General features: G+C 63.5%; 163 protein-coding genes, 1 tRNA gene and 1 pseudogene. 89 read left to right on the top strand and 76 right to left on the bottom strand.

What is annotated here, in order from left to right; translation table 11 throughout:
* Both G8O24_RS07685 and G8O24_RS07690 read left to right on the top strand, forming a co-directional pair.
* Positions 1 to 690: YcjX family protein (locus G8O24_RS07685; RefSeq protein WP_188098033.1), on the top strand; the 690-nt coding region annotated here is incomplete at its 5' end.
* Entirely contained in the window at positions 687 to 1,715 is a 1,029-nt protein-coding gene (locus G8O24_RS07690; protein ID WP_188098035.1) for a YcjF family protein, read from the top strand. The genes G8O24_RS07685 and G8O24_RS07690, both read left to right, overlap by 4 nt.
* On the opposite strand, the gene G8O24_RS07695 is transcribed toward G8O24_RS07690, so the two are convergent.
* A complete protein-coding gene (locus G8O24_RS07695; RefSeq protein ID WP_191093100.1) occupies positions 1,624 to 3,189 on the bottom strand; it encodes a glycosyltransferase family 39 protein in 1,566 nt (521 codons plus the stop codon). The two genes, G8O24_RS07690 and G8O24_RS07695, sit on opposite strands and share 92 nt — an antisense overlap.
* 371 nt (positions 3,190 to 3,560) lie before the next feature.
* Here G8O24_RS07695 and G8O24_RS07700 point away from each other — a divergent pair, with 371 nt between their 5' ends.
* From G8O24_RS07700 to G8O24_RS07715, 4 genes are all read left to right on the top strand, one after another.
* Positions 3,561 to 5,297 carry an adenylate/guanylate cyclase domain-containing protein gene (locus G8O24_RS07700; protein ID WP_188098037.1) on the top strand — a complete coding sequence of 579 codons (1,737 nt, stop codon included), beginning with the start codon at positions 3,561 to 3,563 and terminating at the stop codon, positions 5,295 to 5,297.
* Positions 5,298 to 5,587: 290 nt separating this feature from the next.
* Complete coding sequence (gene sorA, locus G8O24_RS07705) at positions 5,588 to 6,787, top strand: SorA family sulfite dehydrogenase catalytic subunit (RefSeq protein WP_188098039.1); 1,200 nt, start codon at positions 5,588 to 5,590, stop codon at positions 6,785 to 6,787.
* Between the two features lie 12 nt (positions 6,788 to 6,799).
* Positions 6,800 to 7,108, top strand: a complete 309-nt coding sequence (sorB, locus tag G8O24_RS07710; protein ID WP_188098040.1) for a SorB family sulfite dehydrogenase c-type cytochrome subunit — start codon at positions 6,800 to 6,802, stop codon at positions 7,106 to 7,108.
* Between the two features lie 196 nt (positions 7,109 to 7,304).
* A complete protein-coding gene (locus G8O24_RS07715) occupies positions 7,305 to 7,505 on the top strand; it encodes a cold-shock protein (protein WP_008134691.1) in 201 nt (66 codons plus the stop codon).
* A gap of 168 nt (positions 7,506 to 7,673) precedes the next feature.
* On the opposite strand, the gene G8O24_RS07720 is transcribed toward G8O24_RS07715, so the two are convergent.
* Entirely contained in the window at positions 7,674 to 8,135 is a 462-nt protein-coding gene (locus G8O24_RS07720; RefSeq protein WP_188098042.1) for an Lrp/AsnC ligand binding domain-containing protein, read from the bottom strand.
* Between the two features lie 114 nt (positions 8,136 to 8,249).
* Here G8O24_RS07720 and putA point away from each other — a divergent pair, with 114 nt between their 5' ends.
* A complete protein-coding gene (putA, locus tag G8O24_RS07725) occupies positions 8,250 to 11,261 on the top strand; it encodes a bifunctional proline dehydrogenase/L-glutamate gamma-semialdehyde dehydrogenase PutA (RefSeq protein ID WP_188098044.1) in 3,012 nt (1,003 codons plus the stop codon).
* Position 11,262: 1 nt separating this feature from the next.
* Here putA and G8O24_RS07730 read toward each other — a convergent pair whose 3' ends face one another.
* Entirely contained in the window at positions 11,263 to 13,371 is a 2,109-nt protein-coding gene (locus G8O24_RS07730) for a tetratricopeptide repeat protein (protein WP_188098046.1), read from the bottom strand.
* A 232-nt stretch (positions 13,372 to 13,603) separates the two neighbouring features.
* On the opposite strand from G8O24_RS07730, the gene G8O24_RS07735 reads away from it, so the two are divergent.
* Positions 13,604 to 14,809 (top strand): CaiB/BaiF CoA transferase family protein, encoded by a 1,206-nt coding sequence (locus tag G8O24_RS07735; protein WP_188098048.1) that lies wholly within the window; start codon positions 13,604 to 13,606, stop codon positions 14,807 to 14,809.
* A gap of 136 nt (positions 14,810 to 14,945) precedes the next feature.
* Here the strand turns inward: G8O24_RS07735 and G8O24_RS07740 are convergent, their stop codons facing one another.
* From G8O24_RS07740 to G8O24_RS07750, 3 genes are all read right to left on the bottom strand, one after another.
* Positions 14,946 to 15,110, bottom strand: coding sequence for a hypothetical protein (locus tag G8O24_RS07740; RefSeq protein ID WP_188098050.1), 165 nt, complete (start codon positions 15,108 to 15,110; stop codon positions 14,946 to 14,948).
* A 48-nt stretch (positions 15,111 to 15,158) separates the two neighbouring features.
* Complete coding sequence (locus tag G8O24_RS07745; RefSeq protein ID WP_188098051.1) at positions 15,159 to 16,706, bottom strand: hypothetical protein; 1,548 nt, start codon at positions 16,704 to 16,706, stop codon at positions 15,159 to 15,161.
* Between the two features lie 94 nt (positions 16,707 to 16,800).
* Entirely contained in the window at positions 16,801 to 17,787 is a 987-nt protein-coding gene (locus G8O24_RS07750) for a hypothetical protein (protein WP_188098053.1), read from the bottom strand.
* 280 nt (positions 17,788 to 18,067) lie between these two features.
* Here G8O24_RS07750 and G8O24_RS07755 point away from each other — a divergent pair, with 280 nt between their 5' ends.
* Both G8O24_RS07755 and G8O24_RS07760 read left to right on the top strand, forming a co-directional pair.
* Entirely contained in the window at positions 18,068 to 18,439 is a 372-nt protein-coding gene (locus G8O24_RS07755) for a Crp/Fnr family transcriptional regulator (RefSeq protein ID WP_188098055.1), read from the top strand.
* Complete coding sequence (locus G8O24_RS07760) at positions 18,436 to 19,248, top strand: MBL fold metallo-hydrolase (protein WP_188098057.1); 813 nt, start codon at positions 18,436 to 18,438, stop codon at positions 19,246 to 19,248. Before G8O24_RS07755 ends, G8O24_RS07760 begins: the two co-directional genes overlap by 4 nt.
* 15 nt (positions 19,249 to 19,263) lie before the next feature.
* On the opposite strand, the gene G8O24_RS07765 is transcribed toward G8O24_RS07760, so the two are convergent.
* From G8O24_RS07765 to G8O24_RS07775, 3 genes are read right to left on the bottom strand one after another with little or no spacing between them, the layout of a single operon-like run.
* On the bottom strand, positions 19,264 to 20,091 hold the full coding sequence (locus G8O24_RS07765) for an ABC transporter substrate-binding protein (RefSeq protein ID WP_188098059.1): 828 nt from the start codon (positions 20,089 to 20,091) through the stop codon (positions 19,264 to 19,266).
* A 32-nt stretch (positions 20,092 to 20,123) separates the two neighbouring features.
* Positions 20,124 to 20,888: an amino acid ABC transporter ATP-binding protein gene (locus G8O24_RS07770; RefSeq protein WP_188098061.1), complete on the bottom strand. Its 765-nt coding sequence runs from the start codon at positions 20,886 to 20,888 to the stop codon at positions 20,124 to 20,126.
* A complete protein-coding gene (locus G8O24_RS07775) occupies positions 20,885 to 21,790 on the bottom strand; it encodes an amino acid ABC transporter permease (protein WP_188098062.1) in 906 nt (301 codons plus the stop codon). The genes G8O24_RS07770 and G8O24_RS07775 overlap by 4 nt, the downstream gene beginning before the upstream one ends.
* Positions 21,791 to 21,967: 177 nt before the next feature.
* Here G8O24_RS07775 and G8O24_RS07780 point away from each other — a divergent pair, with 177 nt between their 5' ends.
* Positions 21,968 to 23,233: an ArgE/DapE family deacylase gene (locus G8O24_RS07780; protein WP_188098064.1), complete on the top strand. Its 1,266-nt coding sequence runs from the start codon at positions 21,968 to 21,970 to the stop codon at positions 23,231 to 23,233.
* Positions 23,234 to 23,322: 89 nt separating this feature from the next.
* Positions 23,323 to 24,342, top strand: coding sequence for a LacI family DNA-binding transcriptional regulator (locus G8O24_RS07785; protein ID WP_188098066.1), 1,020 nt, complete (start codon positions 23,323 to 23,325; stop codon positions 24,340 to 24,342).
* Positions 24,343 to 24,371: 29 nt separating this feature from the next.
* Here the strand turns inward: G8O24_RS07785 and G8O24_RS07790 are convergent, their stop codons facing one another.
* From G8O24_RS07790 to G8O24_RS07800, 3 genes are read right to left on the bottom strand one after another with little or no spacing between them, the layout of a single operon-like run.
* Positions 24,372 to 24,869 carry a TPM domain-containing protein gene (locus G8O24_RS07790; protein ID WP_188098068.1) on the bottom strand — a complete coding sequence of 166 codons (498 nt, stop codon included), beginning with the start codon at positions 24,867 to 24,869 and terminating at the stop codon, positions 24,372 to 24,374.
* Positions 24,870 to 24,871: 2 nt separating this feature from the next.
* Entirely contained in the window at positions 24,872 to 25,750 is an 879-nt protein-coding gene (locus tag G8O24_RS07795) for a TPM domain-containing protein (RefSeq protein WP_188098069.1), read from the bottom strand.
* Positions 25,751 to 25,765: 15 nt separating this feature from the next.
* Entirely contained in the window at positions 25,766 to 26,374 is a 609-nt protein-coding gene (locus tag G8O24_RS07800) for a LemA family protein (RefSeq protein WP_188098071.1), read from the bottom strand.
* Between the two features lie 189 nt (positions 26,375 to 26,563).
* Between G8O24_RS07800 and G8O24_RS07805 the strand changes: the two genes are divergently transcribed.
* The 3 genes from G8O24_RS07805 to G8O24_RS07815 are packed head-to-tail and all read left to right on the top strand — an operon-like array spanning position 26,564 to position 29,778.
* Complete coding sequence (locus G8O24_RS07805) at positions 26,564 to 27,415, top strand: enoyl-CoA hydratase (RefSeq protein ID WP_188098073.1); 852 nt, start codon at positions 26,564 to 26,566, stop codon at positions 27,413 to 27,415.
* A gap of 5 nt (positions 27,416 to 27,420) precedes the next feature.
* Complete coding sequence (locus G8O24_RS07810) at positions 27,421 to 28,569, top strand: acyl-CoA dehydrogenase family protein (protein WP_188098075.1); 1,149 nt, start codon at positions 27,421 to 27,423, stop codon at positions 28,567 to 28,569.
* 12 nt (positions 28,570 to 28,581) lie between these two features.
* Positions 28,582 to 29,778, top strand: coding sequence for an acyl-CoA dehydrogenase family protein (locus tag G8O24_RS07815; RefSeq protein WP_188098077.1), 1,197 nt, complete (start codon positions 28,582 to 28,584; stop codon positions 29,776 to 29,778).
* Positions 29,779 to 29,906: 128 nt separating this feature from the next.
* Here the strand turns inward: G8O24_RS07815 and G8O24_RS07820 are convergent, their stop codons facing one another.
* Both G8O24_RS07820 and G8O24_RS07825 read right to left on the bottom strand, forming a co-directional pair.
* Positions 29,907 to 32,231 (bottom strand): xanthine dehydrogenase family protein molybdopterin-binding subunit, encoded by a 2,325-nt coding sequence (locus G8O24_RS07820; RefSeq protein ID WP_188098079.1) that lies wholly within the window; start codon positions 32,229 to 32,231, stop codon positions 29,907 to 29,909.
* Positions 32,232 to 32,344: 113 nt separating this feature from the next.
* Positions 32,345 to 33,220, bottom strand: coding sequence for a dihydrodipicolinate synthase family protein (locus tag G8O24_RS07825; RefSeq protein ID WP_188098080.1), 876 nt, complete (start codon positions 33,218 to 33,220; stop codon positions 32,345 to 32,347).
* A 190-nt stretch (positions 33,221 to 33,410) separates the two neighbouring features.
* On the opposite strand from G8O24_RS07825, the gene G8O24_RS07830 reads away from it, so the two are divergent.
* Positions 33,411 to 34,163 (top strand): transporter, encoded by a 753-nt coding sequence (locus G8O24_RS07830; RefSeq protein WP_188098082.1) that lies wholly within the window; start codon positions 33,411 to 33,413, stop codon positions 34,161 to 34,163.
* An 86-nt stretch (positions 34,164 to 34,249) separates the two neighbouring features.
* Complete coding sequence (locus tag G8O24_RS07835) at positions 34,250 to 35,386, top strand: GGDEF domain-containing protein (RefSeq protein ID WP_188098084.1); 1,137 nt, start codon at positions 34,250 to 34,252, stop codon at positions 35,384 to 35,386.
* Positions 35,387 to 35,402: 16 nt separating this feature from the next.
* On the opposite strand, the gene G8O24_RS07840 is transcribed toward G8O24_RS07835, so the two are convergent.
* A complete protein-coding gene (locus G8O24_RS07840; protein ID WP_188098086.1) occupies positions 35,403 to 36,368 on the bottom strand; it encodes a VOC family protein in 966 nt (321 codons plus the stop codon).
* 182 nt (positions 36,369 to 36,550) lie between these two features.
* Between G8O24_RS07840 and G8O24_RS07845 the strand changes: the two genes are divergently transcribed.
* Both G8O24_RS07845 and G8O24_RS07850 read left to right on the top strand, forming a co-directional pair.
* Positions 36,551 to 37,417: a S1C family serine protease gene (locus G8O24_RS07845; protein WP_188098087.1), complete on the top strand. Its 867-nt coding sequence runs from the start codon at positions 36,551 to 36,553 to the stop codon at positions 37,415 to 37,417.
* A complete protein-coding gene (locus tag G8O24_RS07850; RefSeq protein ID WP_188098090.1) occupies positions 37,414 to 37,785 on the top strand; it encodes a response regulator transcription factor in 372 nt (123 codons plus the stop codon). The genes G8O24_RS07845 and G8O24_RS07850 overlap by 4 nt, the downstream gene beginning before the upstream one ends.
* Here G8O24_RS07850 and G8O24_RS07855 read toward each other — a convergent pair.
* The 4 genes from G8O24_RS07855 to G8O24_RS07870 all read right to left on the bottom strand — a co-directional run bounded on the left by G8O24_RS07855 (position 37,780) and on the right by G8O24_RS07870 (position 42,802).
* Positions 37,780 to 38,850, bottom strand: a complete 1,071-nt coding sequence (locus G8O24_RS07855) for a sensor histidine kinase (protein WP_188098092.1) — start codon at positions 38,848 to 38,850, stop codon at positions 37,780 to 37,782. The genes G8O24_RS07850 and G8O24_RS07855 overlap by 6 nt on opposite strands.
* Positions 38,837 to 39,529 carry a response regulator transcription factor gene (locus G8O24_RS07860; RefSeq protein ID WP_188098094.1) on the bottom strand — a complete coding sequence of 231 codons (693 nt, stop codon included), beginning with the start codon at positions 39,527 to 39,529 and terminating at the stop codon, positions 38,837 to 38,839. Before G8O24_RS07860 ends, G8O24_RS07855 begins: the two co-directional genes overlap by 14 nt.
* A 97-nt stretch (positions 39,530 to 39,626) precedes the next feature.
* A complete protein-coding gene (locus G8O24_RS07865; RefSeq protein WP_188098096.1) occupies positions 39,627 to 40,142 on the bottom strand; it encodes a hypothetical protein in 516 nt (171 codons plus the stop codon).
* A gap of 326 nt (positions 40,143 to 40,468) precedes the next feature.
* Positions 40,469 to 42,802, bottom strand: coding sequence for a Tex family protein (locus tag G8O24_RS07870; RefSeq protein WP_188098098.1), 2,334 nt, complete (start codon positions 42,800 to 42,802; stop codon positions 40,469 to 40,471).
* A gap of 837 nt (positions 42,803 to 43,639) precedes the next feature.
* On the opposite strand from G8O24_RS07870, the gene atzD reads away from it, so the two are divergent.
* Positions 43,640 to 44,746, top strand: a complete 1,107-nt coding sequence (atzD, locus tag G8O24_RS07875) for a cyanuric acid amidohydrolase (protein WP_188098099.1) — start codon at positions 43,640 to 43,642, stop codon at positions 44,744 to 44,746.
* A 110-nt stretch (positions 44,747 to 44,856) separates the two neighbouring features.
* Positions 44,857 to 46,332, top strand: coding sequence for an amidase (locus tag G8O24_RS07880; protein ID WP_188098101.1), 1,476 nt, complete (start codon positions 44,857 to 44,859; stop codon positions 46,330 to 46,332).
* Positions 46,333 to 46,341: 9 nt separating this feature from the next.
* Here G8O24_RS07880 and G8O24_RS07885 read toward each other — a convergent pair whose 3' ends face one another.
* On the bottom strand, positions 46,342 to 47,556 hold the full coding sequence (locus tag G8O24_RS07885) for an LON peptidase substrate-binding domain-containing protein (protein WP_188098103.1): 1,215 nt from the start codon (positions 47,554 to 47,556) through the stop codon (positions 46,342 to 46,344).
* 200 nt (positions 47,557 to 47,756) lie between these two features.
* Positions 47,757 to 48,071 (bottom strand): hypothetical protein, encoded by a 315-nt coding sequence (locus G8O24_RS07890; RefSeq protein WP_188098105.1) that lies wholly within the window; start codon positions 48,069 to 48,071, stop codon positions 47,757 to 47,759.
* Between the two features lie 130 nt (positions 48,072 to 48,201).
* On the opposite strand from G8O24_RS07890, the gene G8O24_RS07895 reads away from it, so the two are divergent.
* Both G8O24_RS07895 and G8O24_RS07900 read left to right on the top strand, forming a co-directional pair.
* Positions 48,202 to 49,110: a PaaI family thioesterase gene (locus G8O24_RS07895; protein WP_188098107.1), complete on the top strand. Its 909-nt coding sequence runs from the start codon at positions 48,202 to 48,204 to the stop codon at positions 49,108 to 49,110.
* Between the two features lie 79 nt (positions 49,111 to 49,189).
* Positions 49,190 to 49,555 carry a hypothetical protein gene (locus G8O24_RS07900; RefSeq protein ID WP_188098109.1) on the top strand — a complete coding sequence of 122 codons (366 nt, stop codon included), beginning with the start codon at positions 49,190 to 49,192 and terminating at the stop codon, positions 49,553 to 49,555.
* Here G8O24_RS07900 and poxB read toward each other — a convergent pair.
* The 3 genes from poxB to G8O24_RS07915 form a co-directional block, all read right to left on the bottom strand.
* A complete protein-coding gene (gene poxB, locus G8O24_RS07905) occupies positions 49,552 to 51,288 on the bottom strand; it encodes a ubiquinone-dependent pyruvate dehydrogenase (protein WP_188098110.1) in 1,737 nt (578 codons plus the stop codon). The two genes, G8O24_RS07900 and poxB, sit on opposite strands and share 4 nt — an antisense overlap.
* 109 nt (positions 51,289 to 51,397) lie before the next feature.
* Entirely contained in the window at positions 51,398 to 52,030 is a 633-nt protein-coding gene (locus tag G8O24_RS07910; protein ID WP_188098112.1) for a 2-dehydro-3-deoxy-6-phosphogalactonate aldolase, read from the bottom strand.
* Positions 52,031 to 52,043: 13 nt separating this feature from the next.
* A complete protein-coding gene (locus G8O24_RS07915; RefSeq protein WP_188098114.1) occupies positions 52,044 to 52,958 on the bottom strand; it encodes a 2-dehydro-3-deoxygalactonokinase in 915 nt (304 codons plus the stop codon).
* 220 nt (positions 52,959 to 53,178) lie between these two features.
* Here G8O24_RS07915 and G8O24_RS07920 point away from each other — a divergent pair, with 220 nt between their 5' ends.
* Both G8O24_RS07920 and G8O24_RS07925 read left to right on the top strand, forming a co-directional pair.
* Positions 53,179 to 54,276, top strand: coding sequence for an LLM class flavin-dependent oxidoreductase (locus tag G8O24_RS07920; protein WP_188098116.1), 1,098 nt, complete (start codon positions 53,179 to 53,181; stop codon positions 54,274 to 54,276).
* A gap of 57 nt (positions 54,277 to 54,333) precedes the next feature.
* Positions 54,334 to 54,903, top strand: a complete 570-nt coding sequence (locus tag G8O24_RS07925; protein WP_188098118.1) for a flavin reductase family protein — start codon at positions 54,334 to 54,336, stop codon at positions 54,901 to 54,903.
* 149 nt (positions 54,904 to 55,052) lie between these two features.
* Here G8O24_RS07925 and G8O24_RS07930 read toward each other — a convergent pair whose 3' ends face one another.
* The 5 genes from G8O24_RS07930 to G8O24_RS07945 form a co-directional block, all read right to left on the bottom strand.
* Positions 55,053 to 56,900, bottom strand: coding sequence for a sigma-54-dependent Fis family transcriptional regulator (locus tag G8O24_RS07930; RefSeq protein WP_188098121.1), 1,848 nt, complete (start codon positions 56,898 to 56,900; stop codon positions 55,053 to 55,055).
* Positions 56,901 to 57,138: 238 nt separating this feature from the next.
* Entirely contained in the window at positions 57,139 to 60,444 is a 3,306-nt protein-coding gene (locus tag G8O24_RS07935) for an acetyl-CoA carboxylase family protein (RefSeq protein ID WP_188098123.1), read from the bottom strand.
* Between the two features lie 12 nt (positions 60,445 to 60,456).
* Positions 60,457 to 60,585, bottom strand: coding sequence for a hypothetical protein (locus G8O24_RS45120; RefSeq protein ID WP_283815532.1), 129 nt, complete (start codon positions 60,583 to 60,585; stop codon positions 60,457 to 60,459).
* A 135-nt stretch (positions 60,586 to 60,720) separates the two neighbouring features.
* The gene (locus G8O24_RS07940) at positions 60,721 to 61,377 is read right to left on the bottom strand and encodes an aspartate/glutamate racemase family protein (RefSeq protein WP_188098303.1); all 657 of its coding nucleotides are present in this window, start codon (positions 61,375 to 61,377) and stop codon (positions 60,721 to 60,723) included.
* A gap of 1 nt (position 61,378) precedes the next feature.
* On the bottom strand, positions 61,379 to 62,149 hold the full coding sequence (locus G8O24_RS07945) for a GntR family transcriptional regulator (protein WP_188098124.1): 771 nt from the start codon (positions 62,147 to 62,149) through the stop codon (positions 61,379 to 61,381).
* A 213-nt stretch (positions 62,150 to 62,362) separates the two neighbouring features.
* Between G8O24_RS07945 and G8O24_RS07950 the strand changes: the two genes are divergently transcribed.
* The 6 genes from G8O24_RS07950 (at position 62,363) to G8O24_RS07975 (ending at position 67,701) form a co-directional block, all read left to right on the top strand.
* Entirely contained in the window at positions 62,363 to 63,475 is a 1,113-nt protein-coding gene (locus G8O24_RS07950) for an ABC transporter ATP-binding protein (protein ID WP_244645777.1), read from the top strand.
* A gap of 1 nt (position 63,476) precedes the next feature.
* The gene (locus tag G8O24_RS07955; protein WP_188098126.1) at positions 63,477 to 64,526 is read left to right on the top strand and encodes an extracellular solute-binding protein; all 1,050 of its coding nucleotides are present in this window, start codon (positions 63,477 to 63,479) and stop codon (positions 64,524 to 64,526) included.
* Between the two features lies 1 nt (position 64,527).
* Positions 64,528 to 65,385, top strand: coding sequence for an ABC transporter permease (locus G8O24_RS07960; RefSeq protein WP_188098127.1), 858 nt, complete (start codon positions 64,528 to 64,530; stop codon positions 65,383 to 65,385).
* Positions 65,375 to 66,184 (top strand): ABC transporter permease, encoded by an 810-nt coding sequence (locus G8O24_RS07965; protein WP_188098129.1) that lies wholly within the window; start codon positions 65,375 to 65,377, stop codon positions 66,182 to 66,184. Before G8O24_RS07960 ends, G8O24_RS07965 begins: the two co-directional genes overlap by 11 nt.
* 2 nt (positions 66,185 to 66,186) lie before the next feature.
* Positions 66,187 to 67,086, top strand: coding sequence for a polysaccharide deacetylase family protein (locus tag G8O24_RS07970; RefSeq protein ID WP_188098130.1), 900 nt, complete (start codon positions 66,187 to 66,189; stop codon positions 67,084 to 67,086).
* 168 nt (positions 67,087 to 67,254) lie between these two features.
* Positions 67,255 to 67,701 (top strand): hypothetical protein, encoded by a 447-nt coding sequence (locus G8O24_RS07975; protein WP_244645781.1) that lies wholly within the window; start codon positions 67,255 to 67,257, stop codon positions 67,699 to 67,701.
* A 3-nt stretch (positions 67,702 to 67,704) separates the two neighbouring features.
* Here the strand turns inward: G8O24_RS07975 and G8O24_RS07980 are convergent, their stop codons facing one another.
* Positions 67,705 to 68,304 (bottom strand): TetR/AcrR family transcriptional regulator, encoded by a 600-nt coding sequence (locus G8O24_RS07980; protein WP_188098132.1) that lies wholly within the window; start codon positions 68,302 to 68,304, stop codon positions 67,705 to 67,707.
* A 163-nt stretch (positions 68,305 to 68,467) separates the two neighbouring features.
* On the opposite strand from G8O24_RS07980, the gene G8O24_RS07985 reads away from it, so the two are divergent.
* Both G8O24_RS07985 and G8O24_RS07990 read left to right on the top strand, forming a co-directional pair.
* Positions 68,468 to 68,845, top strand: coding sequence for a tautomerase family protein (locus tag G8O24_RS07985; protein ID WP_188098133.1), 378 nt, complete (start codon positions 68,468 to 68,470; stop codon positions 68,843 to 68,845).
* Between the two features lie 78 nt (positions 68,846 to 68,923).
* On the top strand, positions 68,924 to 69,319 hold the full coding sequence (locus tag G8O24_RS07990) for a GFA family protein (protein ID WP_188098135.1): 396 nt from the start codon (positions 68,924 to 68,926) through the stop codon (positions 69,317 to 69,319).
* 47 nt (positions 69,320 to 69,366) lie between these two features.
* On the opposite strand, the gene G8O24_RS07995 is transcribed toward G8O24_RS07990, so the two are convergent.
* Positions 69,367 to 70,293 (bottom strand): CobW family GTP-binding protein, encoded by a 927-nt coding sequence (locus G8O24_RS07995; protein ID WP_188098136.1) that lies wholly within the window; start codon positions 70,291 to 70,293, stop codon positions 69,367 to 69,369.
* A 3-nt stretch (positions 70,294 to 70,296) separates the two neighbouring features.
* Complete coding sequence (locus tag G8O24_RS08000) at positions 70,297 to 71,787, bottom strand: amidohydrolase family protein (protein WP_188098138.1); 1,491 nt, start codon at positions 71,785 to 71,787, stop codon at positions 70,297 to 70,299.
* 360 nt (positions 71,788 to 72,147) lie between these two features.
* Between G8O24_RS08000 and G8O24_RS08005 the strand changes: the two genes are divergently transcribed.
* From G8O24_RS08005 to G8O24_RS08020, 4 genes are read left to right on the top strand one after another with little or no spacing between them, the layout of a single operon-like run.
* Positions 72,148 to 73,668 carry a nucleoside phosphorylase-I family protein gene (locus G8O24_RS08005; RefSeq protein ID WP_188098140.1) on the top strand — a complete coding sequence of 507 codons (1,521 nt, stop codon included), beginning with the start codon at positions 72,148 to 72,150 and terminating at the stop codon, positions 73,666 to 73,668.
* Between the two features lie 35 nt (positions 73,669 to 73,703).
* A complete protein-coding gene (locus G8O24_RS08010) occupies positions 73,704 to 74,642 on the top strand; it encodes a hypothetical protein (protein ID WP_188098141.1) in 939 nt (312 codons plus the stop codon).
* A complete protein-coding gene (locus G8O24_RS08015) occupies positions 74,643 to 76,079 on the top strand; it encodes a GMC oxidoreductase (protein WP_188098143.1) in 1,437 nt (478 codons plus the stop codon). It begins immediately after the preceding gene.
* 10 nt (positions 76,080 to 76,089) lie between these two features.
* The gene (locus G8O24_RS08020) at positions 76,090 to 76,851 is read left to right on the top strand and encodes a hypothetical protein (RefSeq protein ID WP_188098145.1); all 762 of its coding nucleotides are present in this window, start codon (positions 76,090 to 76,092) and stop codon (positions 76,849 to 76,851) included.
* 184 nt (positions 76,852 to 77,035) lie between these two features.
* On the opposite strand, the gene G8O24_RS08025 is transcribed toward G8O24_RS08020, so the two are convergent.
* The 9 genes from G8O24_RS08025 to fliD all read right to left on the bottom strand — a co-directional run bounded on the left by G8O24_RS08025 (position 77,036) and on the right by fliD (position 85,167).
* A complete protein-coding gene (locus tag G8O24_RS08025; protein WP_188098147.1) occupies positions 77,036 to 77,947 on the bottom strand; it encodes a flagellin in 912 nt (303 codons plus the stop codon).
* Between the two features lie 12 nt (positions 77,948 to 77,959).
* Positions 77,960 to 79,732 (bottom strand): flagellar hook-associated protein FlgK, encoded by a 1,773-nt coding sequence (flgK, locus tag G8O24_RS08030; RefSeq protein ID WP_188098148.1) that lies wholly within the window; start codon positions 79,730 to 79,732, stop codon positions 77,960 to 77,962.
* 18 nt (positions 79,733 to 79,750) lie between these two features.
* Complete coding sequence (locus tag G8O24_RS08035) at positions 79,751 to 80,206, bottom strand: flagellar protein FlgN (RefSeq protein ID WP_188098150.1); 456 nt, start codon at positions 80,204 to 80,206, stop codon at positions 79,751 to 79,753.
* Positions 80,207 to 80,221: 15 nt separating this feature from the next.
* Positions 80,222 to 80,482, bottom strand: coding sequence for a hypothetical protein (locus G8O24_RS08040; protein WP_188098152.1), 261 nt, complete (start codon positions 80,480 to 80,482; stop codon positions 80,222 to 80,224).
* Between the two features lie 3 nt (positions 80,483 to 80,485).
* The gene (flgE, locus tag G8O24_RS08045) at positions 80,486 to 81,751 is read right to left on the bottom strand and encodes a flagellar hook protein FlgE (protein ID WP_188098153.1); all 1,266 of its coding nucleotides are present in this window, start codon (positions 81,749 to 81,751) and stop codon (positions 80,486 to 80,488) included.
* A gap of 31 nt (positions 81,752 to 81,782) precedes the next feature.
* Positions 81,783 to 82,448 carry a flagellar hook assembly protein FlgD gene (locus G8O24_RS08050; RefSeq protein WP_188098155.1) on the bottom strand — a complete coding sequence of 222 codons (666 nt, stop codon included), beginning with the start codon at positions 82,446 to 82,448 and terminating at the stop codon, positions 81,783 to 81,785.
* Positions 82,449 to 82,658: 210 nt separating this feature from the next.
* Complete coding sequence (locus tag G8O24_RS08055; RefSeq protein WP_188098156.1) at positions 82,659 to 82,931, bottom strand: hypothetical protein; 273 nt, start codon at positions 82,929 to 82,931, stop codon at positions 82,659 to 82,661.
* Between the two features lie 173 nt (positions 82,932 to 83,104).
* A complete protein-coding gene (locus tag G8O24_RS08060) occupies positions 83,105 to 83,533 on the bottom strand; it encodes a flagellar export chaperone FliS (protein WP_188098158.1) in 429 nt (142 codons plus the stop codon).
* The gene (gene fliD, locus G8O24_RS08065; protein ID WP_311972214.1) at positions 83,533 to 85,167 is read right to left on the bottom strand and encodes a flagellar filament capping protein FliD; all 1,635 of its coding nucleotides are present in this window, start codon (positions 85,165 to 85,167) and stop codon (positions 83,533 to 83,535) included. The genes G8O24_RS08060 and fliD overlap by 1 nt, the downstream gene beginning before the upstream one ends.
* On the opposite strand from fliD, the gene G8O24_RS43945 reads away from it, so the two are divergent.
* The gene (locus tag G8O24_RS43945) at positions 85,094 to 85,249 is read left to right on the top strand and encodes a hypothetical protein (protein WP_210324901.1); all 156 of its coding nucleotides are present in this window, start codon (positions 85,094 to 85,096) and stop codon (positions 85,247 to 85,249) included. The genes fliD and G8O24_RS43945 overlap by 74 nt on opposite strands.
* A 47-nt stretch (positions 85,250 to 85,296) precedes the next feature.
* Here G8O24_RS43945 and G8O24_RS08070 read toward each other — a convergent pair whose 3' ends face one another.
* Together G8O24_RS08070 and G8O24_RS08075 are read right to left on the bottom strand one after the other, a co-directional pair.
* Positions 85,297 to 86,121, bottom strand: coding sequence for a flagellin (locus tag G8O24_RS08070; protein ID WP_188098160.1), 825 nt, complete (start codon positions 86,119 to 86,121; stop codon positions 85,297 to 85,299).
* A gap of 141 nt (positions 86,122 to 86,262) precedes the next feature.
* Positions 86,263 to 86,961 (bottom strand): RNA polymerase sigma factor, encoded by a 699-nt coding sequence (locus G8O24_RS08075; RefSeq protein ID WP_188098162.1) that lies wholly within the window; start codon positions 86,959 to 86,961, stop codon positions 86,263 to 86,265.
* 512 nt (positions 86,962 to 87,473) lie between these two features.
* Between G8O24_RS08075 and G8O24_RS08080 the strand changes: the two genes are divergently transcribed.
* The 3 genes from G8O24_RS08080 to G8O24_RS08090 are packed head-to-tail and all read left to right on the top strand — an operon-like array spanning position 87,474 to position 91,818.
* Positions 87,474 to 89,888, top strand: a complete 2,415-nt coding sequence (locus tag G8O24_RS08080) for a hypothetical protein (RefSeq protein WP_188098164.1) — start codon at positions 87,474 to 87,476, stop codon at positions 89,886 to 89,888.
* A gap of 60 nt (positions 89,889 to 89,948) precedes the next feature.
* Positions 89,949 to 91,268 carry a hypothetical protein gene (locus tag G8O24_RS08085; protein WP_188098167.1) on the top strand — a complete coding sequence of 440 codons (1,320 nt, stop codon included), beginning with the start codon at positions 89,949 to 89,951 and terminating at the stop codon, positions 91,266 to 91,268.
* 13 nt (positions 91,269 to 91,281) lie between these two features.
* Complete coding sequence (locus G8O24_RS08090; RefSeq protein WP_188098169.1) at positions 91,282 to 91,818, top strand: hypothetical protein; 537 nt, start codon at positions 91,282 to 91,284, stop codon at positions 91,816 to 91,818.
* A gap of 214 nt (positions 91,819 to 92,032) precedes the next feature.
* Here the strand turns inward: G8O24_RS08090 and bamA are convergent, their stop codons facing one another.
* Positions 92,033 to 94,546 carry an outer membrane protein assembly factor BamA gene (gene bamA, locus G8O24_RS08095; RefSeq protein WP_188098171.1) on the bottom strand — a complete coding sequence of 838 codons (2,514 nt, stop codon included), beginning with the start codon at positions 94,544 to 94,546 and terminating at the stop codon, positions 92,033 to 92,035.
* Positions 94,547 to 94,806: 260 nt separating this feature from the next.
* On the opposite strand from bamA, the gene G8O24_RS08100 reads away from it, so the two are divergent.
* From G8O24_RS08100 to G8O24_RS08125, 6 genes are all read left to right on the top strand, one after another.
* Complete coding sequence (locus G8O24_RS08100) at positions 94,807 to 95,217, top strand: hypothetical protein (protein ID WP_376708066.1); 411 nt, start codon at positions 94,807 to 94,809, stop codon at positions 95,215 to 95,217.
* A gap of 395 nt (positions 95,218 to 95,612) precedes the next feature.
* Positions 95,613 to 97,172 carry an efflux transporter outer membrane subunit gene (locus tag G8O24_RS08105; protein ID WP_188098174.1) on the top strand — a complete coding sequence of 520 codons (1,560 nt, stop codon included), beginning with the start codon at positions 95,613 to 95,615 and terminating at the stop codon, positions 97,170 to 97,172.
* Positions 97,169 to 98,395 carry an efflux RND transporter periplasmic adaptor subunit gene (locus tag G8O24_RS08110; RefSeq protein WP_188098176.1) on the top strand — a complete coding sequence of 409 codons (1,227 nt, stop codon included), beginning with the start codon at positions 97,169 to 97,171 and terminating at the stop codon, positions 98,393 to 98,395. Before G8O24_RS08105 ends, G8O24_RS08110 begins: the two co-directional genes overlap by 4 nt.
* 1 nt (position 98,396) lies before the next feature.
* Positions 98,397 to 100,358, top strand: a complete 1,962-nt coding sequence (locus G8O24_RS08115) for a MacB family efflux pump subunit (RefSeq protein WP_188098178.1) — start codon at positions 98,397 to 98,399, stop codon at positions 100,356 to 100,358.
* A gap of 89 nt (positions 100,359 to 100,447) precedes the next feature.
* Positions 100,448 to 101,161, top strand: coding sequence for a response regulator (locus G8O24_RS08120; RefSeq protein ID WP_188098180.1), 714 nt, complete (start codon positions 100,448 to 100,450; stop codon positions 101,159 to 101,161).
* Positions 101,158 to 102,471, top strand: coding sequence for an ATP-binding protein (locus G8O24_RS08125; protein WP_188098182.1), 1,314 nt, complete (start codon positions 101,158 to 101,160; stop codon positions 102,469 to 102,471). Before G8O24_RS08120 ends, G8O24_RS08125 begins: the two co-directional genes overlap by 4 nt.
* Before the next feature lie 174 nt (positions 102,472 to 102,645).
* On the opposite strand, the gene G8O24_RS08130 is transcribed toward G8O24_RS08125, so the two are convergent.
* From G8O24_RS08130 to G8O24_RS08160, 7 genes are all read right to left on the bottom strand, one after another.
* On the bottom strand, positions 102,646 to 103,704 hold the full coding sequence (locus G8O24_RS08130; RefSeq protein WP_188098184.1) for an NAD(P)/FAD-dependent oxidoreductase: 1,059 nt from the start codon (positions 103,702 to 103,704) through the stop codon (positions 102,646 to 102,648).
* A gap of 23 nt (positions 103,705 to 103,727) precedes the next feature.
* Complete coding sequence (locus tag G8O24_RS08135) at positions 103,728 to 104,120, bottom strand: VOC family protein (RefSeq protein ID WP_188098186.1); 393 nt, start codon at positions 104,118 to 104,120, stop codon at positions 103,728 to 103,730.
* Between the two features lie 20 nt (positions 104,121 to 104,140).
* Entirely contained in the window at positions 104,141 to 108,025 is a 3,885-nt protein-coding gene (locus G8O24_RS08140) for a LodA/GoxA family CTQ-dependent oxidase (protein ID WP_188098188.1), read from the bottom strand.
* 201 nt (positions 108,026 to 108,226) lie between these two features.
* Positions 108,227 to 109,357, bottom strand: a complete 1,131-nt coding sequence (locus G8O24_RS08145) for a tryptophan 7-halogenase (RefSeq protein ID WP_311972218.1) — start codon at positions 109,355 to 109,357, stop codon at positions 108,227 to 108,229.
* A gap of 5 nt (positions 109,358 to 109,362) precedes the next feature.
* Complete coding sequence (locus tag G8O24_RS08150; RefSeq protein WP_188098191.1) at positions 109,363 to 113,157, bottom strand: LodA/GoxA family CTQ-dependent oxidase; 3,795 nt, start codon at positions 113,155 to 113,157, stop codon at positions 109,363 to 109,365.
* Between the two features lie 88 nt (positions 113,158 to 113,245).
* Positions 113,246 to 114,847: a S10 family peptidase gene (locus G8O24_RS08155; RefSeq protein WP_188098193.1), complete on the bottom strand. Its 1,602-nt coding sequence runs from the start codon at positions 114,845 to 114,847 to the stop codon at positions 113,246 to 113,248.
* Positions 114,848 to 115,104: 257 nt separating this feature from the next.
* Complete coding sequence (locus tag G8O24_RS08160; protein ID WP_188098195.1) at positions 115,105 to 116,838, bottom strand: thiamine pyrophosphate-binding protein; 1,734 nt, start codon at positions 116,836 to 116,838, stop codon at positions 115,105 to 115,107.
* A 451-nt stretch (positions 116,839 to 117,289) separates the two neighbouring features.
* On the opposite strand from G8O24_RS08160, the gene G8O24_RS08165 reads away from it, so the two are divergent.
* Entirely contained in the window at positions 117,290 to 118,246 is a 957-nt protein-coding gene (locus tag G8O24_RS08165) for a LysR family transcriptional regulator (protein ID WP_188098197.1), read from the top strand.
* A 76-nt stretch (positions 118,247 to 118,322) separates the two neighbouring features.
* On the opposite strand, the gene G8O24_RS08170 is transcribed toward G8O24_RS08165, so the two are convergent.
* Positions 118,323 to 119,906 (bottom strand): S53 family peptidase, encoded by a 1,584-nt coding sequence (locus tag G8O24_RS08170; protein WP_188098199.1) that lies wholly within the window; start codon positions 119,904 to 119,906, stop codon positions 118,323 to 118,325.
* Positions 119,907 to 120,285: 379 nt separating this feature from the next.
* On the opposite strand from G8O24_RS08170, the gene G8O24_RS08175 reads away from it, so the two are divergent.
* Positions 120,286 to 120,483: a hypothetical protein gene (locus tag G8O24_RS08175; RefSeq protein ID WP_188098200.1), complete on the top strand. Its 198-nt coding sequence runs from the start codon at positions 120,286 to 120,288 to the stop codon at positions 120,481 to 120,483.
* Positions 120,484 to 120,720: 237 nt separating this feature from the next.
* Positions 120,721 to 121,860 (top strand): helix-turn-helix transcriptional regulator, encoded by a 1,140-nt coding sequence (locus G8O24_RS08180; RefSeq protein WP_188098202.1) that lies wholly within the window; start codon positions 120,721 to 120,723, stop codon positions 121,858 to 121,860.
* 156 nt (positions 121,861 to 122,016) lie between these two features.
* Here the strand turns inward: G8O24_RS08180 and G8O24_RS08185 are convergent.
* Together G8O24_RS08185 and G8O24_RS08190 are read right to left on the bottom strand one after the other, a co-directional pair.
* A tRNA-Glu gene (locus G8O24_RS08185) sits at positions 122,017 to 122,091 on the bottom strand.
* Between the two features lie 56 nt (positions 122,092 to 122,147).
* Entirely contained in the window at positions 122,148 to 122,492 is a 345-nt protein-coding gene (locus tag G8O24_RS08190; protein ID WP_188098204.1) for a hypothetical protein, read from the bottom strand.
* Between G8O24_RS08190 and G8O24_RS08195 the strand changes: the two genes are divergently transcribed.
* The 3 genes from G8O24_RS08195 (at position 122,491) to G8O24_RS08205 (ending at position 125,450) form a co-directional block, all read left to right on the top strand.
* On the top strand, positions 122,491 to 123,498 hold the full coding sequence (locus G8O24_RS08195) for an RluA family pseudouridine synthase (RefSeq protein ID WP_188098206.1): 1,008 nt from the start codon (positions 122,491 to 122,493) through the stop codon (positions 123,496 to 123,498). The two genes, G8O24_RS08190 and G8O24_RS08195, sit on opposite strands and share 2 nt — an antisense overlap.
* 219 nt (positions 123,499 to 123,717) lie before the next feature.
* Complete coding sequence (rpoH, locus tag G8O24_RS08200; protein ID WP_157328162.1) at positions 123,718 to 124,617, top strand: RNA polymerase sigma factor RpoH; 900 nt, start codon at positions 123,718 to 123,720, stop codon at positions 124,615 to 124,617.
* A gap of 440 nt (positions 124,618 to 125,057) precedes the next feature.
* Positions 125,058 to 125,450, top strand: a complete 393-nt coding sequence (locus tag G8O24_RS08205; RefSeq protein ID WP_188098207.1) for a hypothetical protein — start codon at positions 125,058 to 125,060, stop codon at positions 125,448 to 125,450.
* Between the two features lie 30 nt (positions 125,451 to 125,480).
* Here the strand turns inward: G8O24_RS08205 and G8O24_RS08210 are convergent, their stop codons facing one another.
* The 4 genes from G8O24_RS08210 to G8O24_RS08225 form a co-directional block, all read right to left on the bottom strand.
* A complete protein-coding gene (locus G8O24_RS08210; RefSeq protein WP_188098209.1) occupies positions 125,481 to 126,104 on the bottom strand; it encodes a peptidoglycan recognition protein family protein in 624 nt (207 codons plus the stop codon).
* 33 nt (positions 126,105 to 126,137) lie between these two features.
* Positions 126,138 to 127,340: a GGDEF domain-containing protein gene (locus tag G8O24_RS08215; RefSeq protein ID WP_188098211.1), complete on the bottom strand. Its 1,203-nt coding sequence runs from the start codon at positions 127,338 to 127,340 to the stop codon at positions 126,138 to 126,140.
* 595 nt (positions 127,341 to 127,935) lie between these two features.
* Positions 127,936 to 128,547, bottom strand: a complete 612-nt coding sequence (locus tag G8O24_RS08220; RefSeq protein ID WP_188098213.1) for a LysE family translocator — start codon at positions 128,545 to 128,547, stop codon at positions 127,936 to 127,938.
* Positions 128,548 to 128,613: 66 nt separating this feature from the next.
* Positions 128,614 to 128,988, bottom strand: a complete 375-nt coding sequence (locus G8O24_RS08225) for a response regulator (protein ID WP_188098215.1) — start codon at positions 128,986 to 128,988, stop codon at positions 128,614 to 128,616.
* A gap of 126 nt (positions 128,989 to 129,114) precedes the next feature.
* On the opposite strand from G8O24_RS08225, the gene G8O24_RS08230 reads away from it, so the two are divergent.
* Positions 129,115 to 129,945, top strand: a complete 831-nt coding sequence (locus G8O24_RS08230) for an SDR family NAD(P)-dependent oxidoreductase (protein ID WP_188098217.1) — start codon at positions 129,115 to 129,117, stop codon at positions 129,943 to 129,945.
* Positions 129,946 to 130,084: 139 nt separating this feature from the next.
* Here G8O24_RS08230 and G8O24_RS08235 read toward each other — a convergent pair whose 3' ends face one another.
* The gene (locus G8O24_RS08235; protein WP_188098219.1) at positions 130,085 to 130,891 is read right to left on the bottom strand and encodes a lytic murein transglycosylase; all 807 of its coding nucleotides are present in this window, start codon (positions 130,889 to 130,891) and stop codon (positions 130,085 to 130,087) included.
* A gap of 363 nt (positions 130,892 to 131,254) precedes the next feature.
* Here G8O24_RS08235 and G8O24_RS08240 point away from each other — a divergent pair, with 363 nt between their 5' ends.
* The 6 genes and pseudogenes from G8O24_RS08240 (at position 131,255) to G8O24_RS08260 (ending at position 137,220) form a co-directional block, all read left to right on the top strand.
* Positions 131,255 to 131,779: a hypothetical protein gene (locus G8O24_RS08240; RefSeq protein WP_188098220.1), complete on the top strand. Its 525-nt coding sequence runs from the start codon at positions 131,255 to 131,257 to the stop codon at positions 131,777 to 131,779.
* 67 nt (positions 131,780 to 131,846) lie between these two features.
* Positions 131,847 to 132,194 (top strand): hypothetical protein, encoded by a 348-nt coding sequence (locus G8O24_RS08245; protein ID WP_188098222.1) that lies wholly within the window; start codon positions 131,847 to 131,849, stop codon positions 132,192 to 132,194.
* 546 nt (positions 132,195 to 132,740) lie between these two features.
* Positions 132,741 to 132,977 (top strand): hypothetical protein, encoded by a 237-nt coding sequence (locus G8O24_RS08250; RefSeq protein WP_188098224.1) that lies wholly within the window; start codon positions 132,741 to 132,743, stop codon positions 132,975 to 132,977.
* Positions 132,978 to 133,099: 122 nt separating this feature from the next.
* Positions 133,100 to 133,303, top strand: a pseudogene (locus tag G8O24_RS44260) (hypothetical protein); the annotation flags it as partial.
* Between the two features lie 26 nt (positions 133,304 to 133,329).
* Positions 133,330 to 135,093: an NACHT domain-containing protein gene (locus G8O24_RS08255; RefSeq protein WP_188098226.1), complete on the top strand. Its 1,764-nt coding sequence runs from the start codon at positions 133,330 to 133,332 to the stop codon at positions 135,091 to 135,093.
* 126 nt (positions 135,094 to 135,219) lie between these two features.
* Positions 135,220 to 137,220, top strand: coding sequence for an NACHT domain-containing protein (locus tag G8O24_RS08260; RefSeq protein ID WP_188098228.1), 2,001 nt, complete (start codon positions 135,220 to 135,222; stop codon positions 137,218 to 137,220).
* Positions 137,221 to 137,298: 78 nt separating this feature from the next.
* On the opposite strand, the gene rpoD is transcribed toward G8O24_RS08260, so the two are convergent.
* Positions 137,299 to 139,449: an RNA polymerase sigma factor RpoD gene (gene rpoD / locus G8O24_RS08265; protein ID WP_188098230.1), complete on the bottom strand. Its 2,151-nt coding sequence runs from the start codon at positions 139,447 to 139,449 to the stop codon at positions 137,299 to 137,301.
* Positions 139,450 to 139,821: 372 nt separating this feature from the next.
* Positions 139,822 to 141,846, bottom strand: coding sequence for a DNA primase (dnaG, locus tag G8O24_RS08270; protein ID WP_188098304.1), 2,025 nt, complete (start codon positions 141,844 to 141,846; stop codon positions 139,822 to 139,824).
* Between the two features lie 342 nt (positions 141,847 to 142,188).
* On the opposite strand from dnaG, the gene G8O24_RS08275 reads away from it, so the two are divergent.
* Positions 142,189 to 142,752 carry a chlorite dismutase family protein gene (locus G8O24_RS08275; RefSeq protein WP_188098232.1) on the top strand — a complete coding sequence of 188 codons (564 nt, stop codon included), beginning with the start codon at positions 142,189 to 142,191 and terminating at the stop codon, positions 142,750 to 142,752.
* Here the strand turns inward: G8O24_RS08275 and G8O24_RS08280 are convergent.
* Positions 142,749 to 143,147 (bottom strand): gamma-glutamylcyclotransferase family protein, encoded by a 399-nt coding sequence (locus G8O24_RS08280; protein WP_188098305.1) that lies wholly within the window; start codon positions 143,145 to 143,147, stop codon positions 142,749 to 142,751. The two genes, G8O24_RS08275 and G8O24_RS08280, sit on opposite strands and share 4 nt — an antisense overlap.
* Before the next feature lie 75 nt (positions 143,148 to 143,222).
* Here G8O24_RS08280 and G8O24_RS08285 point away from each other — a divergent pair, with 75 nt between their 5' ends.
* Positions 143,223 to 144,044 (top strand): N-formylglutamate amidohydrolase, encoded by an 822-nt coding sequence (locus G8O24_RS08285; RefSeq protein WP_188098234.1) that lies wholly within the window; start codon positions 143,223 to 143,225, stop codon positions 144,042 to 144,044.
* 5 nt (positions 144,045 to 144,049) lie between these two features.
* Here the strand turns inward: G8O24_RS08285 and G8O24_RS08290 are convergent, their stop codons facing one another.
* Genes G8O24_RS08290 through G8O24_RS08300 form a run of 3 tightly spaced genes read right to left on the bottom strand, consistent with a single transcriptional unit; the run spans position 144,050 to position 146,709 of the window.
* Entirely contained in the window at positions 144,050 to 144,667 is a 618-nt protein-coding gene (locus tag G8O24_RS08290) for a LysE family translocator (protein ID WP_188098306.1), read from the bottom strand.
* Positions 144,668 to 144,718: 51 nt separating this feature from the next.
* Positions 144,719 to 145,261 carry a hypothetical protein gene (locus G8O24_RS08295; RefSeq protein WP_188098236.1) on the bottom strand — a complete coding sequence of 181 codons (543 nt, stop codon included), beginning with the start codon at positions 145,259 to 145,261 and terminating at the stop codon, positions 144,719 to 144,721.
* Between the two features lie 2 nt (positions 145,262 to 145,263).
* Positions 145,264 to 146,709, bottom strand: a complete 1,446-nt coding sequence (locus G8O24_RS08300; protein WP_188098238.1) for an LVIVD repeat-containing protein — start codon at positions 146,707 to 146,709, stop codon at positions 145,264 to 145,266.
* Between the two features lie 116 nt (positions 146,710 to 146,825).
* On the opposite strand from G8O24_RS08300, the gene G8O24_RS08305 reads away from it, so the two are divergent.
* The 3 genes from G8O24_RS08305 to G8O24_RS08315 are packed head-to-tail and all read left to right on the top strand — an operon-like array spanning position 146,826 to position 148,112.
* Entirely contained in the window at positions 146,826 to 147,140 is a 315-nt protein-coding gene (locus G8O24_RS08305; RefSeq protein ID WP_008544842.1) for an ArsR/SmtB family transcription factor, read from the top strand.
* Positions 147,133 to 147,603, top strand: a complete 471-nt coding sequence (locus G8O24_RS08310) for an SRPBCC family protein (protein ID WP_188098240.1) — start codon at positions 147,133 to 147,135, stop codon at positions 147,601 to 147,603. The genes G8O24_RS08305 and G8O24_RS08310 overlap by 8 nt, the downstream gene beginning before the upstream one ends.
* Positions 147,600 to 148,112 carry an SRPBCC family protein gene (locus G8O24_RS08315; protein WP_188098242.1) on the top strand — a complete coding sequence of 171 codons (513 nt, stop codon included), beginning with the start codon at positions 147,600 to 147,602 and terminating at the stop codon, positions 148,110 to 148,112. The genes G8O24_RS08310 and G8O24_RS08315 overlap by 4 nt, the downstream gene beginning before the upstream one ends.
* A 117-nt stretch (positions 148,113 to 148,229) precedes the next feature.
* On the opposite strand, the gene G8O24_RS08320 is transcribed toward G8O24_RS08315, so the two are convergent.
* Positions 148,230 to 149,003 (bottom strand): DUF2189 domain-containing protein, encoded by a 774-nt coding sequence (locus G8O24_RS08320; RefSeq protein ID WP_188098244.1) that lies wholly within the window; start codon positions 149,001 to 149,003, stop codon positions 148,230 to 148,232.
* Positions 149,004 to 149,243: 240 nt separating this feature from the next.
* Between G8O24_RS08320 and G8O24_RS08325 the strand changes: the two genes are divergently transcribed.
* A complete protein-coding gene (locus tag G8O24_RS08325; protein ID WP_188098246.1) occupies positions 149,244 to 151,466 on the top strand; it encodes an ATP-binding protein in 2,223 nt (740 codons plus the stop codon).
* 225 nt (positions 151,467 to 151,691) lie between these two features.
* Here G8O24_RS08325 and G8O24_RS08330 read toward each other — a convergent pair whose 3' ends face one another.
* The 3 genes from G8O24_RS08330 to G8O24_RS08340 all read right to left on the bottom strand — a co-directional run bounded on the left by G8O24_RS08330 (position 151,692) and on the right by G8O24_RS08340 (position 154,995).
* The gene (locus G8O24_RS08330) at positions 151,692 to 153,302 is read right to left on the bottom strand and encodes an acyl-CoA synthetase (protein WP_188098248.1); all 1,611 of its coding nucleotides are present in this window, start codon (positions 153,300 to 153,302) and stop codon (positions 151,692 to 151,694) included.
* A gap of 3 nt (positions 153,303 to 153,305) precedes the next feature.
* A complete protein-coding gene (locus G8O24_RS08335; protein WP_188098250.1) occupies positions 153,306 to 154,442 on the bottom strand; it encodes an epoxide hydrolase family protein in 1,137 nt (378 codons plus the stop codon).
* 97 nt (positions 154,443 to 154,539) lie between these two features.
* On the bottom strand, positions 154,540 to 154,995 hold the full coding sequence (locus tag G8O24_RS08340; protein ID WP_188098252.1) for a GatB/YqeY domain-containing protein: 456 nt from the start codon (positions 154,993 to 154,995) through the stop codon (positions 154,540 to 154,542).
* A 229-nt stretch (positions 154,996 to 155,224) separates the two neighbouring features.
* Between G8O24_RS08340 and carA the strand changes: the two genes are divergently transcribed.
* Positions 155,225 to 156,415 (top strand): glutamine-hydrolyzing carbamoyl-phosphate synthase small subunit, encoded by a 1,191-nt coding sequence (gene carA, locus G8O24_RS08345; protein ID WP_188098254.1) that lies wholly within the window; start codon positions 155,225 to 155,227, stop codon positions 156,413 to 156,415.
* 59 nt (positions 156,416 to 156,474) lie between these two features.
* On the opposite strand, the gene G8O24_RS08350 is transcribed toward carA, so the two are convergent.
* Complete coding sequence (locus G8O24_RS08350) at positions 156,475 to 156,690, bottom strand: hypothetical protein (RefSeq protein ID WP_188098256.1); 216 nt, start codon at positions 156,688 to 156,690, stop codon at positions 156,475 to 156,477.
* Between the two features lie 145 nt (positions 156,691 to 156,835).
* Between G8O24_RS08350 and G8O24_RS08355 the strand changes: the two genes are divergently transcribed.
* On the top strand, positions 156,836 to 157,360 hold the full coding sequence (locus G8O24_RS08355; protein ID WP_188098257.1) for a cupin domain-containing protein: 525 nt from the start codon (positions 156,836 to 156,838) through the stop codon (positions 157,358 to 157,360).
* A gap of 160 nt (positions 157,361 to 157,520) precedes the next feature.
* On the opposite strand, the gene G8O24_RS08360 is transcribed toward G8O24_RS08355, so the two are convergent.
* The gene (locus tag G8O24_RS08360; RefSeq protein ID WP_188098259.1) at positions 157,521 to 158,045 is read right to left on the bottom strand and encodes a Dps family protein; all 525 of its coding nucleotides are present in this window, start codon (positions 158,043 to 158,045) and stop codon (positions 157,521 to 157,523) included.
* Positions 158,046 to 158,149: 104 nt separating this feature from the next.
* Here G8O24_RS08360 and G8O24_RS08365 point away from each other — a divergent pair, with 104 nt between their 5' ends.
* Positions 158,150 to 158,851 carry a class I SAM-dependent methyltransferase gene (locus G8O24_RS08365; protein ID WP_188098261.1) on the top strand — a complete coding sequence of 234 codons (702 nt, stop codon included), beginning with the start codon at positions 158,150 to 158,152 and terminating at the stop codon, positions 158,849 to 158,851.
* Between the two features lie 239 nt (positions 158,852 to 159,090).
* Here G8O24_RS08365 and G8O24_RS08370 read toward each other — a convergent pair whose 3' ends face one another.
* Positions 159,091 to 159,462 carry an ArsR/SmtB family transcription factor gene (locus G8O24_RS08370; protein WP_188098263.1) on the bottom strand — a complete coding sequence of 124 codons (372 nt, stop codon included), beginning with the start codon at positions 159,460 to 159,462 and terminating at the stop codon, positions 159,091 to 159,093.
* Between the two features lie 112 nt (positions 159,463 to 159,574).
* Here G8O24_RS08370 and G8O24_RS08375 point away from each other — a divergent pair, with 112 nt between their 5' ends.
* The 7 genes from G8O24_RS08375 to G8O24_RS08405 all read left to right on the top strand — a co-directional run bounded on the left by G8O24_RS08375 (position 159,575) and on the right by G8O24_RS08405 (position 168,507).
* Complete coding sequence (locus G8O24_RS08375) at positions 159,575 to 160,744, top strand: MFS transporter (protein WP_188098266.1); 1,170 nt, start codon at positions 159,575 to 159,577, stop codon at positions 160,742 to 160,744.
* A gap of 142 nt (positions 160,745 to 160,886) precedes the next feature.
* Positions 160,887 to 164,351: a carbamoyl-phosphate synthase large subunit gene (carB, locus tag G8O24_RS08380; RefSeq protein ID WP_188098268.1), complete on the top strand. Its 3,465-nt coding sequence runs from the start codon at positions 160,887 to 160,889 to the stop codon at positions 164,349 to 164,351.
* 208 nt (positions 164,352 to 164,559) lie between these two features.
* Positions 164,560 to 165,033: a transcription elongation factor GreA gene (gene greA / locus G8O24_RS08385; RefSeq protein ID WP_018318257.1), complete on the top strand. Its 474-nt coding sequence runs from the start codon at positions 164,560 to 164,562 to the stop codon at positions 165,031 to 165,033.
* Between the two features lie 159 nt (positions 165,034 to 165,192).
* Positions 165,193 to 165,915 (top strand): glycoside hydrolase family 16 protein, encoded by a 723-nt coding sequence (locus tag G8O24_RS08390; RefSeq protein WP_188098270.1) that lies wholly within the window; start codon positions 165,193 to 165,195, stop codon positions 165,913 to 165,915.
* A 139-nt stretch (positions 165,916 to 166,054) separates the two neighbouring features.
* Positions 166,055 to 167,185 carry a hypothetical protein gene (locus tag G8O24_RS08395; protein WP_188098272.1) on the top strand — a complete coding sequence of 377 codons (1,131 nt, stop codon included), beginning with the start codon at positions 166,055 to 166,057 and terminating at the stop codon, positions 167,183 to 167,185.
* Between the two features lie 12 nt (positions 167,186 to 167,197).
* Complete coding sequence (locus tag G8O24_RS08400; protein WP_188098274.1) at positions 167,198 to 168,025, top strand: glycoside hydrolase family 16 protein; 828 nt, start codon at positions 167,198 to 167,200, stop codon at positions 168,023 to 168,025.
* 92 nt (positions 168,026 to 168,117) lie between these two features.
* Positions 168,118 to 168,507 carry a DoxX family protein gene (locus tag G8O24_RS08405; protein WP_188098307.1) on the top strand — a complete coding sequence of 130 codons (390 nt, stop codon included), beginning with the start codon at positions 168,118 to 168,120 and terminating at the stop codon, positions 168,505 to 168,507.
* An 8-nt stretch (positions 168,508 to 168,515) separates the two neighbouring features.
* Here the strand turns inward: G8O24_RS08405 and G8O24_RS08410 are convergent, their stop codons facing one another.
* Complete coding sequence (locus tag G8O24_RS08410; RefSeq protein ID WP_188098276.1) at positions 168,516 to 168,995, bottom strand: Lrp/AsnC family transcriptional regulator; 480 nt, start codon at positions 168,993 to 168,995, stop codon at positions 168,516 to 168,518.
* Positions 168,996 to 169,261: 266 nt separating this feature from the next.
* Between G8O24_RS08410 and trxB the strand changes: the two genes are divergently transcribed.
* The 5 genes from trxB to G8O24_RS08435 all read left to right on the top strand — a co-directional run bounded on the left by trxB (position 169,262) and on the right by G8O24_RS08435 (position 173,159).
* The gene (trxB, locus tag G8O24_RS08415; protein ID WP_188098277.1) at positions 169,262 to 170,227 is read left to right on the top strand and encodes a thioredoxin-disulfide reductase; all 966 of its coding nucleotides are present in this window, start codon (positions 169,262 to 169,264) and stop codon (positions 170,225 to 170,227) included.
* Positions 170,228 to 170,232: 5 nt separating this feature from the next.
* Complete coding sequence (locus tag G8O24_RS08420) at positions 170,233 to 171,156, top strand: LysR family transcriptional regulator (RefSeq protein WP_026312114.1); 924 nt, start codon at positions 170,233 to 170,235, stop codon at positions 171,154 to 171,156.
* A gap of 474 nt (positions 171,157 to 171,630) precedes the next feature.
* Complete coding sequence (locus G8O24_RS08425) at positions 171,631 to 172,539, top strand: 4-hydroxy-tetrahydrodipicolinate synthase family protein (RefSeq protein WP_188098279.1); 909 nt, start codon at positions 171,631 to 171,633, stop codon at positions 172,537 to 172,539.
* 171 nt (positions 172,540 to 172,710) lie between these two features.
* Entirely contained in the window at positions 172,711 to 172,860 is a 150-nt protein-coding gene (locus G8O24_RS08430) for a hypothetical protein (protein WP_188098281.1), read from the top strand.
* 128 nt (positions 172,861 to 172,988) lie between these two features.
* Positions 172,989 to 173,159, top strand: coding sequence for a hypothetical protein (locus tag G8O24_RS08435; protein ID WP_188098308.1), 171 nt, complete (start codon positions 172,989 to 172,991; stop codon positions 173,157 to 173,159).
* Between the two features lie 77 nt (positions 173,160 to 173,236).
* Here G8O24_RS08435 and G8O24_RS08440 read toward each other — a convergent pair whose 3' ends face one another.
* Positions 173,237 to 173,914, bottom strand: a complete 678-nt coding sequence (locus tag G8O24_RS08440; RefSeq protein ID WP_100233799.1) for an AAA family ATPase — start codon at positions 173,912 to 173,914, stop codon at positions 173,237 to 173,239.
* A 157-nt stretch (positions 173,915 to 174,071) separates the two neighbouring features.
* On the opposite strand from G8O24_RS08440, the gene G8O24_RS08445 reads away from it, so the two are divergent.
* Entirely contained in the window at positions 174,072 to 174,269 is a 198-nt protein-coding gene (locus tag G8O24_RS08445) for a hypothetical protein (RefSeq protein WP_188098283.1), read from the top strand.
* 36 nt (positions 174,270 to 174,305) lie between these two features.
* On the opposite strand, the gene G8O24_RS08450 is transcribed toward G8O24_RS08445, so the two are convergent.
* Positions 174,306 to 174,638, bottom strand: coding sequence for a hypothetical protein (locus G8O24_RS08450; RefSeq protein WP_188098285.1), 333 nt, complete (start codon positions 174,636 to 174,638; stop codon positions 174,306 to 174,308).
* A 284-nt stretch (positions 174,639 to 174,922) separates the two neighbouring features.
* On the opposite strand from G8O24_RS08450, the gene G8O24_RS08455 reads away from it, so the two are divergent.
* The 4 genes from G8O24_RS08455 to G8O24_RS08470 all read left to right on the top strand — a co-directional run bounded on the left by G8O24_RS08455 (position 174,923) and on the right by G8O24_RS08470 (position 178,009).
* Positions 174,923 to 175,867, top strand: a complete 945-nt coding sequence (locus G8O24_RS08455; protein WP_188098287.1) for an AEC family transporter — start codon at positions 174,923 to 174,925, stop codon at positions 175,865 to 175,867.
* 191 nt (positions 175,868 to 176,058) lie between these two features.
* Positions 176,059 to 176,376, top strand: coding sequence for a DUF3303 domain-containing protein (locus G8O24_RS08460; RefSeq protein ID WP_188098289.1), 318 nt, complete (start codon positions 176,059 to 176,061; stop codon positions 176,374 to 176,376).
* Positions 176,377 to 176,661: 285 nt separating this feature from the next.
* A complete protein-coding gene (locus G8O24_RS08465; protein ID WP_244645779.1) occupies positions 176,662 to 176,961 on the top strand; it encodes a hypothetical protein in 300 nt (99 codons plus the stop codon).
* A gap of 139 nt (positions 176,962 to 177,100) precedes the next feature.
* Complete coding sequence (locus G8O24_RS08470; RefSeq protein ID WP_188098293.1) at positions 177,101 to 178,009, top strand: hypothetical protein; 909 nt, start codon at positions 177,101 to 177,103, stop codon at positions 178,007 to 178,009.
* Between the two features lie 343 nt (positions 178,010 to 178,352).
* Here the strand turns inward: G8O24_RS08470 and G8O24_RS08475 are convergent, their stop codons facing one another.
* Positions 178,353 to 179,438: a helix-turn-helix transcriptional regulator gene (locus tag G8O24_RS08475; protein ID WP_188098295.1), complete on the bottom strand. Its 1,086-nt coding sequence runs from the start codon at positions 179,436 to 179,438 to the stop codon at positions 178,353 to 178,355.
* A gap of 189 nt (positions 179,439 to 179,627) precedes the next feature.
* Between G8O24_RS08475 and G8O24_RS08480 the strand changes: the two genes are divergently transcribed.
* The 3 genes from G8O24_RS08480 to G8O24_RS08490 form a co-directional block, all read left to right on the top strand.
* On the top strand, positions 179,628 to 180,800 hold the full coding sequence (locus G8O24_RS08480) for a hypothetical protein (protein ID WP_188098297.1): 1,173 nt from the start codon (positions 179,628 to 179,630) through the stop codon (positions 180,798 to 180,800).
* Positions 180,801 to 180,875: 75 nt separating this feature from the next.
* Positions 180,876 to 182,159: an IS256 family transposase gene (locus tag G8O24_RS08485; protein ID WP_188098299.1), complete on the top strand. Its 1,284-nt coding sequence runs from the start codon at positions 180,876 to 180,878 to the stop codon at positions 182,157 to 182,159.
* Positions 182,160 to 182,307: 148 nt separating this feature from the next.
* A partial coding sequence (locus G8O24_RS08490; protein WP_188098300.1) for a lysozyme family protein occupies positions 182,308 to 184,886 on the top strand: 2,579 nt, incomplete at its 3' end.

The raw sequence follows: 184,886 nt of genomic DNA on the forward strand, positions 1-184,886 counted from the left end.
TACAAGGACGTCGTGGTGCGACCGTTTTTTCGCGATCATTTTGCCCGGCTCGATCGCCAGATCGTGCTGGCGGATGCGCTCGCCGCATTCAATTCGGGGCCCGAGGCGCTGCACGATCTCGAAGCGGCACTATCAGGAATTCTCGATTGCTTCAACATCGGCCGCAGCACGTTTCTCTCCAGCATGTTCAGGCCGCGCATCGATCGCATCCTGTTCGCGGCGACCAAGGCGGATCATCTGCATCATTCCAGCCACGACCGCCTCGAGGCCGTGCTGCGCCGCGCGGTCACCCGCGCCGCCGCGCGCGCGGAAGACACCGGCGCTGAGATCGACGTGGTGGCGCTTGCCGCCGTCCGCGCCACGCGCGAGGCACAGGTTGCGCATGGCCGCGACAAACTTCCCTCGATCCTGGGCACGCCGGCCGCAGGCGAAAGCGCCAACGGGGAATTCTTTGACGGCAACACGGAGGTTGCGACCTTCCCGGGCGATCTGCCTTTGGATCCGGAGCCCTTGTTCAATGGCAGCACCGCATTCCGCGGCCTCTCGACGCAAGCTGCCGAGACAAGCGATTTCCGCTTCCTGCGCTTCCGCCCGCCCAAGCTCGAACGCGAGGGCAATGACGAGCCGGCGCTGCCTCACATCCGTCTCGACCGCGCCTTGCAGTTCCTGATCGGAGACAAGCTCGCATGAACGACCGATCGAAGCCACGGCGGCCGGCGACGTTCCGGCTCGACGATCCCGACGTTGTCGTCAGCGAGGCCGACGAGACCAGCCGGCTTGGCCGCGCCACGATCCAGATCACGCCGGAGCACGATCCTCAGGCGCTGCCGGTGCCGATCGAAACGGCACTCCCGGCACGTCGCGGCTTTCCTTGGGGCGCGCTATTCTGGTCCGGCGTCGCCGGCCTGACGCTGCTCGGCACCGGGCTTGGCGTTGTCAGGCTGATCGAGGATCTGTTTGCACGCAGCGAAAGCCTCGGCTTCGTCGGGCTCGCGCTCGCCTTCGTCACCACGCTGGCGCTCGCCGTGGTGATCGCGCGCGAGACGTTCGGCCTCGCACGGCTTGCGACGATCGAAAAACTGCACCGGCGTGCCGCCGAGGTCCTCGCCAGCGACGATCGCAAGGAGAGCCGCGCCATCGTGCAGGACCTGATCGCCATTGCGCACCAGAACCCGCAACTCGCGCGCGCCCGTGCCGCGTTGGAAAGCCACACCGGCGAGATCATCGACGGCGCCGACATGATCCGGCTCGCCGAGCGCGAATTGATGTCGCCGCTGGATGCCGAGGCGCGGCGGCTGGTGTCGTCGGCGGCGCAGCGGGTCTCGATCGTCACGGCGGTGTCGCCGCGCGCGCTGTTCGACGTGCTATTCGTGTTCGTGGCCTCGCTGCGCCTGATCCGCCAGCTCGCCCGGCTCTATGGCGGCAGACCCGGCGCGCTCGGCATGGTCCGCCTGCTCCGCCACGTCATCGCCCACCTCGCCATCACCGGGGGCCTCGCCGCCAGCGACAGCCTGGTGCAGCAGATGCTCGGGCACGGGATCGCAGCAAAGCTGTCGCAGCGGCTGGGCGAAGGCATGCTCAACGGGCTGTTGACGGCGCGGCTGGGCCTGGCCGCGATCGACGTCACCAGGCCGCTGCCATTCGCCGCGCTGCCGCCGCCGAAACTGTCGGACCTCGCAGCGGATCTGCTGCGGCGGAAAGAGGAGGAGGCGTGACTCGCAGGGCCAGCACCCGCCACTGGAATAGCGGCGAGTCCTTTGGCGGCGAGAGCTCCGGAGTCCAGCCGGTGAGCTTGTCGAGCGTGTAGGTATCGATGAGGACGCCCCGCCAGCGACGTTCGACCTGGCCAAGCTGCTCGCGCATCGCGGGGATTAGCTCCCACAGCGGCGAATGATCGTCGGGCTGACGACCGACATAGAGGCCGGCATGTCCCCTGATCCTGTCGATGCCGGGATCGCGAAAATCCTGGAAGCGGCCGCGCTCGTTGATCTCGACCACAGGCACCTTGCCGCGAAACAGCCAGCGCATCATCGCATAGGTGCGGTAATCCGTGGTCGCGATCCAGGTGGCGCCGGTCTCGTCCAGCGCGGCCTGCGCACGGGCGGCGACCTGGTCGTAACCAGCCTCGGCGCCGATCGGATCCATCTTGCCGAGCAAGTTCCAGGGGGCGGCGACGTAATAGAGGAACACGATCACGACGAAGGCGATCCCCGACACCAGCGCCGCGTTCACCCAGAAGATGCTTGAGCGCGCCGACCAGCCTTCCTTCGGCAGCACGGCAAGGTTCACCGCCGCGGCCGCGAAGCCGACCGGCCACATGAACATCGGCCAGGTATCGCCCACCCTGAGCGTCAGCGACTTGAAGAAGAAGTAGACGAACGGCACCAGCACCGCCGTCGACAGCAGGATCGCCACCGGCTCGCGCGCGCGATAGCCGCGCCAAGCCGTCATGACGAGAGCCGACAGCACCACCGGCAGCATCACGAACCCGACGAGGCCGAATTGCAGGCCGATATAGTCGCCGATGGTTCGCAGCGAAATGCCGTAATTTGCGGTGGCGCGCACGCCCTGGAAACGGAACGAGGCCCAGTCGTGCTGCGCGTTCCAGATCAGGACCGGCGAGAACACAGCCACGGCGATCAGCACCGCGAGGTAGGGATGCGGACTGCGCAGCCAGCGCGTCCGCCAATCGGGCACCAGCAGGAACGCAGCGACCGCCGGCGCGAACATGATCGCGGTGAATTTCGACAGCAGCGACAGGCCGGCGAACAGCCCGGCCGCGAGCCACCAGCGGCCGTCGCCACCCTGCGCCAGCCGCACCAGCGACCACATCATCGCCATCGCAAACGGGATCATGGCGACGTCGGGTGCGACCTTGGCCATCAGCAGGCCATAATAGAGCGCGGCTTCCGGCATCAGCACGGCCACCATGATCGCGCGCACATCATGGGTGAGGCGGCGGACGATGTCGGCGAGCAACAGCTGCGTCACCAGCATGGCGACAATACCGCCGAAGCGCACGCCAAGCACGGTGTCGCCGAAGATCGCGGTGCCGAAGCGGATCAGCCAGGCGATGCCGGGCGGATGATCGAGGAAGCTCAGCGCGCCCTCTTTCGACCAGGTCCAGTAATAGGCCTCGTCGGTGCGCAGCTCGATTGCGGAGGCATAGATGATACGCAGCACCGTCATGGCGGCAATCACCAGCACGGCGATGACCAGCGGCCGGCGCAATGCGCCATCGGGCTTCACGGTGATGTCGGGAGCGATCGTCACGGCCGCGCTTTTCCCCGACTTGGGAGGGGGAGTCAATGTGGCCGGCTGGTGCGCACCATGTCAGCCGTCACGGACGGTCGCGTAGGGTGGGCAAAGCGAAACGTGCCCACCACCTGAAGATGCGTGGGCACGGCGCAAGAGCGCCTTTGCCCACCCTACGAGACCTGTCCACTCCGCAATACTTACCCTAACGTAACCTTGTCGCGCATGTGATCAGACCGGCCATCTTCTTGCGGAATTTAACTCTCCGCTGGCTGTTCTCCTCAGGGAGCTGATACAACCGAATCATGGCCACGACTGTTCTTTCCCGATTGCCCGAACTCGTCCGCTCGACCAGCGCGCGGCAAGTGCGGCTGGTCTGCGGCGTCATCCTGTTCTCCTATGTGGTCAGCCATTTCCTCAACCATGCGCTCGGCAACATCTCGGTCGATGCCATGCAGGTCGGGGTCTACTACCACACCGCGTTCTGGCAGTTCCTGCCTGTCGCGATCGTATTCTACGGCGCGGCTTTCACCCATATGGGGCTCGGCATCTATGCGTTGTACCAGCGCCGCGAGTTCCGCTGGCGGACGATCGAGCCGCTGCAGCTGCTGCTGGGCCTGAGCATCCCCGCGTTGGTGATGGCGCATGTAATCGGCATTCGGCTGGGCCAGACGCTTTACGGCCACGAGAAGCTCTATCCGCAGGAGCTCTATCTGTTCTTCGTCGTGGCGCCCGGCCGGCTCTGGAGCATGATGATTCTGTTGATCATCGCCTGGGTCCACGGTTGTATCGGCATCTATTTCTGGCTCCGGCTGAAACCGTTCTTCATGCGCGCGGCACCCTATCTGCTCGCGGCCGCCGTGCTGATCCCGACGCTGGCGCTGCTCGGCATCTACCAGGGTGGCCGCAGTGTGGCTGCCGACAGCGAGGATGCGGACTGGCGCAAGCAGAACTACACGCAGCGCGAGGTCGGCACGTTCGCGCAGGCCGATACGCTCGACCGCATCACCGGCAGACTGACGATGGGTTACTTCGGCCTGCTCGGGCTGGTGCTGCTGGCGCGCGGCGTGCGCGGCTGGCGCGAGCGGCGCGGCGGCATGATCGCGCTGTCCTACGGCAACGGCAAGACCGTGCGCGTGCCGAAGGGTCTCTCGGTGCTGGAGGCGAGCCTGCGCCACAACGTGCCGCATGCCAGCGTCTGCGGCGGTCGCGCGCGCTGCTCGACCTGCCGCATCCGCATCATCGGCGACCACGGCGCCCTGCCCGAGCCCTCGCAGCGCGAGGCATTCGTGCTGGCCCGCGTCGGCACCGCCGATCCCTCGATCCGCCTGGCCTGCCAGCTGCGCCCGGATTCCGATCTCTCCTTCTTCCAGCTGTTCATGCCGCACATGCTGTCGGCCGACGCCCACGGATCCTCGCCGGCAGGGATCGGCCAGGAGCGCTATCTCGTCAGCCTGTTCGTCGACATGCGCGGCTCGACGCAACTCGCCGAGAAGCGGCTACCGTTCGACACCGTCTTCATCGTCAATCGCTTCCTAGGTGCGGTATCGCAGGCCGTGATCGAGAATGGCGGCCAGCCGAACCAGTTCGTCGGCGACGGCATGCTGGCGCTGTTCGGGCTCACGACCGATCCGCACACCGCCTGCCGGCAGGCGCTGAAGGCCGTTGCCGGCATTGCGGCCCATGTCGACGAACTGAACGAGCTCCTGAGCCACGATCTGCGCCAGCCAATCCGCTTCGGCATCGGCGTCCATGGCGGCGAGGTCATCATCGGCGATATCGGCTATCGCGATCACATCGTCTTCACCGCGCTGGGCGACGCCGTCAATGTCGCCGCGCGGCTCCAGGACATGACCAAGACGCTGGCTTGCGAGGCCATCGTCTCCGAGGAGGTCCGCCGTACCGCCCGCCTCGCCGACGACGTGCTGCCGAAGCAGGAGGTCGCGATTCGCGGCCGCGACGAGCCGATGGTGGTGCGCGTCGTTGCGGACACCAGGACATTGTCCGCGATCATTGCCGGCGGCGAGCGCGTCGCGGCGTAACGCGAGCCACGCGGAAGGTGCGCTCCCTCTCCCGCTTGCGGGAGAGTGTTGGGGAGAGGGTGTCTCCGCATTGGGACAATCCCCTAGAGGGGAAAGCCCTCTCCCGGCCTCTCCCGCAAGCGGGAGAGGTGAAGAAAGAATCATCTCGCATAACACCGGCCTGTTGCGGCGCAGCGGCATGGGATTGCTGCGAAAGCACGAATTGACTTCAGCCAAACGGTTGAGACAGATGAGCGCGGATCTCGCGGTGATGACCGCGGGCCAACGAAAAGCTCCGGGAGGAGACCTGAATGTTCGACCGACGCGACCTGCTCAAAGGAGCGGGCCTTGCCGCCATGGCGGCCACATTGAATTCCACCAAGGCGCTGGCGCTCGACACGGTTACGCTGCCTTTTGCCAATGGCGAGCGGCCGCTGGTGAAATATCCGCAGAAGCGGCCGATGATCGGGCTCACCAGCCGTCCGCCGCAGCTCGAGACGCCGTTTGCCATCTTCGACGACGGCCCGATCACGCCGAACAACGCGTTCTTCGTGCGCTATCACCTCGCCGACCTCCCCTACAATCTCGATCCCGACAAGTTCACGCTCGAGGTCAAGGGCAAGGTCGACAAGCCGCTGAAGCTGTCGCTGAAGGACATCAGGAAAATGAAGGCGACCGAGATCGTCGCCGTAGCGCAATGTTCCGGCAACAGCCGCGGCTTCTTCGAGCCGCGCGTTGCCGGCGGCCAGCTCGCCAATGGCGCGATGGGCAATGCGCGCTGGCGCGGCGTGCCGCTGAAAGCCGTGCTCGAGATGGCCGGCGTGCAGACCGGCGCCAAGCAGGTCGTATTCGCTGGCATGGACGGGCCGGTCAGCGACAAGACGCCTGATTTCGCCAAGGCGCTCGATCTCGATCACGCCACCGACGGCGAGGTGATGCTGGCCTATGGCATGAACGGCGAGGACCTGCCGTTCCTCAACGGCTTCCCGCTGCGCCTGATCGTTCCAGGCTATTACGGCACCTACTGGGTCAAGCACCTCAACGAGATCACCGTCATCGATAGCGTCTATGACGGTTTCTGGATGAAGTCGGCCTACCGGATTCCCGATACGCCCGACAATTCGGTCGAGCCCGGCACGACGCCGAAGGCGACGATCCCGATCAACCGCTTCACCATCCGCTCCTTCATCACCAACGTGACCGACGGCGCCAAGCTGAAGACGGGACGCACGACGCTGCGCGGCATCGCCTTCGACGGCGGCAAGGGCATCAAGGACGTTTCGGTCTCCACCGATGGCGGCAAGACCTGGGCTTCCGCCAAGCTCGGCAAGGATCTCGGCAACTACTCGTTCCGCGAATGGAAGCTGCCGGTGAAGCTCGCCGCAGGCCAGGTCGAGCTCAAGGTACGCGCCACCAGCAATTCCGGCGAGACGCAGCCGGATACCCCGCGCTGGAACCCGGCGGGCTATTTGCGCAACGTCGTCGAAACCGTCCGCGTCAGCGTGGCCTGAGGAAGAATGATCATGCAGCGCACCGTTCTCCCCGCCATCGCCTTTGCCCTCGCCGTCACGCTAGGTTCGTCCCTTGCCGCGCCGGTCGACTACAAGACCCCTGACGAGACGGCAGCCTTCAGGCCGGGCCCCAATCTCGAAATGGTGCAGGGCAATTGCGCCGCGTGCCACTCGTCGGACTACATCGCCACGCAGCCGCCGATGAAGGACAAGAAGGCGTTCTGGCAGGCCGAGGTGACCAAGATGATCAAGGTCTATGGCGCGCCGATTGCGGACGCCGACGTCGGCAAGATCGTGGACTATCTTGCCGCGACCTACTGACGGCACCGGGGCCAATTGACCGCGAAACGGGCAAAACCGGCAAAAACGCCGCGAAGTTGAGCGAATTTCGGCGAAATGCGGATGTGGTTTGATCTACCAAGCCCGCCACATTCCGCGTATCCTGTAGGACCGAACCAGCCGGTTGGCGGGGACTGGCGGTTCGCGATCTCGGAGGAAGACCCGCGGAGAAGACGTGATGGCTAAAGGTACGGTCAAGTGGTTCAATCCGACCAAGGGTTATGGATTTATCCAGCCTGCGTCGGGCGGCAAGGATGTTTTCGTCCATATTTCGGCAGTGCAGAAAGCCGGCCTGTCCTCGCTCAACGAGGGCCAGACGGTTGAGTATGAAGAGATCGCAAACCGGGGCAAGACCTCCGCAGAGAACCTCAAAGTATAAGCCCGTCAGCCTTCGCGGCCTCCCGGATTGATCCGGGAGTGGGGCCAAGAAGATTTTAGAAGACGATCAGTGCATTCGACGACAGGCGTTGCGACTGCACGCGGAACGCTATTTGCCGTCGAGATCGCCAATCAACGCCGCAGCAACGACAATCGCGACCGCATGTGGTCAGCCCACCGGCAACGGTGCGTCGCGCTTGATCTCCTCCATCACCGCATAGGTGCGCGTTTCGCGCACACCCGGCATCGACAGCAGCGTCTCGCCGAGGAAACGCCGATAGGCGGTCATGTCGGCCAGCCGCGCCTTCACAAGATAGTCGAAGCCGCCTGCAACCATGTGACACTCCAGCACTTCGGGCGCGAGTTTCACCGCGCGCGCAAACCGCTCGAAATTATCAGGCGTGGTCTTGTCGAGCAGCACCTCGACGAACACCAGCAGGCCAAGGCCAAGCCGGTGCGGATTAAGCCGCGCGCCATAGCCTTCGATAAATCCCTCGCGTTGCAGGCGCTTCAGCCGCTCGCCGACCGAGGTGGGCGACAGCCCGATGCGCTCGGCGAGCTCGACATTGGCGATTCGCCCATCTTCCTGCAAAATCGAGAGGATTCTCCGGTCGATCCGATCGAGATCCATATTTCCTACGGCGAAAGCGTCAATTAGCTTCATTTTCTAAGGCAAAATTGATATCTTGTCTATCGAACTACGGTCACGCGGGCTTTATCCTGGATTTGAGCCACAGGACACGCCATGCCGAACATCCCACCGCCCTTCTCCGCCCCCTACGCGCCTGACGATGCCGACATCGCCGCACGGCTCTTCCCCTCGGCGCATCTTAGCCCGCCGCAGGAAGCGCGGATCGACCGCATGGCGACGCGACTGATCGAGGCGATCCGCAAGCGCGACGACCGCCTCGCAGGCAATCTGGGTGGAGTCGAGGACATGCTGCGCGAGTTCGCGCTCTCGACCAAGGAAGGGCTCGCTTTGATGGTGCTGGCCGAGGCGCTACTGCGGGTGCCTGATGCGCGCACCGCCGACCAGTTCATCGAGGACAAGCTCGGCGAGGGCGACTTCATCCATCACGAGACCAAGTCCACCGCGTTCCTGGTCAACGCCTCGGCCTGGGCGCTCGGCCTGTCGGCGCGGGTGATCCAGCCAGGCGAGACGCCCGACGGCACCATCGGCCGTCTGGTGAAGCGGCTCGGTGCGCCCGCGGTGCGGACCGCCACGCGCCAGGCGATGCGGCTGATGGGCAATCACTTCGTACTCGGCGAGACCATCGAGCAGGCGCTGGAACGGGGGAAACCACGCTCCGGCCAGAAGCCGCGTTATTCCTTCGACATGCTCGGCGAAGGTGCGCGTACGGCTGAAGACGCCAGACGCTATTTCGACGCCTATGCCCGCGCGATCGACACCATCGGCAAGGCCGCGGGCAACCATCCCCTGCCCGACCGGCCGGGCATCTCGGTAAAACTCTCGGCGCTGCATCCGCGCTTCGAGGCGATCAGCCGCGACCGCGTGATGGCCGAGCTGGTGCCGCTGCTGCTGGATCTTGCCCGCCGCGCCAAAGCGCACGACCTGAACTTCACCGTCGATGCCGAGGAAGCCGACCGGCTCGAGCTGTCGCTCGACGTGATCGCAGCAACGCTCGCCGATCCCTCGCTCGAGGGCTGGGACGGTTTTGGGCTCGCGATCCAGGCCTATCAGAAGCGCGCCAGCGCCGTGATCGATTACATCCACGAGTTGGCGCGGGCGCACGACCGCAAGCTGATGGTGCGGCTGGTCAAGGGCGCCTATTGGGACACCGAGATCAAGCGCGCGCAGGAGCGCGGACTCGACGGCTATCCGGTCTTCACGCGCAAGGCGATGACGGATCTGAACTACGTCGCCTGCGCGTCGAAGCTCCTTGCGCTGCGACCTCGCATCTTCCCGCAATTCGCGACCCACAATGCCCTCACCGTCGCGACCGTGCTGGAACTCGCCGGCGAGGACGGCGGCTTCGAATTCCAGCGCCTGCACGGCATGGGCGAGGCGCTCTACGAGCAGCTTGCCAAGGATCACCCAGAGATCGCCTACCGTACCTATGCGCCGGTCGGCAGCCACCGCGACCTGCTGGCCTATCTGGTGCGACGTCTGCTCGAGAACGGCGCCAACTCCTCCTTCGTGGCGCAGGCCGCCGACTATCGCGTCCCGGTGCCAGCGCTGCTGAAGCGTCCGGTCGATCTCATCGTCCGCCCCGATCACGCGCATCACGCCAGGATTCCGTTGCCCGGCGACCTGTTCGCGCCGGAGCGGCACAATTCGGGCGGCATCGAGTTCGGCGAGCGCACCGCGCTCGATCGGCTGCTGGCCGACGTCAAGGCGGCGACGCCCGAGCTCAAGCCTGTTACCGACGCCACGCCCGAACAGGCAGGCGCTGCGATCGCTGCGGCCCGCGCCGGCTTTGCTGGATGGAGCCGGACGCAGACCCCGACACGTGCGGCCGCGCTGGAGCAGGCTGCGCATCTCTTGGAAAGCCGCAGGTCCCATTTCATCGCACTGCTGCAAGCCGAGGGCGGCAAGACGCTCGACGACGCACTGTCCGAACTGCGCGAGGCCGCCGATTTCTGCCGTTATTATGCCGCGCAGGGCCGCAAGCTGTTTGGTCAGGAGACGTCGATGCCGGGCCCGACCGGCGAGAGCAATGCGCTCGCCATGCGTGGCCGCGGCGTCTTCGTGGCGATTTCTCCATGGAATTTTCCGCTGGCGATCTTCCTCGGCCAGGTCGCGGCGGCGCTGATGGCCGGCAACAGCGTGGTGGCCAAGCCCGCGGAGCAGACGCCGCGCATTGCGCGCGAGGCCGTCGCCCTGCTGCACGAGGCCGGCATTCCCAACAGCGCGCTGCACCTCGTCACCGGCGACGGCCGCATCGGCGCGGCGCTGACCGCGCATCCTGACGTCGCCGGCGTCGTCTTCACCGGCTCGACCGAAGTCGCGCGCGCGATCAACCGGACGCTCGCCGCCAAGGACGGCCCGATCGTGCCACTGATCGCGGAGACCGGCGGCATCAATGCCATGATCGCGGATGCCACCGCGCTGCCAGAGCAGGTTGCCGACGACGTCGTCACCTCCGCGTTCCGCTCCGCCGGTCAGCGCTGCTCGGCGCTGCGGCTGTTGTTCGTGCAGGAGGACGTCGCCGACCGCATGATCGAGATGATCGCGGGCGCGGCGCGCGAACTGAAGATCGGCGATCCCTCAGATGTCGCGACCCATGTCGGCCCTGTCATCGATCTCGAAGCCAAGCAGCGGCTCGATGCGCATATCGCGCGAATGAAGAGCGAGGCGCGGCTGCACTTTGCAGGCACGGCACCACAGGGCTGCTTCGTCGCGCCGCATATTTTCGAGCTGACGGATGCCGGCCAACTGACCGAGGAGGTATTCGGCCCGATCCTGCATGTGGTGCGTTACCGGGCCGAAAACCTCGCCCGAGTCCTGCAGGCGATCGAGCGTACCAGCTATGGGCTTACGCTCGGCATCCACTCCCGTATCGACGACACGATCGAGGCGATCATCGACCGCGTCCAGGTCGGCAACATCTACGTCAACCGCAACATGATCGGCGCCGTGGTCGGCGTGCAGCCGTTCGGCGGCAACGGCCTGTCCGGAACCGGCCCCAAGGCCGGCGGTCCGCACTATCTCGCACGATTTGCCACCGAGCAGACCGTGACCATCAACACCGCCGCGGCCGGCGGCAACGCCGCACTGCTGGCGGGCGAGGAGTAGCTTACAGGCAAGTGTCGTCCTTGTCGCCGCGCCCGGAGGTGCCGCAGGGCGTGCGCTTGGAAAGCTGCTGGATCTTCAACCTGGATTGGGTCTGGGCCGCGATGTCGAACACGTTCGCCGGCGCCATCTGAGTGGCGCTGCGATAATCGTCCGTCGCCTTGTCCAGATCGCCCCTGCCCTCATAGGCCGTGGCACGCGCAAAATAGCGTTCGATGGTGGGCTTCTGCGTGATCGCCTTGCCGAGGTCGTCCAGCGCCTTGTCGTATTGCTTCATCGAGGTGAAGGCGATGCCGCGCAGGCCGAGCGCATCGGCATCGTTCGGCCGTGTCCTCAGCACCAGATCGAGATCGGTCATGGCGCCAGCGGCATCCTTCTTGCCGAGATAGGCGCGTGCGCGGAGTGTCCGCACGAAGGTGTCGAAGGCAGGCTGCTTGCCGACGAGTTGGTCGAGCGCGACGATCGCGCGGTCGTACTGCCCCGAGAGCAGCATCGCCAGTCCCTGGCCGAGCTCGGCGACCTGGTTGTTGGGATTGCGATCGAGCGCGTTCTTGACGTCGACGAGGCCCTCGGCGCTGTTTCCCTTCAGCAGCAGCACGAGGCCGCGGGCGGCGCGGGCGTTGTCGTTGACGGGGTTGAGCACCAGCGAACGATCGAAATCGACGACGGCCTTGTCGTTCTGATTGAGCCCCATATAGGCCTGACCGCGCTCGGCGAAGGCCATGTAGTCCTTGTCGTTGAGCGAGATCGAGCGGTCGAGATCAGCGATCGCGTCCTGGAACTTTCCGGTCAGGCGGCTCGCCATGCCGCGGCAGATATAAGCGGCCGCATCATTCGGATTGATGCTGAGGGCCTGGTTGGCATCGGCGGTGGCCTGGTCGAACTGCCTCATCCCGATCGAGGCAACCGCATGGGACACCAGCAAGGGTCCGTCATTCGGCTTCATCCTGAGCAGCGTATCGATGTCGGTCCGCGCCTCCGCGAAATGGGACAGCGACAGGTTCGCCGAGACCCGGTATCTCAGCGCCTGCACATTGCGGGGATCGGCCGCAATCACCGTGTTGAGACGCGGCAGGGCATCGGCGTATTTCTTTTGCGCCATCAATTGCGCCGCCTCGCTCAAGCCGGGTGGCGGTGCCGGGAATGTTCCTTTCGGGATCGTTGCCAGCGGAACCGTCGCTTGCGGCGTTGCCGGCGGCGGATCGGCGGCTACCGACCTGGACGCCGTGGATGCCGAGGGCGCGGGCGCGGCGGTCCCACCTTGCACCTTGGCGAGCTCCGCCTGCATCGCGACCGCAGCCTGCCGCTGCTGCTGAGCCATCTGGTCACCAGGAGCGATCGACAGCACCTTGTCGAAATCCGCGATCGCACGGGCATAATCGCCCTTGGAACTGAAGCTCTGCCCGCGCGCGAAATAGGCGCCGCGATCGGGTTGCGGCGACTGCGCGATCACGCGCGAAAAATCCTCGATGGCGTGGTCGAGATCGCCCTTGCGGCGATAGATCTGGCCGCGCCAGAAAAAGGCGCCGGGCAGGCTCGCATTCAGCGAGATCGCCGTGTTGACGTCGCTCATCGCCGAATCGAGCTGCGAGGTCTCGACGGAGGCGCGCGCGCGTCCGACATAGGCCATGGCATAGTCCTGCTTCAGGGCGATCGTCTTGGTGAAATCCGCGGCCGCATCGGTCCATTGCTTCCGATCGAGCTTCAGCCCGCCCCTGGCTGCATAGGCGTTCGGACTGTTGGGATCGAGCTCGATCGCCTGGTTCATATCGGCCAGCCCGCCGTCGAAATCTCCCTTGCGCTGCCGTGCATAGCCGCGCGCCAGCAGCGCCGGCACGGATTTCGGGTCGATCTGCACGGCCGCGTCGGCATCCGCGAGACCTCCGTCGACGTTGGACCGGCTCGTGAACAGGTGCGATCTGCCCACATAGGCACGCAGCCGTTCAGCGGCGGGACGCGACTGGTCGTTGATGATGGCCGTGCAGCCGGGCTCTATCTTCGCAGGGAGCGGCCCATTGCAGTCCTCGAGGTCGCCTGCCTCCGCCAAACCGGCCACCCCGCACAGGAACATGACCGCGGCAGGCACCATCAGACGAGCGAACGGGATCGACATAGCAGGCAGATCCTTGCAGCAAGACAAGCCGGCCCGGCGAGCAGCGGGCAGGCTCAGAAGCTGTACAACCGGGGCGAGCGGATTGCCATAACCCTCTGGCATGACGACCCCGAGACGGCGATTGTCCGACGAGCGTTGCATCCCGCCGAAACATCGGTCAAATGATTGTGCCGTCTGGAGATTACAGAATTCCAGCCGGCGGGAAACAACAAGAGCGAGGAGCAACGCCGCGATGGAAAAAGGCATTTTTGCAGGGCTCAAGGTTCTGGACTGCGCGAGCTTCATCGCGGCGCCCGCGGCTGCGACCGTGCTGTCCGATTTCGGCGCCGACGTCATCAAGATCGAGCCGCCCGGCGCCGGCGACCCCTACCGCAATCTGCCCAACCTGCCCGGCTATCCCACCAGCGAGCACAATTTCGCCTGGCTGCTCGAGGCCCGCAACAAGAAGAGCCTCGCGCTCGACCTCTCCAAGCCCGAGGCCCAGGCCGTGCTCTACAGACTGGTCGAAGAGGCCGACGTGTTCATCACCAACATGCCGCCGCCGGTGCGCGCCAAGCTCGGCATCACCTATGACCATCTCGCTCATCTCAACGACCGGCTGATCTACGCCTCCTTCACCGGCTACGGCGAGAAGGGCGAGGAAGCCAACAAGCCCGGCTTCGACAGCAACGCCTATTGGGCGCGCTCCGGCCTGATGGATCTGGTCCGGGCCGACACCGACACCACGCCGGCCCGCTCCGTCGCAGGCATGGGCGATCATCCCTGCGCCATGGCGCTGTACAGCGCGATCGTCACCGCACTGTATCAGCGCGAGAAGACCGGCAAGGGCTCGCATGTCGCCTCGAACCTGATGGCCAACGGGGTGTGGGCCGCGAGCGTGCTGGCGCAGGCGAAACTCTGCGGCGCCAAGTTCGGCGAGCGGCGACCGCGCGAGCGCGCGCTCAATGCGGTTGCCAACCACTACCAGTGCAAGGACGGCCGCTGGCTGATCCTGTCGCTGCTCAGCGAGGAGAAGCAGTTTCCGACATTGGCCAAGTGCCTCGGACGCGAGGATTTGATCACCGATCCGCGCTTTGCCACCAAGGCGGATCGCCACGCCCGCTCGGTCGAGCTCATCAAGGTCTTTGACGAAACATTCGCCACCAAGGACCTCGCAGAATGGCGAAAAATCCTCGATGGCAACGGGCTCGTCTTCGGCATCGTCGGCATTCTCGACGACATTCCTGATGACAAGCAGATGCTCGACAACGAGGTGCTGGTGCCGTTCGAGAACGACACCATGCTCACCATCAGCTCGCCGATCTGGATCGACGGCACCAGGAAGATGCAGCCGCGCAAGCCGCCCGGCGTCGGCGAGCACAGTGACGAGATTTTACGTGGCGCGGGATATGACGAAGCCGCGATCAAGCAGCTGCGGGGATCCGGGGCGGTGGGGTAAGGGGGCCGCCGCTCCATGACGACGTCGAACCAGCGCGGCATAACAGCCGAACACCGCTGCCGTGAGGTCCCATGCCCGTCTATCGCCTGCATGACTTCCCGGAATCCGGCAATAGCCAGATTACGCGAAGTGAAGGCTACCGCAGCGCCAGCCAGCCGAGCGTGAACAGGATTCCGCCGACGATGACGACGACAGCGACGGCCCAGGAGCTGACGCGAACGCTGCCGGTGACCTGCTTGGCTTCCTCATTGCGCGCGATTTCGCGATTGCGCTCCTTGTTGGCTTCGCCGGTGTCCGTCATGGGTCATCCAAATCGCTTGTTGGCTGGCGCATGCCCCGGGATCATGCGCTAACGCGTCTTGATGAAGCACATGCCAATGCGGTTTGAAGCCGCCGCAGCCTGACAGGTGAGACCTTTAGCACAGGTCCATGACGTGAAACTCCTATCGGCCGTTCCCGATCCCGCGTTTTGCAGGGAACAATGCGCGCCCCAGCCGTCCTGATATTCGGTGCCGGCGAGTTCCCGACTACCGCGCGTCTGCGGCCGGCTGGCAAATCCGCGTGAAAAATCAGGACGTTTGCCTTCGGCGAACGCGGTCAGGATGTCGCGGCGGCGGGGCTGATCGCCGACGAAATGCGGCGAGGCCGGCACGATGGTGGAATTCGAGGCTCCCTCCGTCAGCCAGTCCACGCCCGGGAAATGGAAGCCGCCGATGCCGCGGGTCTGGTGGCAGCCGGAGCAGGTGACATCGTTGAGGCGACGCTGGAAGCCGGCCACCGAGCGGATGTTTTCCATGGTGATGCCGCGCGCGGCCGCCTGCTTCAGCGCGCCGACGACGTCGTTATCGGTGAAGACAGGATCGCTCTTATCTTCGCCTTTTCCTTCCCCTTGCATCATCCCGAACTCCGGCTGCAACGCCGAGCCGTCGAGGCCCGCGGGCGTCGGCGCCACGGCGGCCTTGGCGAGATACTTGTCCGGGATCAGCACCGTGCCGTGATCGAACTCGCGGAGATTCGCGGGCTCGAGCAGCCAAGTCTTGAAGTCGCGGCGGAGCGCATCATCGGCCAGGATGCGGTCGCGGTCGATCTGGTTCTCCAGCGTCGATTCCTCGAAAGTCTTGGTGGCAGCGTCGTATTTGAAGACCTTGAGGAGATAGTCGGAGCGGAAATCGTGCAGGGCCGATTTCGGCGCGATCGAGATCTGGATGTTGGTCTCGATGCGGTCGATCATCGCATCGTAGGGCGCAGAGTGGCTGCCGATCAGTCCCTGCCAGTCGCCATTGTCGAGCCAGCGCCGTGCGACCTCGGCGCAGGTGATGGGTTTGCCGCTACCATCCGTCTGGCGCGCATCGCGCGCCTTCATCACGAGGTTGAACGTCATCGGCAGGCGCGTCGCGGCGCTGCTGCCGTCAGGCCTGGTCTCGAACCGTGCGAGACGATAGATCAGACGGATCTCCCCGCAGGACTCCTCCGACACATAGGCACGGTCCATGCGATTGACGATGCCAGCCAGCACGAAGCGCGTGTTGGCGGATCTCATCACGGCCCGATCGAACAGCTGAACGACGAAATCTTCGCCGACACCGATGGTCTCGCTCGGGAATTTTGCCTTGTGCTGCGCGATGTAGCGGTCGAACTCCGCATCGATTGCCGGCGGGATGTCCTTGAGCTGCGGCAGTGAGGCGAACAGCTGGTCGCTGGTCAGGGGAACATTCGCGTTTCGCTCCGGCCCTAACAGGCGCGAGATTGACAGCGCATCGCTCTGGTCGAGCTTCTTCAGGAGATCGGGATCGGTGATCGCGGTGCCACGCACGAGCGGCGCATTCTCTGCCGAGAGCGACATGGCGCTGCCCAACGACAGGATGGCAGCCAGGAGAATTCGCGGCGCGCGGCTCATGCCTCCACTAACACCGCGCCTGCCAGCCTATTCAAGCCAGAAGGCGCCTCACGCGGTGGTGAAGCGCCTCTTTTGAGTTTCAGCTATCGGCCGTTCAGCGCGCGACGATCAACCCCTTGGAAGTGACGACCACCCAGCGGCCGTCCTGGCGGCGGATCGCATCGACACGGCCGATGCCGGGAATGGGATCGCCGGCATAGACCTCGTAGAGGCCGCCCCGGCCCTCGATCAGCGCGCCGCCATTGGCGACGTCGCGCAGCCTCCAGCCCTCGATCGTCGGCAAGCGGCCGACCTCCGTCTTGGGCGCGGCGGGCGCGGGCGGCACGGCAGCCGGCGCGGCGGCGGCCGTCGCGACCTGGGTCGGAGCCGGCGCGATCGAGCCGGTGGTTTCCTTGGCGGGCACTGCTGCGGCGGCCTGCGCGGGGGCTGCCGGCGGCGTGGCGCGGAGCTTGTCGACGGTCTCGGACAGTTTGGCCAGCTTCGCCAACGGTTCGGCCTGCGCCTTCTCGAGCTTGTCGAGGCGGTCGTTGGCCCGGTTGAACTGGGCAAGACCATTCTTCGAGGTGTGCTCGACATTGGCCTTGAGGGCCACGATGTCGGCGTCGATCCGCGCGACCGAGGCATCCAGTGCGCTGGTATCGGCGACCTGAGCCGGCGGCGGGCTGGCAAAATGCATCATGCCGGCGGTCGCAAGCGCGCCGCTGATGGCGCCGACGCAGGCCGCGATCGCCACCACCGCGGCCATCGCCGACACGCGGCGCTTGCTGCTGGTGTCACGAACCTCGTCGGCCTTCACATGCGGGGCAAACTCTTCGCGGTCCCAGGACCGTTCCGAGGGCGCCATCACGATCAGCTTGCCGGGCTTGGGCTCCGCTTTGGCCTCGGGCTTGGATTCGGCCTTGGTTTCGAACTTCGGGATCACGATCCGGGGCGGATCGACCTGCGGCGCGTCCGCCTTGGGCGGGGTCTCATGGTCGGGGGCGATCGAGGGAGCCTCGATGCCGGCGGCAGCCTCGACGACCTGCGGCGCGGTTGCAGCGGCGTCGGCGGCGGCAGCGTCCTGGCCAGCCAGGTCGGACATTGGTTCGCTCACGGCTCAAATACTCCAGTCTGGGTTGACTTTTTGGTAACTTTCATTGCTTGCGAATTCCTTACCTCGGGACCCGCTTACCGAAATTTTAGGAACTCGTCCGAGGCCGAATTGGGTCAGCAAGGTGGAACCGGCGTGGCGGCGCGCAACAAATTGTCAGCCGGTGCTCCCCGGCGAGAAGCCGCTCTCTTAGCCGAAGGGGTTGTTTGCCCGTCACGGTTCCCCGGTTAACATGGCGCATCCCGTCAGCCAGAAGGCGTTTGGGGGTGCCATGACGATCGAGAAATGCATCAACGCGTTTGCTGTCGACGACGTCATCTTCGAGGAAGGCTCGACCGGGCGCGAGCTCTTTGTCGTGCTCGAGGGCGAGGTCGAGATCGCCAAGATGAACGGCGCCAGCAAGACCAGCATCACCAAGCTCGGCAAGGGCGAGTTCTTCGGCGAAATGGCCGTGATCGACGGCTCGGTCCGCTCGGCGACCGCGATCGCCTCCGCGCCGAACACGCGCGTGATGCGGATCAACCACGCCCGCTTCGTCTATCTCGTCAGCCAGCAACCGGCCTTCGCGCTGATGGTGATGGACGCCCTTTCAAAGCGCCTGCGCGCCTCCAACGCCGTCACCTACCGGGCGGCGCAATCATGAGCGAACGCAAGCCGACCGCATTCCCTATCCTGATGAAGAACGACGTCTGCTCGCTGATCCAGGCCGCCGATGACGTCTATCAGATCCGCTTCTCCAACCGCGCGGCCAACGCCTATCTCGTGCGCGGCTCGGCCCGCACCATCCTGATCGATGTCGGCCTGTCCTCGAACTATCCGGCCATGGTGGAATGTCTGAACTTCGTCGGCTGCCCGCCGGAGACAATCGACATGGTGGTGCTGAGCCACGAGCATCTCGATCATATCGGCGCGGCCTGGCACTTCAACGAGCGCCGCACCTACGTTGCGGCCCATCGGCTTGCCGCCAACAAGATCATGTTGCGCGACGATTTCTCGATGCTGCGCAAGATGTTCAACGAGCCGAACGTGCCCATCAACATCGACATCTGGCTCGAGGAAGGCAATCTGATCGACCTCGGCAATTTCCGCCTGAATGTGATGTACACGCCTGGTCACACCTCGGCCTGCATCACGCTGTTCGACCAGGACAAGGGCCTCTTGTTTGCTGCCGACACCTTGATGCCAGGTGGCGTGATGGGCGGCGTGTTCGGCTCGGGGAGCATCGCCGACTATATCCAGTCGCTGGAGCGCATCAAGGGACTGAACGCGAGGATTTTGCTGTCCGGGCACGGACGGCTGTCCGACACGCCGCAGGAGGACGTGCGCATTGCGATTGCGCGGTCGCACGGCCTCTTGGAAGACACCGCGCAATTGTTCGACGCACTGGACGCGCGCTCGAATTTCGAGCCGATCATGCAGTCGGTGCGGGATCTGAACAAGCTGGATGATTGAGGCGTGCCAGTGCGTTCAGGGCTGGCCGTTGATCATGGCCTGCTCGATTGCGCTGCCGTTCAGGTCCCATTTGCGCAGCAAGGCCTGATAGCTGCCGTCGGCCATGAGCGCGGCAAGCGCTTGCTTGAGCTTCTGCCCGAATTGCGAATCGTCCCTGGCGAATCCTAGTCCCATATCCTGGACGAGGAACGGCTTGCCGAGAATAACGTAGCGGTTGCCCTCGATCGAATTCTGATAGGGAATGGTTTCAGCCCCCTGGACCGCCGCATCCGCGCGCCCCTGATTCAGCTGCAGTCTCGTATCCGGCGATCCGTCCGTGCCGATCACGATGATCGCAGGCTTACCGGCGGCGGTGCAATGCTCATCGCTCCATTTCTCGATCGCGGCAGGCCAGAGGGTCCGGCGCGCGGTGGCAACCCGCTTGCCGCAGAGCGCGTCCATGTCCGGAAAGCGCTCCGCGCTCGCTCGCAGCGTGAAGAACACGCTGTTGGCATGCAGGTAATTGAGAAAGTTCACGGTCGCGCGGCGCTCCGGCGTGTCGGCCATGCCGGCCACGATCACGTCGGCACGTCTGGTCTCGACCGAGCTGATCAGCTGGTCGAAGCTCGAATCGATCCAATTGACCTTGATGCCAATCCGGGCGGCGATCGCCTCGACGATCTCGACATCGAATCCAATCAGCTTACCCGAGGCCGGATCCTTGAATTCGAACGGAGGATATTTCGGCACCGTCGCCGCATTGATAACGGCCTTCGTGCCTTGCGCGCCGGCGATGCCCATGGGCTGGCTGAACGCGACCACGACTGCGCCGACTGCAAGACAAGAGCGGGATCGTGACAACATGCTGCTTCTCAATCCTCGATGGTGTCGACCGGCTAGCTCAGCACGGCCGAGATGAAATCGCGCGTCCGGGCCTGGGTTGGCCTGCCGAGCACCTGCTCCGGCGATCCGGCTTCGACCACCAGGCCGTGGTCCATGAACAAGACCCGGTTTGCGACTTCGCGCGCGAAGCCGAGCTCGTGCGTCACGACGATCATGGTCATTCCGGTTCGCGCGAGGTCGCGCATGACGGAGAGCACGTCTCCGACCAGCTCGGGATCGAGCGCGGAGGTCGGCTCATCGAACAGCATCAGTGCGGGCTTCATCGCGAGCGCGCGGGCGATCGCGACGCGCTGCTGCTGACCGCCCGACAGCTCGATCGGATAGGCACCACGTTTGTGCGCAAGGCCGACGCGCGCGAGCAGCTCGGTGGCGATCGCCTCGGCCTGCCTGCGCTCCGTCCTCAGGACCTGCACCGGTCCTTCGATGACGTTCTCCAACGCGGTCTTGTGCGGGAACAGGTTGAAGCGCTGGAACACCATACCGGTCGCGAGCCGCTGCCGAGCGATCTCTCGTTCGGAGAGCTCGAACAGCTTGCGGCCGCTGCGCCGGTAGCCAACCAGCTCGCCATTGACCCACAAGGCGCCGGCATCAATCGCCTCGAGCTGATTGATGCAGCGTAGGAAGGTGCTCTTGCCCGAGCCCGATGGGCCGACAATACACAGCACCTCGCCGCAATCGATTTCAAGATCAATGCCCCGCAGGGCTTCGAAGGCGCCAAAGGATTTGCGCACGCCGACCGATTTGACGATCTGCATCATCTCGACGCTCCGGCTCGCGACATAGCGCCGGATGCGCCGGCGCCGCGCGCGAAATATCGCTCGATCCGCCCCTGAAGGATCGAGAGCACCGTGACGACCACGACATACCAGATGCCTGCGACGATCAGCAGCTCGATGACCCGGTTGTTGGCGTAGTAGATATTCTCGGCGCTGTAGACCATTTCCGGAAACTGGATCACGCTCGCAAGCGACGTCAGCTTGACCATGCCAATGACCTCGTTGCCGATCGGCGGGACGATCACGCGCATGGCCTGAGGCAGGATGATCCGGCGCAACGCCAGCAGGCGGGGCATGCCGATCGCCTTGGCGGCCTCGTATTGCCCCTGATCGACGGACAGCAGACCTGCACGCACGACCTCCGACGTATAGGCTCCCTGATTGATGCCGAGTCCAAGCAGGGCCGCGAGGAACGGCGTCATCACCTCGACGGTCGGCACCTCGACAAGTCCGGGAATGCCGAGATGAGGAAACACCAGTGCCAGATTGAACCACAGCAGCAACTGCAGCAGTACCGGCGTGCCGCGGAAGAACCAGACATAGCCAGCCGCCGCCAAATTGACCACGGGATTGGACGAGAGCCGCATGATGGCGACCGTCACGCCGATCGCGATGCCGATCAGCATTGCGAGCGCAGTCATCAGCACGGTGTTGCCCAGTCCCATGATGATGGTACGTACGGCAACATACTGGCCAACGAACGCCCATTCGATACGGCCGTGCGCGAAGGCCATGGTGACCCAGGACGCGAGCGCGACGATCAATGCGGCGCTGACGTAACGGCCGATGTGCTTGCGTCGGACATGCTCGAACTCCGAAAGGTCATCGGCGAGATCATCCCGGCCGCCGCCCATGAGGGCATCTTCACTCAATATGCTTGTCATGCAGGTGTTTTCGTCCAGATGTCTTCGTCCAAGCGCCTTCGTCGTCCTACGATGCCCGCGACCGCGCGATCGTCGGCTCGTCACGGCCGGCTTGGAATGAACCGGCTTGCCTTCGATTTTTTCCTTTAGTAAATCGTTTTACTAGTTGCGACACTACAAAGCCCGGGAAGAATGTCAATGCACCATGTGACGAAAGACGACCTGATGGCCGAGATCGAGCGCGATCGCGCCTCGCACATCGCTTTTCTGCAAGCCTTCATCCGCGAGCCGTCGCCCAATCCCCCGGGCAATACGCGGCGGGCCGCGGCGGTGGTGACGCGTTATCTCGCGAGCCGCGGCATCGAGGCGTCGATCGTCGCGCCGCGCGAGGACCTGCCTAACGTAGTTTCCGAATTTGAGGGCGGGCGCAGCGGACGAAGGCTGGTGATGAACGGCCATATCGACGTGTTTCCGGTAGGTGACGGCAGCGGCTGGTCGCGCGATCCCTGGTCCGGCGCGCTGGAGGATGGCTACGTGCATGGCCGCGGAGCCTGCGACATGAAGGCTGGCACCGCCGCCTCGGTGATTGCGTTCAGCTATCTTCACGCCCATCGCGGCAAGCTGGCGGGAAGCCTCGGCCTGACTGCCGTGTCGGACGAGGAGACCGGCGGCCGCTGGGGCAGCCGCTGGCTGCTCGAGAACGAGACGCGGTGGCATGGCGACTGCATGATCAATGCGGAACCCAGCGGTCTGCAGACCGTTCGCTTCGCCGAAAAAGGCACGTTGCGGCTGACGTTCACGGTGCGAACCGCCGGCGCGCATGGCGCACATCTGCACAAATCGAAAAGCGCGACACGCATCGCCGCCACCCTGATCGACCGGCTTGCACAGATCGAGGCGATCGTCCCTGAGCTTCCCGAATCGCTGCGCGCCTATCTCGGACGGCCCGAGGTGCGCGCGGCAGCCGACCACGCCATGGGCTTTGGCGCTGCCGACATCCTGACTCGCCCGACGCTGAATATCGGCACCATCAAGGGCGGTCTGAAGGTCAACATGATTCCCGCCTCCTGCGTCTTCGAGGCGGACATCAGGTTGCCGATCGGGCTCGACGCCGGTCGGGTCATGCAGACCATCCAGACCATTCTCACCGACTATCCGCAAGTGGATGTGGCGATTCAGGAAGCGGCCAGCAATGCTTCGAATTCGTGCGCACACGACCATCCGATGGTCGGCCTCCTGGCGCGCAACGCCGAAGCCGTTTCAGGCCTGCGCCCGATCGCAGTTCCCTCGCTCGGCGCCACCGATTGCAAGTTCTGGCGCTACCACAAGGTGCCCGCTTACATCTACGGTCCGGCGCCGACGCGCATGGCGGCCGCCGACGAATGCGTGCTGGTCGAGGAGTTCATGACGGTCATCAAGACCCACACGCTATCGGCTTGGGACTACCTGACTGGCGATGGATAGCCCGGCGGCGGCCGCTTTCCGGTGCTATAGAATTCGAGAGCCGGACCGACACCTGTCGCCCGGCACGAGATCATCCAGGGGCGAGCTTGGTGGCTGACAAAAGAGTGACGATAGCCGACGTCGCGAAAGCGACGGGTGTTTCGCCCGGCGCGGTTTCGCGCATCCTCAACAACGATCCCACTCTCAACGTCCGGGACGAGACCAAGGAGACGGTGCGTCGCGCGATCGTCGAGCTCGGCTACGTCCCCAATCCGCAGGCACGAGGCCTGCGCCTCGCGCGCTCGGGCAGCCTTGCCATGATCGTGCCCGAGATCAACAGCCCGGCATTCGTCGCCATCATCCAGGGCGCCCAGCGGGCGGCATTCGAGCTCGGATATTCGATGCTGATTGGCGGCATCGGCGAGGAAGGCGAAGATCCGAATCTGGCCGCACGCATTCTCTCCAGCAACAGGGTCGACGGATTTCTGATCTCCACAGGCAAGCAAGAGGCGCGGCAATTGGCCGCCGTGCAACGGCTCGGGGCACCGGCCGTGCTCGTCAACCGCTACCTGAATGAGCAGTTTCCGCATGTCATCCTTGATGACGAGGCGGGCGTGATGCTTGCGATACGCCATCTGGCGGAGCTAGGCCACGAGCGGATCGGATTTCTCGGCAGCACGCGGCGGTTCCTCGGAACACGGCGTCTCGCCGGCTTCAAGCGGGGGCTCACCCAATGCGGCCTGCGCCTCGACAAGCGCTTTATCGTCAATTGCGGTTATGACCGCGAGGGCGGCGAAGCGGGCGCGCACGCCGTGCTCGCCCTGGCCGACCGGCCGACCGCGATTTTCGCCACCAACCATTTGGTTGCCGCGGGTGCATTGCGCGTGGCGCGGCAACTCGGATTGAGCGTTCCGGGCGCCTTGTCCGTCATCAGCTTCTACGACGGGCCCGTCGCCGATCTGCTCACACCGGCCGTAACGTCGATCGCCTATCCCCTCGATCAGCTTGGCTATGACGCGGTGCGCATGCTGGTTCGCCTGATCACGGGCGAAACACCAACGGCCGCCGGCATCACCATTCGACCGACCGGGCTCGTGATCCGGCAATCGACCGGCCCCATATCCGAATAAACGCCGCGCGGAGTCCAGGTCAGGCCCGGCTACATCACCACGGGCGCATCCGGCAGTTCGTTCGGGTGTGCCACGCCCGGCGGAAAATGCTTCGCCAGCTCCCGCGACACCGCCGCGATGCCGTCGATCACGCCGCGTTCGAACTGGCCTGCCCTGAACTCCGCCTCCATCGCGCGACAGATTTTCTCCCAACCCGCAGCCCCGACCTTTGCATCGATGCCGCGGTCGGCGATGATCTCGACGTCGCGGTCGGCGAGCAACAGATAGATCAGCACGCCGTTGTTGTGCGCGGTGTCCCAGATCCGCAGGTGCGAGAACACGTCGAGCGCACGCGCGCGGGCGTGCTGATTGCGAAACAGCGGCCGGCCGTCGAGCGCGCCTTCGACGACGAAGCGGACCTGGCCGGAATGCGTCGCTTCGCCTTGCCTGATCGCCTGCTCGATGCGATCGAGCACCTGCTGCGGAAACACTTGCCTCGCGCGCCAATGATGCTGGATGAGATGCCTGGTGATACGCCCGATGCCCATGACTACCAGCTCCCCGAGGCGCCGCCGCCACCAAAGCTGCCGCCACCGCCGCTGAAGCTGCCGCTATCGCTGGACGATGACCCGCTGCTCCAGCCACCGGACGATGAGCCGCCGGACCAGGAGCCCCCGCGCGAGGAGCCCGTCGATGCCGGAAACAGATCGGCGATGAAGGACAGCACAAAGGCGATGATCCCCGCGAGCAAGGCCAGTGCGCCGGATCCGAGAATGAGCAGCGCCAGCAGGCCGATCACGCTTCCGGTCGCGACCGAGCCGAGCAATCGTCCCAGCAGCGTGCGCAAAAATCCGCCGACGACGAGCGAAGCAAACAGGACGAACGGCACCGCCGGCCCGATGTCGTCCAGATTGGCGAAGTTCACGCTGCGTGAAGGAACCGGCAACGGCTCGCCATCGACGACGCGCATCATCCGGTCGACGCCGGCCGAAATGCCGCCGGCGAAATCGCCCTCACGGAATTTCGGCGTGATGACCTCGTCGATGATCCGCCGCGACGTCACGTCGGTGAGCGCGCCTTCGAGGCCGTAGCCGACCTCGATGCGCAAGTGGCGATCATTCTTGGCGACCACCAGGATCGCGCCGTCGTCGACCTTCTTGCGGCCGATCTTCCAGGCCTCGGCGACGCGGATCGAGAACTGCTCGATCGTCTCCGGTTCCGTCGTCGGCACGATCAGCACCGCGATCTGGCTGCCCTTGCGCGTCTCGAAGTCGCTGAGCTTCTGCGACAGCGCGGCCACGTCGCTGCTCGACAGCGTGCCGGTCCGGTCGACCACGCGGCCGGTGAGCTGGGGGACGGCCACGTCGGCGAAGGCGGAGAACGCCCAGCCAAACAGCAATGCAAGCAGGATGGCCTTGATGGCGCGCATCGGAGCCAAGCGCGCTTACTTCGACGGCGCCGGCGCCGGATTGAAATCGACCTTCGGTGCGGTCGAGATTTCCTTCTCGTTCTCGACCGAGAAGTTCGGCTTCTCCTTGTAACCGAACATCATCGCGGTGAGGTTGCTCGGGAACGAACGAATGGTGACGTTATAGTCCTGCACTGACTTGATATAGCGGTTGCGCGCGACCGTGATGCGGTTCTCGGTTCCTTCCAGTTGCGACATCAAATCCTTGAACAGGGCGTCCGACTTCAGTTGCGGATAGTTTTCCGTGACGACGAGCAGCCGCGACAACGCGCTGGAGAGCTCGCCCTGCGCGGCCTGGAACTTCTGGAAGGCGGCGGGGTCGTTCAGCACCTCCGGCGTCGCCTGGATACTGCCGACCTTGGCGCGGGCGTTGGTGACGCCGAGCAGCACGTCCTTCTCCTGCTGCGCAAAGCCCTTCACCGAGTTGACCAGGTTGGGGACGAGGTCGGCGCGGCGCTGATACTGGTTCACCACCTCGGACCAGTTGGCCTTGATCTGCTCGTCCTCGCTCTGGATCGCGTTGTAGCCGCAATTGGTGAGGCTGAGCGCGGCCAGCGCCGCCAGCACGGTCAGGATCTTGCGCATCAAATTTCTCCCGGTGGAATCGGCCTGCAAGCTACCAGATTGCGCGCATACGACGCCAGATGTCGCCGCGCCGGCGGCGCGAAAAGCAGCCGGCTGACGCAAGCCCCTTGCCTATCACCACGCGACATAGTCAACTCTCGTCAAATATGACGTCTGGCAAACAAGACGAAAATAACACGGGAGCGCGCCATGTCCTCGTTCGAGACCATCCTCGTGGAGCGGCCGGAGCCGGCGATCGTCCGGGTCGTGATGAACCGACCCGACGCGCGCAATGCGCAGAACCTGCAGATGACCTACGAGCTCAACGCTGCCTTCGATGCGGCGGCGCAGGACGACGCGGTCAAGGTGATCGTCCTCGCCGGCAACGGGCCGCACTTTTCCACCGGCCACGATCTGCGCCCCGGGGCGAAGAATGCGGCCGGAGTCGATTTTCCACCGATAGGAAATTGGGGCGGCTTCGCCGAGCCGAACGCCCATGGCCGCTTCGCGCGCGAGCAGGAAATATATCTCCAGATCACCCGGCGCTGGCGCAACCTCGCCAAACCGACGATCGCAGAGGTGCACGGCAAGTGCATCGCAGGCGGCTTGATGCTGGCCTGGGCCTGCGACCTCATCGTCGCTAGCGACGATGCGCAGTTTTGTGACCCGGTCGTGACGATGGGCGTCTGCGGCGTCGAGTGGTTCGTGCATCCCTGGGAGCTCGGCCCACGCAAAGCCAAGGAATTTCTGTTCACGGCAGACAGCTGGAGCGCCGAGGTGGCGCACCAACTCGGCATGGTGAACCAAGTCGTGCCACGCGCGGAGCTGTCGTCGCGCGTGCTGGAGCTGGCGCGCCGGATCGCATCGAAGCCGTCCTTCGCGCTGAAGCTGACCAAGGAGGCGGTGAATCGCTCCGTCGATGTGATGGGCCAGCCCGCCGCGATCGATCAGGCCTTCGCGCTGCATCAGCTCTGTCACGCCCACAATCTTCAGGAGTTCGGCATGGTGGTCGATCCGTCCGGACTGCATCCCTCCGTGCGCAAGCCGGCGCCCGCGGAGTAATCGCCATGGATCTCAATCTCAGTGACGAGCAACGGCTGCTGCGCGAGAGCGCGGAGCGTTTCGTGGCCGAAAGCTACGATGCCGACCACCGCCGCAGGATGGCCAACGATCCGCTTGGCTTCAGCCCAGTGGTGTGGAAGCAGTTCGCCGAACTCGGCTGGCTGGCGCTCCCGATCCCGGAGCAGTTTGACGGGCTCGGTGGTGGCCCGGTCGAAATTGGCATTCTGATGGAAGCGTTCGGCCGAGGGCTGGTGTCGGAGCCCTATCTCGCGACAGTCGTGTTGGGCGCCGCGCTGATCGACAAATGCGGCAGCACGGCGCAGAGGCAGGCGAGCCTGCCCAAGATTGCGGATGGATCATTGAAGCTTGCCTTCGCGCATTCCGAGCGCGCGGCGCGGTTCGACCTCGGCAGGGTCGCGACATCAGCGACCAAGACGGCGCAAGGCTGGCGCCTCGCCGGCAGCAAGATGGCCGTGCTCGACGGCCATGCCGCCGACGAGATCATCGTCTCCGCACATCTTCATGATCATCGGGGGCCCTCGGGGCGGATTGGCCTGTTCCCTGTGCCAGCGACCGCGCCGGGCCTTTCGATCACCGACTATCAACGCCTCGGCGGCGGCCGCGGCTGCAACATCCAGCTATCCGACGTTCATCTGCCGGACGATGCCCTGCTCGGCGACGGCCAGGACGCGCTGCCGGCGATCGAATGGGCCGTCGATCGCGCCATGGCCGCGTTGGGGGCGGAAGCTGTCGGCATCATGCAGACGCTGCTCGACACGACGCTAGAGTATACCAAGATCAGAAAACAGTTTGGCCGATCGTTGTCCGCCAACCAAGTGATCCGCCATCGCCTGGCCGACATGGCGATCCAGGTCGACGAGGCGCGCTCGATGGCGCTCCGCGCGGCGCTGAAGGCCGATAGCGCGCCGGTCGAGCGCGCACGGGCCGCATCCGCTGCCAAGGCGAAGATCGGCAAATGCGCGCGCTTCGTCGGCGAGCAGTCGATCCAGCTTCACGGCGGCATGGGCGTGACCGAGGAGCTCGAGGTCGGCGCTTACTTCAAGCGCATCGTCGCTTTCGACACGCTGTTCGGCGGCAGCGCGCATCACTATGCCCGCCACGCCCAACTTGGCCGCGCCACTGCTTCAGCCTGAGAGGAGCGCTTCATGGACCTGTCGTTCAATGCCGAAGAGCGGGCCTTCCAGAGCGAGGTGCGCAGCTTCATTGCCGACAATCTCACTGAGGAGATGAAGCGCGCCACCGCGCTGACGCCGTCGGTGTTCTCCGACCCCCCGATCGGCATGGCCTGGCAGCGCGCGCTGCACAGCCGCGGCTGGGGCGCGCCGGGCTGGCCGGTCGAACATGGCGGTCCCGACTGGACACCGGCGCAGCGCTGGATTTTTGAGAGCGAATGTGCGCGCGCCGGCGTACCCAATGTCAACGTGATGGGCGTGAAGATGGTCGGGCCCGTCATCATCGGTTTCGGCTCGCCAGAGCAGAAGAACTTTTACCTGCCCCGCATTCTCTCCGGCGAGGACTATTGGTGCCAGGGCTATTCCGAGCCGGGGTCGGGCTCCGACCTGTCCTCGTTGAAGACGCGCGCCGTACGCGACGGTGACGATTACATCATCAACGGCACCAAGATCTGGACCACGCATGCGCACCATGCCAATCGCATGTTCGCGCTGGTGCGCACCGGCGATGGCCCGCGGCAGCAGGACGGCATCAGCTTTATCCTGATCGACATGAAGACGCCGGGCATCACGACGCGCCCGATCCTCACCATCGGCGGCGACCACGAGGTCAACCAGGTGTTCTTCGACGACGTGCGCGTGCCCGTCGCCAACCGCGTCGGCGAGGAAGGCAAGGGCTGGACTTACGGCAAATATCTGCTCGAGTTCGAGCGTGGTTCCGGCATTGCATCCGCCAAGCTGCGCGAGGGGCTGCGCGCGATCACCGAGCTTGCGGAGTCCGATCTCACGGGTCGCGCGATCGACAGCTCCGACATCGCGACGCGCATCTCGGAGGTCGAGATCGACATCGACGCGCTTGAAATGACCGAGCTGCGCGTGCTCTCGGCGCTGCAGACCGGGCAGAATCCCGGCGCGGTGTCCTCGATCCTGAAGCTGCGTAACAGCGAGATCCGGCAGGCCGTGACGCGCCTCGGCGTCGACGTGATCGGCCACGATGCGCTTGCCGTCGAGCCGATGCGCCCCCTCTACAAGCTCAACCACGAGCCGGCGCTGCCCGAGGACATGCTGACGGTGGTACCGGAATATCTCAACGGCCGCGCCTACACCATCTTCGGCGGCACCTCGGAGATCCAGCGCGATATCATTGCGAAGATGATGCTGGGGATTTGAAGCCTACGAGGCTCTCCTTCGTCATTGCGAGGAGCCCTTGCGACGAAGCAATCCAGAGTCCGGCCGCGGAGGAATTCCTGGATTGCTTCGCTGCGCTCGCAATGACGCCGTGGTGACGGACGCGCCTCTCAGCCCGCCGCCCTCGCGTCCCTGATCGCCTTCCAGATCTTCTGCGGCGTCAGCGGCGTGGTGAGCTGGGTGATGCCGAGCTCGGCGAGCGCGTCCATCACGCCGTTGGTGACGCAGGGCGGGCCACCGATGGCGCCGGATTCGCCGCAGCCCTTGGCGCCGAGCGGATTGGTGCGGCAGGGCGCGGAATCGTCCAGCGTCACCAGGATCGGCGGCACGTCGTCGGCGCGCGGGATGCAGTAATCCTGGTAGCTCGCGGTGAGGAGCTGGCCGTCGGCGTCGTAGGCAACGCCTTCATAAAGCGCCTGGCCGATGCCTTGCGCGACGCCACCATGGATCTGGCCGGTGACCAGCATCGGATTCACGGCGACGCCGACATCGTCGACAGTGGTGTAGCGCACGACCTTGGAGACGCCGGTCTCCGGGTCGATCTCGACTTCGCAGATATGGGTGCCGTTCGGCCAGCTCGGCCCGTCGACTTCACCCTCGGAATCGACGCTGAGCTTGGCGCCGCTCTCCTTCTCGGCGAGATCGAACAGGCTGATGCGGCGGTCGGTGCCGACCACCGTCAGCATGCCGCCCTGATACTCGATGTCCTCGACCGACGTCTCCAGCACATTGGCCGCCTTCTCGCGCGCCTTCTGGATTAGGTCGTTGGAGGAGACCGCCACCGCCGTGCCGCCGACGAACAGCGAGCGCGAGCCGACGCTGCCAAAGCCCATGGCAAGATCCGTGTCGCCCTGCACGACGTCGATCTTGTCCATGGGAATCCCGAGCGTGTCGGAGATCATCTGGGTGTAGGTGGTCTGCAACCCCTGCCCCATCGCCATGGTGCCGGAATGCAGCACGACGCGCCCTTGAGAGGTCGCGTGCAGGCTGACTTTCTCGGTGTGGGCGCGGCCGCCGGTCCATTCGATGTAGGAGGTGAGGCCGCGGCCGTAGAGCAGTCCCTTCTTCTTCGCGGCCTTCTTGCGCGCGGCAAAACCGTCCCAGTCGGCAAGCTTCACGGCGCGATCGAGCATGTGCGCGAAGGCGCCGGAATCGTAGACTTGCCCGACGGCATTGGTGTAGGGCAGTTGACCCGGCTTGATGTAGTTTGCCTTCCGGATTGCGCGCGGATCCATGCCGATCTTGCGCGCAGCGGCGTCGAACAGGCGCTCGACGATGAAGACCGCCTCGGGGCGGCCCGCGCCGCGATAGGCACCGACCGGCGCGGTGTGGGTCATCACCGACTGCACCTCGAAATGCACCAGCGGCAGATCGTAGACGCCGGTCTGCACGAACGGTCCGAGCACCAGCGGGATGATGTTTGCAGCGCCCGAAGAATACGCGCCGGTGCAACCGATCGACTTGACGCGATAGGCCAGCACCTTGCCTTTCTCGTCGAGCGCGAAGGACGCGGTCGACGTCAGATCACGGCCATGGGTGCCGCCGACGAACTCCTCGGTGCGATCGCCGCGCCAGCGGATCTTCTTGTTCAGCTTGGTCGCGACATAGGCGACGATGCCGTCTTCCGGATAGAGGTTGGTCTTCTGACCAAATCCGCCGCCGATGTCGCCGACCAGCACACGCACGCTGTCCTTCGGACGCTTCAGGACGGCTTCCGCCAGCACGTCGCGGGTCGAGGCCGGGGTCTGCGACTGCACATGCAGCAGGAGACGGCCGGTCGCCTTGTCGATCTCGGCAATGGTCGAGCGCGGCTCCATCGCGGAGGGCACCAGACGCTGGCTGACCAGATCGAGCTCGACGGTGTGTGCGGCCTTGGCGAAGGCCTCATCGACCTTGGCGGCATCGCCGTAGCTCATCGCACCGACGATGTTGTCAGGCGCGTCCGGCCAAACCACGGGCGCGCCGGGCTTCACGGCCTCGACCGGGTCGACCACCGCCGGCTGCACATCATACTCGACCAGGATCGCTTCAGCTGCGCTCTGCGCCTCCGCGCGCGAGGACGCGACCACCGCCGCAACAGCCTCGCCGGTGTAGCGCACGACCTCATGCGCGAGCAGCCGGCGCGGCGGCACCGTCATCGGCTTGCCGTCCGGGCGCTTGAAGATGCTGAGTGTCGGAATGGTGCCGACGTCGTCCTTGATCAGATCGGCGCCGGTATAGATCGCCGTGACGCCAGGCATCGTTGCGGCAGCGCTGGTATCGATCGAGACGATCTTTGCATGTGCATGCGGCGAACGCAGCACGTACAACCACAGCGCGCCATCCGCCGGTTTGTCGTCGATGAATTGCCCCTTCCCGGTGAGCAGCCGCTGGTCTTCCAAACGCTTGACGGGCTGGCCCGCTCCGAAACGCAAATTGCCGGGAAGAATGTTCATTCCGCTGGGTCCTCTAAGTCTCAAAGTGCGGCCGCCTTTTAGCGGATCGAGGCATGCGAGACCAGCCGCGGTTTTGGGCGGAAACGCCGCGAATTCGGCATACCGGGAGGGGCTCAGGCCAGCGCGTTCAACGCCGCTTCCACTGCCTTGCGTGCATCCGGCGTGAGCGGCGCCTGCGGCGGGACGGGATCGCCGACGTCATAGCCCTGGATCGAAAGGCCGGCCTTGATGCAGGCGGCGAGGTTGAAGCGGGCAAAAGCCTCGTTGATACGCCACAGCCGGCGCTGCAGCGCCATGGCGTCATCCCAGCGGCCGGCCTGGCAGAGGTCGTAAAGCGCAACGCTCTGGCGCGGAATGATGCAGGCGGGGCCCGCCATCCAGCCGAGGCCGCCGATCAGCATCACTGCGGCCGGAATGTGGGCGGAGGCCGAGAACACGCGCAGGGCATCGCCGCAGCGGTTCATGATCGAGAGCAGCCGCCCGGTGTTGGTCGAGGCGTCCTTGATGTAGCCGATACGCGGATGCTCGGCGAGGCGCGCGATGACATCGAGGGTCAGGTCGGAGCGCTGGAATTGCGGATTGGTGTAGATGACGACCGGAATGTCGACAGCGTCCGCAATGCTGCGGAAATAAGACTCGACCTGGGCGTCAGTGAGCGGGAAGTAGGCTTCGAGGATCGCCAGGATGCCGTCGGCACCGGCCTTTTGATAAGCCCGCGCCTGCGCCACCGCGTCGGCCGTCGAGGTCGAGGCAACGCCCGCCACCACGGGCACGCGGCCTTTCGCAGCCTCGATCGTGGTCTGCACGACCGCCATGCGCTGGGCGGCATTGAGATAGGCGAACTCGCCGGTCGAGCCGAGCGGCGTCAACCCATGCACACCGGCGCCGATCAGATCGTCGCAGAGCCTTGCAAGGACCTCGGTCCGCACTGCTCCGTCAGCACCAAGGGGCGAGACCAGATAGGGGAAGACGCCGCGAAAATCGGTCATGGCGGGAATAAATTCCGGGGAAGCTGAGTCCGGTCGAGCAGTCGGGCGGTCCACCGCGTGCTACCATGGGGTCGTATTGCCAGCAAGCGACCGGTCTTCGAAGAGCGTATCTGTGGTTTTGGGTATTGTCCTGCAGTGGCGGGTGTCGTTGCGTTGCGTCGGCCTCCTCGCCGTCGCAATGTGTCCCGGCATGGCCGCTGCCGGTGAATGCCCCTCGCCGCAATCGGAGATCGCGACCGACCGCCCTGACGTCACCAATTCCAGCCTGGTGGTGCCCGCGGGCAGCATCCAGATCGAAAATGGGCTCAACACATCGGGCGAGAGCACGGCCAAGAGCTTTGACGGCAGCAACAGCCGTCTCCGTTTCGGTATCGCTCCCTGCTTCGAAGTGCTGGTGGACGTGCCAAGCTATGTCGGGCGTCTGGCCGGCACGATCGACACCGGTTTCACCAATGTCACCCCCGGCGTGAAGTGGCAGGTCAGCGGGCTGCCCGAGCCGGCCAACCTCTCGGTGGTGGCAGGCGTCGGCCTGCCGACCGGCACGCCCGCGATCTCAGGCGCAGGCTTGCAGCCCTATCTGCAAGTCCCCTGGTCCTACGAGCTCGGCGGCGGCTGGGGCATCAGCGGCATGTTCACGAGCTTCTTCCGGCCATCGGACCTCGCCAATCACCAGACCAGCGAGGCGACCTTCGTGATCGAACGGAAGGTCAGCGACAAGCTGGCGCTGTTCGCCGAATATGTCAGCGACACGCCGTCGCGCGGTGCTGGCACGGCGCTGCTCAATGTCGGCGGCGGCTATCTGTTGAACCGGACCGAGCAGATCGACTTCCATCTCGCCTTCGGTCTGAACAGGAATTCGCCGGACTACATCGTCGGTATCGGCTATTCCTACCGGTGGGACAATGTCATCGGCACGGCGGCGCGACCGCTGCTTCGGCATTGACCAGTTCTTAAGGACGTTGCGCGCCGGCCATCGTGCCGCCCCCTGCACCTACCCCTTGTTAGGAAGTGGCGGCGATGGTGCCGGCCATGCCGCACACTCTGTTGTCCAGGTTTCTGCATCCCGACCCGCGCATCCGGCGCGAGCTCGTCGACCTGCTGTACACCTCGCTGCCGCAGGTGTCCGCGATCGGCGGCACGTCAGTGACGGGCGCTGTGACGCTGGCCATCATGAACGGCGATATCGGCTACGCCGTGATCTCGGCCTTCATCTTCATCACGGCCGCGGCCCGCATCTATTCCCTGTTCCTCTACAAGTCGCGTGCCGCCCACTTCTCCGATGCCGACGTGATCCGTTGGGAACGGCTCTATGGCGCCGGCGCATCGGCCTTCGGCCTTGCGCTCGGCATGCTGTCGTACCGGGCGCTCCATATCGACGATGCTCCCGGCGCCTGGATCGCATTCGGACTCGCGATGTCGTTCTGCGTCGGCATGGTCTCGCGCGCGGCGATCCGTCCCTGGATCATCCTGACGACTGCCGCGATCCTGCTCGCGCCAACCATCGCGGCCGGGCTGCTCCGGCCCGAACTGGCCTACAAGCTTGGCGCGGTGATGCTGGTGTTCTTCTGGCTGACCCTGCGCGAGGCTTCCAAGCACCTCAGCGCCGCCTTTGTCGAACGCCTCGAAGCCAAGTATCGGCTGGCGCGGCAAGCCACCCACGATTTCCTCACCGGACTGCCGAACCGGGCCGGATTTCTCCAGGCGCTGGCGGAGACGCGCGGCGACTTCGCCGTCATCGCCATCGATCTCGACGGCTTCAAGGCGGTCAACGACCGTCACGGCCATCACGCCGGCGACGATCTGCTGCGCCAGGTGGCGGCGCGGCTGTCATTCTGCATTGGCGATGTCGGGATCGCGGCACGCTTCGGCGGCGACGAGTTCATGATGCTCAAGCCGGTCGCCGCCGGCAAAGACGGCCGCGAGGAAGCGCTCGCGCTGGCGCGCCGAGCCATTCTCGACCTATCGATCCCATTCTTGCTGACCGATATTCCGGTCTGCATCGGCGCGAGCGCTGGAATTCTCATCAGTGCTGGCGCTGCGACCGCCGGCGCGACGGCGCAGCTTCTCGAGCGGGTCGACCGCGCCCTCTACGCCGCGAAACGTGCCGGAGGCAGCCGCTGCGCGTGGGCGGATGAGGACATCGGCCCCGAACGCGCGGCGGGCTGAAAGCTGCCGCGTTCGCTTACACCTTGAGCAACCGCACCCGCGTGCCCCAGGGATCGACCGCCTCGACACCGTCCGCCAGGGCCGTGACGTTCGCGCCGCCTTTGCGCAGGCGTTCTTCCTGCGCGGCGAGGATGTCCTGCTTTTCCGTCACCAGCGAAAACCAGGCGAGGCCCGTCGTGGTATCGTCGCGCTGGCCGGCGCCCTGGCTTTGCCAGACGTTCATGCCGAGATGGTGGTGGTAGCGCCCCGACGACAGGAACGCCGCGCCGTTGCGGCTGCGGGTCGGGTCGAGGCCGACAGCGCCGTGATAAAAATTCTGCGCCTGGGCGAGATCGCCGACGCGCAAATGCATGTGGCCGACGCGCAGTCCGTCCGGCGCCCTGGCATAATCGGGAACGCGCGTATTGGTCAGCGACAGCAGATCCGGAATGTTGAGCTCGTCGGTCGCCATCTTCACGCTGCCCTCGCTCCACTGCCATTGCGAGGGATCACGATCGGCATAGACCTCGATGCCGTTGCCTTCGGGATCGTCGAGATAGACGGACTCGCTGACGAGGTGATCGGCAAAGCCCGACAGCGGCACGCGGTGCGAGGCGGCGTGGACCAGCCAGCGCGCGAGGTCTTTTCGCGACGGCATGAGGAACGCTGTGTGATAGAGGCCGGCGGCGTTGCGCGGCTCGATCGCGGCCTCGGGACGGGCTTCCAGCACCAGCAGGGTGATACCGGCCGTGCCAAGCCTGGCGGCGGTCGCCGAACGCTCCATCACGGTGAGGCCGATGACATCGCGGTAATAATCCGCCACCTTGTCGAGGTTCTTCACCCGCAGCGTCACCATGCCGACCCGCATCGGCGTGCGGCTGGCATAGGTCGGCCCACCGCCTTGCGGATTGCCTTCGGCGCGCGCCGCACCGGCCGCGGCCATCGCGAGCGAGCTGGCACCGGCGAGTTGAAGCAGGGTACGGCGGGTCAGGTCGATGGTCATCGGGTCAGGGCTCGCTGCAAATCGTTTGAGGCCGTCAGGCGCAATTGGGAGATTGCTACACGTTCCCGTGAGGGGCTCCCAATCACATGTTCGTCGGCTGCGGCCTGGGGCTGACTGGCCACCCGGCCAGTTTCGCGAGCGTCCGCCAGGTACCAGATTGAGGCCAGCTTAAGGAGCCTTCCATGACCGACCCCACTCCTCTGACCTCCCTCTCCTCGGCCCTCGCGGATGTGGTGGCGCGCGCCGCGCCCTCCGTCGTTTCCGTGCATTCGCATCGCGCCCGCTCAACCGGCTTCGTCTGGAAGTCCGGCCTGATCATCACCGCCGACGAAGCACTCGCGGACGAGGGCGAGGTCCGGATCGGCCTTCCTGACGGCAGCACCGTTGCCGCTACGGTCGCCGGCCGCGATCATACGACGGATATTGCCCTGCTGCGCGCTGATACCAGCATCGCCCCGGTCAGGCTGACTAGGACGGTGCCGGCCCTCGGTGCGCTCTCGGTCGTGGTCGCCACCACCCGGGATGCGCCGAGTGCGGCACTCGGGATGGTGTCGGTCTCGGGCCAAGGCTGGCGCTCCTTGCGCGGCGGCGAGATCGATGCGCGGATCGAGCTCGACGTTCGGCTGCGTTCGAGCCAAGAGGGCGGCCTTGCCCTTGAAGCATCGGGAGAAGCCTTCGGCATGGCCGTGCTCGGTCCGCGGCGCGTGCTGGTGATCCCGACGGCGACGATCGAGCGCGTCGCGGCGCAGCTGGAGACACGCGGCCGCATCGCACGCGGCTATCTCGGGCTGGGCCTGCAGCCGCTGCGGCTCGATGACGGCATCGGCGCGATGGTGATGAATGTCGACAAGGCCGGCCCGGCAGCCGCGGCCGGCATCCGCCAGGGCGACGTGATCGTGGCCGTCAACGACCAGAAGCTTTCCGGCGTGCGGGCGCTGTTGCGAACACTGGGACCTGCCAGCGTCGGCCGGGTGGTCGATGTCGCGGTCCGCCGCGGCGGCGAACCGACGAGCTTCAGGGTCACGATCGGCGAGAGGCCCGAGGCGTGAGCGAGGACACCACGCCTGATATCGTGCTGTCGCTCGAGATCGACGACCCCGCACTGGCCGACCGCCTCGCGACATTGCTCGGCAGCGTCGCGGGGCTTCGCCTTGCCGGGCCTGGCGAGACCGCCAATGCGACGGTCGTCGCCCGCGATCCCCGCGTCATGCCCGAGGACATCGCGCTGACGCAGCGCGAACTCGACGTGCTGGCGCTGATGGCGGAAGGCGCCTCCAACAAGATGATCGCGCGCCAGCTCAACATCTCCGTGCACACCGTGAAATTCCATGTCGGCTCGCTGCTCGACAAGCTGGATGCGACCGGCCGCACCGATGCGGTCGCGCATGCCGCGCGCCGCGGCGTGATCGAGCTATAGCGCCTCCGGAAAGCTGAGCCGGACCGTCAGGCCCGGCGCATTATCCTGCAGCGCGATCTCGGCGCCGTGGAGACGCGACACCGCTGCGACCAGGCTCAGGCCCAGCCCGTTGCCGGGCGTGTAGCGGCTCTGCTCGAGCCGGTAGAAGCGCTTGAAGACGTGATCGTGCTGATCGGCGGCAATCCCCGGGCCGTCGTCGGCGATGGCAATCGTCGCACCGCCACCTTCGTGACGACAGGTCACGGTGACCTTGCCGCCCGGACGGCCGTGCTTGATTGCGTTGTCGACCAGATTGGCAATGGCATCGAACAGCAGATCGCGATCGCCCGTGACGGCGACGTCGCGCTCGCCGCCGAGGCTCAGCCGCGTTGCAACCTGTTCGGCGGCAGCGTCGTAGAGCTCGACCACCTCGCCGGCGATTTCGGCGAGGTTGAGCGCGCGAAACGCGCTTCGCCTGGCGCGGGTCTCGATCTCCGAGATCCGCGTGATCGATGCGAACATGCCGAGCACGGCATCGAGATCGGCGATGGTATCGCCGATCAGCGCCGCATCGGCCTCGCTGTTGCGGTCGTGGTGATAGGCCTTTTCCAGCCGCCCTCGCATGCGCGTCAGCGGCGTGCGCAGGTCATGGGCAACATTGTCGCTGACCTGCTTGACCTCGCCCATCAGCGTCTCGATGCGGTCGAGCATCTGGTTGAGGTTTTCGGCAACGCGATCCCATTCATCGTGGCTGCCGCGCAGGGGAATGCGCCGGTCGAGCCCGGACAGCATGATGGCGCGGCTGGTGGCGTTGATCTCCTCGATCCGCCCAACCGTGCGCCGTGTCACCAGCACGGCCGCGACGCCCGATAGCACCACGAGCAGCACGGCGACCGCAATCATCGCAAGCTCGAGCATCGCAGTGAAACCGCTGAGGTCGCCCGCATCGCCGACCCGACTCCGCACATAGGCGAGCGTGCCGAAATAGACATAGGCCATGACCGCCGCGACGATCAGGCCGAAGATCGCGATCGCAATCAGCGCCAGGCGGAAGGTCGAGGAGCGAAGCGTGTTAGCCAGGAGCACGAAGGCAATATCCGATGCCGCGGATGGTGTGGATCAGGGGATAGGCCTGGGCATCGTCGACCTTGCGGCGAACGCGTCCGACATAGACGTCGATGATGTTGGTGGAAGGATCGAAATGCAGGTCCCAGACATGCTGGAGCAGCATTGCCCGGGAGACGACGCGGCCCTCGTTGCGGACGAGATATTCGAGCAGCTGGAATTCGCGCGGCAGCAGCGGAATCTTGCGACCGCGGCGGCTGGCGTTGCGCGCGATCAGGTCGACGGCGAGATCGCCGACGCGCAAAATGGTTTCCTTGGCGATGGTCTCGCTGCGGCGGCCGAGCGCCTCGAGGCGGGCGAGCAGCTCGACGAAGGAGAACGGCTTGACCAGGTAGTCGTCGCCACCGGCGCGCAAGCCGCGCACGCGATCATCGACCTCGCCGAGCGCGGAGATGATGAGGAATGGCGAGGCGATGCCGTCGTCGCGCAATTGCCGCATCACGGTGATGCCGTCGATGTCGGGCAGCATGCGGTCGATCGTGATCACGGCATAGTCGCGGGCTGCGCCGTGGCTGAGCGCCTCACGACCGTTGGCGGCGAGATCGACCTCGTAGCCCGAGGTCGTCAATTCCTCGACGAGCTGGCCCGCGGTTTCCGGATCGTCCTCGACGATGAGGATGCGGCGATGGCCTCCGGTCATGTCAAACTCCAGGCGACGATCGCCACCAGATTATCCCGTTCCGGGGCTGAGCGGAACCACCCGGTGGCGATCGCGACAATGGTGCGGTCCGGCGGTCCTAGTACCAATCGTCCCCGCACGCATTGACCCATTGCCACCCATAGGCCGTCCAGCTCCTGCGCCAGCAGCCGTCGTAATAATTGTCATAATAATACGGTGCGCCGAACACGGCGAAACGGCGGAAGTGATGGTGGTGAAAGAAGAAGGCGTGGCGGCCGATGAAGGGCCTGCCATGCCAGCCGTTGCCGGCAAAGCGCGGCCCGACCGCCGCATGCGCGAAGCGCGCACCGCCGAAGGCAGATCCACCGAAGCCCGCTCCGCCGAAATGGGCGAAGTGCGCGCCGCCCATGCCACCGACATGCATGCCGCCACCAAAGCCGCCCGCGTGCATGCCGCCCATGCCGCCACCGAAATGGCCACCACCGCCGAAGCCGCCGTGTCCGCCGCCACCGAAGCCGCCACCGCCGTGACCGCCGCCTCCACCTCCACCGCCGCGTGCGAGCACCGGTGAAGCGAGTGCCATCGCTGCTGCGATCGTCACCGCAACGATGCCCTTGAGAAGCCTGTTGTCCATCGAAGCATCCTCCGTGCTGCGCAGCGATATCGCTGCCGCGTCAGAGGGATCAGAGAGGAAGGGGCAGGCAGCTTCAACTTACAAGTGCGCCAGATTCTGACGCGGAAGTTAGGAAGTGTTGCGCGGCTCTCTCACTCCCTCGCCCCGTTCTTACGGGGAGAGGGTGGGGTGAGGGGCTGCTTCCGCGAGTTCGATTTGAGTTGGAGGGCGCGACGGGAAGGAGTCGGTGGGACCATTGATCCGTCCAACCTCGTGCCCTGCCCCTCACCCGGATCGCTAAACGCGATCCGACCTCTCCCCGCAAAGAGCGGGGAGAGGTGAAGGCATCACACCCGCTTGCCGTTGTTCTTCTCCGCGGCGCGGCGCATCGCCTCGGCAAGCGCGCCGCCACCGCCGGAGGATTCCTGCTTGCGCGGGGCAGACGACATCATGCGATTGGTATTGCGCGTGGTGTCGCGCTGCATGCCGGGGGCGTCCTTCTTGGGCCCGACCTCGTCGTCGAGACGCAGCGTCAGCGAGATGCGCTTGCGCGCGACCTCGAAGTCCAGCACCTTCACCTTGACGATATCGCCGGGCTTCACCACCTCGCGCGGATCCTTGATGAAGGTCTTCGACATCGCCGAGATGTGGACGAGACCGTCCTGGTGCACGCCGATGTCGACGAAGGCACCGAAGGCGGCGACGTTGGTCACGGTGCCCTCGAGGATCATGCCCTTCTGGAGATCCTTGATCTCCTCGACGCCATCCTTGAACACGGCGGCCTTGAAGGCCGGACGCGGATCGCGGCCGGGCTTTTCCAATTCCTTCAAAATGTCGGTGACGGTCGGCAGACCAAACGTCTCGTCGACGAAATCCTTCGGCTTCAAGGTGCGCACGATCTCGCTCGAGCCGATCAGCGCCTTGATGTCGCTCTTGGTCGCCGCGAGGATGCGGCGCACCACCGGATAGGCTTCCGGATGCACGCCGGAGGCATCGAGCGGATCCTCGCCGCCGAGGATGCGCAGGAAGCCGGCGCACTGCTCGAAGGCCTTGGGGCCGAGCCGCGGCACGTCCTTGAGCGCCTTGCGCGACTTGAACGGCCCGTTGGCGTCGCGGTGCGCCACGATGCTCTGCGCCAGACCAGATCCGACGCCCGACACGCGGGCGAGCAGCGGCGCGGACGCGGTATTCACGTCGACGCCGACGGCGTTCACGCAGTCTTCGACCACCGCATCGAGCGATTTGGCGAGCTTGGCCTGGCCGAGATCGTGCTGATACTGGCCGACGCCGATCGCCTTGGGCTCGATCTTGACGAGTTCGGCGAGCGGATCCTGAAGACGTCGCGCGATCGAGACCGCGCCGCGCAGGGTCACGTCGAGGCCCGGCAATTCCTCCGAGGCGAAGGCGGAGGCGGAATAGACCGACGCGCCGGCTTCAGACACCACGATCTTGCTCATCTTCAATTCGGGAAGGCCCTTGACCAGCTCGGTCGCCAGCTTGTCGGTCTCGCGCGAGGCGGTGCCGTTGCCGATCGCGATCAGCTCGACGCGATGCTTGATCGCGAGCCGGCCGAGCGTCGCCAGCGACTCGTTCCACTGCCGCTGCGGCTCGTGCGGATAGATCGCCGTGGTGTCGACCACCTTGCCGGTGGCATCGATCACGGCGACCTTGACCCCGGTGCGGTAGCCGGGATCGAGACCCATGGTGACGCGGGTGCCGGCCGGCGCGGCCAGCAGCAGGTCGCGCAGGTTCGAGGCGAACACGCGCACGGCTTCGGTTTCGGCCGCGTTCCACAGCCGCATGCGCAAATCGATGTTGAGATGCACCTGGATCTTGGTGCGCCAGGCCCAGCGCACGGTGTCGATCAGCCAGCGGTCGCCGGGGCGCTTGAGGTCGGCGATGCCGAAGCGCTTCATGATCTTCAATTCGTAGGCACCGGGCACGCCGGCAGGCGGCGCTTCCTCGGCCTGGATCTGCAGATCGAGGATCTCCTCCTTCTCGCCCCGGAACATGGCGAGGATGCGGTGCGAGGGGAGTTTCGTCAGCGGCTCGGAGAAATCAAAATAGTCGGCGAACTTTTCGCCCTCGGTCTTCTTGCCGTCGCGCACCTTCGAGGCCATGCGCGCATTGGTCCACACGTCCTCGCGCAGGGCACCGATCAAATCGGCATCCTCGTCGAAGCGTTCGACCAGGATGGCGCGGGCGCCATCGAGTGCCGCGGCAGCATCGGCAACGCCCTTCTCGGCATTGACGAAGCCTTCGGCGACGACCTTCGGATCGTTGCCGGGTTCCGCCATCAGCTTGACGGCGAGCGGCTCGAGGCCGGCTTCCTTGGCAATCTCCGCCTTCGTGCGACGCTTCGGCTTGAACGGCAGATAGATGTCTTCCAGGCGCGCCTTGCTGTCGGCCGCCAGGATCGAGGCTTCCAGCGCGGCATCGAGTTTGCCCTGCTCACGGACCGATTCGAGGATCGCCTTGCGGCGGTCTTCCAGTTCGCGCAGGTACACCAGGCGCTCCTCCAGGGTGCGCAATTGCGCGTCGTCGAGCGCACCGGTCGCTTCCTTGCGGTAGCGGGCGATGAAGGGAACCGTTGCGCCGCCGTCGAGCAGCGTCACCGCCGCCTCGACCTGCTCCGCCCGGACCCCAAGCTCCTGCGCAATCTTCTGGTTGATATTTGCCACGCGAGATTTCCTCTCCATTCCCAAGCACGCGACGCAGACCGAAATCCGACCGCGGGACGCCGCTTATGGACCAACCGGGGTTGATTCATCAAGGTACTGCGACAGACCGTCGACAGAGGATTTTTTTTGTTGCCTTGATGCGATCCCGCCACAATCGTGGGGATGACGCGGGCCCTTTTTCTTGCGCTCCGTCGTGATCGAGGTATGGGACCCGTCATCCTGAGGTGCGAGTGGTGCGATGCAAAGCATCGCGCCGGGAGCCTCGAAGGATGCACGGCCCGGATGCAGCCGGGCTGTCGCCCTTCGAGGCTTGCTCTGCGCCGCTATCGCGCCGCAGTGCGCGCACCTCACGGTGACGGGTTAGAGCGGAGCTTGCTCTCTCCGCGTCGTCATTGCGAGCGCAGCGAAGCAATCCAGACTGCCGCCGCGGAGGGATTCTGGATTGCTTCGTCGCAAGGGCTCCTCGCAATGACGGAGTATGAGGCGGCAGCCTCGCTCTTTCGGTTCGCATCTTGACTTGGAGGCACGCCTTCTCACTCTCGCGGCGCATTTCGCCCGAGCTTTGCGCTCCTTGTCACGCCCTTAATACAAAGGGCGCAGGGAAGGCCGGTTGCCGGCAGGCACCCGCGGTCTGTTGCTCGAAAGTGTAGCGCAAAGAGACCGCACAGCAGCATACAGGTGATGCCGTACACGACGTAGTCCGTCGCCCTTCGAGGCTCGCCGAAGAGGCGAGCACCTCAGGGTGACGGTGAGGCCAATCGCTGGCGGCTTGACATCCACCCCGCTTCCACGGCTGGGTGCCCTGCCGGACCATCGAACTGCCCACGAGGACACTCCATGCGCACCACATCGGTCGGCGTCCACAAGATCGCCACCAAGGGACCCGGTGACGTTTCCGGCCTGATGAACCTGATCGGTTCAGGTGCGATCGATCCCGCCTCGATCCTGGCGATCCTCGGCAAGACCGAGGGCAATGGCGGCGTCAATGATTTCACCCGGGAATATGCCGTGGCCGCATTGTGCTCGGCACTGGCGCCAAAGCTCGACCTGTCCGCGGAGGCGGTCGAGCAACGCATCGCCTTCGTGATGTCCGGCGGCACCGAAGGCGTGCTCAGCCCGCACATCACGGTGTTCACGCGCCAGCAGGTTCAACAGCAGCCCGCAGGCATCTCCGGCAAGCGCCTCAGCATCGGCATGGCGCACACCCGCGATTTCCTGCCCGAAGAGCTCGGCCGCTCGGCGCAGATCACCGAGACGGCCAAGGCCGTCACGGCCGCGATGGCGGATGCCGGCATTGCCGATCCCGCCGACGTCCATTTCGTCCAGATCAAATGCCCGCTGCTGACCAGCGAGCGCGTCGAGGCGGCCGCCGCACGCGGCAACAAGACGGCGACGACCAGCGCCTACAGCTCGATGGCCTATTCCCGCGGCGCCTCCGCGCTCGGCGTTGCGGTCGCGCTCGGCGAAATCGCCGCCGATATCGGCGACCAGGATGTGCTGCGGCGCTATGATCTGTTCTCGAAGGTCGCCTCGACCTCGTCCGGAATCGAGCTGATGCACAATGTCGTCATCGTGCTCGGCAATTCGGAAAGCTCGGCCAGCGCGTTCGAGATCTCGCATGCGGTCATGAGCGACGCGATCGATGCCGCCGCCGTGCTCGCGGCGCTCGGCAGCGTCGGGCTTGGCGCACGGGCACAAGCGGACCGCGAACTCGTCAACATCTTCGCCAAGGCCGAGGCCTCGCCTGACGGCACCGTGCGCGGCTTCCGCCACACCATGCTCGAAGACACCGACATCTCATCGACGCGCCACGCCCGCGCAGCCGTCGGCGGCCTGATCGCCGGCCTTGCCGGCACGGGAGCGGTCTACGTCTCCGGCGGAGCCGAGCACCAGGGCCCTGCCGGCGGCGGCCCGGTTGCGGTGATCGCGCGGCTCTCCGATTGAGAGGCCACCTCTCCGCGCCGGGCGCAACCCTGCCCCCCGCGCCGGCTCAGTTGATTCAGGCGGGCCCTTGCGAAAAAGGTGACGCCGCCACCGAAGGGGATTTTGACTTCATGACTTTGCCGATGAGCTGGAACGAATGGACGCAGCACGATGGCGTCGGCATGGCGGCGCGCGTCCGCAAGGGCGAGCTGACGGCAAAGGAATTGGCGCGCCAAGCCGCGGCGGCGGTTGCCAAGGTCGATCCGGCGCTGTCGGGCGTGGTCGAACTGTTCGACGACGTGATCGCAGATCCCGCCAAGGACGGCGCCAATCTCGCCGGGCCCTTCGCCGGCCTGCCTTTCCTGATGAAGGATCTGGGGCCGACGATGAAGGGCCGGCTGCAGGAAATGGGCTCGCTGTTGATGCGCGGCAATCGCGCCACAGCCGATACGTTCCTGACCGGCAAATTCCGCCAGGCCGGCCTCAATTTGATCGGACGCACCACGACACCGGAATTCGGCGTGTGCTCTTCGGCCGACAACCCGGCGGTCTATGTCACCCGCAACCCCTGGAATACCGACTATACCACCTGCGGCTCGTCGGCGGGCAGTGCCGCGATGGTTGCGGCCGGTGTGGTGCCGATCGCGCATGCGACCGACGGCGGCGGCTCGATCCGCATTCCCGCCGGCGTCAACGGCAATATCGGCCTGAAGGTCTCGCGCGGCGTGTTCTCGCTGGCGCCGCACATGTCCGACCTCACCGGTCTCGTCTCGATCCAGGGCTGTCAGTCGCGCACGGTGCGCGACACGGCGGCCTTCGTCGACCATGCCCGGGGCCCTGCGCCCGGCGAATTCATGCCGTTCTGGACCACGGCGCAGCCATACAGCGAGATGATCAAGCGCGACCCGTCCAAGCTGCGCATCGCGCTGTCCCACACCTGGGGCGACTACACCGCAACGCCCGAGATCGCCGCCGAGCTGGAGAAGACCGGCCGCTTCCTCGAAGGTCTCGGCCATCACGTCGATTACGCGCTGCCCGAGCTCGATTTCCGCGCTGCGTTTGCGGCGCAGACCACGTGCTACATCTCGAACTTCTCGGTGGTGATCTCCAACATGCTCGCCGCCCGCGGGCTGGAGCGCCCGCCGGAAGACCTGATCGAGCCGATGAACATCCGGATCTGGGAAGCCGGACTCCACACCAGCTTTGCCGATCGGGCGAAGATGCAGGGCGTGTTCAACACCACCTCGCGCGGCTTCGGCAGCTTCTTCGAACAGTGGGACGTGATCCTGACGCCGATCACCGCGCTGCCGACGCCGAAGGTCGGCACGAAAGAATATCTCACTATCGCCGACAACCCTGATGTGCTCGACTGGTTCGGCAATCTCTGGCGCTTCTTCGCCTTCACGCCGCTCGCCAATCTCTGCGGCATGCCGGCGATCTCGCTGCCGATGGCAGCCCAGGATCACGGCCTGCCGCTCGGCATCCAGGCGATTGCCAAGCAGGCCAATGACGGCCTCCTGCTGCAACTCGCCGCCCAGATCGAGCGCGCGCTGGACGGCAAGTGGAACGGCGGGAAGAAGCCGAAGGTGCATGTCGGCCAGGCTTGACCGCGCGCCTTAGCCAGCACCTCGCGCAATCGCCTTGTCAACGCGTCCCCGCGAAACGCCATGCTCTGCGAGCAGGCGCGCCGCGGGGCTTCGCGTTTCGGCAAACAAGGCCATTAGCGCATTGACGCCGGTGACCTCAGGATATCCGACCTCCTGGGCAAGGAACGCGGCGAGCTGATCGACGCGCTTGAACGCCGCCGTCGGCTCGGCACTTCCGCTCTCGATCACGATGCGCTTGAGCTCATTGTCGAGATATTGCACGAGGCCTTGCGTCAGCTTGCCGACATCGGCGTCGCAGGCGCGCATGACGGCGGACGCGTTCACATCCTCGGTCAGAGCGAGTAGCAAATGCTCGAGGGTTGCGTATTGATGGCGGCGCCGGTCAGCATGATCAAGCGCCCTCCGCTTGGTGGCCGCGTAGGCAATCGAGATCGGCCGCTGCGACAGATCGAGCAGCGCCTCGATCCGCTCGAGCCGCTTTATGGGATCGAGCGTTGCCAATAGCTCGTACTTGTCTTTGATGGGCAACTTCATCCGTGTCGCGACAGTATCGGCAATCTGCCCGGAATCACGGGTCTGATCGAAGAACATCCAGATGTCCGGCACTAGAACTCCGTGAGCTGCAGTGTAGTCCTGGAAGCGCTGATAGATCCTGCGAATCAGATCCGTGGCATCGCGGGCCACTCCCTCGCTGACGCCAGCCACCTCCGCCTGATAAGCCACCGCTTCAGCCTCAAAGCTGCGTAGCGCCACACGCCGAAGGCCGCGCGTCAGCACCCTGAACGTGCCATTCTCGAGCGGCACGAGTTCGAGCAATTGGGCCAGGATGCCGATCTCGTAGACATCGGAAAACCGGGGATCATCGACGCCCGCCTCGCGCTGAATCGCCAGCACGACCTCGCGCCCGCCATCGAAGGCTTGGTTCAGAGCCTGAACAGTACTCTCGCGGCCCACAAACAGCGGGTAGGTTGCGTTCGGAAATGGAACGAGATCGCGGAGCGGAATAGCGGGATAAAGCGTCGTTGTCGTCCTCAACTGTGCAGCCGGCGCCGCCGCATCGCGCCGCTCGGCGTGAAGCAGTGCCGCCAGCGTGTTCCAGTCGGCAACGCCGAGCATCCTCGACACCAGTTCGAGGCTCTCGCCGTGAGTGATGGTGACGGCTTTGGTGGTCAGGGATTCGCGCAGGGTCTGCGCCATAGCCTTGGCATCGCGAAAATCGCGCATCGGTTCGTCCTCTGCATGAGCGATCCAGGTGTGTCAGGTGGTTGCGTTGCTGACCCGGTCGCTCGGGCAAAGGGGGCCGATGATGGCTCGATACATTCACCGTACCACGGAGGGCGCAACCGGCAGGTCGTATCAACCTGCGCGAAAAGTGGCGCAAAGCCGGATGACTGTCAATCTCAGTTCTTTGCTCCGTTCTTTGCTCAGTTCTTCACCGCCGGAATCTCCTCAGGCAGTTGCTGCTGCCCCTGCTTGAGCATCGCCAGCGCCTTGTCGAGCGCCTCGCGCAGGGCGAGCGCCGCGGCCGGACTGCAGCGTAAGTGCGCGGTCTGGACCACGTCGACCCTGACGGCGGCGCCGATCGGCATCAGGAGATTTGCGGCCAATTCGATCTGGATCGCGCCGTTGTGATGACCGAAGCAGGACGCGCCGTCGAAATAGATGATCGGCGCCCGCTCCGAGCTCGAGGTGGAAATGGTGACGGGCCCCGGATTGGCGGGGGTTTCGGGGTCAGCCATGGGGTACTCCTCGCGGGCAATGGAACGCCCACCATCGTTGCTTCGGCCTGATCTGTCGAGGCCAAACCGGCGCTATAGGGGTTGCACGCAGGGTTTTGCGCGGCGCCCGACACTGGTCTAGAACGTCGGCATGTCCATTTCATCGACCACGCTGTCCTTCGAGGAACTCGCCGAGGCCATCAAGGGCCGCCGCTCCGATTACGGCCATATCAGCGGGCTCCAGCTCGACCGGTTCGCACCGGCTGAGGCCTGGTCGAGCCTGCCCTACCGTCCCGTCTTCGTCGGCGACACTGAGACCGGGGTGCTGCATGGCGGCGTCGTCACAGCGATGCTGGACGAGAGCTGCGGCATGGCGGTGCAGCTCGCGCTCGACGGCTCGAGCGCGATCGCGACGCTCGATCTGCGCATCGACTACCAGAAGCCGGCGACGCCCGGTCTTGCCATCAAGGCGCACTCGGTCTGCTACCGCACCACGCGCTCGATCGCCTTCGTGCGCTCCACCGCCTACCAGGATTCCGAGGACGATCCGGTGGCGACCGCCACCGCCTGCTTCATGATCGGCGCCAACCGCACCAACATGCTGGCCGACCGTCGGATGGACGCACGCAGCATCCCGACCCTGGACGCGCCCGACGATCCGGATGGCCCGTTCGCCACCAGCCCGTTCGCGCGCGCCCTCGGCATTCGCGTCAACGACGACGGCACGCTGACGATGCCGTTCTCGCCTGTCATCATCGGCAACCCGATCCTGCCCGCGATCCATGGCGGCATGACCGGCGCCTTCCTCGAGACCACCGCGATCCTCGGCGTGAAGCGCGAGCTCGGCATCGCCACGCTGCCGAAGCCGATCGGGCTGACCGTCAACTATCTGCGCTCCGGACGGGCGCAGGACACCATTGCCAATGTCTCGATCGTGAAACAGGGACGGCGCATAGTCGCCTTCGAGGCGCGGGCCTGGCAGGACGATCCGGCCAAGCCGATCGCGTCCGCCTTCGGCCATTTCATGCTGCGTCAAACGCCTGGAAGCGAGGAAGAATAGGCGTATTTTACTTGACGGAACGGGCTCGACATCGAAGGCTTGAGTCCACCCATAGCGCAATCCTGCGAAAGGTATTCGGTTGCGGCATCCGATCGACATCATCGCCATGTTTGCCGCCATCTGGCTGCTGGCCTCGATGGTGCTCGATGCGTTGACGCCGAAGGAACTGACGGCGGTCATGATCGCCATCGCGATCGGGCCCGCCGTGATCATCACGGCCGTGTTCTATTACTTGCGCTGCCCGCGTACCGATTTCGCGGTGATCTTCGCGGCGCTCTGGCTGATCTCCGACATTGCGATTGCCTTCATCTCGCCGAAGGAGCTGCCCTACTGGCTTCTCTTGCTCGGCTTCGTGCCGGCCGCGATCATCGGCATCGTGCTGCATTGGCAGCGCTTCCAGCGCCGCCACGAGCGATTGCCATTGCCGTCGGCGAAGCGCGGTTAGCGCGATAGCAGATTGGTCTTCGCAAGATCAATCACCTCGTCGCCACGGCCGCTCATCACCGCGCGCAGCACCCAGAGACTGAAACCCTTGACCTGTTCGGCCGTGATGGTCGGGGGCATCGACAACTCCTGCTTGGCGGTGACGACGTCGAGCAGCGCGGGGCCGTTGTGGGCCAGCATCTCCTTCATCGCGCCCGGCAGCTCACCGGGATCCTCGACGCGTCTTGCAAAGATGCCCATCGCACGCGCCATTGCCGCGAAGTCGGGGTTTTCCAGATCGACATTGGTGTCGACGAAGCCCGCCGCCTTCATCTCCAGCGCAACGAAGCCGAGCACGCCGTTGTTGAAGACGACGACCTTCACCGGCAGCTTCATCTGCGTCAGCGTGATCAGGTCGCCCATCAGCATGGTGAAGCCGCCGTCGCCGGAGAGCGAGATTACCTGACGGCCGGGCTGCGCAGCCTGCGCGCCGATCGCCTGCGGCATGGCGTTGGCCATCGAGCCGTGCACGAAGGAGCCGATCAGCCGGCGGCGGCCGTTCATGGTGAGATAGCGCGCGGCCCACACCGTGGGCGTGCCGACATCGGCAGTGAAGACGGCATCGTCGGAGGCGTGGTCGCTGATGACCTTCGCCAGATATTGCGGATGGATCGGCTTGGCTCCGGGCGTGCCCTTGGCAAGCGAGTCCAGGCCTTCGCGCGCCTTCTTGTAATGCGTAGTGGCATCATCGAGATGCCTGCGCTGCGTCTTGGTCTTGAGCAGCGGCAGCAGCGCCTCGATAGTGAGCTTGACATCGCCAACGAGACCGAGATCGATCTTGGCCCGCCGGCCGAGATTTTCCGGGCGGATGTCGATCTGCACGATCTTCGCGTCGACAGGGAAGAATTGCTTGTAGGGAAAATCGGTGCCGAGCATCACCAGCGCGTCGCAGGCGTGCATGGCGGCGTAACCCGAGGAGAAGCCGATGAAGCCGGTCATGCCGACATCGTAGGGGTTGTCGTACTCGACATGCTCCTTGCCGCCGAGCGCGTGCACGATCGGACTCTTCAGCGCTTCCGCCAACTGCATCAGCGGCGCGTGGGCGCCGGCGCAGCCGCGGCCGCAGAACAGCGTGACGCGCTCGGCGCCGTTGAGGAGATCGGCGAGCGCCTTCAGCTCGTCGGCCTGAGGGACAACTTTCGGCGCAGCAAGCGAGAGCCCACGATTCGTCGACAGCGCGCGCTTCGGCGGCGAGCGGAACGCGACATCGCCGGGCATGGCGACGACTGCGACGCCGCGCAAGCCCACCGCCGCGCGGATTGCGTTCTCCAGCACGAACGGTAACTGGCTCGCATCCGAGATCAGCTCGCAATAATGGCTGCATTCGCGGAACAGGTTCTGCGGATGGGTTTCCTGGAAATAGCCACCGCCGATCTCGGCCGACGGAATCTGCGCGGCGATCGCCAGGACCGGAACACGGCTGCGATGCGCATCGAACAGGCCGTTGATCAGGTGCAGATTGCCCGGGCCGCAGGAACCGGCGCAGACCGCGAGGCTGCCCGTCATCTCGGCTTCGCCGGCGGCCGCGAAGGCCGCGACCTCCTCGTGGCGGACGTGAATCCATTCGATGGTGCCGCGGCGGCGCAGCGCCTCGGTGAAACCATTGAGGCTATCGCCGACGATGCCGTAAATGCGCTTGACGCCGGCCTGTTCCAGCGTTGCCACGAACAGATCGGCTATGTTGTTGATCGCCATGTCGGTCTCCTGATGTCCTCGGTCGCATCTCGCGGGTGCGCGAAGGTCAACCTCGCGACACAATGCGGCACAATAAGCTATGACAGGATCACGGCTTGTTTATTGCGGCTCAGTCTTTCGCAATCGCCCGATCATAGGCCTCGATCGTCACCTTCGCGCGCGCGCCGACGTCCGCCGCCGACATGCCTGGCTTGTAGAGGCTCAAACCGAGCCCGAAGGCCGTCACGCCGCCCTTGATATACTCGGCAAAGTTCTGGTCGGAGACACCGCCGACGGCGGCGATCATCACGCCGGCGGGAAGCACCGCACGGATCGCGGCGATGCCGGAGGCACCCAACACGCTCGCCGGAAAGAACTTCAGGCCCGATGCGCCCGAGCGCGCCGCGAGCAATGCTTCGGTCGGCGAGAATACGCCGGGCAGCGTAATCATGGCGTACTGGTGCGCACGCGCGAGCACCTGCGTATCCACATTCGGCGAGACCATCAGCCTGCCGCCGACGTCGTTGAGGCGATCGACATCTGAAGTGGTCAGCACCGTGCCGGCGCCGATCAGCACGCTCGGCGGCGCAAGCTTCGCAGCGGCTGCGATGGAGCGGAACGGATCCGGCGAATTCAGGGGAATCTCGATCGCGGTCATGCCGGTCTCGATCAGCACGCTGACGATGGCCTCCGTCTCCTCGGGCTTGACGCCGCGCAGGATCGCGACCAGCGGACGCTTCATCGGCGGAAAGGCAACGCTCATTTCAAAAGTCCTCTCACTTCGTCCAGATCGCCGCTGATGCCATCGACAGGCCGCGGCGCACCGCTTCATCGGCATCGATCGGGTTCACGGTCACGGACAGGGCGTCGAAAGCGTGCCGGTACAGAGCCGCGAGCCGCCCTGACGCGATCAGCGTGATGCCGGCTTTCGGCAAACCGATGGACAGGCCCGCCGCGAGCTCCGCACCGATCAACGTCCCCGACAAGGTCTCGCGCGCCGCTGCCGGGGTGGCGCCGAACAGCAGCTGCCGCGACCGCGCGGTGAACAGCAGATTGGCGGCGAAGGCCGGCGCCTCGAACGCTTCTGTCACCGCCGCCTTGAAGGTCGCGACATCCTCGGCCTCATCGGCGCCGGCGACCGCGAGCGACAAAATCGTTTCGCGCGACACCACGCTGAACAGCTCGCCGGTCATGAAGGTCGAGAAGCGTTCGACCGCACCGTTTTTCACCCGTACCCATTTCGAATGCGTGCCGGGCATGCAGACCAGCGCCTCGCCCGCGGCCTCGAGGCCAAGCGCGCCGAGCAATTGCGTCTCCTCGCCGCGCATCACATCGGGTGCCTTGGGGTCGCGCTGTGCGATGCCTGGCAGGATGCGAATGTCGCGCGCCTCGCCCGGAACGCGCGCAGCCTGCTTCAGGACGGCCGCGAGCGGCGCCGGCGTGTCGACATAGCCGGCCTCGATCCAGCCGGTCTTGGCGCCGGCCATGCCGCAGACCAGCACCGGCAGACGATCCGGTGCGGCAACCGCGGAAAGGTGCGCTTGCAGCACGCCGGAGAAGCCGGCCTTGGCCGCAGCCAACATGCCCTCATCGCTGCGCCGCTCGGCCAGCACCTGACCTGTGCGATCGACCAGCCACAGGCGAAAACTGCTGGTGCCCCAATCGACCGCGACAAAAGCGGGTTCGGTCATTTCGAATCGTATCCTTGCGTCTCGCGGCTGAGACGCCGTCTTGCGACAATGAGACGGCGCCTCGCAATTCCGCCCCGGGATATCGGCTATCGCGGCCCCAAACCAGCACTTTCTCGCAATGCTGAAGCGCAAGGCCCGCTGGCACACCCCTTGCTGAAGCAGTTCCCGTTCACGTCAGCGAACGCGCGGCAAGACGCGTCAACATCAGATGAGGAAACCCATGGAGATCGGCTATTTCACGATGCCTTCGCATCCGCCGGAGTGCGGCCTGAAGGAAGGACACGATTGGGACCTGCAGGTCCTGCGCTGGCTCGACGAGCTCGGCTATCAGGAAGCCTGGATCGGCGAGCACCACACTGCGCCCTGGGAACCCAATCCCACACCGGATCTCCTGATCGCGCAGGCCCTGATGCAGACCAAGCGCCTGCGGATCGGGCCGGGCGGCTTCCTGCTGCCCTATCACCATCCGGCCGAGCTCGCCAACCGCGTCGCCATGCTCGACCATCTCTCCGAGGGCCGGCTCAATTTCGGCGTCGCAGCGAGCGGCCTGCCGAGCGACTGGGCGATGTTCAACGTCGACGGCATGAGCGGCCAGAACCGCGACATGACCCGCGAGGCGCTGGAGATCATCCTGAAGCTGTGGACCGAGCCTGCGCCGTTCACCCACAAGGGCAAGTTCTGGACGGTGAGCAAGCCGGACACGATGTTCGACTTCCTGAAACCCCACATCAAGCCGCTGCAGGCGCCGCATCCGCCGATCGGCGTTGCCGGGCTGTCGAAGAACTCGGACACGCTGAAGCTCGCCGGCGAACGCGGCTTCATCCCGATGAGCCTCAACCTCAATCCGGCCTACGTCTCCAGCCATTGGGACTCGGTGGAGATCGGCGCCGCGAAAACCGGCCGCAAGCCGAACCGGCAGGACTGGCGGCTGGTGCGCGAGGTGTTCGTCGCCGATACCGACGAAGAGGCCTGGAAGCTGTCGACCGGAGACATGATGGGCCGGATGATGAGCGAGTACTTCCTGCCCCTGCTCGGCCATTTCGGCTTCAAGGACTATCTCAAGCACGCCCCTGACGTGCCCGACGGCGACGTCACGGTCGAATATTGCGCCAAGCGGAACTGGATCGTCGGCTCGCCGTCGACCGTCGCCGAGAAGATCGAGAAGATCTACGACGAGGTCGGCGGCTTCGGCGTGCTCTGTGTGTTCGGCTTCGACTACAAGCACAAGCCGGAAGCCTGGCACCACTCGCTCGCGCTGCTCAAGAACGAGGTGATGCCGCGCCTGAAGCATCTCGGCTCCGCAAAGAAGGCAGCTTGACGCATCGCGGGTGCGGCGCGAACCTGCCGCACCCGCTCCTGTTTCGGAGATTTCCGCGTGACGGTCGACGCCAAACCTCTCGACGCAAGGGATTTCAAGCAGGCGATGCGCCAATGCGCCGGCGCGGTTGCGCTCGTCACGGTTGGTGCCGAGCACGGCAAGCGCACCGGCCTAACCGTAACATCGGCCACCTCACTATCGGACAATCCACCGTCGCTGCTCGTCTGCGTCAACCGCAACGCCAGCGCGCACGCGCGTATCCGCGAGGAAGGTGCCTTTGCGATCAACTTCCTGCACGAGGATCACGCGCTGCTGGCGCTGACCTTCAGCGGCCAGAAGGGCGTCAACGGCGACGACCGTTTTGCGTTCGGGCAGTGGACGCGGGGTGAGACCGGCGCCCCCGTGCTGACGGATGCTGTCGCGGCGTTCGACTGCGTGCTGACGCAGGAGTTCGAAACCAGGACGCATTCGATCTTCGTCGGCGAGGTGCGCGGCGCGACACATTCGGCCACGGCGAGGCCGCTGGTTTACTTGCGCAGCAGTTTCCACGCGCCGCAGGAGATACGCGAGACCGTTTCGGTCGGCGACCTCGACTCGCGGCATTTGAGCTGGACGGATTTTTCGTGAGGCGCGGCGCCTCTCGCCGCGATATGCGGTCTCGTAGGGTGGGCAAAGCGAAGCGTGCCCACGTCCTGCAACATTCGGTCAGAGATGGTGGGCACGGAGCAAGTGCGCCTTTGCCCACCCTATGATTCCGAGCTAGCGCATAAGGATCACTACGCCGTCTCGATCTTCAGCTGCTTGATCTTCCGGTACAGCGTCGCGCGGCTGAGCTTTAGCGTTCGCGCCGCTTCCGTGACGCGGCCGCCGTGCTTGCGCAATACCTCGATGATCGTGGCGCGCTCGGCGGCCTCGAGATCGGTTTCGGTCGCTCCGCCGCCGAACGGCGGCAGGTCGAGATCGGCATCCATGATCACGCCATCCTCGGCCGTGCAGCCGGCGAGCCGCAGCACGTGGCGAAGCTGGCGCATGTTGCCGGGATAGGGGTAGGCCGACAGCAGCGCCCAGGCTTCGTCCGAGAGGCGGCAGTTCGGCGCTTCCTCCCGCGCGATCTGGCGGATGATGTCGGCGCGGTCGGCCCGATCGCGCAAAGCCGGCAGCCGCACCTCCATGCCGCGCAGGCGGAAATAGAGGTCGGCGCGGAAGGCGCCCTCCTCCGCCATCCGGGCAAGGTCGCGATGGGTCGCGCTGATCAGGCGGATGTCGACCGCTACAGGCTTGAGCGCGCCGAGTGGCCAGACCTCGCGGTTCTCCAGCACGCGCAAGAGGCGCGTCTGCAAGCCAATCGGCATGTCGCCGATCTCGTCCAGGAACAGCGTGCCGCCGTCGGCCTGCACGATGAGGCCCTTCGAGCCGTCGCGCCGTGCGCCGGTAAAGGCGCCGGCCTCGTAGCCAAACAGCTCGGCGTCGATCAGGCTCTCCGGCATCGCCGCGCAGTTGAGCGCGACATAGTTGTTGCGCGCGCGATTGCTCGCGGCATGGATCGCGCGCGCGAACACGTCCTTGCCGACGCCGGTCTCGCCATGCAGCAGCACCGGCAGATTGCGATCGCCGATGCTCCGGAGCCGCTTCACGCTCTTGACGAGGCCGGGATCGCGGCCGGCGAGCCGATGCAGCGCGTCGAAGCGATTGACGGGCGCATCTTGCCGTAGCGGAGAGGACTTTGCGCGCAGCGGCGGGGAGACATGGCTTCGGCCCAGCGGCCGGCCATCAGCGCGACGGAGCTCGACCATCTCGTCCGTCTGGCGCGCATGATCGAGCTTGACGTAGCGCGACAGATCGATGCCGGAGGCGATCAGGCCGTCGGTGAGGCCGAGCAGGGCGCGCGCCGAGCGGCAGGCGCCGACGATACGCCGGTCGTCGTCATAGGCGAGCAGGCCGCTGCCGCCGTCACCAGGCACGGTCGCGATCCAGGCATTGCGGAAATGATCGCGAAAGATCGCGCCCTCCATGCGCCGCGTCGCTTCCATCGTCACCGCGAGCGCGAGCTGATGCGCGGCGCGTTCGAGGTCCTCGCGGCAGGAGGTGATGTTGACCGCACCGGCGAGCCGCCCGGCCTGGTCGAACAGCGGCGCCACCGCGCAGGAGAACATGTGCCACTGCGCGCGAAAATGCTCGTCGCGATGCACCAGGATCGGCTTCTGCTCGGCGAGTGCCGTGCCGAGCCCGTTGGTGCCCTCGAACGTTTCGGCAAAGTTCGAGCCCGTGTAGATCTTCCAGTCCATGAACATGCGCGCGTCTGCCTCGCCAGGCAGACGGCTGAACAGCATGGTCGCGGTCGCGTCAGCGAGATTGACGCAATAGCCGGCATCGCGCAGCACGCGGGCAAGAGCGTCGAGCTCGGGCGTCAGCAGCCGGATGGTCTCCTCCATCGGCTCGGCGACGTGACGCATCTCGGCTTCCGTCAGCGTCTGCGGCGGGCCCTGACGGGCGGGATCGAGCTTGTGGCTCATCAGGCAGCGCCGCCAGGAGTTTTCAATGCGTGACGAGGCGTCAACGTCGGCCAAATGATTGGCCACGGACAAGACACGGGCGACATGGTTCGAGGCCGAAAGGCTGGCCATCGCGGACGTCTCCACCCTGTATTATTGTGCAAAGTCTGGCACCACAGACGGGGATGTCAATCGGGAAACGGGACGCAGGGATGGACGCACTCGACCTCGGCGGTCGTCATGGCCGGGCTTGTCCCGGCCATCCACGCCTTTGCGGCGTTTTGGAAAGAACGTGGATGCCCGGGACAAGCCCGGGCATGACGGCGTGGATGCAGATTGCCTCGAGCAGCTTTGATTTGCTGCACCGCCCTCACCACGTGTCGATGCACGGCCGCTTCTTCTGCGTCCGCGCCGGCGGCTTCGGCACCGTACGCAGGCCCGCCATGATCCAGCGCCGCGTCTCGGCGGGGTCGATGACGTTGTCGATCTCGAACACTGAGGCGATCGAGACCGCCTTGCCGTTGGCGTAGAGCTCGGCGACCTTGTTGCGGTAATAGGTCTCGCGCTCCTCGGGGTTGGCGATCGCCTCCATCTCCTTGCGGAAGCCGAGGCGGACATAGCCTTCCAGGCCCATGCCGCCGAACTCGCCGGTCGGCCAGGCCGCGGTGAAGAACGAGGCGTGGAAGCCGCCGCCGATCATCGACTGTGCCCCTAAGCCATAGCCCTTGCGCAGCACGATGCCGAACAACGGAACGGTGAGGCTGGCGCCAGTCACGAACATGCGCGAGACGTGACGAACGATCGCAGTCTTTTCGGCCTCGGGACCGACCATGAAGCCGGGCGTGTCGCAGAGCGAGACAACAGGCAGGTCGAAGGCGTCGCAGAGCTGGAGGAAGCGGGCCGCCTTGTCGCCGGCGTCGGCATCGATCGCACCGCCGAGATGACGCGGATTGTTGGCGATCAGGCCGAACGGCTTGCCTTCGATGCGGATCAACGCGGTGATCATGCCGACGCCGTAGTCGCGACGCAGCTCCAGCACGCTGTCTTTGTCCGCGACGAGATCGATCACGCTGCGGATGTCGTAGACGCGCAGGCGGTTCTCGGGGATGGCGCGGCGGAGCAGCCGCTGATCGGCGGCCTCCCAATCCGTCACCGCGCCCTGGAAGTAGGACAGATACTTTTGCGCGACCGACGTCGCCTCTTCCTCGTCCTCGACCAGGATGTCGATGACACCGTTCGGCGATTGGAACGAGACAGGGCCGACCTCTGCCGGATGATAAACGCCGAGGCCGCCGCCCTCGATCATGGCGGGGCCACCCATGCCGATCGAGGCATTCTTGCTGGCGATGATGACGTCACAGCAGCCGAGCATGGCGGCGTTGCCGGCGAAGCAATAGCCGGAGACGACGCCAATGACAGGCACGAGGCCGGACAGCCTTGCGAACTGCACGAAGGACGGGCCGTCGAGGCCGGTCATGCCGAGCCGGTCGGTATCGCCGGGCCGGCCGCCGCCGCCTTCGGCGTAAAACACCAGCGGCACGCGCCAATCTTCCGCCAAGGTCAGCATGCGGTCGATCTTCTTGTGGTTCATGTGGCCCTGCGTGCCCGCGAGCACGGTGTAGTCATAGGCCACGACGATGCATCGTGCGGCGTCTGCCCCGAACTTTTCGGCGTTGACGGTGGCAACGCCCATTACGAGGCCGTCCGCCGGCGTGTTCTTGATGAGATCGTCGAGTTTGCGCCGGCGGCGCTGCGCCGCGATCGCAAGGCTGCCATACTCCATGAACGAGCCGTCGTCGACGAGCTGCCCGACATTCTCGCGCGCGGTGCGCTGATTGGTGTTGCGGCGGCGCTCCACCGAGGCCGGGCGATTTTCGTCGAGCGTGTTGGCCTGGCGCGCCATCAGCTCGGCAAGATCGGGGCGGATGTGGTCGAGATCGATGTCGGCCTCCGCCGCCGTCTGATCAGCCGCAACGTCAAGCGGCTCGAGATAGAGGATCGGCTCGCCATGCAGCAGCGTGACGCCGTCACCGGCGGTGAGCTTCATGACGCGGCCACCCTGCTCGGCCATGACCAGATGCTCCATCTTCATGGACTCGATCACGGCGAGCTGCTGGCCGGGGCGCACGATCTCGCCTTCCTTGACCTGGATGGTGACGATGGTGCCCTGCAGCGGCGCGGCAACCATCACCGCGCCCTCGGGCACCACTTGCGCAACGTGAGCCTCGGCGGCATGCGCGCCGCCACGCTCGGCCGCCGCAAAGTAGAGCGGCCTTGCCGCGCCATCGGCCGCCTCGACCAGCTTGGCAATGTTGCGATCGATGAAGTCGGTCGCGATGCGATTGATCCTGAAATCGGGATGCGCCAGCACGGCCTGGAGGAAGGCGATGTTGGTGACAACGCCATCGATCCGGAATTCGCGCAAGGCACGCGAAGCCTTTGCCACGACGTCGTGCCAGGCTTCGCCCGGCGTGTGCACGATGACTTTCGCCAGTAGTGAGTCGAAGGCCGCGCTGGTCTTGTAGCCGGCGTAACCAAAACTATCGACGCGAACGCCCGGCCCGGACGGCGGCTCGAACACGGCGAGCACACCGCCGGTCGGATGCGTCGCCCCTGCCTCGTCAAGCGTCTCCATGTTGACGCGGAGCTGCATGGCATAGCCGCGCGGTTTCGGGATCAAAGCTTGCGAAAGTCCGAGCAACGCGAGTGACGTTCCTGCAGCGATTGCGAGCTGGGCACGAACGAGGTCGAGGCCGAGCACCTCCTCCGTCACGGTGTGCTCGACCTGGAGCCGCGGATTGGCCTCGATGAAGGCAAAACTGTCCTCGGCGGTGCCGTCGACCAGGAATTCGAAGGTGCCGAGATTGTCATACGACGCCGCAGTCGCGAGCTGCTTCGCCGCTTCGATGATGCGGCCGCGCAAGGTCTCGCCGAGCGACGGGCTCGGCGCCACCTCGATCAGCTTCTGGTGCCGGCGCTGGATGGTGCATTCGCGCTCCCAGAGATGCGAGATGGCACCGTGCCGATCGCCGATGATCTGCACCTCGATATGGCGTGCCTGGCGGATCAGGCGCTCCGCATAGACGCCGTCGAAGCCGAAGGCTGCCTTGGCTTCGGACTGGCAGCGCGCATAGGCCTCCGCCAGATCCGCCGCCTTCTCGACCACGCGCATGCCGCGGCCGCCACCGCCCGCCATCGCCTTGATCACGATCGCCGCATTGCTGCCGAGCGAGGTGAAGAACGCGGTGATCTCCTCGAGCGACGACGGCCCGCTGGTGCCGGCTATGACGGGCACGCCGCAGCGCTTTGCCAATTGCCGTGCAGCCACCTTGTCGCCGAACAGCTCCAACGCGGCCGGCTTCGGCCCGACGAAAGCAACGCCCGCGTCGGCGCAGGCTCTTGCAAAGGCCGCGTTCTCGGCGAGAAAGCCGTAGCCGGGATGCACGGCATCGCAGCCGGCGTCCTTCGCTGCCTTGACGATCGCCTCGATGTCGAGATAGGCCCGCGCGCCGCGGCCGGGAATTTCGACCGCCTCGTCGGCGACGCGCACGTGCAGCGACAGCGCATCGTCGGCGGGATGGATCGCGGCCGTGGCGATGCCGGCCTCGGCCGCGGCACGCGCGATGCGGATGGCGATCTCGCCGCGATTGGCAATCAGGAGCTTTTTGAACGACATCGTCTCTCTCACTCAGAGCGCAGCAGGCTGGTTCGGATTGAGGTCCTGCTTCGGCAAACGCGGCAGGCCCTGGGGCCAGGCCTTCTCCGACAAGCCCTGCAAGGTGGCGAGGTAGTCCCTTTCGTCGAGGCCTGCGCTCATGACGTCTTTCCCACACGCTTTTCTTTTCGGGCACACATGTGCCTTCGACCGATGTCATTACAGGTCGAGCACGGCAGAGGTCATGTCAAGAAAAACAGTTTCTCGCATCACGGCCGATGCCGCGACGCGGAAAAATCACGCCGTCACGAGGCCAATGATCCGTGCCACGGCAGCGGGGATCGGCGCGACGACAGGCACGGAGAACATCGATTGCAGCTCGCGCGCGGCCTCGCCGAGCGGGCCACCGCCGATGATGACCGCTTCGGCCCCATCCTGCATGATGCTGGCCTCGACGGCGCCGCCGAGCGCGGCGCGCAGCCGCGCCGGATCGCGCACCAGGTCTTGTGGATCGCCTTCGGCAAAGCGGATGCCGGTGTAGCGCGACCGCAATCCCAGCGCATCCGCCAGCGCGTCGATCTTGGCTTTCAGTAGCGGCGTCGTCGTCGCGACGCCGAAGCGACGGCCATGCCCAGCGGCTTCCAGCATCGCGGACTCGCCGATTCCGACCGCAGGCCGCTTCATCGCTGCCCTGATTCCGGCAAGGCCAGGATCGCCGAACGCCGCGACGATGACGCCGTCGCAGGACTCTTGATGCGCTCGCGCGATCTCCCCGACCTCGGCCGCGGCGGCCTCCAGCGCGTCCGCCGAGACAATCATCGACGGCGCCCGCATCGCCGTGGCGCCGATGATGTCGAAACCGTCGCCCGCCGCCGACTTCGCGATGGCGACCATCATCGCGGTCGTCGCCGCATTGCTGTTCGGATTGATGAGAAGGACACGGCTGCCGGCCATGTTACCCAGCGGCCCGCGCACGCGCGCCGATCTCCCGGAAGATCGCGGTGAGCTCGTCGACCTCGTCCTTGTCCTGCTGCGGCCGGATCCGCTGTTCCATCTCCTCGAGATGATGGCGCATGGCGTCGATCGCGCCGGCCTTGTCCCGCGCGAGGATCAGCGCGCCGATATCGGGATGCGCGTCGGGTGAGCAATCCGGCTCGCCCGGCTGCTCGAAGGTCGCAATCGCCAGCGATGTCCGCAGCATCAGTTCGCGCGACATGTCGAGCAGCACACGGTTGCCGCCAAGCTTGGCCACCAGGATATGGAATTCCGCCGTGAGCGACAACGAGGCCCAGCGGTCGTTGCGGTCGTGCTGTGCCTCGAGCTCCATATGGGCTTTCAGCTCGGCCTTGCCTGATCTGTCCAGCCGGTCGATCGCCGCGGCGACAGTGGCCGTCTCGATGATGCGGCGCGCGGCAAAGATGTCCTGCGCCTCCTCCCAGCTCGGCCGGTACACGAACGCGCCGCGATTGGGGATCTGCATCACCACCTTGCGCGAGGCGAGATGGGCGAGCGCCTGGCGGATGTGAATCCGCGTGGTGCCGAATGCCGCCGCAAGCTTGTCCTCGCCGAGCTTGGCGCCGGGCTTGAGCCGCTTCTGGCTGATCGCGGTCAGGATGCCCTGCACCACCGGGTCGTCATCGATGCTACGGAGGTCGACGCCCTCGGTGTCCTGGCGTTTCGGCTCGGAACGCTTGGTCTTGCGCTTCAGAGGTCGGCTTCGCTTCATGTCTTGCTTTCTACAGGATTCTGCAGTCGTGCCGGAGCCTATTTTTTACACAAAGTCCTCGCCGATACGTTTACAATATAGGCATAAACTTGGCGCCAATTTTTGGCGCCTAAGAATTATTGCAACAGTCGCAGCGCCTTAGCGAGCTGACGACGCTGGCACGACGATTGCTAACCCCTCGCCCGCAGGACAACGCGACCGATGGAGTAGGCGTTGAGTGACGCGCGCGGACATTCGCTGGATCTGAGCGGCATCGGCCATGCCTTTGGCGCGACAGTGGCGCTCGACGAGATCAATCTGGCGGTCGCAGCCGGAGAGCTGATCGCGCTGCTGGGGCCATCGGGCTGCGGCAAGACGACGATGCTCCAGATCATCGCAGGCTTCCTGCGCCCATCCAAGGGTGAGGTGCGCTTCGACGGCGCGCGGGTCGAGCACATTCCGGCGAACCGCCGCCGCATCGGGATGGTGTTCCAGAACTATGCGCTGTTTCCCCATCTCACCGTGTTCGAGAATGTCGCCTACGGATTGCGGGCACGCAAGACGCCGAAGGCGGAGGTCACGGCCAAGGTCGAGCAGATGCTCGGCCTCGCACAGATGGCTGCGTTCGCGCGCCGGCTGCCCGGCGAACTCTCTGGCGGACAACAGCAGCGTGTGGCGCTGGCACGTGCGCTGGCGATCGATCCTGGCCTCGTCCTGCTCGACGAACCTTTCTCGGCACTCGACAAGAACCTCCGTCTCGACATGCAGATCGAGATCAAGAGCCTTCTGAAGACCTTCGGCGTCACCTCCGTCATCGTCACGCACGACCAGGAGGAGGCGCTGTCCATGGCCGACCGCATTGTCGTGCTCAACAAGGGGCGGATCGAGCAGATCGACAGCCCGGACGCGCTCTACGACCGCCCCACAAGCCTGTTCATCTCCAGCTTCATCGGCCACACCAATCTGCTGCGTGGCGTCGTGACCGAAACAGATCGCGTCAAGCTGGATTCGGGACCCGAGATCGATCTCGGGCGTTCCGTGCAACGATGGCGCGGCACACCGGTGACGCTCTCGGTACGGCCGGAGAATATCGAACTCGGCGCAAGCGAACGACCGGGCGCCATTCCCGTCACGATCCGTGCCACCGTGCCACTCGGCGCCGTCAGCGTCACCGAAGGCGTCACCGCGAATGGCGAGGCCGTGAAGATCAGCCAGGCCCGCGCCGCGACATCGGCAAGAGCCGCGACCGGATCGACCGCATGGCTCTCGATCACGGACACCTCGCGCGTCAGCGTTTTCAGCACGCCGGTCGCGGATTCCTCAAACAATCAGCACAGGAGTATCTAACATGGGCTTATCCCGGAGATCGTTGCTCGCCTCGGGTTCTGCGGCCATCGCCGCCGCAAGCGTGGGCTGGCCGGTATCGTCGCGCGCGGCGTCCTCGATCGTCGCCACGACCTATCCCGGCAGTTTCGATGAAGCCTTCCGTTCGGTGGTCGGACCGGCCTTCAAGAAGAGCAGCGATGGCAGCGTCACCTTCACGCCGCTGCTCGGCGTCGACCAGATCGGCAAGATCCAGGCCTCGCGCAACGCCCCGCCCTTCGACGTCGTGCTGTTCGACGAGGGCCCGCTGATCCCGGCGATCGCGAGCGGCGTGCTGGAGAAATTTCCGGCCGAGCAGTCGAAATCCTATGCCGATATCCCGACCGCGTTCCGCCATCCCGACGGCTACGCGCCGGTCATCACCTGTCAGTTGATCGGCATTGCCTACAATCCGAAGAAGATCACGACGCCACCGACCTCCTGGGAGGACCTTTGGAAGCCCGAATACAAGGGCCGCGTCGGTATCACCGGGCTCGGCTCCAGCCTCGGCACCGCTTTCATGGTCGAGATCGCAAAACTCAACGGCGGCTCCGAGACCAACATCGAGCCGGCTTTCGAGGCCATGAAGAGGCTGCTGCCGAATGTCGGCGCGATCGCCGCTTCGCCCGGCGCACTGGCGGCACTGTTTCAGCAGGGCGAGATCGATATCGCCTTCAATTTCTGGAACAACGTGGCGCTGCTCGCCGCCAAGGGCGTCGACATCGCCTTCTCCAAGCCGAAATCCGGCGCCGTCGTGATCCGCACCAGCGCGCAGATCGTCAAGAACAACCAGGATCCGAAGGCCGTGCTCGACTATCTCGACACCGTGATGTCGGTCGACACCCAAAAGGGCATCGAGGCTTCGCCCTGGGTGATGATGCCGACCAACAGCAAGGTGGCGCTGACCGGGGCGAACCTCACGGTCGCCAAGAGCGTCGACGATCTGGTCGCCAACAACGTGCTGCTCGACTGGACCAAATTCCAGGCGATGCGTGGCGAGTGGATCACCCGCTTCAGCAAGGAAGTGAAGATCTGAGATGCCGCCGGCCAGCACGAGTGCATCGAGGCAGCTTCTGCCGGTGATTCCGCTGGCGGCGTTGTTCTTCGCAGCCTTCGTGCTGCCGCTGGCGGCGCTGGTCGCGATCAGCCTGTTCCGTACGCCGCAATTCGCGGAACTGTCGCTGGTGCAATATCTGCGCTTCTTCGCCGATCCCTTCAGCGTCAAGGTGTTGACGGACACGCTGTGGCTCGGCGCGGAGGTGGCGCTCGCCACGCTGATCCTGGCCTACCCGCTCGCGCTGGTCTACGTCGCGAGCGGTGCGTTCATGCGCACATCGATCACCTTCCTGATCATGCTGCCGCTGCTCACCAGCACGGTGGTGCGCACCTTCGCCTGGATCGTCATTCTCGGCCGCGACGGCATCGTCAACTCGGCGATGCTCTCGCTCGGGCTGTGGCAGGCCCCCGCTCGGCTGCTCTATACCTGGGAAGGCATGGTGCTGGCGCTGACGCAGATCCAGCTGCCGTTGATGGCGCTGCCGGTCATCAACAGCGTGCTCAGGCTCGACGGCAATCTGATGCGCGCCGCGGAAGGACTGGGTGCGAGCCGCACGCGCATCTTCTTCACCGTCATCCTGCCGCTGACATTGCCGGGCGCGATCGCCGGCTGGCTGCTCGTCTTCGCCGCCGCCGCGACCGCCTTCATCACCCAGACGCTGGTCGGCGGCGGACGCATCATCCTGATGCCGTCCTATATCTACCAGCAGGCCGTCGGGGTGCAGGACTGGCCGTTCTCGGCTGCACTGTCGCTGATCTTCACACTCGCGGTCACCGGCATCGTCTTTGCCATCGGTGCGCTCTCCCGCCGCTACGTGCGAGGCGTCGATGCAGCGTAGTTTTGCCGACCGCTTCTATTCCGGCGTGGTCGGAACGATCACCGGCTTCGGCATGCTGCTGCTGCTCGCACCGACGCTGGTCGTGCTCGTCATTTCCTTCACCGGCGGCATCACGCTCAAATTCCCGCCGCCGAGCTGGTCGCTGCGCTGGTATGTCGAGCTGGTTCAGTCGCAAGAGATCATCGCGCCCGCGCTGACCAGCCTCAAGATCGCCGCCGCCGCGACGATCCTCTCCGCGGTGCTGGGTGGCGCGGCGGCGCTCGGCCTGGCGCGGAGCAAGCTCAGAATTGCCCGCACGCTGGACGCGCTGTTCATGTCGCCGATGGTGCTGCCGGCGATGGCGTTCGGCCTGTCGCTGCTGCTGGTCTTCAACCTGCTCGGCATCCGCTTGTCGGCGGCGACGCTGGTGCTCGGCCACACCATCATCTGCGTGCCCTTCGTGATCCGGATGGTCGGCGCCTCGGTCCAGCAGCTCAATCCGGTGCTGATCACCTGCTCGCTGAGCCTCGGCGCCAGCCGCTGGTACACCTTCCGCCGCATCACCCTGCCGCTGATCCGCCGCGGCATCGTCGCGAGCTGCTTCGTCGCGTTCCTCACCTCGTTCGACAACGTCCCGGTGTCGCTGTTCCTGGCCGACGCGCGCACCGAGGTCCTGCCGATCAAGCTCTGGGCAATCCTCGAAGGCAGCCTCGACGTCCGCGTCGCCGCCGTCTCCGGTGTGATCGTGCTGGTGACACTCGCAGGCCTCGTCTGCGCGGAAATTTTCGGTGGCGTCAGCCGCCAGATCGGGAGCCGCTGACCATGCCGATCGAACGCGATCTTCGCGGCTATGGCCGTGAACGTCCCGACATCATCTGGCCCAACGGCGCCCGCGTCGCGGTGTCGTTGGTGGTGAATTTCGAGGAGGGCGCCGAGCTCGCCGTCGAACAGGGCGACGCCGAGACGGAGCGATATGGCGAGGTCGCATCGACCTCGCCGCCGGGCGTCCGCGATCTCGTGCAGGAGCAGGTGTTCGATTACGGCATGCGCGTCGGCCTGTGGCGCTTCCTCGACGCCTTCGCGGATGCCAAGGTCCGCACGACCTTCATGATGTGCGGCCGGGCGGTCGAGCGTGTGCCTGATCTGGCGCGCGCCGTCGTCGAAGCCGGCCACGAGCCGGCGGTGCACGGCTGGCGCTGGCTGCCACATGCGCTCTACAGCGATCGCGGGGCCGAACGGCGCGATATCGAAAGGACGCGCGACGTCATTGCCCGTGCGACGGGTGTCAAACCGGTCGGCTTCATGACGCGCGGCAGCCAGAGCCCCTGGACACGCGATCTCCTGACCGAGCTCGGCTTCGTCTACGACTCCAACGCACTCGATGACGATCTTCCCTATTGGAGTCGGTCGCCTCAGGGATCGCTGCTGATCCTCCCCTACGGCTTCGATACCAACGACATGAAGTTCTTCCACCCCAACGGCTTTGTTCGGCCGGAGGATTTTTCGAGCTATGTCGGCGCCGCGATCGCGACCCTGATCGAGGAAGCCGAGCGCGGCCGTTCATCGATGTTGTCGATCGGTTTTCACTTACGCATTTGCGGCCGGCCCGCGCGTTTCGGCGCCGTAAGGGCCATTATTGCCGAACTCGCACGGCTGGAAGGCCGCATCTGGGTTGCGACGCGCGCCGATATCGCGGCGCACGTCCGGGAGGTCGTAAGCTAGGCAGCCCGCATTGGAATGACTCCAAACAGGAGCCCTCAGCGCTTGCGCGTTTCTAGAAGACCTCGATATCGGCCCTCTCGGCGTTGACTTGCGCATGCCGCTGGCGGAACGATGGCCGCAGATCCGTTGCGCCGGCTGGGCGGAACGCGACCCATAGCCAGAGACTCTATGCATCCGTCGACAGAGAGCAACGCGCTCGATCTTCCTGCATCGCCGGCCTCATCCTGCCGAAGCGTCGAAGGCTGCGATGATTTCTGCCGCGTCGCGCTATCGGTGTTCCGGTTCATCGGTGCGGCCTACGCGACCGGCGCGTCCGATTGCTGGGAGGCCGCCTATCGCTTCGCCGACGAGGCGCCCGGCATTTCCGACAGCCCGCTGCTGGTCGCCCGCGCCGCGGCGCTGGTCAGAATCCTGCGCAACGGGCGTCACTGCGATCTCCGCTTCATGCCGCCATCCTGCCGGCGCCTGTCGAAGGATGAAGCGGAATTGGTGCGATTGCTGACCGTCGCGCGGCGCAGGGAGGCCGGCGAACTCAAAGCCGTCGTCGGCCAGCTGGTCGGACGCGAGCAGGAAAGCGTGACCGTGCAGGCAGTCAACGCGCTCGCCTTCTGTTGACGCTCAGCGGCCGCTCTTGCCGAGCACGAGATCGATGGTGTGGGCGGCGATCTTGCGCAACTGCGGCTCATCGTCGAACGCACGTTCGAGCACGGCGAGGCCACGCGTCATCGTGACGATGTGCAGGGCCGCCGCGGCGGGATCGCCGCCGAATTCGCCGCGCGCGGCGCCTGCCGACAAGGTGTCCCGAACCAGCGCGGTGATGCGCGCCATGAGGCCGGCAAAAGCCTTCCGTGCGTCCTCATCGAGGCCCTCGCCTTCGGCCGCACCCAGCTCCATCAACCCCCGCGTGGTCGGACAGCCGCGCGGCGGCGTGCCGGAGCGGAAGTTCATGATGGTCAGGTCGAAAAACGCGGTGAGACGTTTTCGCAGTGAGCCCGCGCCCAGCGCCTTCTGCAGGGCGAGCAGATAGTCGGCGGCATAACGCTCATAAGCCTCGAGAAACAGCGCCTCCTTGCTGCCGAAGGCATTGTAGAGGCTGCCGCGCTGGAGGCCGGCATCGCGCGCGATGTCGGACAACGAGGTGCCGCGCACGCCGTTGCGCCAGAACTGATCGAACGCGATGCGCAGCACGTCGTCGTGGTCGAATTCACGCGGCCTCACATGGTGCTCCTCTGGCCCCGCCCGAATATTTGACACGGTGTCAATAATTTGCTTTCTAGACATCGTGTCAAATACAAACTGGGATTGAAAGTTCGTTTCGTCAATGGGCCGAACGGCGGCGCTTTGCCTGGCCGGCCGGCCCCGCATGCAAAGGGACCAGCTCATGCCTCTGCTTCATATCTCCATGCGCGCTGGAAAATCGGACGCCTACCGGCAGGCCATTCTCGATGGTCTCTACCGCGCGATGCGCGAGGCGCTCGACGTACCCGAGGGCGACGAGTTCATGACCATCAACGAACTCTCGCCGGCAAATTTCCGCTGCGGCAACGCCTATGGCGTCACCCGCAGCGACGATGCCGTGCTGATCCAGATCACCGTGTTCGCCTCGCGCACCCCGGAACAGAAGAAGGCGCTGTATCGAGGCATCGTGGAGCGGCTCGGCGACAATCCGGGCATCCGCCCCGAGGACGTGTTCGTCAACGTGCTCGATGCCCCCGCTGAGAACTGGTCCGTCGGACACGGCGTCGCGCAATTCGCGTGAGTTTGCCTGCCGACCCCCTCTTGAGAATTGGCGGCCGGAACGGTCTGATAGGCTGCGGAGCAGAGCTTGGGGAGTAACATGACCGCATTCCGGGGGAGCTGCCTGTGCGGCGAGGTCGCTTTCGAGGTCGAGGGCCCGTTCGACCGTTTTCTCAACTGCCACTGCTCGCGCTGCCGCAAGGCGACGGGGACGGCGCACGCCTGTGAGGTGATCGTGAAGGCGGAGGCGTTGCGCTGGCTGCGCGGCGAAGCATCGGTCGTCCGTTATGACCTGCCCAGCGCCCGCAGTTTTGCGACCGCGTTCTGCAAGACTTGCGGCAGCCCGATGCCGCACCTCACACGCAGCCGACGCGAAGCGATCATCCATGCCGGCGCATTCGACCAGCCGCTGGGCGCCTCACCCGACCGGCATGTGCAATGGGCTTCGCGCGCGGAATGGTACGTGCACGGGAATCGATTGCCGGTGGAGGATTGACTTATCGCGCGGTTCTAACGGGGCGCCTGCGATCGCCGACATCAGTGCTAACCGGCCGCGATGCAGGCTTCCATCATTGCGTCGAGCTCGGCCTTCGAGAGCACACCGAGCTCGGCGATGAAGACGATCCGCGTCCGAGGCAAGCCCGGTGCCGGCGCTTCGCCCGGCGCGAGCGTGGCGCGGCCGCCGGCGAACTGGAACACCATCGGGCGTCCGGGCTGCTCGATCGTCTCGAACACGCCCTTTGCGCGCGCGAGCTTTGGTGCCAGACGACCGATCGCCTGCTGGAAGCGCGGCAGCGCGATCGGCTGGTCCGAGGTCCAGCTCAGCGTCTCAAAACGTTCCTCCACCGGACGTTTCGGCCCCGGATCGCGCGGCGCCTGCGCGCGATCACTGGCGGGAAACAGCAGCGCGGACGGAATCTCGCCGTGCCTCGCATCGACCACCACAGCCGGCACACGCTGTGAGCGGATGGCCTCGCGCATCCGCAAGCCTGCGCCCTCGTCCGCCAGATCCAGCTTGGTCAGGGCCACGATATCGGCGACGCGCAGCTGCGAACGTTGCAGTGCATCGTCCAGGGAAGCCGGCGGCGTTGTCGCATCCAACACACAAAGCACGGTTTCGAGCGGCGCTTCGCGCAGAATCACGGGATCCATCAGATTGCGGACGATGTCGGCGGGATCGGCAACGCCACTGGTCTCGATGACGATGTAGTCCGGTTTCGGGTCACGCCGCAGCAGCGTCGAGAGCGTGCGGAGCAGATCGCCTTCAAGCGAGCAGCAGATGCAGCCGTTGGCGAGACTGACCACGCCGTCGCTCGCGCCCGCGATCAGCTCCGCGTCGATGTTGATCGCGCCGAAGTCGTTGACCACGGCGGCGATGCGCCGCCCTTTCGCATTCGCCAGCAGGTGGTTGACGACCGTGGTCTTGCCCGCCCCCAAATAGCCTGTCACCAGGAGAATGGGGACCGGCATGGATCAGCTCCCAACGACCGGCCGGCGCACCGGCTTTCCGGGCCGCGCGGCAACATCGAGCACGCCATCGCTGATCAGCACCTGGCCGCTCACCACGAGATGCCGCACACCGTCCGACGGGCGGTTCATCGCCGTGAAGGTCGCGCGATCCGAAAGCTTCTCATAGTCGAACACGACGATGTCGGCATCGGCGTCCTTGGCAAGCCGGCCCTTGGCGCGCATCGCCGGCGTGCTCTGCGACAGGATTTCCGCCGGAATCAGCGCGCATTTGCGCACACCTTCGAGCAGCGACACGGTCTTGCGCTCGCGCACCCATTCGCGGATGAACTTCGTGAAGCAACCGGCCGAGCGCGGATGCGAGGTGGCATCGTCAGGCAGCGGCCAGGCATCGCCGGTGTAAGTCTTGCCGTCCGATGTCGTCCAGGGCATCGCGTCGGACGCGATCGCGCCACCGGGATACAGCACCGACATGTCGAGGAGATCGCGGTGGTGCGCATTGTGCTCGGTGTCGAGGATGTGCCACAGCACCAGCGATGACGGCTCCTCGGCCTGTGCCTTGAGCAGCTCCTCGCGGTCATGAAAGCGATAGCCGTCGGTCACGCGCTGCACGGAATCATAGCCGGTGCCGTTGCGCTCGACGAATTGGGGATCGCTGAAGAAGGCGGCCGCCAGCACCGTCGAGCCGGTGCCGTAAGGGTAAGCCTCGACCGTGATGGGGAGGCCCTGCGCCTGCGCCTTCTCGATCAGCACGCGGCAGCGCTCGATGTCGGTCTTGCTCGACGAATTGAAATGGCAGATGTGCATGTGCGCGCCGGTGGCACCCGCATAACCGATCAGACGGATATAGGCTTCCACCGCGCTTTCAGGGTCGATGCGCGACATGAAGGCGACGTGGGTGAAGGTCGGCACGTCCTGTTTCGCGGCCAACTGGCACACCGCGGTCAGCTCCTGCACGCCGGCGCCCGGCGCATAGGCGTTCAGGATGCCGATGCCGATGCCGCCCTCGTTCAGGCCACGCGCGAGGCGCTCGATGATGCCGGCGACCTCCGCATCGGTCGCGACATTGTCCATCCAGCGGCGGTCGCGCATGGCATTGCCGAATGCTTCCAGCGAGCTCTCCGCATTCGAGCCCGTCATCGCGCCGATGCGCGCGAAGGCCCAGTTGGTGGCGGCGCCGTAGTTCAGCACGCGGCCCTTTCTGGCCTGGCGCTCATACCAGGACCCGACCGGCAGCACGCCGGCTTCCAGATCGAGCGTCGTCGTGACGCCATCGAACGCCTGCATGCGATCGGCGGGAATCGACTGGCCATGGGCATGCAGGTCGATGAAGCCGGGCGCGACCACGAGCCCGGTCGCATCGATCACCCGCTCGGCGCCGCCGAGCGAGGAGCCGACCGCGGCGATCTTGCCATCCACCACGGCCACGTCGCCGACGGCATCCATTTCGCTCGCGGGGTCCACCACCCGGCCGCCAGAGATCACCAACCCGCTCATATCGCCACTCCGAAAAAGCCATTTCCAAAGCCCCCAAAGGCCCGGCAGCAGCTTCGGAGGCGAGTTCGGATCCCATAGAGGCAGATTCCGGCAGCTAGGACCACCTCCGCCGATGCTGACGTATCATGCGAATTTCTAGACTTCGTCGCCGCGCGGCAAGTCGATGGGCGAAGCCCGGCCCAGCACGCCCCATCACAATTTTTAGTTGCTTTTTTGGGTCAAACCTCCACACTGCTGAAGACATTTCAGCTTAGTCATTTGGTATCGAATATTGGTCAGGCCGCCGCACCTAGGGTGCGCGCCAAGCTTACGAGAGATATCGGCAAGTCGGGACCACGCTCAATTCCAATGGAGTGAAGCATGAATTTCGATCCCCAGGATATTGGCCTTAAAATCATCGAATTCGATCCCGCTCATCCGCAACCGGGCTTCTTCTCCACTGCGACAGAAATGGCGGCCGCGCTTGCAGCCGGCCTGATGGCCAAGCCCGTTCAGTATCCTGCCCATCTGGCGCCGACGTTGGATACGCCCGCCGTTTCGCCCGATCCGTCCGACCCGCTTCCCAAGGCCGACGTCGTCATCGTCACTTGGACTGCCGCCGAAGCGGAAACCCTCGCTACCCTGCTGACGCCGGGTGCGTCGTTCGACACATGGTACCAGTACAAGTCGAATCTCGGTCACTACATACCGCTCGTGACGGGCGCGAAGGCCCCGTTCAACAATCGAAAATCTTCGAGGTTCTTCCAGTCGCTTGGCCTCTACTATCCAATCAAGCTCGTCGGAAAGAGGGTGATTTGCCTCAAGTCGGGCCTCCATCTCGATCACGACACCTATAATCCGGGTACGCCTGCGCCCGCCACGCTCCCGATGCTCGATCTGTGGAAGCAGATCATTGCGGAGACGAGAGCTGAGCTGATCGTCACGACCGGCACGGGGGGCGCGATAGGCGCAAACGTCCTGCTCGGCGACGCCGTCGTGGCAAAGGCGACCGTGTTCAATTGCACGCGTCAATTCGCCGGCAAGCCGTTCCGAAACGCCTCCTATCCCACGACCGCCCTGCCAGCCTCCTTCGCCCTGCCGCCGGCCGCAATGCTGAACGTAAATGCGGCTCTGGTCGCCGAAAGCGGCGATCAGCAGCATCCCGGCGGCGTGCCGGTCATTTTCCACGACGGATCGGTCGTCGCGGACCCGAAGATCGTGACCACGGACACGTTTGCGTTCGACAACACGACGAACTCGGCCGGCTTGCAGGGGCTCGGCCAGGCCTGCGACATGGGCGACGCCTCGCTCGGGCTGATCATCAGTGAGCTCGGCCAAGGCGCGCCCGAATGGGCCGCCATTCGAAACGCATCCGACCCACAGATTGACGGAACGCTGACGCCGAAGGAGCAAGGAGACATCGCGTACCATACCTACACCAAGTACGGCGGAGTCACGTCTGCCGCCAGCGTGCTGGCGGCCTGGAGCCTGATATGCGCGCGCTATCCTGCACAAGCGCCGGCCGCAGTGACCCTGGCGGCGGCAGCGCCGGTGCATCCGTCCGTCGCGATGGAGAGCTTGCGTCGCCGCGCGGTGCGGTCGACGCCTTCGCATCTCTTGCTCCAGATTGCCGCCGGAAGCGATTTCTCCACGAAACAACTCGACGCGAAGGATATCCCTGCCGAGGTCGCAAAGGCGCTTGAGCAGGTAACGGGCGGAACTTCGGTCGATCTTCGCAGCAGCGCTATCAACTGGCGCCGTATCAGCTTCGTCGACGACGCGTCCACGAGAATCCAACTCTATCTGGGGCATGTTTCTTGCGACGTGCCGGCGGCCTTCCGCGGCAGTTATCTGTTCTCGGGCGCGTCGCTTGTTGCGAAAGAAGAATTCGTTTCCAGTTGAGATCCACCCCGTGCGGCCAAAAGAGAGAGATCATCATGGCCACGACCTTGCAGCTCCTCGAGCTTAGCTCGAACAAGGGCAGCTGGACGCTGACGCCCGTGTACTCCGGAACACCCGCTGAATTCGCGAACACGCCTTACGACGCATTCGTGTTCATCCGGAATGGAAACGATCACATCCTGTGTGCATATCGGGCAGCCGACGGAACGGCGGACTTGTTCCAGACCAAGCTATCGGATCCGCCGACCGTGAAGATCGCGACGATCAATCTCGGGGCGGGCTGGTCCATCCTCGATGCCTTCAAGTACTACAACGAAAATTTCCTCATGACTTACCGCCCCGATACGGGGCAATTCGGATTCTTCTCGTTGGGATCCGATCTCGCCGTCAGAGGAAAGTACATGTACGTCCGCCTCCACGCCCCGGCGATGTCGCGCGACTTCACAATGGTCAAATCGTTCGTCGCAGGCGACCGAGTCATCATCATGGGATATGGCTTCGACAGCGGAAGCGTATGTCTCTACCGCATCGAAGGGCGGGTTTCGTCGGAGACCGGCGCGCCACCGATTGCTGCCCATACCGTATGGGATCACGTCTGGGCACCGGGCTGGACCAGATTTGCGTTCTTCAGGCTGGGAGGAGAGGTGTTCTTCCTCAAGACGAACACCAAGTTTCCGAACGTCAACATCGATCACGTACTCGACGACCCGACCACCGGTACGAGCGAGGTGGGCAGCAACCTGCAACTCGTCGACGCCCAGATGCTGAGCTTGGTGGCACCGTTCGAGCAGGATGACAGCCATCCACACTTCGTCACGTATCGCCCGGACGGAGCGGTCATCGCGTACCGAATCCACAGTACCTGCACGGGATGGTCGCGACTGGCCGAGGCCAAGGCGGTGGCCAACGCTCATGCGCTGCTACCCGTCGTGATCGACGAAAAGCAGCTATTTATGCTCGTCGCAGAGAGCTAGATGACGGACCCGGTCGTCGACAGGCTGACGATTGCCCTGGCCAAGGTCAGCGCAAGCTCCCTGACATCCCCGTTCGATGCCGTGGTGGTCGGCGGTGGAAGCGCGGGCATCACCGCCGCCCGCACGCTCGCGGAGGCGGGCAAGCACGTCGCTCTGCTCGAGGCAGGGCCGCTGTCGCTGTTGACCCATGTTCAGAGCACCGATTTGCGGTTTGATCCCGGCCTCGTGCGGAGCGTTCAGCAGGCGCTGTCCTACAGCCCGCAGCTTTCGGGCGGCGGAACATTTGGCTCGCTGATCGGCTGTCTCGGCGGACGCGGCCTGTTCTGGAATGGTGCAGCACCCCGGTTCAGCGCGGACGATTTCGAGGGCTGGCCCATTTCGATCGGTGAGCTCAACAATCACTATGAATGGGCGGAAGCCGAGTTTCGGGTGACGACGGAGTACAGCGCGGGGCGACTGAGCGAACTGCTGATTGCGCGGCTGAAAAGTGCGGGGCTCGACGCGCGCCTCGGGCCATATGCCGTCGATTGCCACCAAACCGCATCGGGCTGGCTAGGCGGAACGGTCGGCAACGGCCTCGCACCGCTGCTACGCACGACCGCGGTAACCACATCCGGGCTCATATCGATATCGACCCGTGCTTTCGCCAGAAAAATTCTCCTCTCTGGCGATACCGCCTCGGGCGTCGAAGCCATCGACCTTGCGACTGGAGCGATTCTGCAAATCAACGCGCGATCGGTCGTGCTGGCTGCCGGCGCATTCGAATCGACAAGGCTTGCCCTAGCATCGGGGCTGCCGACCCCGCACAATCTTGCCGGCCGCTTCATCTCGGACCACAATTTCGTGCGGGCCTACTATCCGATGAATCCGGCCGATTATCTGGCCAATACACCGGAAGTTTCAATCATTTGGATTCCCGCCGACAAGATGCGGGGCTACCAGATCGAGATTCATCTCCCCTCGGACAATCTCTTTCTCGCCAAGGAAAACGGTCCCTGGGCTCCCGATCGCGGTCCCTATTATGCGGCGATGGTCCGAAGCTTCGCGCCGATCCAGCCTCGCGCTGACAATTTCATCGAGGCTTTGCCAACAGACGCCCCCGGGTCGTATCGCGTGACGATCTCGCTCGACGCGGACGACCAGGCGCTCGCAGCCCGGCAGGTCGCTGCGCTGGAGGAGACGCGGCGTGCGCTCGGCGCCGATCCCGCACAGGTCCAGAACCTGCCGCTCGGTGCCAGCCATCACGAATCCGGCGGGCTGATCATGGGGCATGAACCCGCATCGTCGGTGACAGACTTATACGGACGCTTCTGGTCAACCAAGCGGCTGATCGTCTGCGATTCCGCGTCCTGGCCGAGCACATCTCCAGCCAATCCACACCTCACCATCGTCGCGATTGCGCGACGGCAGGCTATCCAACTTGCATCCGAACTCTAGGGAGAACGGCATGTCGAACCAGCCCGTCAACTACGCGACTCCAACGACCGCTATTCGCGTCTTCTGCGGCTTCAACCGCCCCGACCTGAACGAGCCCCAGTTCTTTGCACAGCTGGGCCAGACCTTCATGCCTGGTACGCCCTACATGTTGCAGCCGCTCGGACTCGCCGCGTATCTGCCTGGCGTCGTATCAAATCCGCCTGCCGGACTACCGCACGAGTTTGCTCTGATTTGCTACCCCAGTCCAGCTGCGTGGCGGCATGCCAACAGCGAGACCTTGCGAGGACGAGTTTACAACCAAACCCATGGCGGCGTTTACGCTTCGCCACCGTCCGGAGCCTCTTTTCCGATTCTCCTCGACGAGCTTCCACCGACTGCAGTGGATCCCTTTTTTCTATTTTCCACTGACATCGACTGGCAATCCGGCTTCACCCACGTCCTGATTGGATTGAAGAAGGATGAGACCCAGACCGGCAACCAGTTCCGGACGGCCCTCCGCGCCGCGCTGGCCGGAACAGCGACACAGTTGAAGCAGGCCGGATCGGATCAGGTTGTGGCGATGGCGCGCGACGATTTCGCGATCATCTGGTTTCACAGCAACCGTGCCGAATTTCCCGACCCGATCGATCCGGTCCGCGTGTTGCTCGATAATCCGCAGAGCCTGCTTCATGAGCGAGTCATTTGCCAGGATGAACCACCGACGGTCGCCATCAACCGAACCCAGGCATTCAACTTCATTTTCGTGAGAGAACCTCGCTTCTTCCTGCAATAGCTCACACGACGGCGACCCCACCACACGCGCCGACGAGAACCATGGTGGAATTCTCGTGGCGGATAACGATGGAGAATCTCTGCATCACGAGGCGCCCCTGATCACCATTGGGATACATGTCATCGGCAACGTGCTGATGGGGCTCGCTGGTATCCCGCACTGTGCGACGCTTTGCGGCCCCGTTTCACTTCAGATAATTCGCAAGATTCAGGCTCAAGATCTTCCCTAGAGCAGAATAGGACGCCGTGAGTTGCGTCTGGTAAGTCGACAGCTGCGCCGTGACGGCGGCGACGTCGACGCTGGTCAGGTCGTTCGACAAGGTCTCCGCGTAACTCTTGTAGTCGGTCTGGCGAGCGCTCGCGGTCTCGATCGCGGACGCCGAACTCGACAGCTTGGCCTGCACAGCGGCGGTGTCATCGAGCGCCGTGCTGGCGAGGTCGAGCGCGCTGGTGATGTCCGACGAGGACAGCGTGGTGCTGTTGGCGACGAACTTCAGGACCCGCATCACTTCCTCGAACGCCGAATTGTCGGCGGTGACGCCGTACGATACGGTCTCATCGGCCGCAACCCGCACCGAGGCAATCTCGCTATCGCCATTGTAGTAGCTAGTGTCCGTCGCGGTCGTCGATCCGGTGCCGGAGGAGAACTTCGTGAGATCGACCGGCGCCGTGTCGGTCTTGCCGCCGGCGAAGACGTACTGGCCGTCATATTGCGTATTCATCAGCGAGCCCATCTGCTCCAGCATCTGCTGGGCCGAGCTGATCACCGAACTCACTTCGGTCGAGCTTCCCGTCGACGCCGCGCTGAGCTGGGAGCGTAGTTGCGTGAGGATGTCCGTGACCGAGCCGACCGCCGAATACATCACCTGGACCTTGCTATCGGCAAGCGTCGCCGCGTCGACATAGGATTGCGCCCGCGTCACCGAGACCTGAAGGTTGACGACGTGTTGGGCGTCCGCGCCGTAGCCGCCGAAATCGGTCGAGACGACGCCCGACGATTCCTGGATCTGCTTGTTGGCCATGACCGTCTCCACGCGCATCGCGTCGGCGATCATCCTGTTCGATTGGGCGAAGGTGGCCACCCGCATCTCGACCATAGGCAGGCCTCCTTACGTCGACTGCACAGCGGTGAGCAGTGCCGAGTACATGGAGTTGATGGCCTGGATCAGCGCCGACGCAGCCGAATATTTGTTCTGGAGCGTGCTTAGATTAGCCGATTCTTCGTCGAGGTTGACCCCCGACTGCGACGACAGCGAGCTCGCATAGGTCGACTGGGCGGTCTCCTTAGCGGTGTAGTTGGTCGACGCCTGTGAGGACTTGCTCGCGACATCGGCCACGATAGCCGAAGCATAGTCGGCAAAGGAGCCGGTGGTGGTGGCGAGCCCCCCGATAGAGGAAAACGTCCGCGACGCCGTCAATGCGCTGGAGAACGCATTGACCACGGTCGCCGATCCCGACGTCAGCACACTGCTGCCAACCGTGAGGCTCGACGAAGAATCCAGAGTGGCGAGCTGCAGCCCGCTGGCTCCGGACAGGATGCTGCTGTTGACCGCGATATCCGACGCGCTTGTTCCGGTCACGAGGTCGTTGAGACCGAAATAGTCGGAAAATCCCCGGCTCGCACTTCCGACCGAGCTCGTCATCTCGTTGATGGCGACGCCGTTGCCCGAACCGGTGGCCGTGATCGAGAGATGTCCGTTCGCATCGACGGACGCCGATATGCCGGAAATGCCATTGATGGCTGTGACGAGATCGCCGACTGTGGAATAAGATGACAGGTCGAGATCGCCGTAGGAGACCAGATTTCCGTTCTGGTCGGTCGCGGCAAGGCGCACCGTACCGGTGGCGGACAGCGCCGTGCTGCTGGTGACGCTGGTCGTTCCGGTCAGGCTCGTCGGCGCCGGCACCGACGAGGCGGTGTTTGAGACGGTGTTGACCGCGGAAGCAAGCTGCGTTGCGAGCTGGTCGAGCTGCGACTGGGCCGCCGGCAGGGTCTTGTCCCGGAGTGTGATGAGCGCACCGATGTCCCCGCCTGATATCTGCGAGGTGATGTCGACGCCGTTCACGGCGATGGCGCTGAACCCGCTCGACGGCGAACCGGCATACGTCGTCGACGACGATACATTGGCCGCGGCGGTATAGCTGATCTTGTGCGCGGAGCTGTCGACCAGCGCTTGTCCCGTCGTGGTGTAGACTTGGAGATCGCCGTTCGACGCCGTGTAGTAGCTTACGTTCATCTTGGAGGCGACGTCCTGGAGCGCAGTATTGCGCTGGTCCTCCAGGTCCGCGGTCGACTGGCCGGCCGCCGCCGTCTGCTTGATCTCCGCGTTCAGATCCGCGATGTTCTGCAAATCCGTGTTGACGTCGTCGATCGAGGACGAAATGTCCTGGTCGGCATTGGATCGCAGCTTCTGGATGCCGCTCGACGTCTCCCGCAGCTGGCTCGTGACATCGTCGAGGGCGCTGACGACGTTCGACTGCAGCGAGGCGCTGCTCGGCGTACTCGCTAGCGATGACAACGCCGATTCCAGCGAGGCGATGCTGTTGGCGAGCGAGGTTCCAGTCGACGAGCTGTCGGTGCTGCTGGTCGAGCCGTAGAGCTTTTCCAGCGACGTCAGGTAAGTATTGGTCGTGTCAGCCGAGCCGAGATCGGAATCCGCACTGACCAGCGACTTCAGCAACAGCTTGTCGACCGTCGAGGTGATACCCGTCACCGTGACGCCGGTGCCGACGCCGTTGGTGACGCTGCTCGACTGGTTCGCGGTCTTCCTGGTATAGCCCGTCGTGTCGGCGTTCGAAATGTTCGACGACGTCACGCTGATCTGCACCGACGTGGACGACAGGCCGCTGAAGGCGATCGATCGTGCGATATCGAGCGACACGGCGGGCTCCCAGGTTCGTCAGGCGCTGCGGCTGGTGCCGCTGGAGACGGCGCGCGCCGCGACGCGGCCGGAGGCGCCGTAGGGCGACACCGCGGCGATCTGCTCGCGGATCGCCTGCATGACGGCCTCGATCCGACGGTTGCTGGCCTCGATAGCCGCGCGCAGGCGCACCAGATTCTCGTCCATCGCCGCGCGCAGCTTCAGGATCCGCTCCATCAGTTGCTCGCGCAGGATCTGGTCACGCACGTGCAGGCTGGTCGTTCCGGCAGCGCATTCGGCCACGGTGCGCTCGAACAACTCCGCCAACCGGTTCTTCTCGTCGACCTGCTTCAGGCGCGAGGCCGGCAGGCCCTTGGAAAGCTCGGCATTTTCTTCCGCGACCAGTGCGGTCAGGACGTCGATCAGCGCGATGAGCGATTTGATCCGCGCGTCGCCGTTTGCGGCGTTGGCTTTCGGGGCTTGAGCTACACTCATGGTCGTCGCCTTCTACTAATTGTGCCGTTTGCCGCGGTGGACCTGCGAGTTACGCAAATACGCGCCGATCGCGGTCGTCCTGACGGTCGCCAGTCTCATCTCGTCCTCGACCTCGGCGCATGCCTTCACGAGGCCGCTACGGGTCGTCTCGATATCGTCGAGCAGCGCAAGCAGCTGCTTGTGATCACTGTCCTTGAGCGTTGCGGCCCGCGCGACCAGCCGCCGCAGCCGACGCAGCAGCGCTTCTCCGGCCGCGCTCGCCTTTTCACTGCGCATCGCTCACCTCATCGCCGAGATCAGGGTGTCGTACATCTTGTTGACGGTGGAGATGACCTGAGATGCGGCGGAATAGGCCTGCTGCGCCGAGATCATGCTGGAGAACTGGCTGGAGGTGTCGGTGGTCGAGGATTCCAGCTCGCTGCCGTAGATCGTGCCCGCTCCGTTCTCGCCGGAGGCCTGCAATGCGGCGTTCCCCGACGTTACGGTCGCCGAATAAAGGCCGCCACTGGCAGCCGCGAGTCCTGTCGGATCGGCAAAGGTCGCCACCGCGATCTTGTAAATCGCGATGGTCTGGCCGTTCGAATAGGTGGCGTCGACCACGCCGTTCTTGCCGATCGAGACGCTGGACAGCTTGCCATAGGACAGGCCGTCCGAGTTGATGCTGGTGACGTTGACGGTCGGCGTCGTCTCGCCGGAGGCATATTGCGTTAGACCGTCCGTGCCGTTGGCTGTGCCGAGATTCATCGTGATCGTGCTGTCCTTTGCACCATCGGTCCAGCCCGTAACCGCGACCGTTGCCGGGCTCGGACTGGTGCTGGCCAGCGAGCCGTCGCTGTTGAAGGTAATTGCAATCGAGCCGGCGGCCTTGCCGGTCGCTGTCGTAGTATCCGATGTCGAGGTCGGATTGGCGAAGCTCGCGCTCCAGGCATTGGTCCCCGTCTTGGTCCAGGTAACCTGCATCGAATTCGCGGCACCGAGCGAATCATAGACGGTCATCGAGCTGGTGTAGGTATCGCCGGTCGCCGCATCCGACGGCAGGTTGGCGGCGATCGTGGTCTTGGTGGTGGCGCTGCCGCTGGTCGAGGCGACCTGGGTGTTGATGGCCTGGAGATTGCTCGCCGATTCATTGCCGACGACGTTGCCGTCGGCATCGGTCCGCCAACCCTCCAGGTAGCTGCCATTGTTCTCGAGATAACCGGCATTGTCGGTCGAGAAGGCACCGTTGCGGGTGTACGAGGTGGTGCCGCCCGACGTGGCGCTGGTCACCACGAAAAAGCCCGAGCCCTGGATCGCGACGTCGGTGGCATTGGAGGTCGAGGCGAGCAGGCCTTGCTGCGTGATGTTGGCGCGGCCCGAAACGGTGACGCCGCCCGAGGCATAGGACGTCGCGTTGCTCGATGCGGTGACGAGGTCGTCGAACATCGCCGACGTCGTCTTGTAGCCCGTCGTGCTGGAATTGGCGATGTTGTCGCTGATCATCGACAGGGACTGGCTCTGCGCGCTGAGCGCCGAGATCGCCGAGGACAATGCACCGGTGAGACTCATGATGAAGCTCCAGAGAAATCGCGACGAAAGATCAGGACGTGACGCCGATGATGTTGGCGGCGCTGACGGAGACGCCATTCACGGTCAGCGACGGCGTTGAGGTCGACGTGTCGATACCCGTGACCGTGCCGGTGACGGTCGTGTAGTTGAGCACCGAGTTGCCGGCCGAATCCGTCGCCGTCACCGAAATGGTGTACTGGCCGCCGTCGGAGAGTTGGGTGCCGCTGGAATTCTTGCCGTCCCAGGTAAAGCTGTTGGAGCCGGCATTACCGGTCCCTGTGCCGGTGTAGACGGTGTTACCCGAGGAGTCCTTGACGGTGATCGAAACGTCGGAGGCGGCCGATGACAACGAATAGCCGAACGTCGCCGAGCCATTGCTCAGCGTCGACGTGTCGGTCTTCGCCTCGACGGTGTGGCCGATATAGTTGACCGAGTTGAGCGTCACGAGGCTCGAGAACGAGCTCGAAAGCGAGCTCAGACTGGAGTTGATCGACTGCTGGGAGGTGAAATTGGCGTAGGAGGTGAGCTGATTGACGAGGTCGGTGGTCGAGGTCGCATTCAGCGGATCCTGGTTCTGAAGCTCGCTGACGAGCAGGTTCAGGAAGTCGCTGGACGTCAGTGTCGACGAGGACGACGTGTTCGACGACGACGTCGTCGTGGTCGCAGTCGTCGCGGAACTCGTGGCGGAAACTGTCATCAGAAACTCCGGCTTCCCGCGCAGCCGGCGACGAGATGCCGGTCGGCTGCACTTGAAATCTGTGTGCTGATGAAACGCGTGGACACGCGGATTCAGGCGAGGATTCGCGCGCGCGAAAATGGCTTTCGACACGGCAAAATCTGCCGTGTGTGAGAGCTGGAACAGCGATGAGTTTTCAGCCCGGTTGTTATGGCAAAGAGGAAGAGCCGTTCAGCTTTCGGCCGTCTCGCCTTCGGTGCGCGGCTCGGCGGGGTCGCTCTTCAGCTTTGCAGCGGCGGCGGCGATGCGGTCGGCGAGGCCTTGGGGGGCGCGGACCGGAGGCGCGTTGAGCGCCTGCCGCAAGGCGCGCGCTTCATCCAGCAAGGCCTGCGCGGCGGCAGACTGCGCCAGCAGTTCTTCGGCGGGCAAACGCCGATCGTCGGGCCAGAGGGAGAGATCCTCGCCCAGCCGATCGATCAGTTCTTCAAACTCGGTGATGTCCATCGCCCGCCGATCCCGCCTCGGTCAGGCCCGTCATAAAGCATTGCAGGTGCGGCGGAAACCGGTTTCCGCCGGCTTCGCGCGCCAAAACCGCCCCGGGCCATTACGGAAACAGGCCCAAACAGCGGGACACGCGATCGCCGGGAGGTTTCGCGGGGCCCGACGCCCCTCGCAGGTCAGCCCGTGCGGGCCGAACCGGCCGACGCGGTTTTGCCGGCCCGCACTGTTGCATCGACGTACTCCCAGGCCTCCCGCAACTCGGTCACGGCGGCGATGATCCGTCGAAAGCTTTCGCTGGCGTGCGGCCGGCCGAACGCCCGGTGGCTCGCCACGATTAGGCCGTTATAGGCCTGGAACAGCCGCTCGGCCACCGCCCCGCCCTTGGTAAAGTCGAGATTGTGGCTGAGGCCACGCAGGATCGCGGTCGCCTTCAGCAGATATTCGTGCCCCTCCTCGAAGCGCCGCGCTTCCTGAGCGGCCAGCGATTTCTGGAGGAAGGTGACCGCGCCGCCAAGCAGCATCGAGACCGCCTTCAGCGGCGGCACGCTGGTGGCCGCGCCCCGATAGGCCTGATTGGCCATGTAGGCCCTCGGATTATGCATCATCAACCACTCGAGCTGGAGTTAAGCAGGGCCTTGAGATAGGTGAGCGTGTTGTTCGCGCTCGAGATCGCGGCCTGGTAATTCGCGTATTGGGTCTGGAGCTGCGACTGGTAGGCCGACGCGGCGCTATCGATGTCGTCGACCTTCTGCTGAAGCTGCGTGTCACGATCGGTCAGGTTCGTGATCAGCGTCTGCAGCGAGCCGGAGCTCGACGAATAGGACTTGGACAGCTGATAGAGCTGCGTGGCGATGCCTGATGTCGAAGTCACGGTGATCGATTGCGAAGTCGATCCCGAATAGGTGAACGCCATGCCGGCATAGGCCGTTCCGGCCGCACCGATGATCGTGGTGCCGCTCACCGTGAACAGTGAGGAATCGCCGCCGACCGAGGCTGAGGTGAGATTCCCGGACGAATCCACCGTGAGGTCGAGCGTGAAGGACTGTGGCGAGGTACCCGTGTTGACGACGCTGAGCTGGCTCGACGAGGTCTTGGTCTGCGCGGAGAGCAGCGTGGTGACGCCGCTCAGATTGGTGCTCAGCACATTGGACAGCGTCGAGGTGTCGAGCTCGAGCTCGTTCTTCTCGTTGAAGGACAGGCCGAGGTCGGCCATGGTCAAGCCGCCCACCGTGCTGTTAAGCGCGTTCTGAAGCGAATCCATGATGTCGCGCATGGTGCCGTCGCCGAACAGCACCGCGCTCGACTCCGCCGTGCCGTCCGAGGCCGTCGCCTGCTGCGCGATCACCGCATCGCGGAACGTGTTGTAGTTGGTGACGAGATTCTGGACCGCAGTCGAGATCTGGCTGGTGTCGGGCTCGATGCTGATACTGAGTGACGTCCCGCTGGGCGTCGCCTGCAGCAGGTTGAAGGTCACGCCGGTCAGCACGTCGGTGATATCGTTGGTATCCCGCGTCATCGAGATGCCATCGAGTGAGAATTTTGCCGCCTGCGACGTCTGCAGCACGTCGGCAAAGGCACCGGTGCTGTCGGTCACGCCCAGCTTGTTCAGGATGTCGTCGCCGGACGTGCTGGAATAGCTGATGTCGGCGGCATCCTCGGTGCCCGAGAGCACCATCTCGTACGACCCGCTCGACACCTGGACGATCGAGGCCTGCACGTTCGTGGTCGAGGTCTGGGCGTTGACGGCGTCGACGACGTCCTGGAGCGACATCGTGCCGGTGACCGTGATATCCGCGGTGCTACCGCTGCCGAGACCAAGCGAGAACGTGCCGGAATAGCCGAGCGCGCTGGTCTGGCTGGACTGCGAGGTCCCGACCACCTTCTGCGCCGTCGCGACCTGGCTAATCGTCAGCGTGTGGTCGCCGGTCGCCGCGCCATTGCTCACGGACATCGAAAGCGCGGAGGATGCGCTGACGTCGCCGGTCGAGCTGATGGTCGCCGAACGCGTAGCGAAGGAGTTGGTCGCGAGTGAATTGACGACCGACGTCGCGAGCGAGGATAGTCCGCTCGACAGCGTCGAGAGGTCCGTCTGGAGCGTCTGGTAGGCCGAGATCTTGGCCTCGTTGTTGGTAATGGTGGTCGAGATCGTCGTCGCCTGGGTGAGCTTGGCATTCACCGCTGCGGTAATCAGCGCGCTCCAGTCGACGCTGGTCGACGTCGTGGTGCCGGTGGTGGTCACGCTGGAGGCGCTCGACGTGGACGACGTGCTGCTGGTGCTCGAACTGACTGACGTCACGGTGCTGCCCGATCCATTGCGATGAAGGCCGGACCGGCATCACGCCGGCCCGGAGATCGTCACGCCAAGCGCCTAGCCGAGCAGCTTGAGCAGATATTGCGGCATCTGGTTCGCCGCGGATTCGGCCGAGACCGCGGCCTGGGTCTTCACCTCTGCCGAAGACAATGTGGCCTGCTCCGACGCGATATCGACGTCCTTGATCGCCGAGTTTGCCGATTGCAGGTTCTGGGTCTGGGTCGAGATCGAGTCGGACGAGAAGTTGAACCGCGATTCCTGCGCGCCGATGCTGGCGCGGGCGGCCGAGACGGTGTCGATCGCGGTATCAAGCGTACTGAGCGCCGAGGTCGCGCCGGACTGGGTGCTGACGTCGAGCGAGGACACGCCGAGCGCAGACGACGTCAGGCTAGCGATCTTGACCGTGATCGTGTCGGAGCCGGATGAGCCGACCAACACGGAGACACCCGAGGAAAACACGCTCGAGCCATCCAGCAGGCTCTGGCTGGAATAGCGCGTTCCAGTCGAGATCGAATCGATTTCGCTCGTGAGCTGCGAGAATTCCGAGTTGATGTAGGCTCGGCTGGAGTCGGTCGTGGTGCCCGACGCAGACTCCGAAGCCAGCGACTTCATGCGCGCCAGGATGTCCGAGATGTTGGAGGCGCCACCGTCGGCAGTCTGCAGGATCGCGGTCGCCTGCGAGGAATTGGTCGCGGCCTGCTGCAGCGTGGTGACGTCCGACGAGATGCGGGTGGAGATCGCGAGGCCCGCCGCGTCGTCCGAAGCCGAGGTGATGCGCGAGCCGCTCGACAGCTTGGCGAGCGCGCTGCTCTCCTGCGCGGAATTGATGTTGAGGTAGCGGACCGCGGAGTTCGCCGCGGTATTGGTGGAAATTGCAGGCATTGGAAACTCCTGTGGTGATGGGCATGGCGTGCCGCATCGTTGAAGACGATTGACGACGCAGACCGCAGCCCCGTCCGTTCGCTCAAACGGCGGAGTACGAGGAGATCAGGCGCGGAAATTTTCGCGAGGCGATTTTTATCGTTAGCAATCGGTAAACACGGTGCGGATGTCGCGTTCGTGCTTGCGCAGCAGTTGGCGAAGCTGCTGGCGGCCGCGCTTGAGCAGCGACTCGACGGCGGCCACCGTGGTGTCCATCACCTGGGCGATCTCGCCGTTGCTCATGTTCTCGTGGTACGAGAAGATCACCGCGATGCGCTGCTGCTCCGGCAGGCGCTGCATCGCGAGTTCCAGCATGCCGTGCAATTCGTTGCGCTCGATGATCTCGACGGCGTCGGGCTGACCGTCGGCGACTTCCGGCACCGTCTCGACGTTCTCGTTGCGCGGCTTGCGACGCAGATCGATGCAGCGATTGGAGATGACGCGGTAGAGCCACGTCGAGAATTTGGCACGACCGTGCTGCCAGCGTCCGCGATGGCTCCAGATCTTGAGCATGGTGTCCTGCACCACGTCCTCGGCATCCGCCGCATTGCCGACGATGCGCAGCGCGATCGCGTAGGCGCGATCGATGTGACGCTCGACCAGCATGCGGAAGGCCGCCTCGTCGCCGGTCGCGAGCCTGTCCAGCAGTTCGCTGTCTTCATCGAAGACGACGTCAGCGGCAACCGGCGCACTGTCCGGCGCGAGCGGCGCCGACGGCATCATCGGGACGGTTGCGTCAGTCGGCACCGTCGTCGCGATCTCGGCCTCGGCGGGAGCCATGACATCAGCAGCGTAACTCATCCCGCAATCTCCAACCCGCAATGCCGGCGGCGCCAATGCCACACGGCTTCCACGCATTGAACGCGGGGCGAAAGCAATCCAGGCGACGAATTTCTGTTATTTTTCAAGATGTTATCTGGTCGTTTTTGCCGAGTGTCGGGCAATAATTGCCGGTTACGCGATCATCTCGCGTCCCACCGGAAATCATCACCTCGTCTCGCACCATGGCGGATCAATCAGCCCTGAACAGATGTCGTTGAGAGAAAACGCTGACATTACGCGGCACTAGGTGATCAAACGCGACACGCGACGAGCGCGCCAAGAAGCGATTGTTTCCGAGTGTGAATGAACGCGAGACGATCTCCGCACTCGGCAATTTTTTCCGAATCACCTTTTTCGAACCTAGCGTTTTTTTTGAATCTGTCAGTCACGACGAACGCGTTTTTGAATCGCGCGTGAGTTTTTTTCGCGCGTGTGGCGCCTGACTTGGTGAAGATGCGCGTTAATTAATCTGATTGGCGGGGAATCTGCACATGACGATCGCAACGGCCGACGCGCAGCGGCGCGCGCAAACTGTTTCTGCCTGGTCGTTCGATGTTTTCGATACATTTCTGTTGCGCGCCTGCACGACGCCGGATGGCGTATTTGAAAGGACTTACGAGCTTTCCGGCATTTCACGGACTTGTCCAAACATTTCCGCGAATTTCGTTCAGCATCGCATCCAGGCCGAGGCACGCGCGCGAAGAACCGCGAAGGAGAAGCGCGGCGGCAGCGAAGTCCATATTGGCGAGATCTATTCCTTCTTTCCGTTCAGGCTGTTCGGTCTCGCGCGCAGCGATCTGAACGATCTCGTCGAGACGGAGTTTGCCGCCGAACTCGAACTTTGCCGCGCCAATCCGGACATGCTTCGTCAATATCTAGACATGAAGCGCGACGGACACTGCGTCGGATTCATCTCCGACACCTATTGGGATTCGGGTCGGCTGGCGCGGCTGCTGCAGGCTTGCCGTCCCGGGCTCACATGGGACTTTCTCTATGCGTCCTGCGATCACGGCAGCAGCAAGAGCGAAGCGCTGTTCGCCAAATATCTCTCCGAGCAGGGTATCGACGCCGGCGCGTCCTTTCACGTCGGCGACAACGAGACGGCCGACATCAAGGGCGCGAAGCGCCACGGCATCCGACCGCGCTATTATCCGCAGGCGACGGCGCAGCTCGCCTCCAAATTCCAGCGCGAGACGACGTTGTTCGAGCTGCTCTGCACGGGCGCACCATCGCGGCTCGATCACGGTGCGCGGACGCTGCGCCGCATGGTCGCCGCTCGCGGCGCCGAGAAATCTCTGCCCTTCCACCTCGGTCTGACCGTGCTCGGCCCGGTGATGACAGCCTACGATGCGTTCGTGGCACGGCGCTGCGAGGACGTTTCCGGCCCCGGCCGGCAGGTCGCCCTCGGCTTTCTCGGCCGCGACGGGTTTCTGTCGCATCGGGTCTGGCAAGATCTGCACGGCATGACCTCGGCCTATCTCGAGATCAACCGCCGCGTCAGCCTGATCGCATCCGCCGACACGATGCAGCCGATCGTCGACCTTCTCGGCAAGATCTTCAAGATCGACGGGCCGACCTTCGGTGACATCATGAAGATCATGCCGCCGAAGGTCGCGGCCTTCTTTGCCGACTGTCCCGGCGGTATCGCTTCCGGCGAGGAGCTCGCCGAAGCGCTTCCCGGACTGATGGACCCGCCGGAGATCGTCGCGCTCGCCGCCGGCTTGCGCGCCCGGCTGCTCGCCTATCTCCGGAGCGCCATTCCCGGCTTCGACGAATGTACTGACCTCGTGCTCGCCGATCTCGGCTATTCCGGTAGCGTTCAGAAGGCGCTCCGTCGTGTGTTCGACATCGAGGGCATCAATATCCGGCTCCACGGCGCCTACCTGATATCGCTCGACGACGCCTTCGATGACATCGCCGATCAGGACAGCGCCGAAGGATTCATCTCGGACCTCGTGGTCACGCCCCACGTCAAGCGCATGCTGATCCGCAACGTCGCGCTGCTGGAACAGATCTGCTGCTCGGCTGACGGGTCGGTGTGCGACTATCATGGCGCCGAAGTCCTGCGCGAAATCAATCCACGGCCAGCGGACCAGATCGCGCTCGCCGCCGAGATCCAGGCCGGCGTCCTCGCCTTTGCCGAGAGTGCCGAAGACGTCGCGCTGGACGTCTGCCTTGATCCCTATGCCGATCCGGCGGTCGCCGCGCGCTGGTGCGCGGCCACACTGACCCGCCTTTTGCTCCTGCCGGATCACGATGAGCTAACATTGCTCGGCGGATTGAAGCACGACGTCAATCTCGGCACGCATGCGCTGGCACCGATGATCGACGGCGATTTCATCCGCAGCCAGATCACCGCGCGCGGCCTCTCCGCCGCCTGCACGGCGCTAGCGCCACCGATGTGGTTGGCGGGCAGCTTTGCGCAGCTATCGCCATCCCACGCCTATTTCTATGCGCTGTTCGGCGCCAACCGCCTGCCCGCCGACGTCTTCGAGGAGAGGCCCTGCGGTCAGGTCCAGGTCGGACTGTTTCGCGGGAATGGGGATGCGACGCTGGAGACGGTGACGGTTCACCACAACGGCCTCGGCGAGCTGCGCCTGCGCATTCCGCTGTCGCGGAGCATGGCGGTGACGATGATCGCACTGCCGCTGGCGAGATTCGCGCCCGATGGCCTTCTTCACGGCGTGACGGTGCAGCAGGACGACGACGTTCGCGACGCAGCCGAGAGCCAGGACGTCACCGACCTTGCGGAGGACAGCCTGATCTTCGCCGGTCTGCAGCGGACCGGCAGCCATTATCGCACCGAGACCGAGGACGGCTGCCTCCTGATCCCGGTCGCCCCCATGACGCAGGACATTGCGGTCTATTCCGTGGCGATTACGCCGCTCCGATCCGGCCGCAAATAGTGCGCCTGACCGCGCCGTCCGGACCGTTGAAGTCCAAGGGGCGGCACGAGGGGCACGGAATTGACGGACGAGACGCACACGAATCTTGATCGGCTACTGCGATCCGGCGGCATCCGGCTCGGCGGGGTCCAGCGCCGCCGTCTGGCCTGGCTGGTCAGCCAGTACGGCGCACCGACGCTCGATGGCGTCAGCGAGGGGCGGCGCAACGGCGTCGTCATTCTCAGGGAGCCGCCAAGCGGCGCGGCGGCCGAGCTGTTCTACCGCTCGCTGACGCCCGGCTGCGCCGTCGTCATTCCCATAAGCGAGAACCCTGGCTTCGACTTCCTGAAGTCCAAGCTGACCGAGTTCGGCACTGTCGGCCCCTGCGGCGTGGACGGCCCGCACGAAATGTGGTGGGGCGGCATCGGCTGGTCGAAACTCCTCGCCGCCGCCGATTCATCCACCGTCCGCCCGCGGATCGTCTCCTGCTACCCGCGCGGGGGCGACGCGACCGCTGCCTTTGCGCTCCGGCATTCGCTCGAGCGATTTGACCTCGCCTGCCACATCGAGCCGATCGACACCCAGCTCAGCGACCGGATCCTCTGCTTCGAGAAGGCTGAGTTCATGATGCGGATGTGGGCCAAATATCGCGAGCCGCTGCTGTTCGTGGAAGCCGGCGTCGCGGTGCGCGAGGCGCCGCTGCTGCCGTCCTTCCTCGGCTGCGACGTGGCCTTGCACAAGTGGAATCGCTGGGAGATGTCGGCACGCACGCTCTATCTCGGCCGCACCAAGGCGGCGGAGATGATGCTGCGCGCCTGGCAGCAGCTCGCCGCGTCCTATCCCGCGATCTGGGAGGGCTATCTGCTCGACCAGGCCTGGAGCCTGACGTCCTCGCAAACGCCTCTCGACACCGCCTGGCTGCCACGCTCCTACCACGCGCTGAAGGGGGACCTCGGTGCGATGCGTGCCACGATCCTGCACGACCAGCAAACGACGACGCTGGAGCTCGGTCCAGATCCCAGCTTCGCCGGCATCGCGCGCGCAGCCCGCCGCGCCGGACGTACCGGGGCTCACGACGCCCTCATGGTCATGACCTCGAAAGCCGGGACCGGCACCGCCATCGCCGTGATCCTGCGCGACGTCTCGGCCTGCGACGCCAGCGCGGTGGCTGCGACCGTGGAAGCCGTGGCCGGCGCCTATGCCGCCAATTGCGGCGGCTACGGCCGGCTCGAACTGTCCCTCTGCGCCTGGCAGGACGACGTCGGCGCCGCCCGCGAAGCCGCCGCCCAGGCGCGCTACCGCATCCTGGAGATCGCGCCGGGACAGTGCATTGCCAACGACTTCTTTGCGACCCACGGAGCCGACGAAGCGCTCATGACCACTCGCCACCTCTTGCCTTGACGGACACCTCACGATGCTCAAGACCATCATCCTGCTCACCGACACCGTGCAACAGCAGCAGCCGCTGGCCAATCTGCTCCGCGAACACAATCGCGGACTCACCTTCTGCTCGGCGCTGCGCGCGGCCGACCTCGGCGCGATCGAAGCCGACGTTCTGGGCGACGCTCGGCTGGTGTCGTTCGCCGCCGACGTCGCCGTCCCGGAAAAATTCCTGCTCCGGCTCGGCTATGGTGCCTACAAATTCTACGCCGCGCCGACGCAATATCCCGGCTTGCCGCCGGCGCCCGACGAGTGCGACGAGGATCCGCGCTGCTATTCCGTGATCGCGCAGTCGATGATGATCTGGCCGGACTTCAAGAAGGTGGTCGGCCTGGAGACCGTGACGATTCCTGACGGCACCGTTGCTGCCGAGCGCGAGCGGATGGTGTTCTCTCGCCTTGCGTATCTGTTCTGGCAAATGTCGGGCATGATCGCCAGCGAGGCCGCCGATCTCCCCGGCATCATCGAGTCCAGCGACGGCCGGCGCCCGGCGCTCGCAATGATGAACTAAGGGTCGCCAGCGCGGCGCGAGGCTACGCGGAGCGGCAGGCGGTGCTTCGGCGCCGCGAGTGCGGTCGCCCGGCTCCCGCGCGGCAAGGCCGCAGTCGCGCAGCTCCGCGTGCCCGATTCTCCGACCCTGGCATCGACATCGATGCTGGCGCGCCGCCTGCTCATGTCAGCGTGGCGTTCGACGGGGCGATCGGCATGCAGCGGCGGGCGTCCAACTAGAACGAGGTGCCGCCCCCGAACCTGAACTCCTGCACGATGTCGTACTTGCCCTTCGTGATCGGCACGGCGTAGTCGAAGCGCAGTGGCCCGAACGGCGAGGCCCAGATCAAGCCCACGCCGACCGACGAGCGCACCACGTTGCCGTCGTCATATTGCAGGCCGCAGGTCGGACACGCCTTGGTGTTGACTTCGCCGGTCGCCGTCCAGGACGTCGGCCCCTGGTAGCCCCAGAGCGAACCGGCGTCGGCATAGACCGCGCCCTTCAGGCCCACTTCCTTCGGCAGGAACCAGAAAGGCATCTGCAATTCGAGCGAAGCGCCCCAATATTTGGTGCCGCCGAGCGCATCGCCGGCCGCGCCCAGATTGTAATACGTGATGTCGCGCGGACCGATGCCGTTGGAGGCGAAGCCGCGTACAAGGTTCGGACCCATCTGGAAGTGATCCAGCATGCGCAGATCCTGGTTGCCGAGCTTGCTGAGGAGGCCACTCTGCAGGTGGATCACGCCGACGATATCGGACACCAGCGACGAATAGTATTTGGTGTCCACCGCGGTCTTCAGGTAGCTGACGTCGCCACCGACGCCGGCGAAATCCTGCCGGAAGTCAACCAGCAAGCCATCGGTCGGATTCTTGGTGTTGTCCAGCGTGTTGTAGTTAAGCGTGTAGCCCAGCGCCGAGGTCCAGGTCGCACCGTTCGCGAGTTCCTTTCGGACCGGGAGGCTCGATTCGCCGTCGCCGTAGCAGCCGTAACCGTAAACGCCCGAACTGGTGGAATTCGTGGGATCCACCCCGCCCAGGACATTCTGGATGTAGGCCGGCGTCGGGTTGAAGGCCAGCGACGTGTTGGCGGCGTTGTTGTTGCAATTGTTGTAGGCGCTGGCGAGCGTAATGCTCTGCTGATAGAGCGAGTAGCGCAGCTGGAGCGACAAGTCCTCCCGCAAGGCGAAGCCGAGCCGCGGCGAAAAACCCAGCGTCGTCACGCCGTAGCTCGTATAGCTGTTCGATTTCTGTTCCTTCCAATAGGTGTCGAACCCGAGGGCGAGCCGGTAGTCGAGCAGGTAGGGCTCGACGAAGGAGAGCGATACACCGCGCGAGTACTGGCCGTAGCTGACGGACGCCTTGGCATAGAGCCCCTTGCCGAGCAGGTTACGCTCGGAGACCGAGACTTCCGCAAGCGCACCGTCGCTGGTGGAATAGCCGCCCGAGATCGAGAAGTCTCCGGTCGACTTCTCTTCCATGTCGACGACCAGGATGACGCGGTCGCTGGATGAACCCGGCTCGGTGACGATCTTGACGCTCTTAAAATAGTCGAGGTTCTTCAGCCGCCGCTCGGCGCGGTCGACCAGCGCGCGGTTGTAGGCATCTCCTTCCGAGATGTCGAACTCGCGGCGGATGACGTAGTCCCGCGTGCGGGTGTTGCCGCGCAGATTGATGCGCTCGATATAGGTGCGTGGGCCCTCGTCGATATTGAACACGACAGACACGGTATGCGCCTCGAAGTTACGGTCGCCGCTCGGCCGCACCACGGCGAAGGCGTAGCCGCGACGCGAGGCCTCGATCTGCATCTCCTCGGTCGACTTCTCGACCGATTCGACGTTGTAGAGCGAGCCGACACCGACGCGCGAATAGGAGCGCATCGAGCTCGCGTCGAAATTGGCGATGCTGGAGCGGAAATCGACCGAACCGACGCGATATTGCTGGCCCTCCTCGATCTTGAAGGTGACGTTGAAGCCCTTCTTCTCCGGATCGTATTCGGTGAGCGCGGCCACGACCTGGGCGTCGGCGAAGCCGTTCTTGAGATAGAAGCGCCGGATCAGGTCGCGGTCGGCCTCGATGCGGTCGGGATCGTAGATGTCGTTGTTGCCAAGGAAACTGAGCAGATTGCTTTCGTGCGTCTTGATCACGTCACGCAGACGCGCCGCCGAATAGGCGGCGTTGCCGATGAACTCGACCGATTTGACACCGGTCTTGGCGCCCTCCTCGATCGCGAAAATGAGGTCGAGGCGGTTGCTGGGCTGCTCGATGATCTCGGGCGTGACGTGGACGTCGTAGCGGCCCGAGCGCCGGTAGATCTCGGCGATGCGCAGCGTGTCGGATTGTACCAGCGCGCGAGAGAACGTCCCGCGCGGCTTGGACTGGATCTCGGCCGAGAGTTGCTCGTCCTTGATCTTCTTGTTGCCCTCGAAGGCAATGCGGCCGATCACGGCATTTTCCACCACCGACACCACGAGGCGGCCGCCGGACTGACTGATCTTCGCGTCCTGGAACAGGCCTGTCTCGATCAACGCCTTGAGCCCGTCATCTATAGCGGATTGATCGAGGCGCGTGCCGGGACCGGCCCTGAAATAGGAGCGGACCGTCTCGGCCTCTACCCGGCGGTTGCCTTCGACCACGATCGTCTCCGCCGCCTGCGCGGCCGCCGGCTGCGGCAGCAGTGCGGGCGGAAGTGAACTTGCAATCGATACAGCACTCATCACCACGGCGATCAGCCGGGCCCGCAAAAACGACATTCCACACCTCAGCAGCACTTCACGTGCTCTGAAGACGGGAGCGCTGTGGCCGCGGTGTGGCTTTGGGATTACCGCATGTTTCTGCGCGTTGAATTTCGTGCGGTCAATCGATCATGCACGCGCACACGGGCATGGGGTGCGGCGGTCTGCTGGCTCCGTACGGCAGCGAATGGCCGCCATTGCAGCGTTTACGCAGCTGGCGCGCTCGGATATTCGACAACATTCGGTAACGCGGGAATTCTTTACAAGGTCCGCGACCGATGCGAGAGGCGGCGCCATCAACTCGCACGGGGTACTTGCCGATGAGCTCGCTTGTCATGACCAGAACGATGCTGGCCGCCTTTCTCCTCCCGGCCCTGACCGCGCATGCCGCGACCACCGGCAAGCGCGATCGGCAACCGGCGACGCAAAACGCCGTCTATGAATACGGCCCGCGCGGTCCCAACCGGTCCTATCAGTCCGGCCCGCATACGCGCGTCTATGTGAGCAAGCGGTCGTGGCTGGACGGCGGCACCGAGGTGCTTCCCGGCGATCGCAAGTTCGCCGACTACGCCTTGCCGCCGGGCACGTCGTTCGCACGTGAGAACAACAACCGGCCGCTCGACCGTCAGCCCCTGAATCCGGATTCCGACCTGGGCGGACTCACGCAGCGCATCCCGATCTCCTGGTGACTGGATGCCTTTCTGTCCCCGACGCGCCATCGGAGAGCAATCCGCCCAACCCTCGACCTCTCGTGCACGACGCTGTTGAGCCCGGCTCGCGAAAATGACGATCTCCTGGATGAGCCGGGAGAGGGCGACACATGCGCCGCCTCCGAATTTCGGCTAAGCGTAATTTCTTCGCAAGGAATGCTCGGCGCGGCCGCAAACCGGGGGCGATGTCTCGCCTGGCAGGCACCGTGCGGCGGCGCGAGATGCCCCGCAACATCTGTTTACATCCAGCAACATTCCGGCTGCCGAAAGGCCACGATCGCGCGGCTACTGGGGGCCTGTTCCATCCTCCTCTTCCGAAGGCCGAAGGGCCACCGCACGTCCCGCGGCAAGGCTCATGGATCTCAGCCGATTTGATGCCGCCACACTTGTTCGTTGCAGTTCCCGCGCCATCCGCAGAGGAGAACCATCACCCGACGCGGTCCTCGTTGGGCGCCGCTCTGTCGCGCGCCGGCTCGGCTTGCGTCGCGCTGATGTTGGCCACCGCACTGGCTGGTTGCGCCGTCGGGCCGGATTATGCCGGGCCGCCCGGGCTGGCCATGCCGTCGCACTGGAGCGCACAACCAACTTCCCGGCGTCGATCCGGCACGCTGGATCGCTGGTGGATGCGCCTGCGCGATCCCCTGCTCAACCAGCTGATCGAACAGGCCGTCGAAGCCAACCCCAGTGTTGCCAAAGCCAAAGCGGTCGTGCGCGAGGCGCGCGCAACGGTTCAGCAGACCGGCGCAGGCCTCTTTCCCTCCGTCAGCGGCTCGGCCTCGGTGACCGACAACAAGACCAGCGCGGGCTCCGCCTCGACCATCGTCGACACAGCGCCCTACACGCTGCACCAAGCGAGCTTCGATTCGAGCTGGGAGCTCGACCTGTTCGGCGGCACGCAACGGAGCATCGAGGCGTCGGTGCGCGGGCGACAATCGGCCGAGGAGGATCTGCGCGACAGCCTCGTCACGCTGATCGGCGACGTCGCCGCCTATTACGTGGAGGCGCGTGGCTACCAGGCGCGGATCGCGCTGGCGCGGCGAACATCGGTCTCGCAGCGCGACACCGAAAAGCTCACCCGCAGCAAATACGAGGCCGGCAGCGGCAATGCCGTCGATCTCGCCAAGGCGACCGCGCAAGCCGCGAGCACGGAGGCGAACGTTGCGACCTATCAGGCCGCGCTTGCCGCCGACATTCATCGGCTCGGCATCCTGCTCGGACGGCCGCCCGACGGCGTCGCTTCGCTGATGGCACAGTCCGCGCCCGTGCCGGCACCGCGCATGCCCTTGCCCACGGGACTACCGGCCGATCTCCTGATGAACCGTCCAGACGTCGCCAGCGCCGAACGCAAGCTGGCCCAGGCCACCGCCAAGATCGGCGCGGCCGAGGCCGACCGCTATCCTGCGGTATCTCTGACCGGCTCGGTCGGCACCTCTGCGCTCAGTGCAGGGGATCTCGCAAAGTATTCCAGCGTAAGCTGGTCGGTCGGCCCCTCTGTCACGGTGCCGGTCTTTGATGCGGGCAAGCGCCTCGCGACAGTCAGGATTGCCGCAGCACAACGCGACCAGGCGTTCGCGACGTTCCATTCGGCCCTGCTCACCGCGCTCGAAGATGTCGAGAATGCGCTGGTGTCGCTGTCGCAGGAGCGCATTCGCGCGACCAAGCTGGCCGAGGCAGCGAAGAACTATCGCGAGGCCGCCCGGCTCTCGCGGTCGCTATTCGAGACCGGTAGCGCGAGCTTCATCGACGTGCTGGATGCCGAACGCTCGCTCTATTCGGCTGAGGATTCGCTGATCCAGAGCAAGGTATCCGCGGCCAAGGACTACATTTCCCTCGCGAAGGCCCTCGGGGGCGGCTGGTCCGATCCGGTCGACATATCGACGCCGATCATCGTGGACACCAATACAGGACCACACTTCCGGGAGGCAGCGAAGTGACTGATATCATCACCGCCAAGCGCGTGAAGATCGCCGCCGCGGTGGTTGCCGTCGTGGCAACCGGGGTGGTCGCTGCCATGCGCTTTCCGGGGACGTCGAGCAAGGCGCAGTCCTACATCACCACGCCGGTTACCGTCAGCGATCTGCGCGAGGAGGTGCTTGCCAGCGGCACGCTCAAACCGGCGCGCCTGACCGCCGTCGGCGCGCAGGTGTCGGGCCGCATCACCGCCCTCAATGTCCGCGTCGGCGACACTGTCAGGGCCGGCGACGTTATCGCCCAGATCGATCCTGTCACCAGGCAGAACGATCTGCGCAATTCGGAGGCTTCGCTCAAGAACTACCGCGCGCAGAAACTCGAGAAGGAGGCCGCGCTGGTGCTGGCCGAGGCGAACCTCGCGCGTCAGCAGGCGACATTGGCGCAACGCGCGACCTCGCGCAGCGATTTCGACAGCGCGGATGCGACCGTGCGGCAAACCCGGGCCCAGATCGCCGCCCTCGAAGCCCTGATTGTGGGCGCGGAAGCCAGCGTCGAGACCGCGCGGGTCAACCTCGAATACACCCGCATCACCGCGCCGATCGACGGCACGGTCCTTGCCACGGTGGCGCAGGAAGGACAGACGGTCAACGCGGTGCAGTCCGCGCCGACCATCGTCGTGCTCGGCCAGCTCGAGACCATGACGGTGCGGGCGGAAATCTCCGAGACCGACATCGTCAAGGTCAAGCCGGGGCAATCGCTCTACTTCACCATCCTCGGCGACCAGGACCATCGCTACGAGGCCCGGCTGGAGCAGATCGAGCCGGCACCCGAGTCGATCAAGTCCGACGCCAGCTTCTCCTCGACCACCACGTCCTCGTCGAGCTCGACTTCGTCGAGTTCGACCAGCACGGCGATTTACTACATCGGCGTCTTCAACGTCCCCAACAGGGACTACGCGCTGCGGACCTACATGACCGCCGAGATTCACATCGTCACGGGCGAGGCGAAACGCGTGAAGGTGATCCCCGCACTGGCCTTGATGCGCAAATCTGACGGCCGCAGCACCGTCCGCACCCTGAGCGCCTCCGGCGACGTCAGCGAGCGCGAGGTCAAGACCGGCCTCAACGATCGCAGCATTGTCGAGATCAGGTCCGGTCTCGACGAGGGCGAGCGGGTCGTCACCGGAGAGGCGAGCGAGCAGACCGCATCGCGCGGCATGCCGGGTGGCCCGCCCGGAGGTCCCTGACATGGCCGATCCGATCATCGGGCTGGAGAAAGTCCGGCGGGAGTTCGCGACCGGCGAGGCCAGCGTGGTTGCGCTCGACGAGGTCTCGCTGAGCATCCAGCGCGGCGAGATGGTGGCGATCATCGGCTCGTCCGGATCGGGCAAGTCGACGTTGCTCAACATCCTCGGATGTCTGGACCGCCCGACATCCGGCACCTATCGTGTCGCCGGCCAAGACGTCTCCGAGCTCGACGCCGACGCGCTGGCGGCACTGCGCCGCGAGCATTTCGGCTTCATCTTCCAGCGTTATCATCTGCTCGGCGACATCTCGGCCGGAGAGAATGTCGAGATCCCCGCCATCTATGCCGGGATGAAGGCCTGCGAGCGCCGCGCGCGCGCCGAGCAACTTCTCGCAAGGCTCGGCGTCAACGACCGGCGCGGCCATCGTCCGAACCAGCTATCGGGCGGCCAGCAGCAGCGTGTCTCGATCGCCCGTGCGCTGATCAACGGCGCCGAGGTCATCCTGGCGGACGAGCCCACCGGCGCGCTCGACCGGCGCAGCGGCGAGGAAGTGCTGAAGATCCTGAACGAGCTGCAACGCGAAGGACGGACGATCATCATCGTCACCCACGATGCCGACGTCGCCGCGCGGGCCGAGCGCATCATCGAGCTGCGCGACGGCAAGGTCGTCTCCGATCGCCGCGCCGGGGCGGCGAGCGCCGCGGAACCGGCAATTCCGCTCTCGCGTACGTCGTGGACCAACGGCACTGGCTGGTCCGGCGCCGTGCTGCGCCTGCGCGAGGCCTCGCGGATGGCTCTGGTGGCCATGGCTGCGCACCGGATGCGCGCCTTCCTCACCATGCTCGGCATCATCATCGGCATCGCCGCCGTGTCGTCCGTGGTCGCGCTCGGCAACGCGTCCCAGCGCAAGGTGCTGTCGGACATTTCAAGTCTCGGCACCAACACGATCGAGGTGTTTCCGGGCAAGGATTTTGGCGACGCGCGGGCTGGCAAGATCAAGACATTGGTGCTGGACGACGCCCGTGCACTCGACCGGCAAGACTTCATTGCAGGGGTGACCCCGACGGTTTCGACCAGCACGACGGTGCGATATCGCGGCAGCGAGTCCAACGTGCTGGTGAACGGCGTCGGCGGGAGCTATTTCCAGGTCAAGGGTGCCAAGCTCGCAAGAGGCCGCTTGTTCGACGCCGACGCAATCCGCAACATCGAGCGGCAGGCCGTTATCGACGACAACACCCGCAAGACCTTCTTCGCCGACGACCAGACCTCGGGAATCGGCCGCGTGATCTGGCTCGGCAAGGTGCCGTGCCGCATAGTCGGCGTGATTGCCCAGCAGCAGGGCGGGTTCGGCTCGAACCAGAACCTGTCGGTCTATCTGCCCTACACCACCGTGCAGGCCCAGTTCACGGGCGATCCTTCACTCCGCAGCATCCTGCTGCGGATCAGCGATGATGTCTCCACCAATCTAGCGCAGGACGCGGTAACAACGCTGCTGACGCAGCGGCACAACACCAGGGATTTCGTCATCCTCAACACCGACGATATCCGCCGCACCATCACCAGCACGACGCAGACGCTGGCGTTCCTGGTAACGGCGATCGCGGTGATCTCACTGGTCGTCGGCGGTATTGGCGTCATGAACATCATGCTGGTCTCGGTGTCGGAACGGATCAGCGAGATCGGCGTGCGCATGGCGGTCGGCGCCAGGCGCAGCGACATCCTCCAGCAGTTCCTGGCGGAGGCGACATTGATTTCGTCGATCGGCGGCATCGCCGGCATTCTCGTCGCGATGCTGCTCGGCCTCGTCATCAACCTTGCCGTGCCCGGCTTCCAGGTGAGCTATTCGACGTTCTCGATCGGCGCAGCGTTCCTGACCTCGACCGGGATCGGGGTCGCCTTCGGCTTCTTCCCCGCCCGCCGCGCCGCGTTCCTCGACCCCGTGGTGGCGCTGAGCCGCGACTGACCCTAGGATTGCCCATGACCGCAGTGCCTCGAACGGGACATTCGTCCGCAGATCGGCCAACGACCGGTGGCCCCCATGCGATTTCAACCATGATCAAAGGCAGCCCGAACATCCTAATCGTCGAGGACGACAAGCAGACCCGCGATCTGATCTCGCGTTATCTGCGCGATCACCAGTTCTCGGTCGATGCAGTCGCGAATGGCAGGGAGATGGACCGCTATCCCTCGAAGGACCGGGTCGACCTGATCGTGCTCGACCTGATGCTGCCGGGCGAAGACGGCCTCAGTCTCTGCCGCCGTCTGCGGATCGACTCCACGACGCCGATCATCATCCTCACCGCCAAGGGCGAGGATCTCGACCGGATTCTCGGCCTCGAAATGGGCGCCGACGACTATCTCGCAAAACCGTTCAACCCGCGCGAACTTCTCGCGAGGATCAATGCCGTGCTGCGACGGCGATCAAGCGGCCTCACCGCCGGCTCCGCTCCCGCGCGTCTCAAGTTCAACGACTGGACCATCGATCTCCGCTTGCGCGAGTTGCGCGACCCGCAAGGCGCGCAGGTGCCGCTGACCAGTGCCGAGTTCGATCTGCTGCAGGCCTTCTGCGAGCGGGCAGGACGCGTTCTCACCCGCGACAATTTGTTGAGCATGACGCGCGGTCGTCCCGGCGGAAATTTCGGCCGCAGCATCGACGTGCTGGTCAGCCGACTGCGGCGCAAGCTCGATCGGACGGAAGGCGCGTCCATGATCAAGACCGTCCGCATCGGCGGTTACGTCTTCACGCCGGTGGTGGAGGAAGTATGAACCGTACCACCGACATCCTCGCGCTCTTCAGCTTCAGGCGGATCAGCGGCCAGATCGCCGCCTTAATCCTGGGATCGCTGATCCTGATCCACCTCCTGATCGCCGGCTATTTTCTCCTCAACCAGCCCAAGCTGCTGGCGGACACGCCGCTGGAGCAGATCGAGCTGATCGTGCGGATCATCGCCAACACGCCAAAAGCCGAGCGTGCGCTCGTCCTTGACAGCGTCAGCCGAACCTTTCGACCGCTCAAGCTCCAATTGCGGGACGGCGCCCAGGCCTCCGCGGCGCCACAGTCGATGCGAACGTCCCTGACCATCCCGTCTGGGCTTGGGCTCAGAGCCGAGCTCATTCGCGGCAGCGCGGACGACGAGCGCGTCTGGTTCCACCTCCCGGGCGAGGACGTGCTCGAAGCCAGGATCGGATCGCCCAAAATGCCGGGCTTTGTCAGCGGCCTCTGGACCTCGACGCTGCTGTTTCTCGTGGCGAGCCTGACGCTGCTGGGCATCTGGGCCGGCCGCGCGCTCTCCTCGCCGCTATCGGCCTTCGCGCGCGTGGCGGAGGAGTTCAGCCTGAGCCGGTCCTCCCCGCCGCTGCCCGAAAACGGGCCGGAGGAGATCAAATCCGCGGCAAGAGCACTCAACCGGATGCGCGATCGCATCAGCACGCTGATGAACGACAGGACGCGCATGCTGGCGGCCATCAGCCATGACCTGCGCACGCCGATCACGCGCCTGCGGCTGCGTTCTGAATATATCGAGGATCCGGCGCAACGCGCGCAGACCGTGCGCGACCTGGACCAGATGCAGTCGATGCTGGAATCGGTACTGTCGCTCCTGCGCAGCGAAAGTCCGGTCAAACCGACGCTGGTGGACGTTGCGGCGCTGCTTCAAATGGTTTGCGAGCAGTTTTCGGATACCGGATTTGCCGTGACCTATTCCGGTCCGGACCGGGCCGCCTTCATGCTAAGGCCCGGCGAAATCATCCGCGCAGTCACCAACCTCGTCGAGAATGCAACGCGCTTCGGCACCCACATCGACGTCGCGCTGCTGCCGGACGGGGACCGGCTCGTCATCGACGTTTCCGACGACGGGCCCGGCATTCCCGACGAAAGGAAGGCAACGATGCTGGAGCCCTTTGTGCGCGGAGAGGAAGCCCGCACCATGGACGAGACAGCGGGTTTTGGCCTCGGTCTCTCGATCGCACAGGCGATTGTGACCGCGCATGGCGGAACGTTGCTGCTGCTCGACAATGAACCGAGGGGCCTTCGCGTCCGCCTGTTGCTTTCGAATGCGGACGGTAGCCACGACTGAAGCTACCGATCCGGGCATCGCCGATTCTCCAACATGTGTTCGAGATTGCAGACAAGCCTCCCTGTTCTCGCGGCACCTTTCGCCCGTGACCGGTTGATGGGGCGAACGTAGACGAATTGCGGTCCGGCGCTCAGTCAAGCTCGACGAACCGTTGTCGCAGGGTCCACGCGACTATCACACGAATGGAATGCGCCGACGGCGCCAGAAGTCCGAACCGGACCAGCGCTTCTCCATCCAATGGTAGCGCGATCGGAGCCGTAAATTCTGAGAATAACGTTCCAGGATCGCTCGCGAATAATCCTCGAGCCGAACTCCACTGCCAAGCAGAACCTCTGCCGCCATCCGCCCGGACTTCAATGCATCGATGATGCCGGTCGACGCCAATGGATCCATTGAAGCAGCAGCATCTCCTACCGCAAGCCACCCCGGCCCCGCCGCTGCGTCGAGCGACGAGCTATCGGCCAGCACCACCGTCGGTGGAATCCGGCCGAACTCGTAGGTCGCCATCAGTTCCGAGATATGCCGCGTTTGACGACCGAGCGCGACGAACCGCTCGATTGATCGCGCGCCACTATTGGTGAGCAAATCGCCGTCGGTGAATAGCATGAAGACCCGTCGATCCCTCGGGAGTTGAGCGCTATACCACCATCCCTCACTCACGCTTTCTGTTGTCGTCGCAAGATCATCATCGTGGCCTGACCGCTCAGCCACTGCGACGACGGCAACCTGCTTGTCGGCCGCTCGCCTCACCGCCCCGACGGCTCGCGCGAATATCGATCGCCGTCCGGAGCAATCGAAGACCCACTGACATTTTACGGTTATCTGGCCCCCATCGGATCCGACGCAGGCGATCCATCCCCGATCATCGCGGTCAACTTTGCTAAGCCTTCCTTTCAAGGCGCTCGCCCCCGATCTGAGGGAAGCTACCCGCAGATGCGTGTCAAAGGCGGGTCTGTCGATATGTAACCCCGCACCGTACGCGCTCATTATACCGGGCCGCATCGCCAGTTCGTCAGATCCCCAAGCCGACCGGCTGCCGGTGCAGGGAAGCGTCGGGGTTCGATCGAGCACGTCGGTCAGCCCTAGACCACCGAGGATCGGACGGGAAGCTCCCGGGAGCGTTTCCCCTCCACTGAACGCCTTCTGGCGCCCATCGTCGACGACGAGAACCCTGACACCTCGACGGCCAAGAACCATCGCGACAACAGCGCCGGCCGGACCGGCGCCAAGCACAAGCGCGTCGGGGCTGACGACGGTCAGGCTGCCTCTCCCACCGCCGGACGATCATAGGTGGTCAGCTCTATCTGATGGCCGTCGGGATCCAGCACAAAGATGGAGAAGGCGATGCCGGTATCCTCGGGCGGATCAAAAGATATGCCAAGCTCCTTCAACTCCGCTTGAGCCTGCCCAAAAGCTTCGCCGCTCACGCGAAATGCAACATGAGTGATGCTGAGCGCTTCGTCGATATTGCAAACTGGACCCGCTTTGGGTCTTTGGAACAGACCCAATCTGATCATGTCGTTTCCCACCATCCAGGTCGTTGTCCATTTGTGCACGATGTCGAAGCCGAACACGGCACGATAGAACCGATACGAGGTCGAGAGATCACGGACGTTCAATCCGATATGGTCAATGCGCTGCAAGTCCATGACTCAGCTCCTCAAGCCGCTCAGTGCACGGCGTCCTGGCCGAAAATCTGCCGCCTATGCAGGCCGGGCTTTGCTCGCACCGGGTACACTCTGCCTGGAGGAGCCGCCCCCATCCCAGCGACCGCGCGCAACGCGGCGGCCGCCGGCGCGGCCGGCCGGCCACCCGGAATCGGACAACCGGCATCGATCCATTGGGTCAGGATGGTAAATCCATCAGAACCATCGACTATCGTCCGCTTGATCGCATTGAGCATCCCGAACTCACTCGGCAACAGATCGGTGATGAAGCGGCTGCCACTGGCATTGCCTGGGCTGATCCAGCCATTTTCGGCATCGCTGATTGCCGCCATGAGAGCCTCGGGCCCCGCCCTGAACCAGTCGGCGACCGACTGTTTTACGCGCGCTCCATTCACGGTACCCGCAAGCTCACGCGTTTCGTGGGCGTGGACGTTCGCCGCGCTTGAGGACAGCGACTGAACGAGCTTCTTCATCGCCTCGCCCGGAGTAGCTGGAGCGGCACCCGCAGGCCCGTAAACGTTCCCGAGCCACCTTACCCAGTCAGCCCAAAGGGCGAGCTCGGAGGGCGAGAAGATCTTGTACATCGGACCTTCGTAGGTGGTCCTGTTGTTGAGAAAGTAGCTACCCGATGGATTGCCCGGCGTCACGTATCGTGAGTTCGCGAGTTCATCCAGGAAGGCTTGCGGATCTTCGAACCAATCGTTCATCCGGTTGGAAACGACCCCGAACTCCGAAACATTGAAGTGGTTTCGTTGTGCAAAGTATTTCTTCTGTTTGATGAGCTCGATCATCTGTTGTTCGACCGTCGGCGGATAGTCGCGCCACACCGCGAAATCCTGGCTGATGTCGCCCGTAGTCGCAAAAGCCACGTAGCCGGTCCAGATCCTCTCCCAAACCCTTGCCACCTCGGCCGGCCCGGCTTCGGCGCGCACGTAGTCGAGATACTGCTTGACGGCCTCCTTGGCTTTCGCGCCATGACCGTAAACCGCGTTGTCGATACCGATATGCATTCTGTAGAATTGGGCGCTGATATTGTTGGCTTCCAACCGTTTCACGCCCGGCCAAAGCCCGAGGACCTCCCATTCGAGCTGTAGCGTCATCCCGAGAATTTCCGGGAAGAACGCGTCGGAGTGCTGCGATATACAAAGCTCGAACAGCGGGTTCGTGTAGGCCGAATCGAATATCGCGGGATTGTCAGCGTAGTCCCTGCTCCTGATGTTCGGAAGATAGATCCCGAGCGTTTGCAGCAAGGCAGTATACAGGTTTGCGTGGTTGAGTGCAGGATCCCCGCCACCTGTCTCGTCGCTCCAGATTTCAAACAAGAGCGAATTGATTTCCGCGATCGGTCCGGCGTTTGTGGCGTACCGCAGCCACGATCCATCCAGCTGGTTGAACGGCGCGAGTTGAAGCTGGCGCTTGATCAACGCTTCTCGCGTCCAAGACTCGGCTGGTTGTCGCTCGCCTGCCGCCAGGAATTCATAGATCTGCGAGAGCCGCGACTCGAATGCCGAGGGCGTGTATTCGAAGAACTCCCAGAAATTCTGCGTCGGATCGCTCCGAAACTGCTTGGTCTTCTGCAAATCCCGCGCCGCCTGCAGAAAATGGATGGCGAGTTCCTTGGCCTTGGGACCGAAGTCAGGGTAACTCTCGTAGTTGAGCATGATGTAGAAATAATCGCGGTCGCGCAGACCGTCGTACTTTCCTCGTCCTGTTTCGACGAGAACTCGCTCGGACAGGTTCGGAGCCGGAACGACGAATCCGAGATGCTTCCACTTTCGAACCATTTCATTGTCGGCTTGATAGTCCTGACGAACCTCATATCCAATCTGAGTGCTTGCGCCCAAAAAGTTCATCCAGGCCGAATCCGCCGTTTTGAGGCGAGCGGCGTAAACGTCAAGGACCTCGGCTGCGTCGGGGGGCGGTACGACATTCTGGATGTAGCCATCAAACGCCGCGATCAGTTGCGCTCGATAAGCCTTCGGATCCACCTGGGGGGCGGCCTGCGGCAGTACGAACGGCCAATGCTTCGTACTGCCATAGTGGTCGAAGAATTCACGAAGCCGGAACTGGTATCGATTCAGAGCCTCGCCATCCTTCGGTTCGGGCAGACGCCAATTTCGACCACGAAACGTCCATTGTGCCCGCACGAACGTGACGAACGCCTGCTTCGCATCGACTGCAAACGTCGCAATGTCCTTCCCATCCGTCGACGGCCACTCAAAGAGGGGCTGAAACGTCCGTTCCGAGCCGACACCCCTATCCCATTGCTTCCTTGGATATAGCAGACTCGCCAAGTTGGCCGCTTCGCGCTCGATCGGGAAGTCTTTCCGGACCTCCTCGAAATCAAATTCGCTGACGATCGCATCGGGCCGCTGCGCCGGCCACCAATAAGTGTTACACTCGTAAAAGTCCGCCTGCCACGGCAGCGCCATCCACTTTGTCAGATCGCCGGGCTCCAAACGCGCCGACACCTCAAATGCGCGCTCATAGAAATGCTCTGACGTGCATATCGCAGTCAATTCGATGCCTGGGTAGAACGGGCCGCCTACACAAGCTGACAACGCTCCCTTGGTGAGCGCGAAGGGCTGATCTCTCAGCGCGATCTGATCGATCGGCGCCGGACGGACCATCGCCAGTTTCAGCTCCTTCAGCGTGTCGTAACCGTCGAACTTTCCCTCGGACCACAACCGGAGCGATTCGTACTGTCTCTTCGTGAGCTTCAGCCAGTGATCGGGATCGCCGATATATCCTTCGGAGTCACCTTCGTTCCCCGACAGCTGGGGCATAAACTTCAGGCTCGCCTGCTTTTTAGCATCGTCGCGGGTCAAGTTGGGATTGCGAACGAGGCTAAAGAACCGCTTGCGCAAGTCCTCACTGGCTTCGCTGTTGCGAGCGAGAGCTCCCAATATCTCGTCGCTCAGGAAGTTGGCTGCCTTCCCTGGCCCGTGGCCTCGCAGAGCGCGCTCATTGACCCACTGCGTGTCAACCGCGCGAAAAAGGATTGGATAGACGTCGTTCAAAAAAGAAACTCTGGTCCGCTCTCGATCGGGAGGCGTGGCGGCCAGGTGCCAGGGCAATCCCTTTTCCAGGGCTGTGTCCTCCATCGCGTCGAAAAGCGTGACGAGACTGTCGGTATGAGGCGAATAGTCGGGGGGACCAACGATCACCCAGGTGTTCCCTCGCACTGGCACAACGACGCCTTCTGCGATCTCGACCTCGACGCTTACCGATCCGTCGGCCGTGTCGTCATACCAACCGTCGTTATTTGCATAGTGATCGATCAGGTACTTGTCGTCCGTCGACCTAGCTGCAGAATGCCCATGACCGCCAAGAACGAGCAGCCGCCCCAGATTGTCGGTGCGCAACTCTCCAAGATAAACCGGATCCGGCACGTCGTAGATCGTTCCCTGGAGCGGCGCCGACGCATCGTTCTTTCCACTTACGGACGCCGTTGCCTTCATGACGAGCGCACGACGGTCTGTTGGCCAGTCGTCATTTCGCAGCGGAGGAAGCTGCGCTTGATCGCCTGCTCCCTCGAAAAGTGCGAGCGCCGCTTTGGCGCCCGCGAATTCGTGCCAGGCGGCCTTCTTGTTGGCGACCGATACTTGCCAGGTAATTCGATGAGCATTTTGCGCAGTTAGCTCCGCGACAACATTCCCATCCGCGTCGAAGCCATAGACGCGGAATCTCGCAGCCTGCCGCTTCACCCGGCCAGAGCCGTCTTTAAAGCCGCCCTCCGGAGCCGCTGGCACCCCCGGAGCTTCGGGCCCGACGAAATAGTCCTTGGAATCGCCCACCCGCGCGATCCCTATCTTGGGAAACACCGCGCAATAGGCAATTGGTTGATCGGCGGCCTCACGTCGTAAATCGGTGGATTCCCCAGCCATCACAATCTCCCCGTCGCGGTAGCAATTTGATTTGTTGTCACCCGATCACGCCGGACCGTCACTCAGTCGGCAAGATCTGGAGGACTCGAGGCCTCTGCAGGAAAACCATTGAAGCGCGCCACCTTATCGCTAAGTTGCCCTTGATACAAATCGCTACTTTTAATTGACGCTTGCATTTCAAGGGGGCGTTAGAATCTGTTGTTACGCAGCTCTCTCACCGGTTGGCGACATTGCGCCGCTGCGAGCGTGTCGCTGGCGCCAGAACGGCGATTTCGGCCAACGCCGCTCTAGTCCGTAAAGGTAGTTTCGATTCGCAACATAGTCGGTGTACCGGCCGTTGAGATATTTGGCGTAGGGCACGATGCTGTCGGAATGTCCATCGCGGACATCAATAATCGCCGCAGCAGCCCGAATTCCATCGCCCAAAGCATTCATGATGCCTTGTGAGGAAATCGGATCGCAGGCGGCCGCCGCATCGCCCACAGCCAACCAATTGGGCCCGGCGACGCGGTCCAGACAAAAGCTTGGCGCGACGCGCACAACGATGTGCTTCAGCTGATATCCTTCAATCGCCCGCGCGACATGGCTCGTGGAGCGGAGAAGAGCGAGCCACCCGCTCGCGCGCGAGAGGTTATGGTCCCGAATGATCGATGCATCCGAGGCAAAGGCAATGGCGAGCCTTCGATCGGGCAGCCGCGCTTTGTACCACCAGCCGAGCTCCTGCGCTTCGAGCAGAGTGAGCTGGGAAGGAGCGGCGGCCTGCGGCGTATCGAAGAACCCGTAGACAAAGCTTAGTCGATCCAGGAGGATCTGCCGGGCACCCATCTGGCGTGCGATGACAGAGCGCGATCCAGTCGCATCGACGATGTAACGTGCCTTGACTTGCCGCCTGGTCCCGTTTGGGATGATCGCGCCGAGAACGATGGCTCCGTCCGATGCTTGCTCCAGCGAGGCGCATTTGGCGATTGGGAACAGGGCCACGCCGCAGCTTTCGGCTTGGTCAAGCAGCAGCGTCTCGAATCGCGCGCGGTCCAGGTGCCAACCACAACCCTGCGGATTCAACACGAAATCATTATGGCCCAGCTCCGTCCCGCCCCATGCCGAGCAACTGCCGAGACTTACCTCATGCCGCTGCTCGAGAAACTTCTCCCAGCTCCCTAATACCTTGAGAAGCTTCGTTACATCGGGCGGGACGGTCTCACCGACCGCCAGCCGCGGTCTAGTGGTTACGGAAAAGAACAAGCTGACCTTGACGCCTTTTTGGGCGAGCGCAATAGCCGTGGCGTAGGCGGCAATGCCTCCGCCGACCACGACGACCTCGCTTGTGAGCACTGCATTCAATGGACGCTACCCATCCCAAACATGCGTCCGCTCTTGTGTCGCTTCCATTTCGGCGAAGGCGTGGTCAGCCGGAGCATTTGAATGACATTGTCGACTGCCGGGCAACCATTGGCGATCCAGCGCTCGACGACCGCGTGGCAAGTCATGCCGGGCGACTCGGTGGCCATCTGAGCAAATGCGCCTCCCATTGGCCCGTTGGGCGCAATCCAGGTCGTGAGGAAGGCAATCGCCCCGGGATTTCCCGGCGAGATCATATTGTTCCGCGGTGATGCGAGAGCCGCCATGAAGGCTGCCGGCGGCTGATCGAACCACCAGGCAATCGTATGCGCTACTCCCGATTCGTCTGCGAGCGAATGTGCGGCGTGCCCCGCGGCACCTACTTGCTGCGGTTTCAACTGCTTGATCACTGCCTCCATAGCGGCGGCAGGCGGCAACCCTTTTGGCGGAGGCGGCTTCGCAGCACCGGCTAAGGACCGCGTATAGTCTCTGAGGAGATCGATCTCATCATCTGTAAACACCCTGAACATCGCGCCTGATTGAAACTGAATCAGCTGGTTCAGCCTGCTGTTCTCCCAATCACCAGGCGTCAGCAGGTCGGACTTTATGATGTCCAGGAAGCGTTCGGGCACAGCGAACAGCTCATTGATTGGCGTTCCACGCAATGCGTGGGTCTGGTGATTTCGACTTCCGAAATCAGCCTTGCTCTTGATCAGATCGATCATTCTGCGCTCAAGGCTCGGCGGGTGCTCTATTAGCTCTCTGAGGTCGTGGCCTAGGTTTCCAATCTGTCCGAATGCCACATAACCGTTCCAGATGCGCCGCCATGCCTTATTGACCGCGTCGGTCCCGCCGCTCTCCTGTATCGTCTGGAGGTAGAGCAGAACCGCATCAAGCGCACGACGACCGTGACCATTCACGGCATTGTCGATGCCAATGTGCATGACGTAGAAGTGAGGATTCAGCCCCAAACCCGCGAGGAGATCACGCGTCGGCTTGAGGCCAAGCACCTCCCACTCCAATTGCAGCGTCATACCGAGTATCTCTGGATAGTATTCCTCGGTGAACTGTGAAATCGCGAGTTCGAAAGTCGGCACTGTGAACGCGCTGTCCAGAAACTCTTTGCTGAACGCAAATTCGCGACTGCTGAGGTCAGGCGGGTAGAACCCAACGCTGTGACAGAGATCGAGATAGATGTTGCAGTGGTTTTTCGAAACCTCCCCGTCGCCGAATTCGTCCATCCAAACGGAGAACAAGAGCGCGCGCACCTCGTCGGTCGGCCCGGTTTTCCCGATGTTGCGTAGCCAGGCGCCGTCCAGCAGGTTCAGCGGCGTGAACTGCTTGATGCGTGTAGTCATCTGCGCGACGTTCGTGATCAACGGGTCGGGGTCCACGGCATCGGCGTCGTCCGACAATTCCTGGTAAATCAGGTCCATCCTGTCTTCGAGCGCCTGAGGTGAATAAGGAAAGAACAGCCGATCGTATGGCGCGACCGCGGCATCGAGCGAGAAGACCTCGGCCCATTTCAGCCAAAACTCCACGTAGTTCCGCGCATTGCGCAGCGCTCCGGGATATTCACCGACGTTCAGAAGTTGATGGAAGAGCTCGCGGACAGCACCTGGATTCTGACGATCAGGGGTCGGTCCGAAGTCGTTATATGTCGGGCGTGGAACCAGGTTAGCCGGGATCTCCGTCGCGTAGTTCGGGAAAGGCACGACCGGCGTTTGGCCGGTATCGCGCAGCTGGCTCTCGACCTCAAGGTACCAATCGTCAGGCGCACTGGTGGTGAGGGTCGGCTCAGTCTGGGTGTGCTGGAGTGGAGGGTCAATAGCTGGGGATTGCAGCACCGTCCCGATCCGAGGCCAGTTGTAGAGCATGTCCTTTCGCTCTTGGTATCGTCCCCAATTCTCTGCATCGGCGGCGTCAGTGCCCCAGCCGCGCACCGACCACAATTGTGGACCAAGCTGGAATCCTTCGGTTGAATCGTCGAGGTCGCGGGGTCCCCAACCCAGCTGGGATGCGTCGTAGACCGCAACGGGCCGCTGGGCCGGCCATGACCAGAACAAGGTCCGGTTATTGCCTACTGGAGGATCGAGCGGGTGGGTTGCGCAGGAATTGTAGTCGGTGTGCCACGGCAGAGCCAGGAATTTGGAGAGGTCGCCGGGCTCAAGCCCGGATTGATCGTCATGGCGGGGAACGTAGCCGACCCCGAGGAACGCTTGGTCACGGCCGAGACCCGCATCGTAAGCGAGCCCCTTTGCCCGAATTCTGAATGGCCCCGCCCCCGACGTTTGCCAGGGAAGCTGGTAGAGCGCCGGCTCACGCAACACAAACGTCAGATCGATACCCGGGCTCAGTCGGCCGCCGATGCAATTCACGAGCGAGGTCTTGTCCAGCAACTCTCCCGGGCCGAGCGGGGTGGAACCTGGTCTAAAGTGATCGAGGCCCTTGTTCCATTGTCGCAGAAAGAAGTACTGGGTTTTCCGCAGGGCGAGCAGCGACTGGTCTGCATCACCGAGGTGCAGGGGCATCAGGGTGGTATTGGTCGACTGATCTTGCGACGGATCCCTGAAGACTGCGGAGAGGCCGGCGAGCGACGTCCCCGCGGGATTGGTCGTTTCCGTAATTCGTGCCAGGACGGCATGTGCAGAGATGCCGGTTTGGCTGAGATTGGCAACCCAGTGCTGCTGGCTCGCGCTCTTAAGGATGGGCGCAATCTGGTCGCCGAAAGTGGGCCGGTAGGCTTCGTTGTAGACCCCGGTTGCCCTGTCGAAGATATCGGGCGCAAGTTCGAGCTCCCGGACCCAGACATCGTAAACGTCGTCCCACATCGATACGACGTTGAGGATCTGCGGCGCGAATGAAGGGTCGGTCGCCGTCACCCACGCACCGTGCGCGGTCGCACGACTGCCGTCTTCAAAGACGATCGTCGCGCTGACTGGCCCGTCCGATGTGTCGTCGAACCATTGATTGTTGTTGACGTCATCTTCGAGGGGCGATTTTCCCGCGATCTTCCACGCAACCGCGCGTCCTCGGCCGCCGAGCACGAGAAGCCGGCCAAAGGAGTCGGTCTGGATCTCGCCCAAACTATCGATGGGGCCAGACGGGCAATCGAGTTGCCCAAGGTCATTTGTTGGAAACGATTTTGGGTAGTTTGGCATTTCGACGACCGCTCCGCGAGCATTGTCGAAATATCTGGCAGGTGTCAGGGCATCAAATGGGACAGAAGCTGCGGACGCACCGGACACAACGCGTGGGCCTGGATCGATCACGAGCTTGCGCAGTCGATCCGGCGAAGCGAGCACGGCAATTTTGTCGTTGTTGGCAGGTTGCGGAAATCCCGTCTGCGTCAGGGACGGATTTCGAATGCTAGGAAGGTTCCCGTTCTCATAACTTGCGATTCCCTGCGGATCCGTCTCGGCGAGGATGAACCAATTCGCCTTCTTGTTCGCAACATGCACCGTCCAAACAATGTCGGCGATCTTCCGTCCGTCGATCTCATCGCCAATTCGCACCTCGCGCCCGTCGCCACGAGGCCAGCTTTCGGAATCGCTGTCAGCGTAGGAAAAAAGGCGAAACCGCGCGGCGTGACGCTTCAGAGCCCCGGACGCGTCGCGAAGATCGCTGCTGCGAATGGGCTCGCCTTCTGTTCCGCGACGGATCGGCAATCCTCCCGTCAGCCTGCTCCCGGCCGTAGCTGGACTCCCTGCCATGGTCTCCGGCGCGATCACGTAGTCATCGGAATTGCCGACGCGCGCGACGCCGATAGCAGGGTGAATTCGAAATATGGTCATGGAGCCGGGACCCGTAAAATGCTCGAGACCGTCATCTCGCTCGATGATGAGCCTCGATGAGGAAAGAATTTCTAGATGCTGCGAACTGCTAATATGGTGTCCGGCTCATACGCCTTCGAACACGCGTTCTGTGAATTGTTGTAGCTGGCTGTCCTGACAACGACTTGACGGCAAGCAGCGGTCGCGGCGCATAGAACTTTGCCAGGTCGGCTTTCATCGCCGACCGAGAGGCGTCGTCGAGATAGATCATATGACCCGAGGGATAATTTCGAATCTCTATCCGGTCGTTGGTATCCGGGCCCTTCAGCGGCATGCGCGCGAAATTCAGTTTCGTCTGGAAGAATGGCGTCACGGCGTCGTAATAGCCGTTGGCAGAAAACACTTTCAGACTGGGATTGAGTGACATGGCAGCAGCAAGGTCACCGGCCGTATAGAGAGAGTCGGGGCCTCCCTTGTCGGCACCCGTTGGATCCGTGTGGCGGAAATCCCAATTGGCAAACGCCTGGTCGTTCGAATCCAGGAATGGCGATACCGACGTATAGTTCAACTCTTCATTGAGATAGACATTCCACATGGTGGTGTAGACGCCACCGATCGCCGTGATCGTCGGATCGTTATTGCCGGAAGCCGGATCGATCGACCCGGCAATCCCCAGTTCGTCGGAGCGGACACGACCATCATAGGCGCCGATTGCAAAGCCGTCGTGCCGGAGCAGACTCGTCAGATAAGGCGTCGCATCATCGGCGGCGGGATTGAGTTTCCAATGGCGCAGCACATCCCCCGGAATTCCAAGGATTTCGCTGAGGGTTTCAAGGAGCTTCGGATCAACCTTGGGATATTCGGATAGTGCTCTCGCGTAGGGACCACTGGCGAATCCCTCGACGGTCTCCATAAAGGATGGAAGATCCTTCGGCGGCGGCTTGATCGTGACTTTTTTCCAATAGTGCGCATCGGCAGCGAGCGTCGGCAACGTCCCGATCGGATTGCTCGCCTTGGAATAGTCGAGAATGGAGGATTGCAAGACGACGCCGTTCAGATCAACGCCATCCTCATGCAACATCCAGGTGAGGACGCAGGTTCTCGGCGTGCCGTACGACTCGCCGAAAAGGAACTTTGGCGAATTCCAGCGCTGGAAGACGGTCAGGTAGCGCTTGATGAACTGCTTGATGCAGCCGGCGTCCTGGTCGACTCCCCAGAAATCCTTGTTCTTGTTCGGCGCGATGGCCGCCGAGTAGCCGGTACCGACGGGATTGATGAAAACCAGATCCGAACAGTCGAGGAGGCTGTCCGGATTGTCTTCCAAGGCGTACGGCGCAGGCGGTGTAAAGTTCGGCATGTTTGTCCTGATGCGCCGTGGACCGAACGAACCGAGCAACAGGTAGACCGACGACGAGCCTGGACCTCCGTTGTAGAAAAACGTGACAGGGCGCTCTTTCTGATTTGGTACATTCGCCGTGAATGCGACGTAGAACAGCTTCGCAGCCGGCTGCCCGCTATATAGGTCGACCGTAACCAGATGGCCTGCCCTAGCAGTGTACTTGAGCGTCGCCCCATCGATGCGGAGTTCATGTTGAGTGGTGACTGACGCCTCGGTGGTATCCGTTATCGAGTCATCCTTGCGTGCACCATAGATGATCGTGTCGAGAAACGGCTCGTCCGATGACCGTTCTTCAGAAGGCATCAGGCTCATGAATGACCTCGTTGAAATCGGATGTTGGTGCATTGGTCCGGTCGACAACCGGTCTCGTCGTCTCGGTATTCGGTGTTTCGCAGCAATAGAAGTTGCGTGTGGTGCCTTGGGAGGCTTCGACGTGGCGCTTCCGCAAATTTTAGCGGGAGGCTAGACTGCAAGGGACGGGCGAGGAACCCGCAATATTTTCTCAATGAATGATAAGAATCGCACAGATCAACTTGGCGGGGCGGCGATACCGAGGAGCTTGTGCCGCCTTAAGGAACAATGCGTCGCAGCAGCGGCGCCTCAAAATTCGCCTGGACCGCCTCGGGAGCGGTGCGCCCGATGGTGTGACGGAGCGCGGTCGGGATATCCTTTTCATCGAGCATGACATCGATCAAGATCGGCACATCGGTGAGTACCGCCGCCTGTCGCAGCGCCTGCTCGAATTCGGCCAGGGTTTTGGCGCTCGCATATTGCGCACCAAAAGCACCCGCCAAAGCGCCGTAATTCCAGCGACGGAGCACATTGTAATAGTCAGGCTGGCCGTGCGGGCTGTCGTAGTACCGGTGACAGCCCATGAACTGCTGAATCCCCATGATCCCATTGTTCATCACACAGACCACGGCGGGCAGTTTGTACTGAACCAGTGTGGAGAGGGCCTGTGGTCCCTCCCGAAAGGCGGCGTCACCCACGAGCACGACCGGTCGCTTGGCGCTGGCGCAGGCCGCACCGACCGATGCTCCCAGGCTGTACCCGATCGACATCCAGATCGACTGGGACAAATATCCTTGCCGATCAACGATAGGCAGTCCGGCGGACCCGAAAAGCGACAGGCCGTTATCCGCGATCACAAGTTTGCCCTGGACGAAATCTGGCATGCAGGAGAACAGGAGATCGAAAGTCATAGGTGCATCGGCGGGCGGGAGGTCGGCGTCCTGGTGCTGCAGCGCAGCCCTCTCCCACGGGGGTGGAATGGCCGCATGATCCCCCAGTCGTTGCGTCAAACCGACGACAAACTCCCTGAGGCCCACGTCGCGGTAGATGTGATGTCCGATGCGGACCCCACCTTGCGACGCAAGTATCATGCTGCTGTAGTCTTTTGCGACGATGTCTTCGACGAAATCAGTGATCGTCGTCCCTAGTGCAATCACACAATCGGCTCTCTCAACGAACTCCTGAAGATCGGGCGTGGCGGACCGGCGATCATACACGCCGAGGAATCCTCTCGTGGTTTCGGCCAGCACCGATTTTCCGGCCAAGGTAGTGACATAAGGGACACCACTCGCACGCAATAGGTCAGCACACTCTTGATGCAATCGCCAGCGGTCGAGTTCTTCACCGACCCACAACACCGGGCGCTGCGCGCGCACGAGCCGCGCCATTGCATCGTCAAGGCACTCCGACAAGGACTCTGGATTGACAGGCGTCAACGCCGCGCTGAGCTTTCCCACCGGCAGCGCACAGGATTGGCCCCATAGATCCTGGCTGATTTCGATGTAGACCGGGCGCCGCCATGTCATACAGGCGATCAGAACCTCATCAATCTTGTCTGGCACTTCTTCGGCTCGCTCGATCACGGCCGTCGCCACCGTCGCCTGCGAATAGATCGTCAAGTCGGCCTTGAACCGGCCAGTCGAGTGCTGGAACATGATGCCGTAGTCGATCTCAAGATCAAGCTGACGCGCGCAAGGACTTCCGTTAATAACGACAACCGGACAGCGTTCGACAAAAGCCCCAACGACGCCATTGAGCGCACTCAACGCACCGACGCCACAGGTGCCGCACATCGCACCAAACCCCTTGATGCGCGCATAGGCATCGGCTGCGTACGCCGCTTCCATCTCGTATGTCGTAAAGATGGCCTTCAGTCGGGAGTGCTTGGCGAGCTCCGCAAGAAGTCCAGTACAATAGCTGCCGGGCACATTGAATAGATGCTCGATGCCAAGTTCCTCAAGCCGGGCAATCAGATAAGAAGCCACGGTGCCATTTTGGGACTCGTCAAGCATGGCGCTAAGCTCCCATGCCGGCTCGTCGCCCTGTCCCGCTTGAATGTGCAATCGAAGTTGCGTGACGAACGAGCGCCGGCCTGACGGCAACGTCCGATCGTTGCGGAGCACCGAACTCCTCCGCGAACTGCTCGCCGATCGGAGTGGCCAGGCCCCCGCGAAGCGCAGCGCGATGGAGGCGGTTATAGCTAGCGCCTACCAGGTTCTTAGGCCATGAATGGACTGTGCAGAAGCCCGTGACTACCGACGATTGATAATATCCTGCTGCCGCCAAGCGCGGGCCCGGACGCAGCCAGGCTGCAAGACCAAATTGGGAGCAAATCCGCCCTTTATGCAGCTGGGAAGAGAGCGTGCGAACCGACGCCTCGTCGTCACTTTCCCGCCTACTTTTTTCTACCATTGCGGGAGTTTAGCTCTCGCCGCTTTCTTGGGAACTCGCTATAAATTCTCTATGCTTGATAAGAAATGCACAGGCGACCTCGACTGGGAAGACGTCCGCTATTTCGCGGCGCTCGCGCGATATCGTTCGCTGTCAGCCACTGCCCGCGCGCTTCGCGTCAATCACGCGACGGTGTCCCGCCGCGTTGCTCACCTAGAGGCGCTTCTCGGACGCGCCCTGTTCGAGCGCCGAGCCGAGGGCTACGTACTTACGGCCGATGGCAGAGCCGTGTTGGAAGAAGCGAACGTAATGGACAACGCCGCGCTCTCGGTTCTGCGACGCCTGGATGCGGGCGTAGAGCTCAGCGGCCTCGTGCGACTTACCGCCGGACGCAGCTTGGCCGAAGGATTTCTGATCGACCGGTTGGACGGGCTGCATCGACGTCATCCGGGGATAGATCTCGAGCTTATTGGAGAGGTCAGGCTCCTCAGCCTCGCTCGAAGGGAGGCCGACATCGCTTTGCGTTTCGGTCACCCTAAGGGCAGCGAGCTCGCTGGCCGACGTGTAGGCACGATTTACTTTGGATTATATGTCGCGGCGGGTCTGCACGCTGAACCGGACGCGCTTACGCGATCGCCACTTATTGGCTTCGACAGAGACGGTGATTCGATCGCTGAAGCCGAATGGCTCGGGCAACACTTCCCCGGGCGCCGATTTTCATTCCGCGCCAACAGCCAGATAGCGCAGGCTGCCGCAGCGCGAGCGGGCTTTGGAATTGCCCTGCTGCCACGCTATCTCGCCGACAATGATCGGCAGCTTGCCGAGATCGACTACCACGTGCCGTTGCTTGAGCGTGAGCTCTGGCTTCTTATTCGCCCCGACCTGACCAAGGTGCCTCGTGTCCGTGCGGTCGCCGATTATCTGGTCGAGGTTTTTCGCAGCGAAAGGCAGCGCTTTGTTGGCAATTGCCGTGCCGCCGAGAGCGAAGCGCTAGAGGTGCAGCTAGGAGAAAAGGCCCCGGAAGCGTGAGCTGTATGTGGGGTCTTACCGTCGTGCCGCTGAATGGTTCGCCTCCATCCACCGGCACGACGAAATGATCTTCAGTTCATGCCAGTCTTGCCACCAATTGTTTCAAATCCGGCGTGCCGATGCCAGTAACCAGATCAAAACCTGGCCCGCAGCTGTAGGCGCCGTTGCTTTGAGTCAAGACATCTCGGAAGCAGTTACTGCCTATCATTGGGTAAATCAGCGGATTGAGGTACGGAAGCGGTGCTTTGTGATTGTTCGCCCGCGCCTCGTTGATCAGCGCGCACAAGCCGGCCCAGATCGGCGCACTCCAGCTGGTTCCACCGTACTGCAAGCGCTGACCGTGCAGAATAATCAACCCGCCTTCGTTGGGATCCGCCGCAGCTCCGACATCAGGGACCATGCGTTGATTGCCGGCGGGCACGCCATTGCCCTGTTGCCATGCCGGTCGAGGGAAGAACTTGCTCTTCCCACCGCCGCTGCCGGCCCAGCCGGTTTCGGAAGCCACCTGTCCATTTGCTGCCAGTCGCAGCGACGTGCCGCCTACCGCTACGACGTGCGGGCTAGTCGCCATCCACTCGGCAGCGAGTGGGCCGTTAGCATGATGGCCGTCCGGTCCTGGGTTTGACCCCGCATCGCCGGTCGACACGAACACATTGACACCCAAAGCGGCGAACCGGACGAAACGAGCTTCCTCGGCGTTCACCTCGCCCGACGTCATGTATGCCTCACTGAGGCCAAGGCTGATCGACACGACACGCAATGTCGGCTGCGCAAGTGCATCGGCGTAGATGCGGTCGAGCGCGCGGTCGAGATCAATAAAGGAGAGCGTGCCGCTGGCGTAGATGCGCACGTTCGCCTCGGGGGCGATGGTGCTGGCCCATTGTGCGTCCAACGTCTCCTCACCCGACGGGGCGGGCAACGCTCCGCCCTTTACGTTGATCTTGGCAATGCGCGCCAGGCTGCCAGCAAGGCCGTTGGCCGTCCAGAATGCCGTCAGGTCGGTGTCCAGCGGAACCGTATCGATCAGGATGGCAATCTCCTGCCCTTTTCCGGTCAAGCCGAGCCCCGCGCCACCGTAGGCCCTCAGGATTTCCGGAGCCAGATAGGGCGGCGCGTTAGCGATAGCCGGCTCCACGGCCGCCTCCGATTTGGCCTGCATGTACGAGCGAAGATGCTTGCGGGCTTGCCGGTAGGGTTGCAGCCCGCCAATATTCACCACCGCACCAGCTACGTCCGTCGGCAGGCTCGGCACGTCCGACGCCGCCGTGTAGGTCTGGCCCTCCCGGGTGACCCGCACCATGTGCACGCCAAGGCTCGCCTCGATCTGCGAGGCCGGCGCACTTGCATAGATGGTGGTACGATCGGGCGTCACCTGCGTGATGGTGAAGCCCTCCTTCTTTAGCCAGCTTTCCAGCGCACTGGCTGCTGCGGAATCGACGGCGTACTTCGTCTTCAGATCCTGCGGCGAGATTGTTTCGCCCTTGTCGACACGCGCCTCCAACTCCTTCTGAACATCAGGCGGAACGGCAAGCGCAAAACTCACATCCATCTTCTCGTCCCGGTGCTGCGGATCTGCAGCGCTTGCGATCAGCCCGTGCGCAGTCACACCGGACGACGGAATCGGGATCACGCTGTTTGGAAACATCTTTCTGTCGGCCATTTTGCAATCCTCGCTTCGCGGGCTCATTGTTCAGATGAAATTTGCTCAGATGACAATCTAGATTCACTTCAACGGGTGTCTCTCACTGAAGGCCCCTGGGGTCGTCGGCGTCGTCATTTCGCAATGTCGTGTTCATGTCACACATCAAACATCGAAATGAGTTCGAGGCCAATTGAGTTCAGGAGGATCGGCTGGATCGATCCATCTACTCTCTTTTCAGGACCGGTAAGCAAGCTTAGCGCTCGCCGCTTTTATGAGAACTCGCAATAATTTCTCTGCGCTTGATAAGAAATGCACAGACGACCTCAACCGGGACGATCAACTGAGTAGAGCTGCGCAAGCAGCTCTTCGCCCTTTTGTCGAGATCAAGCGACGGCCGATGCGAAGGCCGAAAGACTTCGATATCACTGAGCTCGCCGGCCGCGATGTCGTCTTCGGCAGCGACGAAGGGCAGTGCCACGACGTAGGTGACGGCTGGACCGTCGGCGCCTATCTTGGCTGGAAGATCATCTCCACGATCCGCTACGACGTGGCGAACTTCAATTTCGAGCCCTCAGCCAAGGTCTACGCATTGTGAGAGCGAGAAAACGCCTACCCTAGATTTCGCGGATGCCATGCCGACAGAACATGCCCCATTTGTGGTATGCCGTGTATGTCTGGATGGGACTGAAATGGCTACTGGCGGGGCTGCCTTGGTGCGCGCGAAAATTATGCAGTTCGAATGGGCAACGGCCCGGTTCGCTAAAGTCGCATTGACCTCCGGTCAATGGCCTTCCCTGGTGGAGAACCTCCGCGCTGTCCGGAGGCGGTTGTCGTGAATGCGCTCCCGTCGGAAAGCCAGCTGCTGACGGCTATCGAAGCGATCTATGATGCAGCACCGAATCCCTCGCTGTGGCCGCAAGCACTGGGGGTGATTGCGGATTGCTTCGGGGATGTCGGTGCGTTGCTGGGTTGGCACCGGGACGACGGTTCAATTGGAACGATTGTCTCTACGAACTTGATCGAAGCACAAAGGGATTATGAAGAGAGTGGCTGGACCAAACGCGACATAGGGGCTATCCGAGCCTCGGAGCGAGGCTATTTCTTCAACGGCGAGCCATACACCAATCGTCATGTTGTGTCGAAGGACGAGATTCATAGGGATCCTTTCTTCGTTCAGTTCAGGGCGCAGCACGGCCTTGGACCGTTCGCGGGGGTAGCCGTATCGCCGGACCCGCACGTTGGCGTTGTCCTCTGCATGCAAGGCTATGCGGGTCGATCCGAATATTCCGACGCCGAGCTCGCGACGCTGAGCCGCATCGGACGATATGTCGAGAAATCGCTGCGCCTTTCGATCCGACTCCTGGATGCCGAACTCGCCAAGCTCGGCCTCGGCGACGCCTTGGCGCGCATCGGGATTGGCGTCTTCGCTCTGGACTCACTGGGGCGCGTGGTGTTCTCCAATCCGGCCGGGCAGCGGCTCATAGGAGATCAACTGCAGCTTGTCCAGGACCGGTTGCGGATCGGCTCCGGCGCGGTGCGCAATACGATCGACGAGGTCATCGCGCGGACACTGCGGGGAGATCCGCGCGGCCTGATGGACGACCCGAAGCCCGTCCTCGTTCAATCAACCGGCGCAGACCGCCGGCTGGTGGTTCATCTCCTGCCGGTCGCGGCGCGAACCAGCCCTGTCGAGCAGTTCCTCACCCATACGCGCGTCATCGTGCTCGCGATCGAGCAGAAGCTCGATAAGCCCGCTGATCCCGCCGTCGTCCGCGACGTACTCGGGCTGACGCTCGGCGAAGCGCGGATCGCCGCCCTCGTTGGAGCGGGTCTGCCTCCCAAAGAGGCTGCTGAGCGACTGGGAATTGCGGAAGATACCGCCCGCAATGTCCTCAAGCGCGTATTCTCAAAGGTCGGCGTATCGCGCCAAAGCGAATTGGCCACTTTGTTGACGAAGCTGGTGCTACGCTGATCGGTTGTTGGCTCGTGGCTGACGTCCCCGCCGCGGAGGGGCAGGCCCTATCCCCTCGTCCAATGGCCAGCCGCAAAGAGCTGGCCGCGCACTATTCCACTATGGCCAGCCATCGCCTGTTGCAAGGTTCTGCCGCAGCAGGCGCGGTCTCGAAAATGGCGCTCCCTAGGGGAATCGAACCCCTGTTTCAGCCTTGAGAGGGCCGCGTCCTAACCGCTAGACGAAGGGAGCGTGAGGGCTAGCCAATAGCCTCGAAATTTGTCCGCCGCAAGGACTGAACTGCCGTTTTACGGCTCATTGGCAAATTTCAGCTTTCCGGCCGGCTTGAGCGTGTGGGCGTCGAAGGTGCGGATCTCGGTGACCCCGGCGATATCCAGGGTCACCACGAGGCGGTCGCCGGCAACGCCGGTGGAGACGATCTTGGCACCTTTCGGCAGGGTGGCGGTGACGTCGCTCGACGGGTCAGGCGCCCTTCCCTCCGACTTGAAAAGACGATAGCCCACCGCAATCAGGACGGCGCAGACGGCCAGCGCCGTGGTCAACCCCGCGATCAGCATCATCCGCCGCACCCGCGCGAACAGCGCGGCCTGCTCGGGGGTCGGTTCGGGAACAGCGGTATCAGACGTCGTCATGGAAAGCTCGGGCTCAGCGCAAAGATTGGAAGTCGTGGTCGAAGGCGACGAGGGCTCGGCCCGGCTCGACCGCGTGCTGGCGGCGCGCCTTCCCGAGATGTCGCGATCAAGGTTGAAGGCCCTGATTCTGGCAGGCGCCGTGAGCCTGAAGGCCACCGCAGTCCGCGACCCCGCTTATCACGTCGCCTCGGGGGATACGATTACAATCGATGTGCCGGAGGCGGCCCCGCCGGAGCCCAGGGGCGAGGACATTGCCCTCGATATCGTGTTCGAGGACGACGACATCATCGTCATCAACAAGCCGAAGGGCCTGGTGGTCCATCCCGCGGCCGGGCACGAGACCGGAACCCTGGTTAACGCGCTGATCGCCCATTGCGGCACCTCGCTGTCGGGCATCGGCGGCGTCCGCCGGCCCGGCATCGTGCACCGGCTGGACAAGGACACGACCGGATTGATGGTGGTCGCCAAGAACGACCTCGCCCACGCCTCGCTTACCGCCCAATTCGCCGACCACGGCCGCACCGGACCGATGCGGCGCGGCTATATGGCGTTCGCTTGGGGGCTGCCGGGCCGGCATCGCGGCACCATCGACGCGCCGATCGACCGCCATCCGCACGCGCGGGAGAAGATGGCGGTGCGCCAGGGCGGCCGCGAAGCGGTGACGCATTGGGAGCTGCTGGAGAGTTTTAACGGGCGGGACGGCAAGCCGGTGGCAGCAATGCTGGCCTGCGAGCTCGAAACCGGCCGCACCCACCAGATCCGCGTCCACCTCGCCCATATCGGCCACCCTCTGATGGGCGACGCGGTCTATGGCCCCCACTTCAAGACCAAGGCGAACCAGCTCGGTCCCGAGTCGCAAGCCGCTTTGGCGGCGCTTGGGCGGCAGGCTCTCCATGCTTATCTATTGGTATTAGAGCACCCCAGAAGCGGAGAACTTCTTCACTGGGAGGCCGGCTTGCCGGAGGATCTGGTACTGCTAGAGCGCGCCCTGAAAGCGGCGCTATGACGCAGCCCCCTTAGGAAAGTCGTTACATTACAAAAAGTTATGGCTGCCACACGGGGACGTGACGTCAGCAATCCTTCCCTTTTTGCCCCCCGATGGGGTATATTGCGCCTGCGTTGGAAAGGACCAACGTGGAACATCGCAGCTACGGCCGGCTTTAACCAAGCGGTCGTCTGCCTGGCCCGCCGCTATCGGGGGCCTGAACCTTTGGAGGGCTTCACAATGGCCCGTACCGCTGCTTTGCCGGTCCTCAATGGAGAATCCGGCCTTTCTCGCTACCTCGCCGAGATCCGCAAGTTCCCGATGCTGGAACCCCAGCAGGAATACATGCTCGCCAAGCGTTGGCGCGAGCATGACGATCGCGACGCGGCACATCAACTCGTCACCAGCCATCTCCGGCTCGTCGCCAAGATTGCCATGGGCTATCGCGGCTACGGCTTGCCGATCTCCGAGGTCGTCTCGGAAGGCAATGTCGGCCTGATGCAGGCGGTGAAGCGTTTCGAGCCCGAGAAGGGCTTCCGTCTCGCCACATACGCGATGTGGTGGATCAAGGCGTCGATTCAAGAGTACATCCTGCGTTCCTGGTCGCTCGTGAAGATGGGCACCACCGCGAACCAAAAGAAGCTGTTCTTCAACCTGCGCAAGGCGAAGAGCAAGATCAACGCGCTGGACGAAGGCGATCTCCGCCCCGACCAGGTCGCGACCATTGCCAAGCGCCTCGGCGTGACGGACCAGGACGTGATCGACATGAACCGCCGACTCGGTGGCGATGCGTCGCTCAACGCTCCGATCCGCGACGACGGCGAAGCCGGCGAATGGCAGGACTGGCTGGTCGACAACACGCCCAACCAGGAAGCCATGATGGCGGAGCACGAGGAGTACGATCACCGCCGTGATGCGCTGAACGGCGCCATGGGCGTGCTCAACCCGCGTGAACGTCGCATCTTCGAGGCCCGCCGCCTCGCCGATGAGCCGATGACGCTGGAAGACCTTGCCGCCGAGTTCGGCGTGTCGCGCGAACGCGTCCGCCAGATCGAGGTTCGCGCCTTCGAGAAGGTGCAGTCCGCGGTCAAGGGCACGATCGCAAGGCAGGAACAGGCTGCGCTGGAAGCCGCGCACTAAGCGCGGCTTTTCGCGCCAGACATTGGCGGATCGAAACAAGACGAAAAGCCGGCGGCAACGCCGGCTTTTTTGTTGTGTGAGCTACCGCATGTTCGCGCGATGTGCCGGCGGGACATCTTGAACGGATCCCGCCCGAATTGCCCGAGCAGCCGGGATTGATCCGGCGCTGCCCGGCTGAATAGCGCAGCCGGTCCAGCGCTCCAATCAATCGCGCTTGTCGCGAGACGGTCGCTGGTGTATGTGCTGCCGCCCGGCGCGACGTGGCGCCCTTGGTTCAGCGCTTTCGAGGGAGGCGGCATGATTACAGATCGATGCGTTCTGACCGCCGCCGTTGCTGACTGGCCACCGGTCACGAGCTGAACGCCGCTTAGCGGCTGCTCTTCATTCATTCCATCTGACTATGAGGGGCGTGACGCAACACGGCGTCGCGCCGTGTCGTCATGTATTTGCGGTTCGTTACACCGCTCGTCCACCCGTACAGCCGCGTGGAGAGCGGCTTCTTTCGCGCGTCCTGGTACGTCCAGCGCAACGATTGTCCGGACTGGATCCGGCAGGAGCTCGCGGACCAGTTCGACTGGTTCGGGGAGCATCTGCCGCTTCCCGGCCGCATCGCGCGGCACTTCAAGCGGCGCGATACGATCTGGGGAATCTGCTGGTTCGATCCTGCGGCACGCGAGGCTGTCAGCCGCGCACGCTACTGCGCCTGGTTGCTCGAAGAGGGAGGTCTGCCGGTGCGCACCATCACCACCTCGCGCCAGCGCGAAGTGATCTGGCGCGACGCGCACCAGATCGTCACGAAGCCCTGCGCCGACCTTCCCAAGGCATTCCCGTGACCTTGGGAAGGCTCGCTGCGCAGGGGGACCCTATTCGCCCCATGCCCGCGCCAGCGTCGCGAGCCAACAGCCTTCGCAATAGCGCGCATCCTTGAAGTCGATCCAGTTGTGGGCATAGACGTGATCGAGCGGGATGCCGTAGCGCGCGCGCAGGACTTGGACCAGGATCTTCCAGGCCGCGACTTGCGCTTCGGTCGAACCGATCGTGACATCGGGATAGTTGCCGGCGAACTCGACGCCGATTGAATTGTCGCGCACAACCTGATGATAGGTCACGCTGTTGTCGACGTATTTGTTGTCATTGCGGTTGGCGCCGTCGGTATGGGTCGGCACGAGATTGTCCGCGACCGACCAATAGACCGTGCCGTCGGTCTCGACCCAGACCATCACGCCGCGCCGGGTTGGATTCCTGGACTGCTCCTGCGCACCGCCGCGCGCTGAGCCGGATGGACCCTCGGTCTGGTGCACGATGATGTTGCGCCAGGGGTGGGCATCGGCGACATCGCCCCACGGCGCCAGCCAGACGATCTTCAGCCCCGGAATGTCAGGCGTGCCGGAGCTGCGCGCGAGCCTGGCGAGCTCGGCGTCCAATGCAAAGGCGGGAGTGATCAGAACAGCGGCGAGAACCGCCGCGACAAGACGAGATATCATCATCGCAATCCGACTATGGATCCGAGCGTAGCAGATCTACGCGAATTTGCGCGCGGCTTCGACCGGCTCGGGCGACAGCGGCGGGGCCGGATCATAGACTGCAAAGTCGTTCTTGCCGTTCTTCTTGGCGGCATAGAGGGCGTGGTCGGCGTGGGCGATCAGCCGGTCCGGAAACTGGCCGATGCCGCGATTCCATTCCGCAACGCCGATCGAGATCGCGATCGGGATGTCCCTGCCGGAGCACTCGGCGGCGTCCTGGCGGCAGACCTCCAGGATACGGCGGGCGATCAGCCCGCCTTCGCGCAAGGACGAGGACGGCAGCACGACGCAGAACTCGTCGCCGCCTGTGCGGGCGAGCATATCGCCGGGGCGGAGGCGCGTCTGTGCCATCAGGGTGAAGTGCTGGAGGCAGGCATCGCCCGCAGCGTGGCCATAGGTATCGTTGACGGTCTTGAACCCGTCGAGGTCGATCACCAGCAGCGAGAACGGCTCCCCGCTGCGCTCCGAACGGGCGCATTCCTCGGACAGCCGCTGCAACAGGTGGCGGCGGTTGGCGACACCGGTGAGGTCGTCGAGCAGCGCCAGGTCGGCGACCTCGTTGCGGAGGCGATCCATCGCCATCAGCAGGAAGCCGAAATTGAGTGTCATCGACAGGAACAGCAGCACCAGCACCATGGCGGCATGGTTCTGACCGCGCGCGACGGTCGAGAAATCGCTGCCGAGCGTGTTGCCGATCGTACGGACCACGAAGACCACGATCATGCTGAGGATGACGATGCCGGCAAGCCGCGCGCCGGGACTGGCGCGGCCCTCCGGCGGCGACAGCAGCAGGCGCAACGACAGCACCAGAGGCAAGCCCTGGCCAATGGTGTAACAGAGCATTCGCAGCTGCATCTGGTCGAAGACGAACTTGAAGAACATGACACCGGCGAGGCTCGCGGCCGTGCTCGCGACCATGAGGCGCCAGGATGCCGGCCGATCGTAGAAACGCTGAATGCCCGCAGCCGCAAAACAGCTCGCGGCGATGATGCCGGCGCCCCCGAACAGCAGGGGCACCACGGAATTGATGTACAGGCCGGTTAACGCGGTGATCGCACCAGCTGCGCCGACGAAAGCCGACGCCATCCAGAACCGCGCGGCTTCGAATTTGGGATAGGAGCGCGTCACGTAGGCCCAGACCAGGCCGAGCGCCGAGAAGTTGACGACGAAAACCATCCAGAGCGTCGGTACGTTCAGCATGGCGCCCGCGATACGCGCAGCGTCCCGCCCCCTGTCTCCAGCAGAAGTTCGTCCATGACCCGTCCCCGTGTTCTTGCGGAAGATCATGCGCGGGTTGCGCTTAACGGAACCTCACTGCGATCTGCGAAAGCGCGCCCTTGGTTTTGAATTCATGAACACCGCGCCGCGGTTATCGGATCGTTAGGCACGTCGTCTGCGTCGATGCACGGTCGCCTCGCCGCCCATCGCGATGCGGATTCGCGGGCCAAAATCACCTGAAAATGCATCTGAGCTGTGGATAACGGGATGACGCGGATGTGACAACGCGGGGCAGAGAGGCGCGAATCTGCTGAGCTTGTGATCGAGGATGTTGCGAGGCTGGCCCTCCGCCGAGCGTTCCTCGTGTCGCGTTTCACCATTAACCCTTAAGAGGCTCCTATGGCTAAGAAAGCGAAGAAGGCGACGAAGAAGAAGGCGAAAAAGGCCAAGAAGGCGAAGAAGAAGTAACGCGGCTTCTTTTTCTTTGCCCGGGTGGAGCTCGCTCCGCCCGGGCGTCGGGATGGGTCTAAAATTGCAAGACCGAAAGCGGCGGGCAAAAGGCCCGCTTTTTTATTGGCTAGCGTTCGGCGAAGGCGAGCTTGGCCCCTAACAGGGCAAAGCCGGCGGCAAAAGAACGGCGCAGCCAGGCCATCACACCGGGCCGAGAGATGACGCGCTCGCGCACGGACGCCGCGCAGAGGCCGTAGAGGACGAACACTGCAAACGTCATCGCCATGAAGGCGCCGCTCAGTTCCAGCATCCGCGCCAGCACATGCACCTCGTCAACTGCAATGAACTGCGGCAGGAAGGCGAGGAAGAAGATCGAGAGTTTTGGATTGAGGATGTTGATCAGGAAGCCGGTGACGATGACCCGACCGCTCGATCGCTCCTCGATCTGGCCGTCGACCGCAAGTGCCCCCGTCTCCCGCAGCGCCTGCCAGGACATATAGAGCAGATAGGCCACGCCGCACCATTTCAGGGCGGCAAAGGCGAGCGCGCTGGTATGGAGCACGGCGGCAAGCCCGAGCATCGCAGCACACATGTGGGGCACGATCCCGAGCGTGCAGCCGACGGCGGCCGCGACGCTGGCGCGCGAACCGCGCGTGAGCGCGGCCGCCAGCGTGTAGAGGACGCCGGTCCCCGGTGAGGCGACGACGATCAGCGAGGTGAGCAGAAAGGACCAGGACATGCCTCGTCCTACCATCCCTGACGCTTGCCGAGAAGACACGACCCGGTCAGCGCCAAGGGTCGCGCCTCAATTGAGCTGGGCGATCTCGGCCTCGCGCAACACATCGAGCGGGGCCCAGGGCTTGGCCCAGAACTTTGCGCCGTCCGGCAGGGGCTGCATCAAGGGGCGGCCGGACGTCACGACGACATCGAGCTTCGGATTGCGGTCCTTGGCGACATGGGCGAGCTCGACGCCGTTCATGCGGCCGGCGAGCTGCACATCGGTCAGCATCAGGCAGAGCGCGCCGGCGTTCTTGTCCAGCACACGCTCGGCCGCTTCCGCGCTTTCGCACTGGATGACCCGGTAGCCGCTCTCTTCAAGCAGCAGGCAGAGCATCTCCCGCTGCATGAGATCATCTTCAACGATGAGGGCGGTTGCAGGCAATGGCGTTGATTGTCCCATCGGCGGCTCCCAATGCTTGCCTCCGTTCAAGTAACGCATGTTAAAGAGAGAGCGGGAGATCGGTTCGGTTCCAAACTGAAAAAAGTGTGGAATCTTGTTCCGCATCAGGGCTTGACGGGAGGCATCATGACGATGATTCGCGGCGCGGCCGCCATTACGGGAGCGGCGAGCGGCATCGGCCGCGCGCTGGCCATCGAGCTCGCGCAACGTGGCGCCGACCTCGCGCTCGCCGATCGCGACGAAGGCGGCCTGAAGAGCCTCGCCGCCGAGATCGGCGCGCAGCGCAAGGTCAGCCTGCACCGCGTCGACGTCGGCGAGGCCAGCGACATCGCGCAGTTCGCCCGCGAAGCGATCGCGGCGCATCCCGCGCTCAACATCCTCGTCAACAATGCCGGCGTGGCGCTGCTCGGACAATTCGAGGAGATCGACCAGGCGCAGATGGACTGGCTGTTCGACATCAATTTCTGGGGCGTGGTGCACGGCACCCGCGCCTTCCTGCCGCACCTCAAGACGCGGGGCGAGGCGCACATCGTCAACGTCTCCTCGATCTTCGGCATCATCGCGCCGCCGGGACAATCGGCCTATGCGGCGGCGAAGTTCGCGGTGCGCGGCTTTTCCGAGAGCGTGCGGCACGAGCTCGCGGCCGCGGGCAGCCCGGTCAGGCTGTCGGTGGTGCATCCCGGCGGCGTCGCCACCAACATCGCGCGCGCCTCGCGCACCGGAATTGGCGTCACCGACAATGCCCGCCGCGGCCAGATGATCGACCGGTTCGAGACCGCGGCGCGGACGACGCCAAAAGAGGCCGCGCTGCGCATCATCAGGGGCATCGAGCGCAACGAGCCGCGCATCCTGATCGGCAACGACGCAAGGTTCATGGACATCCTGCAGCGCTTCCGCCCGGGGACCTATTGGGCACCGTTGCAGCGGCGGCTGGAGAAGATGGCGCGGGGGAAGTGAGGGGCGCGATGGCGTCGCCTCATGCTCCGCTGTCGTAGGGTGGGCAAAGCGAAGCGTGCCCACGACTTTCGGCAACCGATAGGGATGGTGGGCACGGCGCGTAGCGCCTTTGCCCACCCTACGAGACTGGAATATTTGGTTACTGCCCCACCAGCCGATCCGCAAAGTACCCGATCGTCTTGCGGTAGATCACCGCCCTGTTCCACTCGCGCATCGCCTCGAAATTGGCCGAGCCTTCGTCATAGGGCTGGCCCATCTTGAAGCCGTTCGAGTGCAGGAGGTTCGCGGTCGAGGCGAGCACGTCGGCTACGCTGTGGCGGAGGTCGACGTGGCCGTCGCCGTCGAAATCGACGCCGTACTTGATGTAGGACGACGGCAGGAACTGGGTCTGGCCGATCTCGCCGGCATAGGCGCCGATCAGGTCGCGCAGCGGCAGGTCGCCGCGCTGCACGATCTTGAGCGCGGCGAGCAGTTCGCCCTGGAACAGCTCGGTGCGGCGGCAATCATGCGCGAGCGTCGCAAGCGTTCGGATGACGGGCAGCTTGCCCATGTCGCCCTTGCCGAAATCGCTCTCAAGGCCCCAGATCGCGACCAGGATCTGCCTCGGCACGCCGAACTGCTGCTCGATGCGCGAGAGCAGCGCGGCATGACGCTGGAGCAGTGCGCGGCCGCCATTGATGCGGCCCGGGCCGACGCGGGTCGAGACATACTGCTCGAAACTCTTGTTGAAGGTGTAGCGCTGACGGCGGTCGAAGGCGAGCACCGCGCCGTCCTGGGTGATGCCGCTGAACGCTGCGCTGGTCACGCCCGCCGAGACGCCCGCGGCTTGCGCTTCCGCGCTCATGCTGGCGACGAAGCTGTTGAAGTCGCCGCCGCAACGCGCGGCTTCAGCCGACCCGCCGGCCAGCGAGACAATGATTGCGGCGGCGAAAAGCGATCTCAACATCAGAACGAGTCCTCATGCAATGGAGCAAAGCAGAAGGCGATCATGCCCGGGAACGGGATTCGCGTCAAAGCAACGTCGACCAATCATGCCGGGTGCAGCCTTGAAACGAAAACCGCAAAACAACCCCATGCACAGTAGGCGCCGCCGGCCGTAGATTTTGTTTTTCCGAATTGTCGTTGACCCGTCGGGCAAAACAGTGGTATTGTCCTATCATCCCAGATTCCGGGCGTGGACGCCCGCCCGCGAAGCGCCCGTTGAAAGGGACCAGCGTCAAGGCGGCCGCTTTGATCCGCATCAACGTGTCCCATCGCTTCGTTCCTAGACTGCGAACAGCAGCAGCGCCCGCGCGCAGGAGATGGCGCCATGACCGGAATTACCCTCACCACCGAGCAGATCCGCAATGCACCCGCACCGGTGCGGCAATGGATCGAGCAGGAGGTGATCAATGCGCTCGGCCTCGCGCCGCGCCCGCCGGTCGCCACACCTGTTCAAACCGCCCATCTCGTCGCCTGCAGCGAGGACGATGTGGCCGGCGTGCTCGAGCACATCCGCGGCACGTTCCCGGCGGTGAATGTCCTGCTCGAATTCGCTCGGCCCGGCATCAATTACGGTCAGCCCGCGGTGATGACGTTCCGCCTGATGGACATCCTGCATCACACGCGGCTGCAGGAGATCGGACAGGTCATGACGTGCCTGGAGATGATCAACCAGGCGCTGACGGTGGTGAGGAAAGACCCGTCTGCGCGGTTCTGCGGCTTCGATAATGAGGGCCACTGCCTGATCGCGCCCGAGACACAGGCCAGCATCGCGGCGCTGTGGCAGGACATGATGGAGCGTCAGCAGATGCAGCAGAGCAAGGCGGACACCCGGATCGCGCCGGCGGCGTGAGCCGAACGCGGCGGATCAGGCGATCCGTCGAGGAGCACGCGACAGCCGGCTTTGCGGAGAATTGGTGGTGCCGAAGACAAGACCAGACAGCAAGTTCTCCCCTCGCCTGCTGCGCATCCCGCTGTTCCGCCTGCTCGCCATCAACCTTGCGATCGGCGCCTCTGCGGCGAGCCTTCTCGTCGGCGGATTGCTCTGGCTCAACCCCGGACATCTGCGCGAGCTGATTTTTGCCGATCGTTCGCCCGGCATCGGGCTCGCGCTGTTGCTGGCCTCCTTCGTCATCACCTTTGGTTCGGCCGCGATGGGCAGCGCGATCATGACGCAGGGCCGCAAGGGCGATGATGACGGAGGCAGCGGCGGCAGTCCCTCGCGATTGGCTGCGCAAAAACTGCCGCGGCGCGCGCCGCCAATGTGATGTGTGCAACGCACTTGTCAGAGCGATCTGCCCGGGCTGCAACCGATCCGTGCACGCAGCAGGATGCCATGCAGGCCCATGCAACTTCGCAACACGTGCGCGCAGGTTCGCTGCGTTGCGAGAGCGTGCGAAATGAACAAACTATTTCGATTTTGCAAGCATCTGCTTCGCGACATTGCGGGAACCGGTCACGCGCTACGCTGCATATCAGATGCGCTTGCTGCGACATCAAGACCATGACGATTCATCTTGCCATCGCAGAGCGCAAGCGATAGCCTTCTATCTCAGGTTGTCGCCCCGCCAGCCCCGGGCGACGCTGAAGACCAAAATAAACGGCGGGCTCATCGGCCCGCCGTTTATTGAGGGTTCGGATCGAACCTGACGAAGCCCCTGTCGCTTCGATCCTGCAACCAGACATCCTCGATCGATTGCACAGGTTCGCAGGCCCATTTCGTGAGGCCGAACGGCATCGCGGTAAGGCTCTTCGCAGGCCCCGGGACGCTCGAAGTCATTTGACTATGGCGCCCTGATCGACGACAAGCCGCCATGGCCAAGAAACCCGGAACCAACCCGAAAGGCGAATTCGCCTTTTTCAACGTCGTCTACGAAGACGGCTCCCAACGCTCCAACCGCCGCGTCCCCTCCGAGCTGCTCGGCGGCCTCGACGGCGACGAACCCGCCCGCAACTTCATCATGGAGCAGGACCGCGAGATCGCAGAAAAGAGCGGCAGGCCTCCGCTGGAGATCGAGAAGATCGAGCGGGTGGGGGCGAAGAAGAAGTAGGGCCGACTAAAAGTTCGACGAGATTGTGCTGAACTGCTGCGGCAAGTGGGGTCACCTCTCCCTTGGGAGAGGTCGGCGCGCAGCGCCGGGTGAGTCGAAATTTCGGAAATATTTTGCAAAATCGAGTGCCCAAGAGCCGCCCCCAACAACTCGGCGACCTCGACGGCGACGAACCCGCCCGCAGCTTCATCTTAGAGCAAGACCACGAGATCGCGGAAAAGAGCGGGAGGCCGGCGCTGGAGATTGAGCGGATCGAAAGGGTTGGGCGAAGAGGAAGTAGACGGCTGAGATCTCTCCACCAGGCATTGCGCGTACTTGACTTCTAATGCAACTTCCCGAAGGGAGGTACGCAATGCCCGTTCCAAGCTACGAACTTTCTCGACTAGACGCGAACACGTTCGAACACTTAGTTAATTCTCTTGCCTTGCGTATATTGGGCGCGGGTCATACCGGCTTTGGTCCCGGTCCAGACGCAGGACGAGATGGGTTTTTCGAAGGAGCAGCACCGTATCCGAGTGAGAGTGAAAACTGGTCCGGTACTTGGTACATTCAATCGAAGTTTCTTGCGCCGCACCTGAGCAAGGATCCCCAGAAGTGGCTGGTAGATCGAGTAGAAGAAGAGCTGCGCGCATTTGAGAACTCAGCCTCGCCTCGAATTTGGCCAGACATATGGATCGTTGCTACAAACATAGAGCCTTCCGGGGCTGCCGAGACTGGTTCGTTCGATCGAATAAGGGACATTGTGCGAAAAGCCCGTCCCCAGCTTGCCAAGCGATTTCATATCTGGGGCGGCCGAAAGATCTTAGATCTTCTCGCAATCTATCCTGAGATAGCGGATTATTATTGTGAATTTATTTCGTCAGGGCAGGTACTCGCCCGACTATATGAGCAGACGATAGCTTCGCAGGCGCAAGTCGAAGAAATTATTCGCTACCTAGTGGTCACACAGTTTAGCGAGCAACAGTACACGAAACTGGAACAAGCAGGCTCGACTACCGACAATAGACCGGGAATCCAGCGTCTTTTCGCCGATATACCGTTCGCTTGCAAGTCGAACGAAATGTCGGGGATGGCAGCGACTACACTCGCGCGAGCGCTGGCTCAGACGCAGAGGGTTCGGTCTATCATCGACTCGCCGGACGACTGGCACCGCTGGCAGCGTCATCCTTCTCGAGCTCGAACCTGGTTTGTCAAGGGCGGCCCGGGCCAAGGGAAGTCCACCCTTACCCAGTTTATTAGTCAAATTCAGCGTGCAGCCCTCATTCTGCAGGAGAGGGGGCCCGTAGTATTGCCAGCGCAACGAGCACTAGCGGAAGACATCTGTGCAGTCGCAACGAAGAAAAAGCTTTGGCCTTTGGTGCCCCGAATCCCGCTTATTGTAGATCTGAAAGAATTCGCTTTTTGGTTCAGCCAACGAGGGAAAAGACTGACTGATCGGATGATCGCCTATTTCTCCGAAACGCTCACGAATCAAATCGGAGAGCCTGTGCACGCAGGTGCACTAAGAAGAGTTTTCGGCTCATCACGCTGGTTGTTCGTTTTTGACGGACTAGATGAAGTTCCTAGCGATGTTAAGGATTCGGTCGCAAGCGAAGTTACGCATTTTATAAATGATGTGCTCGTTGGTTACGGGTCGGATGCTGCGATCATTTGCACGTCTCGACCTCAAGGTTACTCAGGGCAGTTTTCGGAGATTGAAGCCGCAATCGTCGAGCTCGTCAGCTTATCGCGCGAACAAGCACTAGCTTGTGCGGAGCCTCTTCTTGCGCTTGATAGATCCGAGGGCGAACACAAGGCATACATGAAAATTCTCGGCGACGCGCTTCAGTCGGAAGCAATTGCCGAAATTATGACTACTCCACTTCAGGCGCACATAATGGGAGTAATTGTTCGAGACGGCGGGAAGCCCCCGGAACGAAAATGGCAACTCTATAATACGTTCTACGAAATCATAAAGAAACGCGAGGCGAATAGAAATTTGCCTGATCGCAGGCTAGCGTTGCTCTTGCGCGAAGGCGACAAGCTTCTAAAAGCGCTACACAACAGACTCGGCTTTGAGCTCCATGCACGTGCAGAGACCAGCAAAGGAGCAATCACGTCTTTAGAGCGGAAGTAACTTCTTGCCATCGTAACCGAGGTAGTTTCCGAGCTACAGGATACCGATATTGATGAGACGGTATCAACTCTAATGAGAGCTACGACCGAACGTCTGGTTCTCGTCAGCACACCGGAAGCAGGCGAGTTGGTACGTTTTGATATTCGCCCTCTCCAAGAATTCTTCGCAGGAGAGTTCATCTATCAGTCCGGCGAACCGGACAATTTCGTAGATAGAGTAAGAACCATTGCTGGCGACTCGCACTGGAGGGAGGTTGTTCATTTCCTTCTGAGTGCTCTCATTGAGAATACACGTAAGAGCGAACTTGCCGCTGCCGTAACGGTGCTAACCCAGCTAGACGACGGTGGCGATCGAGAAATGCGGGCGTTGAACCGACGTCTCGCACGAGGCGGCATCATTGCAAGTCGCCTTCTTCAAGAGGGTGTTCTTGAGCAAGACAAGCGTCTGCGCGAACAATTTCGAAACTGCATCGTTCCGCTTAGCGGTTGCGTTGATGCGGGTCGATATTTCTCGACGACAAAATCATTGCACTCCGTCCAGTGGCTCACAGACGTACTGGTCTCAGTTCTTGCAGAGCAAGCGGAGCCTGAGAATATAGGGGCACTAACTTGCCTCACGAAGATCTTGTCCGATACGGACGAGCGGTCCAAGCTCTTGAAGAGTACGCTCGTTGGTGCGTCACGAGGCTATCAACGCTCATTCCTTGAACAGTTTAGAGACTCAACGAGAGATTCGGGTGAACCGAGGATTTATCCTCGCTGGTTGCGCGAAAGCGCCGTCAGGTTACTATTAGACAACAATTGGCATGATCTTGGGTACGCCGCTGTATCAGCGGCGACGAGCATCTTTGCAAATGGACCAGACTCTAAGAGCATAGCGCGTGAGATTGGCATTGATCCAGCCGTCGTACGATTGTTGGACGGACTGTTACCAGCCTCCATTCGAGATTCGAATGAACCTCGAAGTGCTGCCCATGTAGAGGTTCAGTATGGGATAATAGAGGTCCAGTACTTCAAACCTAGGGAGATCCCCAGCTGGAAAACATGGTCGCCAGCCACTTGGAGTAAACTCAGCACATCGACGGGGATTCTGAAAGCAATCTATTGCGCACTTAATTTCGTTCGCTCGCCGAACGATGAAACCCTAACCCACCTGCGAGTTGCCTTGGCTGGAGATTTGAGGAACTGCAGAATGCTTCCTGAGACGATTCGAGCATTCTTCGATTTTCAGCAAATCGAGCTGGACGGGTCCAACCGACGTCCGTCCAGGCTGGTTCGAAAATCAAGACCTGGCTACGTGATGGAGCTAATGTTGAGGGGCGGAAGCAAAGATGGCGGCTCCATTGATTGGCTCGCAATAGCCGGCACGGAGCCTTGGCTGGCACTGCATCTTTTGGCTCGGGGCTCCCACGACGCCACTAAGGCATTCGAAGATGCCAAAGTTCAGCGTCTGCTTCTAGGACACATGCCATCCGAAACGTTACTCGCGTACGCCGCAAAATGGGGCACCCTATTTGGCCTGACGGAACCGCTTGGAACAGGCCTTAGGGAGCTTGCCTTGTCTGCAGCGAAAGGTCTTGTCGCTCCAGAGCGATTCTTTGATCGAATGGACCATTTCAAAGTTGAGCTTCCGAAGGAGGCAGAGATGTTGCCACATCTCCTCGCTGCTCTGGTGCATTCATCAAGCCCGGAGAGTTCCCTTTTCCATCGCGAGCTAAGACATACGTCATTTGAAGATATCGCAAGCACGGTCCGCAAGATATTTCGGTCCGGGACTTCTCTAAGGAAAATATTTCAAAGCACCGCGTTCTCCACGAGGGTACGCGCTGCGGCAGGAGTCTTTTACGGCTTTCATAGCGGGGGGACCTCACTTCAGAAGGAAATTGATTCGCTCGTTGAACTCTACGATGCAGCCGAAGCGTCGTGGTTTCTACCTGCTGTTGCACTGCTGCTGAATGAGGCTTTAGCAACCGAGCAGCGCTTCGCCTTGAAAGCTATGGGCGCCTTACTTGAGAGCGCAAACTCCAACTTGCCTGCACGCTTTGCAGTCAATCCCATGGTTGCGAGCTGGCGCGAGATATCAAGAGCTCCTGTAACACAAGCTGCAGAACCGATGCTCTGGAAATGAGAGTTTATGCAAGCTCGAACAGCACATACAAACGGCGGACTTTGCGGCCCACCGCTTTCGTTCTGATTGAAATTCGGATCAATTATCCAAGAAGCTCCGCAGCTTCCTTGACCTCGACGGATGCTTCAGCTTCCGCAGCGCCTTGGCTTCGATCTGGCGGATACGCTCTCTCGTCACCGAGAACTGTTGCCCCACTTCCTCCAGCGTGTGGTCGGTGTTCATGCCGATACCGAAGCGCATGCGGAGCACGCGCTCTTCGCGCGGGGTGAGGGAGGCGAGCACGCGCGTGGTGGTCTCGCGCAGGTTCGACTGGATCGCAGCATCAATGGGCAGGATCGCGTTCTTGTCCTCGATGAAATCGCCGAGATGTGAATCCTCTTCGTCACCGACGGGGGTTTCGAGCGACAAGGGCTCCTTGGCGATCTTGAGAACCTTGCGGACCTTCTCCAAGGGCATGCCGAGCTTTTCGGCGAGCTCCTCCGGGGTCGGCTCGCGGCCGATCTCGTTGAGCATCTGCCTCGAGGTGCGCACGATCTTGTTGATCGTCTCGATCATGTGCACGGGGATGCGGATGGTGCGGGCCTGGTCCGCGATCGAGCGCGTGATCGCCTGGCGGATCCACCACGTGGCGTAGGTCGAGAACTTGTAGCCGCGGCGGTATTCGAACTTATCGACCGCCTTCATCAGGCCGATATTGCCTTCCTGGATCAGGTCGAGGAATTGCAGGCCGCGGTTGGTGTATTTCTTCGCGATCGAGATCACGAGACGGAGGTTGGCTTCCACCATCTCCTTCTTGGCCTGACGGGCCTCGCGCTCGCCCTTCTGCACGGAGTGCACGATCTTGCGGAACTCGACGATCTCGAGGCCCGTCAGCGCGGCGAGCTGATGCACCTCGTGACGGAGGTCCTTGATGCGGTCCTTCTCGTGATGGACGAAATTCTTCCAGCCCTTGGCGGAGAGTTTCGAGACGCGGTTGAGCCAGCGCGGATCGAGCTCCGAGCCGGTGTAGTTGCGCAAAAAGTCCTCGCGCGCGACGCCGTGGCTGTCGGCGAGGCGCATCAGGCGGCCCTCATGCGAGACGAGGCGCTTGTTGATGTCGTAGAGCTGCTCGACGAGCGAATCGATACGGGCCTGGTTGAGGCGCAGCGACTTCACCTCGACGATGATCTCGTCCTTGAGCTTGCGGTACTTGCGCTCCTGGTGCGGCGACAGCGAGGGACCATGCGAGGTGCTCTCGAGCTGGTTCTGGATGTCCTGCTCCTGAAGCTTGCGCAGCTTCTTGTAGCTCTCGGCGATCTTGTCGAAGATCTCGACCACCTTCGGCTTGAGCTCGGCCTCGATGGCCGCAAGCGACATCTGGTTCTCGAACTCGTCGTCCTCGTCCATGTCGGCTTCGGCGGCGGCCTCGCCCGGATCCTTCTCCTCGCCGGCCGCACCGCCGGGGGCGGGCTGCGCAGCGCGGAACGGAGTGGGCGACGGCGGCGCCGCAGGCGGGGCGACATGCGCGGGCGCAGCAGCAGCGACCTCGCCGCCTTCAGCGGGCGCTTCGCCGTTCTCGCCGGTGGGGCCCGCGATCATCGCATTGTTCATGCCGGCCTTGGCGTCGGGACCGGCATAGGTCGCTTCGAGATCGATGATGTCGCGGAGGAAGATCTTGCCTTCGTTGAGCTCGTCGCGCCAGATAATGATGGCCTGGAAGGTCAGCGGGCTTTCGCACAGCCCTGCGATCATCGCCTCGCGGCCGGCCTCGATGCGCTTGGCAATCGCGATTTCGCCTTCGCGGGAGAGCAGCTCGACCGTGCCCATCTCGCGCAGATACATGCGCACGGGATCGTCGGTGCGCTCGCCCGGCTCGCTCTTCTTGACCTCGGTGACGGCCTTCTGGGTGACCTCGACGAGCTCGTTGTCGGTCTCGTCCTCGCCCTCGTCCTTGTCTTCCTCGCCTTCAGAATCGTCGGCTTCGGTGACGTTGATGCCCATGTCCGAGAGCATGGACATGATGTCCTCGATCTGCTCCGGGGAGGTCTGGTCCGACGGCAAGACTTCGTTGAGCTGATCGAAGGTCACGAAGCCGCGCTTCTTGGCCTGCTTGATCATCTTCTTCACTGCCGCGTCGGACAGATCGAGCAAGGGAGACGGCGCGTCCTGGGAATCCTTCTCCGGGGCGTCCGCTGCCTTGTCGTCTTTTTCCTTGTCCTTCGCCTGCAGCGTCTTTGCCTTGGTGGCCATCCATTGCTCCTAAACGCGTTTCATGCGGGACGTTGCGCGCGTCCGCGTGAAATCACTTGAACCTGTTGTTCGACGCTCTCGCTTCGTCAGCTCTCGACACGGAAAAGGCGGCGCGCACATCTCTCGCCACCCCGACCTTTCTCTCGCCGGATTTGCCTAACGCTTCGTGAGCCTCTTTGTCGCGGCGGATGCAGGTGTAGTGCCAACAGCTGTTGCGCGGATTCATTCCTGACGCGTCTGTTCTGCCTGCGGCCGCGTGGCCAAAGTGCTACAAGACCGTTAAGCCTCGATTAACCCTGTTTTTGCCGCCAAACCTTGGATTTGGCGAGTCTTTTAGCGGTTACGGTCGCCTCCGTCCGCATGATTCTTTCATCACACGCTCTTCTGGAACCGGCCTGACAGCTCGCCAAAACCCTCGATCAGGGCCTCGGTGCCGTCGACTTCGCCGATCCGGGCCTTGACGTCGCGCAGCCACGCCAAATTGGCCTCGCTGGGGTCCTCCCCCAAGGCCAGCTCGGCGTCTTTCAGCTCTCTAAGTAGTGAATGCCATTGCCGATGCAAGGCAACGAGCTGGTGCCAGGTGGCAAGAACATCGTCCCTCGCCGCGCCCTCGCGGGCGCCAAACACCGCGGCGGTGGTAATGGCGCCTTCAACCCGTTGAAGAACCTGCGAAAATCCGCCCTTGTCGAGATCGCCGCGCATCTTCTCGGCCTGCTCCTCGGGGTCCGGCGAGTGGTAATGGTCGTTGACGAAGGCGCTGATGATGGCGGCGCGGAGCTTGTGGGCCTCGGGGTGGGCGATCTCCAGGGCCGCCACCTCCTCGAGGTGGTCATGCAGCAGCCAGGGGTGGTTGATCAGGCATTGCAGGATCAGGGCCTCCCGGCGGGAGATGGCGCTGCGCTGCCCCCGCATGATCGGGCTCGCCGCCAGCTGGGGACTGGCCGCCTGGTAGGGGCCCGACGGCAGCGGGGCCGGCCCGGACGGGCCGCCGCGGCGGCCGCCGCCAAATCCTTGGCCGAATCCTTGGCCGCCGAATCGATTCGCCTGCCCGAAGCGGGGCTGGAATGGGCGGCCGCCGCCCCCTTGCCGGAAATTGCCCCTGCCGGCAAAGCCGCCGCGGCCGCCGTCGGGCGAAAAGGTGCGCTGCAGCCGCTCGACGAAATCGTCGCGGTAATAGCGCCTGACAACCTCGTCGCGGATGCCGTTGGACATCTCCTTGATGCGCGCTTCCAGCGCGGCCCGGCGTTCCGGGGTGGCAAAATTGCCGCCTTCGAGCTCGCGCGACCACAGCATGTCGGCGAGCGGCCGCGCCGCCGCGATCACCTCCTCGATCGCACCGCGGCCGCCGGAGCGCGCGAGGTCGTCAGGGTCCTGGCCCTCCGGCAGCAGGGCAAAACGCAGACTCTTTCCGGGCGCGAGAAACGGCAGCGCGAGATCGGCGGCACGATACGCCGCCTTCTGTCCGGCCCGGTCGCCGTCGAAGCAGAGGATCGGCTCGTCCGCCATCTTCCACAGCAGCGCGAGCTGGTTTTCGGTCAGCGCAGTGCCGAGCGGCGCCACCGCGCCGGGAAAGCCCGCGGTGACCATGGCGATGACGTCGACATAGCCTTCGACCACGATCAGCGATGCGCCGTCATGGGTGGCTTTGCGCGCGGTCTGGTGATTGTAGAGATTGTCGCCCTTGTGGAAGAGCGGCGTCTCCGGCGAGTTCAAATATTTGGCCGGAACGTCCTTCTCCAGCGCGCGTCCGCCGAAGGCGATGACGCGGCCGCGCAAATCGGTGATCGGGAACATCACGCGATCGCGAAAGCGGTCATAAGGAACGGGAATGTCGTCGCCGGCCACAAGCAGCCCGGTTTCGATCATGTCCTCAACCGAGACGCCGAGCTTGCCGAGGTGCTCCTTGAGCGCAAAGCGATCTGGCGAGGCATAGCCGAGACGGAACTGCAATTGCGTCGCCGGCGAGATGGCGCGGTCGGCGAGATAGCCGCGCGCTTTTGCGCCTTGGCGCGAGGCCAGCGTCTCGGCGAAGAATTTGGCCGCAAGCTCCATGACGTCATGCAGCGTGCGGCGGCGCTGCTCGTGCCGGGCCGCATCCGGCGTCACCGCCGGCAGCGGCAGGCCGGCCATGCCGGCAAGCCGCTCGACCGCCTCGCCGAACGGCACGCCGTCGGTCTCCATCACGAAGGAGATGATGTCGCCGTGCTTGCCGGAGGAGAAGTCGTGGTAAAAACCCTTCTGGTCGTTGACGTAGAAGGACGGCGTCTTTTCCTGTTGAAATGGCGACAGCCCCTTCCACTCGCGCCCCGCCTTCTTCAGCTTGACGCGCTTGCCCACGACTTCGGAGACCGAAAGCCGGGCACGCAGCTCGTCGAGGAATTGGGGCGTGAAGCGCATGGTGTGGGTGTAGCGCAATCCAGGGTGAGTCGGGCGAAGGGATCAGGGATATAGGTGCGGCGGAGCCAGAAGTCAGGTTTAGGCGGGTTATCCTGACTATTCGACCTATGCACAGGGGCCGTCACCGTCACCCGCGGTACCCAATCCGTCAGCCTGAGGTGCTCGCCTCTTCGGCGAGCCTCGAAGGGCGACGGCCCGGCTGGCAGCTGCATCGGGGCCGATTCATCCTTCGAGGCTCACACTGCTTTGCAGTGTGAGCGCCTCAGGATGACGGGACGGGCGCCCCCCGGAATGACGGCGAGCCCCCCTTGAACCCCGCCCGGTTCCACGCTTCGATAGGCCATGTTCAGGACCTTTCGGGGTGGCCAGAGCGGGGGCTGGCGCGTGACCTCGATCTCGCCTGTGGCGGGCGAACCCCTGCCCTTCATGCCGGCGCTGTCGGTGACCGACGGCGATGCCGTCGCGCTGCCGCTGGTGCCCTCGCGCAATGCCTGGCGGCTGGTCGGCGTGGCGAGCAGCCTGCGCTACACGGAGCGGCCCGAGAAGCAGCAGCTCGTCGCCGTGCAGGCCGGCCTCGGCCGGGTCGAAGCGACCTGTGCGGCGCTGATCCCGATCCGCAAGTCGCAGGCCTGGTGGGAGCTGACGCAGGAAGAGCGGCGCAAGATCTTCGAGGACAAATCGCACCACATCGCCAGCAGCCTGCGTTTTCTGCCCGCGGTGGCGCGTCAGCTCTATCACTGCCGCGATCTCGGCGAGCCCTTCGATTTCCTGACCTGGTTCGAGTTCGCGCCGGCTCATGCCTCGCTGTTCGAGGAGCTGGTCGGGATGCTCCGGCGCACTGAAGAGTGGAGCTATGTCGAGCGCGAGGTGGACGTGCGCATGGTGAAGGAAGTGCTGTCGGCTTAATGGTCCAGGAAGCGCCCGGACTCGATGAACGGCAGGCCCGCCACCGGCCAATTGTAGACGTAAGTCCAGGCCGGCGCTGTGACGCCGTCCGCGCCTGATACGTCGATCAGCTGGCGCAGATATTCGGTCGGCTCCGGAAAGCCCTCGCCGCAGGCCTCGTACATGTCGAGCTCGCGCAAAAGTTCGTCACCGGCGCGCAAGCGAAAAAGCTCGCCGTGAACGATGTCCGCTGACGCCTCGGATAGCAGCAATCCCGGATAATGCTTCACCAGCACGAGCCGGCCGCGGCAGGTCGCTTCGCCGAGGAAATCCGCATGCTGCGCCAACAGCCGCGCCATCGGATGGTCGAAGCCGCGCATCAACGTGCCGTAGACGAAGAGACGATCGGAGGTCATGCTGTTCGAACGTTGCGGCGCCGGTGCAATGGGGTTACTCCGTTTCAACAGATTATCCTTTCAGAGGCAATCGGGATGGACCTGCACACAGCCGGGGCGACGGATCAACCCGTGACGGATCAACTCCTGGGCGAGGGCGATATTCCGCCCGTGCATGAGGTGAATGCGGAGGGCACATCGCCTTTCCTGCTCACATCGGACCATTACGGCCGCATCCTGCCGCGCGCGCTAGGCGACCTCGGCATTGCCGAGAGCGAGCTTGTCAGGCACATCGCCTGGGACATCGGCATCGCCGGCGTCGCCGACCGGCTCGCCAAGATGCTGGACGCGCATCTCATCGCACAACGCTACTCGCGGCTCGTGATCGACTGCAACCGCCCGCCTGGCGTCGCGAGCTCGATTCCCGTGATTTCGGAAGCGACGATGGTGCCGCGCAACGAGGGCATCTCCGAAAGCGAGCGCGGGCTAAGGCGGCGCGAGATCTTCGAGCCCTATCATCGTCGCATCGATGCGGTAATCGACGGCCGCCTGCGCGACAAGCGGCCGACGGTGCTGGTGTCGCTGCACAGTTTCACGCCGGTCTATGCCGGCGTCGCGCGGCCCTGGCACATCGGCGCGCTGTACAACCGCGACAAGGTGCTGCCGAAGCTGCTGCTCGGACATCTGCGCGCCGAGGGCGATCTCGTCGTGGGCGACAACGAACCCTACGCGGCGAGCGATCTCACCGATTACACCATTCCCGTCCACGGCGAGGCGCGCGGTCTCGTCAACACCGGCATCGAGATCCGCCAGGATCTGATCGCCGATCAATCCGGCCAGCAGCAATGGGCGGAGCGGCTGGCGCGGATCTTTGCGGAGATCGAAACGGAGTTGAAGCCGGAACTGCTGCCCGGCTAGCCGGCTCATTTGGCCCGGATCAACGCCAGCCAGATGCCGCCGCCGATCATGAAGCCGCCGGAGACGCGCGACACCAGGCGGGTGCGGCGCGCGGAGAAAAAGCCGCGGACCTGACCGGCCAGCAACGCGTAGATTCCGTCGGTCAATCCGGCCAGCACCATGAAGGTCAATCCGAGCACCAGGACCTGCGACAAATGATCCTTGCTCATGTCCATGAATTGCGGAATGAACGCGCCGAAGAACACCAGGAGCTTCGGGTTCGACAACGCCACGACGAAGCCCTGCAACAGAAAGCCTCCGCGCGGAGGCGGCGGCGGGGCATCGGCGGAGACGCCTTCAACCGGCGAGCGGATCAGCTTGATGCCGAGCCAGACCAGATAGGCCGCACCCGCAAAGCGCACCCAGTTGAACCAATAGCCCATCGTCGCCATCAGCGTGGTCAGGCCGACCGCGAGGATGCCGATCACGATCAACAGCCCGATCTGCACGCCGAGAATGTTGGTGAGCGCCGGGCGTGTGCCGTACCGCAGCCCGTTGGCGACGACGAGCGTGACGATCGGCCCCGGCAGCAGCGCGAGCGCAATGCAGGCGGCGATAAAGGCGAGATAGGCTTGCATGGACATCATGGGGAGGGCTCAAGGCTGAAGGCATTTGACGGTATTAATGCATGGCACTTACTTCCCGTCCAGCGCCGACATCATCCACGCTTTCATCTCCGGCGTCTTGAGGAACACGAGCGCCGCGTGCCGCATCGCGTTGGCGTCGCCTCGCCCCTGCGCCGCCGCGACGACGAGGTCGCACCGCCGTGAGAGGGCGATACCGGTCGCGGTGTGGCGCGCGCCATCAGCCATCGCGAGATCATAGGCCCGGGCGCGACCGCGCATGCCACCGACATGCACCGCCTCGCCCGGCGCCCTCGCGGCGAAGCGCGGGGTGATCAGGTCGAGATCGGCGACGCGATCGACCTCATCGTCATCGGCGACGCCGCCCTCGCAATTGCAGAAGCCGCGCTTGGCGCGGACATAGAGCTCGGTGCCGTCGCAGCCACCGCCCTCGCAACGAAACGCGCGGCCCGCGGGCCAGCCGTCGCGCGGGAACGGCCAGGCGAGCTCGCGCCATCCAGCAGATGCCGGCGCGGGCTGCGGCACAAGCTGATCCGCGCCGACGCCGGACACGCCCAGCGCCACTGCCGCCGCGATCGCCGCCGCGCGCCGCATCGTCAGTTCTTCGGCAGGCCGGCCACGGTGCGCGCCGGCCCGGTCAGCTCGAGAATGTGCAGGCCGGTGTTGGCGCGATCGACGATGTAGATGTAGCCGCGGTCGTCGGTCTCGACATTGTTGGTCTGGATCGCGACCTTGCAGCGCTCGCCGCCCTCGACCGGAATGCACCGCTTGTCGGTCGCCTGCGTGATCGACGGAATGAAGTAGCCGACCTCCTTCGGATGATAGGGGTCGCGGATGTCGAGCGCGCGCACCCCGGCATTGAAGAAGGCGATGAAGGCCATCTTCTTGTAATAGACCGGCGCCATGCTTTCGTTCGAGGAATGCGAGCCGAAGCGGCCGCCGCGCTGGCAGAACTGCCCGCTCGCCTCCGGCACGGTGTAGCTCGAGATCATCATCGGCCGCGTCTCGGTGGTGACGTCAGCGAACCACACCATCTGCCGCGCCTCACCGCATTCGTTGAGGATCGCTTCATCCACGATCATGACGATGTCGCGCGTCTTGCCGTCCTTGTCGTCGGCGAACTCGGTGACCGGCATGTCGAGCATCGGAAACGTCGTGTGCGCGCCGTTGAACGCGGACATCGGCAGCCGCGAGATCTCGGGATAGCGCAGATTGTCCGGCGTCGGCTCCTTCGGCCCATTCAGGAGCTTGTCGCGGTCGACGATCTGCAGAATTCCCCCTTTGTTGGTGCCGTAGCCGAAATAGACCCGGTTGCCGTTGGGCCCGGTCGAGATCGGTCCGTGCAGTTCGGTCGGGACGGCACCGGTCGATCCGGGCTCCTGACCGGGCAGGCCGAAGTCGCGGATCTTCTGCGGATGCGCGGGATCTGCGAGATCATAGATTTGCGTCATGCGCCGCGTCCGCCAGTCCGGTGCGCCCGAAACGAGCAAGGCGATGCCGGTGTCGCACTCCCACCAGTTCTTGTGCGTATCCTTCAATCCACCGATGCGCGTGATCAGGACCGGATTGGCGGGATCGACGACATTCCAGATCTCATGCGCCTCGCTGCCGAAGGTGCGCAGCATATAGACCGCGTTGGGATCGCCCTTGGGCAGGGACTTGCCGTCGCAGACCCGCACCATCTGCGCACCGCCGGATTCGTACTTGCCTTCCTGCCCCGGCAGGTGCCTGAGATATTTCGGATGCGCGGGATCGGTGACGTCGACGATCGAGGTCCCGTTCGGCTCCGCCTTGCCCGTCATCGGATTGACGGGTGCCGGCACGTCATCGGTGCCGCCGTGATGGCCGATATAGGCGATCCAGCGATCGCCCTGGTGATGGATGGTCGGCTGATAGGCGCTACGCGCCTGGAGATCGTTAAAGCCGACCAGCTTCATGTTCGACGCCTCGGGCGGCGCACCGATGGTCTGCTTCTGGGCATGAACGAGGGCGCTGCCGGCGAAAAAGACGAGGGCGGCAGCAGTCAGGACGCAACGGAACATCAAAGTCCTCCCGGAACCAATCTGCGTTGGCTGAGCTTCAACGCTAGCACAGCCATTTGCATGCGCCAAAGACACCATCTTGACATGCAACCATTTGGTTGCCTATTATCGCCACCATGGATGAGGTCTTCAAAGCGCTCGCCGATGCGTCACGACGATCGCTGCTGGACAGGCTTCACGCCAGGAACGGTCAGACGCTGAACGAACTTTGCGAAGGCCTCGCGATGACGCGGCAGGCGGTGACAAAGCACCTGGTCATTCTCGAAGAGGCCAATCTGGTCACGACCATCAGGCATGGCCGCGAGAAGCTGCACTATCTCAATCCGGTGCCGATCCACCAGATCGGCGAGCGCTGGATCAGGAAATTCGAGCGCGGCAAGCTCGCCGCGCTCAGCGAATTGAAACGCCAGTTGGAGAAGCGTGATGAGTAAGCCGCAATTCGTCTATGTCACCTATATCGAGACCACGCCGGAGAAGCTCTGGGAGGCGCTGACGTCGAGCGAGTTCACCCGGCAATATTGGTTCGGCGCCGAGGTCCGCTCCGACTGGACGGTCGGCTCGCCCTTCGCGCTCACACTCGACGGCGAGGTCACCGATTCCGGCGAGATCCTCGAGGCCGATCCGCCGCGGCGCCTGTCCTACAGCTTCAAGCACCACAAATACGAAGAGCTGCGCGGCGAACCGATCTCGCGGGTCGTGTTCACCCTCGAACCCTTCGGCCCGGTCGTGCGTCTGACCGTGCTGCATGACGGCTTCATCGAGGGCGGAAAATATCTCGGCGCCGTCTCCAACGGCTGGCCGGCGATCCTGTCCCAGCTCAAGAGCCTGCTGGAGACTGGCAAGTTGCTCAACATCACGCGCGCAGCCCTCAACAAGGGATTTGACGCAAAATGAAGCTCGATCAGTTCAAGCCGCTGACGGTCTACACCATCTACATCGCCTCCACGCCGGAGAAGGTGTGGGAGGCGCTGACCTCTGCCGAGTTCAGCAGGCAATACTTCTTCGGCAACGCCGTTGAGGTCGAGCCGCGGCTCGGCGGCGCCTTCATCGTGCGCACGCCTGACGGCGCCGTGCATATCAGCGGCGAGGTGCTCGCCTACGATCCGCCGCGCAAGCTTGCGGTAACGTTCAACGTCAACTGGCCCGAGTTGATCGAGAAGCTGGGACCGACCCTCGTCACCTACGACATCGAGCAAATCGGCGACGCGGTCCGGCTCACGATGAGCGAAGGCCATGACCGCGAACTCAGCGATGACATCCTGTCCGGCGGGCGCTCGGGCTGGCCCGCGATCCTCTCGAGCCTCAAGAGCGTGCTCGAAACCGGCAATCCACTCGCCGTCAGGCTCGGCCCGCCGCAGCGGATGCTGGATGCGCTGAAGGCGATGGGCATCAAGACGCCGTAGGTCGCCGCAACCTCAGTATGGTAGGGTGGGCAAAGGCGCACTTGCGCCGTGCCCACGTCTTCCCATCGAATAGCAAAGACGTGGGCACGCTTCGCTTTGCCCACCCTACGGCACCGGTCACGGAAGGGGCACCACCAACCGCCGATAAAGATGCCACGTCGCGTGCCCGAGCACGGGAAGCGTCACCACCAGACCGAGGAAGTACGGCAGCGCCGAGACGATCAGCAGCATCACGATGACAGCCGCCCAGCCGATCATCGGCAATGGACTCGTCACGACCGCGCGCACGCTGGTCACCATGGCCGTGACAAAATCGACCTCGCGGTCGAGCAGCAGCGGAAACGACACCACGGTCAGTGAGAACAAGATCAGCGACAACACGGCGCCGACCGCGTTGCCGATGGCGAGAAACAGCAGGCCTTCGTTGGTCGTCAGCACCACCGTCATGAATTCCTGCAGGCTCGAGAACGAGGCGTGCAGGCCGAGCAGGAGCGCGATCAACAGCCGCACCTGATACATCCAGATCACGAACACGAACAGCGTGACGAAGGCCATCCAGCCGATCTCGCCGCGCGAACGGATCGCCGACCAGATCGTGGCAAAGGATACCGGCTCGCAACGCTCCCTGCGGCGGCTCACCTCGTAGAGGCCGATCGCGACGAATGGCCCGATCAGCGCGAAGCCCGCCGCCAGCGGATAGGCGAGATAGACCATCCCGAAGGCGGTGAGACAGAGCATGATGATGATGCCGCCGGCGGCGTAGAGCGCCCCGAAGGCGACGCCATAGAGCGGCAGGGCCTGAAAATCGCGCAGGCCCTCGACGAGGGCCTCGGCGATGTCCGTCGCCGCGACGGGACGCACCACAGGATCGACTTTGCCCGAGACGGACATCAGCTTCCTCCCCACTTTGGCGCGATCTTTCGTCGCGCACCCCAAGATATTAGCGCCACTGCGCGCACGCGCAACTCGACACTGGACGACGGGCTAGATTGTAGCGACGTCCCGATGCACGCGCGCCAGAACCTTGACCTTCGGTCAGGTTTTCGCATCGATGGCTATGGACTGGGCGGACGATCGTGCCGCAAATTGTACCTCCAACGAACACGCGCGACGAGCGGACCCTTCCTACCGATGAGCCTGCGTACCCGGTTACTGATCCTCGTCATCGCGGCCATGCTGGTACCCGCGAGCCTCGTCGGCTTGCGCTTCGTGCAGAATCGCAGCAGCGAGATCGAGGCAGCCCTGGCCAATCTAGCCGCATCCGCCGACGACATCGCCAGCGATCTGAACGAGAAGATCCAGGGCACCGCGCAGCTTCACTACGGCCTCGCCCGCGCCCGCGACCTCGACACGCGCGACAAGGCGGCTTGCTCGGCGTTTCTGTCCGACGTGCGCGAAGAATATCCGCAGTTCACGGGAATCCTGACCATCGACCCCGATGGCAGCCTGTTCTGCGATTCACTGCGGACCAACCGCGTCCTCGACCTGAATGATCGCGCCTATTTCAAGCAGGCAAAGGTCTCGCAAGGCGCCGTCGCGGTGGAGCCGGTGTTCGGCCGCCTGACCGGAATATCGGTGCTCCAGATCGCCTATCCGGTGCGATCGGACACCGGCGCGCTGAAATTCGTCCTGCTCGCCTCCTTCAACCTGAACAAGTTCGCGGAGTTTCACGACAAGCGCTTGCTCGCCGAGATCCTGCTCGTCGACAGCAAAGGGACGATCCTCGTCGCCCCCAAGACAGGCAGTTGGAACCAGCCGGTCGGCGCGTCGATCGCGGGGACTGACCTGTTTGGTTTCGCGGCATCGCCCGACGGCGAGGCGTCGCGCGAACTGGCCGATCGCGAAGGCCACAGACAGGTCTGGGCCGTGGCCCGCTCGCCCGCGATCCGCAGCGCCGGTCTCTACATTCTGGTCGGACGTTCCAAGGACGGACTGGTCGCGGCGGCGAACCGCAGGCTCTTTGAGGACTTGGCGATCCTCGCGGTGGCCTCGCTGCTGCTGCTCGCCGGCATCTGGATCCTGGCGACGGTCAGCATCGGACGCCAGGTGGGACGGCTCGCCGCAATGGCAAAGCGGCTCGGGCTTGGCGACCTCAGCGCACGCATTCCCCCGCCGCATCCCAGCGGCGAATTGGGGGGACTGATGGCCCTGCTGAACGGCACCGCCGAGTCGCTCGAGCAACAGCGCGCCGCCATCGCGGACCTCAGTCACAAGCTCAGCCAGTCCCAGAAGATGGAAGCCATGGGCCAGCTCACCGGCGGCGTGGCGCATGATTTCAACAATCTCCTCACCGTCATTCTCGGCAATTCCGAGCATCTTGCCGACAGTCTGGCGGGCAACAGGGACTTGCAGCGGATCGCCGGCGACATCGCAACCGCCGCCGAGCGCGGCTCGGACCTGACGCGCAGCCTTCTCGCCTTCGCGCGCAAGCAGCCGCTGCGACCAAGCGAGATCGACATCGCCGAGAAGGTCGTCGGCATGGAGCAGCTGTTGCGCCGGTCGCTCGGCGAGCACATCGAGTGCAGCTTCGCGTTCGGCGCCGATCTGTGGCTGACCAGCGTCGACCCCGGCCAGCTCGCGACCGCCCTGCTTAATCTCGTGCTCAATGCGCGCGACGCGATGCCAGGTGGCGGCGGGCTGACGGTCGAGGTTCGCAATGTTTCGCTCGGGCCATCCGATCTCGATGTCAACGGCGAACCGCACCCTGGAGATTACGTCATGGTGGCCGTGACGGATACGGGATGCGGCATGGCAGCAGACGTCGCGGGCCGCGCGTTCGAACCGTTCTTCACCACCAAGGAGGTGGGCAAGGGCACAGGCCTCGGCCTCAGCATGGTCTACGGATTCGCGCAGCAATCCGGCGGGCTCGTGCAACTCCAGTCTGAGCCAGGACAAGGCAGCGTCGTCAGGCTGTTCTTTCCTCGTATCGCGGCGACGCCGGGCGAGGATTCGATCCCCCCAGAGCAGGTCACGGCACCCGACGGAAGCGAGACCATTCTCGTCGTTGAAGACGACGACATGGTGCGAGCCTATGTCGAATGCCAGCTCCGGACGCTCGGCTACCGCGTCATCGCGACGTCGAGCGGACCGGCGGCACTGGACGTGCTGCGCCAGCGAGGAGACATCCATCTGCTGTTCACCGATGTCGTCATGCCCGGCGGCATGTTCGGGCCGGAGCTTGCGCGGCAGGCGACGGCCTTACGCCCTGGCCTCAAGGTGCTCTTTACGTCCGGCTACAGCCAGGATCCCGTCAAGACTCCCGACGGGGTCGACGCCCGCATTCTGACGAAACCGTTCAAGCGGCAGGATCTCGCCGCGATGCTGCGGACCGCCCTGTCGGGGACACCACGCTAGGGCGTGATGGGATGGGGTTGCATCAAGCCGCCGCGGGCTCGGTGCACCTCTCCCGCTTGCGGGAGAGGTCGGCGCAACGCGCCGGGTGAGGGTTCTTTCCTCTGGGGGACTGTCCCGTTGCGGAGAAACCCTCTCCCCGACCCTCCCCCGCATCCGCCTTCGCCCGAAGGCGGGCTTCGGCGCGACAGGAGCGGGGGAGGGAGCGCACCTCCCTTGTGTCAGAAGCTAACCTCTCGCCCGCAACTCGCGCCGCAGCACCTTGCCCGTCGCCGTCATCGGCAAGGTCTCGGCGAACTCGACAAAGCGTGGATATTCGTGGGCCGCGAGCTGAACCTTCACGAACTCCTGGATCTCGCGCGCGAGCGCATCACTGGCCGCAAAGCCTGGACGCAGCACGATCCAGGCCTTGATCGACTCGGTGCGAATGGGATCGGGGATGCCGACCACAGCCGCCATCGCCACCGACGGATGCTTCATCAGCGTATGCTCGATCTCGGATGGGCCGACGCGATAGCCGGCGGTGGTGATGACGTCGTCCTCGCGACTGACGTACCAGAAATAGCCGTCCGCATCCTGCACGCCGAGATCTCCGGTCAGCAGAAACTCGCCGACATATTTCTTCGCCGTCGCCTCCGGGTTGCGCCAGTATTCGAGCATGGTGACGGGACATGGCTGGCGCACGCCGATGATGCCGCGCTGGCCGCGGGGCTGCTCCTCGCCCTTGTCGTTGACGATGCGGACGTCGAAGCCCGGCGTCGCCTTGCCCATCGAACCGGGCCGGATCGGAAACAGGTTGGAGTTGCTGCCGATCACAAGATTGCACTCGGTCTGGCCGAACACCTCGTGCGCGTCGATGCCGAAGGTCTCGCGCACCCAGCCGAGCAGCTCGCCGCCGAGCGATTCACCGCCGGTGAAAATGCTGCGCAGCTTGACGCCCGCGTGCTTCACCCCGGCCTGGCGCATCAGCTTCAGCGCGGTCGGCGGCAGGAAGACGTTGCGGACGCCGAGATCGGCCATCATCTGCATCGCCGCCTGCGGCTCGAACTTTCGGGCGCGATGACCGACCAGCGGAATGCCGTGATACCAGAACGAGAACAGGCCGTTGACGAGGCCGCCGATCCAGGCCCAGTCGGCCGGCGTCCACATCAGATCACCCGGGCGCGGCAGGAAGTTGTGGCACATCTCGACATTGGGCAGATGACCGAGCACGAAGCGGTGCGCATGCAGCGCGCCCTTGGGATTGCCCGTGGTGCCCGAGGTGTAGATGATGACGGCGGGATCGTCGGCCGAGGTGTCGACACGGGCGAAGTCGGCCGGCGCGCTCTTCAGCGCATGCCAGAACGATTGGGTGCCGGCCGGCGCACGCTCACCGACGACATAGACGTTCTTCAGTTCCGGCAGGCGATCGCGAATCTTCGAAAGCTTCTCCCAGCCGCCCGCGTCGGTGACAATAGCCTTCGCCTCCGAATTCGACAGACGGAATTCCAGTGCGTCCTCGCCGAACAGTGCGAACAGGGGAATCGAGATCATCGCCGAACGAAACGCCGCCATATGCACGATCGGCAGTTCCAGCGATTGCGACAGGAACACCGCGACGCGATCGCCGCGCACGAGGCCATCGGCCTTCAGCACATTGGCGAAGCGGCGCGAGGCCTCGGCGACCTCGTCGAAGGAGGTGCGCGTGGTGGCGCCGGTCTCGTCGACATAGATGAGCGCGAGCCGGCCGGTGCCGTCGGCGTGGCGGTCGCAGCACGCCTCCGCGATATTGAATCGATCAGGGATGTCCCAGCGGAAATTGCGCGTGAGCTCGTCATACGTTGCGGCTTCGGTCAGCATGGCTCAGCGCACCGTCGCGAAGAATTTTCTGACATCGCGCACGAACAGCTCCGGCTGCTCGAAGGCGGCGAAATGTCCGCCCTTCTCCATCTCGCTCCAATGGGTGATGTCGGGAAAATTCGGTTCCATCCAGCGCCGCACCGGCGTGATGATCTCCTTGGGAAACACCGCCACCCCGGTCGGCACGGTCACTTTCGGTGGCGTTCGACGCTTGCCAAAACTCTCCCAATAGAGCCGCGCCGACGACGTCGCCGTCTCGGTCGCCCAATAGAGCATGACGTTGTCGAGCAGCTCGTCCTTGTCGAAGATATTTTCGGGATGACCGTCGCAATCGGTCCAGGCCCAGAACTTTTCCAGGATCCAGGCCGCCTGGCCGCTCGGCGAATCCGTGAGGCCATAGCCGAGCGTCTGCGGCCGGGTCGATTGCTGTTTCGAGTAACCGGAGTCGAGATCGACATAATGCTTGAGGCCGGCGAGCGCGCGTTTCTCCTCCGGCGTCGGCTCGCCCTCGACGTCAGGCGCGGCATTGAAGGCAAGCGTAATGTGGATACCGGCGCAATGTGCAGGGTCCTGCGCGCCGAGCGAGGTCGTCACCGCCGAGCCCCAATCGCCGCCTTGCGCGCCGTACCTGGCATAGCCAAGCCGGTCCATCAGCCTGGCCCAGGTCGCGGCGATGCGGTCGACACCCCAGCCGGTAGTTTTTGGCTTGGCCGAGAAGCCGAAGCCCGGGAGCGACGGGCAGATCACGTGAAAGGCATCCGCAGGATTGCCGCCATGGGCAACGGGATCGACCAGCGGCGCGATGACTTTCTGGAATTCGACGATCGAACCGGGCCAGCCATGGGTGATGATCAGCGGCAGCGCGTTTGCTTCTCGCGAACGCACATGCAGGAAGTGGATGTCGAGCCCGTCGATCTCGGTGGTGAACTGGTCGAAGCGATTGAGCTTTGCCTCACGGGCCCGCCAGTCGTAACCGTTGGCCCAATAGGCGCAGATCTCCTGGATCCATTTCAGCGGCGCGCCCTGGCTCCAGTCATCGACCAGCTCGGCCTCCGGCCAGCGCGTGCGGGCAAGGCGCGATTTGAGATCGGCGAGGATGTCGTCGCTGATGGCGATGCGGAACGGTTTGATGGCGGTCATCGGCGGCCTCCCGATTTTCTTATCGAAGAGAGTAGACCGAACAGGCGCCGCATCAAAGGTATCCCTTCTCTCCCCACAAGGGGAGAGGGGAAGAGAGCTAGCCCGACAAAGCCGCCTTCACCAGGCCGCTCGCCTTGCCGAAATCCATCTGTCCCGCGTATTTCGCGCGCAGCACCGCGATCACCTTGCCCATGTCCTTCATGCCGGCAGCGCCGGTCTCGGCGATGGCGTCGGCGATCGCCTTCTGCACCTCGTCGTCGGACATCTGCTTCGGCAGATAGGCCGAGATCACCGCGATCTCCTCGCGCTCCTGCGCAGCAAGCTCGGCGCGGCCGCCCTTGTCGTAGAGCTCGACCGCTTCCTGGCGCTGCTTGATCATCTTCTGCAGCACGGCGAGCAGATCGGCGTCGGACAGCGGCGGCTTGCCGTTGCCGCGGGCGTCGATGTCGGCGTTCTTGATGGTCGAGTTCACCATGCGCAGCGTGGAGAGCTTGCGCTCGTCCTTGGCCTTCATGGCCTCCTTGACCGCATTGTTGATGTCGTCGCGCAGCATGATCGTGATCCCTTCCGTCTATCGCCATGATCTAAGCTGTTCCCGGCAAAGAGGCCAGTGCGGACCCGTCATGAGAGGTTCATTGTTGCCCCGCCAGCGGCCAAAATGGCGCAAAATTGCCAAACCCGGCCTAAGTGCCTGAGGAGGCCTGCCAAATATGCAAAAACGCATGTGAATCCGCCGTTTCCCGCTTTGACGGCCGCGCGTGGGGGGCTTATGAAGCGGGCTCATGACACAACATGACAACGATCCCGCCTGGCCGGACCATAAACCGACCGCGCTCCTCGTGCTTGCCGATGGCACGGTGCTCGAAGGCTTTGGTCTCGGCGCCGAAGGCCATGCCGTCGGCGAGGTCTGCTTCAACACCGCGATGACCGGCTATGAGGAGATCCTGACCGATCCCTCCTATGCCGGCCAGCTCATCACCTTCACCTTCCCACATATCGGCAATGTCGGCACCAACGAGGACGACATCGAGACGGTGAACATGGCCGCGACGCCGGGCGCGCGCGGCGTGATCCTGCGCACCGCGATAACCGATCCCTCGAACTACCGCGCCACCAAGCATCTCGATGCCTGGCTGAAGGCGCGCGGCATCATCGGCCTTTCCGGCATCGACACCCGCGCCCTGACCGCGCTGATCCGCAGCAAGGGCATGCCCAATGCCGTGATCGCGCACGCCAAGAACGGCGAGTTCGACCTGCATGGCCTGAAGGAAGAAGCGCGCGAATGGCCCGGCCTCGAGGGCATGGACCTCGTGCCGATGGTCACCTCAGGCCAGCGCTTCACCTGGGACGAGACGCCGTGGCTGTGGGACAAGGGTTTTGGCCGCCAGGACAAGCCGGAGTTCAACGTCGTCGCCATCGATTACGGCATCAAGCGCAACATCTTGCGCCTGCTCGCCGGCGTCGGCTGCAAGGTGACGGTGGTGCCGGCGACGACCTCGTCCGCCGACATTCTGGCGATGAAGCCGGATGGCGTATTCCTGTCGAACGGCCCGGGCGATCCGGCCGCCACAGGCAAATACGCGGTCCCCGTGATCCAGGACGTCATCAAGTCGGGCACGCCGACCTTCGGCATCTGCCTCGGCCATCAGATGCTTGGTCTTGCCGTCGGCGCCAGGACCAAGAAGATGCATCAGGGCCATCACGGCGCCAATCACCCGGTGAAGGACGAAACCACCGGCAAGGTCGAGATCACCTCGATGAACCACGGCTTTGCCGTGGACGAGACGACGCTGCCCAAGGGCGCGACGCAGACCCACATCTCCCTGTTTGACGGGTCCAATTGCGGCATCCAGCTGGATGGCAAACCGGTGTTCTCGGTGCAGTACCACCCCGAGGCATCGCCGGGCCCGCGCGACTCGCACTATCTGTTCCAGCGCTTCGCCGACCTGATGCGGCAGAAGAAGAGCGCGTAAAGCCCACCAACGCCGGCGGACGATTGCGTCCGCTGGCCGCCGTCACGGAGGCAGGAACGTCACGGACGCATGAACATGAAGTCCGTGTCGGGATCGCAGTTCTCGGCGATGAAGCGCAGCTCCGCCTGGATATCGGCGACGGATCTCGTCTCCAGATATTTCGCGATCACCAGATTGAGCAAAGCCCGGCAGACGGCTTCGTGTCCGAGGCCGGTGGTCTCGGCCTCATCGATGGCCGCGGAAAAATGGCGCTGTGCGACATCCGATGCGTACATGGCGTTCCATCCTTGTCTCTCCGGATGGCGTGCCCTCGAACGGCCGGCTGCACCTTGATCTCCGTCAAGCCGGCCTGTCGGCTTGGGAACAAGAGCGCCCGCGCCGTCTTGATTCCCTTGAAGCGTTTGCTGCCGGAGTCCCGCCATGTCCGTCGTCCGCGACTTTGCCGAGCCGCTCGCCATCGTGTTCGAGGATGACGGGCTCGTGCCGAACAACATCCTCCCATTCCTCGTCTACCAGGGCGCGGTGACGCTCGACCCGAAACAGCCGGAAGAGACCATCGAAAACCTGTTCGAAACCAACGGATGGGGCGGCACGTGGCGCAACGGGGTCTATGACTATCTGCATTATCACGCGACGGTGCATGAAGTGCTCGGCGTCGCGCGCGGCCACGCCCGGGTTCGCTTCGGCGGCGATCACGGTCAGGAGCTCGAGATCAAGGCTGGCGATGTCGCGGTCCTACCCGCCGGCACCGGGCATCAGTGCATCGAGGCGAGCGACGATTTCTGCGTGATCGGCGCCTATCCGCCGGGATCGAAGATGGAGATCACGCGGGCAACACCGGAGAACCACGCCAAGGCGTTGCAGACGATTCCGCAGGTCGCGCTGCCGCCCGCCGACCCGGTGACGGGCGAGCATGGCGCGCTGATGCGGCTGTGGCGGAGTTAGCCTCAGTCGCACAACAATTTCCGCGGTCGTCCCGGCGCAGGCCGGGACCCATACTCCTCAGATAAAGTTGTGGCACGAGATGGTCATGACCAATCCTCGCCAAACCGCGGGCAGTGGCTATGGGTCCCGGCCTTCGCCGGGACGACATTGTGGAGATCAGCTACGCCTCGTTGCCGCCTTCCTGGCGCGTCGCCTCGAACAGGAACCAGGTGCGGCGCTCGGTCTCGTCGATGAAGTTTTCGAGCAGGCTGGCGCTGGCGACATCGCCGGCGTCGTCGCAGACCTCGTGGGCCTTTCGCATGGCCGCCGCCACATGCTTGTTGTCCTGCATCAGTTCGCGCAGCATCTCGCGCGGCGGCACGTAGTCCTCGTTGTTGTCCTTGATGGTCTGGAGCTTTGCGACCTGGCCGATCGACTTCAGCGTGGTGCCGCCGATCTTGCGCACGCGCTCGGCGAGCTGGTCGGTGCTGGCGAAAATCTGATCGGACTGCTCGTCGAGCAACAGATGATAATCCCGGAAATGCCGGCCGCTGATGTGCCAGTGGAAATTCTTGGTCTTGAGGTAGAGGGCGAACGCATCGGCCAGAAGCACGTTGAGAGCTTCGGAAACCTTGGCGACCGCCTGGGGCTGCAGATCGGTCGGGGTGTCGAGATCGGGCGAGACCTTGCTGGGGGCTTTGCTCACGGGAAACCTTCCTGTTAGGACGCGGACATTGACGGCACGCCGTCGCACCCCTAACGCAAAGCGGGCAGCACGGTTCCGGGGCCGGAACCGCCGGGCGGGACACCATGGACGATTGGATCGATTATTACGACTCGACGCATACGATCTATGTCAGCAAGCTGCATCGTGACCTGCACTTCCAGATCATCGCGCGGGACATCATCGGCTACATCGCCTCGCCCGACGCGACGGTGCTCGACTATGCCTGCGGCGAGGCGCTGTCGGCGAGCCAGGTGGCGTCCGCCTGCGGCAAGCTGATCCTGGCCGAGCCGGCGCCCGGCGTGCGCGGCCGGCTGATTGCGCGTTTCGCCCCGAACACCAAGATCCGGGTCCGCTCGCTCGATGACGTCCGCAACATGCGGGACCAGTCGATCGACCTCGTCGTGATGAATTCGGTCGCGCAATACATGACGGCGGAGGAGCTCGATGCCGCGCTCGGCAATGTCAGGCGGATCCTGAAGCCGTCGGGCAAGCTGGTGCTCGGCGATATCCTGCAGCCGCATGTCGGGATGGTCAGGGACGTGGCCGCGCTGCTCTCCTTCGGCCTGCGTCACGGCTTCCTGAAGGATGCGCTGATCGGGCTCATCAGCACGGCGCTGTCGGATTATCGTCAGCTGCGCTCGCGCATCGGGCTCCAGCGCTACAGCGAGGACGAGATCACGGCCAAGCTGAAGGCGGCGGGCTTCGCCAGCCAGCGCGCCAACACCAATATCGGCCACAACCGCTGGCGCATGACCTTCATCGCGCGGCCACCCTTGGTGCGTTAAGCATAACGACCACCTGGGGGTAGCTTGTCGCACCTCGATCGGACATGATCGCCATGGCCCGGTGGCGGAAGCGTCTACGCGAGAGCGGTGCATCGCTCTTCATCCTGGTTCAAATCCAGGCCGGGTCTCCAGCCTTCGCTGGCTCCGCCAGCTTCGGCTCGGCAAGCCGTTTCGCGGCGAAGGCTGCCGCGGCGAAGCCCGAAGGGCGAAGCCGGGCACGCTTCATAAAGATCCTTCGCTCACCCCGCCTCGACCACATCGCACCCCGAGGCCAGCTGAAGCCTGTCCGCGTCCTTGGCCGCTGACTTGAGCACGGCGTCGAGCAGGCCCGGAAAGCGCGCCTCGAGGTCGTCACGCCGCAGCCGCATGAACCGGTTCGTGCCCGACACGCGCGTCTGCATCAGCCCGCAATCGCGCAGCTTTGCGAAATGATAGGTGAGGTTCGACTTGCCGGCGAGCCCGTTGAAGTCACCGCAGCACAATTCGCTGCTGACAGGTTCCTGCTGCGCGAGCTGATAGACGATCGCGAGCCGGATCGGATCGCTCAGACAATCCAGAACCAGCGGCAGCTCGATCTGGTCGCGGGTGGGGTGGGGTGGCGTGCGGCTCATGATAGGGGAATCATAGCGACGCGGCTCCGATGTTCAATAGTTCTTGAACCAATTGACTCCGAAATCGTCCTCTTCAATAGTTCAATAAACATTGAACATAGGATCTCGACCCATGAGCGTATTCTGGCTGGCCCTGGGGGCCTTCGCGATCGGCACCGAAGGCTTTGTGATTGCAGGACTTTTGCCGGCGATCGCCGGGGATCTCTCGATTTCGGTCGCGGCCGCCGGCCAATTGGTCACCGCCTACGCACTGACCTATGCGGTGGGATCGCCGATCCTCGCGGTGGCGCTGAACAACATCGACCGGCGCACCGTGCTGGCGCTCGCGCTCTCGACCTTCATTGCCGGCAACCTCGCAGCGATGGTGGCGTCGAACTATGCCTTGCTGCTGGCCTCGCGGATGCTGATGGCGCTGGGCTCTGGGCTGTGCATGCCCACTGCGCTCGCCGTCTCCGTGGCGGTCGCCTCGCCGGAACGGCGCGGCCGGGCGGTGGCGCTCGTGACCTCGGGCCTCACGGTTGCGACCGTCATCGGCGTGCCCCTCGGCAATCTGGTCGGCAGCTTGCTCGGCTGGCGCGCGACGTTCGCCATGGTCGCAATCATCGGCGCGGTTGCGCTCGCTGGCCTCTTGCTCGGCCTGCCCCGCGGCCTGCCGCGCAACACGGCCTCGCTCGGCGAAAGACTTGCAGTGGCGCGCCACCGCAATGTCCTGCTCGCGCTCGTGATCACGATTTTATGGGCTCTGGGTGGCTTCACCATATTCACCTATTTTGCCGTTCCGCTGCGCGCCTTGGGCTTCGATGCCGCGCGGATCAGCCTCGCGCTCCTGGTGTTCGGCGCGGCGGCTGCCATTGGCAACGTGCTCGGGGGCCTGCTGGCTGACCGGCTTGGCACCGCCGCCACCGCCGCGCTCGGACTAATCGGCATGGCCAGCGCGCTCTTCGTGCATTCCCTGGTGCTGAAGTTCCTTCCCGGACAGGCGCACTATGCGATCCTCGGCCCGATCTTCCTCCAGGGCCTTGCGGGCTGGGCGTTCTATCCGGCGCAGGTCGCCAGCATCATCCGTATAGAGCCGCAGGCCTCGATGGTCGCGCTCTCCATCAACGCCTCCGCCATGTATCTCGGCTTTGCAATCGGGGGAGGCCTGGGCGGCGCCGTGCTTGCAGCCTGGAGCCCGGGCGACCTCGGCTGGGTCGGCGGCTTGAGCGTCACATCGGCCCTTCTGGTGCATCTCGCCCGTGGCTGGCAGGCGCGGCCAAAACCCGTCAAAATTGCCGGTTGATGGGCGTTTTTCGGGGTTTCGCCGCCCCGAAAACTGGTCTAAGACCCACCCGCGCGCGAGGGAAGACCCCGCGCTCTCGCACAAGGGGACGCGCGGCAAGCGCGCCCTTTTTTTGTGCCCAGTTTCCAGCCCGCGAGCGGTGATGCCTAAACGAACCGACATCTCGACCATCCTGATCATCGGCGCCGGTCCCATCGTGATCGGCCAGGCCTGCGAATTCGACTATTCCGGCACACAGGCGGTGAAGACGCTGAAGGAAGAGGGCTATCGCATCGTCCTCGTCAATTCCAACCCGGCCACCATCATGACCGATCCGGAATTGGCCGATGCGACCTATATCGAGCCGATCACGCCGGAGATCGTCGCCAAGATCATCGAGAAGGAACGTCACGTCATTGCCGGCGGCTTCGCGCTGCTGCCGACCATGGGCGGCCAGACCGCGCTCAACTGCGCGCTGTCGCTGCGCCGGCAGGGCACGCTGGAAAAGTTCGACGTCGAGATGATCGGTGCGACCGCCGATGCCATCGACAAGGCCGAGGATCGCCAGCTGTTCCGCGAGGCCATGACCAAGATCGGCCTCGAGACGCCGAAATCGCGTCTCGCCAACGCCTCCGAGTTGAAGAAGTCCTTCCGCGACAAGTACCACGCCGAACGCGAGAAGCTGTCGGGCGCCGCGCTCGAAGAGCTCGACCGGCAATGGACGCTCGGCGAGAGCGACCGCCGCAAGCGCTATCAGGAATACGCTTTCGGCCAGGCCATGATGGCCCTGTCCGAGATCGGCCTGCCCGCGATCATCCGCCCCTCCTTCACCATGGGCGGCACCGGCGGCGGCATCGCCTACAACAAGGAAGAGTTCCTCGACATCATCGAGCGCGGCCTTGACGCGTCTCCCACCAACGAAGTGCTGATCGAAGAATCCGTGCTCGGCTGGAAGGAGTACGAGATGGAGGTGGTGCGCGACAAGAACGACAATTGCATCATCGTCTGCTCGATCGAGAACCTCGATCCGATGGGCGTCCACACCGGCGATTCCATCACGGTGGCGCCGGCGCTGACGCTGACGGACAAGGAATACCAGATCATGCGCGACGCCTCGCTGGCGGTGCTGCGCGAGATCGGCGTGGAAACCGGCGGCTCCAACGTGCAGTTCGGCGTCAATCCGGAAGACGGCCGCATGGTCGTGATCGAGATGAACCCGCGCGTGTCGCGTTCGTCCGCGCTGGCCTCGAAGGCCACCGGCTTCCCGATCGCCAAGGTCGCCGCCAAGCTCGCCATCGGCTACACGCTCGACGAGATCGCCAACGACATCACCGGCGGCGCGACACCGGCCTCGTTCGAGCCGACCATCGACTACGTGGTGACCAAGATCCCGCGTTTCGCCTTCGAGAAGTTCCCCGGCGCCTCCTCGACGCTGACGACCTCGATGAAGTCGGTCGGCGAAGTCATGGCGATCGGCCGCACCTTCCAGGAGAGCCTGCAGAAGGCGCTGCGCGGACTCGAGACCGGGCTGACCGGCCTCGACGAGATCGAGATCGAGGGCCTCGGCCGCGACGACGACAAGAACGCGATCCGCGCCGCGCTCGGCACGCCGACGCCGAACCGCATTCTTCAGGTGGCGCAAGCCATGCGGCTCGGCTGGTCGAACGATGACATCTTCAAATCCTGCAAGATCGATCCCTGGTTCCTCGGCGAGATGCGCGGCATCGTCGACATGGAAGAGAAGGTCCGGAAGCACGGCCTGCCCGGCAACGCCTTCGGCATGCGCACGCTCAAGACCATGGGCTTTTCAGACGCACGGCTCGCGGTCCTGGCCGAGACGACGGAAGCCGACGTCACCGCGAAGCGTCACGCGCTGGGCGTGCGTCCGGTCTACAAGCGCATCGATACCTGCGCCGCCGAATTCGCCTCGCCGACGGCCTACATGTACTCGACTTACGAGTCTCCGTTCGCAGGCAGCGACGCCGACGAGAGCGCGCCCTCGGACAAGAAGAAGGTCATCATCCTCGGCGGCGGCCCGAACCGGATCGGCCAGGGCATCGAGTTCGACTATTGCTGCTGTCACGCCTGCTTCGCGCTGCATGACGCCGGCTACGAATCCATCATGGTCAACTGCAACCCGGAAACGGTGTCGACCGACTACGACACCGCCGACCGGCTCTATTTCGAGCCGCTCACCGCCGAGGACGTGCTGGAGATCATCGCGAAGGAGCGCAGCAACGGCACGCTGCATGGCGTGATCGTTCAGTTCGGCGGCCAGACCCCGCTGAAGCTCGCCCGCGCGCTGGAAGCCGCCGAAGTGCCGATCCTCGGCACCTCGCCTGATGCCATCGACCTCGCCGAAGACCGCGATCGCTTCAAGCGCGTGCTCGACAAGCTCCGCCTGAAGCAGCCGAAGAACGGCATCGCCTATTCGGTCGAGCAGGCGAGGCTCGTCTCCGCCGATCTCGGCCTGCCGCTGGTGGTGCGCCCGTCCTATGTGCTCGGCGGCCGCGCGATGCAGATCATCCGCGAGGAGAACCAGCTCAACGACTATCTGCTCGGCACGCTGCCGGAGCTGGTGCCGGCCGACGTCAAGGCGCGCTACCCGAACGACAAGACCGGGCAGATCAACACCGTGCTCGGCAAGAACCCGCTGCTGTTCGACCGCTATTTGTCCGATGCCACCGAGATCGACGTCGACTGCCTCAGCGACGGCAAGGATACGTTCATCGTCGGCATCATGGAACACATCGAGGAAGCCGGCATCCATTCCGGCGATAGCGCCTGCTCGCTGCCGCCGCACTCGCTCGAGCCTGCGATGATCGCTGAGCTGGAGCGGCAGACGCGCGAGCTCGCGCTCGGCCTCGACGTCGTCGGCCTGATGAACGTGCAATACGCGATCAAGGACGGCGAGATCTACGTGCTCGAAGTCAATCCGCGCGCCTCGCGTACGGTGCCCTTCGTCGCCAAGGTGATCGGCATGCCGGTCGCAAAGATCGCCGCGCGGATCATGGCCGGCGAGAAGCTCGCCGACTTCAAATTGAAGAAGGCCGATCTCAAGCATGTCGGCGTCAAGGAATCGGTCTTCCCGTTCGCCCGCTTCCCGGGCGTCGACACGGTGCTCGGCCCCGAAATGCGCTCGACCGGCGAGGTCATGGGCATCGACCGCTCCTTCGCGGTGGCATTCGCCAAGAGCCAGCTCGGCGGCGGAACGCGGGTGCCGCGCAAGGGCACGGTGTTCGTCTCGGTGCGGGAGAGCGACAAGGTCCGCATCGCCGAAGCCGTGCGCCAGTTGCACGCGCTGGGCTTCAAGGTGCTCGCGACATCGGGCACGGCGCGCTTCCTGACCGATCAGGGTATCCCGGCCGAGAAGGTGAACAAGGTGCTGGAGGGACGGCCGCACATCGTCGACGCCATCACCAATGGCGACGTCCAGCTCGTTCTCAACACCACAGAAGGCCCGCAGGCGCTCGCCGACAGCCGTTCGCTGCGGCGCGCGGCCCTCTTGCATAAAGTGCCGTATTACACCACTCTTTCCGGGGCCGTGGCGGCCGCGCAGGGCATCCGCGCCTATCTGGGCGGGGACCTTGAGGTTCGTACCCTGCAGAGCTACTTTTCGGAAACCTGATCACGAGCGACAGCTTTCGCTGCTGCTAAGTGATTGGCAGTCAAGCCATAATGGCCGGAGGAACGGTCCGGCCGTGTGGTTGTTCTGTTCCGGCGCCAGACCCACATAACGCTCCGGTGGCGGCATTTCAGCCCCGGACCACTGACGAATCAAGGTTGCCGCGCCCTCTGTGTTCTGGCGGGCGCGCGGCCGAAGGACGAGAGAAGAGATGGAAAAGGTTCCGATGACTGCGAGCGGCTTTGCCGCGCTCGGGGAAGAATTGAAGAAGCGCCAGTCCGAGGACCGTCCGCGCATCATCGAGCATATCGCGGAGGCCCGCTCCCACGGCGACCTGTCCGAAAACGCGGAATACCACGCCGCGAAGGAAGAACAGTCCCACAATGAGGGCCGGATCGCCGAGCTCGAGGACAAGCTTGCGCGCGCCGACATCATCGACATCTCCAAGCTCTCGGGCGACACCATCAAATTCGGCGCCACCGTGACTTTGGTCGACGAGGACACCGAGAAGAAGACGGTGTGGCAGATCGTCGGCGAGGTCGAGGCCGACGCCAAGAAGGGCCGCATCTCCATCACGTCGCCGCTGGCGCGCGCACTGATCGGCAAGAAAAAGGGCTCGACCGTCGAGGTCAACGCCCCCGGCGGCGCCAAGGCGTACGAGATCACCAAGGTGGAGTGGCGGTAACACGCCAGTTTGCACGGAGAACGAGGGCCGCGCTTTGCGCGGCCTTTTTTGTGCAACGTCTCCCGAATCCTACAGACACGTTCAGCCGGCATTCACGGCGCGACTGCTATTCGGCAAAGGCGGTGTCCGCGGCGAGCGGTTGGAATTGGAAGCGCGCCAATGCAGCGAAGGATTTGGGTCAAGGCCTCGATTCGCTCCGGTGGCGCGCTCGCCATGTGGCTGTCGCTCACGCAAATGTGCATGGCCGCGACGCTCGCATCTCCCGTCAACTGGGGCTCGCCGGACCAGCCTTGGGGGATGCGCAGGGCGATCACCGATGCGGACCGCGCGGCCATCGCAGCCTACCGCTCGGGCCGGAGAACTCCGACCTTCTCCACCGACTTCACCGGCGGCACCGAGTTGCAGGCGAACTGGAGCCCGGTCAGCGACGACAATCCGAGCAACAAATCTTGTCGGCGTCCCGACAGCATTGAAGCCACGACTGCCGGATTACGGTTGAAAGCACTGCCTGCAAAGACCTGCCGCGCAGCGCGATGGTCGACGGGTTATGTCGCGAGCAAGGCCAAGTACGGCTACGGATTCATCGAGGCGCGCATCAAGATTGCCGATATCAAGGGCCTCAACAATGCGGTCTGGCTGACGATCGACGACAATTTCGAGATCGACATCGCCGAAGCTCGTTACCCCGGCTACATCCATCTCGGCCTGCAATACTGGCCGCCGGGCAAGAGCGAACAGCACGCCGGAATGGGCTGGGGCGCGAGCTTCAAGGAGAATCTCGCATCAGGATTTCATGACGTCGGCTTGCTGCGGCACCAACCGACATGGTCTACGAGGTCGACGGAGAACCAATCGCCGCGGTGGTCACGCACGGCGCCGTGACGGGACCCGCCACCATCCGTCTATCGACAGCGCTTGGAGACTGGGCCGGTGGCAAGGTTCCCGATCACCCTGAAACCCACGATATGCTGGTTCGATCGCTGCGCGTGTTCGCTCCATGAAATTCAGGAGGGAGTCCGCGATGGCCAGGATGCGCGTTGCCTGCACCACGGTTTTCCTGATGCTCGCCATCCTGTTCGGGGCTGAAGGTCTGCCAGGCACCGCTCGGGCACAGGACGTGCTCCGCGGCGTCAACTTCGTCCGTCCGATCCAGTTCAGCCTTGAGGAGCAGAACACAAAGCTGAAAGAGCTGCAGGTTGCCGGCGTGCACGTCATCCGCTTCGGCATGTATGCGCAGGATGAGGACAAGAATCTCGACTTCATCAAGCGTGCCTACGCCCATCAGATCTCAACGGTCCTCATCCTCCACGGCCTCTACGCGCCCGGCGCCCCAGAGCGGCCGTTCCGGCCCAAGGAGTTTCCGGGCATGTGGCCGGGACCGCCATTGTCGGCGCTCGATCCGGAGCGTTCGGCCCAATACTTCCAAGACCTCCTGGGCAAGCTGGACGCGAGCGGCGTGACGCTTGCCGGCCTGGAGTTGGAGAACGAGATCAATATGGCCGGCAACGATCCGGATTTCCGGTTGCCCGGCGAAGGCCGCGCGCTTGGTCTCGCCGATCTGACGAACGACCCCGAAGGGCAGCAGGTCGCCAAGGGCTACCTGCAGTATCTGAAGGTACTCGAGATGTTGAAGCAAGTGCGGGATCGCTCACGCCTCAACACGCGCACGCCGCTCCTGCCGACGAGCCTCGTTGATATCGAACAGGAAGGCCCGTGGCCGACACCCAAGCCCTATGACGGGGTCAGCGTCGGCGCGATCATGGCCTTCCTCCGGGCCCATGGCCTCGACCGGCTCGTCGATGCCTACAACCTGCACACTTATCCCTGGGGTGACCATCCCGGCGACAAGGCTTCCGCCATCCATCGCATGCGTCGCCTGCGGGCGCTGGTCAATCCGATCTGCATCGCCCACGGCAAACCGTGCTGGATCACGGAGTGGGGCTTTGCCTATGCGAACAAGGCTTGCCCTGCTTCCGAGGAAAGAGATCACGCACTCATCGTGCAGGAGATGATGGGCGACTTCGCCCAACTCGCAATGGAGGGACGCCTGACCGGCTTGATCTACTATTCCTGGACCGGAGATCCGCAATTCGATGTCATGCACTGCGGCAGACTGAGCGATGCCGGCCAGCGTGCCGTGTCTCCCTTTTGAGGGTTTCTCGCAATGATGGTCAGATATTTGCAACTCAGCGCCGTGGCCGCGGCCTGCTTCGCCCTTGGCATCACGCTGGGAGAACCGGCGGATGCCGCGACGCTGCAAAAGCTGACCTGGGGCAATCCTGACCAGGCCTGGGGAACGCGACGGTCGGTGACGGAGGCCGATCGAAAAGCAATCGCGCAATTTCGGACAGGGCACGACAAGCCGGTCTTCGCAGCCGACTTTACCGATCCGCGGATGCTCAATTCCGACTGGCTGCTGCAATCGGATGATTACCTGAAGTCCTGCCGGCGTCCGGAGAACGTTGTTGCCAGCGCCGCGGGCCTGTTGCTCCGGACCGAGGCGAGCACCGGCTGCCATGCGCGATGGTCGACCGGCTTCATGATCAGTCGGCAGCATTTCGGCTACGGGTACTACGAAGCAAGCATCAAGGCGGCCGATATCGACGGTCTCAACAACGCCTTTTGGCTTGTGACCGAGGATCATTTCGAAATCGACGTCTGCGAGGTGCATTTTCCCAACATCGATCGCATGACGCTGCACGACAACAACAGGATCGACGGCAAATTTCCGATCGCAGTCGGTTTCGACAGCCGTTTCGCCGAGAATTTCTCCGGTGCGTTCCACGACTTCGGCGTGCTGTGGACGGCGAACGACATTGTGTTCGCGGTCGACGGCGAGCCTGTCGCGGCGATCCGTACCAACGGCTCGATCACGGGTCGGACCGACATCCGCTTTTCCACGGCCCTGATGGACTATGCCGGCAAGATCCCGGACGATCCCGTCGGCCACGACATGGCCGTGCGGCGGCTGCGGGTTTATGCGATCCGCTGAACGCTGCCGTCGGCCGCGCCGACAGGATTGTGAACCGTCCATTCCTCCGCCATGCTGAAGCCCGCTGCATTGATAGGGAGATCACGATGGACATGGATCGCATCGCCGCGCGGAGCCAGCCTTACGTGCTCAGCCTGTTCCGCTTCGTCACCGGGCTCTTGCTGTTTCACTATGGCGTCGCGAAGCTGTTCAAGTATCCGCCGGTCGAGATATTCGAGGACGTCACGCCCCTGTCGCTGTGGGGCGTCGCCGGCATGCTCGAACTCACGCTCGGGGGATTGCTGATGCTGGGACTGTTCACGCGCCCAGCCGCGTTCGTCCTCTCCGGTGAAATGGCGTTCGCCTATTTCATCGAGCACCTGCCGCACAGCTTCTTCCCCATCGTCAACGACGGTGCACTTGCGATCGTGCTGTGCTTCGCCTGCCTGTTCCTGGCAACCGCCGGAGCCGGGCCGATCAGCGTGGATGCGCTGCGGCGGTGACCCTTCGTCTACCGCCGTCCCTTCACATCGAGCGGCACGGCAGCCTCGTACTTGGAATTGTGCAGCACCAGCGAGGTCCGCACGTTGCGCACGTGGGGCGCCGCGGTCAGGTGCGTCACGAAATCCTGAAAGGTCGCCATGTCGGGGGCGACGCATTTCAGGATGAAATCAACCTCACCCGACAGCATCCAGCACTCCCGCACCAGCGGTTCGGCACGGACGAACTCCTCGAAGGCACGCAAATCCGCCTCCGCCTGGCTGGAAAGGTGCACCGAGGCGAACACCGTGACGTCGAAGCCTAGCTTCCGCGCATCCAGCAGCCCACGATAACCATGGATATAGCCCTCCTCCTCGAGCGCCCGGACCCGGCGCAGGCAGGGCGGAGGCGAAATACCCACCCGCTTGGCAAGTTCGACGTTGGTGATTCGACCGTCGGCCTGGATCTCGGCGAGAATTTTGAGGTCGATCTCGTCTAGGTTCCGCGACACGTGATTGGAACTCCTGGCCTTTACGGCGGTACTGGGTGGGCCTGACGTAATCCTCATAGCCAGTCACGCCCTCTAGCGCAATTTTATTGCGCGTTCATCCCAGCCGACTTTTGTTCCTTGTTGGAAAAATCCGCCGATTGGGAATGCAATTCTTGCATAGCTCACCAGAAGGCTTAGATTAGCTCTGATATTTCAGCGCCTCCGCGAGGCCTCCCGGCACGTTCCGCGCCCGCGCTGCAGATCCCCCGTGAAAGGCGTCCATCGAAATGTCCGCTCCTGTTCATGCAAAGGTCGTCATTATTGGCTCAGGGCCCGCCGGTTATACCGCTGCGATCTACGCCGCGCGCGCGATGCTCGAGCCGATCCTGATCCAGGGCCTGCAGGCGGGCGGCCAGCTCACCATCACCACCGACGTCGAGAACTATCCGGGCTTTGCGGACGTGATCCAGGGCCCCTGGCTGATGGAGCAGATGGAGAAACAGGCGGTCCATGTCGGCACCCGGATCGTCACTGACCTCGTGATCAAGCTCGACACCTCGCAGCGGCCGTTCCGCCTCACCTGCGATTCCGGCGACGTCTATCTCGCCGACACCGTGATCCTCGCCACCGGCGCACAGGCGCGTTGGCTGGGGCTGCCGTCCGAGGCCAAGTTCCAGGGCGGTGGCGTTTCCGCCTGTGCCACCTGCGACGGCTTCTTCTACCGCAACAAGGAGGTCGTGGTGGTCGGCGGCGGCAATACCGCGGTCGAGGAAGCGCTTTACCTCACCAATCATGCCTCACAGGTCACCATCGTGCACCGCCGCGATCACTTCCGCGCCGAGCGCATCCTGCAGGAGCGCCTGTTCAAGCACCCGAAGATCAAGGTGATCTGGGATTCGGCGATCGACGAGATCTGCGGCACCGAGAACCCGAACAAGGTCACCCATATCAGGCTGAAGAACGTCAAGACCGGCGCGCTCACCGACGTGAAGACGGACGGGGTCTTCATCGCGATCGGCCACGCACCGGCGACGGAACTGGTGAAGGACACGGTCAAGCTGAAACCCTCGGGCTATGTCGAAGTCGCCCCGAACTCGACCGCGACCTCCGTGCCCGGCCTGTTTGCCGCCGGCGACGTCGCTGACGAAACTTACCGCCAGGCCGTGACGGCCGCCGGCCTCGGCTGCATGGCCGCACTCGAAGCCGAACGTTTCTTGGCCCTGCGCGCCAGCGAGCGCGCAGCAGCGGAATAACGATCATGCCTCGAACACGCGACGGATTTACGGATATGGACTGGGACAAGCTGAAGGTGTTTCACGCGGCGGCGGAGGCGGGCAGCTTCACGCATGCGGGCGAGCAGCTCGGCCTGTCGCAATCGGCGGTCTCGCGCCAGGTGTCGGCGCTGGAGCAGGAGCTCTCGGTCTCGCTGTTCCATCGCCACGCCCGCGGCCTGATCCTCACCGAACAGGGCGACCTCTTGTTCCGCACCGCGCATGACGTGTTCATGCAGCTGCAGGCGGCACGCGCGAAACTCACCGACAGCCGCGAGCGGCCGAGCGGCGATCTCAAGATCACCACCACGCCCGGGGTCGGCATCAACTGGCTGATTCCGCGGCTCGGCGAGTTCACCGCGCTTTATCCGGAGATCCGCATCTCGCTGATCGTCACCGACGAGGAGCTGGATTTGTCGATGCGCGAGGCCGACGTTGCGATCCGCACTCGCAAGCCGACGCAACCGGATCTCATCCAGCGCAAGCTGTTCGCGATGGGCTTCCACGCCTATTGCTCGCCGGAATACATCAAGCGCTTCGGCACGCCGCGCACGCTGGAGGAGCTCGACTCCCACCGCATCATCACGCTGTCCGACGGCAACTTCGCGCCGCATCTGCAGAATCGCAACTGGCTGGTCGAAGCTGCGCGCAACGGCTCGGGTCCGCGCGAAGCCTATTTCAAGGTCAACAACATCCTCGGCCTCGTCCGCGCCTGTCAGCAGGGCCTCGGCATCGCCGCCCTGCCCGACTATCTGGTCGAGGAACAGAGCAAGCTCGTGCAGCTGTTCGGCGAGTCGGATTCGATCCAGCTCGACACCTACTTCGTCTATCCCGAGGAGTTGAAGACGGTCGCGCGCGTGCAGGTGTTCCGCGATTTCGTGGTGAGCAAGGCGCAGCGCTGGCCGTCCTGATTTCCGCATGTCTGACATGCGGCCTCGGCTGTTGCTGCATGGCGCTCGTCAAGCTCATACTGTTTGCACGCTGAGCCTTCGCGTTGCGCATTTGTCCCCCTCCTCCAGTGGCGCGGGAGTTCAGTAATCCCTCTTGGAAGGTGATTGTGTCGGCCTCACGTGGCCAATACCTAAGCCGGGCCCTCGGGTCCGGCTTTTTTTCTGCCCAATTTTTTGCCCAATCCAGCTTTCGCCCTCCGCGTGTATTGACAGTTTTGGGCCTACCCACCATCATTTCCAGATGATCACGAAGTCGTGCGCAATTTGGTCGAAGGCATCAGCCTCGAAAAAAGGCCCCCATCCGGGGACCTCGGATTTTTGCGCGCGCTAGGCTGACTTCGTCATCGCGAGCCAATCCCGAAAACCCCGCCACCTGGACGGGGTTTTTTCATGTGCCCTCCGTCTCAGGTCCATCGTCGAGAAGGAGACAAGAACATGACTGATTTGCGAACCCATATGCATGGGCTCTGGCTGCCGCTGGTGACGCCGTTCCGCGACGGGCGTCTCGACGAGAGCTCGCTGCGGCGGCTGACGCGGCACTATTGCACTCAGGCGATCGACGGCTTCATCCTGGGGGCGACATCAGGCGAAGGCATGACGCTGCGCGAGGCCGAGCTCGAACGCCTGGTCGCCACCGTCCGCGACGAGATGGCGGCCGGCCGCCGCAACGTTCCGATCGGTCTTGGCCTCTCCGGCGCGGACACCTCGCGGCTGAGGGAGCGGCTGGATAAGACTGCGGACTGGCCGATCGACTTCTATCTGATCGCGAGCCCCTATTACGTCCGGCCGTCGCAGCGCGGGATATCGGCGCATTTCGAGGCGCTGGCCGATCACGCCGCCTGGCCGCTCGCGCTCTACAACATTCCTTATCGCTGCGCAGTCGGCATCACCAACCAGACCCTGCTGCGGCTCGCCGAGCATCCCAACATCGTGGGCCTGAAGGATTGCAGCGCGAGCCGCGAGCAATCGATCGCGCTGCTGCGCGACCGGCCGAAGGGCTTTGCCGTGCTCACCGGCGAGGACGCGAATTATTTCGAGGCGCTCGGCGACGGCGCCGATGGCGGCATCCTGCTGTCCGCTCATCTCGAGACCGCGACCTTCGCTTCCGTCTACAGCGAGCTGAAGCGCGGCGACCGCGATGCGGCGCAGGCGCGCTGGCAGGAGGTCGCGGAGCTGACGCGGCTGTTGTTTGCCGAGCCGAGCCCGGCGCCGGCGAAGTATTGGCTCTGGCGCACAGGCCTGATCGACAGCCCCGAAGTGCGCCTGCCGATGGTGGAGGTGAGCAGCGAGCTCGCCGCCGCACTCGATCGCGAGATCGCGCGACGGATGATGGTCGCAGCCTAGCTGCGCTCGCTCGCCTCTCCTCGTCAGAACGGGGAGAGGGCGACGGCAGAGCATCGCCTTGGTTAACCGGGAGCGAACGGCCTTCGCGGTCGCGGCATGGTGCATCCACGACTCGTTTACGCAATCGCGCCTATCGTTTTTGCCTCAACGTCTTTCGAAGGGGGAATGACCATGGGGCAACGCGTTCGCCCGACCGCGGCGGAAACCTTTGCGCCTGCCGATTTCTTGCGGGGAATTCTGGTGGTGTCGTCGTTCGGCTTCTGGGCGGTGATGCTCGGCCTGATGCCGGTGCTGCTGTTTCGGGTCTGGCTCGCGGGTTGAGAAAGCCCGCTCGCATGGTTAATCGCGGACTCGCGTTTGCGTTTAAATGCGAGCGGGCTCGCAAGCCGGAATCTTAAAACATCCCGCGTATCGTTCACCCCATAAGCGAAGAAATCGCGGGGGCGATCTTGAATCATCAGAACGATATGGCGCCGCATTACGGCGCAACACATCACAGCTTTGACGATTCCGAGCAGCAGGGCTTTTCCACCGAGGACATCATCTGGGCCGTCGGCATCTGGTCGGTGATCCTGACGCTGTCGCCGGTCATCGTGTTCTATATGCTGATGGTGGCGTAGCTTCACCGTCAGTCCCTACAAACGCAAAACGCGCGGGACACCGCGCGTTCGTCGTCCGGGGAAATGATTGAATGAAATTATGCCGCCTGCTTGTGCATTGCGCCGGAAGCCGACGCCGTGCCGCGGATAGCCTTCACTGAACGCTCGATCGCCGCCCACAGTCTTGCAATTTCCTGGGCCGCACGGCTCTCGGCCTGATACTCGCGCGCGCCTTCGCCGTGGCTGAGTGCCATCAACAAATCCGAACGATTGGTGATCTGACCGCCCCAGACCGGAGCGCGGAACTTGGCCAGCGCCTCGCGGGCGATGGTGACGATCGGGCTTTCGGCGTCGTCGCGGCGCGCCGGCGCCCCGTTGAGCACGACCGCATAGGGCTTGCGCGCCGCGCGGCACATCTGGATGGTTTCCTGCACCGCGTTGACGTCGAACACGCCGGGCCGCGCCGGAATGATCACCATCGTGGCGTTGCGGATCGCATCGTCGACCACGGCCGACAGGTTCGGCGGCGTGTCGATCAACACCCATTCGTAACCGTCGCGCTTGGCCGCGGAGACGATGCCGCTGACCGAGTTTACCGCCGCCTTGATCGGCGGCTCGTTGGTGCCGCGCAGCTTGTGCCACAGCGTCAGCGATCCCTGCGGATCGGCATCCACCAGCATCACCTGCTTGCTCGCCTTGATCTGCGCGGCGAGATGTGCAGCCAGGGTACTCTTGCCCGAGCCGCCTTTACGCGATGCAAAAACAATAACGTTCATACCTCTGGCCTCCAGATTGACCCCAGGCCGCGAAAATGAATCACCGCGCTGATTCGTGAAAGAAAAATTTATCGAAGGTTGCCTCGCCGTCACGAAATAACGGGAGGAGCTGGCTTTTGAGTCACACTGCTTTCCGCGACGACGGACATGAACTGTCATGAATCGCCGTTCGCACGGGCAACCGTATGTTTTTCAGGCAATCGCGGCGAAAAATTTCTACTACAACCTTGCCGCGCAGATTGTCGCGATGACCCTTTTCATCGCAGCGTTCCGCAATCGCTGCAGGCCCGCGCAGGAGGCGCGAACAAAACGAGTCCGGTGGCTGTCGCGGAGCTGGCGCGCCCGGTCATTGTGAAGCGAGGGGCGCGCGGCGGTTTCGGGCGGGGAACGCCTAGCCGTCGTCGGTCTTTTTCTTCTTAGCCTTCGGCTTGGTCTTCTTCGCCGCGACGGGCTTGATGTTGGTGGGAGCGCCCGCGACCGGCTCGGGTCCGCGGCGGAAGAACACCGCGCATTGCGGCGACAGCTGCGCCTTCTTCTGGATCATGCAGGCGGTGATGGCATCGACGTTCGGAACGAACTCGCCGCACAGCCGCATCGCATCCGGCGTGCAGGCCTGCTGCTGTTCGGGCGTGTAGGCAAGGCCCGCGCCCGGCAGGGCCAGCACGGCGAGCGCCGTTCCGAAAGTTGCGGCAGCCAGAAGCGTCCTGAGGCGAGATACCGGCATTGATCCTCCCAAAGTCTCGAACAGGGGCGGGAGTGTGGGTGAACCGGCGTTCGTTGGCAACGCGGCCGGAGGCGAAAGCTCGGACCTGTGCGCTCTCGGCAACAGGGAGGCGTTCGCCAAAACAACCCCATGCACAGTAGCGAGGGCACTGGGCCGCCTCGCAAATCTCCATCATTTGCGGATTTTACGAATTTCCTTTGACATGTCGGGCAAAACACCGGCATGATGGCACGATCGAGACGCGTGGGGTGGTCGGCCGGAATCCCCGTGAGGGGGAGGACCGCATGGCCACACTGTTGATCGTCGCTCCGGTGTTTGCGCTGATCGCGGCCGGCTATGCGGCGGTGCTGTTTCGCTTCGTCTCGGAGGGCGCGCACAAGGGCATCTCCGAATTCGCCTTCAGCATCGCGATCCCGGCGCTGTTGTTTCGCACCATCGTCGTGTCTGAATTCCCCGACGTCAGCCCGTGGCGGATGTGGGGCGTCTATTACGGCGCGCTCGCCCTCACCTGGATCGCGGCGCTGATGATCTCGGCGCTGATCCGCGAGCGGCGCGATGACCGCGAGGACGGCGTCGTGTTCGCGATCGGCTCGGTCTACGGCAACATCGTCATGCTCGGCATTCCCCTGGTGCTCTCCGCGCTCGGCAACGAGGCGGCCGGGCCGATGTCGCTGATCCTGTCGGTGAACACGCCGCTGCTCTGGCTCTGCGGCATCCTGCAGATGGAGCTGGTCAGCCGCAAGCGGACCGGCTCGGTGCTGTCAGTGATCCGGCCGATCCTCGCCGACCTTGCGCGCAATCCGCTGATGCTGGGCATCGGCTTCGGCGTCGTCTGGCGCTTCACCGGCCTTGGCCTCACCCCCGTCGTCGACAAGACGATCGAGCTGCTCGCGCAAGCCGGATCGCCGGCCGCGCTGATCGCGCTCGGCATCAATCTGTTTCGTTTCGAGGTGAAGGGCGAGATCACCAGCGTCGCCGCGATGAGCGCGCTGAAACTGCTGGCAATGCCGGCGATCGCCTTCGCGCTGGCGAGGCTCATGAACCTGCCGCCGATCGTCTCAGGCGTCGTCGTGCTGTTCGCGGCGATGCCGACCGGCGCCAATGCCTACATCTTCGCGGTTCAGTATCAGCGCATGGTGAACCCGGTCTCGGGCGCGGTCGCGCTGTGCACACTGCTGGCGGCGGTGACGTTGCCGGTGGTGGTGATGGTGGTGGCCGGGGCGAGGTAGGCTCGCAAAGCCAACCGGTCGCCTTAGGCTGAACGCGCGAAGAGGGCGCGTTTGGCCCGCAATGGGAAACCCATCCTTCTTTTCGATCTCCCATCTTTGTGGTCTTCTCACGCCCGAGCGGCGCTGGCAGTGCATTGAGCACGGCGTTCGCTTGATTGCCCCTTTTCATACTGATCATTTGGAGAAGAGTTATGAAATACATGATCGAGTATACGATCCGTCATGGCCTCGGACATGAGCAGAATTTCGGGACAGCCGAGGGACTTCTGACCGCGTTCGGCAAGTGGAAGCCGGAGGACGGACTGACGGTGCACGCATTCCTGTCGAATCTGGTGGGCGATAAAGGTTACGTGTTCGTCGAGACCAATGATCCCAAGGTGGTTGTTTCCTTCGTTTCCAAGTTCACTTTCTGGAACGATGTGGACGTTCATCCCGTGGTCGACGTCGGCGACGTGATCCCGGTGACGTCAGCCTCGCTGGCATGGGCGCGAAGCGCATCAAAAGCCTGACGGCTGAACGCGCATACGGCGCGGCCGGGGCCGGCGTGGTGGATCCCAGCGCGGGAGCAACACGCGTCGGCCCTGATACGCGCAATCGTGCCGCGCGGCGCGGCGTCGCGCCGATGTCTTGATCACCGTAATTCTGGGGGTGAATACGCCACCACGCGCAGCCACGCGATCGCCATCTTGATGTGGCTCAACTCGACCTGGATGTCGGTCGCTATGTGAGCTCTGGTGATCACCCCGGGCAGATATTCCGTTTGGTTCAGAACGCCGGTCCGTGAAGGCGCCGGCGTGGTCGAGTTCGGCCCCGACGGCAAGCTCACCGGCGGCGATTCCACGTTCGCCTATGCGGGCGACTGGACCCAGCAAGGCGAGCACTTCAAAGCCAGCCTTTCCGCCCGGCGCGTTGAACCGGGCCCGCCCGGCGTGTTCGGACTGGATGAGATCGACATCGTGGTGTCAGGGCGCTCGGTGGATGGCTCGTCCACGATGTGCACGGGGTTTGCGAAACAAGCGCCGGGCTTGAAGCTCGAGGTGGAGCTGGTGCGGATCGTCGGGGATCACGGCGGAGGTGCGCCGGATCGAGCCTAGCTGGCGGTTGCGCGCGCTTGGAAGGATCGGGCGTTCAGGGTTTTCGATCCGGCAATCACGCTCGAACCGGCATTGATTTGTCGTCGACAAATGGGCTGCATACGCGCGTTGCGGATGGCTGTCCGGATGGAGACCGATCTTGCGCCTGCCTTGGCCGCTTCTGTTCGGATATGCCGTCGTCACCACCTGGTTCGTGACCATACCGCTGGCGCTCGTGTTGGCCTTTGCCGCCTGGTATGGCGCGCCCTGGATGGGCGGACTGCGCTTTGTATTGGTCGCTTGCGCCGCCTGTCTGACATTGCCATTTCCCGCGGCGGGCGCCCTCTATCTCTACCAGAGCTACGACGCAACCAGATACTGGCGCACGCTCGAGACCGCCGAGACCATCGCTGATTTGCCTTTACCTGCGGGGAGCAAAATCCGGTTCGCCGACAAGGCGCATTCCATCGTCGAGATGATCGAGCTGCCGCACGCGACCGAGATCCTCGGCATGCGGCTTTCGGGAACGCTCAAGCCGTGGAAGCGACAGGGCAATGACGTCACGCATTGGGGCGGCGATCTCCACGGCTATCAAATCATCCAGGGATTGCCATGCAAAGGTGGACCCTACGCCAACGACCGCTTCGGCGGCGTTCTGTTCGACAAGGCCGGCACACTCCACCGCTTCACGCTCGGTGCGCCGCACGAACTGCTCGGGCTGAAGCTGCCGGCCCACACCACGATCCGGCGCGGCAACGACCTGGAGCCCTGGAGCTTTCTTCTCTCGGCGGGCGAAGCCTACATGCCGATGCTGGACACGATGGCCCCGGTCGGCGTCACGCTGGACGTTGCCGGTGACGGGCGGCTGCTGCGCATCGGCTCGGGACACGGCCAGACGATATTCGTCCGCGGCGTGCCCTTGACCAGCGGGAGCTTCGAGGTGCGGGACCGGACCGTCGTCTCACAACTCGCCGAACCATTCGCCGTCGCTGGAGAGGTGCGGCCGGCCGGCACCTGGTTGCGGATCGGCTTGGATACGGGAGAGATGTCGGTCGTCAGCGAGGGATGAGATTCGCAGGGGTTCGAGTGCATGGCTGATAGCGGTTACGGGCACTAAACTTTAGGTGACCGGTCCACCACGACTAGCAGGAGAGTTAATTTAGTGCAGTCTAGCAGTGTCACCGTAATCCCGACGACGACGAATCCAACGAGATCGATGATTTCGTTCATGTCTCAGCTCCCTGGTTCGTCTGCAGGAGCTAGATACTGCAAGCGGCTAAAATGGGCCGCCTTCTCCTGCTGCCGATGTTCCCGAGGGCGCGAACGAAATTGAACGATCCTGCTTCGTATTGCGAAACTCTTCTCCACTAAGGGGATCAATGGGCGCTCGCAGCAATTGCTGCCTCTGCTTTCTAAGCATCGCGCGGATAAGTTTTCCCCGCGAGGAGGCTTATGAGTTCCTGCTGCCGGCGCGTACCCGTTTTTGCCAAAACAGCTTTCACTTGGGTACGCACGGTCTGCAGGCTGACCCCCAAGGACTTTGCCAATTCGTCAGTATTCCTCGCACCCGCAATTCCCCGAGCAATTCTCGCTTCCGCGGGAGTTAAATCAAATAACCCCTGCAATACTTCCGCGGTTGGGACCTTGGATCGGTCGACAGGAGTCACAATCACGATTGTTGCTGCATTGAGATAAAAATCGTGCGCGGCGCCTCGAATTGGGAGCAGATGAACAATCAGCGGGGGATGGGTCTCGCTGCCTGGGACGGGAATCGATCTGGCACCGTGGTGCGTGTTATCCTTGAGGGCAGCATGAAGAAGTTCGTCAGCCCGGAGATCAGACAAGCGCAAGCGGTCCGAACCATCCTGGAGTACAGACGGAATCATATCCTCCAATATCTGATTGGAGGATATCAGTCTGCCACTTGTTCTCACAAGGCCACCGGGAAGCCCGATTGCTTGCAGAGTATCGGCCATGGCCCGGGCCCGGGCAAGCCCGGTCCTGCAAGACAGCAAAGCGGCTCGCGCGAGATGTGGACGTAAGCTATCGAGGCGGACACAGTCTGCCCGAGAGAAGGGACTGGTCGCTGAACGCCTTTCTATAGTGTAGACGGCAATATTTCCGGTGGGCATCGTGATCCCTGTCCCCGCACCGTTACCGAAACCCTTGGGCCTCAGATAGCGTACGATGGCTTCATCCTGATCCATTTCCTCCGGCGAGAAGACATCGGCGTCACACACGAAGCCGGCATGGTTGAAAGCCATCATGCGGGATGCTCGCTGAGTTTTCGCTTGCCATCCTCCCTCCATCCATCCCGTGCCAAGTTCGTAAACTCCCTGGGACCATACGGCTCCGATGGGCGTAGCGCCCTCCAACAGAAACAAGCCGGTCCCGGCAGCCATCACCACATCTGCAAGCTCTTGCAGGGTGGAGCTCCAGAGGTCAGGTACCAAAGCGGCTTCGTAGATTTTGTCGATGAGTTCGTCGTCGGAAATCACGGCTCTTCCACCTGATGTAGCCACTGCGACCGCGTATCTCGCGATACCACGCGCTTGAAAGAAAAATGACCAATTGGATGTGCCTTCTAGGCTTCGATTGTCGAGGCAACCCCGCTCGCCATTCTCAGCTAGATTCAGTGGCCGACTGTAGCCAAGATTGCCCCGCCGAATCCAGTATCCGCAGCGTCCGTGAACTTCGAATACGGACCGGCTGATCCAGCGGTTGGCGAGTTCACATACCCCATTGGGGTGATGAGTGGACGAGCCTCATCGGTATACTTTGGCGCTGGCGCAGCGTTTGGGCTGCATTTTTGGTGGGCAATTATGCCATCCGCGACAATTTGGGTGAGGTACGACCTTAGCTTCGTCGAAACGACTGACCAAAGTGCGTCTCAGGAAGCGCTGTATTATACGGACATCAAGGGATACCACGTCCTCGTTTATGCACCTTACGCGGACCCTTATTATCTACCGGACACGCCCGGAGAATTTATTGAGTATGGTCATGGGCCGTACTTCAATCTGAGTATGTTGTCTTATGCTTTCTACGGGTCGGCGCCGAACACGTTCACCTTCATCGGATATAAGGCGACGGCCACTGATGTTTCTCTGACGCAGCCAACGGAGGCGCTGCCGGCCCTCCAAACGCTCACACGAACAAGCTACACGTTCGATTCGAGCGGCCACGTCATAAGCCAATATGATCTTAGCGTATCTGCGTACGACCACGTTTGGCGTGCGCAAACCGTCGTCATCCCCCCGACACTGTTTACTAGCGGGGCGGACGTGGTCGATTTTGGCCAACTGAAGCCAGATCAGCAGCAAGCAATTTCTGAAGGCGCCGATATTACCCAAGGCCTGGGCGGCAACGACGTTGTGACTCTGGCGGGCAGCCAATCTTTCACGACGGGCTCAAAGACGGGTGACACTTACACAGTCAATGGTGGAAGCGGAAGCTACAACATCACCCTTGGTGCTGGTTCTGACACCGTTACCCTCACCGGTGCCGGCAGCACGACAATATCGGTTGGAACAGGGGCGGACACTGTTCTATTAAACGGCAGCGGCGCAACGACGCTTAAATTTGGTGCAGCCAATGAATCTGTAAAAGTGTGGAGCTCTCAGTCGGCGCCGATCGCTATGACTATCGACGGTTTTGGATTGGGAGATACGCTAGATTTTTCAGGCCTCTCCAATCTAACTCTAACGGCTGTAACCAGTAGCACTCAAGAAGTCGACGTCTATTCTGGAAAGACCATCGTAGCCCGTCTGAACTTCGTCAATTTTAGCGGAGCCGTCGATACTACTTTCCTCGAACCGCTGAACGACGCTGCTGGTGGAGCTATCGCTGAAAGTTGGTGACGGCGGGAATCGGAAAGGCGGCATATCGTGGGGGTGCTTGACGCCTCCACTTCTCCACCGAAGGAGCGATATGCCGTGTCCAAAGATAACATCATCAAGCTGATTCAACCAGGAAACGTCGACGATCAACTCACCGAAATCTTGCGCAATGGGGCGCGTGCTCTGTTGGCCCAGGCGGTCGAGGCCGAGGTCGCGGACTTTCTCGGCAAGCATGCCGATTTGAAGACCGCGGACGGCCACCAGCGCGTCGTGCGCCACGGTCACCTGCCGGAACGCGAGGTGATGACCGGTATCGGTCCGGTCGCCGTCCGCCAGCCGCGCGTACGCGATCGCGAGGCGGACGCTACCGACCCCGACCGCATCCGTTTCTCTCCGTCGATCCTGCCGCCCTACATGCGCCGCTCGAAATCGATCGAGACGCTGCTGCCGATCCTTTACCTGAAGGGTATCTCCACCGGCGACTTCTCCGAGGCTCTGGCGGCGCTGCTCGGCAAGGATGCTGCCGGGTTGTCGGCATCGGCCATCGGCCGTCTGAAGGACGGTTGGCTCGACGAACACACCGCGTGGCAGAGGCGCGATCTGTCGGCGAAGCGCTACGTCTACATCTGGGCCGATGGCATCCATCTCCAAGCACGCCTCGAAGACGAAAAGCAGTGCATCCTTGTGCTGATCGGCGCGACGCCGGAAGGCCGCAAGGAACTGGTCGGCTTCACCGATGGCGCCCGCGAGAGCGCGCAGGACTGGCGCGATCTGCTGCTCGACCTGAAGCGGCGCGGGCTCGACGTGCCGCCGCGGCTCGCCATCGCCGACGGCGCGCTCGGGTTCTGGAAGGCCGCCGGCGAGGTCTGGCCGAAAACGCGCGAGCAGCGCTGCTGGGTGCACAAGACCGCGAATGTGATCGCCAAGTTGCCAAAGAGCCAGCAGCCGAAGGCCAAACGCGCGTTGCAGGAGATCTGGATGGCCGAAACCAAGGCCGCCGCCGAGCTGGCGTTCGACGCCTTCATCGAGAGCTACACGCCCAAATACGAGAAGGCGGCCGACTGCCTGAGCAAGGATCGGGACACGCTACTGGCGTTCTACGACTTCCCGGCCGAGCACTGGAAACACCTGCGGACGACCAATCCCATTGAAAGCACCTTCGCTACCGCGCGCCACCGCACGATCCGATCGAAGGGTTGCCTGTCCAACAGGACGGCGCTCGCGATGGTCTTCAAACTGCTTGAGGCCGCGCAGAAAAGCTGGCGTCGTCTCGATGGCCACAACCAGTTGCCAAAACTCGTTCTCGGTGTGACATTCAACGACGGGATCGAGGTCATCGCCAAACCGACTGACCGTCAGCCCATAACCGCCGCCGCCTGACCGGCCAGGCCGTCACCAAAATTTAGCGATAGCTCCTGCTGGTGGGACGAAGATTGTCGTCGACCCAAATCCGGTCGGGCCGGAAGATCCTATCGGTTCACGTATCGACTGGAGCTTTGTCCATTCTTGGGAGTCCGGCCCAGCCGGTGTGACTTACCTTGCGCCCTACGTACCGGTGGCAGATGGAAATTCGGGCCTCACTCTTGCACAGGGAGTCGACATTGGCGGGCAAGGCAATCAGACCACGAATGCAATCACCACGCTCTTCCCAGATTATGCGAATAATCCGAACCTAAGTTTCATTTCAACGTTTGTGGGCCAGACGAATGCTTATGCATTGTCACATTTGGCTCCTTCCAAAACGATCAACACTAGTGGAAAGATATCCACCGCTGTTAGCATCACGCTGGAACAAGCAAACGCGATTACAAATTACGCCGAACAATCTATCCTGGATAAACTAAGTCGAGATTATACGGCGAAGGCTGCCACGTATGGCCAACCAGGGTGGGATGCGCTTACCGCCTCACAGCAAACAGCAATTTTCGATTTTGCGTACAACATCGGATTGCATCGTGACCCGCCAAAGCATTATGGGCTAGAAGATCTGACTGCAGGCGTCGCTCCTACAAACCACGTGTGGGATTTGTTGGCGCAGCACAATTGGTTGGGAGCCGCCTCGTTTCTGTACAAGCAGTATTTGCACGCAAGCAAAGAACAGCATGACCGTAGATATGCTGAGGCGGATCTTCTGCTCGACGGTCAGACATCAAGTTTAAAATTTGAGACGGGCCAAACGGTCGCAAACAACACAAGTTACGGATTTTCGATCTCAGATGCTACTTCGCAGTTTGCGCTTGATCCAACTGGCCCCAGCCTTCTCCTGACCAGTGGAGCCGGCTCTCCTAAGATTAATTCATTTCAGCTGCCACCCGATGACGGCTTTCAATATCGAGTTAGTTACGAAGTGGGGACGGTTTGGTCGACCGCTCAAATTGTTCAGGCGGATAACTTTCTCACTCTGCCAGCTGGAGGTGTCGACGGTCTTTCCGTCACGATGCTTGACTCGACCGGAAACCTTGTGTCTGGCTCACCCGACTTTGCTTTCTATGTGACCTTCGCCTCTACAGGTACATTCTCAGCAAATGTGGCATCGTTTGCGGCGCCGGATGCGGGTCCGACAATTACGGTGACAGATCTTTCCGCTGCGCACGGTCAGACCTTTGCCGCGTCATCGCTATTCAGTTTCAGCGACGCTTATGGCCTCGTCGGCGCGCAGTATGACTTCTGGTACGACGGCAAGGGCGGCGGCTATTTTACTTTAAACGGATCGCCGCTTGAGGCTAGCAAAGACAATTTTGTAACCGCAGCTCAGTTGTCTAGCTTGGTGTTCCATCCAGGCACAGGAATTGACACCCTTTGGATCAAGGCAAGTGATGGACTGGCTTGGGGCAATTGGTCTCAAAGCTTCACTATAGTTGGAGCTGCCAACCACGCTCCCGTCGTGAGCGCCTCCGACTACAGCGCAACGCACAGTCAAAACATCTCGGCATCGAGCCTGTTCTCGGTCAGTGACGCCGACAGCGACAGCATGACCGCTTTCCGCTTCTGGGACTCGACCAGCGATGGCAGCAGCGGCCACTTCGTCGTCAATGGAGTGGCTCAGGGCACCAACCAGAACATTGACGTCACTGCAGCTCAACTCGCCAGCACCACCTTCCAAAGCGGCGCCGTCTCCGACGACCTCTGGGTCCAGGCCTTCGACGGCACCGCCTGGAGCGCCTGGAAGGAATTCCACGTCAACCCGCCGGTCAATCACGCTCCTGCCGTGAGCGTCTCCGACTACAGCGCGACACACAATCAGAACGTCCCGGCATCGAGCCTGTTCTCGGTCAGCGATGCCGACGGCGACAGCATGACCGCCTATCGCTTCTGGGATTCGACCACCGACGCCAGCAGCGGGCACTTCGTCGTCAATGGAGTGGCCCAGGGTACTAACCAGAACATCGATGTCACCGCAGCCCAACTTGCCAGCACGACATTCCAGAGCGGCGCCATCTCCGACGACCTCTGGGTCCAGGCCTTCGACGGCTCGGCCTGGAGCACCTGGAAGGAATTCCACGTCAACCCGCCAGTCAACCACGCTCCCGTCGTGAGCGCCTCCGATTATAGCGCCACGCACAATCAAAACGTCGCAGCATCGAGCCTATTCTCGGTCAGCGATGCCGATGGCGACAGCATGACCGCTTTCCGCTTCTGGGACTCGACGACGGATGCCGGCAGCGGACACTTCGTCGTCAATGGCGTGACCCAGGGCACCAACCAGAACATCGACGTCACCGCAGCCCAGCTCGCCAGCACCACCTTTCAGAGCGGCGCTGTCTCCGACGATCTCTGGGTCCAGGCCTTCGACGGCACGGCCTGGAGCACCTGGAAGGAGTTTCACGTCAACGCGCCGGTCAATCACGCTCCCGTCGTGAGCGCCTCCGACCACAGCGCGACGCTCAACCAGACCATCGCGGCATCGAGCCTGTTCTCGGTCAGCGATGCCGACGGCGACAGCATGACCGCCTATCGCTTCTGGGATTCGACCACCGACGCCGGCAGCGGACACTTCGTCGTCAATGGCGTGACCCAGGGCACCAACCAGAACATCGACGTCACCGCAGCCCAGCTCGCCAGCACCACCTTTCAGAGCGGCGCTGTCTCCGACGATCTCTGGGTCCA

The organism is Bradyrhizobium campsiandrae (genome assembly GCF_014529705.1).
GTDB lineage: Bacteria > Pseudomonadota > Alphaproteobacteria > Rhizobiales > Xanthobacteraceae > Bradyrhizobium > Bradyrhizobium campsiandrae.

What these genes read in the sequence shown, in the direction of transcription:
- rpoD (WP_188098230.1), bottom strand. Translation starts at nt 139,449, where the DNA reads ATGGCCACCAAGGCAAAGACGCTGCAGGCGAAGGACAAGGAAAAAGAC.
- G8O24_RS08020 (WP_188098145.1), top strand. Translation starts at nt 76,090, where the DNA reads ATGTCGAACCAGCCCGTCAACTACGCGACTCCAACGACCGCTATTCGC.
- G8O24_RS08005 (WP_188098140.1), top strand. Translation starts at nt 72,148, where the DNA reads ATGAATTTCGATCCCCAGGATATTGGCCTTAAAATCATCGAATTCGAT.
- G8O24_RS08300 (WP_188098238.1), bottom strand. Translation starts at nt 146,709, where the DNA reads ATGTTCCGTTGCGTCCTGACTGCTGCCGCCCTCGTCTTTTTCGCCGGC.
- sorA (WP_188098039.1), top strand. Translation starts at nt 5,588, where the DNA reads ATGTTCGACCGACGCGACCTGCTCAAAGGAGCGGGCCTTGCCGCCATG.
- G8O24_RS08120 (WP_188098180.1), top strand. Translation starts at nt 100,448, where the DNA reads ATGATCAAAGGCAGCCCGAACATCCTAATCGTCGAGGACGACAAGCAG.
- G8O24_RS08115 (WP_188098178.1), top strand. Translation starts at nt 98,397, where the DNA reads ATGGCCGATCCGATCATCGGGCTGGAGAAAGTCCGGCGGGAGTTCGCG.
- G8O24_RS07920 (WP_188098116.1), top strand. Translation starts at nt 53,179, where the DNA reads ATGGAGATCGGCTATTTCACGATGCCTTCGCATCCGCCGGAGTGCGGC.
- G8O24_RS08285 (WP_188098234.1), top strand. Translation starts at nt 143,223, where the DNA reads ATGGACCTGCACACAGCCGGGGCGACGGATCAACCCGTGACGGATCAA.
- G8O24_RS08330 (WP_188098248.1), bottom strand. Translation starts at nt 153,302, where the DNA reads ATGCTGACCGAAGCCGCAACGTATGACGAGCTCACGCGCAATTTCCGC.
- G8O24_RS08335 (WP_188098250.1), bottom strand. Translation starts at nt 154,442, where the DNA reads ATGACCGCCATCAAACCGTTCCGCATCGCCATCAGCGACGACATCCTC.
- greA (WP_018318257.1), top strand. Translation starts at nt 164,560, where the DNA reads ATGGAAAAGGTTCCGATGACTGCGAGCGGCTTTGCCGCGCTCGGGGAA.
- G8O24_RS07845 (WP_188098087.1), top strand. Translation starts at nt 36,551, where the DNA reads ATGACCGACCCCACTCCTCTGACCTCCCTCTCCTCGGCCCTCGCGGAT.
- G8O24_RS07930 (WP_188098121.1), bottom strand. Translation starts at nt 56,900, where the DNA reads ATGGCCAGCCTTTCGGCCTCGAACCATGTCGCCCGTGTCTTGTCCGTG.
- G8O24_RS08035 (WP_188098150.1), bottom strand. Translation starts at nt 80,206, where the DNA reads ATGAGTGTAGCTCAAGCCCCGAAAGCCAACGCCGCAAACGGCGACGCG.
- G8O24_RS08050 (WP_188098155.1), bottom strand. Translation starts at nt 82,448, where the DNA reads ATGACAGTTTCCGCCACGAGTTCCGCGACGACTGCGACCACGACGACG.
- G8O24_RS07805 (WP_188098073.1), top strand. Translation starts at nt 26,564, where the DNA reads ATGTCCTCGTTCGAGACCATCCTCGTGGAGCGGCCGGAGCCGGCGATC.
- atzD (WP_188098099.1), top strand. Translation starts at nt 43,640, where the DNA reads ATGCGCACCACATCGGTCGGCGTCCACAAGATCGCCACCAAGGGACCC.
- G8O24_RS07760 (WP_188098057.1), top strand. Translation starts at nt 18,436, where the DNA reads ATGAGCGAACGCAAGCCGACCGCATTCCCTATCCTGATGAAGAACGAC.
- G8O24_RS07715 (WP_008134691.1), top strand. Translation starts at nt 7,305, where the DNA reads ATGGCTAAAGGTACGGTCAAGTGGTTCAATCCGACCAAGGGTTATGGA.
- G8O24_RS07815 (WP_188098077.1), top strand. Translation starts at nt 28,582, where the DNA reads ATGGACCTGTCGTTCAATGCCGAAGAGCGGGCCTTCCAGAGCGAGGTG.
- G8O24_RS08305 (WP_008544842.1), top strand. Translation starts at nt 146,826, where the DNA reads ATGGATGAGGTCTTCAAAGCGCTCGCCGATGCGTCACGACGATCGCTG.
- G8O24_RS07740 (WP_188098050.1), bottom strand. Translation starts at nt 15,110, where the DNA reads ATGACGGACACCGGCGAAGCCAACAAGGAGCGCAATCGCGAAATCGCG.
- flgE (WP_188098153.1), bottom strand. Translation starts at nt 81,751, where the DNA reads ATGAGTCTCACCGGTGCATTGTCCTCGGCGATCTCGGCGCTCAGCGCG.
- G8O24_RS07965 (WP_188098129.1), top strand. Translation starts at nt 65,375, where the DNA reads ATGCAGCGTAGTTTTGCCGACCGCTTCTATTCCGGCGTGGTCGGAACG.
- G8O24_RS07730 (WP_188098046.1), bottom strand. Translation starts at nt 13,371, where the DNA reads ATGTCGATCCCGTTCGCTCGTCTGATGGTGCCTGCCGCGGTCATGTTC.
- G8O24_RS08040 (WP_188098152.1), bottom strand. Translation starts at nt 80,482, where the DNA reads ATGCGCAGTGAAAAGGCGAGCGCGGCCGGAGAAGCGCTGCTGCGTCGG.
- G8O24_RS07995 (WP_188098136.1), bottom strand. Translation starts at nt 70,293, where the DNA reads ATGCCGGTCCCCATTCTCCTGGTGACAGGCTATTTGGGGGCGGGCAAG.
- G8O24_RS08460 (WP_188098289.1), top strand. Translation starts at nt 176,059, where the DNA reads ATGAAATACATGATCGAGTATACGATCCGTCATGGCCTCGGACATGAG.
- carA (WP_188098254.1), top strand. Translation starts at nt 155,225, where the DNA reads ATGACACAACATGACAACGATCCCGCCTGGCCGGACCATAAACCGACC.
- sorB (WP_188098040.1), top strand. Translation starts at nt 6,800, where the DNA reads ATGCAGCGCACCGTTCTCCCCGCCATCGCCTTTGCCCTCGCCGTCACG.
- G8O24_RS08350 (WP_188098256.1), bottom strand. Translation starts at nt 156,690, where the DNA reads ATGTACGCATCGGATGTCGCACAGCGCCATTTTTCCGCGGCCATCGAT.
- G8O24_RS08055 (WP_188098156.1), bottom strand. Translation starts at nt 82,931, where the DNA reads ATGGACATCACCGAGTTTGAAGAACTGATCGATCGGCTGGGCGAGGAT.
- G8O24_RS08430 (WP_188098281.1), top strand. Translation starts at nt 172,711, where the DNA reads ATGGGGCAACGCGTTCGCCCGACCGCGGCGGAAACCTTTGCGCCTGCC.
- G8O24_RS07750 (WP_188098053.1), bottom strand. Translation starts at nt 17,787, where the DNA reads ATGTCCGACCTGGCTGGCCAGGACGCTGCCGCCGCCGACGCCGCTGCA.
- G8O24_RS08105 (WP_188098174.1), top strand. Translation starts at nt 95,613, where the DNA reads ATGCCGCCACACTTGTTCGTTGCAGTTCCCGCGCCATCCGCAGAGGAG.
- G8O24_RS07990 (WP_188098135.1), top strand. Translation starts at nt 68,924, where the DNA reads ATGACCGCATTCCGGGGGAGCTGCCTGTGCGGCGAGGTCGCTTTCGAG.
- G8O24_RS08155 (WP_188098193.1), bottom strand. Translation starts at nt 114,847, where the DNA reads ATGAGCCTGATGCCTTCTGAAGAACGGTCATCGGACGAGCCGTTTCTC.
- G8O24_RS07790 (WP_188098068.1), bottom strand. Translation starts at nt 24,869, where the DNA reads ATGGGCATCGGGCGTATCACCAGGCATCTCATCCAGCATCATTGGCGC.
- G8O24_RS07695 (WP_191093100.1), bottom strand. Translation starts at nt 3,189, where the DNA reads ATGACGGTGCTGCGTATCATCTATGCCTCCGCAATCGAGCTGCGCACC.
- G8O24_RS08375 (WP_188098266.1), top strand. Translation starts at nt 159,575, where the DNA reads ATGAGCGTATTCTGGCTGGCCCTGGGGGCCTTCGCGATCGGCACCGAA.
- G8O24_RS08250 (WP_188098224.1), top strand. Translation starts at nt 132,741, where the DNA reads ATGGCCAAGAAACCCGGAACCAACCCGAAAGGCGAATTCGCCTTTTTC.
- G8O24_RS08325 (WP_188098246.1), top strand. Translation starts at nt 149,244, where the DNA reads ATGAGCCTGCGTACCCGGTTACTGATCCTCGTCATCGCGGCCATGCTG.
- G8O24_RS07820 (WP_188098079.1), bottom strand. Translation starts at nt 32,231, where the DNA reads ATGAACATTCTTCCCGGCAATTTGCGTTTCGGAGCGGGCCAGCCCGTC.
- G8O24_RS08425 (WP_188098279.1), top strand. Translation starts at nt 171,631, where the DNA reads ATGACTGATTTGCGAACCCATATGCATGGGCTCTGGCTGCCGCTGGTG.
- G8O24_RS07890 (WP_188098105.1), bottom strand. Translation starts at nt 48,071, where the DNA reads ATGGCTGACCCCGAAACCCCCGCCAATCCGGGGCCCGTCACCATTTCC.
- G8O24_RS08395 (WP_188098272.1), top strand. Translation starts at nt 166,055, where the DNA reads ATGGCCAGGATGCGCGTTGCCTGCACCACGGTTTTCCTGATGCTCGCC.
- G8O24_RS07985 (WP_188098133.1), top strand. Translation starts at nt 68,468, where the DNA reads ATGCCTCTGCTTCATATCTCCATGCGCGCTGGAAAATCGGACGCCTAC.
- G8O24_RS07690 (WP_188098035.1), top strand. Translation starts at nt 687, where the DNA reads ATGAACGACCGATCGAAGCCACGGCGGCCGGCGACGTTCCGGCTCGAC.
- G8O24_RS08160 (WP_188098195.1), bottom strand. Translation starts at nt 116,838, where the DNA reads ATGCTTGACGAGTCCCAAAATGGCACCGTGGCTTCTTATCTGATTGCC.
- G8O24_RS07745 (WP_188098051.1), bottom strand. Translation starts at nt 16,706, where the DNA reads ATGAGCCGCGCGCCGCGAATTCTCCTGGCTGCCATCCTGTCGTTGGGC.
- G8O24_RS08070 (WP_188098160.1), bottom strand. Translation starts at nt 86,121, where the DNA reads ATGCCTGCAATTTCCACCAATACCGCGGCGAACTCCGCGGTCCGCTAC.
- G8O24_RS08235 (WP_188098219.1), bottom strand. Translation starts at nt 130,891, where the DNA reads ATGTTGAGATCGCTTTTCGCCGCCGCAATCATTGTCTCGCTGGCCGGC.
- G8O24_RS08280 (WP_188098305.1), bottom strand. Translation starts at nt 143,147, where the DNA reads ATGACCTCCGATCGTCTCTTCGTCTACGGCACGTTGATGCGCGGCTTC.
- G8O24_RS08165 (WP_188098197.1), top strand. Translation starts at nt 117,290, where the DNA reads ATGCTTGATAAGAAATGCACAGGCGACCTCGACTGGGAAGACGTCCGC.
- G8O24_RS08310 (WP_188098240.1), top strand. Translation starts at nt 147,133, where the DNA reads ATGAGTAAGCCGCAATTCGTCTATGTCACCTATATCGAGACCACGCCG.
- G8O24_RS07885 (WP_188098103.1), bottom strand. Translation starts at nt 47,556, where the DNA reads ATGCGCGATTTTCGCGATGCCAAGGCTATGGCGCAGACCCTGCGCGAA.
- G8O24_RS08365 (WP_188098261.1), top strand. Translation starts at nt 158,150, where the DNA reads ATGGACGATTGGATCGATTATTACGACTCGACGCATACGATCTATGTC.
- G8O24_RS07960 (WP_188098127.1), top strand. Translation starts at nt 64,528, where the DNA reads ATGCCGCCGGCCAGCACGAGTGCATCGAGGCAGCTTCTGCCGGTGATT.
- G8O24_RS07955 (WP_188098126.1), top strand. Translation starts at nt 63,477, where the DNA reads ATGGGCTTATCCCGGAGATCGTTGCTCGCCTCGGGTTCTGCGGCCATC.
- G8O24_RS08390 (WP_188098270.1), top strand. Translation starts at nt 165,193, where the DNA reads ATGCAGCGAAGGATTTGGGTCAAGGCCTCGATTCGCTCCGGTGGCGCG.
- G8O24_RS08230 (WP_188098217.1), top strand. Translation starts at nt 129,115, where the DNA reads ATGACGATGATTCGCGGCGCGGCCGCCATTACGGGAGCGGCGAGCGGC.
- G8O24_RS08220 (WP_188098213.1), bottom strand. Translation starts at nt 128,547, where the DNA reads ATGTCCTGGTCCTTTCTGCTCACCTCGCTGATCGTCGTCGCCTCACCG.
- G8O24_RS07975 (WP_244645781.1), top strand. Translation starts at nt 67,255, where the DNA reads ATGCATCCGTCGACAGAGAGCAACGCGCTCGATCTTCCTGCATCGCCG.
- G8O24_RS08445 (WP_188098283.1), top strand. Translation starts at nt 174,072, where the DNA reads ATGAATCGCCGTTCGCACGGGCAACCGTATGTTTTTCAGGCAATCGCG.
- G8O24_RS07825 (WP_188098080.1), bottom strand. Translation starts at nt 33,220, where the DNA reads ATGACCGATTTTCGCGGCGTCTTCCCCTATCTGGTCTCGCCCCTTGGT.
- G8O24_RS08295 (WP_188098236.1), bottom strand. Translation starts at nt 145,261, where the DNA reads ATGCGGCGCGCGGCGGCGATCGCGGCGGCAGTGGCGCTGGGCGTGTCC.
- G8O24_RS45120 (WP_283815532.1), bottom strand. Translation starts at nt 60,585, where the DNA reads ATGAGCGCAGGCCTCGACGAAAGGGACTACCTCGCCACCTTGCAGGGC.
- G8O24_RS08215 (WP_188098211.1), bottom strand. Translation starts at nt 127,340, where the DNA reads ATGCTGAACGTACCGACGCTCTGGATGGTTTTCGTCGTCAACTTCTCG.
- G8O24_RS08205 (WP_188098207.1), top strand. Translation starts at nt 125,058, where the DNA reads ATGTATTTGCGGTTCGTTACACCGCTCGTCCACCCGTACAGCCGCGTG.
- G8O24_RS08195 (WP_188098206.1), top strand. Translation starts at nt 122,491, where the DNA reads ATGGAAAGCTCGGGCTCAGCGCAAAGATTGGAAGTCGTGGTCGAAGGC.
- bamA (WP_188098171.1), bottom strand. Translation starts at nt 94,546, where the DNA reads ATGTCGTTTTTGCGGGCCCGGCTGATCGCCGTGGTGATGAGTGCTGTA.
- G8O24_RS07935 (WP_188098123.1), bottom strand. Translation starts at nt 60,444, where the DNA reads ATGTCGTTCAAAAAGCTCCTGATTGCCAATCGCGGCGAGATCGCCATC.
- G8O24_RS08210 (WP_188098209.1), bottom strand. Translation starts at nt 126,104, where the DNA reads ATGATGATATCTCGTCTTGTCGCGGCGGTTCTCGCCGCTGTTCTGATC.
- G8O24_RS08370 (WP_188098263.1), bottom strand. Translation starts at nt 159,462, where the DNA reads ATGAGCCGCACGCCACCCCACCCCACCCGCGACCAGATCGAGCTGCCG.
- G8O24_RS08225 (WP_188098215.1), bottom strand. Translation starts at nt 128,988, where the DNA reads ATGGGACAATCAACGCCATTGCCTGCAACCGCCCTCATCGTTGAAGAT.
- G8O24_RS07755 (WP_188098055.1), top strand. Translation starts at nt 18,068, where the DNA reads ATGACGATCGAGAAATGCATCAACGCGTTTGCTGTCGACGACGTCATC.
- G8O24_RS08075 (WP_188098162.1), bottom strand. Translation starts at nt 86,961, where the DNA reads ATGAGTTACGCTGCTGATGTCATGGCTCCCGCCGAGGCCGAGATCGCG.
- G8O24_RS08420 (WP_026312114.1), top strand. Translation starts at nt 170,233, where the DNA reads ATGCCTCGAACACGCGACGGATTTACGGATATGGACTGGGACAAGCTG.
- putA (WP_188098044.1), top strand. Translation starts at nt 8,250, where the DNA reads ATGCCGAACATCCCACCGCCCTTCTCCGCCCCCTACGCGCCTGACGAT.
- G8O24_RS08355 (WP_188098257.1), top strand. Translation starts at nt 156,836, where the DNA reads ATGTCCGTCGTCCGCGACTTTGCCGAGCCGCTCGCCATCGTGTTCGAG.
- G8O24_RS07770 (WP_188098061.1), bottom strand. Translation starts at nt 20,888, where the DNA reads ATGATGCAGATCGTCAAATCGGTCGGCGTGCGCAAATCCTTTGGCGCC.
- G8O24_RS08010 (WP_188098141.1), top strand. Translation starts at nt 73,704, where the DNA reads ATGGCCACGACCTTGCAGCTCCTCGAGCTTAGCTCGAACAAGGGCAGC.
- G8O24_RS08315 (WP_188098242.1), top strand. Translation starts at nt 147,600, where the DNA reads ATGAAGCTCGATCAGTTCAAGCCGCTGACGGTCTACACCATCTACATC.
- G8O24_RS08150 (WP_188098191.1), bottom strand. Translation starts at nt 113,157, where the DNA reads ATGACCATATTTCGAATTCACCCTGCTATCGGCGTCGCGCGCGTCGGC.
- G8O24_RS08140 (WP_188098188.1), bottom strand. Translation starts at nt 108,025, where the DNA reads ATGGCTGGGGAATCCACCGATTTACGACGTGAGGCCGCCGATCAACCA.
- G8O24_RS08275 (WP_188098232.1), top strand. Translation starts at nt 142,189, where the DNA reads ATGTTCAGGACCTTTCGGGGTGGCCAGAGCGGGGGCTGGCGCGTGACC.
- G8O24_RS08340 (WP_188098252.1), bottom strand. Translation starts at nt 154,995, where the DNA reads ATGCTGCGCGACGACATCAACAATGCGGTCAAGGAGGCCATGAAGGCC.
- G8O24_RS07880 (WP_188098101.1), top strand. Translation starts at nt 44,857, where the DNA reads ATGACTTTGCCGATGAGCTGGAACGAATGGACGCAGCACGATGGCGTC.
- G8O24_RS07810 (WP_188098075.1), top strand. Translation starts at nt 27,421, where the DNA reads ATGGATCTCAATCTCAGTGACGAGCAACGGCTGCTGCGCGAGAGCGCG.
- G8O24_RS08015 (WP_188098143.1), top strand. Translation starts at nt 74,643, where the DNA reads ATGACGGACCCGGTCGTCGACAGGCTGACGATTGCCCTGGCCAAGGTC.
- G8O24_RS07780 (WP_188098064.1), top strand. Translation starts at nt 21,968, where the DNA reads ATGCACCATGTGACGAAAGACGACCTGATGGCCGAGATCGAGCGCGAT.
- G8O24_RS07945 (WP_188098124.1), bottom strand. Translation starts at nt 62,149, where the DNA reads ATGAAGCGAAGCCGACCTCTGAAGCGCAAGACCAAGCGTTCCGAGCCG.
- G8O24_RS08080 (WP_188098164.1), top strand. Translation starts at nt 87,474, where the DNA reads ATGACGATCGCAACGGCCGACGCGCAGCGGCGCGCGCAAACTGTTTCT.
- G8O24_RS08090 (WP_188098169.1), top strand. Translation starts at nt 91,282, where the DNA reads ATGCTCAAGACCATCATCCTGCTCACCGACACCGTGCAACAGCAGCAG.
- G8O24_RS08175 (WP_188098200.1), top strand. Translation starts at nt 120,286, where the DNA reads ATGCGAAGGCCGAAAGACTTCGATATCACTGAGCTCGCCGGCCGCGAT.
- G8O24_RS07970 (WP_188098130.1), top strand. Translation starts at nt 66,187, where the DNA reads ATGCCGATCGAACGCGATCTTCGCGGCTATGGCCGTGAACGTCCCGAC.
- G8O24_RS07835 (WP_188098084.1), top strand. Translation starts at nt 34,250, where the DNA reads ATGCCGCACACTCTGTTGTCCAGGTTTCTGCATCCCGACCCGCGCATC.
- G8O24_RS08440 (WP_100233799.1), bottom strand. Translation starts at nt 173,914, where the DNA reads ATGAACGTTATTGTTTTTGCATCGCGTAAAGGCGGCTCGGGCAAGAGT.
- G8O24_RS08320 (WP_188098244.1), bottom strand. Translation starts at nt 149,003, where the DNA reads ATGTCCGTCTCGGGCAAAGTCGATCCTGTGGTGCGTCCCGTCGCGGCG.
- G8O24_RS08060 (WP_188098158.1), bottom strand. Translation starts at nt 83,533, where the DNA reads ATGATGCATAATCCGAGGGCCTACATGGCCAATCAGGCCTATCGGGGC.
- G8O24_RS08025 (WP_188098147.1), bottom strand. Translation starts at nt 77,947, where the DNA reads ATGGTCGAGATGCGGGTGGCCACCTTCGCCCAATCGAACAGGATGATC.
- dnaG (WP_188098304.1), bottom strand. Translation starts at nt 141,846, where the DNA reads ATGCGCTTCACGCCCCAATTCCTCGACGAGCTGCGTGCCCGGCTTTCG.
- G8O24_RS07735 (WP_188098048.1), top strand. Translation starts at nt 13,604, where the DNA reads ATGGAAAAAGGCATTTTTGCAGGGCTCAAGGTTCTGGACTGCGCGAGC.
- G8O24_RS07865 (WP_188098096.1), bottom strand. Translation starts at nt 40,142, where the DNA reads ATGGACAACAGGCTTCTCAAGGGCATCGTTGCGGTGACGATCGCAGCA.
- G8O24_RS08405 (WP_188098307.1), top strand. Translation starts at nt 168,118, where the DNA reads ATGGATCGCATCGCCGCGCGGAGCCAGCCTTACGTGCTCAGCCTGTTC.
- G8O24_RS07775 (WP_188098062.1), bottom strand. Translation starts at nt 21,790, where the DNA reads ATGACAAGCATATTGAGTGAAGATGCCCTCATGGGCGGCGGCCGGGAT.
- G8O24_RS07765 (WP_188098059.1), bottom strand. Translation starts at nt 20,091, where the DNA reads ATGTTGTCACGATCCCGCTCTTGTCTTGCAGTCGGCGCAGTCGTGGTC.
- G8O24_RS07860 (WP_188098094.1), bottom strand. Translation starts at nt 39,529, where the DNA reads ATGACCGGAGGCCATCGCCGCATCCTCATCGTCGAGGACGATCCGGAA.
- G8O24_RS07840 (WP_188098086.1), bottom strand. Translation starts at nt 36,368, where the DNA reads ATGACCATCGACCTGACCCGCCGTACCCTGCTTCAACTCGCCGGTGCC.
- G8O24_RS08125 (WP_188098182.1), top strand. Translation starts at nt 101,158, where the DNA reads ATGAACCGTACCACCGACATCCTCGCGCTCTTCAGCTTCAGGCGGATC.
- G8O24_RS07795 (WP_188098069.1), bottom strand. Translation starts at nt 25,750, where the DNA reads ATGCGCGCCATCAAGGCCATCCTGCTTGCATTGCTGTTTGGCTGGGCG.
- G8O24_RS08400 (WP_188098274.1), top strand. Translation starts at nt 167,198, where the DNA reads ATGATGGTCAGATATTTGCAACTCAGCGCCGTGGCCGCGGCCTGCTTC.
- G8O24_RS07830 (WP_188098082.1), top strand. Translation starts at nt 33,411, where the DNA reads ATGGCCGCTGCCGGTGAATGCCCCTCGCCGCAATCGGAGATCGCGACC.
- carB (WP_188098268.1), top strand. Translation starts at nt 160,887, where the DNA reads ATGCCTAAACGAACCGACATCTCGACCATCCTGATCATCGGCGCCGGT.
- G8O24_RS08170 (WP_188098199.1), bottom strand. Translation starts at nt 119,906, where the DNA reads ATGGCCGACAGAAAGATGTTTCCAAACAGCGTGATCCCGATTCCGTCG.
- G8O24_RS08135 (WP_188098186.1), bottom strand. Translation starts at nt 104,120, where the DNA reads ATGGACTTGCAGCGCATTGACCATATCGGATTGAACGTCCGTGATCTC.
- G8O24_RS08255 (WP_188098226.1), top strand. Translation starts at nt 133,330, where the DNA reads ATGCCCGTTCCAAGCTACGAACTTTCTCGACTAGACGCGAACACGTTC.
- G8O24_RS08290 (WP_188098306.1), bottom strand. Translation starts at nt 144,667, where the DNA reads ATGTCCATGCAAGCCTATCTCGCCTTTATCGCCGCCTGCATTGCGCTC.
- poxB (WP_188098110.1), bottom strand. Translation starts at nt 51,288, where the DNA reads ATGGCGATCAACAACATAGCCGATCTGTTCGTGGCAACGCTGGAACAG.
- G8O24_RS08455 (WP_188098287.1), top strand. Translation starts at nt 174,923, where the DNA reads ATGGCCACACTGTTGATCGTCGCTCCGGTGTTTGCGCTGATCGCGGCC.
- G8O24_RS07700 (WP_188098037.1), top strand. Translation starts at nt 3,561, where the DNA reads ATGGCCACGACTGTTCTTTCCCGATTGCCCGAACTCGTCCGCTCGACC.
- G8O24_RS08240 (WP_188098220.1), top strand. Translation starts at nt 131,255, where the DNA reads ATGACCGGAATTACCCTCACCACCGAGCAGATCCGCAATGCACCCGCA.
- trxB (WP_188098277.1), top strand. Translation starts at nt 169,262, where the DNA reads ATGTCCGCTCCTGTTCATGCAAAGGTCGTCATTATTGGCTCAGGGCCC.
- G8O24_RS07720 (WP_188098042.1), bottom strand. Translation starts at nt 8,135, where the DNA reads ATGGATCTCGATCGGATCGACCGGAGAATCCTCTCGATTTTGCAGGAA.
- G8O24_RS07800 (WP_188098071.1), bottom strand. Translation starts at nt 26,374, where the DNA reads ATGCGCAAGATCCTGACCGTGCTGGCGGCGCTGGCCGCGCTCAGCCTC.
- G8O24_RS07895 (WP_188098107.1), top strand. Translation starts at nt 48,202, where the DNA reads ATGTCCATTTCATCGACCACGCTGTCCTTCGAGGAACTCGCCGAGGCC.
- G8O24_RS07915 (WP_188098114.1), bottom strand. Translation starts at nt 52,958, where the DNA reads ATGACCGAACCCGCTTTTGTCGCGGTCGATTGGGGCACCAGCAGTTTT.
- G8O24_RS07910 (WP_188098112.1), bottom strand. Translation starts at nt 52,030, where the DNA reads ATGAGCGTTGCCTTTCCGCCGATGAAGCGTCCGCTGGTCGCGATCCTG.
- G8O24_RS08190 (WP_188098204.1), bottom strand. Translation starts at nt 122,492, where the DNA reads ATGACGACGTCTGATACCGCTGTTCCCGAACCGACCCCCGAGCAGGCC.
- G8O24_RS08100 (WP_376708066.1), top strand. Translation starts at nt 94,807, where the DNA reads ATGCGAGAGGCGGCGCCATCAACTCGCACGGGGTACTTGCCGATGAGC.
- G8O24_RS08450 (WP_188098285.1), bottom strand. Translation starts at nt 174,638, where the DNA reads ATGCCGGTATCTCGCCTCAGGACGCTTCTGGCTGCCGCAACTTTCGGA.
- G8O24_RS07940 (WP_188098303.1), bottom strand. Translation starts at nt 61,377, where the DNA reads ATGGCCGGCAGCCGTGTCCTTCTCATCAATCCGAACAGCAATGCGGCG.
- G8O24_RS08000 (WP_188098138.1), bottom strand. Translation starts at nt 71,787, where the DNA reads ATGAGCGGGTTGGTGATCTCTGGCGGCCGGGTGGTGGACCCCGCGAGC.
- rpoH (WP_157328162.1), top strand. Translation starts at nt 123,718, where the DNA reads ATGGCCCGTACCGCTGCTTTGCCGGTCCTCAATGGAGAATCCGGCCTT.